This is a genomic window from Streptomyces sp. NPDC088766 (assembly GCF_044750845.1).
Lineage (GTDB): Bacteria > Actinomycetota > Actinomycetes > Streptomycetales > Streptomycetaceae > Streptomyces.
Window position 1 is genome coordinate 113,591 of sequence record NZ_JBIVKQ010000007.1, and the last position, 184,927, is coordinate 298,517.

Genomic DNA, 184,927 nt, shown 5'->3' on the forward strand with positions numbered 1-184,927 from the left:
CGGCGGCGTCCACGCCGACAAGGTGATCGTCTGCGCCCGGACCGCCGCCCCGACCGCCGAGGACCGCCGTCACGGCATCTCCCTCTTCGCCGTCGACACCAAGTCCGAGGGCTACTCCATCGGCCGCAAGCTGGACAAGCTGGGCCTGCGCACCTCCGACACGGCCGAGCTGGCCTTCGTCGACGTCAAGGTGCCCGTCGAGGACCTCCTCGGCGAGGAGAACAAGGGCTTCTACTACCTCGGCCACAACCTGGCCTCCGAGCGCTGGGGCATCGCCTTCGGCGCCTACGCCCAGGCCAAGGCGGCCGTCCGGTTCGCCAAGCAGTACGTGCAGGAGCGCACCGTCTTCGGCAAGCCGGTCGCCCACTTCCAGAACACCAAGTTCGAGCTGGCCGCCTGCCAGGCCGAGGTGGACGCGGCCGAGGCCGTCGCCGACCGCGCCACGGAGGCCCTGGACGCCGGTGAGCTGACCCCCGCCGAGGCCGCCAGCGCCAAGCTGTTCTGCACCGAGGTCGCGCACCGCGTCATCGACCGCTGCCTCCAGCTGCACGGCGGCTACGGCTACATGAACGAGTACCCGATCGCCCGCCTGTACGCGGACAACCGGGTCAACCGCATCTACGGCGGCACCAGCGAGATCATGAAGACGATCATCGCCAAGGACATGGGTCTGTAAGCCGGCCGCAATTACCGCCGGATACAACGGTCCTCATGAGCCAGGCACTACAGGACCTCCTCGATCTGCTCGACCTCGAGCAGATCGAGGAGAACATCTTCCGCGGCCGGTCCCGCTCCGCCGTCGTCCCGCGCGTCTTCGGCGGGCAGGTCGCGGCCCAGGCGCTGGTCGCCGCCGGGCGCACGGTCCCCGCCGACCGGCACGCCCACTCCCTGCACGCGTACTTCCTGCGGATGGGCGACCCCGGCGCGCCCATCGTCTACAACGTCGAGCGCATCCGCGACGGCCGCTCCTTCACCACCCGCCGCGCGGTCGCCGTCCAGCACGGCCGGCCGATCTTCACCCTGTCGGCGTCCTTCCAGACGTACGAGGAGGGGCTCGACCACCAGACCCCGATGCCCGTCTCCCCGGACCCGGCGACCCTGCCGACCTCCGAGGAACGCCTGCGGGGCTACGGCCACCTCCCGCCGGACGTCGTCGAGCGGTTCCTGGAGGCGCGCCGGGCCATCGACCTGCGGTACGTCGACGAGCCGCCGTACGGGAGGTTCGGTGAGCCGCGGGAACCGCACAGCCAGGTCTGGTTCCGCACCAACGGCAAGCTCGCGGACGACCCCCTGCTGCACGTCGTCCTCGCCACCTACGTCTCCGACATGACCCTCCTGGACTCGGTCCTCCTCGCGCACGGCCGCGGCGGCTGGGCCGTCGGGGACGTGGTCGGCGCCTCGCTGGACCACGCGATGTGGTTCCACCGCCCGTTCCGCGCCGACGAGTGGCTGCTCTACGACCAGGAGTCGCCGTCGGCGCACGGCGGCCGGGGCCTGGGCCAGGCCCGCATCTACACCCAGGACGGACGGCTCGCCGTCTCGGTGATCCAGGAAGGTGTGGTGCGCGTCCCCCGGGAGGACTGAGGGACGCGGCCACCACGGACGAACAGGGCGGCGGCGAGAGCACCTTCACGGTGATCGTCGCCGCCTCCCCGACCTCTCGGGGCGATACGGCCGGACCAGGGCGGTACGGCTAGACCAGCCCCGCCTCCGCCAGCAGGTACGCCGTCATCGGATCGTAGTGCCGGGGGCTCGTCACGTGGTCGTCGAGGGGGACCGTCACCTGGACGGTGCCCTCGGCCTCGGCGAGGAACAGCGCCGGGTCGTTGCAGTCGGCGTACCCGACGGAGTCCACGCCGTGCTGTCCGGCGTAGCCCGCCCAGCCGTGGTCGGCGACGACCAGGTCCGGCAGCGGGCGCCCCGCGCGCTCCAGGGCGGTCAGGATCGCCTTCATCGGCTCGCCCGAGTGGGTGTGCCACAGGGTGGCGCCGTACTCCAGCACCGCCACGTCGGCGAACTGCATCACGTACCCCTCGTCCGTCTGGAGCCCGTCGGGGATGACGACGATCTCGCAGCCGGCCCGGCGCAGCGCGTCCGCCGTGGCCCGGTGCACGTCCAGCAGCCCGCCGGGGTGACCGGTGGCGAACAGCACCCGCTGCCGGTCCTCGGCCGCCTTGCGCAGCCGCCCGGCGAGCCGTTCCAGGCCGTCGACCGTGAGCCGGGGGTCGATGGTGTCCTGGCCGTAGCGGTACCCGGGGTCGTCGTTGACGCCGACCCGCTCCGCCATCACCGCGAGCACGTCCTGCTCGTCGGTCCAGCGGTCGCCGAGCTCCAGGCCGAGCCAGAAGTTGCGGACGCCGTTGGCCAACTGGCGGTAGTGGGAGAGGTTGTTCTCGCGCGGGGTGGCGACGTCACCCGCGATACGGGTCCTCACGAGGTGTTCGACGAGCTCGGCGCGGCTGGGTGTCCCGGGTATCGGCATGGTTTCCATTGTGGGGCAGCGGCCGGTGGGAGTCCGTGGTCTCCCGGACGCTGGGACGCGGGTCACTCGCCCCGGTCCGCCGCCCCGGCCCGCGCCGGTGAACTCACCCCTGCCGCAGGGCGAACCACAGTTCCATCCGTACGTCCGGGTCGTCCAGGTCCGTCCCCAGCAGGGCCGCACAGCGCGCGATCCGCTGCCGCACGGTGTTGCGGTGCACGCCCAGCGCCACCGCCGTACGGTCCCAGCCGCCGTGCAGCGACAGCCAGGTGCGCAGGGTGGCCGCGAGGGTCTCGTCGAGAGGGGCGAGCAGCGCGCGGGCGTGCGCCTCGGCCTCGTCGGGCGGCACCAGGTCGGCGAGCGCGGGGCGCGCGCCGTACCGGACCAGGGGCGCGCGGGTGGCGCGGGCGCGGGCCAGGGCACGGGCCGCCCGGACGTCGGCGGCCGGCCAGTCGGCGGGGGTCGCGGCGGCGCCGACCCCCAGCGTCCATCCCGGCTGCGCGAGCGGCTCCCGCTCGCCCGGCACCAGTACCCGTACGACGTCCTCCCCGAGGTCGACCAGCGGCGACCCGAGGGCTGCGCCCAGCGCGGCGGCGGCCACCGCGTCCGGCGCCCGCCCCTCGGGCCGCCCGTGCACGACCTGCCACCGCTCTTTGCCGAGCAGCGGGGCCACGGACTCCGGCGCGGCTCCGAGCAGCAGCCGTACCAGGGCCGAGGAGCGGGCCGCCTCCGAGCCGCTGCGGTGCTCGCCGGTGAGCAGCGAGAGCAGGACGGCGGCGACGGAGGCGACGGTGTGGTCACCGGCCTCCCGGCGCGGAGCGGCGATCCCGAGCACGAAGCCCCGGCCGGACCCGAGGGCGTAGGCGGAGAGAGCGGCGCCGCCGGTGGTGTCCGTGGCGGAAGCGGGGGCGGGGGAGGGAGCGGGGGCCGCCGGAGCGGTGGCCGTACCCGCCTGCGGCGGGCCGGCCGGCCGGACGACCCGCGCCAGCCGTGCCAGCGCCGGGCCCGCCCCGCTGTCCGGTTCCCGTCCCGCCGCCGCGATCTCCGTGCCCTCCGGGCCGTACAGCACCGCCCGGCCGCCCGTCCGCCGGGCCAGTTGCCGCAGCACCGACGGCACCGGGTGCGGCCGGGACGCGGCGGCGGCGAGGCTCTGCTGGGCCTCGGTGACCCGGCGCAGCCCGTCGTGCCGGGCCTGCGCCATGAGCTGCCAGACCGCGCGGGCCACGCCGGAGAAGGTGGTCCGCGGCGGGACCTCCAGCAGGGGCAGTCCCCGGGCCTCGCAGGCGGTGGCCAGGGCGCGCGGCACGGTGTCGTGCACCGGCGCCAGGCCGAACCCGAGGGCCGCGCCACCGGCGGCCACGATCCGCGCGACGTAGTCGTCGCAGTGGCTGCCCAGGTCGGCCGCCGCCCCGGGAATGTGCACCCCGGCCGTCAGCAGCAGCTCGCCGCCCAGCAGATACGGGTACGGGTCGGCCATCTCCGAGGCGTGCGCCCCGTGGACGGCCCGGTCCGGCTCGCGGGGCCCGGCGATCTGGCGCAGGGCGAGGTCCTCGCGGGCCAGCAGGGCGGCGAGGGGGACGGGTGGTCTCGGCGGTGTGGGGACCGCCGCGGGCTCCGGCACGGTGTGCGTTTCCTCCAGGTGGAACGGCTCCGGTGGAGGAAACGTACACTTCGCCGGCGCCTTCCGGCCGTCTAGGGTCGTCCCGACCGGCTCACCGGCCCGGCACCCGAACTCGCGTCCGAACGCGCCCCCGGCTCGCCGGTAGAGTCGTACACGGCAGGACAGAGCGGTACATACGCGACGGAGCGTAGGAAAGAAGGCAGCAGATGAGCAGCAGCGAGACGCCCCGCGGCCCGGTCGACTCCTCGCGGGTGCCGCGGTACGCCGGTCCCGCGACCTTCGCCCGGCTGCCCCGCCTCGACGAGGTCGGCCGCGCCGACGTCGCCGTGGTCGGCGTGCCGTTCGACTCCGGCGTCTCCTACCGGCCGGGCGCCCGCTTCGGCGGCAACGCGATCCGCGAGGCGTCCCGGCTGCTGCGGCCCTACAACCCGGCGCAGGACGCCTCCCCCTTCGCCCTCGCGCAGGTCGCCGACGGCGGCGACATCGCCGTGAACCCGTTCAACATCAACGAGGCCGTGGAGACGATCGAGGCGGCCGCCGACGACCTGCTGGGCACCGGCGCCCGCCTGATGACCCTCGGCGGCGACCACACCATCGCCCTGCCGCTGCTCCGCTCGGTCGCGAAGAAGCACGGCCCCGTGGCCCTGCTCCACTTCGACGCCCACCTCGACACCTGGGACACCTACTTCGGCGCCGAGTACACGCACGGCACCCCGTTCCGCCGGGCCGTCGAGGAGGGCATCCTCGACACCTCCGCCCTCTCCCACGTCGGCACCCGCGGCCCGCTCTACGGCAAGCAGGACCTCACCGACGACGAGAAGATGGGCTTCGGCATCGTCACCTCGGCGGACGTCTACCGCCGCGGCGCCGACGAGGTCGCCGACCAGCTCCGGCAGCGCATCGGCGACCGCCCGCTCTACATCTCCATCGACATCGACTGCCTCGACCCGGCGCACGCGCCCGGCACCGGCACCCCCGAGGCCGGCGGCATGACCTCCCGCGAACTCCTGGAGATCCTGCGCGGCCTGGCCTCCTGCCACCTCGTCTCGGCGGACGTCGTCGAGGTGGCGCCCGCGTACGATCACGCGGAGATCACGTCGGTGGCCGCGTCCCACACGGCGTACGAACTGACCACGATCATGTCCCGCCAGATCGCGGAGGACCGCGCGAAGTGACCCACGACCACGACCTGGTGCTCCGCCCGACCGCCGCACAGACGGAGGCGGCACTCGACCCGCCGCCCGGCCGCACCGGCGGAGACCTGGTCGTGGAGACGCTGGCCGGGCTCGGCGCGACCACCGTCTTCGGGCTGCCCGGCCAGCACGCGCTCGGCGTGTTCGACGCGCTGCGCCGCTCCGACCTGCGCTACATCGGCCTGCGGATGGAGAACAACGCGGGCTTCGCGGCGGACGCGTACGGCCGTGTCACCGGCGAGGCGGCGCCCCTGCTGCTGTCCACGGGGCCGGGCGCGCTGACCTCCCTGGCCGCGCTCCAGGAGGCGGCGGCGGCCTCGGCGCCCGTGCTGGCGATCAGCAGCCAGGTCCCCACCCGTGGGCTGGGCGGCGGACGCCACGGCTACCTGCACGAACTCCCCGACCAGGCGGCCTCCTTCCGGGGTGTGGTGAAGTCGGTGCACACCGTCCGCGCCCAGTCCCAGATCCCGTCCGCGCTCGCCGCCGCCTGGAAGTCGGCGCTGACGGCCCCGCACGGGCCGGTGTGGGTGGAGATCCCGCAGGACGTGCTGGCCGCCCCGACCCCGCTCCCGGTGGTGACGGCTCCGGACGCGACCCCCGAGGAGCTGCCCCCGCGCCCGGAACTGACGGCGGTCGCGGCCGACCTGCTCTCCCGCGCCGAGCGCCCGGCGATCGTCGCGGGCGGGGGAGTCGTCCGCGCGGACGCCTCGGGCAAGCTGCGCAGGCTCGCCGAGCGGCTCGACGCCCCCGTGGTCACCACCTTCGGCGGCAAGGGCGCCTTCCCCTGGACGCACCCCCTCTCCCTCCAGTCCTGGCTGGAGGACCGCCACACCACCGACTTCCTGGAGGACGCGGACGTCCTGCTGGTGATCGGCTCGGGGCTCGGCGAACTCTCCTCGAACTACCACACGTTCACCCCGCGCGGCCGCGTGATCCAGATCGAGGCCGACCTCGGCAAACTGGAGGCCAACCACCCGGCCCTCGGCATCCACGCGGACGCCCGCCTCGCGATCCAGGCCCTGCTGGAGACCGTCCCCGAACGCACCGACCCCACGGCGCCCGAGCGCGTCCGCACGCTCCTCTCCCGCGTGGCGGAACGCCTCGCGTCCCAGGAACTGGCCCTGGAACAGCAGGTGCTGGCGTCCGTCCGCGAGGCGCTCCCCGCCGACTCCCCGTCCTTCTGGGACATGACGATCCTGGCGTACTGGGCGTGGTCGGCCTTCGACCCCGAGGGCTCCAACCACATGCACTCCGCCCAGGGCGCGGGCGGTCTCGGCTACGCCTTCCCGGCGGCCCTCGGCGCGGCGGCCGCCGACCCCACCCGCCCGGTCCTCGCCGTCTCCGGCGACGGCGGCGCCCTCTACTCGATCGCGGAACTGGCCACGGCGAAGCAGTACGACCTGAACGTCACCTGGCTCGTCGTCGACGACGGCGGCTACGGCATCCTCCGCGAGTACATGACCGATGCCTACGGCCCGGCCACGGCCACGGTCACGGAACTGACCGGCCCGGACTTCGCGGCCCTGGCCGCATCCTTCGGCGTCCCGGGCGTGCGGACGTCCCCCGAGGCCCTGGCGGCCGACCTGGCGAAGGCGCTGGCGTCCCCCGGCCCCTCGGTGGTGGTCCTGCCCGCGCTGCTGCGGATGTTCGCACCGACCCACCGGGGCTCGGATCACCCGGGCTCGGACTGATCGTCCGACCGGCTCTCGGCGGTGACCTTCAGGTGAGGGTAGCCCCTGGTCGAACCGGGGGTTTGCCCCATGGTCACGTGATGGCGGCCGCCATAGTGTCGAGGAGCGTTGGGCCCGAAGCGGGCCCTGGACCACGTTTTCTTCAGGGCCCGCTCAGGTGGCTCTCCAGAACTGGGGGACATTCATGCGTCAGGAACTCCGCCGCCTCGGGGGCTTAGCGGCGGCCGCGCTCGCAGCCGGCGGACTCGCCGCGTGCGGTCTGGTCGAGGGTGAGACTTTCGAGGACGACAGCATGCTGTCCGGGAAGATCACCTCCGTGCGTCTGGAGAACGGGTCGGGCGGCGTCACCGTCAACGGCACAAAAGACACCGGGAAGCTGACTTTGCGGCGGGAGATCGAATACCGGGGCGACAAGCCGCACGGTGCCACCCACCGGATCGAGAACGGCGTGCTGATCCTCGGCGGCTGCGGCAACCGCTGCTCGGTCAGCTACACCGTTGACGTGCCCGCCGGTGTCCAGGTGAGCGGGGAGGTGTCCAGCGGCAGGATCCACCTGACCAAGGTGGGGGCGGTGAAGGTGACCACCAGTTCCGGCCGCATCGAGATGAACGGCGTATCCGGCGCGGTGGAGGTGAAGACCTCCAACGGCAGGATCACCGGGGAGGGCATCAAGGGCGAGCGGATCCAGGCACAGACCTCCAACGGCGCGATCGACCTCACCCCGGCGACACCGTTGGACGTGCAGGCCAAGACGGCCAACGGGGACATCACCCTGACCCTGCCGAAGGCCGACTACCAGGTGACGGCGGACACGAACAACGGCGACAAGACCATCGGCATCCCTGACGATCCGTCGGGTACGTACCGACTCGTGCTGCAGAGCAGCAACGGCGACATCACCGTCGAGAACCCCTGACAGAGTGGTCCGTGACGTCCGTTCCGGGTGATGCCCGGGGCACTGTACTGGCGGCGGCGCCGGCTTCGGTGAGGATGCCGAGTCCGACCAGGCGCTTCAGTTCGGCCCTGGCGCCGCTCTCCAAGGGGTGCGGGCCGGACGAGTCGTGGCGGTGAGCGGTCAGGCGGGCAGGTGGCCGTCCTTGACCGCTGTGACGAACGACGTCCAGCCGGCCGACGGGAAGACCGGCGCGGGTCCCTCAGGGTTCTCGGAGTCGCGTACAGGGACACCTGCGGGGTGGTCGTCCAGGACCTCCGGGCAGCTGCCGCCCTCGCTGCCGCCCTCGCTGCCGCTGTAGGAGGACTTCCGCCGGCCGGTCGGCGCGGCAGCGTTCGAGATGATCGGAGCCTCTGGATCGCCGTGCACGGCGTCGACATGGGGTTGCGGATCCACGGTGCCGATGTCGGCTCGCGCCGGATCCGGGACGGCGAGGCGATCGCCGCATGATCTACGAGAGCCATGACGCCTCCTCCCCCACGGGCGGCCGGCCCCGCCTCCTCCCCTGGTCCGACCTCGACGGCAAGCCCTGCCACCTGCTCACCGACGACACCGGCACCGGCCGTCTCTCGCGCCTCGCCGATGACGTCGAAACCGTCCGGCTCGGCATGGCCGACGACCTTCTCGGCCACGCCGTCGACCTCCTGGGCGATGCCAGGGCCACCGCACCCCAACTGCGCTTCCTCGCAGCCCGCTTGGCCGAAGCGCTCCACGACGTGCATCGCATCGCCCGGAGCAGGGGGGATCGGCTCCCCGTGTCCCACGACGGCGAGGAAGCCTGCGGCGCTGCCCCTGAAGGCCGGGCTGAACTCCCCTGAAGCAAGGGGAGTTCAGCCACAGCTGGGTCTACCAGATCGCCTCGACCCACTCCGGGTGGTCGATGAACGGGTTGCGGTTGTGCTGGTAGGTGTCGTAGATGGCCTGGTTGCGCTTCTCCTCGAAGGCGCTCGGCGGGTCCGCCTCGTTCCACGCCTTGAGGACGGAGAGCTTGCCCATGTAGGGGTTGGAGCCGTTGCCGACCTTCTCGTTGGGCTCCAGGTCGGCGAAGCCGTCGTCGCCCTCGTAGCGCACGGCCATGTAGAGGATCATGCGGGCCACGTCGCCCCGGTCCGCGGCGCGCGGCGCGAAGGAGTCGGAGTCGACGGTGCTGCCGCCGCCGTTGGTGACGGCGCTGCCGCCGTTGTCGAAGTCCAGGTTGCCCCGCGTGCTGTTGACCTGGACGTCGCAGGCGCGCAGGTGGTGCAGGTCGGTGCCGGGACCGGTCACCTCGCCGAAGTCGCCGTGGGACTTGGCCCAGGTGTGCTCGCGGTTCCAGTCGCCGACGTCGCCGCCGTTGAGGGACTTGCTGCGCGAGACACCGCTGTACAGCAGGATCACGTTGTTGCTGTTGTTCGGGTCCTGGTCGGTGACCTTCAGCGCGTTCCAGACCGCGGAGTACGAGATCTTCGTCTGGCTGCTGATGATCGTGTGCAGCGAGGACTTCAGGCTCGCACCCGTCTTGCCGACCGCGTTCTTGTAGTACGTCGAGTCGTACGCCGTCGTGGTCGCCGCGGCGGGGGTCGCGGTGAGCGCGGGCGCGGTGAGGCCGACCAGGACGGCGGTGGTGGCGAGCGCCACCGGCTTCCATCGGCGTATGCGTGTCGTCAGCATGTGGGGAGTCCGATCTACGCGTGTTGAGTGGGGGCGGCAATCGGGAGAGTGACATGTGCATGCGGTCAAGGCAATGAATCTGACATGTCGATCAGATGACGGGAACCGGCAAATTACCCGTTGTCTACGCGAGTTGATGGCGCAAAACGGCCCCTGACGGAAAGTCAGGGGCCGTTCCTCGCCGCTGTGCGGACCGATGTGCCGTCGGCGTGCGGTCAGTTCACGTCCGACGGGTCCAGTCGGTAGACCGTCGACCGGTCGCTCTGCGACGAGGACGAGGTGCCGGTGTCGGAGGTGCCGGAGCCGGAGGCGGACTCCGACGCCGAGCTGTAGTCGCTCTCCTCCACCGCCGTCCCGTTCTTTTGCACCCACTCCGTCACCTCGGAGTTGGCCGTGGAGCCGCCGCCCATGCCGCCGCCACCCATGCCGCCGCCGAGCTGGATGTAGTGCAGCTCGCCCTTCTTCACCAGCTCCTTCAGCCTGGCCGGCGTCATCGCGTTGTCGGACCCGGACCAGCCCCACATGGAGATCACCGGCTCGCCGCTGCTGAGGATGAGCTGTGCGGCGGACTGCGAACTCGACACGGCCAGCAGCCACTTCGCGCCGTCCTGGTGCTTCTTCAGGTAGGAGAGCAGCTCGGTGCTCGCGCCACCGCCCATGCCACCGCCCATGCCACCGCCCGTGCCGCCGCCCATGGCGCCACCGCCGGGGCCGTCGCCCGCACCGGTGCCGCCTTCCGGGGCGGTGCCGCCCGGTGCCGTACCGCCGTCGGCCGCGGTGCCGCCGGGAGGTGTACCGCCCGGCTGCTCACCGCCCCCGGGGAAGCCACCGGACCCGTCGCCCGCCTGCCCGTCGGCCTGTCCACCGGACCGGCCTGCTGCCTGCTCACCCTGCTCGCCGCCGGCGCCCGGGAAGGCGCCCCGGCCGCCGCCGGGGCCTCCGCCGCCGAAGCCGCCGCTCCCGGTCGTGGGACCGGCCGTCGGATTCGTGCCGCCCATCCCGCCGCCCGAACCGGACGGCACCGACCAGGCGTACGCCGCCGGACCGGCCACCGAGGCGACGACCGCCGCGGCCACCGAAGCCGCCAGCAGTCGGGCACGGTCGCCGGAGCGGAAGACGAACAGTCCCACGATCGCCAGCGCCATCACGACGCCGATGACCGGCCACAGCCAGGTGTTCCAGCCGGAGGCCCGGCGCAGCAGCACGATCGCCCAGACGGCCGTGACCCCGAGCGCGAGCGGCAGCACCCACACCCACCGCTTCTCGGCGCGGAAGGCACGCAGCAGCATCAGGCCGCCGCCCCCGCACAGTGCCGCGATGCCCGGGGCGAGGGCGGTCGTGTAGTAGGGGTGCATGGTGCCCTCGGCCAGGGCGAAGGTGAGGTAGTGCAGGGCGGTCCAGCCGCCCCACATCACCAGCGCGGCGCGGGTGGGGTCGGTGCGCGGGGCGCGCCCGCGCAGGACGACGCCGCCGACGGCGGCGATCGCCGCGAAGGGGATCAGCCAGGAGATCTGGCCGCCCAGGACGTCGTTGAACATCCGGCCGATGCCGGCGGTCCCGGAGAAGCCCCCGCCTCCGCCCCCGCCGCCCCCGCCGTTGCCCTCGCCGCCGAAGACCCGGCCGAGGCCGTTGTAGCCCATGATCAGGTTCCAGGCGGTGCCGTCGGTCGAACCGCCGATGTACGGCCGCTCGTCGGCCGGGACCAGGGAGACCGCCGCCGCCCACCAGAAGCTGGAGACGGCGAGGACCACGGCCGCGGCGGCCAGGTTGACGAGCCGCTTCACCAGCTTCGGCCTCGCCGCGTACAGGTAGACCGCGAAGACGGCGGGCAGGGCGATGTAGCCCTGGAGCATCTTGGTGTTGAAGGCGAGGCCGAAGCAGGCGGCCGAGCCGAGCAGCGGCAGCAGCCTGCCGTCGTGCACCGCCCGCAGGGCCAGGGCCGCGCCGCCCGCCATCAGGAACACCAGCAGGGTGTCGGGGTTGTTGTCCCGGTTGATGGCCACGGTGATCGGGGTCAGCGCGAGGACCAGCGCGGCGACCGCCGCCGCGCCGTGCCCCCAGACCCGCTTCACGCTCGCGTGCAGGATCCAGACCGTGCCGAGGGCGGTCAGGATCATCGGCAGCATCATCTGCCAGGTCCCGAAGCCGAACACGCGGCAGGACAGGCCCATCACCATCAGGGCGAACGGCGGCTTGTCGACGGTGAGGAAGTTCCCCGCGTCCAGCGAGCCGAAGAACCAGGCCTTCCAGCTCTGGGTGCCGCTCAGCACGGCGGCGCTGTAGAAGCTGTTGAGCCCGGAGCCGGAGAGGTTCCAGGAGTACAGCACCGCCGCCAGCACCAGGATCGCGAGCAGCGCGGGGAGCGACCAGCGCGGCGCCCTGTCCGGCGGGGGCGCCTGGTTCGACGCCGGTGCCGCCGGGGGCGGCGGCCGGTCGGTGGACACGGTCGGGTGGGGGAGATCGGTGGCAGATGTCACCAGTCCACCGTGCAGAGCGCCGATGGGAGGGGGCTGTGCCCAGCCTGGTCGCAGCCTGTGAACCGGCGGAGGGGGCGGGCGGGGGAGCGGGTCCGCTGGGCGGCACCCGACCGGGGTGCCGCCGGAAGGCGCCGGTCAGTCGGCCACGTCACCCACAAGCGCCCCGAACTTCTCTTTGTAGTGCTCGAGTTGCTTGCTGTGGCCGGCGATGAAGGCGTTCTCCTCACCCGGCTCCATCGTGTTGCCGGGCAGGTTCGACGGAAGGAGGTCCGGCAGGTCGCGGAACACCTCGGCCGCCGCCGCCCACCGGTCTCCGCCGTGGCCCCTCGCGCACGAGAGGTTCTTCATCACGGACCCCAGGCCTTCGGCCAGGAGGTGGGCGGGGACCTTCTTCCTGCGGAACGCACTCTCCTCGGGAGCCTTGGTCTCGGGCGTGGCGAGGCGGCGCAGCACCCACAGGGCGGCGCCCAACTGTCCAGCCCTGAAGTGCCTGTTCGGTGTCTCGGTCGGCATGCCTCATGCCTACCCACTGCTCCGGTGCGCGACGAATCCGGTTCTCGGAACACGCGTACAACTATCGGTCGTGTGTGCGAGTCACCTCGGCATGACTCTCCGCAGACCCAGACGAGCCAGACCCGGACGAACCGGACGCACGAGAGGACTGGTCGCCGCCACCCTCGGCGCCGGCATCCTCCTCACCGGCGTGGCCGCCGCCACCCCCGCCGCGGCCGCCGCCCCGGCGGTCGGCTGCACGTCGGCCAAGACCGGCCTCGCCGCCAAGCTGAAGAAGGACATCACCGCGGCGCTCGCCACCCGCAAGGGCACGGTCGCCGTCGGTCTCTACGACCGCAGCACCAACACCACCTGCACCCTGCGCGCCTCCACCGCCTTCGACTCGGCCAGCGTCGTCAAGGTCACCGTCCTGTCCGCGCTGCTGTGGGACGCGCAGAAGCACGACAGGGCGCTGACCAGCCGGGAGAAGACCCTCGCCACGGCGATGATCACCAAGTCGGACAACGCCTCCACCTCCACCCTGTGGAAGCAGCTCGGCCTGACGAGGATCAGGGCCTTCCTCGCGGCCGCCAAGATGACGCAGACCAAGCCGGGCGCCAACAACTACTGGGGCCTGACCCAGATCACCGTCACCGACGAGCAGAAGCTGCTCAAGCTCCTCACGGCCAGGAACACCGTCCTCACCGACACTTCGCGCGCCTACGTCAACAAGCTGATGGCGCAGGTCGTCCCGTCGCAGCGCTGGGGCACCCCCTACGGGCGGCCCGCCGGGGTCAGCTGGCACGTCAAGAACGGCTGGCTGTCGCGTGCCACCAACGGCTGGCGGGTGCACAGCGTCGGCACCTTCAAGGGCGGCGGCCACGACTACACCATCACCGTCCTCACCCACGGCAACAGCACGATGAGCTACGGCATCACCACCATCCAGGGTGTCGCCAAGGTCATCCACCGGGACCTCGCCGCCTCCTGACCGGCTTCCTGACCGGCTTCCCGGCAGGGTTTCCGAGCGGTTCTCCGACCGCTGTCGATGTCCGCCGCCGCGGCGACACGTCCTGCCGTATCGGCGTGACCTGCCGTATCGGCGCGTTCTGTCGCGTCGGCATGACCTGCCGCGGCGGCGCGTCCCGCCGCAGTGGGGTGACCGTCCCTGCCGCCGCGGCCCCCCCCGCCGCCGCGGCCGTCCGCCCCGGTGCCGCCCCGGTGCCACCCCGGCGTCGCAACGGTGCCGCACCGGTGCCGCGCCCGGAAACCGCCGGAACCCGCGGAGCGGATTGTTGCGGAGGGATGAAATCCGCTTCCCGTCACGTTGGTGCCTTCTGGAAGATCAGGTCTGACGGAAGGCACCGGCGTGGCTGCGCAACGGGGATGGGCACGACGACTGGCGGGCTATGCGTGGCGCCATCCGGCGGACGTGGTCCTCGCCCTCGGTTCCTCCCTCGGCGGCATGGCCGTCATGGCGCTGGTCCCGCTGATCACCAAGGTGATCATCGACGACGTGATCGTCGGCCACAGCCGTGACATGGCGCCCTGGGCGGGCGCCCTGATCGGCGCGGCCGTGATCGTCTACGCCCTCACCTACGTCCGCCGCTACTACGGCGGCCGGCTCGCCCTGGACGTCCAGCACGACCTGCGGACCGAGATGTACGCGACGATCACCCGGCTCGACGGCCGCCGGCAGGACGAGCTGTCCACCGGCCAGGTCGTCGGCCGGGCGACCAGCGACCTCCAGCTCATCCAGGGCCTGCTCTTCATGCTCCCGATGACCATCGGGAACGTCCTGCTGTTCCTGATCTCCCTGGGGATCATGGCCTGGCTGTCGCCGCCGCTCACCCTGGTCGCGCTGGCCGTGGCCCCCGCCCTGTGGGTGATCGCCAGACGCAGCCGCAGCCGGCTGCACCCGGCCACCTGGTACGCGCAGGCGCAGGCCGCCGCCGTCGCGGGAGTGGTCGACGGCGCCGTCAGCGGCGTCCGGGTGGTGAAGGGCTTCGGGCAGGAGGAGCAGGAGACCGGCAAGCTGCGCGAGGTCGGCCGCCGGCTCTACGCCGGCCGGCTGCGCACGATCCGCTTCAACGCGCGGTACACCCCGGCCCTGCAGTCCGTCCCCGCGCTCGGCCAGGTCGCGATGCTCGCGCTGGGCGGCTGGCTCGCCGTGCACGGGCACATCACCCTCGGCACCTTCGTCGCCTTCTCCACCTACCTGGCGCAGCTCGTCGGCCCGGTCCGCATGCTCGCCGTGGTCCTCACCGTCGCCCAGCAGGCCCGCGCGGGCACCGAGCGCGTCCTGGAGCTGATCGACACCGAGCCGTCCATCAAGGACGGCACCAAGGAACTGCCCGCCGACGCGCCCGCGACCGTCGAGTTCGACGACGTGTCCTTCGGCTACGCCGACGACCGCCCGGTCCTGGACGGGCTCAGCTTCGAGATCCGCGCCGGCGAGACCCTCGCCGTGGTCGGCTCCTCCGGCTCCGGGAAGTCCACGGTCTCCCTGCTGCTGCCCCGCTTCTACGACGTCACCCGCGGCGCCGTCCTCGTCGGCGGCCACGACGTGCGCGAGCTGACCCAGGACTCGCTGCGGGCCGCGATCGGCCTGGTGCCGGAGGACTCCTTCCTGTTCTCCGACACGGTCCGCAACAACATCGCGTACGGCCGTCCCGACGCCACCGACGAGGAGATCGAGGCCGCCGCCCGCGCCGCCCAGGCCGACCGGTTCATCGCCGAGCTGCCCGAGGGCTACGCCACCAAGGTCGGCGAGCACGGTCTCACCCTCTCCGGCGGCCAGCGCCAGCGTGTCGCGCTCGCCCGCGCGATCCTCACCGACCCGCGGCTGCTCGTCCTCGACGACGCCACCTCGGCGGTGGACGCGCGCGTGGAGCACGAGATCCACGAGGCCCTGAAGCAGGTCATGCAGGGCCGTACGACCCTCCTCATCGCGCACCGCCGCTCCACTCTCAACCTCGCCGACCGCATCGCCGTCCTCGACGCCGGCCGGCTCGCCGACCTCGGCACCCACGAGGAGCTCCAGGAGCGCTCGGCCCTCTACCGCCGCCTGCTCACGGACCCGGACGAGCTGGGCGGGGTCTCGCCCGGCCACACCCGCCCCGCCGAGCCCGGCGAGGACATGTCGGTGAGGGACGAGCTGGACGCCGAGTTCGACGCCGAGCGCGGGGTCACCCCACGGCTGTGGACGGGCGACCGCGAGCGCAAGGACACCGCGCTCGCCGGTACGCCCGCCACGCCCGAGCTGCTCGCACAGGTGGAGGCGCTGCCCCCGGCGACGGACGTCCCGGACGTCGACGAGGCCCGCGCGGTCGCCTCCGAGGACTCCTACGGCCTGCGCCGGCTCCTGCGGGGCTTCGGGCTGCCGCTGCTGATCAGCCTCGGCCTGGTCGCCGTGGACGCCGGCACGGGCCTGCTGCTGCCGGTGATGATCCGGCACGGCATCGACGACGGCGTCACCCGGATGGCCGTGGGCGCCGTCTGGACCGCCTCCCTGCTCGCGCTGCTCGCCGTGCTCGCCCAGTGGGTCGCGCAGACCGCCGAGATCCGGATGACCGGCCGCACCGGCGAACGCGTCCTGTACGCCCTGCGCCTGAAGATCTTCGCCCAGCTCCAGCGGCTCGGCCTCGACTACTACGAGCGCGAGCTGACCGGCCGGATCATGACGAGGATGACGACGGACGTCGACGCGCTGTCGACGTTCCTGCAGACCGGTCTGGTCACCGCGTTCGTCTCGGTCGTCACCTTCTTCGGCATCATGGTGGCCCTGCTGGTGCTCGACGTGCAGCTGGCGCTGGTCGTCTTCGCCACCCTGCCGCCGCTGGTCGTCGCCACCTTCTTCTTCCGCCGGGCCAGCGTGAAGGCGTACGAACTCGCCCGTGAGCGGGTGTCGGCGGTCAACGCCGACCTCCAGGAGTCGGTCGCCGGACTGCGGATCGTGCAGGCCTTCCGGCGCGAGCGGGACGGCGGGGCGCGGTTCGCGGAGCGCAGCGACGGCTACCGCCTGGCCCGCATCCGCGGCCAGTGGCTGATCTCGGTCTACTTCCCCTTCGTCCAGCTGCTGTCCTCGGCCGCCGCCGCGGCCGTCCTGATCGTGGGCGCGCACCGGGTGGACGCGGCGACGCTGACGACCGGCGCGCTGGTGGCGTACCTGCTCTACATCGACCTGTTCTTCGCGCCCGTCCAGCAGCTCTCCCAGGTCTTCGACGGCTACCAGCAGGCCACGGTCTCGCTGGGCCGCATCCAGGAACTCCTCCAGGAGCCCACCTCCACGAAGACCGCCGAGGAGCCCCTCGCCGTCGACTCGCTGCGCGGCGAGATCACCTTCGAGGACGTGCACTTCACCTACGGCGAGAACGAGGAGGCCCTGACCGGCATCGCGTTGAGCGTCCCCGCCGGCCAGACCGTCGCGTTCGTCGGCGAGACCGGCGCCGGCAAGTCGACCCTGGTGAAGCTGGTCGCCCGGTTCTACGACCCCACGAGCGGCCGGGTGCTGGTCGACGGCACGGACCTGCGCACCCTGGACCTCACCTCGTACCGCCACCGGCTGGGTGTCGTCCCGCAGGAGGCGTACCTCTTCCCCGGGACCGTCCGCGACGCCATCGCCTACGGCCGCCCCGACGCCACCGACGCCGAGGTGGAGGCGGCGGCGCGGGCGGTCGGCGCGCACGAGATGATCGCCACCCTGGACGGCGGCTACCTCCACGAGGTCGCCGAGCGCGGCCGCAACCTCTCCGCCGGGCAGCGGCAGCTGATCGCGCTGGCCCGCGCCGAGCTGGTCGACCCGGACGTCCTGCTCCTCGACGAGGCGACGGCCGCCCTGGACCTGGCCACGGAGGCCCAGGTCAACCAGGCCACCGACCGCGTCGCGGGCCGCCGCACGGCCCGCCCGTCGCCCGACCACCACCCCTCGACGAGCGCTCACGCGCGCACCACCTTGATCGTCGCCCACCGGCTGACCACGGCGGCCCGCGCGGACCGGGTCGTCGTCATGGACCACGGCCGGGTCGCCGAGGACGGCACGCACGAGGAACTGCTCGCGCGCGGCGGGCGGTACGCCGAGCTGTGGCGGGCGTTCGTCGGCGCGGCCGAGCCGGAGGAGCCGGTCGGCGCGTCCCGCTGACGGTCGCGCAACCATCCGGCACGCGCCCTGCGTCCGTACACCCGTACGGCCGTGCGTACGTTCATGCGTACGGCAGACGTGGGAGGGGCCGACGACCGTGGACAGTGGTGCGATACGCCGACGGCTGGGGGCGGGGCTGGCCGTGCTGACCGCGTCCCTGCTGTTCGCGGTGGCGGCGCCGGGCAGCGCCCAGGCCGCGCCCGCCGCCTGCGCGGGCCGCCAGGTGCGGATGCTGCCGTTCTCCACCGGCTCCGTCCTCGTCTACAAGAACGGCGGCCGGGTCTGCGCCGTGACCGTGCAGAAGCACCCCGGCACGAAGCGGGCGGTGTCGGTCGGCGTGCAGGCGCGCGGCCATGTGACCGTGCGCAAGTCGCGCAAGCACGCCCGCAGTTCACCGCCGGTGGAGGTCTACGCCGGACACCGCTGCGTACGGGTGTCGGGCTCGGTGGGCAGCGCGACGTACACCTCCGGCTGGATCCTGTGCTGACCCGCCCCGGCACCGGCTGACCGGCGCCTTCCTGCCGTCACATCCCGGCCGATATGCGTACCACTTGCCAATCCCCTCTGGTGTGACGGGTGTTGCTCCGATAGCTTCCGGCGCACATCTGTCTCACAGGGAGGGTGCACGCGCATGCGCAAGGCGCTCAGATGGCTGCTGGCGTTCACCGTGCTCATCGGCACGCTGACCACGGCCGGGGCAGCTACCGCTGCCGAGCCGGAAGCGGACATCAAAGACCGGCTCCTCTCCGTACCCGGCATGAGCCTGGTCCAGGAGAAGCCGTACCCCGGCTACCGCTACTTCGTCCTGAACTACACCCAGCCGGTGGACCACCGGCACCCCTCCAAGGGCACCTTCCAGCAGCGGATCACCGTGCTGCACAAGGACGTCAGCCGCCCGACGGTCTTCTACACCGGCGGCTACGGCGTCTCCACCAACCCCAGCCGCCGCGAGCCCACCCAGATCGTGGACGGCAACCAGGTCTCCATGGAGTACCGCTTCTTCACCCCCTCCCGCCCCGACCCCGCCGACTGGTCCAAGCTGGACATCTGGCAGGCCGCGAGCGACCAGCACCGCATCTTCCGGGCGCTGAAGGCGGTCTACCCGCAGAACTGGATCTCCACGGGCGGCTCCAAGGGCGGCATGACGGCCACCTACTACGAGCGCTTCTACCCGCGTGACATGGACGGCGTCGTCGCGTACGTCGCCCCCAACGACGTGGTGAACGACGAGGACTCCGCCTACGACCGCTTCTTCGCGACCGTCGGCACCAAGGAGTGCCGCGACCGCCTGAACGCCGTGCAGCGCGAGGCCCTGGTGCGCCGCGAGGCGCTGGAGAAGAAGTACGAGGCCTACGCCGCCGAGAACGGCTACACCTTCACCACCATCGGCAGCCTGGACCGCGCCTACGAGGCCGTCGTCCTCGACTACGTCTGGGGCTTCTGGCAGTACAGCCTGCTGCCCGACTGCGACACGATCCCCGCCGACGCGAAGAACGCCACCGACGACGAGATCTGGACCTCGATCGACACGATCTCCGGCTTCTCCTTCTACACCGACCAGGGCCTGTCGCCCTACACCCCGTACTACTACCAGGCGGGCACCCAACTCGGCGCGCCCACCATCCACTTCCCGCACATCGAGAAGAAGTACGTCCGCTACGGCTACCAGCCCCCGCGCAACTTCGTCCCCCGGGACATCTCCATGAGGTTCCAGCCGTGGGCGATGCGTGACGTCGACACGTGGGTGAAGCACAACGCCCGCCACATGCTGTTCGTCTACGGCCAGAACGACCCGTGGGGCGCCGAGCGGTTCCGCCTCGGCAAGGGCGCGAAGGACTCCTACGTCCTCACCGCACCCGGCCTGAACCACGGCGCGAACGTGGCCGGCCTCGTCGCCGACGAGAAGGCCCTCGCCACCGCCCGCATCCTGGACTGGGCGGGCGTCGCCCCGGCCGCCGTCCAGGAGAACGCCGCCGCGGCCAGGCCGCTGGCCAAGTTCGACGCCAAGCTGGACGTACGGGACGTGGAGCGCGAGCCGGCGCTGCGCCCGTAGGCCCCGCTCGGCCCGACGTTCGACCCGGCCACGACGGCCGGCCGGCTTCCCCGCCGGCCGGCCGTCGTGCCGTTTCATCCCTTTTCGTCCCGTGGGCCGTGTCAGTGGGTGAGGCCGTGTCCGATCGGGTACAGCACCCGCGTCGGGTCGTCCGCGCGCAGCACCGGCACCGGCAGCCGACCCTGCGGCTCCAGCGCTCCCGCGATCACCCGTGCGGCGGCCCGCAGTTCGACGTCGGTCCACGAGTAGGACGCCAAGTACGCCTTCACGGAAGGCAGCTGGGCCACGTCGTACGGATTGCGGACCGCCACCGCGACCACCGGGCGCCCGGTGGCCAGAAGCTGCTCGACGAGCGTCTTCTGCGTGCTCGTCGCGGTGACGTTGTACGTCGCCACCACCACCGCGTCCGCCTCGCCCGCCGCCGTCACCGCACGCGCGATCGTCGCCGCGGACGGGGCCGTGCCCGTGGACAGCGCCGTCGCCGTGAACCCCCGTTCGGTGAGGGCGGCGGCGAGGACCCCGGTGGGCGGTCCCGTGGTGCCCGAGGGGGACGCCGGGTCGGCGCCCACGACCAGCAGCCGCCGGTGCGTGCGCGGCGACAGCGGCAGCACGGGACCCTCGTTGACCAGCAGGGTCGTCGTCCGCCCGGCGATCCGGTCGGCCGTCGCGAGGTGTGCCTTCGTGCCCACCGTCCGCTCCACCCGGTCCCGGTCGACGTACGGGTCGGTGAGCAGGCCGAGGCGGTCCTTCAGCCGCAGGATCCGCAGGACCGACTCCTCCAGCCGCGCCTCCGTCAGTTCCCCGTCCCGCACGGCCCGCAGCACGGCGTTCCAGGCGACGTCCAGCTCCGGCGGGTTGAGGAGCTGGTCGACGCCCGCCTTCAGCGCGAGCACCGGCACCCGGTCGTCCCCGTACTTCGTCCGCACGCCCGCCATGTCGAGCGCGTCGGTGACCACGACCCCGTCGTAGCCGAGGTGTTCGCGCAGCAGGCCGGTCACAACGGGCCGCGAGAGGGTGGCGGGGTCGCCCGAGTCGTCCAGGGCCGGGACCAGGATGTGGGCGGTCATGATCGAGTCGACGCCGGCCGCGATCGCCGCCCGGAACGGCACCGCGTCCAGCGCCTCCCACACCTCGCGCGTGTGCGTGATGACGGGGAAGCCGTAGTGGCTGTCGACGGCGGTGTCGCCGTGCCCGGGGAAGTGCTTGGCGGTCGCCGCCACCCCGGCCGCCCGGTAGCCGCGGATCTCCGCCGCGGCCAGCTCCGCCACCGCCTCCGGGTCCGCGCCGAACGAGCGGACGCCGATGACCGGGTTGGCCGGATCGACGTTCACGTCGGCGACGGGGGAGTAGTCCTGCCGGACGCCCATCGCCCGCAGCTCGGCGCCCGCGACACGGCCCAGGGTGCGGGCGTCGGACCGCGACCCTCCGGCGCCGATCGCCATCGCGCCCGGGAACAGGGTGGCCGGCCTGCCCACGCGCGCGACGATGCCGTGTTCCTGGTCCGTGGAGATCAGCACCGGCAGCCCGCGCGGCAGGCCGAGGGACGCCCGCTGGATGCCGTTGGACAGGTCCGCGATCCGGAGCGGGTCGCGGGTGTTGTGCGCCCACGTGAAGTAGATGATCCCGCCCACGCGGTAACGGGCGATCAGCTCGGCGGCGGTGCGCACACCGAGTTCGGCGAGGTTGGCGTCGGCGTCGGCCGGGTCGGGGTCGGTCGCCGAGTGGCCGTACACCCGTGTGACGAAGACCTGGCCGACCTTCTCCTCCAGCGACATGCGGGAGATCAGCGCGCGCAGGCGGCGGTCGGTGTGGGCGTGCGCGGTGTCGGCGTGCGCGGTGCCGCCGAGGGGGAGTGCGGTGGCGAGTGCGGTGGTGAGGCCGGCACCGGCGGCCAGGACGGTACGTCTGGAGGGCACGTGCGCTCCTTCCGGAGGCGATCCGGGGATGGTCCTGCGGTCCTGCGGTCCTGCGGTCCTGCGGTCCTGCAGTCCTGTGGTGCTGTGGTCCAGTGATCCGCTGAAGGAAACTTCCGTCGCGCCAGCAGTAACCGGGAAGTTTCCGCCAGTCAAGGGAACGCGCACGGTGCCGACGGAGGGGCCGCCATCGGCGCAACGGAGGGAGCGCGCCGATGACGGCTGCTGCCGGCCTCGGCGCGGCGGAGGGGGGCGGCGATCGCGACCGGCGGCGGGGCCGGCACCGCACCGAGGTGACCCGTCCGGCAGCCGGAGTTCGGACGAGCCGGGGGCGAGAGAGGTTCCCCTCCCACGTCCGGCGGGCGGAAGCGGTGTCGGGCGGGGCGGGCGCCGGCCGCCGGCAGCCGTGTGCGTGGTTCCCCGCCCCTGGACGGGGCGTCCTGAGGGCGTCTCCGGTTCAGGTCCCCCGGTGGACCGCCGCCACCCCCGGCCAGTGGTCCCCCAGCGCCCGTACCGTCTCCGCGATCGCCGGGCGGCGGGCCGCGCCGGTGCGCCACAGGGCGTACAGGCGGCGTACCGGCACCGGGTCCAGGGGGACCTCGACCACGCCCGGTGGCAGGGTGCCGCGGCCGAGACGTGGGATGAGGGCCACGCCCAGCCCGGCGGCCACCAGGGCGACCAGAGTCGGGTTCTCCTCGGCCTGGTGGACGATGTCCGGCTCGTGCCCGGCCGCGCGCAGGGTACGGACCAGCCAGTCGTGGCAGACCCGGCCCGGCGGCTGGCAGATCCACCGCTCGCCGCCCAGCTCCTCGCGCCGTACGCCCGTCCGCCCCGCCAGGGGATGGCCCGCGGGGACCAGCAGGTCGCACAGGTCGTCGCCGATCACCGCCTGCTCGACGCCCGCGGGGGCGGGCAGCGGGGCGATGTCCCAGTCGTGCGCGACGGCGAGGTCGACGGCGCCCTTGGCGACGAGGTCCACCGACAGATGCGGGTCGACCTCGGTGAGACGGGCGTCCAGGGCCGGGTGCCGACGGGCGAGGTCGGCGAGGACCGGGGGCATCAGGCCGCGGGCCGCCGACGCGAAGGCGGCCACGCTCAGCCGGCCCGCCGGCACCCCCCGGCGTTCCTCCAGCTCGGTCTCCGCCCGCTCCACGATCGCCAGCAACTCGCTTGCTACATGCACGAGTTGATGGGCGTCGTCGGTGAGCCGGACGCCCCGGCCCTCGCGTTCGAGGAGGACCGTCCTGGTCTCCCGTTCCAGCTTGGCGATCTGCTGGGAGACGGCCGACGGGGTGTAGCCGAGCGCGGTGGCGGCGGCCCCGACGGTGCCGTGGACCGCGACCGCGTGCAGGGCGCGCAGCCGCTGGAGATCGAGCACCGGCCCCTCCCTTTCATCAGTTCTGCTACATCCGACCGTGCAGCAATCATCGCTGGTGCTTCACGGTCGGGTCGGGTGATCCTCGACGCATGCGTCCAGCCCACCTCCTCCTCGCCGTTCTCGTCGCCGCCGTCTGGGGGGTGAACTTCACCGTCATCGAGATCGGCCTCGGCCACTTCCCGCCCTTGCTCTTCTCGGCCCTGCGCTTCCTGGTCGCGGCCCTGCCCGCGGTGTTCCTCGTGGGCCGCCCGAAGGTGGCGTGGAAGTGGATCGTGGCGGTGGGACTGGTGCTGGGGGCGGCCAAGTTCGGGCTCCTCTTCGTCGGCATGGACGCGGGAATGCCGGCCGGACTGTCCTCCCTGGTCCTCCAGATCCAGTCGGTGTTCACGGCGGGCATCGCCTTCGCGTTCCTCGGCGAACGCCCCACCCCCGTCCGCCTGCTGGGCATGGCGGTGGCCCTCGCGGGCATCGGCGTGGCCGCGGCGGACGAGGGCGCCTCGGGCCCCCTCGGCGCGTTCGCGCTGGTCGTCGCGGCGGCGGCCTGCTGGGGCGCCTCGAACGTCCTCACCCGCAAGGCGTCCCCGCCGGACGCGCTGAACTTCATGGTCTGGGTCAGCACGGTCCCGGTCCTGCCGCTCCTGGCCCTCTCCCTCCTGACCGAGGGCCCCTCCGGCGACCTGGCCGCACTGCGGGCCCTGGACTGGCGGGGCGCCGGCACGATCGTCTACGTCGCCTGGATCGCGACGGTGTTCGGCTTCGGCGCCTGGGGCTGGCTGCTCCACCGCCACCCGGCGTCCACGGTGGCCCCCTTCTCGCTCCTCGTCCCGGTCTTCGGCATGACCTCGGCGGCCGTCTTCCTGAACGAACCCGTCAGCGGCCTGCGCTGGTGCGCGGCGGCCCTCCTGGTGGGCGGAGTGGCCCTGACCTCCCTGACCCCGCCGGCCAAGAACACCGAGCCCCGGCAACGGACGGACGAAACCCCGCTCACCACACCCACCCGGGGGCACCGGGCGCGGGCGATGGATGAAACCCCGCTCGCGTAACCCCCAGGGGCGCGGGGAACTGCGCGCCCAGCCCCCGCCCACCGAATGGACACCCCGTCCACCCGCACCCGCCGACCCCGCGGAGGCAGCCGCCGCCCACCGAATGGACACTCCGTCCACCCGCACCCGCCGACCCCGCGGAGGCAGCCCCCGCCCACCGAATGGACACCCCGTCCACCCATTGGACAACCCCACCCCCGACCGACCCCCGGCGGGATCATGCGGGGCATGGCCCTTGTCGACATTCCCGGTTCCAAGTCCATCACCGCCCGCGCCCTGTTCCTCGCCGCGGCCGCCGACGGGGTCACCACCCTCCGGCGGCCCCTGCGGTCGGACGACACCGAGGGATTCGCCGAGGGCCTCGTGCGGCTCGGCTACCGCGTCGGCCGCACCCCGGACGCCTGGCAGGTCGACGGCCGCCCGCAGGGCCCCGCGGTCCGCGAGGCCGACGTCTACTGCCGGGACGGCGCCACCACCGCCCGCTTCCTGCCCACCCTGGCCGCCGCCGGCCACGGCACCTACCGCTTCGACGCCTCCCCCCAGATGCGCCGCAGGCCCCTGCTGCCGCTGACCCGCGCCCTGCGCGACCTGGGCGTGGACCTGCGGCACGAGGAGGCGGAGGGCCATCACCCGCTGACCGTCGCCGCGGCGGGGGTGGAGGGCGGGGACGTCGTCCTGGACGCCGGCCAGTCCTCCCAGTACCTGACCGCCCTGCTGCTGCTCGGCCCGCTCACCCGCACCGGCCTGCGCGTCACGGTCACCGACCTGGTCTCGGCGCCGTACGTGGAGATCACGCTCGCGATGATGCGGGCGTTCGGCGTGGAGGTGGACCGCGAGGGCGACACGTACGTCGTCCCGCCGGGCGGCTACCGGGCGACGACGTACGCGATCGAGCCGGACGCGTCGACGGCGAGCTACTTCTTCGCGGCGGCCGCGGTGACGCCGGGCGCCGAGGTGACCGTGCCGGGGCTCGGCGCGGGCGCGCTCCAGGGCGACCTGGGCTTCGTGGACGTCCTGCGCGCGATGGGCGCGCGGGTCACGGTCGGGGCGGACCGGACGACCGTGCGCGGCACCGGCGAACTCCGCGGCCTCACCGTGAACATGCGGGACGTCTCCGACACCATGCCGACCCTCGCCGCGATCGCCCCCTACGCCTCCGGCCCGGTCCGCATCGAGGACGTGGCCAACACGCGCGTGAAGGAGTGCGACCGCCTGGAGGCGTGCGCGCAGAACCTCCGCCGGCTGGGCGTGGACGTGGCGACGGGCCCCGACTGGATCGAGATCCGCCCCGGTGCCGCGCCCGGGAGCGCCGAGATCACCTCCCACGGCGACCATCGCATCGTCATGTCCTTCGCGGTGACCGGCCTGCGCACACCCGGAATATCGTTCGACGACCCGGACTGCGTCCGCAAGACCTTCCCCGGTTTCCACGAGGCGTTCGCGCGGTTGAGGAAGGACATCGCCGGGTGACGTTCACCATGGAGGGGCCGGTCCTCGAAGGCGCGCTGGTACGCCCGGACCCGGACGCGGGCCACGGCCCGTGGCCCGCGGTGCTGGAACGGTGCGGGAACGGCGACGCGGGGTTCACGGTCCGGCCGGGGCAGCCGTCGTGGAACCGTCGGTCCCCGCCGTCCGGGGCCCCGCCGCCCCGTCCACGGGCGCGGACCCGGACCCGGGCTTCTCCGCCCCCGCGCCCTCCGGCTCGGTGTCCTGCGCCCCCGTGTCCTGCGGGTCCCACGCCCCCGCCCCGCCCCGCAGCTCCGGCGTCGCGGCGGCCACCGCCGTCACCGCCAGGAGGCACATCAGGCCGCCCGTGACCAGGGCGGTGGCGCCCGAGGACCAGCCGGCGGCGATGCCACCGCGCAGGTTGCCCAGATGTGGGCCCGCCTGCCCGACGACCGTCTCGGCAGCCGTCACCCGGCCCAGGAGCGCGTCGGGCGTACGGGTCTGGACGATGGTCGTACGGGACAGGACGGCCACGGCGTCCGCCGCACCGGCCACCACCAGCACCCCGAGTCCCGCCCAGGCACTGGTCGTCAGGCCGAACAGGGCGAGGGACCCGCCCCACAGGGCGGAGGAGCACAGCATCACCGGCCCCGGCCGCGCCAGCCGGGTCACCGGCCCGGAGAAGGCGGTCGCGGTGACACCGCCGACGGCGAGCGCGGACAGGAACAGGCCCAGTGTGCGCGGGTCGTCGCCGAAGCGTTCGGCGTTGACCAGCGGGAAGAGGCTGACCGGCATCGCCAGTACGGTCGCGGCCAGGTCCGTCAGCAGGGCGCCGCGCACCACCCGGTGGCCGGTCAGGAACCGCAGTCCGTCCAGCACGCCGTGCAGTCCGGGCCGGGACTTCCCGCCCTCGGGCGGCAGCGCCGGCAGGCCGAACGCGCCGTAGAAGGCCAGCCCGAAACTGAGGGCGTCCAGCAGGTAGCAGACGCCGATGCCCCACCAGCCGAGCACCACACCGGCGACGGCCGGGCCGAGCAGCATCATCGACTGTCCGCTCGCCTGGTTCAGCGCGAGCCCCGCGGCCACCTGGTCCCTGGGCAGCAGCCGCGGCACGAACACACCGGCCGCGGGACCCCCGACCGCTCCGAACGAGGCCTGCGCCGCGACCAGCGCCAGGACCAGCACCACGGGCACGTGCCCGGTGAAGCCCTGCACGGCGAGCAGCAGCGAGCAGAGGGCCTGGCCGACGGTGGCGATCAGATAGACGCGGCGCCGGTCGGCGCGGTCGACCCAGGCGCCGGCGAACAGCCCCACGCCGACCATCGGCAGCGCCTGCGCCAGCCCGACCGCACCGCTCCACACCGAACTGTGGGTCGTGTCCCACACCTGGTACATGACGGTGACCATGGTCATGAAGCCACCGAGCGTGGAGACGGTGCGCCCGATCAGCAGCCGCCGGAAGACGGGGGAGGTGCGCAGAGGTCGGACGTCGAGGAAGGTCCGGCCGAGACTCATGACGTCGAGGGGGCGGCGGGCCGCACCACGGGCTGCGTTACGGGTCGGTACACGGCGCGGAGGCTAACCCGCGCCCGCGCCGGCCCGCCAGTCGTTTACCGGCCCGCCGGCCGGGCGGGGACCTCCCCCTCCCGCCATCCGTCCGCGGCCCTCACGCCGACTCGTTGAGCAGCCTCGCCAGGTGCTCCCGTCCGGCGTCCAGCAGCCCGGCCAGCGGCTCGGCGGCGTCGTACCACCGCTTCTCGTACTCCCAGCACAGCCAGCCGTCCCAGCCGTGCCGGGACAGGACCTCCACGCACTCGGCGAGGGGCAGCACGCCGGCGCCCAGCGCCAACGGGTTGGTGTCCTCGGCGGAGGCGATGTCCTTGACCTGCACGTATCCGAGATACGGCGAGAGCGCGGCGTAGGTTTCCTGCGGCTGCTCGCCGCCCAGCCAGGTGTGCATCACGTCCCACACCGCGCCCACCTGCCGGTGTCCGACCAGGCCGAGGACACGCATCGCGGCGGCGCCGGTGCGGTGCGAGTCGTGCGTCTCCAGCAGGATGCGCACGCCGAGGTCGGCGGCGTACTCGGCGGCGGTGCCCAGCCGCCCGGCGGCGACGGCGTCCGCCTCGGCCGGGTCCTGCCCGTCGGCGCCGCCGGGGAAGACACGGACGTAGGGGGCGCCGAGGTCGCGGGCGAGTGCGACGAGCGCCCGGATCTCGTCGAGCACCGGCCCGTCGTCCCCCGGAGCGGCCACGCGCGCGTACCCCGCGATCCCGAGCACCTCGACCCCGGCCGCCCTGAACCCGGCGGCCGCCTCGGTCCGTTCGGCCGGGCCGAGGCCCGGATGCACGGGCTCCTCGGGATGGGCGCGCAGTTCGACACCGTGGTATCCGTGCGTGGTCGCGAGCCGCAGCACGTCGGGGATCGGAAGACCGGGCACTCCGAGGGTGGAGAAGGCGAGCTTCATACCCTCGGACCCTACTCGCGAACAGCCCCGGCTACGACCGCTGCGCCCCGGGCCCCCTCGGCCCCACTCCCACGGCCCCGCCCCCTCCAGTCCCCTCAGCCCCGCGGTACTCCCGAGGATCCCCGCACCATCAACTCCCCCCGCACCACGGCGATCCCCCCGGGCGGTGGTTCCTCCCGCCCCATGGCGATCCGGCCCGCCCGCGCCCCCGCCTCGGCCAGCGGCAGCCGTACCGTCGTGAGCGCGGGCACCACGTCGATGCTGAAGGGCAGGTCGTCGAAGCCGGCCACGGACACGTCCTCCGGGATGCGCAGGCCGGACTCCCGCAGGGCCGCGCACGCGCCGAGCGCGACGGAGTCGTTCGCCGCGACCACGGCGGTCAGCGCCGGGTCCCGCCGCAGCAGTTCCAGCGTGGCCTCGTAGCCCGCCCGCCGGTCGTAGCGGCCGTGGACCGTCCAGCGGGGGTCCTCCTCGATGCCGGCCGCGGCCAGTGCCGCCCGGTGGCCCTCCAGCCGGTGCCGGGTGGTGGTGCGTTCCTCCGGGCCCGCGATGTAGCCGAGCCGCCGGTGCCCCAGACCGATGAGGTGTTCGGTGAGTTCCCGGCCGCCGCCGCGGTTGTCGAAGGTGAGCGCGATCGCCCCGGTGTCGGGTGCGGGCGGCCGCCCGCACAGCACGACCCGGGTGCCGGCCTCGGTCAGCCTGCGCAGCTTCGCCGCCACCGCTGCGGCGTGCGGCCCGTCCTCCATGGCCCCGCCGGTCAGCACGACGGCCGCGGCCCGCTGCCGCTGCAACAGCGTCAGGTAGGTCAGCTCGCGCTCGGGCGTGCCCCCGGTGTTGCAGACCACCGCGAGCCGTTCGCCGCCGGCGCGCCCGCCGGGCCCGCCGATCTCGCCCTGGATCGCGCTCGCCATGATGCCGAAGAAGGGGTCGGCGATGTCGTTGACCAGGATGCCCACCAGGTCGGAGGTGGCCGCGGCGAGCGCGCTCGCGGGACCGTTGAGCACGTAGTCCAGCTCGTCCACGGCCCGCAGGACCCGTTCCCGGGTCGACGCGGCCACGGGATAGTTCCCGTTCAGTACGCGCGACACCGTCGCGGGCGAGACCTGCGCGCGGGCCGCCACGTCCGCCAGGGTCACCGTCATCTCGTCGTCCTCCGGTCACGCATCTCGTCGTACGTCGTCGTTCGCCCTGGTAGACAGCGGACTCGCGTGCCTGGTTCCGGGCGTGTCGAGCAGACCTTACGGCCCCGCACCCGAGTTGTTCGCCCCCTCGAACAACTCGGGGCGGACACGCTCTTGTCCGGACCACCGGTCAGAGGCTAGCTTCTTCCTGTATAGAAAGCGCTTGCTGTGACGCTGATCAGTGCCAAGGCGTACGCGGCGCGCACACCCGCGTACGAGACGCGCGCGACGCTGCGGGCACCGCCGCGCACGACGCCGCGTACAACGCCTAAGAAGGGACCGACGTGACACGCAAGACGGTGCGTATCGCCATGAACGGCGTGACCGGGCGCATGGGTTACCGCCAGCACCTGGTCCGCTCCATCCTGGCCCTGCGCGAGCAGGGCGGCCTCGACCTCGGCGACGGCACCGTGCTGTGGCCGGAGCCGATCCTGGTCGGACGCCGGGAACACGTACTGAACGCGCTTGCCGAGAAGCACGGCCTGGAGCACGTCTCGACGGACCTCGACGCGGTCCTCGCCGACCCGACCGTCGACATCTACTTCGACGCCCAGGTCACCTCCGCCCGCGAGGAGGCGATCCGCAAGGCGATCGCCGCCGGCAAGCACGTCTACACCGAGAAGCCCACCGCCACCGGCCTCGACGGCGCCCTGGAACTGGCCCGGCTGGCCGGCGCCGCAGGCATCAAGCACGGCGTCGTCCAGGACAAGCTGTTCCTGCCGGGCCTGCTGAAGCTGAAGCGCCTCATCGACGGCGGCTTCTTCGGCCGGATCCTGTCCGTGCGCGGCGAGTTCGGCTACTGGGTCTTCGAGGGCGACTGGCAGGACGCCCAGCGCCCCTCGTGGAACTACCGCGCCGAGGACGGCGGCGGCATCGTCGTCGACATGTTCCCGCACTGGGAGTACGTCCTGCACGAGCTGTTCGGACGCGTGAAGTCCGTCCAGGCCATCGCCACCACCCACGTCCCGCAGCGCTGGGACGAGAACGGCAAGCCCTACGACGCGACGGCCGACGACGCCGCCTACGGCATCTTCGAACTCGACGGCGGCGCCATCGCCCAGATCAACTCCTCCTGGACGGTCCGCGTCAACCGCGACGAACTGGTGGAGTTCCAGGTCGACGGCACCGAGGGCTCGGCCGTCGCCGGCCTGCGCAACTGCCGCGTCCAGCACCGCTCCGCCACCCCCAAGCCGGTCTGGAACCCCGACATCCCGGCCACCGAGGTCTTCCGCGACCAGTGGCAGGAGGTCCCCGACAACGGCGACTTCGACAACGGGTTCAAGGCCCAGTGGGAACTGTTCCTCAAGCACGTCTACGCCGACGCCCCCTACCACTGGGACCTCCTGGCCGGAGCCCGCGGCGTCCAGCTCGCCGAGCTGGGCCTGAGGTCCTCCGCCGAGGGCCGCCGCCTCGACGTCCCGGAGATCGCGCTGTGACCATCCGACTCCCCGACTCCGGGGGGACCCTGCGGACCTACGAACCCCGCACGGAACCCCTCGCCGTCACCACCGGCAGCGCCTTCACCTCCCGTACGGTCTTCTCCGCGGCGCACGTCGTCGCGGACCCGTACGCCGACGTCTCCCCCGACTCTCCCGCCGCCGTCGACTGGGACGCCACCCTCGCCTTCCGCCGCCACCTGTGGTCCCACGGGCTCGGCGTCGCCGAGGCGATGGACACCGCCCAGCGCGGCATGGGCCTGGACTGGGCGGGCGCGGCCGAGCTGATCCGCCGCTCCGCCGCCGAGGCCGAGGCCGTCGGCGGCCTGATCGCCTGCGGTGTCGGCACCGACCAGCTCACCGGCCCGGCGTCCCTGGCCGAGGTCCGCGCGGCCTACGAGGAGCAGCTCGCCCTCGTCGAGGCCTGCGGCGCCCAGGCCATCCTGATGGCCTCCCGCGCCCTGGCCGCGGCCGCCGACGGCCCCGAGGACTACCTCGACGTCTACGGCCACCTCCTGCGCCAGTCCGCCGAGCCGGTGATCCTGCACTGGCTGGGCCCGATGTTCGACCCGGCGCTGGAGGGCTACTGGGGCTCCTCCGACCTGGACGCGGCGACCGAGGTGTTCCTCCAGGTCATCGCCGCCCACCCGGACAAGGTGGACGGCATCAAGGTCTCCCTGCTGGACGCCCGGCGCGAGGTCGACCTGCGCCGCCGCCTGCCGGACGGCGTCCGCTGCTACACCGGCGACGACTTCAACTACCCCGAGCTGATCGCGGGCGACGAGCAGGGCTTCAGCCACGCCCTGCTCGGCATCTTCGACCCGCTGGGCCCGCTGGCGGCGGAGGCGGTCCGCGTCCTGGACACCGGCGACGTGAGCGGCTTCCGCTCCCTGCTGGACCCCACGGTCGACCTCTCCCGCCACCTTTTCCAGACCCCGACCCGCTTCTACAAGACGGGCGTGGTCTTCCTGGCCTGGCTGGCCGGCCACCAGTCGCACTTCACGATGGTCGGCGGCCTCCAGTCCGCCCGCTCGCTGCCCCACTTCGCCCGCGCCTACGAACTCGCCGACGGACTGGGCCTGTTCCCCGACCCGAAGCTGGCCGAGGAACGCATGAGGAACCTGCTAGCCCTGTACGGGGTGACCCAGTGACCGGCCTCGAGCGCTTCAGCATCAACCAGATGACCGTCAAGCAGCTGTCGCTGCCCGAACTGGTGGCGGCCTGCGCCGACCTGGGCGTCGGCAACGTCGGCCTGTGGCGCGAACCGGTCCGGGCGTACGGCCTGGAGGAGACGGCCAAGCTGGTCCGCGACGCCGGCCTGACGGTGACGACGCTGTGCCGCGGCGGCTTCCTCACGGCCGTCGACCCGGACGGGCGCACGGCGGCCCTGGCCGACAACCGCCGGGCGATCGACGAGGCCGCGACCCTGGGCACCGAGGTGCTGGTCCTGGTCTCGGGCGGCCTCCCGCCCGGCTCCAAGGACCTGCACGGAGCCCGGGAACGCATCGCGGACGCGCTGGCGGAACTCGGCCCCTACGCCGAGGACCACGGGGTGAAACTGGCCATCGAGCCCCTCCACCCCATGTACGCCTCCGACCGCTGCGTCGTCTCGACGCTCACCCAGGCCCTGGACATCGCGGAACGCTTCCCCGCCCACCAGGTGGGCGTCACGGTCGACACGTACCACATCTGGTGGGACGACCAGGCCCCCGCCCAGATCGCCCGGGCCGGCGCGTCCGGCCGCATCCACACCTTCCAACTGGCCGACTGGACGACCCCGTTGCCCGAGGGCGTCCTCAACGGCCGCGGTCAGATCGGCGACGGCGCGATCGACATGCGCGAGTGGCAGGGACACGTGGAGACGGCCGGCTACACCGGCGCCATCGAGGTGGAACTCTTCAACGACGCCCTGTGGGCGCGGGACGGACGGGAGGTACTGGCGGAGACGGCGCGTCGGTTCACGGAGAACCTGACCCTCTGAGCGACAGCCGCACGCCGCTCTTCTTGCCGTCCGGGGACCGCCGGGCGCCGGAGTCGCTCCGGTGCCCGGCGGTCCCGCCACGTCAGCGCTCCCCGTCCGCCGCTGTTCTTCGCCCCTCTTCCGGGTGATGGCGCCGCACCACCGGCGCCAGAAGGCGGCCGTACGACCCGCACGGCGGACCGGCCGGACCGTGGCACGCACGCATCCGCCACCACCCACACGCGGCCCACGGCCCTAGGATCGGCCCCGATACCCGAACGAACGGATGCCGACGCCCATGTACGTCAGCCGGATCACCGTGCAGGACATCAAGTCCTTCCACGGCCCCCGCGAGGTCGACCTCACCCTGACGCGCCCCGACGGCAGCCACGCCGGGTGGACGGTCCTCGCGGGCCGCAACGGCTCGGGCAAGACGACGTTGCTGCGGGCCACGGCGCTGGCGCTCAGCGGCCCCGCGGTGGCCCGGAGCCTGGTGCCGGCGTTCGAGAACTGGGTGACGGAGCACAGCACCGCGGGGCAGGTCGAGGTCGAGATCGTCCGCGACGCGCAACACGACCGGTTCACCCAGGGCCGCCCGCCCGCAGGCGCGTTCAGGGCCGGGCTCCGCTGGACCACGCCCCGCGACGGGACGGCCGGCCGGGTTCCCGTCCGCAGAGGTGTGCTGCCCGGGCTGAACGAGATCAGGTACACCCGGGCTCAGACCAGCATCGCCCGCCGCGGCCCCTGGGCGGACAACCCGGCGGGCTGGTTCAGCGCGGCGTACGGGCCGTTCCGGCGGATGGCCGGCGGCTCAGGCGAGGTGCAGCGGCTGATGCTGACGTCCGGCCCCGTGGCCAGGCACGCGAGCCTCTTCCACGAGGACGCCTCGCTCGCCGAAGGGGTCGCCTGGCTGATCGAGCAGCATCTGCGCGCGCTCGAGAACCGTCCGGGTGCCGCCGTGTTGAAGCGGTTCGCGCTGGCGCTGCTCGGAGACGGACTGCTGCCGGACGGGTACCGCATCGTCGACGTCGACTCCGACGGGCTGTGGGTCGAGCGCCACGGCAGCCGTTTCCCGCTGCGCGAGATGAGCGACGGGTTCCGTACCGTGGCGGCCCTCGTCGTCGACATCCTCAAGCAGTTGCACGACGCCTTCGGGGCCGACCTGTGGGAGTCCGACCTCCTGCAGCTCGGCGACGGTCTGATGACGCTGACGACGCCCGGCGTCGTCATCATCGACGAGATCGACGCCCACCTGCACGTCTCCTGGCAGCGCCGGATCGGCCCCTGGCTGACCGCCCACTTCCCCCGCATCCAGTTCATCGTCACGACCCACAGCCCCTACATCTGCCAGGCCGCGGACCCCGGCGGCCTGATCCGGCTGCCGGGCGTCGACGAGGCACGACCGCCCGAGGTCATCGACCAGGACCTCTACGACCGGGTGGTGTACGGCAGCGGCGACGACGCCGTCCTCTCCGACCTGTTCGGTCTCGACACGCCCTACTCGGAGCGGGCCGAGCAGGTGCGGGCCGAGTTCGTGGAGCTGGAGGCGGAGATCTACGACGGTGGCGCCTCCCCCGAGTCGCTCGTCCGCTACCGCGAACTCAAGGAGCGGCTCGCCAGTTCGCCGACGGCCCGCCTGGACGAGATGAACGCCCACCTCAACCGGCTGGCGGAGGAGATCGCCGACGGTGGGAAGGACGAGGAGGAGTGATCCGGCTCCGGCGTGGCGTCCTGCCGCCGGCCACCGTCCAGCGGCTGAAGGACTACACGGACGACATCGAGGAGCAGTCCACGGCGGAGGAACGCAAGAAGAAGGCGAAGGAACTCTGGGAGAGCCGCCGACGCGTCCGCCCCGCGCTCCTGGAGGCGCTGGCGGCCATGGCTCCGGGGCACGAACGCTGCATGTACTGCGGTGACGGCCAGGGCACCGACATCGACCACTTCGAGCCGAAGAGCCTCGCCCCGTTGCGCACCTTCGACTGGTTCAACCACCTGCTCGCCTGCTCGTTCTGCAACAGCAACCAGAAGCGGAACCTCTTCCCCACCACACCCGACGGCAGCCCCCTGCTCGTGGACCCGACGACCGAGGACCCCCTGACGCACCTCCGGCTGGTACTCCCGTCCGGAACGTACCGGGGCCTGACCGACCGGGGCCGGGCCTGTATCGAGGTGTTCGGCCTCAACGCCAGGGCGGTCCTGGTCAAGGGCAGGGTCGACGCCTACGCCACGGCCAGGCACGCGATCGAACTGTGGCGCACAGCCATGGACAAGGGGCAGGACGACAAGGCGACCGAGATCGTCCGGGTCGCCTGGAACCGCCCCCTCGTCGACGTACTGGCCGCCATGTTCCACCAGTCCGGCCACCCGGCGGCCGACGCCCTGTTCGCCGGGGAGGAGGACACCCTGGACCTCCTCCGCGACTCCGAGTTGCGCGCCGCCTTCCTGGACGTGCGCCAGGCGACCTGACGCCCGGCTGCCCCGCTGCGTCAGCGTTCCCTGTCCGCCGCCATGATGCCCACGCATTCCTCCAGCGCCGCGTGCAGCGACGGTACGAAGGCGGCGAGTTCGGTGTCCGACGACCTGCCTCCCTCCAGTACGGCGCCGACGACCGTCACCAGCACGGCGGCGGCCTTCAGGGCGTGTGTGTCGGCCAGCTCCTCCAGTACACCGCCGGGGCGCGCGTCCGCGAACGCCTCCCTGCCGGTGGCGGGGTCGACGCCGAGGCTGCGGAAGCGCCGCGCGCTCACGCGGCGGCCTCCGCCGGGACGCGGTCCTGGCCCGGGGCGGCGAGGTACGGCCGTACCAGGGGCAGACCGTCGACGAGGATCACGTCCGCGGGGCAGGGCCGCGTCCGACGCGCGTGGGCGGGCCGCTGCGCGGAGACGACCGCGAACGGGAACGGGAACGGGTCGAGGGCGCGGTGCGCTCCGCGAGGCGGCAGGAAAAGGCTCAGGATCGCGGCCAGTAGGCTGCGCACAGGTCGACTCCTTGTCAGTCGGCTCAGCCCCGGCGCGGAAGCTTCCACCTTCCCGCCGGGGCGTCTTCGTTCCCGGGACTGTACCGCGCAGACGGTAGTAGTAGGTAGTGGTTGGTAGTAGTACTAAGTAATGCGCGGTGGAAGGTAGCGGCATACGGTCAACGGGTGGACAAGATCAGCCCCGATTCACCGCAGTACGTCTATGAACAGCTCGCCGCGATCATCGAGCGGAAGATCCGTTCCGGTGAGTACCCGCCGGGCACGCGGCTGCCGGGCGAACTGACCATGACGCACGAGCACAAAGTCGGTCCGGGCACGGTCCGCCGCGCTCTGGACATCCTGCGGGACAGGGGACTCGTCGTGACCGTCCGCGCCCGGGGATCCTTCGTCTCCGACCCCCTGCCACCCGCCCCCGACACGCCCGCTTAGACGCCGCTTCCGATGAGGGGACCGGTCCGCAGGAAGGCGGCCTGTGCGCCGTGCAGACCGTGCGGTGCGTGGATGACGTCGGTCGGCGGTCACCCGTGGAGTGAGCGGGCTCCCGGGCTGCCGCCCTGGAAGCGCCGGCCTGTGGCGACCTCGTCGCCCACTGCCGACCAGACGGTCTCGTCGTCCCGGAGGGGTAGCGGGTCGATGCCGCTCGTCTCCTCACGAATGCGCTCGACCGGTTCCGTCGCAGACTCAGCCGGACGGCGCGACCGGGGACCGTCTGCCGAGCCACTGCTCGGCACCCCAGGCGTCGAACCGCTCCACCTCGGTGAACCCCAGCTTCGCGGCGAGACGCATCGAGCCGACGTTGGCGGTCTGGGTGGCGAGCACCACCGGCTCACCGGGAAGCGTGTCGGCGAGCCAGCCGAGAGCCGCCGCGCACGCCTCGGCGGCGTACCCGTACCCCCACGCCCGCGGCAGGAACAGGTAGCCGAGATCGGCCTTTCCCGCGGCGGCCGGGCGACGGTGCCCCGTTGCCCTCCTGAGCAGGATCTGACCGATCATCGCCCCGTCGAGATCGACGACGAAACTCCCGGGCCACCGCGCGGGCACCTCGGGCATCTCCCGTTCGAGCTCGTCACGCGGGCGGGGGCCGCCGAGGTAGGTGTGCACCTCCGGCGAGGCGTGCAGCTCGATGAACGCCGCACGGTCCCTGGCCTCGGACTCGCGGAGCACGAGCCTCTCGGTCCTGATCGGCTCGGGCGGCCAGGCCACGGGTCCCAGATCCTTCATCCGCGCACGTTAACAGGTGGTCAAACCAACCGGACGGGAAACGTTCGGCTCCACTTCGACCCGAACCCCGAACAGCACCTGGTCCAGTTCGCCCTCCTCCGGCGAGAAGTCGCCGACGGCCGTGTACGGGTCCCTCTGCGTACGGAAGGGGCCCGGTCCACCGACCGGGCCCCTCGAAGCGTCCCCGCACCTCACCCGGTCAGAAGAACACCCCGCAGCGCAGCAGCACGTTCGCGTACGGCCGGGCCTCGCCCGTGCGCACCACCAGGCGGGCCCCCGCCGACAGCCTCTTCAGCTCCTCGTGCGGGACCAGGGTCAGTGCGGGGAAGCGCGCGTCCAGCAGTGCGGCCGCCGCCGGGTTCGCCTCCCGTACCTCGCAGGCCGCCGTCGCGCCCTCCACGACCAGCTCGGCCAGCAGGCCCTCCAGGACCTCCGCGAAGGAGGGGATCCCCGCCCGGAAGGCGAGGTCCACGACACGTGGGCCCTCCGGGATCGGCATGCCCGCGTCGCACACCAGCACCCCGTGGCCGTGTCCCAACTCGGCGAGCGCACCCGCGAGATGACGGTTGAGAATTCCGTCCTTCCTCACAGCGCATCGACCTCCGCCGCCGTGGGGAACGACTCCTGCGCGCCCGGCCGGGTCACGGCCACCGCTCCCACCCGGGCCGCGTACGCCGCGGCCTCCGCGAGCGAGGCCCCCGCGCCCAGTTTCCACGCCAGCGCCGCCGTGAAGGAGTCGCCCGCCCCGGTGGTGTCCACGGCGTCGACCTTCACCGCCGCCACCCGCTCCACGCCCTCCGCGGACGCCACCAGCGCGCCCTGCGAACCCAGCGTGACGACCACCGACTTCGGTCCCTTCGCGAGCAGCGACCGCGCCCACTCCTCGGGCCGGCCGTCGGCCACCGTGTCCCCTGTCCCCGTCTCCCCGAGGACGACCTTCGCCTCGTGCTCGTTGACGATCAGCGGATCGCAGGCCGCCAGCACCTCGGCGGGCAGCGGACGCGGCGGCGACGGGTTCAGCACGAAGCGGCTGCCCGGCGCCAGGTTCCGTACGACCTCCACGACCGTCTCCAGCGGGATCTCCAGCTGCGCCGACACCACACGGGAGGCCCGCACCAGGCCGGTGGCGGCGCGCACGTCGTCCGGGGTCAGGCGCCCGTTGGCGCCCGGGGACACCACGATGCTGTTGTCGCCCGACGGGTCCACCGTGATCAGCGCGATCCCGGTCGGCGCCCCGCCCACCAGCACACCCACGGTGTCCACCCCGGCCGCCCGCTGCGAGTCGAGCAGCAGCCGGCCGTACGCGTCGTCGCCGGTCCGGGCCAGCAGCGCCGTACGGGCGCCGAGACGGGCGGCCGCCACCGCCTGGTTGGCGCCCTTGCCGCCCGGGTGGACGGCCAGGTCCGAGCCGAGGACCGTCTCGCCCGCCGCCGGGCGCCGTTCGACGCCGATCACCAGGTCGGCGTTGGCCGACCCCACGACCAGGAGGTCGTAGTCGTACATGAGTACTCCCCTACGTACATGCGTACACGGCGCGAGGCGGGCGGTCCTCCGACCGCCCGCCCACTGCGCCCGCTTGCCGGATGTCAGCCGCTGAAGCCGGCCACGTTCTCCTTCGTGACCACCTTCACCGGCACCTTCACCGTCTCCGCGACCTTCTTGCCCTGCAGCGCCTTGAGCGCGTTGTCCACGGCGATCCTGCCCAGCTCCGAGGGCTGCTGCGCCACGGACGCGTACAGCGTGCCGTTCCCGACCGCGGTCAGGCCGTCGGGCGTGCCGTCGAAGCCGACGACCTGGACGGACTTGCCGGCCTTGGAGCCGAGTGCCTTGATCGCGCCGAGCGCCATCTCGTCGTTGGCGGCGATGACGCCCTGGACGTCCGGGTGGGCCTGGAGCAGGTTCGACATCACGTCGAGGCCCTTGGTGCGGTCGAAGTCGGCCGGCTGCTGGGCCAGCACCCGGATGCCGGGGTAGGCCTTCAGGCCCTTGGCGAAGCCCTCGGCGCGCTCGCGGGCCGCGGAGGTGCCCGCCTGGCCCTGGAGGATCACGATCTTGCCGGTGCCGCCCAGCTTCTCGGCGACGGTCTTGGCGGCGAGTTCACCGCCGGACACGTTGTCGGAGGCCACGAGCGCGTCGGTGGTCGCCTTGTTGACGCCGCGGTCGACCGCGACGACCGGGATCTCCGCCTTGTCGGCGGCGCGCACGGCCGGACCGGCCGCGTCGGAGTCCACCGGGTTGACGACGATCGCGTCGTAGCCGGAACTGGTGAAGTTCTGGAGCTGGTTGGCCTGCTGCGAGGCGTCGTTCTGCGCGTCGGTGACGGTCAGGTCGACGCCCAGCTTCTTCGCCTCGGCCTTCGCGCCGGACTGGATCTGCACGAAGAACGGGTTGTTGAGGGTGGACAGCGCGAGACCGACCTTCGGGTTCGCGGTCGACGAGGTGCCGCCGTGCAGGAAGGAGGTCGCGCCGACCACCGCCACGGTGACGACCGCGGCCAGCCCGTACGTCGCCGCCTGCCGGCCCTTGCCGCCGCCGGTCCCGGCGGCCACCGGGGTCGCCCCGGCCCTGCGCCGCACGGTGTCCAGCAGCACGGCCAGCGCGATGACGACACCGATGACGACCTGCTGCCAGAACGCCGACACCGACAGCAGGTTGAGGCCGTTGCGCAGCACGGCGAGGATCAGCGCGCCGATCAGGGTGCCGGACGCCTTGCCCGTACCACCGGCGAGGGAGGCGCCGCCGATGACGACCGCGGCGATCGCGTCCAGCTCGTAGCCGTCGGCGGCCTGCGGCTGCGCGGAGGACAGCCGGGAGGCGAGCACGACGCCCGCCGCGGCGGCGAACACGCCCGACAGCGCGTAGATGGCGAGCTTCTGCTTCTTCACCCGCAGGCCGGACAGGCGCGCGGCCTCCTCGTTGCCGCCGATGGCGTACATCGAGCGGCCGATGTAGGTGCGGCCCAGGACGAACGCGGCGATCAGGCCCATGACGACCATGACCAGCACGGGCACCGGCAGCCAGCCGCCGAGCGTGTCCCCGAGGTGCGAGACGGAGTCGGGGAAGGCGATCGGGGAGCCCTCGGAGATCACCAGCGACAGACCGCGGGCCACCGACAGCATGGCGAGCGTCGCGATGAACGGCGGCAGCTTGCCGTAGGCGATGAGGAAACCGTTCACCAGGCCGGCCGCGATGCCGGTGGCGACGGCCAGGACGACCGCGAGGACGACCGGCACGCCGTGCGAGGTGGCGCTCCAGGCGAGGACGGTGGCCGACAGCGCCGCCACCGAGCCGACCGACAGGTCGATGCCCGCCGAGACGATCACGAAGGTCACGCCGAAGGCGAGGATGGCGGTCACGGCCGCCTGGACACCCACGTTGAGCAGGTTGTCCGTCGTCAGGAAGTCGCCCGACAGCGCCGACATGGCGACGACGAGGACGATGAGCGCGGTGAGCGCCCCGTTGTCGAGCAGCAGGCGGCGCACCGCCGCGGCGCCGCCACCGGCGCCCGTCGTGCTCTTGAGCGTGTCAGCGGCCACGGCCGGCCTCCACTTCAGTGGTCGTAGGGGTGGTAGGGGTGGTAGGGGTCGTGGGGGTGCTCACGGCGAGTGCCATCACCGCGTCCTGGGTGGCCTCGCCCGCCGGGAGTTCGCCGGCGATCCGGCCCTGGGCCATCACCAGCACCCGGTCGCTCATGCCGAGCACCTCGGGCAGGTCACTGGAGATCATCAGGACGGCGGCCCCGGCGGCCGTCAGCTCGTTGATGAGCTGGTAGATCTCCACCTTGGCGCCGACGTCGATACCGCGCGTCGGCTCGTCGAGGATCAGCACCCTGGTGTCGGCCAGGAGCCACTTGCCGATGACGACCTTCTGCTGGTTGCCGCCGGACAGCGTGCGCACCTGCTGGCCGAGCCCGGCCATGCGCACGCCGAGCTGTCCGGCGATGCGGCCCGCGGCCTCGTGCTGCCCCTTGAGATCGACGAGCCCGGCGCGGGTGGCCGAACGCAGGGTCACCAGGCCGAGGTTCTCCTCGACGGAGGCGTCCAGCACCAGCCCCTGCCCCTTGCGGTCCTCCGGCACCAGCCCGATCCCGGCGGCCATGGCCGCCGGCACGTCGTGGCGGGGCAGCCGCGCGCCCGCCACCCGCACGGCCCCGTGGTCGTAGGGGTCCGCCCCGAAGACGGCCCGCACGACCTCGGTACGGCCCGCGCCGACCAGCCCCGCCACACCGACGACCTCGCCGGCCCGCACCTCGAAGCTGACGTCGTGGAAGACACCGTCCCGCGTCAGCCCCTCGACGGACAGCAGGGCGGCGCCGGCCTCGGCGCGCTCCCGCGGGTACTGCTGCTCGATGGAACGGCCCACCATCAGCCGTACCAGCTCGTCCTCGGGCGTGGACGCCGGGACCTGCCCGACGCTCCTGCCGTCCCGGATGACCGTGACCCGGTCGCCCAGCGCCGCGATCTCCTCCAGGTGGTGGGTGATGAACACGATGCCCACGCCGTCCTCGCGCAGCCTGCGCACGATCGCGAAGAGCTTCTCGACCTCCTCGGAGGTGAGCACGGCCGTCGGCTCGTCCATGATCAGCACGCGCGCGTCCAGGCTCAGCGCCTTGGCGATCTCGACCATCTGCAGGCGGGCGATGCCCAGATCACGCACCCGCGCGCGGGGCGACACGGTGACGCCGACCCGCTCCAGCAGGACGGCGGCCTCGGCCTCCATCCGCTTGCGGTCGATCATCCCGAACCGGCGCGGCTGGCGCCCCAGGAAGATGTTCTCGGCGACCGTCAGGTCGGGGACGAGGTTGAACTCCTGGTAGATGGTGGCGATCCCGAGGCGCTCGGAGTCCTGCGCCCCGTGGATGCGCACCTCCTCGCCGCCGGCCAGGATCCGCCCGGCGTCGGGCGTGTAGGCGCCGGAGAGCATCTTGATGAGGGTGCTCTTGCCCGCGCCGTTCTCACCGAGCAGCACATGCACCTCGCCCCGCCGCAGGTCGAAGTCGACGCTGTCGAGCGCGACCACCCCGGGGAAGGTCTTGCGTATGCCTTCGATGCGCAGCAACTCGTCCGCGTTGCTCACGACTGGCTCCTGTCCTTTGCTGAGTTCTCGCCGTTCTCGCCGGTGCCGCCGTTCTCGCCGGTGCCGCCGGCGCCGCCCGTCTCGCCGCACGAGCGGCGCACGACCAGACGGGCGGGGAGGGTGACGGACCGCGGGGTCCGCCCCTCGATCCGGTCGACCAGCGCGCGTACGGCCGCGCGGCCCAGTTCGCCCGTCGGCTGGGCGACGGCGGTGACCGGGGGATCGGTGTGCACGAACCACGGGATGTCGTCGAACGCGGCGAGCGCGATGTCGTCGGGAACCCGCAGCCCGCGCGCGCGTACGGCGTCCAGCGCGCCCAGCGCCATCAGGTTGTCGGCGGCGAACACGACCTCGGGCGGCTCGGGCAGGTCGAGGAAGCCCTCGGTGACCCGCCGGCCGCTCTCGGCCTGGAAGTCGCCCTGCCCGATGTAGGCGTCCGGAAGCTCGATGCCGCAGGCGCCCAGGGCCTCGCGGAACGCCTCGACGCGCTCGCTGCCGGTGGTGGTGGCGGCCGGGCCCGCGATGATCGCGAGCCGGCGGTGCCCCAGCCGGTGCAGGTGCGCCACCAGATCCCGTACGGCGGCCCGTCCGTCGGCCCGGACGACCGGCACGTCCACGCCCGGTATCCACCGGTCGACGAACACCATCGGGGTCCCCGCGCGCGCGGCCTCCAGCATCAGCGGCGAGCCGCCGTCGGTGGGGGAGACGAGCAGACCGTCGATCCGGCGGTCCAGCAGGGTTCGTACGTGGTGGTCCTGGAGGTCGGGCCGCTCGTCGGCGTTGCCGATGATGACGCTGTAGCCGAGCGCGCGGGCCTCCTCCTCGACGGAGCGGGCCAGCTCGGTGAAGTAGGGGTTCATCACGTCGCTGATGACCAGGCCGAGGGTGTGGGTCTGGTCGGTGCGCAGCGACCTGGCGACGGCGTTCGGGCGGTAGCCCAGGGCCTCGACGGCGGCCAGCACGCGCGTGCGTGCGTCCTCGCTGACCGACGGATGGTCGTTCAGGACACGCGACACCGTGGCGACGGAGACGCCCGCCCCGGCCGCGACGTCCTTGATGCTCGCCATCGCCGCTCCACCTCCTTGTGGAATCGTTTACATGTGCGTCACGGAGGATTGGAATCGATTACACGGGTGGCGCGCAAGACCCCGAGACCGGATCGTGATGTCGTCTCCCGGAGCCGGGCGCGGGGGGGGGGGGGCGCCGCCCCCCCCCCCCCCCGCCCCCCCCGGCGGGGGGGGGGGGGCGGGGGGGGCCGTGGGCCCCCCCCCCGCCCCCCCCCCCCCCCCCCCCCGGCCCCCCCCCCCGCGGCCCCGGGGGGGGGGCCGCGGGGGGCGGCGCCGCGGCGGAGGACGAACGGCAGCCCGCCGGGATCACCGGCCTCCCGGTGGTGGAGGGCGGCTCCGAGGACGGGGAGGGCGGGCATCGCGGTGTCACGTCGCTTTCGATGCCGGGGAACAGGCCGGGGGCTCGGGCCGGAGGGCCTGGGGCGGGCCCGCGCAGGCCGGCCGACCGGGCCTCGCCGGGGTCGAGGTGCAGGTCGCGAGGTGCAGGTCGAGGGCTCAGAGGTTGAGGCTCAGGACGCGGGCGACGGTGATCTCGACGACGACCAGGTCCGGCGGGAAGGGCGGGGGCATGCGGTAGCGGGCGGTGTAGCGGCGGACCGCCTCGGCCAGGCGCTCCGGGTCGTCGGTGACGACGGCCCGGCCTTCGAGGGTGACCCAGCGGAAACCGTCCGCCTGGCAGAGCGCGACAGGGGCCGCCGGGCCGCCCGCCGCCACGTTGCGGGCCTTGCGGGCTCCGGCGCGGGTGGTCACCCGGGCCAGGCCGGCCGCCGGGTCGTAGGTGAAGCGGACGGGGGTGATGTGCGGGGTGCCGTCGGGGCGCAGGGTGGTGAAGGCGGCCGTGGCGGGACGCGTGAGGAACGCCCCTGCCGCGGGCGTGAGTTCGGCGGTCGTCCGGCTCACTTCTTCTTCACGCCCTCGTTCCAGATCAGCTTGACCATGTTCGGCTTGACGGCCGTCGTGACGACCCCCATGGCCTTGCGGACGTACCGGCCCTCCTCCAGCTCGCGCAGCATGGCGGCGGCGAGGTCGGCACGGGCGGTGAAGACGCCGTCGGCGCTGGTCTCGGAGGTGAGGTAGTCGGTGACGACGGGGTGGTCGAAGAGGCCCGAGGGCCGTACCAGGGTCCAGTCGAGGTCCGTCCCGCTGATCACGTCCTCCATGCGGCGCATGTCCGCGTGGAGGGTGCGGCCGAGACGCCGGGTCACCAGCGGGTCGAGCACGTGGTTGAAGAAGTGCGCGCCGGTGGGACGCCAGTGCGGGTCCATGACGTTGGAGCTGACGACGAGCAGCCGCTTGACGCCGCGCCGGGCCATCGCGGCGGTGACGACGATCGCGCTCGCCGAGTACGTGGTGATGGTCTCCTTGCTGAAGCGCGTGCCCACCACGGAGAGGACGGCGTCGGTCCCGTCGATCGCGGCGTCGACGGCCACCGGGTCGGTGGCGTCGGCGACGGCCGCCACGAGGCCGGGCCGTGCGGGCAGGGAACCGGGGCGGCGGGTCACGGCGACGACCTCGTGGCCGCCCGCGAGGGCCTGGTCGGTCAGGTGGCGGCCGGTCGGTCCGTTGGCGCCGAAGACTGCGATGCGCATGGTGTCGGGGCATCCCTTCGTGTGGTGTCGGAACGCCCTTGACTGTGCGGATCGCAGCTCGCAGGCTCAACGCCGATGAATAACTCCGGCCCTGCCCCCGCCCGCACCCGAGGCCGCCCCCGCGGCAACCCGCCGACCCGCGAGTCGATCGTCACGGCGGCCCGCGACCTCTTCCTCCGAAGCGGCTACCGGCGCACCACCCTGCGCGCGGTGGCCGGGGCGGCCGGGGTCGACCCCGCCCTGATCGCCTACCACTTCGGCTCGAAGAGAGGCCTGTTCGCGGACGTGATGCAGTTCCAGTGCGCCAACGCACTGGCGGTGGACGACGTCCTCGGCGGCGACCCGGCCACCCTCCCCGACCGCCTGATCGACGCGGTGACGGACCTGTGGGAGAACGCCGACTTCGTCCGGCTGAGCGCCCAGGGCGAGGAAGCCGCCGAGGTGATCCGCGAGTACCTGGAACACGAGCTGCTGGCCCGGCTTGTTGAATTCCTCGGCGGCCGGGACGCGACCGCCCGCGCCACGGCCGCCGTGACGATCCTGGGCGGCCTCATCTACACCCGCTACCTCAACCCCCTCCCCACCCCCGCCGCCCTCACCCCGTCCGAGGCCCGCCGCGTCCTGACCCCGGCGCTGCGCGCGGCACTGTCCCCGAGGCCACGCTCCACGCCGTCCGCCGGAACGGCCCGCCGCGGCTAGGCCGCCGACGGGGGCGCGGTCCGGCCCCGACCGCCTCGGAGCCCCGTGATCCCGCACCCGGTCACTGCCGATCCCGCGCCCGGTCCCGTTGCCGATGCGTCTCCCGGTCCCGTTGCCGGTCTCCCCGGGTCCCGGACCGGCGTCCGTGATGTCACACCTCGGCGCTACCGTCGGACCATGTCCACTCAGGCGGGAGCCTCCCAGGCGGAGGAACGGCGACTGGCCGTACTGGAAGGCGTGCTGGAACGCATCACGTACGCGAACGAGGAGAACGGCTACACGGTCGCCCGCGTCGACACCGGCCGGGGCGGCGGCGACCTCCTGACGGTCGTCGGCGCCCTGCTCGGCGCCCAGGTCGGCGAGTCCCTGCGGATGGAGGGGCGTTGGGGTTCCCACCCGCAGTACGGCAAGCAGTTCACGGTCGAGAACTACACGACCGTGCTGCCCGCCACCATCCAGGGCATCCGCCGTTACCTGGGATCAGGGCTGGTCAAGGGCATCGGCCCGGTCTTCGCCGACCGCATCACCCAGCACTTCGGCATGGACACCCTGAAGATCATCGAGGAGGAGCCGAAGCGCCTGATCGAGGTGCCCGGCCTCGGCCCGAAGCGCACCAGGAAGATCGCCGACGCCTGGGAGGAACAGAAGGCGATCAAGGAGGTCATGCTCTTCCTCCAGACCGTCGAGGTGTCGACGTCGATCGCGGTCCGCATCTACAAGAAGTACGGCGACGCCTCCATCTCGGTCGTCAAGAACCACCCCTACCGGCTCGCCGCCGACGTCTGGGGCATCGGCTTCCTCACCGCCGACCGGATCGCCCGGTCCGTCGGCATCCCGCACGACAGCCCGGAGCGCGTCAAGGCGGGCCTGCAGTACGCGCTGTCCCAGTCCAGCGACCAGGGCCACTGCTACCTGCCCGAGGAGCGCCTGATCGCCGACGCGGTGAAGCTGCTGCAGGTGGACACCGGCCTCGTCATCGACTGCCTCGCCGAACTCGCGGCGCCTGTCGAGGAGGGCGAGGACCCCGGTGTCGTACGGGAGCGCGTGCCGGGCCCGGACGGCGGTGCGGAACCCGTCACCGCGGTCTACCTGGTCCCCTTCCACCGGGCCGAACTCTCCCTCTCCGCACAGCTGTTGCGCCTCCTGCGCACCGACGAGGACCGCATGCCGGGCTTCCGTGACGTGGCGTGGGACAAGGCGCTGTCCTGGCTGCGGGCCCGTACCGGTGCCGACCTCGCCCCCGAGCAGGAGGCCGCCGTCAAGCTCGCGTTGACCGAGAAGGTCGCCGTCCTCACCGGCGGACCCGGCTGCGGCAAGTCCTTCACGGTCCGCTCGATCATCGAACTGGCCCGCGCGAGAAAGGCGAAGGTGGTGCTCGCCGCCCCCACCGGCCGCGCCGCCAAGCGCCTGGCCGAGCTGACCGGCGCCGAGGCCTCCACGGTCCACCGCCTCCTCGAACTGAAGCCCGGCGGCGACGCGGCGTACGACCGCGACCGCCCGCTGGACGCCGACCTGGTGGTCGTCGACGAGGCCTCGATGCTGGACCTGCTGCTGGCCAACAAGCTGGTGAAGGCGGTCCCGCCGGGTGCCCATCTCCTCTTCGTCGGTGACGTCGACCAGCTCCCCAGCGTCGGCGCCGGTGAGGTGCTGCGCGATCTGCTGGCCGACGGCGGCCCGATCCCCGCCGTGCGTCTGACGCGCGTTTTCCGCCAGGCGCAGCAGTCCGGCGTGGTGACCAACGCGCACCGGATCAACGCGGGGCAGCATCCGGTCACCGACGGCATGAAGGACTTCTTCCTCTTCGTCGAGGACGACACGGAGGAGGCGGGCCGGCTCACGGTCGATGTGGCCGCCCGTCGCATTCCGGCCAAGTTCGGCCTCGACCCCCGCCGGGACGTACAGGTCCTCGCGCCCATGCACCGCGGCCCGGCCGGCGCCGGCGCCCTCAACGGGCTGCTCCAGCAGGCCATCACTCCCGGCCGGCCCGACGTCGCCGAGAAGCGGTTCGGCGGCCGGGTCTTCCGCGTCGGCGACAAGGTCACCCAGATCCGCAACAACTACGACAAGGGGGAGAACGGGGTCTTCAACGGCACCGTGGGCGTGGTCACCTCGCTCGATCCGGTCGACCAGCGCCTCGTCGTGCGCACCGACGAGGACGAGGAGGTGCCCTACGACTTCGACGAGCTGGACGAGCTGGCCCACGCCTACGCGGTGACGATCCACCGTTCCCAGGGCAGCGAATATCCCGCCGTGGTGATCCCCGTCACCACCGGAGCATGGATGATGCTCCAGCGGAACCTTTTGTATACGGCCGTCACCCGCGCCAAGGGGCTGGTCGTCCTCGTCGGCTCGCGCAAGGCGATCGGCCAGGCGGTGCGCACGGTGTCGGCGGGCCGCCGCTGCACCGCTCTCGACTTCCGGCTCGCGGGCGGGCGCGGAAAATGATCGATCAAATGAGTCACAAAGGTCACAGAGCTCTTCCGCAACCGTGACGGAGGCGGCAGGATGAGCAAGTTGGCGGCACTGAGTGCCGCCGATAAGCCCAATGGCCGACCCCGAGTGCACTCTCATGCGCCAAATGGGGGATGGTAGAGACAGTCAGGGCAACCTCGAAGAAGAGGCACAACGTCGGTGAGGGATGACGTGAGCGAGCACACCAACAACGCTGTAGTACTGCGGTACGGCGACGGCGAGTACACCTACCCGGTGATCGACAGCACCGTCGGCGACAAGGGCTTCGACATCGGGAAGCTCCGCGCCCAGACCGGTCTCGTGACCCTGGACAGCGGCTACGGCAACACCGCCGCCTATAAATCCGCCATCACCTACCTCGACGGCGAACAGGGCATCCTCCGGTACCGCGGCTACCCGATCGAGCAGCTGGCCGAGCGGTCGACCTTCCTCGAGGTGGCGTACCTCCTGATCAACGGCGAGCTGCCGACCGTCGACGAGCTCACCGTCTTCAAGAACGACATCACGCAGCACACCCTGCTGCACGAGGACGTCAAGAACTTCTACAAGGGTTTCCCGCGCGACGCCCACCCGATGGCCATGCTGTCGTCGGTGGTGTCCGCGCTGTCCACGTTCTACCAGGACAGCCACAACCCGTTCGACGAGACGCAGCGCAACCTCTCGACGATCCGTCTGCTCGCCAAGCTTCCGACGATCGCGGCGTACGCCTACAAGAAGTCGATCGGTCACCCGTTCGTCTACCCCCGCAACGACCTCGGCTACGTCGAGAACTTCCTGCGCATGACCTTCTCGGTCCCCGCGCAGGAGTACGACCTGGACCCGGTCGTCGTCTCCGCGCTCGACAAGCTGCTGATCCTGCACGCGGACCACGAGCAGAACTGTTCGACGTCCACGGTCCGCCTGGTCGGCTCCTCGCAGGCCAACATGTTCGCCTCGATCTCGGCCGGCATCAACGCCCTGTGGGGCCCGCTGCACGGCGGCGCCAACCAGTCCGTCCTGGAGATGCTCGAGGGCATCCAGGCCAACGGCGGCGACGTCGACTCCTTCATCCGCAAGGTGAAGAACAAGGAGGACGGCGTCCGCCTGATGGGCTTCGGCCACCGGGTGTACAAGTCCTTCGACCCGCGCGCGAAGATCATCAAGGCCGCGGCCCACGACGTCCTCTCCGCCCTCGGCAAGTCCGACGAGCTGCTGGACATCGCGCTCAAGCTGGAGGAGCACGCGCTCTCCGACGACTACTTCGTCTCGCGCAACCTCTACCCGAACGTCGACTTCTACACTGGCCTGATCTACCGGGCCATGGGCTTCCCGACCGAGATGTTCACGGTCCTGTTCGCCCTCGGCCGGCTGCCGGGCTGGATCGCCCAGTGGCACGAGATGATCAAGGAGCCGGGCTCCCGCATCGGCCGCCCGCGCCAGATCTACACGGGCATCGTCGAGCGCGACTTCGTCCCGGTCGAGGAGCGCTGACGCCTTTCGGCGGGGAGCGCTGACACCTGTCGGCGCGGGGCACCGTTCTCCGGTGCCCCGCTGCCCGCAGCGTGCGGGCGCAGGGCCGAGGGGCTGTCCGAAAGGGCAGCCCCGTACCCGCCTGCGGCGCACGGGAACGCGGCGCGAGACGTCGCCGGAGGCATCGGCGGGCATGAAGAAGGCGCCCTGGTGCGTCGGTCCCCCCACGGGCCGACGACCAGGGCGCCTTCCCATGTCCCGGTGCGGATTCCCCCCACGGGATCCGGCCGGGCGTCTGGAGGACACAGCGCCTGAATTCGCTGATGCCGTATGTGATTGTCGTACGGCGGGAGTTGAGCGCGACGAGCGGGACCCGCCGTACTCCTGCCGTGTGCGGTCTGCCGGGACAACGCACGCCGGGAGGGCCGCTCAAAGCTTCCCGGTGTGCGTGCCCCGGCAACGCATCTCTGGAGAAGTCCCCCAAGACATCCCCAGATGCCAGTCCGCGCCCCCCAAGACGCTTCCTGACATCGCCAACTTAGACCGTCGAACCCCTTCGATGGTTACCTTCACATCACTGTGATCTGTGTCTCTCGCGTATGTCCCGTTAGATGCGCAAGAGCCCGGATACAGCGATCGAGGCCCAAGCGTAAGGATGATGCGCGAGCCTTGTGAAGAGCTTATGTGAGGCTCGCGCCGGACTCCAGAGGGGCCGTGGTCTCGACTTGGTCCTAATCGCCGGTAACTTCCCGCCACTTCGCCCCGCCTCAGCGGAACGTCCGCAGCCGCAGGCTGTTCGTCACCACGAACACGGACGAGAAGGCCATCGCCGCCCCGGCGAGCATCGGGTTGAGCAGCCCGGCCGCGGCCAGCGGCAGCGCGGCCACGTTGTAGCCGAAGGCCCACACCAGGTTGCCCTTGATGGTGGCCAGGGTGCGCCGGGACAGCCGGATGGCGTCCGCCGCGACCCGCAGATCCCCGCGGACCAGTGTCAGATCGCCCGCCTCGATCGCCGCGTCCGTGCCCGTGCCCATCGCCAGGCCCAGATCGGCGGTGGCGAGCGCGGCGGCGTCGTTGACCCCGTCGCCGACCATGGCGACGACCCGCCCCTCGCCCTGGAGCCGCTGCACGACGGCCACCTTCTCCTCGGGCAGCACCTCGGCGACCACCTCGTCGATGCCGACCTCGGCCGCCACCGCCTCGGCCACCGCCCGGTTGTCCCCGGTCAGCAGCACCGGCGTGAGTCCGAGCGCGCGCAGCTCCCGTACGGCCTCGGCGCTGCTCTCCCTGACCGCGTCGGCCACGGTGAGCACCCCGCGTACGGCCCCGTCCCACCCGACGACGACGGCCGTACGCCCGCGGCTCTCGGCCTCGTCCCTGGCGCGCGCCACGTCGGGCGGCAGGTCGCGGAGGGCGTCGAGGAGGCGCCCCACGGCCACCTCGTGGCCCTCCACGCGCCCGCGTACGCCGCGCCCCGGCACGTTCTCGAAGTGCTCGGCCGACGGCAGCCGGCCGGCCCGCTCCTCGGCGCCGGCGGCGACCGCCCGGGCCACCGGGTGCTCCGAGGCGTGCTCCAGGGCGCCCGCGAGCCGCAGCAACTGCTTCTCGTCGGTGCCCTCGGCGGCGTACACCTCCCGCAGGGTCATCCGGCCGGTGGTGACGGTGCCGGTCTTGTCGAGGACGACGGTGTCGGCCCGGCGGGTGTTCTCCAGGACCTCGGGGCCCTTGATGAGGATGCCGAGCTGGGCGCCCCGCCCGGTGCCGACCATGAGGGCGGTCGGCGTGGCGAGACCCAGGGCGCACGGGCACGCGATGATCAGGACCGCGACGGCCGCCGTGAACGCGGCGACGGTGTCCCCGGTCAGGCCGAGCCAGGCGCCGAAGGTGGCGGCGGCGATCAGCAGCACCACCGGGACGAAAACACCGGCGACCCGGTCGGCCAGCCGCTGCACTTCGGCCTTGCCGCTCTGCGCGTCCTCGACGAGCCGGGCCATGCGGGCGAGCCGGGTGTCCGCGCCGATCCGGGTCGCCTCGACGACGAGCCGGCCGCCGGCGTTCACCGTCGCGCCGGTGACCGCGTCGCCCGGACCCACGTCCACCGGCACGGACTCACCGGTCAGCAGGGAGGCGTCGACGGCGGAGACCCCCTCGACGACGGTGCCGTCGGTGGCGATCTTCTCGCCGGGCCGGGCGACGAACCGGTCCCCGACGGCCAGCAGGTCCACCGGGATCCGGGTCTCCCGCCCGTCCCGCAGGACGGCCACGTCCTTGGCGCCCAGGTCCATCAGCGCCCGGAGCGCGGCGCCCGCACGCCGTTTGGAGCGGGCTTCCAGGAAGCGGCCGAGCAGGAGGAAGGCGGTGACGCCGGCGGCGACCTCGAGGTAGATCGTGGACGCGCCGTCGGTGCGCGAGACGGTCGGCTCGAAGGGGTGCCGCATGCCGGGCATGCCCGCGTCGCCCAGGAACAGCGCCCACAGCGACCAGCCGAACGCCGCCAGGGTGCCGACGGAGACGAGCGTGTCCATGGTGGCGGCGCCGTGCCGCAGGTTCGTCCAGGCCGCCCGGTGGAAGGGCAGGCCGCCCCAGACGACGACGGGCGCGGCGAGCGTCAGGGACAGCCACTGCCAGTTGTCGAACTGGAGCACCGGGACCATCGCCGTCAGGACGACGGGCGTGGCGAGCAGGGCGCAGACGAGGAGGCGGTGGCGCAGGGCCGACAGTTCGCGGTCCCCGGCCGACTCCGCCGGTGTCCCTTCCGGTGTGCCTTTTGAGGCCGACGCGGGGGCCGGGGCCGGTGGTGCGGGCTCCTCGGCGGTGTAGCCGGTCCTGACGACGGTCGAGATCAGGTCGGCGACCTCCACCCCGGCGCCGTAGCTGATCCGCGCCTTCTCCGTCGCGTAGTTGACCGTCGCGGTGACGCCGTCCATGCGGTTGAGCTTCTTCTCGACGCGGGCCGCGCAGGAGGCGCAGGTCATCCCGCCGATGAGCAGTTCGACCTCGGAGGGCCCGGCGGCGTTCGGTGCCGTGGTGGTGCTGGACATGTCCGTGACTCCAGGGAGCGGAACGGGCCGTGTCCGACCAGTGTCCACCGGTCGGCACGGCCCGCTGCCGGGGGGACGGCTCAGGCGCGGCCGGCCAGCTCGAAGCCGGCCTCGTCGACGGCGGCGCGTACGGCCTCGTCGTCCAGCGCGGCGGCGGAGACGACGGTGACCTCGCCGGTGGAGGCGACGGCCTTCACCGAGGTGACGCCGGGAAGCCGGGAGATCTCGCCGGATACGGCGCCCTCGCAGTGGCCGCAGCTCATGCCGCTCACCTGGTAGACGGCGGTGACGGTTCCCGGAGTGTCGGTGTGGGCGGTCATCTCGTTACTCCTCGTCGAGGCGGGTGGGCTGAATGGTCGGCCGCGGGACGGCCGTGAGCCGGCCGCGGACCGGCCGAGGCGGTCCCGGAGGGCCTCCACCCTGTCCACGTTATACCCCTAGGGGGTATTTCTCAAAGACGCCTAGTCGGCGCCCCGCCGCGGCCGAGGCGCTCACCGACCAGGGGTTCGAGGTAGCGGACGAGGACGTTCTTCAGCTCCTGGACGTACGCCTCCTGCTCGGCGCCCTCGTGGCCGAGGACCAGTTCCAGGCCCGCCTTGTACAGGCCCAGGCACATCTGCGCGGTACGGGAGAGGTCGGCGGGGGAGGTGTCGGGCAGCAGTGAGGAGAGCAGTCCCTCGATCCGGGCGAGCAGGGTGGCGTGCAGCGCGTCGTGCTCCTCGGCGATGTGGCCGGGGATGTCGGGGCCGTGCATGAGGGCGAAGAAGACCGGGTGGTCGCAGTTGAAGGCGATGAACCGGTCGACGGCGGCGCCGACGGCCTCCTCCAGGGGGGTCGCGGGGTCCACCGGGGCGAGTGCCTCGCCGTAGGCGTCGCGCATCTCGTGCATCAGCCGGTCGCCCAGTTCGATGGCGATCGCTTCCTTGTTCGGGAAGAACTGGTAGAGCGTCCCGGGGGAGACCCCGGCCTCGCGGGCGATGGCGTTGGTGCTCGCGGCCGTGTAGCCGGTGGTGCAGAAGACCGAGGCGGCGGCCTCGAGGAGTTGGGCGATCCGGCGCTCGCCGCGGGCCTGGCGGCGGCGCGGCTGTTCCTTCGCCCGGTTCTCCGGCTGTTCCTTCGCCTGGTTCTCGGCGGTGTCGGGCACGAGTTTTCCCCAGTTGTCCGAGCGCGATTGACAAACGCGAGTGACCGCTCGCATTCTGGTTCCAGTGAAACGCGAGCGATGTCTCGTGTTTGCCAGTCTATGGCAGTGGTGACCCATGCTGCCTGCTCACATCGGCACGGGTCACGTCCAATCATGGTGAGGGGACACCGCACGATGACCGAAGTCAACCGCCCGCCGCGGATCGGGGGCTGGACCCGCTTCGTGACCGCCCGGCCCGGGCTGTCACTGCTCGCCGCCCTGGTGCTGACCGTGCTCGCGGTGCTGGCGGGCAGCGGGGTCGCCGGCAAGCTGGGCAGCGGCGGCTGGGAGGACCCGGACGCCGAGTCCACCTACGCCACCAAGGTCCTGGAGCGCGAGTTCCCCGGCTCCCAGCCCAATCTGCTGCTGCTCGTCGACTCCGGCCGCGCCTCCGTCGACGACCCGGCCGTCGCCGCCGCGGCCACCCGCCTCGCCGAGCGGCTGTCGGCCGAGAAGGGCGTCGTGGGCGTCGGCTCCTACTGGCAGACCAAGGCACCCGCCCTGCGCGCCGAGGACGGCCGCTCGGCGGTGATCGCCGCCCGCATCACGGGCGACGAGAAGACCATGGGCGAGACCCTCGACCGCATCGCCCCCTCCTACCGCGGCACCCAGGGCCCGCTGGAGGTCAGGATCGGCGGCATCGTGGCCGTGCGGCACGAGATGCAGACGATCATCCAGGAGGACCTCACCCGCGCCGAGATCATCGCCCTGCCGGTCACGCTCGTGCTGCTGGTGACGGTCTTCGGCAGCGCGGTCGCCGCCCTCCTGCCGCTCGGCATCGGCATCGTCGCCATCCTCGGCACCAACGCGGTCCTCGCCGCGCTCACGGAGTTCACCGACGTCTCCGTCTTCGCGATGAACCTCACGACCGCCCTGGGCCTCGGCCTCGCCATCGACTACGCCCTGTTCATCGTCCGCCGCTTCCGCGAGGAACTCTCCGGCGGCGCCGACCCGACGACCGCCATCGGCACCACCCTGCGCACGGCCGGCCGCACCGTGCTGTTCTCCGCGCTCACGGTCGCGGTCTCGCTGGCCGCGATGCTCGTCTTCCCCCAGTACTTCCTGCGCTCCTTCGCCTACGCCGGCATCGCGGTCGTCCTGCTGGCCGCGGCCGCCGCGCTGATCCTGCTCCCGGCTGCCCTGATCCTGCTGGGCCATCGGGTCGACTCCCTCGACCTGCGCCGCCTGTTCCGGGGCGGGCGGGCGAAGGAAACCGACCCCGGCATCGACCCCGGCACCGAGGCCGGCACGGCCTGGGGACGCACGGCGACCCTCGTCATGCGCCGCGCCCCCTTCTTCGCGCTGGGCACGACGGCCGTCCTCGTCCTGCTCGGACTGCCCTTCCTGGGCGTGAAGTTCGGCACCGCCGACGACCGCCAGCTGCCCTCCTCCGCCGAGTCCCACGTCGTGCAGCAGCACATCAGGGACGGCTTCCCCGGCACCCCCGGCGGCGGCCTGGAGGTCCTCGCCGAGGGCAGGGCCACGCAGGCCGAGTACGCCGCCTACCGGGAGCGCGTCGCCGCCCTCCCGGAAGTCGCGCGCGTGGACGGTCCGCTGGTGAACGGCGACTCGGCGTACTTCACGGTGCAGCCCGAGGGCGAGGCCGTCGGCGACGCCGCCCAGCGGCTGGTGGGCGACCTGCGTGCCACCGAGGCGCCCTTCGACACCAAGGTGACCGGCGCCGCCGCCGTGCTGGTCGACTCCAAGGACGCGATAGGGGGCCGGCTTCCCCTGGCGGCGGTCTTCATCACCGTGGTCACCCTGCTGCTGGTGTTCCTCCTGACCGGCAGCGTCCTGATACCGGTCCAGGCCGTCCTGCTCAACGCGCTCAGTCTGACCGCGATGTTCGGCGCCGTGGTGTGGGTCTTCCAGGACGGTCACCTCTCCGGCCTGCTCGGCTTCACCAGCCCCGGCTCCATCGAGACGACTTTGCCGGTCCTGATGTTCTGCGTGGCCTTCGGTCTCTCCATGGACTACGGCGTGTTCCTGCTCTCCCGCATCAAGGAGGAGTACGACCGCAGTGGCGACCACGAGGGGGCGGTCCGGCTGGGCCTCCAGCGCACGGGCGGTCTGATCACGGCGGCGGCGGTCATCCTGGCCGTGGTGATGGTCGCGATCGGCACCTCGCGGGTCACCAACACCAAGATGCTCGGTCTGGGCATCGCCCTCGCGGTCCTGATGGACGCGATGGTCGTCCGCAGCCTGCTGGTCCCGGCGATCATGCGCCTCACCGGCAGGGCCACCTGGTGGGCGCCGGCCCCGCTGCGCAGGTTCCACCAGCGGTTCGGCCTCAGCGAGGGAGAGCCGGCCCCGACCCCTGAACCGGACCCGGAGCCGGACGTGGTGGGCGCACGCCGCTAGAGGCTCCCGCTCGGACCACGACGGAGTCGCAGAATCGGGCCCGGCCTCGCGGAGCCGGCCCGGCGGGCCCGGCCTCGCGGAGCCGGCCCGGCGGGATCGGCTTCGCGGGCCCGGCCCGGCGGGATCGGCCTCCGCGGGGCCGGGTCTGCCTCCCCGGCCCCGGTTCTCCCGGTCCCGGCCGCCCGCGCGGGATCCGCTCGGCCGCTCACCGGCGCCGTCGCCCCCGCCCCCGCCGCCCGACCGACGGGACCGGGCATTAGCGTTCACGGTGATCTCCCCCGCGAGCGGGCGGCGGTGACCGGGACGGGTGGAAGGAGTCGCGCATGAGGGCTGTGGTGTTCGAGAGGTACGGGGAGCCGGCCGAGGTCCGGGAGGTGCCCGATCCGCGGCCCGCCGACCACGGCGTGGTGGTCCGCGTCGAGGCCACCGGCCTGTGCCGCAGCGACTGGCACGGTTGGATGGGCCACGACCCGGACATCACCCTGCCGCACGTCCCGGGCCACGAACTCGCCGGCGTCGTCGAGGAGGCCGGCGCCCGGGTCACCCGGTGGAGCCGCGGCGACCGGGTGACCGTGCCCTTCGTGTGCGGCTGCGGCAGCTGCCCGTCCTGCGCGGCGGGCGACCACCAGGTCTGCGAGCGCCAGACCCAGCCCGGCTTCACGCACTGGGGCTCCTTCGCCCAGTACGTGGCGCTGGACCACGCCGACGTGAACCTCGTCGCGATCCCCGGCGACCTGTCCTACGCCACCGCCGCCGGCCTCGGATGCCGGTTCGCCACCGCGTTCCGGGCGGTCGTGCAGCAGGGCCGGGCCGCAGCGGGGGAGTGGGTGGCCGTGCACGGCTGCGGCGGGGTCGGCCTGTCCGCGGTGATGATCGCGGCGGCCTCGGGAGCGCGGGTCATCGCCGTGGACGTCGCTCCGAAGGCCCTGGACCTGGCGCGGACGTTCGGCGCGGCCGCCTGCGTGGACGCGCGGGACACCCCGGACACCGCTGCGGCGGTCCGGGAACTGACCGGCGGCGGGGCGCACCTCTCCCTCGACGCCCTCGGCTCCCCCGCCACCTGCGCCGCCTCGGTGAACGGCCTGCGCCGCCGCGGCCGGCACGTCCAGGTCGGCCTGCTGCCCTCGGCGGACGGCACGACGCCCGTCCCCCTGGCCCGCGCCATCGCCCTGGAGCTGGAACTGCTCGGCAGCCACGGCATGGCCGCCCACACCTATCCCCCGATGCTGGAGCTGGTCCGGGCGGGCGTGCTCCGGCCCGACCTGCTGGTGACGTCCACGATCGCCCTGGACGCCGTACCGGACGCGCTGGCGGCGATGGGGACGGCGCCGGCCGCCGGGGCCACGGTCATCGAACCGTGGCGGTGAGGGCTGCCCACTCCCGGTCCAGGAGCGCCATCAGCACCTCGTCCACCCAGCCCCCGTCCCGCGGCGCGGCCTCCCGCCGTACGCCCTCCACCACGAAGCCGACCTTCTCGTAGACGTGCCGGGCGCGGGGATTGTCGCCGTACAGCTCCAGCTGGATGCGGTGCAGGCCCAGGTGCCCGAAGCCGTGGCCGACGATCAGGCGGGTCGCCTCGGTGCCCAGTCCGCGGCCCCGGCCCCGGGGACCGATCAGGGTGCGGAAGGTGCAGGTGCGGGTGTACGCGTCGTACTCGTGGAGGACCACCTCGCCGACGAGTTCGCCGGTGGCCCGGTCGGTGACGGCGAGGTCGAGGCGGTCGGGCTGCGCGGAGCGCGTGGCGTACCAGGAGCGCAGCCGCTCCAGGGTCAGTTCACCGTTCGCCGGGAAGGTGAAGCGGACGACCTCGGGGTCCCTGATGATCTCCCACATGATCTCGGCGTCCGCCGCGGTGAACGGCCGCAGCACGGTCGTCACGCCGGTGAGCCTGGGTTTGACGGAGAAGTCGCGGAGGTCCATGCACAGCAATGTGCCCCACCCGGGGGTGGGGCACGGAACGGTTTTCCGGCGGGGTGGTCGGTCCCGCACGGAACGGTCCTCCGGGCGGGTGGTCGGTCCCGCACGGCTCGGTTTCCCGGCGGGGCGGTCAGTCCCGGCGGCCCCGGTTGCCGGGCCGGGCGGCGACCCAGCTGCGGACGGTGTCGGCGTACCAGTAGGGTTTGCCGCCCTCCACGTGGTCGGGCGGGGGAAGCAGTCCGTGCTTGCGGTAGGACCGCACGGTGTCCGTCTGCACCTTGATGTGTGCCGCGATCTCCTTGTAGGACCAGAGCCTTCGGTCGGTCATGAGACGCACCTCCGTGCGCGTGCGGGCGGCGGCCGGGAGGCCGCCGGGGGGAGCCCGGCGCTGCGCTGGCGATCACCAGGCCTGTGCCCGCTCAACGACGCACGGTGACAACGAGGACGCGGTTGTCGACGGCGTGCGACGCACCACCCGCGTACACGGGACATCCGTGACGGAAGGCCGACTTTTGTGACGCAAGTGACACATGGCCCCTGGAGGGGGTGCGGGCTGTTCCGATGTGCGGCTCCGCCGCGTGGGTGCGGCCGGCCGCGCACGCACCGCGCACGCACCGCGCACGCACCGCGCACCCACCGCGCACCCACCGCGCTCGCCCGTCGGCCGGACCCGGTACCCCCCGTGGGCGGGCGCCCTCGCCCCGGAGGCCTACGCCCCGCAGGACCGCAGGAACGCCCGGGTCCGTCTGGCGATGGGCAACGGCGCGTCCGGCTCGCACGGGTACATGTCCTGCTCCACGATCGCGAACAGGTCGACGTCCAGTTTCTGCGCGGCCTCCAGCACGGGCCCCAGGGCCGGCACTCCCGAGGGCGGCTCGCACATCACCCCGCGCGCGACGGCCGGCCCGAAGGGCACCTCCTGCGCCCGCACCTGCGCGAGGATCTCCGGGTCGACCTGCTTGAGGTGCAGGTACCCGATCCGCTCCCCGTAGGTCTCGATCAGCTTGACGCTGTCGCCGCCGCAGTAGGCGTAGTGCCCGGTGTCCAGGCACAGGGACACCAGGCCTGAGTCGGTGCCGTCCAGGAACCGGACGACGTTCTCCTCGCTGTCGATGTGGGTGTCGGCGTGCGGGTGGACCACGATCTGCAGCCCGTACCGCTCCCGCACCTGCCTGCCGAGCCGCTCGGTCAGCGAGGTGAGGTTGCGCCACTGTTCGGGTGTGAGCGTGTCCGGCTCCAGCACCTCGCCGGTCTTGTCGTCCCGCCAGAAGGACGGGATGACCACCAGGTGGCGGGCCCCCATGGCCTGCGCGAGCGCCGCGTTGTCGGCGACGTGCGCCCAGGTCTTCTCCCACACGGCCTCGCCGTGGTGCAGCCCCGTGAACACCGTGCCGGCCGACACCTTCAGGCCGCGCCTGGCGGTCTCCTCGGTGAGGACGGCGGGATCGGTCGGCAGGTAGCCGTAGGGGCCGAGTTCGATCCACTCGTAGCCGGAGAGCGCGACCTCGTCGAGGAAACGCTGCCAGGGCACCTGCCGCGGGTCGTCCGGGAACCAGACGCCCCAGCTGTCGGGGGCCGAACCGACCCGGATGCGGGAAAGTGAGGGCTGAGGTGACAACGACGTCATGGCCGTCAGCGTGCGGTCTGGCCACCAGGGTGTCAAGAGCTGGTCCGAATGTCTGGACAAAATATTGACAGGGCCCGTTGTGCGGGGCTAGAAAGCCGTGGAGAGCCGACACGAAGGGAACTCGATGGCCTACGACCTGATCACCATGGGGCGGATCGGAGTGGACCTCTACCCGTTGCAGACGGGCGTGCCGCTGCCGCAGGTCACGTCCTTCGGGAAGTTCCTCGGCGGCTCCGCCACCAACGTCGCGGTCGCCGCCGCCCGCCTCGGCCGGGACACCGCGGTGATCACCCGCACCGGCGACGACCCCTTCGGCACCTACCTCCACGAGGCCCTGCGCGACTTCGGCGTCGACGACCGCTGGGTGACCCCGGTCCCCGGCCTGCCGACCCCCGTCACCTTCTGCGAGGTCTTCCCCCCGGACGACTTCCCGCTCTACTTCTACCGCCGGCCCAAGGCACCCGACCTGGAGATCGACGCCCACGACCTCGACCTCGACGCCGTCCGCGAGGCCCGCGTCTTCTGGGTCACCGGCACCGGCCTGAGCGAGGAGCCCAGCCGTACGGCGACGCTGGCCGCCCTCGCCCACCGCGCCAAGGCCGGCACCACCGTGTTCGACCTCGACTGGCGGCCCATGTTCTGGTCCGACCCGGACGCGGCCCGCCCCTTCTACGCCGAGGCCCTGAAACACACCACCGTCGCCGTGGGCAACCTGGACGAGGTGGAGGTCGCCACCGGGGTGCGCGACCCGCACGCCGCCGCCCGCGCCCTCCTCGACGCCGGAGTCGAACTCGCCGTCGTCAAGCAGGGCCCCAAGGGTGTCCTGGCCGTCAACAGCGCGGGCGAGCGTGCCGAGGTCCCGCCGCTCCCCGTGCACGTCCTCAACGGCCTCGGGGCCGGCGACGCCTTCGGCGGCTCCCTCTGCCACGGCCTGCTCGCGGGCTGGGACCTGGAGAAGACCATGCGCCACGCCAACGCCGCCGGCGCCATCGTCGCCTCCCGTCTGGAGTGTTCCTCCGCCATGCCGACGCCCGCCGAGATCGAGGAAGCGCTCGCCGCCGGAGCGGTGCTGTGAGCGCGGACCGCGGAGGAGCGACCCCGCCGCCGGACACCGGCCCGGCGGCCACGGCCACGGCCACGACCGTTCCCGTCCCCGCTCCGGTTCCCGCTCCCGCCCCCGCGGCCGTCGACGTCTCCGAACTGGTCCGCCTGCGCACCCACCGCCCCGAGGCCGTCGCCGAGGCCGCCGCCCGCCGCACCCGCCGCCCCCTCGTCGACGCGACCGGCCGGCTGATGATCGTCGCCGCCGATCACCCGGCCCGCGGCGCCCTCGGCGTCGGCGACCGCAAGCTGGCCATGGCCAACCGCGCCGACCTGCTGGAACGCCTCTGCCTGGCGCTCGGCAGACCCGGCGTGGACGGCGTCCTCGCCACCGCCGACATCCTCGACGACCTGCTCCTCCTCGGCGCCCTCGACGGCAAGGTCGTCATGGGCTCGATGAACCGCGGCGGCCTCCAGGGCGCCCGCTTCGAACTCGACGACCGCTTCACCGGCCACCGCGCCGAGGACATCGAGCGGCTCGGATTCGACGCGGGCAAGCTGCTCCTGCGCATCGACTACGACGACCCGGGCTCGCTCACCACCCTGGAGTCCACCGCCCGTGCGATCGACGACATGGCGGCCCGCCGACTGCCCCTCTTCGTCGAGCCGTTCATCAGCCGGCGCGCCCCGGACGGAAAGCTGGCCAACGACCTCTCCGCCGAGGCCGTCACCAAGTCGATCGCCATCGCCTCCGGCCTGGGCGGCACCTCCGCCTACACCTGGCTGAAGGTCCCGGTCACCGACAACCCCGACGACATGGCCGAGGTCATGGCGACCTCCACGCTCCCCGCCGTCCTGCTGGGCGGCGAGGTGGGCGACGACCAGGACGGCGCGTACGAGAAGTGGCGCGGGGCGCTGCGGCTCCCCACCGTCCGGGGCCTGGTGGTCGGCCGTTCGCTGCTGTACCCGGCGGACGGCGATGTGGCCGCCGCCGTGGACACCGCCGTAGGACTGCTGTGAGGGCCGCGTGGGCCGCGTGGGCCGCGAGCGCCGGGGGGAACCCGGGGGCCGCGTGGTCGGCGTGGTCGGCGAGTTTCGCGGGGAACACGAGGACGGCGAGGAGTGTGAGGGGCGCGTGAACAGTGAGGGCCGTATGAACGACGGGTTGTACATTCCGCACGGCAGCACCGCCGACCCGCGGCACGTGCTCGACATCGGCCCCGAGCGGGCCGGCTGGACGCACAGCAGTCTGCGGATCGTCGAGCTGCCGCCGGGCGGCACCCACGACTTCACCACCGGCGACAGCGAGTGGATCGTGCTTCCGCTGGACGGCGGATGTACCGTGCGCACAGCCGACGAAGAGTTCCAACTCCTGGGCAGGGAAAGCGTGTTCGCGTCGGTCACCGACTTCGCGTACGTTCCCCGCGACGCCCGGGTCCAGATCGCCTCCGGCGCGGGAGGCCGCTTCGCCCTGGCAGGAGCGAAGTGCGAGCGCCAACTCCCCGCCCGCTACGGCCCCGCGCCGGAGGTCCCCGTCGAGGAGCGCGGCAGCGGCAACTGCGCCCGCCTGGTGCGCAACTTCGCCTCCGCCGACGCCTTCGACTGCGACCGGCTGATCGCCGTCGAGGTCGTCACCCCCGGCGGCAACTGGTCCTCGTACCCGCCGCACAAGCACGACGAGCACCGGCCGGGCGAGGAGTCGGAGCTGGAGGAGATCTACTACTTCGAGATCGACGGCCCCGACGGCTTCGGCTACCAGCGGGTGTCCCCCTCGCGCGAGGGCGGCTCCGACGTCCTCGCCGAGGTCCGCTCCGGCGACGCCGTCCTGGTGCCCGACGGCTGGCACGGCCCGTCGATCGCCCAGCCCGGCCACGCCATGTACTACCTCAACGTCATGGCCGGACCCGGCGAGACCCGCGAGTGGCGGATCTGCTTCCACCCGGCCCACACCGCGACCACAGGGGGTTACCGATGACCACCAGGCTCACCGTGGCCCAGGCACTGGTGCGCTTCCTCGCCGCCCAGTACACCGAGCGCGACGGCGTACGGCGGCGGCTGATCGGCGCGACCTGGGGCATCTTCGGCCACGGGAACGTCGCCGGTCTCGGCCAGGCGCTCGTCGAGTACGCCGACGAGATGCCCTACCACCAGGGCCGCAACGAGCAGTCCATGGTGCACGCGGCGGTCGGCTACGCCCGCCAGTCCAACCGCCTCTCCACGCACGCGGTGACCACCTCCATCGGCCCCGGCGCGACCAACCTGGTCACCGGAGCCGCCCTGGCGACCATCAACCACCTCCCCGTCCTCCTCCTCCCCGGCGACACCTTCGCGACCCGCGTCGCCGACCCCGTCCTCCAGCAGCTCGAGGTCCCCTACGCGGGCGACGTGTCGGTCAACGACGCGCTGCGCCCGGTGTCGAGGTACTTCGACCGCGTCACCCGCCCCGAGGCCCTGATCCCGGCCGCCCTCCAGGCGATGCGGGTGCTGACGGACCCGGTGGAGACGGGCGCGGTCACCCTCGCGCTGCCCCAGGACGTCCAGGCCGAGGCCCACGACTGGCCCGACGAGTTCTTCGCCGAACGCGTCTGGGCCGTACGGCGTCCGGGCGCCGACCCCGGCGAACTCGCCGAGGCGGTCACCACGATCCGCGCGGCGAAGCGGCCCCTGATCGTCGCGGGCGGCGGCGTCCACCACAGCCGCGCCGAGGAGGCCCTCGCCGAGTTCGCCGCCGCCACCGGCATCCCGGTCGCCTCCACCCAGGCCGGCAAGGGCTCGCTGCGCCACGACCACCCCCAGGACGTCGGCGGCGTCGGCCACACCGGCACCGCGACGGCGGACGAACTGGCCCGCACCGCCGACCTGGTGATCGGCGTCGGCACCCGCTGGACCGACTTCACCACGGCCTCGAGCACCCTCTTCGGCCACCCCGGCGTCCGCTTCCTCAACCTGAACATCGCGCCCTACGACGGCCACAAGCTGGCCGGGCTGCCGCTCGTCGCGGACGCCCGCAGCGGTCTCCAGGAGCTGACCGAGGCCCTCGGCATGCACGGCCACCGCGTCGCGGACGCGTACGCCGCCGAGTACGGCGAGGACAAGGAGCGCTGGGAGCAGCGCGTCGACGCCTGCTACGAGGCCGAGGAGCCCGACGTACGCCCGACGCAGCCGCAGGTGCTCGGCGCGCTGGACGCGATCGTCGACGAGTCGGACGTGATCATCAACGCGGCCGGCTCGCTCCCCGGCGACCTGCACAAGCTGTGGCGGACCCGCTCCCGCGACCAGTACCACCTGGAGTACGGCTACTCCTGCATGGGTTACGAGATCCCTGCCGCGATCGGCGTGAAGCTCGCCGCGCCCGACCGGCCGGTGTGGGCGCTGGTCGGCGACGGCACCTACCTGATGATGCCGACGGAGATCGTCACGGCCGTCCAGGAGGGGATCGCGATCAAGATCCTGCTCGTGCAGAACCACGGCTACGCCTCCATCGGCGGTCTGTCGGAGGAGACCGGCGGTGAGCGCTACGGCACCGCCTACCGCTACCGGGCCGACGACGGGACGTTCACCGGCGCCCCGCTCCCCGTCGACCTCGCCGCCAACGTGGCCAGCCTCGGCATGCGCGTCCTGCGCGCGAAGACCGTCCACGACCTGCGCGAGGCCCTCGCCGAGGCGCGCGCCGCCGACACTCCCACTTGTGTCTACGTCGAGACCCGAACGGCAGACACAGTGTCGGGCGCGCCTCCGGCGCAGGCCTGGTGGGATGTACCCGTGGCCGAGACCGCGACCCGAGCGTCCGCGGTGAAGGCCCGTGAGCTGTACGAACGGCACGTCTCGACCCGACGCCGCCATCTGTGAAGGAGTACTCGGTCATGACGAAGATCGTCAACCACTGGATCGGCGGCAAGTCCGTCGAAGGCGCGTCGGGTACGTACGGGCCGGTCACCGACCCGGCGACCGGCGCGGTCACCACCAAGGTCGCGTTCGCGACCGTCGACGAGGTCGACGCCGCCGTGGCCGCCGCCAAGGACGCCTACGCCACCTGGGGCCAGTCCTCGCTGGCCAGGCGGACGGAGATCCTCTTCCGCTTCCGCGCCCTGCTCGACGCCAACCGCGACGCGATCGCCGAGCTGATCACCGCCGAGCACGGCAAGGTGCACTCCGACGCGCTCGGCGAGGTCGCCCGCGGTCTGGAGATCGTCGACCTGGCCTGCGGCATCAGCGTCCAGCTGAAGGGCGAGCTGTCCACGCAGGTCGCCAGCCGCGTGGACGTGTCGTCGATCCGGCAGCCGCTGGGCGTCGTCGCCGGCATCACGCCGTTCAACTTCCCGGCCATGGTGCCGATGTGGATGTTCCCGATCGCCATCGCGTGCGGCAACACCTTCGTGCTGAAGCCGAGCGAGAAGGACCCGTCGGCGTCCCTGAAGCTCGCCGAGCTGCTCGCGGAGGCCGGCCTGCCGGACGGCGTCTTCAACGTCGTCCACGGTGACAAGGTCGCCGTGGACCGGCTCCTGGAGCACCCGGACGTCAAGGCCGTCTCCTTCGTCGGCTCGACCCCGATCGCCCGCTACATCCACACCACGGCCTCGGCCAACCACAAGCGCGTCCAGGCCCTGGGCGGCGCCAAGAACCACATGCTGGTCCTCCCGGACGCCGACCTGGACGCGGCGGCGGACGCGGCGGTCAGCGCGGCCTACGGCTCGGCCGGCGAGCGCTGCATGGCCATCTCGGCCGTGGTCGCGGTCGGCGCGGTCGGCGACGAGCTGGTGGCGAAGATCCGCGAGCGTGCCGAGAAGATCAAGATCGGTCCCGGCAACGACCCGGCCTCCGAGATGGGCCCGCTCATCACCAAGGCCCACCGCGACAAGGTGGCGTCGTACGTCGAGGGCGCGGCCGCCGAGGGGGCCGAGGTCGTCCTGGACGGCACCGGCCACACCGTCGAGGGCTTCGAGGACGGCCACTGGATCGGCATCTCGCTGCTCGACAAGGTGCCGACCACCGCGAAGGCCTACCAGGACGAGATCTTCGGCCCCGTCCTGTGCGTCCTGCGCGTGGACACCTACGACGAGGGCGTGGCGCTGATCAACGCGTCGCCCTTCGGCAACGGCACCGCGATCTTCACCCGCGACGGCGGCGCCGCCCGCCGCTTCCAGCTGGAGATCGAGGCCGGCATGGTCGGCGTGAACGTCCCGATCCCGGTCCCCGTCGGCTACCACAGCTTCGGCGGCTGGAAGGACTCCCTCTTCGGCGACCACCACATCTACGGCAACGACGGCACGCACTTCTACACCCGCGGCAAGGTCGTCACCACCCGCTGGCCGGACCCGGCCGACGCCCCGGCCGGCGTCGACCTGGGCTTCCCGCGCAACCACTGACAGGGTCCAGCGGTACGGTGCCCCGCCTCCCCCCTCGGGGAGGCGGGGCACCGTCGTGTCGCCGGGCGACGGCGCCGGCCTCCCGGAGACCGCGGGGCGCCCCCGTCGGCACGTCCGGATAGCGGACGGCAGCACGTTTTTTCGCCACCTCCCCTACGGTTCCCGTACGGCCCACCACCCCTTCGGGGCCTGCCCGTCAATGCGGAATACCTCCACCAACTCGCTTGCGATCAACGGATTCCGTAGATGAACACCTATTGACGCAGCGGTTTTCGTCGGGGTTCCATGCAGCGCCGGGAGCGGCCACAACGAGTACCACCCCAGCCGCCGGAGGCGATAGCGCTCCCGACCGAACCTCGCCGCACCAGTCGATCGGAACTCCATGACCGACACGCTCCGCCCCGCCCAGGCCGCCGCCGACGGAACCGCCGTCCCCGACGCCCAGGACGGTCCCCAGAAGCTCAAGCGTTCCATCGGAGTGGTCGGCGGCACCCTGCTGACCCTGTCCTGCGTGACCCCCGCGTCCACCCTGTTCGTCGTCGTGCCCGACCTGTTCGGCTCGCTCGGCACCGCGACCGCCCTCACGATCGCGATCGGCTCCCTCCTCTGTATCGCGGTGGCGTTCTGTTACTCGGAACTGGGCACGCTCATCCCCAGCGCGGGCGGCGAGTACGCGATGGTCTCCACCATGGCCGGGCGGCTGGCGGGCTGGCTGGTGTTCGTCCTCTCCCTCCTGGTCGTGATGATCGTCCCGCCGGTGATCGCCATGGGCACGGCCGACTACCTGGCCCCCGTCGTCCACCTCGACCCCTCGCTGGCCGGCGCCGCCGTGATGCTGCTCGCCACCCTCGCGGGCCTGCTCGACCTGCGCGCCAACGCCTGGATCACCGGCGTCTTCCTGGTCCTCGAGGTCATCGCGGCGGCCGTGGTCGCGGTGCTGGGCTTCGCGCACGGCGAGCGCGGCGCGGGCAGCCTGGTCTCCCTGGAGGTCGCGGGCGCGGACGGCCACGCCGACACCGTGACGGCCATGCTGATCGTCTCCGGCCTCGCCATCGCCCTCTTCGTCACCCAGGGCTTCTCCACCGCCGTCTACCTGTCCGAGGAACTGGAGAACCCGCGCCGCAACGTCGCCCGCACGGTCCTGGCCACCCTCGCCATCTCCACCGTGATCATCCTGGTCCCGGTCGTCGGCATCACCCTCGGCGCCTCCGACCTCACCGAGCTGACCGGCGGCGACATCGGCGCCATGGTGACCGCCTGGTCCAACTCCGCCGTCGGCACCTTCGTCAGCCTCTGCGTGGCCCTCGCCATCGTGAACGCCGGCATCGTCATGGTCATCCAGAACTCCCGCGTCCTGTTCGCCTCCGCCCGCGACAAGGCCTGGCCGCAGCCGGTCAACACCCTCTTCGCCAAGCTCGGCCGCTTCGGCTCCCCGTGGGTGGCCACCCTCGCCGTCGGCGTCCCCGGCGCCCTGCTCTGCTTCGTCGACCTGGACACCCTGTACGGCGTCACCGGCGTCTCCGTGACCGGCATGTACCTGCTCGTCGCGGTCGCCGCACTGCTCTCCCGCCGCGGCCACCACCGCCACACGCACGCCTGGCGCATGCCCCTGTGGCCGGTCGTCCCGGCCCTCCTGATCGTGGTCCTCGCCTACATCCTGACCCAGCAGGAGACCGTCTACCTCCTGTGGACCGGCGGCATCACCGTCGCGGCCAGCCTCTACTGGGCGTTCTACCTCCGGCCCCGTCCCGACACCCGCTGGCTGGTGTCGGTCCCGGACGACGCGCGGGACTGACCCGTACCGCGCCTGGTGTACGCCGGCACCCCGCCGTACACCCACGGGAGGTCGCGGAGTTCGGTCTCCGGTCGACAACTCCCCGACAGTTTCACCCCGTACCGTTGACGCATGGATCTTCGACTGCGCGGACTGCGGCGGCCGCGGCGGATCATCGCCGCCGCGGCCGCCGTCGCCGTGCTCGCCGCCGGCGGCACCTGGACGGCCGTGGCCTCGGACGACGCGCCCCCCGTGCACCGCGCCGACCAGGTCATGGCCGTGAACGGCGTGCGCCTGGACACCTCCTGGTTCACCTCCGGCGGCTCCGGCCGCCGCCCCGCCGTCCTGCTCGGACACGGCTTCGGCGGCAGCAAGGAGGACGTCCGCGAGCAGGCGGAGGACCTGGCCGCCGACGGCTACGCGGTACTGACCTGGTCCGCACGCGGCTTCGGCCGATCCACCGGGAAGATCGGACTGAACGACCCCGAGGGCGAGGTCGCCGACGTCTCCCGGCTGATCGACTGGGTGGCGAAGCAGCCCCAGGTCCGGCTCGACAAGGCCGGCGACCCGCGCGTGGGCCTGGCCGGCGCCTCCTACGGCGGCGCGATCGCCCTGCTGGCCGCCGGGCACGACGACCGCGTCGACGCCATCGCCCCCGCGATCACCTACTGGAACCTCGCCGACGCCCTGTTCCCCGACGGCGTGTTCAAGAAGCTGTGGACCGGCGTCTTCTTCAACAGCGGCGGCGGCTGCGCCAAGTTCGAGCCCGCGCTGTGCGCGATGTACGAGCGGGTCGCCGAGTCCGGCACCCCCGACGCCGCCGCCCGCGCACTCCTCGAGGAGCGCTCCCCGTCCGCCGTCGGCGACCGCGTCAAGGCACCCACCCTGCTGCTCCAGGGACAGACCGACTCCCTCTTCACCCTCGCCCAGTCCGACGCGGCCGCCAAGGCGATCCGCGCCAACGGCGCCCCCGTCGACGTCGACTGGATCGCGGGCGGCCACGACGGCGGCGACCCGGAGGCGAGCCGTGTCCAGGCCCGCGTCACCTCCTGGTTCGACCGCTACCTCAAGGGCGACGAGGGCACCGACACCGGCCCCGCCTTCCGGATCACCCGCACCGGAGGCGTCGACTCCACCGACGGCGCCGCCCTCCTGCGCGGCGCGAGCGACGACACCTACCCCGGCCTCACCGGCGGCGCCCGCCCGATCGCCCTCACCGGCCGCGAGCAGTCCTTCGCCAACCCGCCCGGCGCCAGCCCGCCCGCCGTCTCCGCCCTGCCGGGACTCGGCGGCGGCGGCCTCTCCCAGCTGTCCTCCCTCGGCGTCGGCGTCTCCCTCGACTTCCCCGGCCAGTTCGCCGCCTTCACCTCCGCCCCCCTCACCGCGGACCTGCGCGTCACCGGCTCCCCGACGGCCACCGTCCACGTCAGATCGACCAGCGAGGACGCCGTCCTGTTCGGCAAGGTCTACGACGTCGGCCCGGACGGCCGCGGGCAGGTGCTGCCCTCCCAGCTGGTCGCCCCGATCCGCGTCGAGGGCGCCAAGGCCGGCAAGGACGTGACGCTCACCCTCCCGGCCATCGACCACGAGGTCGACAAGGGCCACCGCCTGCGCCTGGTCCTGGCCTCCACCGACCTCGGTTACGCCTCTCCGGCCGCCCCGGCGACGTACACCGTCTCCCTGAGGGGCGACCTGAAGGTGCCCACCGCCGCCGGCGTGCGCACCGCGGCCGCCCCGCTGCCGTCCTGGGTGTGGTGGCTGCCCCTCGCGGGCGCGGGCCTCGCCCTGGCCCTGCTGGTCACGGGCCGCCGCCGCACCGCGACCCCGGCCCCCGACCCGGAGCTGGCCGACGTCCCGCTCCAGATCACCGACCTGAGCAAGAAGTACGCGGGCGGCGACCGCTACAGCGTCCGCGACCTCTCCTTCCGCGTCGAGAAGGGCCAGGTCCTCGGCCTGCTCGGCCCCAACGGCGCCGGCAAGACGACCACCCTGCGCATGCTGATGGGCCTCATCAAGCCGGACGGCGGCGAGATCCGCGTCTTCGGCCACGCCATCCGCCCCGGCGCCCCCGTCCTCTCCCGTGTCGGCGCCTTCGTCGAGGGCGCCGGCTTCCTCCCGCACCTGTCCGGCCGGCAGAACCTGGAGCTGTACTGGCAGGCCACCGGCCGTCCGGCCGAGGACGCCCACCTGGACGAGGCCCTGGAGATCGCCGGCCTCGGCGACGCCCTGGCCCGCGCCGTGCGCACCTACTCGCAGGGCATGCGCCAGCGCCTCGCCATCGCCCAGGCCATGCTCGGCCTGCCCGACCTGCTCATCCTCGACGAACCGACCAACGGTCTCGACCCGCCCCAGATCCGCGAGATGCGCGAGGTGATGATCCGGTACGCCGCCGCCGGCCGCACGGTGATCGTCTCCAGCCACCTGCTGGCTGAGGTCGAGCAGACCTGCACGCACCTCGTGGTCATGGACCGCGGCCGGCTCGTCCAGGCGGGCCCGGTCGGCGTGATCGTCGGCTCCGGCGACACCCTCCTCGTCGGCACCGCCCACCCCGTGGAGGAACCGGTCGCGGAGAAGGTGGCCGCGCTGCCCGGCGTCGCCTCTGCCGTCCGCACCGACGACGGACTCCTCGTCCGCCTCGACGCCGACGGCAGCCCCCAGCGCCTGGTCGCCGAACTGGTGCGGCTCGACGTGCCCGTCCGGTCGGTCGGCCCGCACCGCCGTCTGGAAGACGCCTTCCTCACCCTGATCGGAGGCTCCGCATGAGCACGACGACCGAGCCGGACCGGCACACCGGACCCACCGTGCCCGTCGCGACCGCCACCGCCACCGCCACCGCCTCCGGCTACCGCGCCGCGCGCACCCTGCCGCTGCGCGTCGAACTGGCCCGCCAGCTCAAGCGCCGCCGCACCCTGGTCATGGGCGCCGTCCTCGCCGCCCTGCCGTTCGTCCTGGCCGTCGCCTTCGCGATCGGCGGCGAACCCGGCCGGGGCGGCGACCGGGTCAACCTGATGGACACGGCCACCGCGTCCGGCGCCAACTTCGCCGCGGTCAACCTGTTCGTCTCCGCGGGCTTCCTGCTGGTCATCCCCGTGGCCCTGTTCTGCGGCGACACCGTGGCCTCGGAGGCCGGCTGGTCCTCCCTGCGCTACCTCCTCGCCGCCCCCGTCCCGCGCGCCCGCCTGCTGTGGTCCAAGCTCGTCGTCGGACTCGGCCTCAGCCTGGCCGCAATGGTCCTGCTGCCGCTGGTCGCCCTCGCCGTCGGCACCGCCGCCTACGGCTGGGGACCCCTGGCGATCCCCACCGGCGGCGCCCTCGACGCGGGTACCGCCGCCCAGCGGCTCGTGGTGATCGTCGGATACGTCTTCGTGTCCCAGCTGGTCACCGCCGGGCTCGCGTTCTGGCTGTCGACGAGGACCGACGCCCCGCTCGGCGCGGTCGGCGGCGCGGTCGGCCTGACCATCGTCGGCAACGTCCTCGACGCCGTCACCGCCCTCGGCGACTGGCGCGACTTCCTGCCCGCGCACTGGCAGTTCGCGTGGGCCGACGCCATCCAGCCCACCCCCGAGTACGCGGGCATGATCCAGGGCACCGTCGTCTCGGTCACGTACGCGCTCGTCCTGTTCGCCCTGGCCTTCCGCGGCTTCGCCCGCAAGGACATCGTCTCGTAGACATCCGGAAGATCACCCACCGGTCTCGACGGCTGCCCGTCGTGCCCTCTTCGAGACCCATCCGCAACACCCCGTGCCGCACGTTCGGGCCCCCGGTGCCGTCACCGTCATGTACGTCGACGTCAACGACCACAGGGGGCACCGCGCATGGAGACGACCCACCGCATCCGAGGACTGCTCGCCGGCACGGCCGCCGCACTGCTGCTGCTCACCGGCTGCGGCGCCGGCGGCCCGCACGGCAGCGCCGACGGCACCGAGCACGGCAAGGGCCTCCCCGCCCCCGCCGACGGCGACACCGCCCCGCGGGACCGGGAGCGGGAACCCGCCCGGGACCACCTCTCGACCTTCGCCCTGGACGTCGACACCGCCTCCTACGGCTACGCCCGCCGCGCCCTCGCCGACGGCGACCGCCCCGACCCGTCGACGATCCGCCCCGAGGAGTTCGTCAACAGCTTCCGCCAGGACTACGAACGCCCGGACGGCAACGGCTTCTCGGTCACCGTCGACGGCGCCCGCACCGGCGAGGACTGGTCCCTCCTGCGCGTCGGCCTCGCCACCCGCGCCACGACCGCCACCGGCGACCGTCCGCCCGCCGCCCTCACCTTCGTGATCGACGTCTCCGGCTCGATGGCCGAACCCGGACGCCTCGACCTCGCCAAGACCTCCCTCGGCACGATGACCGACCGGCTGCGCGACGACGACTCCGTCGCCCTCGTCACCTTCAGCGGCGAGGCCGAGACCGTGCTGCCGATGACCCGCCTCGGCGACCGCCGCGGCCGTGTCCACGACGCCGTCGACAGCCTGGAGCCGACCGACTCCACCAACCTCGGCGCCGGCGTCGAGACCGGCTACGCCACCGCCGTCGAGGGCCTGCGCGAGGGCGCCACCAACCGTGTCGTCCTCGTCTCCGACGCCCTCGCCAACACCGGTGACACCGACGCCGACACCATCCTGGAACGCGTCGCGGGCGCCCGCCGCGACCACGGCATCACCCTCTTCGGCGTCGGCGTCGGCAGCGACTACGGCGACGCCCTGATGGAACGCCTCGCCGACCGGGGCGACGGCCACACCACCTACGTCTCGGACGACGCCGACGCCGAGAAGGTCTTCTGCGAGGAACTCCCGCAGCATGTCGACCTGACCGCCCGCGACGCCAAGGCCCAGGTCGCCTTCGACCCGCACACGGTCGAGGAGTTCCGCCTCGTCGGCTACGACGACCGACGGGTCGCCGACGACGACTTCCGCGACGACGGCGTCGACGGCGGCGAGGTCGGCCCCGGCCACACGGTCACCGCGCTGTACGCCGTCCGCACCCGGCCCGGTGCCGAGGGCCACCTCGCCACGGCCACCGTCCGCTGGCTCGACCCCGCCACCCGCACCCCGCACGAGGCCTCGGGCCAGGTGGAGACCGGTGCCCTGCACCAGGACCTGCCGAGCGCCCCCGCCCGTTTCCAGGTCGCGGCCACCGCCGCCTACTTCGCCGACGCCCTGCGCGCCGGCGACGACCGCTTCGGCACCCTGCCCGGCGCCCCGTCCCTCACCGAACTCGGCAAGACGGCCCGCACCCTGGCGAAGCGGACCGAGGACCCGGAGGTCGGCCGCCTCGCCGACACGATCGACCTGGCCCGCCGGGACGTCGGCCGGTAGGACGCCGGCCGCGTCCGACGGCTTCGACGAGTCCCGCGAGCCGGACCGGCGGACGACGAAACGGCGGGCACCGGAAGAACCGGTGCCCGCCGCCCGCGGTAGGCCGGACTCAGCGGTTGCCCGCGCCGTTGCCCGACAGGGCCGAGATGTCGTCCAGGATGTGCGACAGCGGTTCGTCGCCCTTGGCCTGGGTGGAGTTCTCGACGCACTGCTGGTTCTGCGGGGCCGACAGGATCGGGATGTCCTGGACGGCGATCGGGACGAGGCCGACGAGCGAGCCCACGTTGGCCTTGACCGGCAGGCCGACACAGGGCTTGTTCAGCGAACCCTGGACCAGCGAGAGCTGCGGGCTCATGTCGCCGAACGTGGCCGAGTTGCCGAACTCCTGGCTGGCGCCGTTGCCGCTGGCGGAAGTGGTGCCGCTGTCGTCGCCGATGGCCAGGGCCTGCGGTGCGGACGCGATCGCGACGCCGGCCACGGAGGCGGCGACGGCCGCGGTTGCCCACAGCTTCTTCATGGTTGTTTCCCTTCGAAAAAAAGCGGACTCCGGGGGAGGAGGCGCATGATCATTAACGTTTTCCGGTGGTACGGGGTTGCGCGCTTTGCCCCGATTGGCGCAGTGCACCGCGGATCTGATCCGCGCGCCCATCGCCGGCAGGCGTACGCGCCCCGGGCACGGGTGTCACGGTGCCGAGGATGTCCGGTGGTCCCTTCGGCTCGGGCCGAGTGCCGTTCCCGCACGGGCCGAGCAGCGGGCCGCCGGTGATCCGGCGGCCCGTCGGCGGGGCGGAGAAAGCGCCCGGGTCGGAGAAGGGACCCGTTCACCTCGTCCGCACTCAGTTGTTCGCGGCGCCGTTGCCTGCGAGCACCGAGATGTCGTCCAGGATGTGCGACAGCGGCTCGTCGCCCTTGGCCTGGGTGCTGTTCTCGACGCACTGCTGGTTCTGCGGGGCCGACAGGATCGGGATGTCCTGGACGGCGATCGGGACGAGGCCGATGAGTGAACCGACGTTGGCCTTGGCCGGCAGGCCGATGCAGGGCTTGTTGAGGGAGCCCTGGATGAGCGCCATCTGGGGGCTCATGTTGCCGTAGGTGGCCGAGTTGCCGAACTCCTGGCGGGCGCCGTTGCCGCTGGCGGAGGTCGTACCGCTGTCGTTGCCGATCGCGAGGGCCGGGGCGGCTGCAGCAGCGGAGACGCCGACGACGGAGGCGGCGACCGCGGCCGTGGCGAGAACCTTCTTGATCACTTGCTAGTCCCTTCTGAGATACCCCGTGCTCCGGAGTGTTCTGATCAACTGCCTCGACCCCGTTTGGTTCCTCTCCTTCACTCCGATGGCCTATGGCCGGGCAGGCCGACTAACGGAAAAGAGTCGGGGTCCTCTCCGGGCCGCGTCATGCGTCGGTGAAACCGATCGGGTGACGAGCCGCAACCAAAATCGGCGCACCGGGTTGAGTGGGGGCAGGCAGATCGTCCTGGCCGGGAGCCAGGGCAGGGAAAGGAAAAGCGAAATGCTGAAGAAGGCAATGGCCGCGGCGGCGGTCGCCGTTTCCGTCGTCGGTGTCTCGGCGGCGGCCGCCCCCCAGGCGCTTGCCATCGGGGACGACAGCGGTACCACCTCCGCCAGCGGCAACGGCGCGCGCGAGGCGTTCGGCAACTCGGTGACCAAGGGCGACATGAGCCCGCAGGCCACGCTGGTCCAGGGCTCCGTCAACAAGCTGTGCGCGGGCGTCCCGGTCAAGGCGAACGTGGGGCCGCTGCTGGGGGTCCTGGTGCCGGTCGCCGTCCAGGACGTCCCGGTCCTGTCGGCCCCGCAGAACCAGCAGTGCGCCGAGAACTCCACCCAGGCCAAGGGCGACGAGCCGCTGTCGCACATCCTGGACGACATCTCGGCCCTGTCGGGCAACGGCGTGGGCAACGACTGACGGTCCGCCGCACTCTCGTCCGCCGGACGGCCCGAGCGTTTCGCGCGGGCCGTCCGGCGTCCTTTTGGCCGCGTCCCGTCATTCCTCCCTACCCTCGCTCCGGGAGGCGATTCCTCCCACTGGTCCCAACGGGTTGTTCTTACGAGGGCGTTCGAGTGAATTGACCGGCGCCACGCGTTCGTCGGTTTCCTCCGGCGGCTATCTCTCGTTTGCAACCTTGCAGGTCATGGTGCGAGCCGTTCCGGCTGTGCTCGCTCGGTTCTTCCGACCGTCATCGAGGCATGACCGCAGAGAAGGGAAAGTCATGAAGAAGAGCGCTGCTGTCGTCGCGGGTCTGGTCCTGGCCCTGGGTGGGGCCGCTGCTCCGGCCTTTGCCGACTCCGGTGCCAACGGAGCTGCCGTCGGTTCCCCGGGTGTCCTCTCGGGCAACGTGGTGCAGGTTCCGATCCACATTCCCGTCAACGTGTGCGGCAACACGATCAACGTCCTCGCGCTGCTGAACCCGTCGGCCGGCAACGTCTGCGTCAACGACTGACGACGCCGTCACACCAGCCGCACGGCTGGGTCAAGGCCGGCCTTGGACAACCGCTCCACGTTCAGGGCCGGCTTTCCCACTTCTTCGAAGAAGGACCACGAGATTGCGACAGACCCTGAGCAGGGGAATGGTCGCGGCCGCCGCTGCGACGAGCATCCTGTCCCTGTACGCCGGTTCCGCCCTCGCCGACTCACACACGGACGGCGCGGCCGGGAACGCGCCCGGAGCCGTGTCGGGCAACGGAGCCGCGGCTCCGCCGACCGTCCCGGCGAACGCCTGCGGCGACTCGGCCGACATCGCCGCCGCCCTGAATCCCGTCTTCGCCGACTCCTGTGCGAACACCTCCGGCACGCACGGGCAGGACCACTCCCACGAGGCACCGCCGCACGGCGAGGAGGAGCCCGGCCACGACGGCTCCGACTCCGGCTCCGGTGGTGGTGAGCGCGCCCACGGTGACTCCCCGTCCGGTGAGGACGAGTCCGGTTACGGCGACTCCCCGTCCGGTAAGGACGAGTCTGGTTACGGTGACTCCCCGTCCGGTGAGGACGAGTCCGGTTACGGCGACTCCCCGTCCGGCAAGGACGAGTCTGGTTACGGCGACTCCGGCTCCGGTGGTGGCGAGCGCGGCCAGGGTGACTCCCCGTCCGGCATGGACGAGTCCGGTTACGGCGACCCCCAGTCCGGCGAGGAAAAGTCCGGTTACGGCGACCCCCAGTCCGGCAAGGACAAGCCCGGTCACGGGGACTCCCAGTCCGGCAAGGACGAGTCCGGTTACGGCGACTCCGATTCCGGTGGTGGCGAGCCCGGCTACGGCGACAGCCCCGAGGAGGACTGCGGCGGTTACGGTGACACATGCGGCGGTGAGACGACCCCGCCCCCCGGCGGTGAGACGACTCCTCCGCCCGGTGGTCACACGTCTCCGCCTCCGGGCGGGCACACGACCCCGCCCCCCGGTGGCCACACCCCGCCCCCGCCCGGCGGTCACTCCACCCCGCCTCCGCATCACGGTGAGCACCCGTCCCCGCCTCCGCCCGGCGGGAACCGGCCGGAGCTGCCGCAGACCGGCAGCGGGGCGCTGCTCGCCGCCTCGGGGGTCAGCGCCGCGCTGATCACCGCGGGCGCCCTGCTGTACCGACGAGGCCGCGCCGCCTTCCGTCGCTGACGGCGACGAGCGCCGGACGCCTCGCACGCGCCCGGTGCTCGTGCCGGTCCTCAGAGCCGCAGGACGTCCGGCGCGCCCTGTCGTGTCAGCCCGCCGGGCGCCGGAACCGCGCCGCTGCCCGGCACTCCGCCCCGCAGCGGGCGGCGCACCCCGCGCACGAGGCTCCCCGCCGTGAAGGGAGCGACCGCGCGGGCCACGAAGACCTGCCCGCACCGGGCGAACACCGACGCCCACGACTCGGACTTCGGGTACCTGCCGGCGGGCACGGGGGCGCGCCAGGAGGCCGTCGGCCGGCCGAAGACCCGCGGGCCGAGCACGGTGGCCGCGGCAGGGGACGCGACCGACAGGCCGTACGGGCCGGCCCCCACCACCAGCGGGTCGTGCATCAGCGGCTGCCCGCTCTCTCGTCGTCGGCCGGGTCGGCCGCGGTCGGAACGGCCGGAACGGCCGACGCGTGGGGTGCGTGCGGTACCTCGGGCAATCCGGTCAGGGACGACGGGGGCGGCGGGCCCTGGCGGACCACGCGGGGCCGGACGCCGGTCGCGCCCGCCGCGCCGATCCGGCGCAGCCGGCCCGGCAGCCGGCGGGTCGCATGGGCGGTCCACAGGCCCCACATGGCCCGGCCGGGAGCGGGGTCGTCCCCGGCGTGCCAGGCGAGTTCGCGACCGCCGGGCGCGGCCCGGCGCAGGGCGGTCAGCGGCGCGTAGTTCTCCACGACGAAGGTCCGCCCGGGGAGCGCCCGGCCGTCCGGCAGCGGACGGTGGGTCAGGTCGAGGTGCTGGGCGCGCACGACGTCGAGACCCGCGGTGTCGGTGAAGAGGCGGAACTGCGCGCCGGGGCGCGGGTTGAAGTCGAGCAGGTGGTAGCGGCCGGTGGTGCCGCAGCGGCGGAAGTCGAGGTCGAGGATGCCGCGGTAGCCGAGCTGCGCGGTGAGGCGTTCGGCGAGGGCCGGCAGTTCCGGGTTCGGGACCCATTGGCCGACCGCCGTCAGTCCCGCGCCGCGCGGCCGGGCGCGCAGCTTGCGGCCGGGGCCGCCGCCGCGCAGCGTGCCCGCACGGTCGGCGTACCCGTGGAAGAACCAGTCGCGGTCGGTGCCCGGCGGAAGGAACTCCTGGAGCAGCAGCCGGCTGCCGGCCTCCTCGCTGCGCACGTACAACTCGCGGGCCTCCTGCGGGGAGCGCACCACGGCCGTGCTGCGCAGTCCGGACCCGGCCGGCAGCAGCCAGGGCCGGCTCCACTTCGCCATCACCGGCAGGCCGAGCCGCCAGGCGGCGGACGCGGCCTGCGACGCGCTGTCCGGGACGACGGTGACCGGGTGCGGGATGTCCGCCGCCGCGCACAGCGCGGCCAGTTCGGCCTTGTCGGCGACGCGTTCGGGCAGCGCGGCGGGCTGCTGCGGCAGCAGGTAGGCGGGCGCCAGTTCCGCGCGCAGGCGGCTCACCGCCACGGCGCCCGCGTCGTCCATCGGGATCAGGACGGCCGGCCGCGCGACGCGTGCGGCGACCCGGAGCAGCGCGCCGGCGATGTCGGCGAGGGCGGCGCCGGGCGGTGGCGGGGGATGCAGCCGGCCGACGAACCGGGATCTGCGGACGGGACTTCCGGTGACCTCGGCGACCAGATGGACGTCGATCCCGGCTCTGCCGAGCGAGCGCACGGCACCCAGGGTTCCGTGGTGAAAGGGATTCCGGTCGATGCGCAGGAGTACGGCGGGGACGCGGGTGTCGAGCTGCGACACGTCTTCTTCCTTCGGTTGTTTCACCGGTGCGGGCCATCGGGACACTCGAAAGCCGTAACGCCGGTGGCGTGGTTCCTTTTCCTGTGACTTTCATATGACTGCGTGTCAGTCATGCGCTTGCGCATCGGGTGACAGCACGAGAGCGGCGAAAGGAGCAGGCATGACCCCACAGCAGCGACGCGCCCGGTCCCGGCGGCTGGGCGTCGTCGCGGCGGCGGTCGCGGCGTCGGCGGTGCTGGCGTCCGGTCCCGGATTCGCCGCGGGCGTGGGGGTGGCGCGGGTCGCCGGTCCTCCCGTTCCCACGCCGGGCGTCCTCGTCCCCGCCGGACCGGAGACCCCCGCCGGACCGGAGACCTCCGCCGGACCGGCACCGGCCAAGACTCCCGCGGGCATCCCGGCACCGACCGCGAGCCCGAGCGTGACGGCGACTCCGGCTCCGGTCCCCTCTCCGACCGCGACCGGTACTCCGGCGCCGACCGCCAGGTCCGGCCCCGCCTTCGGCGCCTACCTCGACTACGGTCCGCTGGGCGTTGCCCGGATGGCCCAGCTCAGCGGCTGGCTGGGCGGCGCCGAGCTGCGCGTCGGCCACACCTACCTGCCCGGCGACCGGTGGAGCAACATCGAGGGCCGGCCCGGCTTCCTCGACGTGTGGGCCCACTGGCGGGCCGAGAAGGACGACAGGATGCTCGTCCTGAACGTCCCCATGCTGGAGCGCAACGAGGAGGGCGTCTCCGACGCCGAGGTGCGACGGCTGCTGCGGCAGGGCGCGGCGGGCCGGTTCGACCACCACTTCCGCGCTCTGGCCGAGCGGCTGGTGAAGGCGAACGTGCCGGACACGGTGATCGTGCTCGGCTGGGAGATGAACGGCATCACGTACACCCATCGCTGCGGGCCGGACCCGCAGGCCTGGAAGACGTACTGGAAGCGGATCGTCACCGCCATGCGGGCCGTGCCGGGCCAGAGATTCACGTTCGACTTCACGCCGAGCCGTGGCCGGGACGCCGTTCCCTGGACCGAGTGCTATCCGGGGGACGACACCGTCGACATCATCGGAATGGACTCCTACGACCAGCCGGCCGGGATCTCCTTCGACGAGCAGGTGACCGAGCCCTACGGGCTCCAGGAACACGTGGACTTCGCCAGAAGCCACGGCAAGCCCATCTCCTATCCGGAATGGGGTCTCTTCCGCAACGGTGACAACGCCGAGTACATGCGGCGCATGCTCGCCTGGATGGACGAGCACAAACCGCTGTACAACACGGTGACCGACTACTGCCCGCACGGCGTGTGGCAGTGCTCGAAGAACCCCGAGGCGTCGGAGGTCTACCGCACGGTCCTCTCCGGCCGCACCGACGAACCGGCGACCGAACCGACGGCCACGGCCACGGCCCCGGCCGCACCGGCGACACCCGTGCCCTCGACCGGGCCCACGACCGGGCCGGCCCCGCAGCCCACGGTGGACTGCTCGCCGCTGGACCTCGGCGACTGGGCCGAGTACTGGATGGGCGGCAAGCTGTGCGTGCGCATGGACTGGTGGCTGCGCAGCTCCTGAACCGTCCCCGCGGAGCGCCCCCGCCGGCGGCAGGCCCACGTCAGGACCTGCCGCCGGCGGCACGTTCCCGCCGGTCCCGCTCGTCGCCCCGGTCCGGATGTTCCCGCCGCTCCTCCCAGCGGCGCACCAGCTCCTTGCCCCGCCGTCGCGCGGCCACGTCCCACACCGCCGCCGACAGCAGCGGGGCGGTGCGCCGGCGGGCCAGCAGCAGCCGCTGGTTGACGACCGGTTCCGGCCGCCAGTGGTGCTTGTACGGCTCGTTGCCGCGCAGCAGGCTCAGGGTGCCGCGCGCCTCGTGCCGGGTGTGCTCCGCGCAGGCGTCGAGCAGTATCACCGCCACGTCCGCCTTGTGTTCGCGCAGCCGTGGGTGGGCGCCGTAGAGGTAGCCGCCGGCCAGGCGGCGCGAGAGCAGGGTGAGGTCGACGGCCACCACGTCGTCGTCGAGGCGGAACTCGGTGACCACCGCGTCCCCGGAGCGCACCATCGGGCCCACCGAGCGCACCAGGTGCTCGCAGAACCGGTCGCGCAGATGCTCGTCGGTCACCTTGCGGCCCTGCCACTGCAACCGGTGCAGCTCCAGCAGCCGCCGCAGCGCCGAGTCCACCTCGTCCGGGCGGACCACCTCGCGCCGCACGCCGAGCGCGGTCAGCCGGCGCAGCTTGGCGCGCACCCGCTGCGCCTTCGCCGACGGCAGCCGCGCCACCAGCTCGTCCATCGGTACGGCGGGCAGCTCCAGGCACACCGAGTCGCTCACCCGGCGCCGCGGCCCGCTCCATCGCTCGTAGACCTGCTCGACCGCGCTGCCCGGCCGGACCTCGCGGAAGTCGATCAGCGCGGTGCGGGCGGCCGCGGCGAGCGCCTCGGTGAGCGCGGCGACGGCCGTCTCCCCCCGCTCGTCGTCGACCAGGACGTCCCCGTAGTCGGAGATCGCCCCGCCGAGCGGCACCAGGGCGGGCAGCGGGCGGCGTACGGCCATCAGCGGGGCGACGGCGAGGAGGTCGTCGCCGGAGCGCACCACCAGCAGCCGCAGCCGGCCGCGTCCGCCGTAGGACAGCCACCACGAGTGCAGCCAGGGATGGCTCTGGAACGGGGTGGCCGTCGCGCACCGCCGGTACAGGCGCGCCCAGGCGGGGGCCAGGGCGGCGAAGTCCTGCTCGTCGGTGACGACTTCGGTGAGGTACGCCGGCTTCACAGCGTTCCGTGGGAGTCGGCGGCGAGTGCCGGGCTCGGTACGGCGGCCGGTCTCCCGGGCTCCGGCCTGCTCCCCCTCGGCCGCACCAGCAGGAACAGACCGCCCAGCAGGCCGCCCGCGCTCGCGCCGACCAGAGCGGTCAGTGCGGGGGAGGCCGAGGACGGCTCGGCGGGCTCGACCGCGCGGGCGAACGGCTCGAGTTCGACGTGGGTGGTGGCCTTCGCCGCGGCGGCGTGCCGGGTCAGCGCGCGCGACACCGCGTTGGCCATGTCGGCGGCCAGGTCGGCGCGCGAGGAGGTCGCGGTGATCGACACCATCGGCGCGTCGGGCGAGGTCGCCGTGCGCACCGCGCCCTGGAGAGTCCGCACCGGTACGCCCGCCCACACCTGCGCGTCCCCGAGCACCGCCAGCTGGGTGGCGACCCGGCCGTAGGCCTGCGCGAAGCCGAGTGCGGACGCCGGGTCGGACTTCTCGGCGGGCACGGCGACGACGTACGCCGTGGCGCTGTACACGGGCGGCTTCAGGACGCCGTAGGCGCCGCCGAGGAGGCCACCGGTGAGGGCGCCGACGGCGAGCAGGGACCACGGCGGGAGCGTCCTGGCGCGGCCCATGACGCCGGCTCGGCGGTGCGGGCGGGTGGGGTTGTCGGTCATGAGAAAGGCACTCCCTGAGGTGACGGGGCGGACGAGGGGGACGGCAGGGGCCGGCGGGCCGCCGTGGCCGTGTACACGTCCATGAGCCGGGCGGCGCTGCGGGTGATGTCGTAGTGCCGGGCGGCCTCGGGCACGGTGCGCGGGCCGGGGGCGGCGGCGCGGGTCTCGGCGAGCGCCCGCGCGAAGGCCTCGGGGCCGCCGGTGACGCGCCGGGCGGCGGGCGCGGTGTGCGCGGGGAGGTCCTCGAGCGCCGGGCAGGACGCGTACAGCACCGGCAGTCCCGAGGCGAGGGCCTCGACGACGGCCAGGCCGAACGCCTCCTCTGGCGAGGGGGAGACGAGGACGTCCATCGCGCAGACGAGCGAGGGCAGGTCGGGGCCGGGGCCGCCGTCCGGGACGCAGGGCCGCTCGCCGGTGAACAGGACGCGGTCGGAGACACCGGCCTCGTGCGCGGTGCGGCGCAGCGCGCTCTCCTCGGGACCGCCGCCGACCAGCAGCAGGTAGTGGTCGGCCGGGAGCGCGGCGAGGGCGGTGACCAGGACGTCGAAGCGTTTGCCCGGGTGCAGGCGCCCGATGCCGCCGATGACCCGGGCGTGGTCGGGCAGGCCCAGACGGCGGCGGGTGCGGTGGCGCCGGACCGGGTCGAAGCCGAACCGGGCCAGATCGATGCCGTTGGGGACGACCTCGATCCGGTCGGCCCGGACACCCCAGCGCCGCAGGCGTTCGGCGACCGTGGGGGAGACGGCGACCGTGGTGCGGCCCAGCCGCTCGCCGGCCAGGTACAGGGCGCGGACGCCCGGGGTGAGCGGACGGCCCTCCATCTGGGAGTCGCCCAGGGAGTGTTCGGTGGCGACGACGGCGCGCACCCCGGCGAGCCGGGCGGCGAGGCGGCCGTAGAGGCAGGCGCGGTAGAGGTGGGTGTGGACGAGGTCGTAGCGCCCGGAGCGGACGATCCGGACCAGGCGGGGCAGGGCGGCCAGGTCGCGGTTGCCGGCCATGCCGAGGTGGACGACGCGCACCCCGTCCGCGGTCAGCCCGTCGGCCACCGGCCCCGGGTTGGTCAGCGTCACGACGTCGCAGTCGGCGGGCAGGTGGCGCAGCAGCAGCCGCAGTTGCTGCTCGGCACCGCCGACCCCGAGCCCCGTGATGACGTGCAGCGCCCTCATCGCAGGCCTGCCACGGGACGGCGGCGCAGCCGGTGCAGCCGGTGCTTGAGGAACAGCCGGGCGGCGGTGTCGTTCTGCCCGACGTGGATGCGCGGCAGGGCGTACGGGCCGGTCAGCGGACCGGGGTCGATCGCGCAGGCGTACGCGTACCCGGCGTCCCGTACGGCGTCCACGGCGCGCCGGTCGACCGTCCCGTACGGGTAGCAGAATCCCGCGATCCCGGTGCCGAGCAGTTCGACGAGCGCGGCGCGGCTGCCGGCGGTCTCGGCCGTCAGGGTGCGGTCGTCCGCCCGGGTGAGGTCGACGTGGGTCAGGCCGTGCGAGCCGATCTCGACGCCCTCGGCCGCGGCCTCGCGGATGCCGTCGGCGGTCAGCAGCGGTCTGCGCGGGCCGAGCGGGTCCCAGGCGTTGTCGCCGCCGAGGCGGCCGGGCAGCACGAAGAGGGTCGCGGTGCAGCCGTGCCGGCGCAGCACGGGCAGGGCGCCGGTGAGGAAGTCGGCGTAGCCGTCGTCGAAGGTCAGGCCGGCCAGGTCGCGACCCTCGCCCCGCGCGCGGGCGGCGAGCAGCTCGGCCAGCGAGACACCTCGCAGGCCCCACCGCGCCAGCAGGGTCAGTTGCCGGTCCAGCCGCTCGGGCGTGACCGTGATGCGGTACGGGTCGTCGGAGCAGTCGCCCACGGAGTGGTACATCGCCACCCAGGGGACGGGGCCGGTTGCGGTGTCAACGGGAACGGACATGCGGGAGCCTTCGGGTCGCGGAACGAACGGATCGGAGTGCGGAGGCGATGCCCTGGGCGCCCAGCGCCCAGCCCAGCAGGACGAAGACGGCGGTCACGGCGAGCGACCCGGCGGCCAGCCCCGCCGCGGGGTCGCCGAAGCGGCCCCCGGCGAAGGCGCCGGCGGGGGCCGCGGCCAGAGCGGCCAGTACCGGCCGGCTCAACTCGTTCACGACGCGCGGGACATGGAGCGGGACGCTGCGCGGCACGCGGTGCGCGCCCCGCCGCGGGCGTGAGCCGGCCGGTCCGCCCGCGGTGCCGGCCAGCAGCACCAGGGCGGTGACGGTGATGCCGGCCGCGTTGGCGGCGGCGATCCCGTACACCCCCCAGGGCGCCACGCACAGCGCGCCCAGCCCGGAGGTCGTGAGGATCCCGACGGCCATCGCGCCGGCCGGGTACCAGGAGGCGCGACCCGTCGAGAAGTAGGAGCGGGCCAGCACCCCGACCAGCGTCTGACCGAGCAGCCCGAACGCGTACACCCGCATCACGCCCGCCGTCGCCGCCGTGTCCCCCGCGGTGAACGCGCCCCGCTGGAAGAACAGTTCGATCATCTGCGGCGCGCAGGCGACGACCGCCGCCGTGCCGAGCAGCACCACGCACGCGGCCAGTGCCAGGTCCTGCTGCACCCGGTCGCGGGCCCGCTCGGTGTCGCCCTCGGCCAGTGCGCGCGCGACCACCGGGAAGGTGACCGTGCACACCATCACCGACAGGATCATCGGCATCTGCGCGACCTTCTGGGCGTAGTTCAGGTGCGAGATCGCCCCCGACGGCAGCTGCGAGGCGAGGAACCGCTCGACCAGGACCTGCGACTGCCGGCACAGCGCGAACAGCAGCACGGTCGCCACCACGGCCCCGCCCAGCGGCCGCGGCTCCTCGGCGGCGTCGCCCACCGGACGTGCCCCGCGTCTGCGCAACTGCTGCCACAGTGAGGGCAGTTGCACGGCCACCATCAGAAAGCCGCCGACCGCGACCCCGACCGCCGCCGACCGCACCCCCCAGCGTTCGCCGAGCACGAACATCCCCGTGACGATCCCGGTGTTGTACGCCACGTAGATCGCCGCCGGTGCCACGAACCGCCGGTGCGCGCGCAGGGCCGCGCTGCAGTACCCGGCGAGCCCGAAGCTCACCACGCAGGTCGCCGTGAGCCGGGTGCAGTCGACGGCGAGCCCGGGGTCGGGCAGGCCGGGCGCGAGGACCCCGACCAACTGCGGGGCGAGCGCCGCCACGAGGACGCCGGCCGCCACGAACGCCAGCGACAGCCGCGGGAGCGTCCCGGCGACCAGGGCGCGGACCGGGTCGCCGCCGACCCCCTGGGCGCGCCGGGCCAGGGCCAGGCTGAACGCCGGGATCAGCGCGAACGCCAGCCCGTCCTCGATGAGCAGCGTGGCCGCGAACTCCGGCACCGTCCACGCCACGAGGAAGGCGTCCGTGTCCCGGCCCGCCCCGAACAGCCGGGCCAGCGCCTGATCGCGGACCAGCCCGAGCAGCGACCCGGCCACCGACAGGACGGCGGTGACCAGGGCGGCACGGGCCAGGAACCCACCGGACGCCCGCGACTCCCGCGACTCCCCGGCCGTCCCCCCGGGCCGGGCGGCGGGCCGCGCCGGCGGTACGACCGTGCCGTCGGCCGCGTCGCCGTCCGCCCGCGGGGACCGGGAAGGCGTCACCGTCATCGCCCGAGCGCCTCCTCGCGCCCACCGCTCCCGAGCGTCTGCGCGCGCCGCCCGTGCCCGGCCGGCCCTTCGACCCCGCGGGTCTGCTCGCCCCCGGCCAGCGCCCACCAGGCCGCGAGCCCCAGCACCACCGCCGTCAGCACCGTCGAGGGCCCGCCGATGTCGGCGTACAGGAAGTCGGTGAGCTGCCAGACGAGCAGGCCGCAGGCGACGAGGGCGCAGTCGAGGCCGCCCGCGCGACGGGTCCGGATCAGCCCCCGCAGCGCGCACACCAGCAGGGCCAGCCAGCTGCCCGCCAGCGCGAGCAGCCCGATCAGGCCCTGCTCGCCCAGGACCAGCAGGTACATGTTGTGCGGGGACAGCAGCGGCTGCTTGCGGAAGCCGGCGCCGGCGCCCTCGGTGTCGCTGCCGGCGGACAGCGCCAGCGAGGCGTGCGCGTCCCGGTGTTCGGGGAAACCCTTCAACCCGACCCCGGTCAGCGGGTGTTCGCGCCACATGCCGGCCGCCGCCGCCCACATCGTGTACCGGTCGGTGACCGACTGGTCGGGGGCGTCCGCAACCTGCGTGATGCTGCTGATGCGCTCCTGGAGCATCGCCGTGCCGACGCCGAGGCCGCCGACCAGGACCACGCCCGCCGCCACCGCCACCGCGCCGGCCTTCAGCGCCCGCCGCGGTCCGGCCAGCACCAGCTGCGCCGAGCAGGTCACCGCCGTCGCGATCCACGCGCCCCGGCTGAAGGACAGCGCGAGCGGCAGCAGCAGCCCGAGGGCGCAGGCGGTGGCGACGGCCCGCTGCCGTGCCGGGGACCGGCCCAGGGCCAGGCCGACCGCGCAGACCAGCCCGAAGGACACGACCGTCGCCATGCCCATCACGTCCTGCGCCCCGAAGGTGCCGACCGCCCGGATCTCCTCGCCCTGGTAGGAGGCGCCCGTCCCGGTGACGTACTGGTGCACGCCGACCGCGCCCTGCCAGCCCGCGAGGGCGACGAACGACCAGGCCAGCAGCCGGAAGTCGGACCGGTCGCGGATCAGCAGCAGCACCGCCGCCGGGACCAGGACGAACACCTGGAGATAGCGGCCGAGGCCACCGATCCCCGCGCCCGGCGAGGACGCCCCCATCGCGGCGAGCGCGAGCCCGGCCACCGGCAGCCCCAGCACCACGGCCGCCGTACGGGACAGCGGGCGCCGCCGCTGCCGCAGCAGCCGGACCGCGCAGAACAGCACGACGAGCGCGGAGCACGCGTCGGCCGGTCCCGCGCCGCCCTCACCGCCGGGGGAGCCCGGCAGCGCGAGCAGGGCCACCACGGCGACGACGGGCAGCACCGGCGACAGCGTCCGGGCACGGGGCGGGGGCGGGGCGAGGGTCATCGGACGGTTTCAGCTCCCGGTCGGTCGCACGAGGGCGGCCGCGGTGCGCAGCAGGATGCACACGTCCTGCCACAGCGACCAGTTGTCGATGTAGGCGTTGTCGAACCGGGCCCGGTCCTCGATCGAGGTGTCACCGCGCAGCCCGTGGATCTGGGCGAGGCCGGTGATGCCGGTCCGCATCCGGTGCCGGGCCGCGTAACCGGGGTGGTTCTGGCTGAACTGGGCTACGAAGTAAGGGCGTTCGGGGCGCGGGCCGACCAGGCTCATGTCGCCCCGCAGCACGTTCCACAGCTGGAGCAGTTCGTCCAGCGAGGTCTCGCGCAGGAAGCGGCAGAACGGGCTCATCCGCACCTCTCCCGCCACGCTCCACCTGGTCGCCGACTCGTGCTCGTCCACCGGACGGTGGGTGCGGAACTTCAGCAGGGTGAAGGGGCGGCCGTCCCGGCCGATGCGTTCCTGCCGGAACACCACGCCCGGCCCGCCGGTCAGCCGCAGCACCGCCGCGAACACCAGCAGCAGCGGGCTGACCAGCAGCAGCAGCGTCCCCGACGCCGTGATGTCCAGCAGCCGCTTGCCGAGGCCGCCGCCGTGCCCGCTGCCCATGTCCAGCCGTCGGCAGGGGAACCCGGCGAGCTGTTCGCGGCTCGCGTACGACGGGATGTCGGCGTCGACCTCCCACACGGTGCAGCCCGACTCGGCGAGCGCCCGCAGCAGCGGACCCTGCGCGGTGCGCACCGAGGGGTGGACGCACAGGACCTCGCGGACGCCGTTCTGGATGAGGGCCCGCTGCACCTCCTGACCGGTGGTCAGCACCGGGAGCCCGTCGGCCCCCTCGGGACGGCCGGGGTGTTCGGCGACGACGCCGACCGGTCGTACCCCGTAGCGGGGGTGGCGCAGCACGGCGGCGGCCACCCGCTGCGCGGTGGCCACCGGGCCGACGACCAGGGCGGCGCGCGGGCGGCGCAGCAGCGCCCGGCGGCGCCGCAGGTGGACGACGGCCCGACCGGTGCAGCCGGCCAGGGCCTGCGCGGCGAATCCGAGGGCCAGAGTCCGCGCGGACAGCGCGTACGCCGGGGCGTACGCCGCCACGAGCGCCCCCAGCGTGAGCCAGGCCATCGCGATCCGCCCGCACACGGCGGGCAGTTCGTCCAGGATCCCGGCCACCGGCCGTGAGCGGTGGGGACGCAGCAGCATCGTGGCCGCCACCAGCGCGGCGACGAGCAGCGGGCGGCGTTGCGCCCCGGTCAGGGCCAGGGCGCCCGCCAGCGCGGCGAGGCCGTCGGCGAGCAGCAGGGGCAGCGGCGAGACGGGCCGGGTGGCGGGCCGCCGGGCCGGGAACCGGAATCCCGCCGCGCTCTCGCGCCGCGGCATGACCGAGACATGGGCGAACCCGGGCTGCGTGCCGGGCGGGGGGACGGTGCTTTCCGCAGTCACGAGTGGATGGACTCCCTGCACTCGGTGGGCACGACCCGCGCCGGGTGACCGGCGGCGGACGGCTGCCCGCCGAGGAGGTCGCGGTACACGTCCGCGATCTGCCCGGCCGTGCGCCGCACGTCGTGCGTGGACAGGACGTAACGGCGCCCCTGATGGCCGAGGGACTCCCGCAGCAGCGGGTCGAGCAGCAGATCGGTGACCGCCCGGGCCAGCGCGGCGGCGTCCTGCGGGGCGACCAGACAACGGGGCGTGAGCGCGGCCGGCAGGCTCTCGCGGGCACCGTCCACATCGGTCACCACCACCGGCCGCCCGCAGGCCAGCGCCTCCAGCGGGGCCAGCGCCATGCCTTCCCAGCGCGAGGGCAGCACCACCAGGTCGGCGGCCTGGTACCAGGGGACCGCGTCGGTGACGGACCCCGCGAACAGCACCGACTCCGGGGCGCGGGAGCGCAGCGCGCCGTGGTCCGGACCGTCGCCGACCAGGGCGAGCCGGGCCCCCGGCACCCTGGCCGCGACGGCGTCCCACGCGTCCAGCAGCACGTCCTGCCCCTTCTGCCGGCACAGCCGCCCCACGCACACCACGAGCGGGGCGGCCGGGTCGGTGCCCGGCAGGAGCGCGGCGCGCACGGTGTCGACGGGGGCCGGGTGGAAGCGCCGCGGATCGATGCCGTTGGGGACGACCGCCCACCGCCCGGCGACGCCGGCCCGTACTCCGGTCGCCCGCTCCGCCTCGCTCACGCACACCAGCCGGTCGGCCCAGCGCGCCCCGAACCGCTCCCACCCGAGGGCCAGGGCGGCGGTGGTCCCGCCGACCGCCTCGAACGACCAGGCGTGCGGCTGGAACACGGTCGGGATCCGCCCCCGTACGGCGAGCCGGCCGGCGAGCCCGGCCTTGGCGCTGTGCGCGTGCACCAGGTCGGGCCGCACCGCGTCGAGCACCCGTGCGAGCCGCCGTACCTCACCTGGCAACGAGGGCCCCGGCGCCCGCGACGCCTCCCATCCCCGCACGTCCGCGCCCAGGGACCGCAGGTCCTCGGCGAGGGCGCCGGCGGGGCAGGCGACGGCGACGCGCAGTCCGGCGGCGAGCTGGGCGCGCGCCAGGTCCGTCACGACGCGGGCGACCCCGCCGTCCACAGGTTGGGTGAGGTGCAGGACCCGCGGTCCGACGTCGGGTTCTGGCTGGTGCATCGCGCGGTTTCCTCGCTCACGGTGGCGCTCGGGACGGGCGGGAACGCGCCTACTGCTTCCGTGTGCCGACGGCGACGAAGAGCACGCCGGTCCACGCCGCGTCCCGCTGGGGAACGAGCCGGAAGGCCGGCTGGTCACCGCCGCGCCGCAAACCCGCTCGCAGATCGAACACATCGGAGTCGTGACCGGGCGTGTGGGCGTACGCCGGGACACGCGCCGCCGGAGCCGCCCCCGGCGCGCTGATCGTGGATTTCAACACATCGTCAGATGGATCGACCGGGTCGGACGGCGCCGGAACACCCCGCGAGCCGGTCGAGAACATGAACGAATCACCCGAACGGCCGCGGTCCCCGTCGTGGCCGACCACGAGGCACCCGGTCTCCGGGGCGGCCTGCGCGGGAGCGGCCGGGGCACCGCCCGAGGTCCGGTGGGAGGCGCGGGTGACGACTCCCGCCGTCGCGCGGCGCGGCAGCGGACCCAGGAAATGGCGCATGACCGGCGTGCCCTTTCAGGAAAGGTGCGATGTGCCTGTCGACAGGCGTGCGGGGGACGAGCCGTCACTCTATTCACGAACGTTGTGAATCAGGAGAAGTCGGTCATCTGTGTCGGGGCCGTGAAGACCGGCGCGGCGCCACTTCACCCGTTCGGAGGCAAAACCCCGGGCGGTGTCACGCGTTGACACACCGCCGGGCATCCCCGCCCGGGTGTATGTGTCAAAACCCCAAGGAGCACCTCTCCATGTCGCGTATCGCGAAGGGCCTGGTCCTGACCTCCGTTGCCGCCGCGGCCGTCGCCGGCGCCTCCGGCATCGCCTCCGCCGACAGTGGCGCAGAAGGCGTCGCCGCGCACTCCCCGGGCGTGCTGTCGGGCAACGTCGTCCAGCTGCCCGTCCACATCCCGGTCAACGTCTGCGGCAACACCGTCGACGTGATCGGCCTGCTGAACCCGGCGTTCGGCAACACCTGCGTCAACGACTGACGTCACCTCGACCGAGGTCACGACGCGTACGACGTCACACGGCCGCCCTTCCGCCAGGAGGGCGGCCGTTCATGTTGCCCGGAACGAGGCGAGCGGGCGGGACCCGGCCCGCGGGGCTCGACGTGCCGTCCCGTCGGGGAGGACGCGACGTCCGTGACGCCCACGGAGAGCGATCTCCGTGTTGCAGGGGTTCAGGTGCGCTTCCACGCTGGGTTGCGTCCCGACACGTGTCGAAAGGAACCTCCATGCGTGGTCTGCCCGTCCGGCCTGCCGCTCTCACCGCACTCTGCGCCACCCTCGCTCTCGGCATCGCCGCTCCCACCGCACTGGCCGCCGACGGCGACGCGGCGCATGCCCGAACCCGTGCGGTGCCGAGCGCGCCTCTCGCCGGCGCGGACGCGCTCCTCGCCCGGGCAGGGAGCCTGGGCGACCTCCGGCCCGGACTCGTCCCCGTCACCGACCTGCTCGACGCCACGCTCGGGTCCGACGGCGACCGCATCGGCGCCGGCCGGGCGCAGCGGCTCGGGGCCGCCGCCGAGGAGGCTCTCACCGAGGCCGCCGCAACGACCGGGACACCGGCCGACGCAGGCACCAGGACGGGATCCCGGGCCGCCGATGCCACGGACGACGCGCTCGCCGCCGTACGGAAGCAGGTCGACGCCCTGGTCGCGGCGGCCACCTCCGGTGACGTCGCCCAGATCCACCCGGCGGCCACGAACCTGGTGGCCGGCCTGGCCGACCTGGTCACGTCCCTGGTGGACGGCCTGTCCCTGCCGGACCTGGAGGGCCTGGAGGACCCGCTGCCGGACGTATCCGCCCCGCCGGCGACGCCGGACCTGCCGGCCACGACTCCGGAGCCGCCGGTCACGCTGCCGGAGCCGCCGGTCACGCTGCCGGCCCGGACGCCGCAGCTGCCGCCCGCGCCGGTCCCCGCCGGCTGACGGCGGGGCGGGGCTCGCCTTCCGCACTCCGGCGTCCGGGCGGAGCTGCGCCGGGGTGCGGAAACTTCCCGGGTGCGGGGTTTCCGCCGTTGCCGCGGATCGTTGTGCACGGCGTCAGATCTCTTCCCCCCCCGGGGACTCGAGTTGCCGAGTCGCCGAAGAAAGGAAACCGATGAAGTCCCTGAAGGCCGCCGCCGTCGTTGCCGGGTCCATGGTGATCGCCGGTGCCGCCGCGCCCGCGTTCGCGACCCCCGCCGACCTCACGCCCACCAGCCTCAACGGCGCCGTGGACACGCTCACCCGGGGGCCTGTCGACGCCGGTGACCTGATGCCGCTCCAGCACCAGTCGAACGCGCTCGACACGGAGAACCAGGACTCCGTGCTCAGCACGGTCAAGGGTGCGACGGCTGCCCTGAACACCCACAACCCGCTCCTCGGCGGGCTGCCCCTCCAGGGCTGAGACCCACACGCCGGTTTCCGGGAGGCCGGTCCCGCGGCGGGCGACCGGCCCCCGGTGCGAGGGAGGCGCGGTGGGGGTGGGGGGCCCGCGGTGTGAGGGAGGCGCGGTGGGGTGCAGGGCCCGCGGTGTGTTCGAGACACTCCGTCGGGCGCGTCCCTCGTTCGTGTGGAGCACCCCCGCCGTGTCCCCCGCGCGGGTGAGAAGCCGTCCGGAACGTCCCGATCGCGCCGGTAGGGTCGCGCGGTGACCTCAACCCCCGGCGCAACCCGCCCCTTCCGCCTTGCCGACCTCGGCACGCTCGTCGTGATGCCGTGGAGCGGCGAGGCCGCCGACGGCGACGACATGCCGTACCTCCTCGCGTACTCCCTCGGTGACGCCGCGGACGGTCCCGAGGCCTCGGCCGCCGCCATCGAGCGGCTGCTCACCGACAACGGCCTGCCCGTCGGCGGCGATCTGGTCGACGGCACCGAGCGGCCGAGCCTGCCGGTCGGCCTGCTCGTGGAGGCCGGTCAGGCCGTCCTGACCCTGTCACCCCTCAGGGCCCAGTGCGTGCCGCCGCCCGAGTGGCTCGCCGCCGTGAAGAGCCGCGGTTACGCCTACCTCGTCTTCACCACCCGTGCCTGGCCCGAGGCCACCCCCGGCCGGGCCGTGGCCCCCGAGGCGCTGGCCGCGTTCGCCGGTGCCGACGAGACCCTCGCCGCCGCGGCGCACATCGTCCTGCCCGCCCGCAGCCTGCGCGGCTGAGGGCCGGCGATTTCCGAACGTGCCGATGAATTGACGAGGCCGACGGGCCGATGAGTCGACGGTCCGACAATTCACCCGTCGTACGAATGCGGCAGTAGAGCGAATTGTGCGCTGCCGGCTTTTCCGCCTCGTCACCCGGTACGGCAGGCCAGCCCCCTCCAGAACTCCGAAAGGGCCCGTACCGAGATGAAGTCGACCACCCGAGGAACCCTCGCCGCCGTGCTCACCTGTGTGGCGGCCGCGGCCGGCGCCGCCTCCGCGACCTCCGCCGCCGCGGTCGGCACGGTCCCCGTCCCCGTCCCGCTGGACGGCGTCGAGAAGTCCCTCCACGTGGAACTGCCCCGGGTCGGCGGCGAGATCCCGCTGCCGTCGCCGGGCGCCCCCGAAGGCCCGCGGTACGCCGAGGGCCGCCTCATCCCGGAGCGGGTGATCCCGCAGCTGCCGGTCGCCGCCGGGCTTCCCGGACTGGACATGCGCACCCCGCTGCCGGAGGTCCTCGGCGACGGGTCCAACCATGCCGGCCTCGACGTCCCCGCATCCGACCTGCGCGCCCTCGGCCCCGGCCTGGACCTGGACGCCCCGCTCACCGCCCCCGACCCCGACCGGTTCGGTCTGCCGGACCTCCGGCTGCCGCAGGCCGGTGTGCTCACCCCGGTCCTGCAGGCGGTACCGGGCGCCGACGTCGGACTCGGCCAGGGCCGGTAACCGGCCGACGCACCCGAACCCGAACCCGGGCCCGGGCCCGAACCCGAACCCGGGCCCGAACCCGGGCCCGGACCCGGCGTCCGGACCCGTCGTCCTTCCGGGCCCGTCGTCCTTCCGGGCCCGCACGGTGACCCCGCGGCCCACCGGACGGTTACCGCTGTGGACAACGGAACCGGACGAGGAGCACACATGGCCGTCAGCGTGGACGGAACCGCCACCGTGACCACGGTCCCGGCACAGACGCCGAGACGCACGACACGCAGGGACGCACTGCGCGGACTGCTCGCCGCCGCCGCGGCCCTCGCGCTCACCCCGCTCGTCGCCGCCTCGCGGCCCGCCCGCCGCCGGGACGGCCCCGGGCCCGCGGAAGCCGCCTTCGACGAGACCTACCTCGGACGCCACCTGCTCGGCCGGCTCGTCCCGACGGCCGGCGCGGCCGACGCAGGCCGCTGGGAGATCACCGTCGACGGCCGCCCGCTGCATCTCATGCGCCGCGCCGACGGCACCTGGCTGAGCATGGTCGACCACTACCGCTCGTACGCCAGTCCGCTGGACGCGGTCCGCGCCGCCGTCGACGAACTGGGCCCCGGACAGATGCTGCGGGACACCACGGCCACCGGCCGTCACACACACATGGGGGGACACCATGGCCTACATCCGTAAGGACGTCAGCACGCTCACCGCCGGTGAGCGCCGACGCTTCGTCGGGGCCCTGCTGGAGCTGAAACGCCGGGGCGAGTACGACGAGTTCGTGCGCATGCACATCGACCACTACGTCTCCGACGGCGAGGGCGGCCTGCGGACGGCCCACATGGCGCCCTCCTTCCTGCCCTGGCACCGCCGGTTCCTGCTGGATCTGGAGAACGCGCTGCGCCGGGTCGATCCCTCGGTGACGGTGCCGTACTGGGACTGGACGCGGGACCGCACCGCGACCTCCGCGCCCTGGACCGCGGATCTCCTCGGCGGCAACGGGCGGCGCTCCGACCGTCAGGTGACGACGGGGCCCTTCGCCCACGCGACGGGCAACTGGACGATCAGGGAGGGTGTCACCGACACGAAGTTCCTCACCCGCGACCTCGGCCGGGCCCGCGACCCGATCGCACTGCCGACGAAGGCCGATGTCGAACGGGCTCTGAAGGACCCGGTCTACGACGTCTCCCCCTGGGACTCGACGGTCACCCGCGGCTTCCGCAACAAGCTGGAGGGCTGGGGGACCGGCCGGGGCAGCACCGCCTGGCTCAACCACAACCGGGTGCACCGGTGGGTGGGCGGGGCCATGGTCGGCGGGGCGTCCGTCAACGACCCGGTGTTCTGGCTGCACCACGCCTTCATCGACCTGCTGTGGACCCGCTGGCAGCAACGGCACCGCGAACACCGCTATCTGCCCGCCCGGCCGCCGCAGCCGGGCAGTGATCAGCACCGCCGGGTCGTCGCCCGGCACCAGACGCTGCCCCCGTGGGACGTCACCCCCGACCAGCTGGAGGACGCGGGACGGATCTACCGGTACGCCTGAGCGCGGCCCGCAGCCGGCGGCCCGCGGACGGGTGCCGAGGCACGGGAAGCGGGAAGTCCGGGAGCGCTGCCGGTGCGGGTGGTGCCGGTGGTGCGGGTGGCACGGGTGGTGCCGGTGGCGCGGGAAAGGTCCGGAGACAGGGGAGAGCCCCGGCGCTCGAGGTGCCGGGGCTCCCCCTCAGGGTGCTGCGGGACGACGTCAGCCGCCGTAGCCGCCCTCGTCGCCGCTGTGGTGCTCGCCGCCCTTGTCGTCGCCGCCCTTGTCGTGGTCGCTGATGTTGGCGCAGGCGTTGCCGAAGGCCGGGTTGAGCAGGCCGACGACGTTGACGGTGTTGCCGCACAGGTTGACCGGCACGTGGATCGGGGCCTGGACGAGGTTGCCGGACAGGACACCCGGCGAGCCCACGGCCGCGCCCTGCGCGCCCGCGTCCGCCATGGCCAGGCCGGCTCCGCTGACCATCATGGCGCCGGCGCCGACGGCGACAGCGGCTGCCTTCGCGATGCGAGACATCACGTTCTCCTTTGTGATTCGGTTCGCGCGGCAGCAGGTCGCGCCACCGCACTCCCCGTTCAACGCCGGCTCCCCGGGCAGGTCACGGCGGCACCCGCCGGATCACCCTTGTCGCGCACACGCGGGCGTGCGCGCCTCAGGCGGCGCCCCGGTGCGCGGTCACGAAGTCGGTCAGGGTGGCGATGGACTGGAGGCTGTCCAGGCTGAGGTCCAGCGCGGCGACGTCGACGCCGAACCGGGCGTCGACCGCGCCCAGCAGCGCCACCCCGGCCAGCGAGGTCAGGCCGATCTCCGGGCCGAACAGATCGGTGTCGGCGGGGAGCCCGGCGACCAGGGCGGCGTCCAGGCGGGCGGCCTCCGCGATCATCGAGCGGAGTTCCCGCTCCACCGCCGCGCGGTCCGTGGAGGAGGTGTGGGCGTCCGTCACGCGTCGGCGTCCTTTCGGAGGGAGACATGCAGCCAGGCGGGGGGTTTCGGCAGGTCGCCGCCGTCCAGGGAGCGGCTCAGCACCGCCCCGTCGTCGAGGTCGTCGTCGGTGCGGCGCAGACCCGCCTGGCGGAGCAGGATCCGCATCTCCAGGTTGGCGTCCGTCGGCCGCAGCGTCACCCGGAACTCCCCGGCACCGGCTTCCCGCGCCCGCTCCATCAGCCAGAACAGGAACGCCGCGGCGGCACCCCGGCCGGCGACCCGGCAGGAGAGCGCCAGCAGCGGCACCGACCAGGAGCCGGGGGCGGTCCGGTCGACGAGCGCGGCGCCGATGACGCCGTACTCCCCGAAACGGTCGGACATGCGGGCGGTGTACAGCTCGTGCCCGTCCGCGGCGGCCAGCGCGCGCAGCCGGTCGGGGGTCAGGCCGGAGGAGTTCAGACGGTGGGTGCGCGCGGCGAGTTCCAGCGCCCGCGGGACCTCGTCCAGGGCGGCCGGGCCCACCGTGAGGCGCATGTCGCACCAGCGCAGGAACTCCTCGCGGGTGCCCTGGAAGCGCTCGCCCTCGGCCCGGCGGGTCTCCTCGGTGCGGTAGCGGCTCACCCGCTCCCGCGACTCGGGGGTGACCTCGCGGTCCTCGAAGGCCGCGAGCAGCGCGGGGACTTCACCGGGGCCGAGGGTGCGCACGCCCGGCAGCAGCGCCTCCACCTCCGCGCGCTCGTAGGGGGAGTCGTCCACCAGGACCAGTGCCTCCACGGCGATCCCGAGATCCTTCGCGATCCGGCGCAGCGACTCGCTCTTGTCCTGCCAGGACACCTGCGGGGCGAGGAAGCGCTCCCTCACTTCCGGCACGGCGTCCATCCGGTCGAGGACGGCGGGCGCGCTGCGGCTCGCGAGGCTGCTGAGCACGCCGCGGGCCGCCAGCGCGTCGATCGCGGCCAGCATCTCGGCCCGGGGGACGGGCAGTTCGTCGGTGGGGGTCTCCACCGCGATCTCGTCCCACAGGGTGCCGTCCAGGTCCCAGACGACGCACTTGATCCGGTCGGGGTCGTAACCGGTCGGGTCGGGCGCCCCCGGCGCACCGGTCATCGGGGGTCCTCCTCCGGAAGGCGCAGCTTCATCGTCAGGGTGGCGGGGTCGAAGCCGAACTTGCGGTAGACCGTGCGCATCGGGACGTTGCCGACGTGGACGCGGCCGACGACCTCCGTGATGCCGTTCGCCAGGCAGAATTCCAGGCCCTCGGTGAGGAGGAGTTCGGCCACGTCGGCGCGGTTGTCCAGGGGCGCGACCGCGAGGGACCGGAAGTTGGCGTAGCGGTCGCCGGTCATCTGGTTCTGGTTGATGCTCACCCAGCACCAGCCGACCACCTCCCCGCCCGGCCGGTGCGCGACGATCATGCCCTCCCTGGACTTCTCCATGGAACGGCCCACGCGGGAGGCGTGCCGGGCGGGGTCGTCCACGGCGTCCTCACCGAAGGAGATGCGGGCGATCTCGGCCTCGAACTCACCGATGGCCGGCAGGTCGCCCTCGTCGGCCTGACGGGTGAGGCAGGGCTGCGCCCGCTGTTCGAGGGCGGCGCGGGCCGCGGGGGCGGGACGGTGCCAGCCGGGTTCCCGGAGGTGGGAGGGGGCGGGAGCGGGGGTGGGGATGGGCGCCTGGGCCTGAGCCTGGGTCGGTGCCGGTGCCGGTGCCGGTGCCGGTGCCGGTTCTGGTGTCTGCGTCTGCGCCGGTGCGGTGGCGGGTGCCGGTGGCGCGGTGGGGGCCGTGGTTTCGGGTTCGTCCGCTGCGACCAGGCGGCCGGGGCGGAAGGGGCCCTTGCCGCACCGGGGGCAGCCGTCGGTGCGCAGGGCGGCGACCGACGTCCAGCGGGCACCCGGTCCGACACGGAGCTTCGTGCCACAGGCCACGCACTCGTACTCGCGCTGCCGGGTCCGCTTGTCGCCCGTGTAGAGGGGGCCCTCGTAGGCGCCCTGCCGGGAGGCCGTCGAGGTGGTGGTCAGCAGGTGCTGGAAGAAGCCGACCCCGCCGAGGATGCCGCTGCCCTCGTACTCGTTGAAGTTGCGGATGTAGCCATTGGTGACCAGGCCGAGCGCCATGATCTCGCGCTGGACCTCGAGCATCTCGTCCGGGCTCTTGCCGCCGAAGGAGAAGAAGATGCTGTGCGCGGGGCCGGGGCGCAGGCCCTCCACGGCGCGCGACAGGAACAACCGGGCGCCCTCCGGCGTGTACGGCGGGTCGGTCATCGCCACGTCGAAGCCGCCGTGCAGCTCGGCGGGGAGCGGCCGGCGCAGGTCGTGCTCGACCGTCTCGACGCGGGTGCCCAGTCCCGCGGACACCTTCCGGACGTAGGCGAGGATCTCGGGGGAGATGTCGACCACGGTCACGCGCTCGACGATCGGGGCGCCGAGGACGTCCCCGACGACGGCGACCGCCAGCGAGACGAGGTCGTCGTCCCCGATCAGCAGCAGGGATCCGCCGGGCAGCGCGCCCGCCGCGAGCAGCGCGAGGACGCGGCGCACCTTGGTCTCGGGCGTGCAGTGGGACTGGTCGATCGCCATGTCGGCGGCGGGACCGGACTCCATCAGGGCGCGCAGCCGTCGTACGGCCTCGTCCAGGACGGACGGGATCACCAGCTCACGGCCCTCGCAGGTGCCGCAGGTCGCGTCGAGCGTGAGGTCCATGCCCAGCTCGGCCACCAGGTCCAGGCCGGCCGGGGTCAGCCGGGAGGGGCGCTCCTTGGTGAGCAGATCGCGGCGGCGCAGTTCGTTCCCCAGCGCGGCCACGATCGGGACCGGCAGGCCGGTGGCCCGGCTGATGTCCTTCGTGGAGGCGGGGGCCAGGCGGCGCAGGGCTCGCAGTACGGAGCGCACTCCGGGCGGGCCCTCCTGAAGCCTGACGGCGTCCGCGACTTCCGTGAGCACTCGATCGGCGGGGATGCTCCGACGGTGTCGAGGCGCGTTTTTCACGAAGCTGCTCCGAGCGGGCTGATGGAATCCAGGACTGCCGAGTATACGGGCTGGCGCGGCATCGACCGGACCCGGTCGCGACGCTGGTTATGCGGAAAAGAAAAGGGAAAACAGGAAAGCTCTTTTCCGGGGGCCCGAAGAATTTTTTCGCCGATATCGGGAGGGTGGCGAGGAGGAGGGTGTCGCAGCCCTTGACAGTGTGCGGGCGCGAGCCGTAGAGCGGCCCGGATGCTAGGCTGGGCCTCATCGAGCGCCGGTTTTCGGCCTCGCGCCTTCCCCTTCGGACGCGCGGACCAGCGCACCTCTATGTGAAAGGAGACGGGGGCAGCGGATCGCGACCCCCGGTTCCCCATGACCAAACCCGACAGCCTCGCCACCGAGGGCATAAACGTCGATGATTTGTGCTCCTACGCCGTAGACGTGTGGGTGAGCGACCACAGCATCCTGACCGACGAGGAGCGCCTCCTCAAGGTGCTGCGCACGGCCGCCGAAAAAGGAAACGCCCAGGTGCTCGGCGAGTCCTCGCACGTTTTCCCCAATGGTGCGGTCACCGCGATTCTGCTGCTTTCGGCCTCCCATCTGAGCATTCACACCTGGCCTGAATTCAGCCTGGCCAACGTCGATCTGCTGGCCTATGGCCGGCTGAACGGCGAGCGGATGATGCAGAGTGTGGAACTCGGTCTTTCGCCGACGAAGATCAATGTCACGCGCATGCTGCGTGCGGTGCACTGACCCGGGCGCGACGCGATCCGTGACGCCGTGACGCCGTGATTCCGATTCCGCGGTGCTTCGCCTTTCCGCGTGCATCGATTTCACGGCGTTCTGATTTCCTGTCGAACTGACGTCACAGCCCCCCCGCGGGGGAGTCGACGAACGCGTCGAACCGGTCCGGTGGATCGCGTGCGGCGCATCGCGTGCGGTGCGTCGGGCACCGTACGCGCCTCGGAGCCCCGCCGGAGGAGTTCCGCCCGCGCCTGCGCACCGACGAGCGTGCGCGGGTCCGGCACCTGGACCCGCGAGGGGACGAATGCCCTCTCCGGGCCCTGGGCGGATCTGCGGACTGATGGACCTGCGGATCTGCGGACAGGTGGATCTGCGGATCTGCGGAAAGGACTGAGGAGCCGTGGCAGCGGCGGAGCGCGAGGTGCTGGTGTGGTGGGCCCGGACGGGCGACGCCCGGCCCGCGCTCCTCGGCCTGCTCGACGCCGTCGAGCGCGCCCGCCACGAGGCCACCGTCCGGCCGGCCGACAAGGCGCGCTTCCTGGTCGGGTGCGCGCTCAGCCGCGTCGTCCTCGGCGAGCTTCTCGGCGTGCCTCCCACCGACGTCCCCCTGCGCCGCGTGTGCCCGCGCTGCGGCGGGCCGCACGGCAAGGTGGGGCTGGCGGTGCCGGAGCGGTCGCCGTACGCGGACGTCGACTTCTCCGTCACCCACAGCGGGGAGGTGATCGGGGTCGCGGTCTGCCGGGGGGCCGCCGTGGGGCTCGACGTGGAGGACGACGGCATCGATCTCGACGTCGACGCGGCGGCGCGCACCGCGCTCGGTGACGGCGAACTGAGGGCTCTGTACGCCCGCCCGCCGGCCGGGCGCCGTACTGCCTTCCTGCGCACCTGGACCCGCAAGGAGGCCGTACTGAAGGCGCTCGGCGTGGGTCTCCATTTGCCCTTGCGCGAGCTGGAGTTGTCCGCACCGGAGGCCGTACCGGCCGTCCTCGGCTGGCCCGGGCGGCTCGGCCGGCGTCCCGAGGTGAGCCTGACGGACCTGACGGTCGCGGGCACGCACACGGCGGCCGTCGCGGTGCTGGCGGGGGGTGGCGTGCGGGTGGCCGTACGGGCGGATCCCGTCCTCTGACGCCGGCCCTCCGACGGCGGCCCGAGCCGGGCGCGCATCAGGGGTGGAGCAGGACGAGTGCGATGGTGGGCAAGAACGTGCCTACGCCGCTGAGCAGCCAGTAGTTCTGAGCGGACAGTGAGGTCCGGCGGGCGAGGGGAGCCCGAGTACGACTCGGCTCCCCTCCCCGTTGCGTTATGCCGGTTACCGCTGGGACCGCGGGTGGCCCGGGGCTTCGGCGCAGTCGGCGGGTGTCCGTTTCGTGACCGCGGCGCGATGGCGGAGCGACAGCGCACCATGCGCCATGGCGGCCTGGCGCAACCTCGCGGTCGGGGCCGTGCGACTGAACGGCGCGAAGGACATCGCCTCCGGCCGTCGCCGCAATGCGCGTGACGCCCGTCGACCTCTCACGCTCCTCGGCCTCGCCCGAGTACGAGGCGGACGTCACTCGATTACGCCGAAGCCCTGAGGGCTGTCGCAGAATAACTTCAGACTCTGACCTTGGTCAGGCGGTCTGTCTCGCGAGGTCATCGAGTGGAACGGCGTTTCGGCGTTCGTGAGTTGTTTTCCGACGGCCCCCTGGGCCGCTCAGGGGTCGACCGGGTCCGGCGCATGCGTTCTCGGCGTTCTCTCAGGCTGAGACCGAGAGGTGACGCCGTCTCAGATGGTCGGGGTGTCGTCAACAACCGGCCTGTGAATCTCAATGACCGGCTTCCATCCCGCGGAGAACTCGATGAAGTCCGCACGGGTGGGGTAGGTGTCGATCGCGCGACGGTCACGCTTGGGGCTGTCGCCCCCCTTGCGCCCCCGGGGAATCTGCTCCTCGAAGATGTCGACCTTCACGTCGGGAACCTCCTTGAGGCCCTGGCGCCAGATCTGCACGACGTCGGCGCCGAACGCCTGCCGGGCCGCAGCGTAAAGGGCCGTGAGGGCCCCCTTGTCCCCACCAGGGACGAAAAGTGCCAGGTCCAGCACGACACCGGCGGACTGGAGGACCTCGATGGTCACCGAGCCGTTCTCGTCGGCCAAGTAGATCCCGGCTTCATTCTCGTCGTCGGGAAGGCAGGAGACCTCTTCCTGGAATACGGTTCTCGCCGTGATCGAGCCGCCCTCGAAATTCTCACCGGACTTGGTGAGAAAAGCAGGGACATAGCAGTCGGGAAGCTTGAGTTCTGCCGTGTCGGCGGAAACGAAGATCCTGTCCTTCACGCCGAGCTTCGTCACCTCTTCCAGCGAGAGGCGGCGAGCGGCGATCTTCTCCGTGTTCACGATTTCCCTTTCAGGTTGCACTGTCCCTCCGAGCGAGGACGCTACCACGAAACCCTGAGGTCAACTGCCCAGTAATCCTTGGGTAAATGGCCTCCGACGGCCTGCACGGGAGGATACCGAAGCGAGTGCCACTCGGTCGGGAACACGCATCCGCCGGATAGTGTCCCTCGTCATGGTGTTGGGGATCAACTGGCGGTTGCGTTTCGGTGCGTTGGGTGGCGCGGAGGAACTAAAAGAGAGTTTACAGTAGATATCACCCATATCGCCTTCGGGTAGGTGGTGGCAAGGTAAGGCGATCCATTCGCCGTGCATCTCGAAGAGCGCGGCGGAAACCAACCGGAAGTCGCGGACGGCGTCGGTCTGCACGACCGCCCCGGCGAGGCTGCCGCGGGGTTGTCCGGCGGCGGACAGGGCGTCGGTGACGAGGCCGGTGGGCATGTGGTCCGCGATCGCCCGGCCGGCCAGGCGGCGTGAGGCGAGGTCGATGACGGTGGCCGGATGCAGGAACTTCGCGCCGTCCAGCGGGAGACGGATGATGTCGCCGACGTACTTCGTGTTCGGCTCGCGTGCCGTGAAGTCGCGGCCGGCGAGGTCTGGGGCCTTCGCCGCGGCCGGGTCCGCGACAGTGATGCGGTGCCTGCGGTGCCTGCGGTGCCTGCGGTGCCTGCGGCGCAAGCGCACGCCCGTCAGGCCGATGCTCCGCATCACCCGGGCGATCCGTCTGTGGTTGACGCGCTCGCCCGCCTCGCGGAGCTCGGCCGTGATCCCGGGGACGCCGTAGGTGCCGTCCGACTCGCGGTGCACGGCCCGTATCCGGGCGGCGAGGCGGGCGTGGGCGGTCTTGCCGCGCGGCCCGGTCCGCGGCCGTGCGACGCCAGTAGCAGAAGCTGGAGCGGGCGATGCCCAGGATCGTGCACAGCCGCTTCACGCCGTGACGGCGCTGATGGCCGGCGACGAACTGGAAGCGGTTCACCGGCACGTCTCCCCGGCGAAACACTTGGCCGCCTTCCGCAGGATCTCGCGCCCTTCCTCCAGCTCGCGGACCTTCTTCCGCAGAGCGGCGTTCTCCGCCTCCCACGGCGTCGGCGGCTCGGCCGGAGCCTCCGCCCGGCGCCCGCGGGGCCGGCTCGCTCCGGCCGCCCTCACCCAGTTCCGCAGGGTCTCGGGGCTGATCCCCGGATCGGCGGCGACCTGCCGGATCGTCGCCTCGGCCCGCGACCGGTACAGCGCGACCGCGTCCGCCTCGAACTGCGGCGGACAGTTCTTCATGACCACGAGATGTCCGTTCTCAGATCCTCAGGATCCAGTGTCCCGTGCGTTCAGGATCAAGGGTCAAGGCCCACGGGCGGCGTCCTCGCGGGTTCGGTCATCCGCCGGGCACGGCGCGGCGCGCGCAGGGCCGTCCTGCCCCCGCACGTCTTCTAGGGCGTGTTTCGAAAGTCCCTCCCCCAGAGGGGGTGCCCCCAGCCCGGCGGCGTCCGGCACGCACTCCCCCGGAGGGGGCACCCCCAGCCGCGTTGTCGGGGTCACCCCGGTACAACCAGTATCGGGGCGACCCTCCGCCTTGCGATCGCACGCACCGGACGCCGCCGGGCCTGCCCTTCGGGCAGACGACGCCACTTTCGAAACACGCCCTAGTCGCCCACCGGCAGGCGGGTGTACGACAACCGGCACACGCGCCTCACGAGGTGGCTCAACGACGGGATCCCGCCCGCGCAGGTGGCCGAATGGGCGGGGAACAGCGTGCCGGTGCTGCCGGCCACCTGCGCCCGGTGCGTCGAGGTGCAGCTGCCCGACCTGAAACGGTGCCCGGAGGCCGCGGGAGATCTCCCCGAGCCGCCCGGCGCGGGCTGAGGCTCCGCACCGAGAGCTCCGCCGAAAACTTCGACACGTATTCGACACAGCCACCCGCGAAAACCCGGTGACAGCCGGACGGCCCCGGAACCTCCCCTTGATCGTCGGGGGAGTGTCCGGGGCTCCGTCATGTCGCGTGAAACGTGCTCTGACCAGCAAAAATGCCCTCCCATGGGGAGGGCGGAGACTTGCGCCCCCGGCAGGACTCGAACCTGCGGCCAAGCGCTTAGAAGGCGCCTGCTCTATCCACTGAGCTACGGGGGCCGGTCGTGGTGGCCTCGTACCCGGTGCCCGGGTGCGGGCCGATCCGTGACGTTGCCGGGGACAAGGATAGGGCTCCCGGTTCCTTGTCCTGCGTGCTTCGCCTCCGTGGCTCGATGTGGAGGTTCAGTGAAGCGGTCCTGATAATCGCAGGCAGGTACGAATCGTGCACCGCTTTTGGCGCCTGGAGCGCCGGGTGTTGTGCACTCGTTATGCCTGCGCTGTGCCTCTGTCCCGGTCGCACCTTCCGTCCCTTGTGTCCCATCGGCGCGCAGGCATGTCTATGTGCTTCATAAATCCCCCGAAATTAGGCATTCTTCGCATGTGGTGACCTTGGACGTACGGCCTCAGCTGCTCAACGCACTCTCCGCCCTGCGCGAACGTGTCGCCGCCGCACGCTTCCCGCTGCCCCTGGCGGGGGCGCCACGCGCGCGTGCCAACCGCGACGAACTCCTCGCCCAGCTCGACGACTATCTGGTGCCCCGGCTGAGACAGCCCGAGGCGCCCTTGCTGGCCGTCGTGGGCGGATCGACCGGCGCCGGCAAGTCGACCCTCGTCAACTCCCTGGTGGGGCGGCGGGTCAGCGAGGCGGGAGTGCTGCGGCCGACGACCCGGACGCCGGTGCTGGTGTGCCACCCGGAGGACCATCACTGGTTCAGCGGCATGCGGGTGCTGCCCGACCTCACGCGCGTGTGGGTGCCCCATCAGGAGCCCGCGGAGGACCTGTTGCTGCCCGGCGAGAACGGCAGACGCCTGCTGCGCATCGAGACCGCGGAGACCCTTCCGCCCGGCCTCGCCCTGCTGGACGCGCCCGACGTCGACTCCCTGGTCGCCGACAACCGGGTCCTGGCAGCCGAACTCATCTGCGCCGCCGACATCTGGGTCATGGTCACCACGGCCGCACGGTACGCCGACGCCGTGCCCTGGCATCTCCTGCGCACCGCCAAGGAGTACAACGCGACGCTCGTGAGCGTCCTCGACCGCGTACCCCACCAGGTCGTCTCCGAGGTGTCCCGCCAGTACGGCGCCCTGCTCACCAAGGCCGGCCTGGGTCACGTACCGCGCTTCACCGTGCCCGAACTGCCCGAGTCGGCCTGGGGCGGAGGACTGCTTCCGGCCACAGCGGTGGCACCGTTGCGCACCTGGCTCATCCATCACGCACAGGACCGGGCCGCCCGCCACGACGTGATGGCCCGCACGGCGTACGGCGTCCTCGACTCGCTCAATTCCCGGATGCCCGAACTGGCCGGCGCCGCGGCCGCGCAGTACGCGGCCGCACTGCGGCTCACCTCGGCCGTCGACGGGGCGTACGACAGCGAATACGCCCGTGTGCGGGGCCGGTTGCAGAGCGGCGCCGTGCTCGCGGGTGACGCCCTCAAGCGCTGGCGGGCCTTCCCGCTGGACTGCACCGCCGGGGAGCTGCTCGACGCCCTCGTGGAGAGCCTGGCCGCGCTCCTGCTGTGCGCCGTCACCGCGGCCGACGAGCGGGTCGACGAGGCCTGGCGCCGAGAACCGGCCGCGGGCGCCCCGGAACTGCTCGACCGCGACACCTCCCTGGAGACCGCCGAACACCGCATCGGCATGGCCGTACGGCGCTGGCGGCGCGAGTTGGAGGAGTACGCCGAGGACGAGGTGCGCCACCTCGAACGCGGCGCCGCAACCGACCCCGAATTCGTCGCGGCCCTCGTCGCCACCGTCCTGCTGGGCGGCCGCAGGGCCCGTTCGGCGGGCGAGGGGCTCGCCGAGCGGATCGGTGCCCACGGCGCGCTTCGGCTGCGCGACCGGGGCGGGCGGCTGCTCACCGAACACCTCGACCGTGTCATGCACAACGAACGCGAGCGCCGGCTCGCCCCGCTCGACGGACTCGACGTCCACGCCGAACCCCAGGCCGAACTCATTGCCGCGCTGTCCGTACTACAGAAGGAAAGGTGACCGGTGACCGCCGTCACGAACCAGGACCACACCGACCACACCGACCACGCGGGCCGCACGGATCACACGGATCACACGGATCGTGTGGAACTCGCTGAGCGCGAGGGGCGGTCGATGCAGGCGGGATGTGAGGGGAACGGGGGCCCGTCGCAAGCCGGCGGAGGGGGAGAGACGCGGGAGCGGGATCGGCAGCCTGAGCGGGGTGAGGGAGACGGTGTCCCGTCCTCGGGCGGTCGGGAGGACTCCCGGGACCCCCAGGGCGCCCAGGACGCGCAGGCGGGCGAGCGGGAACGCTGGGCGCGGGTGACCGACGCCGGCGGTTCCGCGAGCGGGGCCGACGCCGAACGATCCGCTCACGCGCCCGACGCCGTACATCCGCCGGGTGGGATCGAAGGGCGGCCTGCCCCGGGCACGGCAGAGGCAGAGGGGGAGCGCTTCGCCGAGGCGGCGGGAGAGGCTCCCTCCGCCGGTGCGGCCGAGGGAGCCGCGTCCGAGGACGGGAGCGAAGGCGGCGCTTTCTCGAAGGCGGTGGAGGGCGGCTCCTCGACACCCGTCGACGCGGACGACCGTCCGGCGCGGGCGCACGAGACCGACGAGGCCGCGGGCGGCCGGTCCGGGACCGAGTCCGAGTCCGAGTCCGAGGCCGAGTCGTCCCCGGGCGCGGGAGAAGACGACGGCTCTCCCCCGCGGGGGCGGGACAAGGGCCGTCCCGCGCCCGCGCGGAAGGGCGACGACTCCTCACGCGGCCGGTCCAGTGCCGAGGCCGAGTCCTCGCACGGCCGGTCCAAGCCCGAAGCCGTCCCGCACACGCGCGTGCGGGACAGGTCGCGGGGCAAGGCCGGTCCCGCGCGTGGGGGCGAGGACGACCCCGCGCGCGTGCCGGACGGCGAACGCTCCCGGCGCTCGCCCGGCACCGACCGTCCCGCGCACCCGTCGGAGACCGAGGCTCCCGCGCGCGGCCAGGACATCCGGGCAAGGGAGCGTGGCGCCCACCACCCGCAGGGGGACCCAGGTTCCGGTGAACCCTGGGGCGACGGTCTCATCGCGCGTCGCGTGAACGAGGCCACCGCCGCAGAGCAGGCCGCCGCCGCCCTGGAGGTCAGGTCCGGCAACTCCCAGGCCGCCCCGGCCCCCCTGGCCTACGACGGTCACCTGCGTTCGCGGCTCGACGCGCTGCGGGAACTGGTGGGGCTCTCCCGCGCGCGTCTCGACAACAGGACGCTCTCCGAAGCGGGCCGGGTTCTCGACGAGGCGGCCGCCCGGCGCAGGCTCTCCGGACAGCACACCGTGGTCGCCATCGCCGGGGCCACCGGCAGCGGCAAGTCCCAGTTGTTCAACGCCCTCGCCGGGGTGACCATCTCGGAGACGGGCGTACGGCGGCCCACCACCGCCGCCCCCATCGCGTGCAGTTGGAGCGACGGCGCGGCGACCCTGATCGACCGGCTCGGCATCCCGGGCCGGCTGCGCCGCCGCCCGGTGCAGAGCGCGGACGCGGAGGCCCAGCTGCGCGGACTCGTCCTGGTGGACCTGCCCGACCACGACTCGGCCGCCGTGCAGCACCGTGAGCAGGTCGACCGGGTCCTGGCCCTCGTGGACGCCGTCATCTGGGTCGTCGACCCGGAGAAGTACGCCGACGCCGTGCTCCACGAGCGCTACCTGCGGCCCATGGCGGGGCACGCCGAGGTCATGTTCGTCGTCCTGAACCAGGTCGACCGACTGCCGGGCGAGGCCGCCGAGATGGTCCTCGACGACCTGCGGCGGCTGCTGGACGAGGACGGCGTCGCCCTCGGCGAGTACGGCGAACCGGGCGCGACCGTCCTCGCACTGTCCGCGCTGACCGGTGACGGCATCGGAGAACTGCGGGAACTGCTGGGTCAGTTCGTCGCGGAGCGCGGTGCCGCGGCGCGGCGCATCTCGGCCGATGTCGACGCCGCCGGCTGGCAGTTGCGGCCCGTCTACGCGACGACGCGGCGCACCGGCCTGAGCGAGGAGGCGCGGGACGACTTCGCCGCCCGCCTCGCGGACGCGGTGGGCGCCAGGGCCGCGGGCGAGGCCGCCGAACGCGCCTGGCTGCGCAACGCCAACCGCGCGTGCGGGACGCCGTGGCTGAGGCTGTGGCGGTGGTACCAGGACCGCGGCGATCCTCCCACCGGCAGCGTCCGGGTCCGCTCGCAGGCCGACGAGGAGGCCACCGCGCGGCAGCGCGTGGAGCAGGCGGTGCGCACGGTGTCGGAGCGGGCCTCGGCGGGGCTGCCCGCGCCGTGGGCGCAGGCGGTACGGGAGGCCGCCGTGCGCGGTGCGCAGGGGCTGTCCGAGGCGCTGGACGAGCTGACCGCGCGGGCCGGGGTGCCGGAGGGGCGCCCGCCGCGGCCGGGCTGGTGGCCGGTTGCCGTGCTGGCGCAGGCATCGATGACGGTCCTGCAGGTTCTCGGCGGACTGTGGCTGGTCGGCCAGATCGCCGGGTTCATGTCGCCGAACCTGGGAGTGCCGGTGCTGCTGATGGTGGCCGGCATCATCGGCGGCCCGCTGGTGGAGTGGAGCTGCCGGATCGCGGCCCGCGGTCCCGCACGCAGATACGGCCAAGAGGCGGAACGCTGCCTGCGGGAGGCCGCCGCCGGGTGCGGCAGAGCGAGGGTGCTGGACCCCGTGGCCGCCGAGCTGCTGCGGTACCGGGAGGTACGGGAGCAGTACGGCAGGGTGATGGGCGCACAGGCGCTGGCCAGGTGAGATAAGGGGACGTGCGGGCGCTGGCCGGTGGTTGGTCCGGGGGCGGTGCGCCGCGGATCCCCCGTCCGGGTGACGGCTTTTTCCACAGGCGGGTGGTGATCCACAGCGCTCGGCGGGCCCGTCCCGGCGGAGGCAGTCTGGTTTCGCGGCGATCGCGGTGAAGCGGTCGTGACGACGGTGGCGGTGAGCGGCTCGGGGCGTGTGCCTCGCGGCCGCCGCCGTCCCGGCAGACGCAGCCGTACGGGACGGGCCCGTACGCGTATCCGCCCGGCGTCGACGCCCGGGTGAGGGAGGGGTCCTCGATGAACGAGACGATGGTCTGCGCGGTGGGGAACGTGGCGACGCAGCCGGTGTACCGGGAGCTGTCGGCGGGGCCGTCGGCGCGGTTCCGGCTGGCGGTGACCTCGCGCTACTGGGACCGGGAGAAGAACACCTGGGCCGACGGCCACACCAACTTCTTCACGGTGTGGGCCAACCGGCAGCTGGCGACGAACGTGGTCGCGTCGCTGAACGTGGGTGAAGCGGTGATCGTGCAGGGCCGGCTGAAGGTGCGCGCGGAAGCACGCGAGGGACAGAACCGGACGTCGGCCGACATCGACGCCGTGGCGATCGGCCACGACCTCGCCCGCGGCACCTCGGCCTTCCGCCGCGCCGCCAGGCTCGAGCCGGCCGTCGCGGTCGCCGCGGCCGGCGCACCCGACCGGCCGGAACCCGACTGGCAGGCCCCGGTGGGACAGTCCGCGGCGGAGCCGGAATCACCGCGGCGACGCGAGCCGGCAGCCGTGACCTGACGTCAGGGAGCGTGCCGGTCCGGCCGATCGGCGGCTTATCGGCGTATGCAGCCGTAAATGACGGGTTGATTTGTCGATAAGCCCTGCTCTGCCGTGATCTTGGGGATAACGATTCCGAGTCGGATCACCCATCGGACGACCTGACCGGGAAGGCCGGTACGCCCGCCTCTCTAGGATGCCGAACGTGGCTCTCGGGGCTTCTGATTCTGCTGGTGGGACCCGTCCCCCCACGTCAACGGGTCCTGCTGGAAGGGAAATTACGTGATTTCTTCGTTCTCCGCGCTGTTCGGGCGCGGACGGGGCGCGGTGCGCCTCGCGGCGGGGACGCTCGTGTCCGGACTGGTCGCCGCCGGTGTCATTGCCGCCGCGAGCCCGGCCGCCGCCGAGACCGCGGCGCAGACCCAGGGCGGAGCGACGGCGACGATAGGCGGCCTCAAGACGTACGGAGCCGCCGTACTGCACGACGAGAGCGGGGACCAGGAGGTCTCGGCCGGCCTGTTCGAGATGTCCGTCGAGGGCGGCGGCACCCTCCAGACCTACTGCGTCGACCTCCACAACCCCACGCAGAAGGACGCCAAGTACCAGGAGACTCCCTGGAGCGGCACCTCACTGGGCGTCAACAAGGACGCCGGCCGCATCCGCTGGATCCTGCAGAACTCCTACCCCCAGGTCAACAACCTGGCGGCGCTGGCCAAGAAGGCCGGTATCGCCGGGGGCCTCACCGAGCAGGACGCGGCGGCCGGCACCCAGGTGGCGATCTGGCGCTACTCGGACGGAGCGGACGTCGAGGCCGTCGACCCGCAGGCCGAACGGCTCGCGGACCACCTCCAGAAAGCCGCCCGTGCCGTGGCGGAACCCCAGGCCTCACTGACCCTTGACGGTGCCGCGGTCTCCGGACATCCCGGCGAACTGCTCGGCCCGGTCACCGTTCGGACCGGCGCGAGCGCCGTGACGGTGTCACCGCCGCTGAACTCGGCCACCACCGGCGTCCGGATCGTCGGCAAGGACGGCAAGCCCGTCACCTCCGCACAGGACGGCAGCGAGCTGTTCTTCGACGTGCCCGCCGACACCGCGGCCGGCGCCGCGGAGCTGACCGTCCAGGCCTCCACCACCGTCCCCGTCGGCCGCGCCTTCACCTCCGAGAGCCGCAGCCAGACCCAGATCCTGGCCGGCTCCAGCGAGTCGACCGTCTCCGCGACGGCATCCGCGACCTGGGCCGAGACGGGCGCCGTACCGGCCCTCTCCGCGGCGAAGAACTGCACGAAGGACGGCGTCGATCTCACCGCGGCCAACCAGGGCGACCAGGCCTTCACCTTCGAACTGATGGGTGTGCAGCACAGCATCCCCGCCGGTACGTCCCGGACGGTGACGATCCCCCTCCAGGAGGATCAGGCCTACGACTTCACCATCACGGGCCCGCAGGGCACCCAGAACCGCTTCACCGGCGTCCTCGACTGCCGCACCAGAGCCGCCGAGTCCGGCCTGGCCACCCAGACGCTCGCCGAACCGAGTCCGGCCACGGTGGGCGGCACCGCCTCCTCGGGCACCGACCTCGCCCAGACGGGCGGCTCCGACGTCACCCCCCTGATCGCGGGCACCGCGATCGGCCTGGTCGTCATCGGCGGCACGGTCCTGGTCCTCGTGGGCCGCAAGGAGAACGACGCGCGGGGCTGACCGACACCCACCGCGACACGCACGGTCTCCCAGAGGGCCTGCTGGTGCGGATTCCTGTCCCTGCCGGCGGACGAGGTTCCAGCTGACCCGTGATGACGCGTTCCGGGCCGTCCCTGGGCCCTCCGGCGTGCCCCAAAGCCACCCGGCGACGGCCGGCCGGGAGGGGGACGGCGGTCGGCCGGGACGGAGCAGACACCACTGTCTGCGGCGAAACCCCAGGTCAGAGCCTCCCGCCGGATCGGGTTTCCCCCCAGGGGTAGCCGTCCGGCAAGATGGGGTGTATCTGCCCACTGCCAGAATTCAAGCTGCCGGACGGTTTCTCTTGGCTGAGTACATCTACACCATGCGCAAGACGCGCAAGGCGCACGGCGACAAGGTCATCCTTGACGACGTGACGCTGAGCTTCCTGCCCGGCGCGAAGATCGGTGTGGTCGGTCCGAACGGTGCCGGTAAATCCACCGTTCTCAAGATCATGGCCGGGCTGGAGCAGCCGTCCAACGGCGACGCGTTCCTGTCGCCCGGCTACTCCGTCGGGATGCTCCTCCAGGAGCCGCCGCTCGACGAGTCCAAGACGGTCCTGGAGAACGTGCAGGACGGCGCCGCCGAGATCATGGGCAAGCTCAAGCGCTTCAACGAGGTCGCCGAGCTGATGGCGACCGACTACTCGGACGCGCTCATGGAGGAGATGGGCAAGCTCCAGGACGACCTGGACCACGCCAACGCGTGGGACCTGGACACCCAGCTGGAGCAGGCCATGGACGCCCTGGGCTGCCCGCCCGGCGACTGGCCGGTCACCAACCTCTCCGGTGGTGAGCGCCGCCGCGTCGCGCTCTGCAAGCTGCTGCTGGAGGCCCCTGACCTGCTGCTGCTCGACGAGCCCACCAACCACCTGGACGCCGAGTCCGTGCAGTGGCTGGAGCAGCACCTCGCCAAGTACGCGGGCACCGTCGTCGCCGTCACCCACGACCGGTACTTCCTCGACAACGTGGCCGAGTGGATCCTGGAGCTCGACCGCGGTCGCGCCCACCCCTACGAGGGCAACTACTCCACCTACCTCGACACCAAGGCGACCCGCCTGAAGGTCGAGGGCCAGAAGGACGCCAAGCGCGCCAAGCGGCTCAAGGAAGAGCTGGAGTGGGTGCGGTCCAACGCCAAGGGGCGTCAGGCCAAGTCCAAGGCCCGTCTCGCCCGTTACGAGGAGATGGCGGCCGAGGCCGACAAGATGCGGAAGCTGGACTTCGAGGAGATCCAGATCCCGCCGGGCCCCCGCCTGGGCAGCATCGTCGTCGAGGTCAACAACCTCAGCAAGGCCTTCGGCGAGAAGGTCCTCATCGACGACCTCTCCTTCACGCTGCCGCGCAACGGCATCGTCGGTGTCATCGGCCCGAACGGCGCCGGCAAGACGACGCTGTTCAAGATGATCCAGGGCCTGGAGGAGCCGGACTCCGGTTCGATCAAGGTCGGCGAGACCGTCAAGATCTCGTACGTGGACCAGAGCCGCGAGAACATCGACCCGAAGAAGACGTTGTGGGCCGTCGTCTCCGACGAGCTGGACTACATCAACGTCGGCCAGGTCGAGATGCCCTCGCGGGCCTACGTCTCCGCCTTCGGCTTCAAGGGCCCCGACCAGCAGAAGCCGGCCGGCGTCCTCTCCGGCGGTGAGCGCAACCGCCTGAACCTCGCGCTCACCCTCAAGCAGGGCGGCAACCTGCTGCTCCTCGACGAGCCGACCAACGACCTGGACGTCGAGACGCTCTCCTCGCTGGAGAACGCCCTGCTCGAGTTCCCGGGCTGCGCCGTGGTCGTCTCCCACGACCGGTGGTTCCTGGACCGGGTCGCCACGCACATCCTCGCCTACGAGGGTGACTCCAAGTGGTTCTGGTTCGAGGGCAACTACGAGTCGTACGAGAAGAACAAGATCGAGCGGCTCGGTCCGGACGCGGCCCGTCCGCACCGCGCCACCTACAAGAAGCTGACCCGGGGCTGATCCTTCTTGCGGCACATCTACCGCTGCCCGCTGCGCTGGGCGGACATGGACGCGTACGGCCACGTCAACAACGTGGTGTTTCTCCGTTACCTGGAGGAAGCCCGTATCGACTTCCTGTTCCGCCCGGAGAAGGACTTCCAGCAGGGGTCCGTGGTGGCGCGCCACGAGATCGACTACAAGCGGCAGCTCGTCCACCGGCACCGGCCCGTGGACATCGAGCTGTGGATCACACAGATACGCGCGGCGTCCTTCACCATCGCCTACGAGGTGAAGGACGGCGACCAGGTCTACGTCAGCGCGTCGACGGTGATCGTGCCGTTCGACTTCGCGGCGCAGCGGCCTCGCCGGATCACCGACGAGGAGCGTGAGTTCCTCGAGGAGTACCGGGACGACGACAAGGAGGCCGTCGCCGCATGACGGTGCTCCACCTCGCCGACGCGGGGGAGGCGGCGGATCTCGCTGCCTTCCTCTCCCGGCTGCTCCACTACGACCGCGCGGCGGCGGTCCGGCTCCAGGCGGCCGGTACCGCGCTGGCCGTCTTCGGACGGCCGCCGTCCTTCGAGGTCCTCGCCATCCGGGCGGTCCGGCTCGCGAAGCCGTACGAGAACGGCCTCGACGTCACGCTGGACGTGACCGTGTCCGTGGGGGAGCTGCTGGAGAGCGTCGACGAGAAGGCGGCCACGGCCACTGTGCCCGCCGCTGTGACCGGGCCGCCCTGGGCGGGCGTACTGCCGCCCCGCGGCGGCTGGCGGCCCGAGCCCGGGCTGCCCTCGCCGGAGGTACTGCGCGCTACGGTCGCCGCATCCGTCGCCGAGTTCCGTTCCCGTGCCGAGGAGTTGGCGCCCGAGCGGCGTACGCGCGGTGAACTGGACCGGATCGGGCGGGAGATCTGGTCCCGGACCGTCGGGACCACGCGCCTTCCGCTGCGGGCCGTGCACGCGGCTCAGTCGCTGGGCTTTGTGCGGCCGGCCGTGACCGGCGGCACGCGGGCGCCCGACGAGGAGCCGCCGGGGCTGTTCTCGTCGGGCGCTTGGCTCAGGCTGCGGACGCCGTACGGATCGGTCGCCGTGCGGGGCGCGGGACTCGGCGCGCTGGACGTCAGCGTGCGCTGAGCGGTCGGTCGCGCGGTTACACCAGAGGCCACAGGGCCGCGGTCAGACCGAAGCCGATGACACCCATGGTGGTGGTCAGCACCGTCCAGGTCCGCAGGCCGGAAGCCACGTCCAGGCCGGTCAGCTTGGTGAACATCCAGTAACCCGCGTCGTTGATGTGCGAGACGGCGAGGCCGCCCGCGCCCATCGCCAGGGCGATCAGGGAAAGCTGGCCGGTGGACAGGTCGGCGCGCTCGAGAAGCGGGGCGAGGATACCGGCCGTGGTGATCAGGGCGACCGTGGTCGAGCCCTGGGCGGCGCGCAGGGTCAGCGCCATCAGGAAGGCGAGGACGAGCGCGGGCAGACCGCTTCGGTCCAGTACGTCGGCGATCGCGTCGCCGATGCCGCTCGCGACCAGCACCTTGCCGAAGACACCGCCCGCGCCCGCCACCAGAATCACCATCGCCACCGGTGGCAGGGCCGACGTCATGACGCTCGCGATGTGGGCGCGGTCCCAGCCACGGTGGGCACCGAGGACGTAGGCGCACAGCGCCACGTCGATCAGCAGGGCAACCATGGGGGCGCCGAGGACGGTGAGTACGGCGCGCAGGACGGTGCCGTCGGCGAGGAGGTTCTGGCCGAGGGTGCCGGCGAGGATCAGCAGGATCGGGGTGACGATCAGGGTGAGGACCGTGCCGAACGACGGCGGGCGCGGGGCCGGGTCCGCGGTGGTGGCCGTCGCGGCCGGCCTGGTCAGGACGGCGGTGCCGTGGCTGTCGTCGGCCGGAGTGACGGCGGAGGTGGGGGAGAGGGCGGGGGCGGCGCCTCCGACACCCTCCGTGCCCCCGGCGCCCCTGATACCCCCGATGCCCCCGGCGTCCCCGATGCCTCCGGTGTCTCCGGTGCCTTCGGTGGTCCGAGGGGTCTCCTCGCCGTAGACCTCCGCGAACACGGCCGGGTCCATGGGGTACTCGCGGCGGGTCATCCGGCGGGACACCAGGTAGCCCAGCAGGATCACGACCGCGGTGACGGGGATGCCCATGAGCAGGACCAGACCCTGGTCGGCGCCGATGGCCTGGGTGACGGCGACCGCGCCGGGGTGCGGGGGCAGGAAGGCGTGCACCGTGAGCATGGCGGCGCCCATCGGGAGGGCGTACACGAGGAGCGGTTTACGCGATGCGCGGGCGACGCCGTACGCGATCGGCATCAGGATGATCAGGCCGACCTCGAAGAAGACGGGGATGCCGAGGACGAAGCCGGCGACAGTGAGGGCGAGCGGGGTGCGCTTGGAGCCGAAGCGGTCGATCAGGGAGTGCGCGAAGGCCGCGGCACCGCCGGAGAGCTCGATGATCCGGCCGATCATCGCGCCCAGGGCGATGATCGTGGCGATGTGACCGAGCGTGGAGCCCATGCCCTCCTCGATGGTCTTCACCAGGTCGGCGGCCGGAACACCGGCGGACAGGGCGACGCCCACGGACACGACGACCAGGGCGACGAAGGGCTGGACCTTGGCGCGCAGGATCAGCAGGAGGAGGGTGGCGACGCCGGCGGCGGCGATGAGGAGGAGGGTGGTGTGGCTCATCGGCCCTCTCCTTTCCGGGCGGGGGAGGCGGCGGACCTGGGGGAGAGGACGGTGACGACGGAGGAGTCGTCGTGGGCGGCGAGGCCGGCGCGTTCGCCGAGCAGGTAGAGCTGCTGGGCGGCGGAGGCGAGCGGGACCGGGACGTGGGCGTCCTTCGCGATGCCGGTGACGATACCCATGTCCTTCACGAAGATGTCCAGGCGCGACTTCACCTCGGGCGCGGACTCGCTCTCGTACGTCTCGACCATGCGGGGCCCGCGGTCGGCGAACATGAACGAACCGGCGGCGCCGTGCCGCAGGCTCTCCACGACGGTCGCCGGGTCGAGGCCGAGGCCGCGGGCCAGCGCGACCGCCTCCGCCGCGGCGGCGATGTGGACGCCGGCCAGGAGCTGGTTGATGGCCTTGAGGGCCTGACCGTCACCGGGCCGGGAGCCGACGACGGTGAGGGTGGAGGCGAGCAGGTCGAGGACCGGGCGGGCGAGACCGAGGGCCTTGTCCTCGGCGCCGACGACGATGAGGAGATCGCCGTCGCCTGCTCGGACCGGGCCGCCGCTGACAGGGGCGTCGACCGTCAGGACACCCTGTTCGGCGAGGCGGCCGGCCGTGGTGCGGGCCGCCTCCGGGCCGACCGTGCTGGTGAGGACGACCGTGGTGCCGGGCCGGAGGGTTTCGGCCGCGCCGTGCTCGCCGAAGAGGGCGTTGTCGACCTGTTGCTGGTCGCGTACGGCGAGGAGAACGACGTCCGCGTCACCGGCCGCGTCGGCGGGGGTGCGGGCGGCTGTTCCGCCGGCCGCGGTGAGCTGGGCGAGACGGGGTTCCGATATGTCGTAGGCCGTGACGGGGAGGTGGGCGGCGAGACGGACGGCCATGGGCAGGCCCATGGCGCCCAGGCCGATCACCGCGGTGTGGGGACGGGAGACCATTGGTTTCGGTGCCTTTCCGGGAGCGGGGAGCGGGGAGCGGGGAGTGGGGAGTGGGTGGGGAGCGGGACGTGGGGAGTGGGGAGCGGGTGCGGTGGCGGCGGGGCGGACCGCCGCTACGTCAGTTGCGCGATGATCCGGCAGGCTGCCTCGGTCACCGCGTCGCGGCCCGCGGCCCAGACGCTCACCACGTCCGAACCGGGCAGTGCCGCAGGGAGTCGGGCGCTCACCGCCCGGAGGTAGGCGCGGCGCAGTTCCGCGTTGACGTTGATCTTCGCCACGCCTCGGGTCAGTGCGGCGCGGAGCTGGTTCCCGGGGAGGCCGCTGGCGCCGTGGAGGACCAGGGGAACCCGGGTCGCGGAGTGGATGGCGGACAGGCGGTCGAGGTCCAGGCGTACCGGCTCGGTGGTGAGACCGTGCACGTTGCCGACCGCCACCGCCAGCGCGTCCACACCGGTCTCGGCCACGAACTCGGCCGCCTGGGCCGGGTCCGTCATCGCGGCCGGGTTCGCCGCCGCGTTCGTCGAGACGTCCTCGTCGCCCGGGAGGGCGCCCAGTTCGGCCTCCACCCAGGCGCCGTGGTCGCGGGCCCGGCGGACTGCCTCGCGGGTCAGGGCGATGTTCTCGCCGAAGGGGAGGTGGGAGCCGTCGATCATGACGGAGGTGTAGCCGGCCTCGAGGCATGCGGTGATCTCGTCGAGGTCGCGGCTGTGGTCGAGATGGACGCCGAGTGTGGCGGGGGAAGCGGCGGCCATGTCGAGCGCCAGGCGCATCAGGGGCGCGCGGCCGGCGTGCTTGAAGGGGCTCGAGCCCGCCTGGATCAGCACCGGGTGGCCGGGGTGGGCCTCCGCCGCCGCGGCTATGCCCTGCACGGTCTCCAGGTTGTACGCCACGAAACCGGGCAGGGCGCGGTTCGTCTCGTACGCGGTGGTCAGGGCCTTCAGGCCCTCGGGTCCGGTCAGCAGCATCAGGCGGCGCTCCTCAGCAGGGCGAGGGCGTCGGCGAGGGCGTCGTCGCCGCCGACGTTCCCGGCGAACACGATGTAGGGGATCCCGGCGGCAGGGCCGTCGACGGGCTGCCACAGCGAGACGATGCCGGGCAGCAGGGTGCCGCGGGCCCAGGCACGGCGGATCTCCAGGCCGTGGGTGGCGGTGTCGCTGGAGGTGATGCCGCCCTTGGCGATCACGAAGGCGGGACGACGGGCGGCGGTGATCAGGCGGACCGTCTCGACGAGGGCGGCGGAGACGGTACGGGAGATGGCGAGGCTCTCGTCGGGGTCGGCGGCGGTGACCACCGTGCGGGTGGTGCCGACGACCGTGTCCGCCGTTTCCAGCGAGGTCGCCGCGGAGGCGGCGGTCTCGCGGATGTGCGCGTCCCGGCGGGCGGGGTCGAGGAGACGGGCCACGTCGAGTTCGTACGTGGTGAGGTCGCCCGCTCGTTCGCGCAGGCGGTTCAGCTGGCGGGTGGTCAGGGAGACGTGGGAGCCGACGACGACGAGGCCGTGGGCGGACGGGGCCCGCAGCGGGGCGAGTTCGGCGGCGCTGAGCGGGGGGTGGGCGGGCTGGCCCGCCCGGGCGCGGACGAAGGACGGGCCGACCCGGTAGAGGAGCCGGGTGCCAGTCTCCTCCGCCTCGGCCAGGGCGAGGGCCAGCACGCGGAGGTCGTCGTCGCAGACGGCGTCGACGACCGCGGGGGCGCCGTCGTGCAGCGTGCGGAGGCGGTCGGCGACGTGCTGCGGGCCGCCGGTGCGCAGGTCGGTGAGGGTGATGCGCAGGACCTTGTCGGCGGGAGTGCGGCCCTTCGTCTTCTCCTCCACCCAGCCGGGGAGCGAGGAGGAGGTGTAGCCGAAGGTGGCGTCGCGCGCGAACTCGCTCTCGCCCACCGGCAGCAGACCTTCCGGGGTGCGCATCCAGTGTGCCGAGTCGACGGTGAGGCGGCCGGCCTCGATGTAGGCGGGGACGAGGACGACGCCGTCCGGGGCGGCGCCCGTGGCTGTCAGCTCCTCGGCGAGGACGTCGGTCTCGAGGGGGAAGTGGCCGCGGAGCGTGGAGTCGCCGCGGGAGGCGATGACGTACGGGACGTTCTCCGCCTGGGAGGCCCGGTGCAGGGCGCGGGCGATGTCGCGGTTGCGGGTGGCGGCGTCCTGGGGGGAGAGGCTGCGGGTGTTGGTGAGGACGAAGAACGCCGGGCTGTCCTGGCGCAGGGCCCAGCGGAGGTCTTCGACCGTCCAGGTCGTGAGGACGGGGAGGTCCTTGACGGTCTGGGTGCCGGTGGGGTCGTCGTCCAGGACGGCGAGGCGGGGGGCCCTTGCCATGCGGGCGGCTACTGCGGCGGGGAGGACTTCCCTGACGGGAGGGAGGCCGGCGAGAACCTCGGGCTCGGGGAGGGCATGGCGGGGTAGGGACATGTCGGTTCCTGGGGATGGGGTGTGCGGGTGCCGGGTGGGGCGATGGGGCGTTGAGGGTGCTGGGCGGCTGCGTCCGCCGCCCGCGGTGGTGGTGCCACGCTCCGGACGGGGAGCAGCTCCGGTTTAGGAGCTGCTCCGGACGGTGAGCTGTTCCGGTCCGGGAGCCGCTTCGGTCCGGGAGCCGCTCCGGTCCGGGACGGCAGGGCGTCCGGCGGGCCGTGTGCGGCTGGTCGCGGTGCTTCTTCTACTCGCCGGACTTCAGCACGTGGGTGCGGTAATCCGTCGCGGTCTGGTGCATGTGGGCGTTCATCGCCTCACGGGCCTGGTCCGGGTCGCCGGCTTCGAGGGCCCGCAGGACCTTTTCGTGGTGGGCGATCGCGTTGACGCGGATCTGGGGGATGGCGGAGGTCTCGCGGCGGCCCTCGGCGAGGAGGGCGCCGAAGGGCTCGAAGAGGAGGGGGACGAAGAGGTTGCCCGTCCCCCGCATCACCGTGGCGTGGAAGTCGATGTCCGCCTGGACGAACTTCTCCGTGTCGCCCTCGTCGGCGGCCTCCCGCATGGTGGCGAGGTGCTCGCGCAGCTCCGCGAGGTGGGTCTCGTCGCGGCGCAGTGCGGCCAGTTCGGTCGCACCGTTCTCGATGAGGCGCCGCGCCTCGATCAGGCGCTCGGAGAGGGAGGTGTGGGAGGAGTGGGATGCCGCACGGATCACCGGGGCCAGGGCCGTCCAGCGGTCCGGGGCGTTCACGTAGGTGCCGCGGCCGCGGACGACGCGTACGACGTTCTGCGCCCGCAGCTGCTTGATCGCCTCGCGTACGGTCAGCCGGCTCATCGAGGACTGCTCCGCGAGGTCGCCCTCGGGGGGGAGGGCGGCGTCCGGCGGGTAGGTGCCGTCGATGATCGCGCTGAGCAGGCGCTCGGCGAGTTCTTCGGAGAGCGACATCGTGGGACCTCCGTCGGGCGGGTGCGGCTCGGAGTCACCGTACGGCTCGACCTCGGTGACCACATCGGGGAGTCGGACGTATGACGTCAGACGTCTGATGTCCGGATGTGGGTAACCATGACAGCGAGGGCATGGTGCGTCAATACCCCCGCCATATTTCTGCTCTGTTGCGAAATGCGATCAACCCGCGCTCAGCGCCGTCCGGACCCGTGCGGTCCGGACCCGTGCGGTCCGGCCCTGTGCGGTCCGGCCCTATGCGGTCCGGCCCTGTGCGGTCCGGCCCTGTGCCGTCCGGCCCCGTGCGGTCCGATCCTCTGCGGTCCGGTCCTTGCACCGTCCGCCCGAGTGCGGTCGCACTCGGGCGTCAGCCCGCGGTGTTCACCATCGACGCCGCCGCGTACGTCAGGTAGTTCCACAGCGTCTGCTCGTGCTCCTCGGACAGCCCCAGCTCGTCCACCGCGTCCCGCATGTGCCTGAGCCAGGCGTCGTGCGCGGCCCGGTCCACGGTGAAGGGCGCGTGCCGCATCCGCAGCCGGGGGTGGCCGCGGTTCTCGCTGTACGTCGTGGGGCCGCCCCAGTACTGGATCAGGAACAGCGTGAGCCGCTCCTCGGCCGGACCCAGGTCCTCCTCGGGGTACATGGGCCGCAGGAGCGGGTCCTCGGCCACTCCCACGTAGAAACGGTGGACCAGCCGGCGGAAGGTGTCCTCCCCGCCGACCTGCTCGTAGAAGGTCTGCTCCTGAAGCGTGCCGCGCCGAATCTCTTTCACGTCCCCCATGGTCTCAGACCCGGTGACCGAGTACTCCAGGCCCAGGACCTTCCGGCACGGGGCCTTTGCCCACCGCGCCTGCGGGCCGGCGAGCGCGGGCACTCGCCCCGTGGGCTCCCGCGCCGCACAGTGGACGTATGGCAGCGCATGTGCTCGGCAAGGAGCTGGAGGAGCTCGCCGCCTCCGAGCGGGCGGCGTTGGTGCGGGAGATCGAGGCGAGCGGGGCCTTCGCCGCCGATCCGGCCTGGCGGAAGGCCTTCGCCGTCGTACCCCGCCATCTCTTCGTGCCGTACTACTACGCCGGCGGCGCGGGCGGGTACGAGCGGCGCTGGGGTGAGAGCGCCGATCCACGGGCCCGCGAGCGGTGGGTGCGCGGCGCGTACGAGGACGTGCCGCTGGCCACCCGGCTGCGGGACGGCGAGCTGGTCTCCTCGAGCAGCCAGCCCTCGCTGATGGCCGAGATGCTGGCCGAGCTGCGCGTGCGGGAGGGGGACCGGGTGCTGGAGATCGGCGCCGGCACGGGATACAACGCGGCGCTGCTGTCGTACCGGCTCGGGGACGAGCGGGTCACCACCGTGGACCTCGATCCGGAGATCACCGAGTCCGCCCGGCGGCATCTCGCCGAGGCCGGCTACCGGCCGACCGTCGTCACCGGCGACGGCGCCCGCGGGGTTCCCGAACGCGCGCCCTTCGACCGGATCGTCGCGACCTGCGAGCTGGCGTCGGTCCCACGGGCCTGGGTCGCCCAGTGCCGTCCCGGCGGTCGCATCCTGGCCCCCCTGGCGACCGGGCTGCTCGCGCTGACGGTGGGAGGGATCGGGCAGGCCGAGGGGAACTTCCTGCACACCCCCGCCTGCTTCGTCCCGCTGCGCGGCACCGAGCGGCCCGCGCCGGAGCCGGTCGCCCTCGGCGGGGTGCCGCCGGGGGCCAGGGAGGACGAGCTGTTCCGCTTCCTGCTGGCCCTCACCCGGGAGACCCTCGACCCCCAGGAGGCGTACGCGCTGTGGGAGCGCGAGGGCAGGCCCGGACGGCACCGGTACGGCGTCACCGTGGGCGGCGAGCAGATGTGGGCGTGGCTGGACGACCCGGAGGGACCGTACGCCTGGCCCCTCCCGGGGTCGTCGGGCCCCCGCCTCGTCGAGACCTGGCCCTCGGGGCCGGCCTCGCCGGGAATCGGCCCCGGGGGACTCAGCCCCGACGGATCGTGATCGTCGTCCACGCGCCGACATGGACGCGGTCGCCGTCCTGGAGGGGGACGGGCACGAAGGGCTGGATCGGCTCGTCGGAACCGTTGACCGTCGTGCCGTTCGTCGAGTTCTGGTCGACGACGGCCCAGCTGCCGTCGGGCTGCTGCACCAGCACCGCGTGCTGATGCGAGACACCCGGGTCCTCCGGCGGCACCGACAGGTCGATGTCGGGGGTCTCACCGGTGGAGTGCCGGCGGCGGCCGATGGTGATCTGGTTGCCCTCGAGCGCGCGCTGCTGCTCGGGGGAGTAGGCGGGCAGGTTCAGGCCCGCGGCCTCCGGTCCCGAGCGGTGCATCATCGCCATGAAGTACTCGCGGTCCGGGCCTATCGTCGCAGTCCAGGTCTCCGGCTGCTGCGGGAAGGCCTGGCCGGGCGGGGCCTGGTTGCCGCCGGGCTGGGGGTAGCCGTAGCCGCCGCCCTGGTTGCCGCCGGGACCGGTGTGGGACGGCGGGGAGAGCACCCAGTCGTCGTCACCGCCGCCGAAGGACGGGCCGGACGGCTGCTGCGGCCGACCGGTCCCCTGCGGGTAACCGGACGGGGCCTGGGGGCCGCCGGACGGCTGGAAAGCCTGCGGGGCGCGTCCCCCGGGGCCACCGGGACCGCCGGGACCCCCGTGGCCACCCGGGCCGCCGGGCTGCGGCGGACCGCCGTAGCCGCCGCCCTGGCCGCCGGGGCCGGAGGGGTCGCGTGCGAAGGGGTCGGAGGACGGGTTCGCGGGGCCGGGACGGCGTCCGAAGGGGTCGCCGGGGGCACCCGACGGCTCACGCCCGTAGGCACCCGCGGGCGACCCGCCACCGGGGCCGTTGGCCGGGCCACCCGGCGTGCCGCCGGGACCCTGCCCCTGCCCCTGAGGCCCGCCGGGCGGACCGCCGAACGGCCGACCGCCGCCGGGGCCGCCGGGACCACCCTGTCCACCGGGACCGCCCTGGCCGCCCTGCTCATGACCGAAGGGCCGGCCGCCCCCCTGGCCCGGAGGCCGCGAGGGGTCGCCGCCGAACGGCGGGCCCGGCGGGATCGGCTCGGCGGGCCGGTTCACCTGGGACGGACGGGAGCTCTGGTAGTCGAACGCGTCGCTCCCGCCGAAGGACGGGGGCGGCGGCTGGAACCGCGCGTCCGGACCCGCTCCGGGACCGCCGGGTCTGCCCGGTCCACCGGGACCGCCAGGGCCGGGCCCACCGGGCCCCGGCGTGCGCGGGGCGGCGGGCGTGTACGAGGTCGCCGTGTTGGTCAGGAAGTTCCACCGGCACTCCTCGCAGAACGGCGCGCCGCCCTCACGGGGCGTGCGGCACTGCGGGCACAGCTCCGGCTCGGCGTTCGGCACCGCGGACAGGTGCCGGTTGTCGGGACGGCCGCCGGCGCCCGGCGGGGGCGGCGGGAAGCCGTAGCCCCCGCCGGCCGGGGGCGGTGGGGGAGGGGGCGGAGGTACGGCACCGGCCATGCGGTGACCGCAGACCTCGCACCAGTCGTCGGAACCCGACTGGTGTCCGTTCGGGCAGGTCGGCATGTCGGCGCGTCCCCCTTTCCTTCGGTGTTCCTCCGGCGTCCGCCAGGCCGCCGAGGTCACTTCTTTACACGAACAGTCTTTGTGGACCTGGTCTCGAGGGTCATCTCGTCGGCCTCCGCGACCTTCGCCTTCAATCGCACAGTACCTGTCGGCGCGTCGACCACGTCCACCACCTTCGCAAGCAGTTTCGCAGTATCCGCGTTCCCGGACGCGCTCGCGAGCTGAACGGCCCGGCCCAGTTTGGCCGTTGCTCCATCCATATCGCCCGCTTTGCGAAGATCCAGCCCCTGCTGGATGGCCTGGGCCAGTTCGGCCTGCCCGGTGTAGTGGGCGACCTGCGGGTTGATCGAGGTCGAGGCCGTCATGTCGTCGGTCCACACGGCCCGTACGAGGCCCTGCGCGCCCAGGTTCCGCACCGTGCCCCCGGGCTCCGGGATCACCAGGGAGACGCGCGCGGCCAGCATCTCCTGGCCGATGGCCGCCGCCGGGACCTCGACGCACACGTGGTAGTCGCGGGACTCGTCGCCCCAGGAACCGGTGGGGTAGTCGCCGGAACGCGGGCCCGACTCGGTGCGCCGGCCGGTCAGTTCCGCGACCGTCGGCGCGACCTGCTTGACGAACCGGACGGCCGCCCCGGCCGGGGTCCACAGCCGCAGGGCGACGTCCGCGACCTCCTTGCCCATGGCCGTCTCCATCATCCGCGTGAAGTCGGCGGCGAGCCCGGCCGGGTCGGCGACGATGTCGGCGGTGCCGAGCAGGGCAGAGGCGATCCCTGTGACTTCTTTCACTTCCCAGTCGGTGCCCACACCGCGCGCGTCACAGGTGAACCGGCCCGCGCAGGAGTCCAGCGCGGCCTTGAGGTCCTCGGGCGACTCGTGTTCGTTGCGGCCGTCGGTGAGCAGGATGCCGTGCCGGATGGCGACGTCGGCGGTGGACAGCAGCCGGTCGGCCAGCCGCAGCCAGGTGCCGATGGCCGTGCCGCCGCCCGCGCCGAGCCGGCGCAGGGCCTGCTTGGCCTGCTCGCGGGTGGCGGAGTCGGCCACCGCGAGGCGTCCGCCGCCCGGATAGACCTCCGTGGCCACGTGCGTGCCGCCGATCACCGAGAAGTGCACGCCGTCGCGGAGCGTGTCGATGGCGGCGGCCGTCGCGTCGCGCGCGTTGCGCATCTTGGTCGGCGGGTAGTCCATCGAACCGGAGCAGTCGACCATGATCGCCACGGCGGCGGACGGGCCCCCGCCCGGCGCGTACAGGTGCGGTGCCGCGACCCCGGTGCCGACGGTGCCGCCGCCGGTGGCGGTCACCGTCACGATCGCGTTGACCTCACGGCCGCCCTCCGGCAGGTAGGCGTTCTGGTAGACGTCCACCGCGAACTGCGGCACGTTCGACTTCGAGAAATTGGCCATGCCTTTTCCCTCCCCCTCGGAAACTCCCACGGCGTGTGCGGCGACGACACGGACGGACCGGTCCCCTCCGGTCCGCCGCTGCTTCCCCGCGCACCGGCCTGCCCGTGCGTACGGGCCGGCCGGTGCTCTGTCCGTGCGCGGCCTCAGGCCGATCCTGCCCCCTGCGCGGGGGCGGGGAACGGCACGACGGCCACTGTTACGTTGTCGTGGCCCCCGCCGTCCAGGGCGTGACCGACGAGCACCCGGGCGGCGTGCAGCGGGCGGGCGGCGGCGTCCCGGGGGAGCGCCTCGGCCATCTCCCCGGCCCCTTCCGCGTAGTTCCACAGGCCGTCGGTGCACACGATCACCACGCCCGGCCGGTCGGGCTTGAACGCGGCGGTGTGCGGCTCCAGTTCGTAGGCGTCGGCGCCGAGCCAGCCGGTGATCGCGTGGGCGCGCTCGTCGGCGTAGGCCTCGGCCTCGTTCATCAGGCCCGCGGAGACCATCTGGGCTGCCCAGGAGTCGTCCTCGGTGAGCCGGGCGGGCGGTGCACCGCGGTCCTGCGGAACCCAGTAGACGCGGCTGTCGCCGACCCAGCCGACGACCAGCAGGCCCGCTGTGACGACCGCGCCGACGAGGGTGCAGGCGGGGGCGTTCTGGTGCGGGGCGTGCTCGCGGGCCGTGGCCGGCTCCTCGGCGAGCGCGTTGACCGCGTGCGAGGCGGCCACGATCGCCTCGTGCATGGCCTGTTGCGGGTGCGTGCCCTGCGGCAGGGCCGCCAGCAGGGTCCGTCCGGCGGCCTGTGCCGCGGCGTGCGAGGCGTCGTCGGGGCGGGTCGCGGAGGAGACGCCGTCGCAGACGATCGCCACCAGCGCGGAGCCGCCGTCGGGCAGCGCCGTGCGGCCGACCGCGAAGGAGTCCTCGTTGCGGTGGTGGCGCAGGCCGCGGTCGCTGACGGCGGCGACCGGGCCCGACTCCTGCTCCATGTGGTCGCGTTCACGCGGCTGGGCGTGCCCGCAGTTCTCGCAGTACCCGTCGTCGTCCACCCGGCCCGCCCGGCAGGCCACGCACACCTTGGCGACGGCCAGCCGCGGGTCCGGCGCCTGGAGGGGGTACTCCTCCGGCTCGGAGGGCCGGTCGAACCGCACCCCGGGTGCGGGAACGCCGGGGCCGGCGGCGGTCGGCGCCACCGGCCCGCCCGCCGGCACCCGAGCCGCCGCGACGGGCGCGGCGACGGGCGCCGCGACGGGTGGGGGCGGGGCTGCGGGCGGGGCGGCCGGTGGCTGCGGGGCCGCGGGCGGTGGCTGCGGTACCGCCGACGGCGGCGCACCGGCCGGGAGCGGCGGCGCACCTGCCGTACCCGGCGGTGGACCGTCGGCGCCCCGCGCGGCCGGTCCCTCCGCCGCGTTCATGGTGAGCGTCGGGGTGTCCTGCGGGCGTGCCGGTACGGCGGACAGGCCGTATCCGCACGCACCGCAGAAACGGTCACCCGCGTCGATCGGCTCCGCGCAGCTCGGACACGTGGGCAGGGAGGCCTGCCGGGGGATCTGGGACATCAACTACACCCACGTCCGGGGGCGGTAACGATTGGCACGTTCCACCAGGTCGATCCTCTCCTCGGCGCCGGTCGCCAGCCGGGCCAGCATGCGGTACGAACGCTCCAGTCCGAAGCGCAGCCCCCGCTCGTCCAGGTCGCTGCCGAGCAGCGCCCGCCGGTCGCCGGGGCCGGTGCTGCCCCGGCCACCGGAGAGTACCCAGTCCAGCGCGCAGCCGAGGACTTCGGTGGACAGCTGCTCCCGGCGCGTCGGATCCAGTCCGTAGGCGTCCAGTGCCTCGACCTGCGCCGCCGCGGCGGCGAGGTCCTCCTGGAAGGGTACGTCGGCGGCGGCCGCCGACGTCCGCTGCCGCAGCCGGGCGCGGACGGCCGCGACGCGGGCGGCGGTGTAGTGGATGGAGGACTCCGGCACCGACTCCAGCGTCCGTACGGCGCTTCGGCGGTCGCCCGCCGCGAGCTGGACGCGTGCCAGGCCGAACGCGGCGCTCACGAAGCCCGGGTCGGTCGACCACACGAGGCGGTAGTACTCGGCGGCGTTGTCCAGCTGGCCCAGCACCTCCGCGCACAGGCCGAGCGCCAGCTTCGGCGCCGGCTCGCCGGGGAAGGCGTCGTAGACCGCGTCGAAGGCGAGCGCGGCGCCCGCCCGGTCGCCGGTGACCAGCGAGGCCACGCCCCGGTACCAGACGACCCGCCAGTCGTCGGGCCGTTCGCCCTCCAGCTCGGCCAGCGACCTCAGGGCGGCCTCGAAGTCGCCGTTCTCCAGCCGGGCGCGGATCTCCCGCAGCCGGCTCTCCACCGACGGGGCCGGTGCGGCCGCGAGGGCGGTGATCAGCTCGGCGGGCGCGGAGGCCAGCAGGCCGGTGAGGAAACCGGCGTTGGGGTCGGCGGGGTCGACGTGCGGGACCGGCAGGGCGAGTCCGGCGGCGGGCGCGGGGACGGGCCTGACCAGCCCCGCCGCGGCACCGCCGGCGCCTGCCGGGGCGGGGCCTGCCGGAGCGGCGCCGGGCACGCGGGGCGAAGGCACGAGCCCGGCCGCACCGGTCCCGCTCGCCGGCGTGCCGCCCGTGCCGCCCGTGCCGCCCGTGCCGCCCGTGCCGCCCGTGCCGCCCGTGCCGCCCGTCCGGCGCGGGCTCCGCCGTGACGCGACGGCCCGGGACCCCAGCCGTGACACCTCCGCGTCCAGCTTCGGGAACAACTCCGTGTCCGTGACCCGCACTTCGGGCCCGAACAGGGTGGACAGCGCGGGCCGAGCCCGCCCCGACTGGAGCGAGACGACCTCGCGCAGCACACCGGTCAGCTGCTCGGCCATCTCCTGGGCGGAGGCGAACCGGCGGGCCGGGTCGGGGTCGGTGGCGCGGACCAGGAACCGGTAGAAGGACTCGTACCGGTGGAAGACCTCGATGGAGTCGGGGTCGGGCAGGGAGTCCACGAAGGCCGTGGTGTAGCCCTGGAAGTCGAAGGTGAGCACCGCCAGGGTGCGGCCGACCGTGTAGAGGTCGCTCGCCACCGACGGGCCGGCCTCCGCCACCTCCGGGGCCTGGTAGCCGACCGTGCCGTAGATGGCCGACTCGTCGTCGTCCGTCCTGCGCACGGCGCCCATGTCGATGAGCTTGAGCTGGTCCTCGGTCTGGATGGCGTTGTCGACCTTGAAGTCGCAGTACAGCAGGTTGCGGCTGTGCAGGTGGCCGAGGGCTTCCAGGGCCTCGATGCCGAAGGCGCAGGCCTGCTCCACCGGCAGCGGGTCGCGCCTGCCGTCCGGGGTGCGGCGGGCGTTGGCGATCTCCTTGAGGGACTTGCCGCCGACGTACTCCATGACGATGTACCCGTCCAGCGATCCGGTCCGCTGGTCGAGGTGTTCGACGAAGTTGTAGATCCGCACGATGTTGGCGTGCTCGATCTCGGCGAGGAAGCGGCGCTCGGAGATCGCCGCCGCCATCGCGTCCTGGTCGCCGGTGTCCAGCAGGCCCTTGAGGACCACCCAGCGGTCGGAGACCGCCCGGTCGACGGCGAGGTAGACCCAGCCGAGGCCACCGTGCGCCAGACAGCCCGCGACCTCGTACTGGCCGTGCACGACGTCGCCGGCCGCCAGCTTGGGGACGAAGGAGTACGGGTGGCCGCACTTGGTGCAGAAGCCCTCCGTGCGGCCCTCCCGCTCACCGCGCGCCCGGCCCACCGGCGCGCCGCAGTCGGCGCGCGAGCAGAACCGCTTGCGCTCGGGCACCTCCGGGTTGTCGAGGACCATCGCGCGCGGGTCGGGGCGCGGCACCTGCGGCACCGCGACCAGACCCGCCCCGAGGCGGGCCCGCCCGGACGAACCGGACGTGGAACCGGAGCTGCGCACCGACACCGAGCGGCCGCCGGCCGCGCCCGACAGCGACCGCGAGAGCCGCCCGGACACCGAGCGGCGCGACTTCGACGACTGCGAGGAGGTGCGCGCACTGCGCGAACTGCTGCGGGAACTGGAGCCTGAACCGCCTTTGCCCGTCGAGCCCCTGCCGCTGCGGGTCACGCCGGTCGGGGGTGAACCGACCAGGCCTCCCCCGGAGGGGGGACCTCCGGACGCGACGACGGGGGCCAGACCGCAGGTGTCGCAGTACAGCTCGCCCCCGCCCACGTCCTCGTACGAGCCCTCGCAGCCCGGTCGCTGGCACGTCTGCCCTGCCTGGCTCATGACCTCTGCTCCCCCCTGCGGTCCTCGGGGCCGCCCTGCTCGGGCACGCGCGGCGCGGCCAGCAGTTCGGCTGCCGCCTGCTGGTAGCGCAGGACGGCCTGTTCGGCGACGCGCAGATCGCAGGGCGCGCTCCACAGCATCCGCCGGGCCGCGTCGTAGCGCTCGATGAGGAACGGGTCCTCGGCGAGCCCGTGCCGGGCGACCTTCGCCTTGTACGCGTCGAGCCGGCCGCGCAGTTCCGCCCGGACCGCGAGCGGCGCGGTGACCGCGGTCAACGACTCGCGAGCACGCAGCAGTTCGTCCTCCGCCTTGCGCTCCAGGGACTCCAGGAGCGGGGACAGGCGGTGCCACTGGGCGTGCCGGCGGTACTCGGCCGCCGTCGCCAACTGCTCCTGGAGCACGGTCGGCGGGCCGCTGACGACCGGCACCTCGGTGGCGGCGATCTTCGCGAGCACCTCGCCGCGCGCGGTGCGCGCCTCGGCGAGCGTCCGGTCCGCGCGGCTGAGCACGTCCCGCAGCCGCACCAGCCGCTGCTCGGCGTCCTGACGGACCGTCAGTACGGCGTCGATCTCCCGGCGCACGTCCTCCAGGGCACGCGCCTCGCGGTCGTACACCGTGGTGTCGGGGCGGCCGCCGCCCGGCGCCGAACTGCCCTGCGCGGGAACCCAGAACGCCAGCGGGTCGGAGATCACCCGCTCGCGCAGCGAGGTCAGGGTGCGGGTGATGCGCTCCAGGTCGTCGCCCGCCGGATGCTCGCCGGGGCGCACGCCCACGGAGTGCGCGAGCTGCCGGGTGCGCTGGAGTTCCGCGGCGAGCAGATCGATCCGGGCGGGCAGCGCGGACCACACCGCGTCGGCGGCGACGACCATGTCCAAAGAGGACGCGTACAGCTCGTTCATCCGGTCGACGAGGGTGGCCAGCGAGAAGCTCTCGCTGAGCCTGCCGCCGCCGGTCGGGGTGGGGGCGTTCGCCGCGGCGGCGGCCGGGCCGGCGACCGTGACGGACTCGCCGCGCAGCAGCTCCGTCAGCTCCACCAGGTCCTCACGGCTGGACCAGCGGCGCCGCGAGCGGATGTCCCGCGCGGAGCGCAACGCGTCGGTGTACGCGTCGAAGTACGTCCACAGCAGCGTGATCGACGCCTCCGCGGACGCCCAGCGCTCCTCGGTGACGCCGGTCAGCGCGGCGCCCTCGAGGAGTCTGCGGCCCGCGTGGTCCTGGAGGGCGAGGAGCGAGGTCTCGATCGCCTCGTGCTCCGAGCCGAGCCGCGCCAGCGCACGGTCGACCTCGTCCCGGTCCATCACCGGCCCGGGAGGTCCCGTGACGCCCATCGATCACCTCTCGTCGCTGTGTCCGTCTCCTGCTCGGTCCGCCGCCCGCCGGACGTCCCGTCAACTCGTGCGCAGGTACTGCGGCGCGGGCGGCATCGACGTCGACGAATCGGTACCCAGTGTCGCCGACAGCCAGTCGGCGTACGACCGCTGCCAGCCGTCCGCCCGGTACGCCACCAGGATCTGGTTGACGCGGCGCACCAGGTCGTCCGCGTCCTTGTTCATCGCCACGCCGTAGTACTCGGTCGTGAACGCGGCACCCTTGAGTTCCACCGTCGGGTCCTGCGCGGCCTGGCTCGCCGCCAGGGCCCCGTCGGTGACGACGGCGTCGACCTCGCCGAGCTGCAGCCGCACCAGGCAGTCCAGCTGGTTGGGGACGGTGGTGGAGATGTCGGCGGTCGCGGGCAGCTTCCCGGCCTTCACGTCGTCGGTCAGCCGGGCGCTGGCGGTCGAACCGGCCGCCGTGCAGATCCGCTTCTTCGCCAGCGTGCCGTCGTAGCCCGTGACGGTCGACGCCTTGGGGGCGAGCACCTGCTGGCCCGTCCTGAAGTACGGCGCGGAGAACGCGACGTCCTCGATCCGGTCGCAGGTGATCGTCATCGTGCGGACCACCATGTCGACCCGGCCCTCCTGGACGGCCGTGATGCGCTGGTTGGTCGGTATCGCCTTGAACTGGACGGCGTTGCGGTCGCCCAGGATGTCCTCGGCGATCCGCCGCACCAGGTCGATGTCGAAACCCTCCAGCGCGGCGCCCGCGGTGTTGGGGTCGCGGTAGCCCCAGCGGTAGCTGTTCTGGTCGACGCCGACGACCAGCTTGCGCTTCTCGCCCGTACGGGCCTTGATCGCGGCGATCGTCGGACCGTCCGCGGTCGACGGGGCCAGCGTCTGCGTCTCGGGCGCCCGGCACGTCGAGTCCGCCGCCGGGCTGCCCTCGGCGACGCCGGGGCCGCCGGTGCCGGTGCTGCCGTCGCCCTTCGACTGGGTCCAGGGCAGCAGCAGCACGAACGCCAGGGCGAGGACGCAGACGACCGCCATCGCGCCCACCCCGCCCCAGCCCCGCAGACCGGCCCGTATCCGTCGAGCACGCATCGTCACGCCCCCTCTCACCGGTACTCCGACAGCCTGCGGCCGATGCCGAGGACCGCGCCCGCCGCCCCCAGGACGGCGAGGACGGCCGCGCCCAGCGGCAGCCCGCCCATCGCGTCCAGGCCGTCGCCGGCCGCCTGCCTGAACTCGTGCCGCTCGTGGTCGAGCGCGGTCGCCAGGCTGGCGTCGACGCCGTCGAAGCACGCGCCGGTCGCGCCCTTCGCGCCGATCACCAGGGCCAGTGCCTGCTCGTAGTTGCCGTTGTCGTCCTGGGCGCGGGCCGCGGCGTGGCGCTTCTTCCACTCCGCCATGTTGCCCTCCGCCGTCGCGACCGGCTTCTCGCCGGCCTGGTCGTCGGCGAGCTTCGCCGCCGCCGCGAGGCCCTTGCCGAGGGCGGCCATCTCCTCGGTGAAGTCGTGGTCGTAGGCGTCGACCGTCGTGTCGCCGGCCTTCACGGTCTCGGCGCCGCGGGCCACCAGGGTGAGGTTCTCGTTGCCGCGCGCCTTCAGCGAGGCGATACGGGCGTCGTGCAGGACGTCGAGGGAGCGGACGCCGTGGTCGTAGGAGTCGTTCAGCCCCGCGCGGGCCACGCTGTGACCGACGACCAGCCACAGCAGCACGACGGCGGAGGCCGCGGACGCCGCGACCAGGCCGTGGTTGAGCACCCGGTTCGTACGGCGGTAGTTGCGGTGCTGCGCCCAGGCGAGGGCGGCCAGCGCGAGGACGCCGAGGGCGATCGCCGCCCACGGGTACGGCTTCGCCGCCGCGTAGTCGTCCTGGAGGCGCTGGTTCTCCCTCTGGTAGAGGTCCTCGGCGGCCGGGAGCATCTCGTCCTGCATCTTCTGGTTGGCGTAGCGCAGGTACGCGCCGCCCACCGGGAAGCCCTGCCGGTTGTAGGTGCGGGCGCGCTCGACGAGGCCCTTGTACTCCGGGAGCAGGGTGTTGAGCTTCGTGATCGCCGCGGTGGAGGGGGAATTGGCGTCGGAGTTGTTCGCCGCGGTGACGAGCTTCGCGGCGGCCGTGTCGATGTCGTCCTCGTAGCGCTCGCGCGACTCGGCGGTCTCCTGGCCGCCCGCCAGGAAGCCGCCGGCCGCGGCCGTGTTGGCGTCGGCGAGCGAACGGTAGATGTCCGCCGCGGCCGAACTGAGCGGCTGGCTCTTGTGCAGCACGTCGTCGGCGGCGGCCGCGCGGTCGCTCGTCTGCCAGGCGGTGACGGCGCCGAAGGCGACGACGAGGAGGGCGAGGACGGCGCCGATGACACGGAGCCTGCCCGGCTCGGTGGTTGCTGCGGAGCGCAACCGGTCGGCACCCTCGGCGAATGCCGTCCGGCGGCCGGGCGGTGCCGCCGTGCCGGTTGTCGGCGGGTTTGCCACGTTTCCTGACCTCCCCCATGGTCAACTGTCCGCGCCAGTATCGCCGCTCGGCGCGGTGCGGCGCACCGGGCTCCGCCGGATCCTGACCGGACCGCGGCTCACCCCTGCCGGTGAACACGTCCTGGGTGTGTGTTCGGTTCCGGGGCGGAGACCGGGGGCCGTGGGCGGGTGCGGGGCGGAGACCAGGAACCAGGAACCAGGGATCGGGGGCCGGGGCCGGGTGCGGGTGCGGGTGCGTGTGCGGGTGCGGGTCGTTCGTGGCGGGTCGCGCGGTCCCCGCGCTCCCGGACGGCGGCGGTCACGTGTGCGGGGAGGGCCGGGTCCGTCTGCCGCGGGCACGCGGGCCGGCCGGGGCCGCGGGGCCCCCGCACCGGTCAGTCCGTGAGTCAGACCCGCCGGAGAAGCCACGTCACATCCTCACTGTCAGTCCTCGAAGTGCGCGCGGAGCCTCGCCTGTGCGGCGGGGCCCGCTTCCAGTCTGTCCAGGCCCAGCAGCGCGGCTCCCAGTACCGGGCGTTGCCGTACCACCCTCGGGACCGCCTTGGGCGCTCTGGCGGCCAGCAGTTCGCCGATGCCGTCGTCGAGCCGGCGGTGGCCCGCGGTGAGGACTCCGCCGCCCAGGAGCACCGGGGTCTCCTCCGCCAGGAGGTCCAGGCGGGCCAGGGCGACCGCGGCCATGCCGACGACCTCCGCCGCCAGGCGGTCGACGACCGCGCGGGCCACCGCGTCGCCGCCGGAGGCCGTCGCGAAGAGGACCGGGGTCAGCTCGTGGCGGCGGGACGCGGGGACGCGTTCCAGGTGGAGGGACTCGATGAGGGCGTACATCGTGGGGAGGCCGAAGTGGGCCGGGAGGGTGTGCGCCAGGGCGGTGGCGGGACCCCTGCCGTCCTCGGCCCGGGCCGCGTGCCACAGGGCCTCCTCCGCGAGGGCCCACCCGCCGCCCCAGTCACCGGAGATCCGGCCGAGCGCCGGGAAGCGGGCGGTGCGGCCGTCGGGGCGCAGGCCGACGCAGTTGATGCCGGCGCCGCAGACGACGGCCACGCCCCGCGGCCCGTCGACGCCCGCCCGCAGGATCGCGAAGGTGTCGTTGCGGACCTCGACGGTCGCGCCCCAGGCCCGCTCGCGCAGCGCCGCCGCCAACCGCTCCTCCTCGACGGGCAGGTCGGCGCCCGCGAGGCAGGCCGAGACATGGGTCACCGAGGTGACGCCCGCGGCGGCGTACGCGCGCGTGACGGCGTCCGCGAGGGTGTCCACGGCGGGCCCCACCCCCACCGCGGGCGGCCGGAAGCCGCCGCCGCGGGCCGTGGCGAGCACCTCCCCGTCGGCCGCCACGACCGCCACGTCGGTCTTGCTGTTGCCCGCGTCGATGGCGAGGACACCTGCGGTCAGGCCCACGCGAGGTGCTCCCGGTTGTGTGCGAGGAGTTCGTCGGTCAGCGTCTCGGCGTACGCGTACTGGCCGATCAGGGGATGGGCGAGGAGGGCCCGGAAGACGCGGTCGCGGCCGCCGCGCAGCGCCGCGTCCAGGGCGAGGTCCTCGTAGGCGGTGACGTTCGCCGTCAGACCCGCGTACAGCGGGTCCACCGGCGTCACCGGCAGCGGGGAGGCGCCCTCGGGGCCGACCGCCGCCTGGACCTCGATCACCGCGTCGTCGGGCAGGAAGGGCAGCGTGCCGTCGTTGCGGGTGTTCACCACCTGGTGGGGGCTGCCGGAGCCGGTGAGCAGCGCGGCCGCCAGGTCCACGGCCGCCTCGGAGTAGTGGGCGCCGCCCCGCTTCGCGAGCAGCGCCGGCTTCCCGTCCAGCGCCGGATCGCCGTACATCTCCAGCAGCTCCCGCTCCATGGCCGCCACTTCCGCGGCCCGCGGGGGCTTGGTGCGCAGTTCGCGCACGACCTCGTCGTGGGCGTAGTAGTAGCGCAGGTAGTACGACGGGACCACGCCGAGCCGGTCCAGCAGGGGGCGCGGCAGGTGCAGGTCGGCGGCGATCGCGTCGCCGTGGCCGGTCAGCAGCGCGGGCAGGACGTCCTCGCCCCCGGGGCCGCCGAGGCGCACCCCCGTCTCCCAGGTGAGGTGGTTGAGGCCCACGTGGTCGAGGTGGACCTCGGACGCGGCGACCCCCAGCAGGCCGGCGAACCTGCGCTGGAGGCCGATGGCCACGTTGCACAGCCCGACCGCCCGGTGCCCGGCCTGCAGCAGGGCGCGGGTGACGATGCCGACCGGGTTGGTGAAGTCGATGATCCAGGCACGGGGGTTGGCCCGGCGGACCCGGTCGGCGATGTCGAGCACCACGGGGACCGTGCGCAGCGCCTTGGCCAGGCCGCCGGCGCCGGTCGTCTCCTGGCCGACGCAGCCGCACTCCAGGGGCCAGGTCTCGTCCTGTTCGCGGGCGGCCTGACCGCCGACGCGGAGCTGCAGCAGGACCGCGTCGGCGCCGTCGACGCCCGCCTCCAGGTCGGCGGTGGTGACGATGCGGCCCGGGTGGCCCTGCCGGGCGAAGATGCGCCGGGCGAGTCCGCCGACCGGCTCCAGCCGCTCGGCCGCCGGGTCGACGAGGACCAGCTCCTCGATCGGCAGGGTGCCCCGCAGGCGGGCGAAGCCGTCGATCAGTTCGGGCGTGTAGGTCGAGCCTCCGCCGACCACGGTGAGTTTCATGTCCGGGCTAACCGTTCGTTCCGCTCGGGGTGACGCCCCCGGCGAACGCGGAGGTCAGGGCGGAAGTCACTTCCCGGGGCGCTTCCCGGGGCGCTTTCCGGGTCGTTTCGGGGCTGCGTGCGGGCATGGCGGGGCCTCCCGGGGACGGGTGTGGCGACGAGGACGACGGGGGCGACGGGGATGGCGGGGTGGCGAGGAGGGGGTACGGGGCCGGTCAGCGCGAGGTGTCGAACACTTCGTCGCGGGTGGCCGCCAGCGCGCTCTCCAGCGCGCCGCGCAGCACCGGCCGTTCGGTGACACCGCCGACGACGAGCTTCGGCCGGGACGCGGCCAGCTCCTCCAGTTCGGCCTGGACGAGGGCGCGCAGCGCCTCGCCGCCGGCGGTCAGGCAGGCGCCGCCGAGGACGACGAGTTCGGGGTCGAGGACGGAGACGAGGGAGGCGAGACCGGTCGCGAGCCGGGTCGCGTAGGTGCTCAGCAGTTCCCGCAGCGGGCCGTCCTCCTCCTCGGCGGCGGCCCGTGCGACGAGGGCGGCGGCGGTCTCGGCGTACGGGCCCGTGGGGATGCCGGTGACGCCCAGTTCGCGGGCCAGCTCCGGCAGGACCTGGGAACCGGCGAGTTCCTGGTAGCCGCCGCTGTTGGCCCGGGTGACCTGCCGGACCAGGGGTGCGCCCGGCACGGGCAGGAAGCCGACCTCGCCCGCGCCGCCGGTCCAGCCGCGGTGCAGCCGGCCGCCGAGGACGAGGGCGGCGCCGAGGCCCCCCTCGTTCCACAGCAGCACGAAGTCCTCGTGCCCGCGGGCCGCGCCCAGCCGCTGTTCGGCCACGGCCACCAGGTTGACGTCGTTCTCGTACTCCACCGGCATCGGCAGGGCCGCCGCGAGCTCGTCGAGCAGCGTGGGCGAGTGCCAGCCCGGCAGGTGGGAGGCGTAGCGCAGCCGGCCGGTGGTGGGGTCGAAGGCCCCCGGCGTGGCGACGACCAGCCGCCGCACGTCGTCCCGGACGAGCCCGGCGGCCTTCACCGCGCCGTCCAGCGCCTCGGTGACCTGCCCCGCGACGGCCCCCGCGCCCCTTCTGCCCGGCGTGGGCACCTCGTACGTGCCCACCGTGCGGCCGGTGATGTCGGCGACGGCGGCCAGGACGCGCTCGGGGGTGACGTCGAGGCCGGCGGCGTGACCGGCGGCCGGGTTCACCCCGTACAGCTGGGCGCCCGGTCCCGGCCGTCCCTCCGTGGTGCCGGTGGCCAGGACCAGCCCCGCCGCCTCCAGACGGGCCAGGAGCTGGGAGGCGGTCGGCTTGGACAGGCCGGTGAGCCTGCCGATCCGGGTGCGGGACAGCGGGCCGTGGGCCAGCAGCAGGTCCAGGGCGGCACGGTCGTTCATGGCACGCAGGACGCGCGGTGTGCCCGGCGTGCCGGCGGTTCCTGCCATGGGGTCCGCACCTGCCTCTCTCGACCGCCCGGCTTCTCGGTGATCCCGGAGGGAGGCCCGCCGAGGGACCGGCGCCCCTCGCACCCGACCACTGTTAGGAAAGTTTCCTGTCCGGTGCAGGGAAGGTAAGCCCGGCGTCCGGAAGGCGTCAAGAGGGAGGCGGAGGCGTGAGAGAGGGAGGCGGAAGCGCGAGAGGGGAAGGCGGAAGCGCGAAAAGGGGCGCGGGGCACAGGAAAGTGCCCTTGGATGCGGATCGTGGACCGAAGACTTCTGTTCGTGCGCTGGCGTGCCGCCCTGGCGGACACCGGGCCGCCCCTGGTGGTGCTGTGCCTGCTCCTCGTCTGGAGGGACGGATTCAGCTGGCGCAACGCGGCCGATTCGCTCGTCGTGGTGCCCGGCGCGGCGGCTCTGGCAGCTCTGCTGGCCCTGTTCATCGCCGCCGGGGAGCACGTCGACCTGGTCCGCCGGGCCCGCGGCACCGGCCTCCCGGTGACCTGGGCGGCCCTGGAGGACGCCCAGACGGTGAACCTCCCGGTGGCCTGGCGGCCGGAGGACCGCGACCGCTTCAGGGCGGCACTGCTCGCGGCCGGCCGGACCTCGGGCGTGACGGAGACCGCCGGCGAACTCCGCTTCGAGTGGCGCCCGCTCCACTCCTGGCGGTCCGTGCACGCCACCGTGTCCGGCGACGAGGACACCGGCGAGGTGCGGGTGGACATCCGCGGCGGCGGGGAACAGAGGGGCAGGGACCGCGGGAAGCCGGGCCGGAACGGCTACCGCCTGCCCGTCGGCAGCAGCTTCGTCGCCCTGTGCCAGCTGGTACGGCTGATACGGACGCTTCCGCCCCCGGGGCAGGGCGCCGTGTCCGGGCAGTGACAGGGCGGTGACGGGGCGCCGGAACGCCCCGCCCCTTCCCCGGCGCGAGCGGGCCGGAGCCCGTCCCCGCTACTTCGGCGCTCCCGGCGGCGCCAGGGGCGTCAGCGGGGAGGCTGCCGCCGCCTGCGGGGAAGCCGGGTTGGAGTACACCGACGGGGCGGCGACGGAGGCCGTCGGGTCGTTGTCCGGGTCCTGCTCCGGCGGGACCGTTGCGCCGCCGACGATGCGGATGTCCGCCGCGTCGAACGCGCGCTTGATCCGCCAGCGCAGCTCGCGCTCGACGGTCAGGGACTTGCCGGGCATCGTCTTCGCGGAGACGCGGACCACCATCGAGTCGATCAGGACGCTGTCCAGGCCGAGCACCTCGATCGGGCTCCACAGGAGCTCGTTCCAGGGCTCCTCCTTGTTCATCTTCTCGGCGACCTCGACGAGGGTGGCCCTGACGCGGTCCAGGTCCTCGGACGCCTTGACCGTGACGTCCACCCCGGCCGTCGCCCAGCCCTGCGAGAGGTTGCCGATCCGCTTGACCTCGCCGTTGCGGACGTACCAGATCTCGCCGTTGTCGCCGCGCAGCTTGGTCACGCGCAGGCCGACCTCGATGACCTCGCCGGAGGCGACGCCCGCGTCGATCTGGTCGCCGACGCCGTACTGGTCCTCGAGGATCATGAACACGCCGGACAGGAAGTCCGTGACCAGGTTGCGGGCGCCGAAACCGATCGCGACACCCGCGACACCGGCGGACGCCAGCAGCGGGGCCAGGTTGATCTCGAAGGCGCCGAGGACCATCAGGGCGGCGGTGCCGAGGATGAGGAAGCTCGCCACCGACCGCAGCACCGAGCCGATCGCCTGCGACCGCTGCCGGCGCCGCTCGACGTTGACCAGCAGACCGCCCAGCCCCGTGCCGTCGCCCGCCTGGACCGTGCGGTTCATCCGGTCGATGAACTTGGTGATGGCCCGCCGCACCACCATGCGCAGCACCGCGGCGATCACCAGGATCAGCAGGACCCGCAGGCCGATCGCGAGCCAGGTCGACCAGTTCTCCTCGACCCAGCTGGCGGCGTTCGTCGCGCCCTCCTGGGCGTCCTGCAGGGTCGGGACGATCACGGAGGTCGGCGACTCCGAGGGGGTCGGCGACGGCGACGAACCGGCGGCCCTGAGGACGGCGGACAAGGACACGGCAGGTACCTCCAGGTGCGGCGCTGCTCCCTCCGGCGCGGCGGTCAAGGTGGTCCAGGTCACGAAAAGGTCACCGCAGGGGCAGGAGCACCACACTAACGGGGCATTGTGTGTGCCTCGGCGGGATGTCCGAAGGAGGGACCGTGTTCGTCCGCGGTCCGCCCGCGCTTGAACAGGTCGGGGTGCGGGGGATGTATTTCGGGTGTGGTCGAAAACACTCCCGGCCCGTTACCGGGACATGGTGGCGCGTCCACCAGGCAAGAGGAGAGACTGACCTCAGATCGTCCCGGCGCGAGCCACGCGCCGCCGACGCCCAAGGAGGCATCCGTGCCGCATGTCCTGGTCCTGAACGCGTCGTACGAGCCGCTCGGCGTCGTACCGCTCCGCCGCGCGCTCGTCCTCGTCCTGGAGAACAAGGCTGTCTCCCTGGAGGAGTCCGGCGCCTTCCTGCACAGTGCGACCGTCACAGTCCCCGCACCCAGCGTGGTCCGGCTCAAGCGATTCGTCCGGGTTCCCTACCGGGGGCCCGTTCCGCTCACCCGACGGGCGCTCTTCGCCCGCGACGGGGGCCGGTGCATGTACTGCGGTGGCGTCGCAACCAGCGTCGACCACGTCATCCCGCGCAGCCGCGGGGGCAAGCACGTCTGGGACAACGTCGTGGCGTCCTGCCGGCGCTGCAACCACGTCAAGGCCGACCGCCACCTCGTCGAGATCGGCTGGCGGCTGCGGCACAAACCCGCCCCGCCCACCGGTCTGGCCTGGCGCATCATCGGGACCGGCCATCGGGACCCGCGCTGGCTGCCGTACCTGCAACCGTACGGCGCGGACGACGCCCTGGCCCGGATCGACGGCATCTCCGCCTGACCGATCCGGGCCTTTGCATGCCCCGTGGCACCGACACGCCACGGGGCCCTCCGGGCCGGGCACCGCGCCGGTCAGCGCGGTGCGGCTTCCCGGCGGGCGCCGCGCGCCGCGAACAGGGCCGTGCCCAGCGCGAACGCCGTGCCGGCCGCCGCCCACGACCACGGCCGGTCGCCCGGCTGCACCGGCCAGGCCCACACCGTGACCGCCCGGCCGGCCACGCCGGCCGACGCCTGGATCACCGTGCCGACGTAGCCGAGGACCGGCAGCCAGCTCAGGCGGGCGCCCATCACGACCGCCGCGGCGGCCGTGATGCCCGTGCAGCCCAGCAGATTGCGGAGCAGGGGAGCGGGGCCGAGGGCCGGGCCGGCGTCGAGGACGGCGAGTGCCGACAGCGCGCCCGCGAGCGCGGTCGGGCCGAGCAGGTGGGCCGGCCGGCGGGGCCACCAGGGGCGTACCGCCGTCCGGTCCAGCTCGTCGAAGGGGGTGGAAAGGCTCACGCCGATCACCGCGGCGGCCAGCACCGGGACCACGGCGGCCAGGGCCCTCACCCGGGCCGGATCGGGGGCGGCGGTGCCCGTCCGCAGCGCCGCCCACCCGGCGAGGGCGACCGCCCCGGCGAGCGCGGCCGGTGTCCGGGACAGGCTGCGGGATCGGGCGTACAGCAGGGCTCCGGTCACAGCGCGGGCACCTCGTCCGGATCGCAGTCGCCCGCCGTGGCGAAGTACTCCGTCAGCCAGGCACGGCGCTCGTCCGCGGCCATCGACGCGAGGCGCGCACGGGCAGCCCGCCGCTCGCGCAGCCCGGCGCGGGCGGCCTCGTCGCCGTGGGCGTCCAGTGCGTCGAAGTGCTCCTGGGCGGGCTTCGGCGCGAGGAGGTTCTCCACGGCGTCGTCCGCGCGGATCACCCGCGGGTCCGACGGCCCCTCGCAGCCGCCACGGTCCTGGAGCGCCGCCACGGCCTCCCACGCGTACTGCTCCGGATCGGTCAGCCCGCCCCGTACGAAAGACCGGCCCATCGGCGTCAGCACGGGCAGCTCCGCCTCCTCGGGGCGGGGCGCTCCGGGCCGGTCCTCGAACCGGACCGGTAGGTTCCGTACGCCTTCCAGCCGGCTGGTGACACCCGAGAGGGCGGCCCTGACCTGCGGCAGCAGATCTCCGTAGCGGGCGTTCACACAGATCTGCGGGGTGGTCGAGGTGTCACAGACCTGGCGGTCGCCGACCGGATCGGTGTGCCACAGCCCGGCACCGCCCTGCACCAGCAGCGCGCCCGCCGCCGTCGCCGCCGCGAGCGGCAGCAGGGCCGTGTACCGGCGCCGCGCCGCGTACGCCAGTACGGCGGCCGCCGCGAGGCCGGCCGCCCACACCGCCGCGGCCACGGGCTGCCACACCACCGGAACCAGGCTCTCCGGGACGGGGAGCGCCGGGTTCAGCCGGCGGCCGGCGCCGGCGTCCGCCCGCGGCGCCAGGCCCAGCGCGACATACCCGCCCACCGCCAGCAGCGGTGCCGCCGGCCGCCGGGGGACCAGCCGCCCCACCACCTGGCCGGCCACCGCGGCGGCCGCCACTGCCACCGCGTCCGCCGGCAGCAGCTCCGGACCCGGCCCGTCCCCCCGGGCATACGGCCAGGTCGCCAGCAGTGCCCCGGCCGCCGCCGTCACGTACCCGGCCGTCGTCCACCCGGCCACCGGCAGCGCCGACGCGAGGAACCGCGCCAGCGGCCCGCGCGCGGCCGTCCCCCACAGCTCCTCCGTACGGCGCCGGCGCTCCCGCCCGCCCTGCCGGCAGCCCGCCGCCGCGGCCAGCGGCAGAACGACCAGCAGGACACCGTGCAGTTCGGCGCGGGTCTCGGCCCAGCCGCCCTGCCAGCGGTCCGCCCCCGCGGCCAGCAGCCCGGCGACCGTCACGAGGACCACCAGTCCCGACCAGGGGGCGAACCCGCGCAGCGCCTCGGCGCGCAACGGGTGCACGCGGACCGGCGCGCGTCCCGGTGTCGTGACCGTGCGGCTCATCGCGCCGCCCCTTCCCGGGGCGCGAGGCCGGCGCGGTGGGCCCGCAGCGCCGCCGTGTAGCCGCGCTCGACCGGGGTGTCGCCGACCCCGTCGCCGGTGCCGTCCTCGCCCAGCGCGCTCAGCGACCCGGGGGAGCCGCGGTAGGCGACCCGGCCCGCGTCGAGCAGGGTGACCTCCGTGCAGGCGGCGGCCACGTCCTCCACCAGGTGCGTCGAGACGACCACCGTGGCGCAGGCGCCCAGTGCGCGCAGCAGCGCCCGCAGCTCCACCCGCTGCTCGGGGTCCAGGCCCGCGGTGGGCTCGTCCAGGAGCAGCACGTCGGGGTCGTTGACGAGGGCCTGCGCGATGCCGGCCCGGCGGACCATGCCACCGGACAACGTCCGCATCTTCGTGTCGACGCGGTCGCCGAGACCGACCCGTTCGACGGCCCTCTCGACGGCGGCCGGGGCGTCGGCGGCGGGCAACTCCTTCAGCCAGGCCACGTACGCGACGAACTCGCGGACCGTGAAATCCGGGTAGTACCCGAACTCCTGCGGGAGGTAGCCCAGCCGGCGGCGGACCGGGCCGCGCCGCCCGGCCTCGCCGACGTCCTCGCCGAGGATCTCCACCCGTCCCTCGACGGGCGGCGCGACCGTGGCCAGCACCCGGACCAGCGAGGTCTTCCCGGCACCGTTCGGCCCGAGCAGGCCGTGCACCCCCCGGCCCAGGGTGAGGTCCACCCCGTCGAGGGCGACGGTTCGGCGGTGCCGGACACGCAGTCCGGCCACTCGTATCGTGCTCAAGGGATCTCCGTGGGACGGACGGGCAGAGGTGTGCCGGTCGGTGGGCGGGGGCTGGGGCTGGGGCGGGGGTGGCCGGTCGGCGGGTGGGGGTGTGTGCCGGCTGGCCGGTCGGTGACCGGATGTGCGTCGGGGCGGCCGGTCCGTGAGCGGAGGTGCGTCAGGGCGTCCGGTCGTAGACGGAACGGCGGGCGGCCAGCGCGGCGGCGGAGAGCACCGCCGCGGCTGCCCATGCGCCCTGGGCGAGGGGGCCGTCGAGGACGACGGTGAGCTGTTCGGCCAGCCGGACCAGCGGGGCGCCGGACGGCGAGGCCAGCGCCGGTGCGAGCACCGCGCACAACCAGCCCCCGCCGGTCACCGCCGCGCCGGGCCGTGAACCGACGTACCCGGCCAGGGCCAGCGAGGCCAGCGTCAGCGCGAGCCCCGGCAGCAGCCAGGCCGCCGCGCCCGGCGCACCCGGGCCGGGCAGCAGCAGCCCGGCCAGTGTCAGCACCGGCAGGCAGACCAGCAGTACGGCCGCCGTCCGGGTCAGCAGCAGCCTCAGCCCGCCGGCGGGTGAGGCCGCGGCGATCTCGTGCACCGGGTCGGCATGCGGCCCGTACGACAGGGCCACCCCGAGGACCGGCACGACCGGCGCGAGGGCCAGCAGCAACGGCCGCGCCCCGGTCACCCCGGCCCCGTACGCCAACGCGACCGCCCCCAGCGCCACGACCAGCACGGCGACGGACCAGGCCCCCCGCACGGCGGGGCCTGCCGCCCACAGGACGCGGGCGAGGCGGGGTACGCGGACCGGCGCGGGTCCGGTGCCCGTCGCCCGGTGGGAGAAGCGGCCGATGCGGCGCCCGGTGGAGCGGCGCGCGGTGAAGCGGCCGACGGTGCGCGACGACCGGAGGCGGGCGCGGGGGAAGGGGACGGCGGGGACGGCGGGGACGGGCCGCGCGGGAGCGGGCGGCGGTGACGTGGCCCCGCTCGCCGGTGCCGGTGCCGGTGCCGATGCGGGTGCCGGTGCGGGTGCCACTGCCACTGCCGGGTTCGAGGCCTCTCGGAGCACCGCCCCCCGTACCTGTTCCAGAACGGCCCCCGCGGCGCCATCCCGTACCGCGCGGGACACGCGGGTCGCGCAGGCTGTGCAGTGCTCCAGGTGTCTCTCCAGGGACCAGGCGTCGGACTCCGGGAGGGTGCCGTCGGCGTAGCGGGCGGCCAGGGCGTCGGTCGCGTGCCGTCGGGTGGGGTTCATGCCGGGCCTCCCGCCGGAGCCGGGTGCAACTGGGCGAGCGCCACGCGCAGTTCGGCACGGGCGCGCATGGCGCGGGACTTGACGGTGCCCTCGGGGATGCCGAGCAGCCGGGCGGCCTCGCGGGTGGTGAGCCCGTCGACGACGGTCGCGCGCAGCACCTCCCGCAGCTCGGGCGGGATCCGGTCGAGGGCGGTGCCGACGTCGCCGAACTCCAGCCCCGCCAGCACCCGCTCCTCCGCGGACGGCAGGGCCGCCGCCGGTGCCCGCTCCACCCGCTCGGTGTCCATCGGCGCCGTCTCGATCCGCGCGGAGCGCTCCTGCGCCCGCCGCGCGTCGACCAGCCGCCGGGCGGCGATGGTCCACAGCCAGCCGCCGGCCTCCCCGCCGCCGTGTCCGGCCGCCGACCGCCACACGGTCACGAACGTGTCCTGCACCACCTCCCGCACCACCTCGGGATCGGCGCAGCGCCGGGTGAGCCGCGCGTGCAGCCAGCCGGCGTGCCGGTCGTACAGGGTGGCCAGGGCGCGGGCGTCCCCGTCGGCGACGGACCGCAGCAGCGCCGCGTCCGTGCCGCCCTCACCGTGGCCCCTCATGGGGCGGAACAGTCTCACATCCTGTCTGTCGGCCGGCCCGGCGCCGACGGTTCACGCCGGAACCCGGACGGCGCGCGGTCTGCCGCAATCGCCCCGCATTGGGGAGAATGTCAGGGTGAGGAATGTGACGAGATGCGTGTCGTCCGATACGGGGACGTCTGCCACCGCGCCCGCTGGGTAGGGCTTTTGCGGTAACCCGCGGACACCGCCGGACACCGTCGGGCACCGCCAGACACCGTCCGACGCTGTCGAGCGCCGTACGACGACGCCGCGCACCCCGTACGACGGCGCCGTCCCGAACGAGGAGGCCACCGTGGTCGCACCGGCACACCAACTGCTCCCGGACCGTTCCAAACGCCCGGCGGCGCCGTCCGCCTACACCGAGGAACCCCACCTGTACGCGTGCAGCGCGGAGGGCGCCCGCACCGAGGCCCCGCTGACCAGCGAACCCCCGCTGCCCGACGCCGAGCCCCTCACCAGTGAACCGCCGCTCGCCGCCGCGGACTCCGACTTCACGAGGCCGTAGATGACCGCACCCCTCGGAGAGGACCTCACCCGGCTCGCCGCGCTGCACGGCGTCGCCGTCTCCTACCGGCCCTCCCCGGACCGCACGGTCACCGCCTCCGCCGCCGCCGTCACCCGCGCCCTGGCCGCCCTCGGCGTGGACGCGGGCACCCCGCAGGCGACCCGTGCCGCGCTGGCCGACCGGGAACGCGAACTGGCCGAACGGCTGCTGCCGCCGACCATGGTCCGCTGGAGCGACGGCGCCGAGCCGGACGCCCTCGCCGCCCTTCCCGAAGGCACCCGCCTGCTGGTCGAGACCGAGCAGGGCGAGACCCGCGCCTGTCTCGACCGACTCCCGCCGGGCGTCCACACGGTGACCGCGACCGCGCCCGACGGCCGTACCGCCCGCGCCCACCTGGTCGTGGCCCCGCCCCGGCTGCCCACGCCCGCCGGACGCTCGTACGGTCTCCTCGTCCAGCTCTACTCCCTGCTGTCCGACCGCTCCTGGGGCATGGGCGACCTCGGGGACCTCGCCGAGCTGGCCGGCTGGGCCGGGCGGGCGCTCGGTGCCGGATTCGTGCAGATCAACCCGCTGCACGCGGCCGTCCCCGGCACCCCCACCGATCCCTCCCCGTACCGGCCCTCCTCACGCCGCTTCCCCGACCCGGTGCACCTGCGGATCGAGGACGTCCCCGAGTTCGCGTACGCCACCGGCCCCGAGCGGCTGCGGAGGCTGCGAGGACTGCGGGAGAGCGCCGCGCGGCTGCGGGAGACCGTCCTCGACAAGGGGGCGCTGATCGACCGGGACGCCGTGTGGGAGCTGAAGCGGGAGGCGCTGGAGCTGATCGCCGCCGTGCCGCTCGGGCCGGGCCGGCGGGCCGCCTACTGCGACTTCCTCGCCCGTGAGGGACAGTCCCTGGAGGACCACGCCACCTGGTGCGCGCTGGCCGAGGTGCACGGCTCCGACTGGCACCGGTGGCCGCAGGGGCTGCGCGACCCGCGCTCCGCCGAGACCGCCCGGGCCCGGCTGGACCTGATGGACCGTGTCGACTTCCACTCCCGTCTCGCCTGGCTCACCGACGCCCAGCTCACCGCCGCCCAGCGCGCCGCGCGGGAGGCCGGCATGTCCCTCGGGATCGTGCACGACCTCGCGGTCGGCGTGCACCCCGGCGGCGCCGACGCCTGGGCCCAGCAGGACCACCTCGCGGCCGGCATGTCGGTCGGCGCGCCCCCGGACGCCTTCAACGCCCGCGGCCAGGACTGGGGCCTGCCCCCGTGGCGTCCCGACCGCCTCGCCGAGTCCGGCTACGCCCCGTACCGCCGCCTCCTGAGCGCCCTCTTCCGCTACGCCGGCGCCCTGCGCATCGACCACGTGATGGGGCTGTTCCGGCTCTGGTGGGTCCCCCAGGGCGAGCCGCCCACCGAGGGCACCTACGTCCGCTACGACGCCGAGGCCATGCTCGCCGTGCTGGTCCTGGAGGCGTCCCGGGCCGGCGCGGTGGTGATCGGCGAGGACCTCGGCACCGTGGAGCCCGGCGTGCGCGAGGCCCTGCGCGAACGCGGGGTGCTCGGCACCTCCGTCCTGTGGTTCGAACGCGACTGGGAGGGCGACGGCCGCCCGCTGCCCCCCGACCGCTGGCGCGCCGACTGCCTCGCCACCGCCACCACCCACGACCTGCCCTCCACCGCCGCCCGCCTCAGCGGCGAGCACGTCGAACTCCGCCACCGGCTCGACCTGCTGACCCGCCCCCTGGAGGAGGAGCGTGCGGAGGCCGCGGCCGACACCGGCGAGTGGCTCGATCTGCTGTCCCGGCTCGACCTGCTCCAGGGCACCGGCGGAGGCGGCGACACCTCCTCGGAGGAGGCCGAGATCCAGGCCGTCCACCGGTTCCTGCTGCGCACCCCGGCCCGCATGATCGGCGTCTGGCTCCCGGACGCCGTCGGTGACCGCCGCCCGCAGAACCTTCCCGGCACCTGGGACCAGTACCCGAACTGGCGCCTGCCGATCGCGGACGCCGACGGCCGGCCGGCCACGCTGGAGGAACTGTCGGCGTCCCCGCGACTGCACGCGCTGACGGAGGTGCTGCGGGAGGAGGCCGACGGATGAGGGCGGGAGGGTGAGGCCGCCGCGTGAGGCCGCCGCGTGAGCGCGACGCGTGAGGCCGCCGAGTGATGGTGACGCGTGATGGTGGCGGGTGAGGGCGCCGTGCGGGGCAGCCGGGACGCGCGGAGCGGACGCACGGGGCGGGCACGCGGGCCGGACATGCGGGGATGTCCGTGCCTCGTGCGCCACCTCATACGGCACCCCGGACGCGCGTGCCCGAACCCCGTTCGCTAACTTGGCACCGTGGACAAGAAGAACGCCCTGCGCGCCGGCGCCCTGGCTGCCGGTACGACGCTGATGATGCTGCTCATGTCGTCCCCCGCGCTCGCGCTGACCCGCGACGACGGCGACGACCCCGGTCAGGGCCTCAGCGTCGTCGAGACGCTCGGCCTCTACGTGCTGGCTCCGCTCGCCCTGTTCGCGGCCATCACCGGCCTGGTGTGGGTGCTGGACCGGTCGAAGGACCGTGGCGACACCACCAGCTCCAACATCACCGTGAAGGGCGACGCCGCCAAGGCCGCCAAGGCCGGCTGACCCTTCCCCGGCACACCTCTCGAGGGCGCCGTCCCCGCCGTCCGTACGCGCACACCGCCGTACGACGCCGGAGACGGCGCCCTCGCGCGTCGTACGGCCACCGCGCGCCGACCGCCTCGACCGCCCGGGGCGCCCGGCCCTCCACGGGTGCGGCGCGGTGAGGTACCGCTGCGCGGTCGGCGCCGGCCAGGCCGCGGCCTCCTGCCGAGGCAGCGCCACGGCGGGCGGGAAGCGCGGCACGTGGCGGGCGGGCGCCTACCGCTCCGTCGCGAGCAGCAGTTCCCTCAGCAGGTCGGTCAGCTGGCCGGCCTGTCCGGCGTCCAGGGCCGTCGTCAGGGCCTCCGTCTGGACGGCCAGACCCGCGCCCACCGCCTCCTCGACCAGCGCCAGGCCCTGTTCGGTGAGGGTGACCCGCAGGCCCCGGCGGTCGTGCGGGTCGGGGGAGCGGCGCAGGAGTCCGGCCCCTTCCAGCTTGTCGAGGCGGCCGGTCATGCCGCCGGTGGTGAGCATCAGCGTCGCCGACAGCTGGCGGGGCGAGAGGGTGTACGGCTCGCCGGAGCGGCGCAGGGTGGCCAGCACGTCGAACTCGCCGCGCGAGATCCCGAGGCCCGCGTAGGCCTTCTCCATGCGGTCGCCCATCGCGCGGGCGAGCCGGTAGACGCGGCCGAAGATCTCCATGGCGGTGGTGTCGAGGTCGGGCCGTTCGGCCGCCCACTGCTCGACGATCGCGTCGACCGGGTCCCTGCGCCGCGCCGGACGCTCGCGCCGCGCCGGGTCCTTGGTCTGCGCCGCGTTCTTGGGCCGCGCCGGGTCCTCGGTCTGCGCCGCGTCCTCGGGCTGTGCCGCGTCCTTGGGCTGTGCACTCATGCGGGGAGTATCCGCCCGCTTCCGGTCGGCCGCAAGAAAGTGGCTTGACGGCAAGTTGCTTAGCGCTAAGCTAATTACCGCCAAGCCGCTTTCTCCGAGAGGGGTGCCGGTCATGAACCGGGCCGCGACCGTCCTGCTCACCGCCCTCGCCCCCGTGTCCTGGGGCACCACCTACGCCGTCACCACCGAGTTCCTGCCGGCCGACCGCCCGCTGTTCACCTCCCTCGTGCGCGCCCTGCCCGCGGGTCTGCTGCTGCTCGCCCTCGTCCGGGTGCTGCCCCACGGCGCCTGGTGGGGCCGGGCGACGGCGCTCGGCGTCCTGAACATCGGCGCGTTCTTCCCGCTCCTGTTCCTCGCCGCGTACCGGATGCCGGGCGGCATGGCCGCCGTCGTCGGCTCGGCCGGACCGCTGTTCGTCATCGGTTTCTCGGCGCTGCTGCTCGGGCAGCGGCCCGCCGCCCGCACCCTGCTGACCGGGGTCGTGGCCGCGTTCGGGGTCAGCCTGGTCGTGCTGAAGGCGACCGGCGGACTGGACGCGATCGGGCTGTCGGCGGCGGTCGCCTCCACGGCCTCGATGTCCGCCGGTCTCGTCCTGGCCAAGAGGTGGGGCAGCCCCGAGGGGGCCGGCCCGCTGGCGCTCGCCGGCTGGCAGCTGACCCTCGGCGGCCTGCTCGTCGCGCCCCTCGCCCTCCTCGTCGAGGGCGCCCCGCCCGCCCTGGACGCGGCGGCCGTCGGCGGCTACCTCTACCTGGCGCTGGCGGGCACGGCGGTCGCGTACTGGCTGTGGTTCCGCGGGATCGGCCGGCTCAGCACCACCCAGGTCACCTTCCTCGCGCCGCTCTCCCCGCTGACCGCGGCCGTGGTCGGCTGGGCGGTCCTCGGGGAGGCGCTGACGGCCCTGCAACTGACCGGCATGGCGCTGGCGTTCGGCGCGACGGTGGCCGGACAGCTCGGGCCGCGCCGTACCGCGACCGCCGCGACCGCCCCCACGACCGCCACCGCGCCCACGGCCCTCACCGCCGCCCCCAAGCCCGCGCCCCCCGCCTTCGCGGCCGCTGTCACCGCCACCACCCCCGCCACCACCCCCGCCTCCGCCGTCAGCGCGGTCCGTCCGGAAGGTCCCCCGCAGGCGCCCGGGAAGGTCGTCGCCCGACGCGGTGCCGCCGTGGAAGGATGACGCAACCGACACATCACGAGGAGATGACCGCGTGCCTGGCACAAACCTGACTCGCGAAGAGGCGCAGCAGCGGGCGAAGCTGCTCACCGTTGACTCGTACGAGATCGATCTCGACCTGTCCGGTGCGCAGGAGGGCGGGACCTACCGGTCCGTGACCACGGTGCGCTTCGACGTCGCGGAGAAGGGCGCTGAGTCCTTCATCGACCTGGTGGCGCCGACCGTCCACGAGGTGACGCTCAACGGGGACCGGCTCGACCCGGCCGAGGTGTTCGCCGACTCCAGGATCGCCCTGCCCGGCCTGCCGGCCGGCCGCAACATCCTGCGCGTCGTCGCCGACTGCGCCTACACCAACACCGGTGAGGGACTGCACCGGTTCGTCGACCCGGTCGACGAGCAGGCCTACCTCTACACGCAGTTCGAGGTGCCGGACGCCCGCCGCGTCTTCGCCTCGTTCGAGCAGCCCGACCTCAAGGCGACCTTCCAGTTCACGGTGAAGGCGCCGGCCGGCTGGACCGTCATCTCCAACTCGCCGACGCCGGAACCCAAGGACGACGTCTGGGTGTTCGAGCCGACCCCGCGGATCTCCACGTACATCACCGCGCTGATCGTCGGCCCGTACCACTCCGTGCACAGCGTGTACGAGAAGGACGGCCAGAGCGTGCCCCTCGGCATCTACTGCCGTCCCTCGCTCGCCGAGTTCCTCGACTCGGACGCGATCTTCGAGGTCACCCGGCAGGGCTTCGACTGGTTCCAGGAGAAGTTCGACTACGCGTACCCGTTCAAGAAGTACGACCAGCTCTTCGTGCCGGAGTTCAACGCGGGCGCGATGGAGAACGCGGGCGCGGTGACCATCCGCGACCAGTACGTCTTCCGGTCCAAGGTGACCGACGCGGCGTACGAGGTGCGGGCCGAGACGATCCTGCACGAGCTGGCCCACATGTGGTTCGGCGACCTCGTCACCATGGAGTGGTGGAACGACCTGTGGCTGAACGAGTCGTTCGCCACCTACACCTCCATCGCCTGCCAGGCGTACGCCCCGGACAGCCGGTGGCCGCACTCCTGGACGACGTTCGCCAACTCCATGAAGACCTGGGCGTACCGGCAGGACCAGCTGCCGTCGACCCACCCGATCATGGCCGAGATCCGCGACCTGGACGACGTCCTCGTCAACTTCGACGGCATCACCTACGCCAAGGGCGCCAGCGTCCTGAAGCAGCTCGTGGCCTACGTCGGCACGGACGCGTTCTTCGCGGGCGTGCAGGCCTACTTCAAGCGGCACGCGTTCGGCAACACCCGGCTGTCCGACCTGCTGGGCGCGCTGGAGGAGACCTCCGGCCGCGACCTGGGCACCTGGTCGCAGAAGTGGCTGCAGACCGCCGGCATCAACATCCTGCGCCCCGAGATCGAGACCGACGCCGACGGCGTCATCACCTCCTTCGCCATCCGTCAGGAGGCCCCCGCCCTGCCCGCCGGCGCCAAGGGCGAGCCGACCCTGCGGCCGCACCGCATCGCCGTCGGCCTGTACGACCTCGACGAGGCGAGCGGCAAGCTGGTGCGCGGCGAGCGCGTGGAACTCGACGTGGACGGCGAGCTGACCGCCGTACCGCAGCTGGCCGGCACGCGCAGGCCGGACGTCGTGCTGCTCAACGACGACGACCTGTCGTACGCCAAGGTCCGCCTCGACGAGCAGTCCCTCGCGTTCGTCACCGAGCACCTCGGCGACTTCGAGGCGTCCCTGCCGCGCGCCCTGTGCTGGGCGTCCGCCTGGGACATGACGCGCGACGCCGAACTGCCGACCCGCGACTACCTGTCCCTGGTGCTGTCCGGCATCGGCAAGGAGTCCGACATCGGTGTCGTGCAGTCCCTGCACCGCCAGGTCAAGCTCGCCCTCGACCTGTACGCCGACCCGGCCGCCCGCGAGGCGCTGCTGACCCGCTGGACCGACGCCACGCTGGCGCACCTGCGGACCGCCGAGGCGGGCGGCGACCACCAGCTGGCGTGGGCGCGCGCGTTCGCGGCCACCGCCCGCACGCCGGAGCAGCTGGACCTCCTGGAGGCGCTGCTGGAGGGCACGCAGACGATCGAGGGCCTCGCCGTCGACACCGAGCTGCGCTGGACGTTCGTGGAGCGCCTCGCGGCGGTCGGCCGGTTCGACGAGGCGGAGATCGCCGGCGAGTACGAGCGCGACCGCACCGCGGCCGGCGAGCGGCACGCGGCGACCGCCCGTGCCGCCCGCCCCACGGCGGAGGCCAAGGCGGAGGCGTGGGCGTCGGTCGTCGAGTCCGACAAGCTGCCCAACGCCGTCCAGGAGGCCGTCATCGGCGGCTTCGTGCAGACCGACCAGCGCGAGCTGCTGGCGCCGTACACGGACCGGTACTTCGACGCCGTCAAGGACGTCTGGGGCTCGCGTTCGCACGAGATCGCCCAGCAGATCGCGACCGGCCTCTACCCGGCCGTCCAGGTCAGCGAGGAGACCCTGCGCAAGACCGACGCCTGGCTGACCTCGGCCGAGCCGAACGCGGCCCTGCGCCGCCTCGTCTCCGAGGCCCGCTCGGGCGTCGAGCGCGCCCTGAAGGCCCAGGCGGCCGACGCGCGGTAACAGCGTGCCGTTCGCGGGCCCGTACGGACCGTACGGCTCGTACGGCTCGCAGAAGGGCGTCCGGTGTCCGGCCGGGCGCCCTTCGCCGTACAGCGGGGGCGTGCGGTGCCGCGGCAGTGTGCGATGTCGCGTACCGCGTCGTCGGCGCGACGTCCGGAATCCGCCGGTGGAAGGGCCGGCGGCGCGTGAACCTGGGAGGCATGACCACCACGGCCCAGACCTTCACGGCACGCCCCATCACCCCCGGCGCGCTGGCGGAACTCCGCGTCAGCGACGACGCCGGACGCCCCACGACGGCGTTCACCGACGACGAGGGCGGCGCCCCGCTGCGCTGCTGCCTGCGCCACAGCACGCCGGGGGAGCGGATCGCCCTCGTCTCCTACGCGCCCCTGCGCCGCCGGGCCGCCGAGACGGGCACCGACCCCGGGGCCTACGACGAACAGGGCCCCGTCTTCGTCCACGCCGACCCGTGTCCGGGCCCGGGCACGGACCGGGACGGCGGGGCCCTGCCCTTCACGAACGCGCACCGCACGGTCCGCCGCTACTCCGCCGAGGGCCGCATCCTCGGCGGCCGGCTCGTCGCGGACCCGTCGCCGCAGGCGTTCGCGCGGGCCCTGCGGGAAGCGTTCGACGACCCGGCCGTGGCGTTCGTCCACGTCCGGGCCGTCGAGTACGGCTGCTTCCTCTATGAGGTGACCGCGGAGGTGACCCGAGAGGTCACCGGGCGCTGACCAGGTGTTCTGTCCCGGGAGGTCGTGGGCGGTCTCCATGATGCGCCGCCCGTCCCCGTCACGCGTCGCGTAGCCACCCTCCTCCGCAAGGACGGGTGGGCCGGGCTCGCTCCGCCGAAGATCGGGATCAACTGCGGGCGACGACCACGAAGTCGTTGGAATTCCTGACGTTGACATCGACACCCGTGGCGTTCTTGTACTCGAACTGCCTCGCCAGGGTGGGCTTGGCGCTGCCGCTCTTCACCCAGATCCTCACCACCCGATCCTCATCGGGAAGCCATATCGAGCATCGGCCCGGATTGAGCCAGTCAGTGAAAATCGCCCCCTCTCCGGGATAGGCGACGAACTCCGTCTGCACGGAGAAACTGGTCGTATTGTTGCAAATTGTGTAGTAGTGCGGAGTGGCCGCCCGAGCAGGCGCGACGGTCCCGCCGACAGCAGCTGCAACAGCCCCCACAACGCAAGCCGCTCGAGCGGTCTTCAGCTTGGAGCTGACAGTCATCGGTTTCCCTCGATTCATTGTGCTTTCTCGGACATGACAGGGAGTCACATCTCAAGGACCCTGCTCCAGCCCTTGTCGGGACCTTGAGGTCTCGCGATGCCGGACACCTTCTGGTGCTCCGGTGTGAATTCGCAATCTTGGGTCATGACGCCGTGGGCGCTCCCAGGCGTCGGTGGGGTCGCTGATTCCCGGGGGAACGCCCCCCCCCGCTCGTTGCTGGCGGACGTGCTGCAGTTCGTGGCGCATGGTGTGGTCGTCCATGTCGGCCGCGCTGCGGAAGACGATGTGATGGGTTTTCGTGGTGTATGCCTTGGCACCGACGGCCTCGGCCGAACTGCGGTCGACGTGGATCCGGACGTCACTGAAGTCCTCACCGTCGTAGTCGCTCTCCATCCGGCGCCTGACGTCCGTCTGCAAGGGACTGCCCGAGGTCCGCGTCACGGCATCCACCCGGTCCAGGGCTTCTCGCTGCACGGTCTGGTCAGGGGCGCTTCGTTGCACGGTCGCGCCATGACCGCAGTCCGCACTGTGCTGATGGCGCTGCGACTCCACCAGCCGGGCGGCCGCGGCGTTGCCGATCGTCCGCTGGAGGGACAGTGCGGCGGCGGGCGACAGGCCCCCCCGCGTGCCGGGCGGCCTGCTGAGGGCCTGCGGTCGCCGGGAACCGGACTGCACGCCGAGGAAGCCCCTGGCCGCGATCGGGATCTGCGACGGGTCGCTGCCGGTCGGCGTGCACGGCTGTCTCCTTGTTCTTTGTGGACACGTACGGATCAGACCCTGATGCTGCCGGGGCGCCATTGCTGCGGTAAGGGCGAAGAGGGCGGCGTGGAGGGCAGGACAGGACTGCCTGGCTGTTCCCCGTCCCCCGGCACCCGCGCGACAGCCGGAACACGGCGCCCGGCGAACGCGCCACAGCCTCCTCTGAACGCCTCGACCTTGTTCGGCCGGGAGCTGCTCGTCCCCGTCCGTCGCCCCGGCCGCCCAGTCCGGCTCCTCCCGAGTCGGCGAGTGGGACAGACAGAGTTCATGTGCGGTGATCGGCCGCCTGAAGCGCGGATGTGCGGTTCGCTCGATCAAGGTCGCAACCCGCCCCGGGCCCCGAGACGATGGTCAACGTCACCACCGACGATGCTGAGCCGAACGGGTGACGGGCCGGGCGCTCAGCGCTTCAAGATCGACGCATTGCCCCTTTGGCGCGTATCCGGGTCACACCCCTCCTGCGGGCAGGCGGGCTGTCCGAGGCCTCCCACGTACGGAGGATGCGCCGGCGGAGGCCCGGATGACCCTGATGGCGGGGTGCCCGCCTATGCTGGGGACGTGGCGGCGAGATCGGGGCAAGAGGCGGGGCTGCGGCCCGACGCCGCGCGCAATCGGGCCCGGATTCTGCAGGTCGCCCGTGAGCGGGTTGCCGGCGGTGACAACTCGCTGCAGCTGAACCTCATCGCCCGGCTCGCCGGGGTGGGCGTCGGCACGGTTTACCGGCACTTCCCCGACCGCCACGCTCTGATCGAGGCGCTCTCGGTGGAACGCTTCCGGGAACTGGTGGAGCAGGCTCGGGCAGCGTCCTCGGCCGAGGACACGCTGGAGGGGCTGCGCGGGCTGCTGCGGTTCACGCTCGACCTCGCGCTGGACGATCCCGACTTCGCGGCGGTGCTGTCGTCTGCGGGCGATGCGCGCGCCCAGACCTCGGAGATGAAGGCCGAGCTCGATGAAGCGGTAGGCGTTCTGCTCGACCGGGCCCGGCTGGCGGGCGTGATTCGGAGCGGTGTCGAGGCGGACGATGTGCGCCGCCTGCTGTGCGGTGTGGAGCACGCGGTGCGTTCCGGGGACGGGGAACCCCGCGAGCTGTATCTCGGGGTTCTGCTGGAAGGGCTCCGCCCGCCGCGCTGACACGGCTGCAGTCGGCCCGGGCGGCCTCACGAATAAACGGATACCCATCCGGTTGCTGTAGCATGCCCACGAAAAAACGGATAGCTATCCGATTCTTTGCGGGCATGTAGGGAGCAGATCCATGAGCGCGCGAGCAGTGGTGACGGCGGGTACCGGAGGCATCGGCCTGGAGACGGCGAAAGGGCTTGCGGAGCGCGGGTATGCCGTCACCGTCGTCGGCCGAAACGCCGAGCGCGGTGCGCGCGCCGTCGAGGAAGTGGCGTCGGTCGCGACCGGAGCGGCGCCACGCTTCGTGGCGGCCGACCTCGCCTCACTGGAAGAGGTACGGGCCTTGGCCGCGCAGCTGGCCGCCGAGGGCCCCTTGCGGGTGCTCGTGAACAACGTCGGCGCGATGTTCGACCGGCGCCGCCAGAGCGTCGACGGTGTCGAGGCGTCCTTCGCCGTCAACCATCTCTCGCCCTACTTGCTGACCGAACTGCTTCTGGAACAGTTGCGGGCGGGCGCACCGAGCCGGATCGTCAACGTCACCTCCGGTGCGGTCGGCCTCGCCAAGCGCACCTTCGACTCCGTGGAACCGCCGGGCGGCTACTACGGGTTCCACTGGTACGGTCGGGCCAAGCTCGCCCACCTGGTCTACACCCTGTACCTGGCAGAGCGCCTTCGCGGCACCCAAGTGGCGGTCTTCGCCGCGGACCCCGGCGGCGCGGCGACCGCCATGACGAACGGCACCATGACCTCACCGAAGATCGTCTCCCCGCCGCTGCGCCTTCTGTGGCCACTGGTGCGCCGGAAGTTCGAACGCTCCACGACCGCGCCTGCCTCCGTGGCCGCCCGGTCGTCCGTCTTCGCCGCCACCGACGCCTCCCTCGACGGGCAGACCGGGATACTCATCGGGCCCGAGACCGTGCCGGTTCCCGTGCCACGCGGCGCCGAAGACCCACGGGCCGTCGAGAACGTCCTCAGGCTCAGCCGCCGAATGGCACCACTGTGAGGCGGCGGGGCCGGTATCCCCGCCGCTTCCCTCACCGAACGGCCCGCAACCCGACTTCCATGCCGGTATCCACCAGCAACTGGTCAAGTGCACGGGGTAGTTCCGTGCGTCGTCGGATGCCGAGTTTGCGGTAGGCGCTTGTCAGATGGGTTTCGACGGTGCGCCGGGCCAGGTGCAGGAGCTCGCCGATCTCGGCGTTCGTGCGGCCTGCCGCGGCGAGTTCGGCGATGCGGCGTTCGCTGTCGGTCAGGGCGGCCTGCCCGCCGGGCGGCGTGGCGCGGTGGCGGGCGCCGCACTCGCGCAGGGCGTTCTCGGCCAGGGCACGTAGGCGGACCGCGCCGATGCGTCCGGCTCGGTCGGCCGCTTCGCGCAGCGGGTCGCGGGCCCGGGTCCGTTCTCCGGCGGCGGTCAGTTGACGGCCCTGGGCGATCAGTGCCTGAATCAGGTCCGTCTCGGCCGGGGTGTCCCGTAGCAACCGCACCGCCCGGTCAGTCAGTTCGAGGCCGTACCGGCCCCCGGTGGCGGTGCCCAGAACGCGCAGGCAGCGGCCCAGCCTGCGGGGCGTGTTCCAGACCTCGGCAAAGCCCATCTCCTCCTGGGCGAGCGCGACGGCCTCGTCAGTTCTGCCCAGGGTCAGCAGGCATTCGGCCGCGGCGGTTCGCCAAGGGGTGACGATCGGGCTCACCACGTCCCGGGCCGACTGGCGCCGCCCGCACTCCAGGAAGTCTTCGAGCGCGCCGACGGGGGCGTCGCACGCCGCGCGCAGGCGCCCCCGCGCGAAGTGGAGGACGGGCCGTTCCCACGAGTCGGATGCGTCCCTCGGATCGCAGCGGTCCGCGAGCGCGGCGGCCTCCTCCGGACATCCCGTCTCGGCCAGGGCGACGATGGCGAGAACCTCCGTGTGCCCGGGCCTTCCCGGGGCGCCGGCTCCCGCGGCCCGGCGCGAATCGAGCTCGGCCAGGAGGCCCGGGTAGTCGCCACGTGCGGCGAAGATCTCCGCCCGGATGTTCAGGAGGGTGGAGTGCGCGGGATGCAGGAGCGAGGCACGCTGCTCGGCCAGGCCACGCCGGACCAGGCGCTCCGCCTCGTCCAGTTCGTCGGCCCACAGGGCGACGAACGCGGCCGCCGCGACCAGAACGGACTCGGCCAGGGGATCGACGGGCTCCCGCAGCAGGTCCCGGACCCGGGCCAGTGCGGTCTCGGCCGAGAGCAGCCCGGCGGTCGACTCGTACTGCGTCGCCAGCGCCCGCCCGACCGGATCCGCCGACTCGGGCGCGCGCCCGGCCTCCGCACGCAACCGGCCGTACATCTCGCGCCGTAGGGCCTGGTCCCGGTCGGACACCAGCATGGACGCGCTCCGCACCGCGGCTGCCAGCCCCGGCTCGGCCGCCAGACCCTCCTCCGCGGAGGCCAGCGCGGTCAGAGCCGCCCGTACCTCTCCCCGTCCGGCCAGTGCTGTGCCGAGTGCGATCGCCGAGCGAGCCCGGTCGCGGGGCTCGTGGGACAGCCGGGTGGCCTCGGTGAGCCGGGGTATGCCGGCCGCCGGGAAAGCGGCGAATTCGAGGGACCCCAGCTGGGTGAGGACGGTAGCCTGCCGGGCCGGCGGCAGTGCCTCGCTCAGCGCGCGGCGCAGGAGGACGACGGCGTCGGCGGTACGGCCTTCGCCGACCGCACGCGCCGCGGCGTCCAGCAGGACATCGGCGGCCCAGGCGCCGACGGGCGCGGGCGCCGACAGCAGCTGTCCCGCCACGGCCTCGGTACTCGCGCCGTGGCGCAGCATCGCTTCGGCCGCCCTGGCGTGGGACGCGCCTCGCAGGTCGCCGGACCAGCCGCTCAGTACCGCGTCACGCAGCAGGGGGTGGGCGTAGCGGGGGCGGCCCTTTGAATCGGGACGCAACAGCCCCAGGTGGGTCATGGCGGTGAGCCAGCCGCGGACCCTGGAGGGATCCGAGTCCGTCATGGCGGCGAGCAGGCCGCCGTCGCCGTCCTCGTGACCGCCGTCGGGACCGTTCACGACGGCGAGCGCCCGCGCGACCTCCGCGGATTCGGCGCCGGCGCACTCCAGCCACCAGGAGACGGCCGCGGGGAAGGCGCCTGAATACAGGGCGGCACACGACTCCGGGATACCTGCCGCACTCGGGTCCTGCCCGCGCAGGTCGTCCAGCAAGGCCCGCAGGAACAGCGGGCTGCCCGCGCCGGCCCTCACCATGTCGTCCACCCAGGCATCGGGAACCTCGGTGCCGACGGCCGCACGGACCAGCCGCGCCGACGCGCTCGCGCGGAGCGGGGCCAGGGTGTGGGTGCGGACGACGCCGGACGAGAGTGCGCGATCCAGGCCGGGGACGGGCGGCCCGACGTCGTACTGGCTGCGCTCGGTCGCCACCAGCAGCACCGGCAGGCGCTCCACCAGCCTGGCTGCTTCGACGAGCCAGCCGCGCGATGTGCTGTCGGCCAGGTGGACATCGTCGATGGCCATGAACAGCGGTGCCTCCTCCGTCCAGGTGAGCAGGGCACGCCACAGCCGTGCGGCCCGTTCCCGGTGCGCGGCAGGGTCGGCATCGCCGGCGTCCGCGGTATCCAGAACGGGGTACGCCAACTCCGGCCGATCGCTGAGCAGTTGACACACCGCGGTCAGCGGGGCGAGCGGCTCGGTCGAGCAGCGGACCCGCAACACCTGCATGCCCTGGGCGGCGGCGTGCCGGGCCGCCGCTTCGAGGAGCGCGCTACGGCCGGTGCCGGTTGCGCCCTTCAGCAGCACCAGGCGCCCTGAGCCGGAGCAGGCACGCGTTGCCTCCGCGGCCACTGTCGCCAGGCCCGCCTCGCGCTCGAGAAGGGGCTCCGCTGCCGGCATGACTGCCTCCTGCTGTCGTGGACGTGCCGTGGTGGACGCATCGCGCGCCTCGTGGTTCTCCACGATTGTCCGTGCGCGGCAGATACAGAAATGTGAACTCCGTTCGTCACTCATGGATGTGTAAGGCAAGCCACAGAGGAACATAGGGGCCAAGTGAGCGGTATGTCGGGCACCTCGGACATCGGTTCGGTCGGGACCACGGGCAGGGAACCGGACGGTTCCGGGTACCGGATCGGTGTCGTGGTCCACGCGCGGGACCCCATCTCCAAGGTGGGGGTGGTCAGTCAGCTGCGGCAACATCCGGTGATCGACCTCCGTGACGAGGCCCGGCCCGGGGCCGGGACCGTGGCAGTGCTGGTCGAGGAGACACCGGACGAGACGACCTTCGCGCGGCTGCGCCGACTCGTGCGCGGAGAGGGCGCGCACACCGTCCTTGTGGTGAGCGCGCTTCGGGAGAGTGAACTCCTCACGGTCATCGATTGCGGTGTCGGAGCCGTCGTCTGGCGCCACGAGGCGACCGCATCGCGGCTGTCGCAGGCCGTCATCGCGGCATCGCGGGGCGACGGCGACCTGCCCGCCGATCTGCTCGGCCGGCTGATGAGTCAGGTGGGAACGCTCCGGCGCGGCGCCGCGGAAGACACCGGCGCCCCCGTGACGAGGCTGACGGCACGCGAGGCGGACGTTCTGCGACTGGTCGCCGAGGGACTGGACAACCCGCAGATCGCTGCCAAGCTCGCGTACTCCGAACGCACCGTCAAGAACGTTCTGTACGGGCTGACCACCCGTTTTCACCTGCGCAACCGGGCACATGCCGTGGCCTATGCCGTGCGGGAGGGTCTCATCTGACCGCGAGGGCGACGATGCGTGGCCGCCCGAAGACGCCGCTCCACCGGTCCTGGAGGTGCCGCGCCGCTCGGCGGGGGCCGGGGCCGGGTGGTCGGCCGCGCCCGTGACCTCGAGCTGGCCGGCGGGTTGATCCGCCGCGCCGTCGTCACCGCGGCCTGCGCCGCATCGGCCGCGGTGAACCAGTCACCACGGCCGACCTGCTGGAGGGGCCCGCCGCGAGTGTCGCAAGGCGGCCCCCTGGTGCCTGGGCGAGGCCGCCTGGTACCGGAGGCGGATCTCAGGGGTGGACGATCGTCCAGTTCGGGACGGTCGGGTCGACGATCTGCCACCTCTGGGCCTCGCCCTCGACGCAATCCCTGATGAGGAGCCTGTCGGAGTTCCCCGCCACACTGGTGCCACCCATGTCCAGGCAGGCACCGTGGCTGGCGAAGTTGCGGATCCAGTAGGTGTCCTCGTCCTGCTGGTCGAGCCACCACAGCTGGTTGTCCTCGGTGGTTCCATTGCAGCCGTACGTGAACACCGCGCTGGCCGCGGGCTTGGCCCCCGACCCGTTGAGGTCCATGCAGAGCCCGCCCTTGACCTGGCGTATCTGGAAGAGGGCGGTGTCTCCGGGACCGCCCTTCGGTTCCACCACCTCGACGTTCCAGCGTTCGTTCTCCCCGGAGCCCGGATCGCAGGTGTTCACCGTGACCAGATCGCCCCGCTCGGCCTCGGCCACGCCCGGGACGTCCGCGCACCGCTTGACCGACCTGAGTCTGAGCAGGACGTTGTCCACGGTCCGCCGGCCGGTCTCCTTCTCGGCCGTCGGGGAGGTGGCTCCGCCTCCGCCGCTTCCCCCGCCTTCCTTGCCGCCGCCTCCGCTGCTCTGCGGAGAATCTTCGGGAGCCTCCTCCGACGGCGCTTCGGCGGCCGGCTCCGAGCCGGGCGGCGAAGGCTTGTCGGCCACGCCGGTCTCCTCGGCGTCGGGCGGCGGCAGGGCGCTGCCGCCGGCTTGCCGGAGCTGCTCCACGGCCGCGGTGCGAACCTGCGGTTCGTACGCGATCCAGAGCATCACGAAGGTGATGGCCAGTGCCAGGGCGACGCCCAAGGAGGCGGCGAGCCAGCCGGGCAGGAACCCTCGCTGGACATAGGTGCCGTCGACCTCCAGCGGCGTCGTCCCCGACCGTTGCACGGTCAGCGTGTAGGGGCGCCGCTGCTTCGAGCCGAACCAGATGATCTGGCGCGGCTTGAGCGTCGCCCGCACGAACGCGGCACGGCCCGGCTCGATCTGCACGCTGCCCGGAACAATGTCGTACGACAGTTCGTCACCGTTGTCGCTGCCGCTGACGGACGCCGTCAGGGTGGTGTTGCCGAGGTTGTCGACGGCGAGCCGCGGCCGGCCGCGGAAGCGGCTCTTGACGGTGGCCGGCACCAGTTCGGCGCGGACCTCGCTGAACGGGGTGATGGTGAGGTTGCCCTCGGGGACGGTGACCGCCTCGGGATACTCGGTCGGAATGACGCGTACGGCATACGGGTGGGGGCCCGCTGCCGCGTCGGGTGTGCGCGGCGGCGCGAACGTCAGTTCCACCGTCCCCGTGGTCCCTGGATAGAGCCGGAGCACGGCCGGTTCCACGGTGGTCCACGGTGCGATGTCGCCGACCGCCTCGAAGCGGTACTCGTCGACGACGTCGCCGGTGTTGCGCAGCCGCAGCCGCACGGTGGTGGTGTCGCCCGGGTCCACGGTTGCGGAGGCGGGTTCCAGGGAAGTCCACAGGATCACGCGGCGACGCTACGCGGACACACCAAGCGCCGGTCATAGGCCATGGGGCAGCGTTCCCTGCCTGTACGGGCACGGGAAGCCACGTCCCTGGCCGGGCCGGGCGGGCCCGCGGAGCTTCGATACCGGCGGGCAGCCGCGCGGGCAACGCCGCTGCCCACTTGTCCACCACGTCGTGGGACTCGTCGAGAGCCGGATCGCGAAGGTACGGCGCCCACCGGCTGCGCCCCGGTACGACGATCGCCCCCCTCCAGGCCGGCTACCACCTGGCCGCCACGGACTTCGTGACGACGCCCGTCACCGGAGCCGCGGGCTCGGGTCCCGATGGCACTCCGAACGCCACGACGTCCCACTTCATCGCTGCCTCGCAGAGCACCGAGTGATCTGGGCCCTTTCGTTCGGATCATCTGATCGTTGGTCTGGGTGTGTCGTTGACTGACGCGCAGTGGGCGCGGATCGAGCCGTTACCCCCGGACCGAACGCGGAGGCGGGATGGCCGGTGGCGGGATCACCACGAGGTGATCGACACGATTGCCTTCAAGTCCCGGACCGGAACCCAGTGGGTCCACCTGCCCGAGAAACACGGCAACGGGCGAGGCGTCCGCAGCCGGCTGCGGATGTGGGCCGTCGACGGCACCTGGGAGCGGGTGTTCACCGCGCTGATGGCCCAGGCCGATGCCGACGAGGACCTGAACCGGGCTGTCCCGGTGGACTCCACCATCGTGCCCGCTCACCGGCACGCGGCCGGGGCCCGCAAGAAGGGGCCCCGGCCGGCGAACCGGACGATCACGCCATCGGCCGGTCCCGCGGCGGACCGACCACGAAGATCCACCTGGTGGCCGACGGCCGATGCCGGCCCCCTGGCGTTCGTCCTGACCGCGGGACAAGCCGGTGACTGACCGCGGGACAAGCCGGTGACGCACCCGCCTTCGAGAAGGTCATGGCCCGCCTGCGGGTGCCCCGGCGGCGCGGCCGGCCTCGCACCACTCCGGACGTCGTCCTGGCCGGCAAGGCCTGCTCCTCGCGTGCCATCCGCACCCACCTGCGCAGGCGCGGAATCCGTGCGGTCGTCCCCGTCCCCGCCGCCCAGCGGGCACACCGCCTGCGATGCGGCAGTCAGGGCGGCAGACCGCCCGCCTTCGACCGTGAGACCTGCAAGCACCGCAACACCGTCGAACGGTGCGTCAACCGCCTCAAGCGATGGCGGGGCATCGCCACCCGCTACGACAAGACAGCCACGATCCACCTGGCCGGACTCCACGTCGCAGGCATCCTTCTCCGGTCCGCACGGTGATCCGAACGAAAGTCCCTAGCCCTTCAGCTCCTCGGCCACCAGCTCCGCGATCTGCACCGCGTTCAGGGCCGCGCCCTTGCGGAGGTTGTCGTTGGAGACGAACAGGGCGAGGCCGTTGTCCACGGTCTCGTCCCGGCGGATGCGGCCCACGTACGACGGGTCCTTGCCGGCCGCCTGGAGCGGGGTCGGGATGTCGGTGAGGACGACGCCCTCGGCGTCCGCGAGCAGCTCGGTGGCGCGCTCGGCGCTGATCGGGCGCGCGAAACGGGCGTTGACCTGGAGGGAGTGGCCGGAGAACACCGGGACGCGCACGCAGGTGCCGGACACCTTCAGCTCGGGGATCTCCAGGATCTTGCGGGACTCGTTGCGGAGCTTCTGCTCCTCGTCCGTCTCGTTCAGGCCGTCGTCCACGATCGAGCCGGCCAGCGGGACGACGTTGAAGGCGATGGGCCGCCGGTAGACCTGCGGCTGCGGGAAGTCGACGGCCTCGCCGTCGTGGGTGAGCCGGTCGGCGTCGGCGACGACCTTCTGCGCCTGGCCGTGGAGCTCCGCGACGCCCGCGACACCGGAGCCGGACACCGCCTGGTAGGTGGCGACGACCAGCGCCTCCAGGCCCGCCTCGGCGTGCAGCGGCTTGAGGACCGGCATCGCGGCCATCGTGGTGCAGTTCGGGTTGGCGATGATGCCCTTGGGGCGGTTCGCGATCGCGTGCGGGTTCACCTCGGAGACGACCAGCGGCACGTCGGGGTCGCGGCGCCAGGCGGAGGAGTTGTCGATCACGACCGCGCCCTGCGAGGCGACCTTCTCGGCCAGCGCCTTCGAGGTCGCGCCACCGGCGGAGAACAGCACGATGTCGAGACCGGAGTAGTCGGCGGTCGCCGCGTCCTCGACCGTCACACCGTCCAGCTCGGTCCCCGCGGAACGGGCCGAGGCGAACAGCCGCAGCTCCGTGACCGGGAAGTCACGCTCCTTGAGGATCCTGCGCATGACCGTGCCGACCTGACCGGTGGCTCCGACGATTCCGACCCTCACGGCGACTCCCTCTGTCTGTGCTTCTGCGTGCATGGTGCCTGGCCGAGGCTTTTCCATGATGCGGCCGACACGGGCCCGCCTGTCCAATCCTTTGACCGCCATGCCCGAGGACTGGGACGCCCCGCACCCCCGCACGGCTCCGGAACTCCCGTCCGTACCCCCGCTGAGCTGGAGGAATTCGCTCCGTCCGGGCTTCCCGCCGCAAGCTGTGCTGCCGCGCGCGGCGGTGTGACGTACGCCTCCGAACGATTTCCCGGCGCCGCGCCGAACGTTTCCGCGCGCCACGGCGTCGTAGGGGGGACACGGGGAGGGGAGGGGTGTCCGTGCTGCGCAGAACGGCCCGCCGCGGACCGGGGGAGGACGCCGGGCACGGTGACCCGCTGGACGCGGCGCAGGAACGCCGGGTGCGGGCGGTGCTCGCGCTGGGCGGGGTACCGCAGGCGGACCTGCCGGACGGGGTGCAGCAGGTCCGCCTGCGGCTGCTGGAGCGGGCCGCCAAGGGGTACGACGCCCCGCGGGACGTCTCGGCGTGGGCGGCCGTCGTCGCCTCCAACCTCGCCATGGACTGGCACCGGGCCAAGCGCCGCCAGGAGCGCCTCGGGGAGCGGCTGGCGTCCCTGCGCCCGCACGAGCAGCCCTCCGGCGAGGACACCAGCGTGCTCTCCCTCGCCGTCGCGCAGGGCCTGGACGACCTGCCCGACGCCCAGCGCCAGGTGGTCGTCCTGCGTTTCTACGCCGATCTGCCGGTGCGCTCGATAGCCGATGAGCTGGGCGTCCCGGAGGGCACGGTCAAGAGCCGCCTGCACACGGCGGTCCGGGCCCTGCGCGCCCGCCTGCACGAGGACGAGGTGGTGTGACATGACCGCCGGACACGAACCCGACACCCACGACGACACCCACGACGACGGCCGCGAGGACCCCGGCGGCCGGTACGGCGACGGCTCGCGCGGCGGCCCGGACGGCACGGACCCGCTGATGGCGGCCATCCTGGACGTGCCGCTGTCCGGGGACGCGCGGACCGATCCCGCCCTCGTGGCCGGACACCGCGCCGCGGCGGCCGACGTGGCGCTCCTGCGTGAGCAGCTCGGCGTCCTCGCCGAGGCCCTCACCCGGCCGCCGGTGGCGGAGCCCGTGCGGCGGCCGGCCCCCGCCCCGCTCCGGCCGGTCCGCCGGCGCCTCCCCCCGGTCCTGCGGACGGTCGGGCTGGCGGCGGCCGGCGCGCTGGTCGCCGGGAGCGGGTGGCTGCTCGTCCAGGTGAACGGGGGAGCGGACGGCATCGCCTCCTCCGGCGCCGACAAGCCGGCCGCCGACGAGAAGGCCGCCGCGTCCGGCGCCCACGGTCCGCTCGGCGACCCCGGCTACCTCGCCTGCGCCCGGCTGGTGGTCGAGGGCGACGTGACGGACGTCGTCCCGGTGCGCGGCACCTCCCGCGAGCGGGTCACCCTGCGCGTGACCCGCTCCTACAAGCCCGCGGCCGCGGCCCGGGAGGAGGTCGACTTCGTGAGGGAGCGGGGCGTGGACCCGCCGGCCGCCGAGGGCGATCACGTCCTGGCCGGCTTCTCGCGGGGGGCCGCCTCCCCCGACGTGTGGGCCGTCGGCGAGGCCGACATCGCCGCCGGACGCTCGGCGCTGGCCCGCGCGCTGCCCGAGGCGGACGGCACGCCCTGCGAATGAGCGGGGGGCGGGCGCCCGACCGGACGCCCGCCCCCTTCGTTCAGCGGCTCAGTCGCTCACCGCGCTCCCGAGCCCCTGAGGTACCGCGTTACTGCGTTACTGCGTGACCTTCTCGATGACCACGCTGCCGAGGCCCGCGACGGTGCCGCGCGCGTTCACCAGCTGGACCTGGCCGAAGAAGGACCGGCCCGCCGGCGCGGGGGCCGCGGCGGTGACGGTCGCGGAGACCGTCGCCGAGGCGCCCGTGGCCAGCTTCACCGGCGTCGACTCGTCGACACCGACCGTGCCGAGCGCGGACGAGTAGAACACGTCCAGGTAGTCGTACGCGGTGGTGCCGGCCGGCACCGAGTAGCCCGCGACCTCGATGGTGTACGTCCCGGCGGCGGGCGACGGGATGGACACGGCCTCCTCGGAGTCGCCGTCGGCCTGCTGCGCGACCTGGTTGCCGGCCGCGTCGTACACGGTCAGGTCGAGGTCGGCGGAGGCGTCGGAGACACCGCCGATGGAGACGTCCAGGGACTTGGCACCCGCGGGCACCTCGACCGTGGTCGTCTGGTTCTCGTGGTCCGCGATGGTCGGGCGGGCCGCCTTGGACGAGCCGAGCGGGCCCCCCGTCAGCTTGCCGTCGATGGCGGCGAAGTTGTTCGTCACCTTCCAGGAGACGGCGGCCGGGGTGCCGACCTTCGCCTCGGACACGGTCACGGTCGCCGGGTCGAAGGCCGCGCCGTACACGGTGACGTCCAGCTTGTACGGGTTGTCGAGCAGCGGCGACGTGCGGCGCGACTCGACCTCGATCTCCCAGACGCCGGGCTGCGGGTCGGCGTAGGAACGCACGTCCGGCTTGCAGCCGTTGCCGTCGAGGTAGTTGTTGTAGCAGTAGACGGTGGCGCTGTCCTCGACGGCGACACCGTAGGGGTGGATCGAGATGAACCGGGTCTGGCTCTTGTCTTTCAGCCCGCTCATCGCGACCTCCAGCGACGTCGCGCCCTCGGGCACGGTCAGGAAGTAGTGCTGCGAGCTGTTGCGCTGCACGGTGTTCTGCGCGGAGAACGTGTGCGCCACCGGCGTCGAGACGACGACCGTGTTCAGGACCTGCTTGTCGATGCCCTCGGTCCGCGGGTCGTCGACCTCGAGGATCGCGCTCTTGATGCCGGCGGACTTCGGAGCGGCCTGGACCTTGACGGTCACCGGCTTGTTCAGCGGCAGCTTCACCTCGTCCGAACCGACGATCCGGAAGGTGCCGGCCGCGTTGTTCTCGAGGTGCAGCTCGTGGCGGATCGCCTTGTCGGCGCCGGTCGTACGGGTGATGGTGACGTCGTACGTCTTCTTCTGACCGGCCTTCAGACCGCCCTCGCGGTCGTAGATGCCGGTGCCGAAGCCGGGCGTCTTCAGGGCGAAGTCGATCGCGGTGTCGACCGGGGCCTTGACCGCGTACTCGTGGGCGGTGGCGCCGTCCTTGATGGAGTCCCAGGCGTCCACGATGTTGATGGCGCCCGCGCCCTCCTCGTAGGCCTGGAGGCCCTTGATGTGGTCGGCGGTCGAGGTCAGCGCCGTGCGCAGGGTGGCGGGCGTCAGCTCGATGCCCTTCTGCTTCGCGGCGCTCAGCAGCAGCGCGGAGGCGCCGGCGGCCTGCGGGGAGGCCATCGAGGTGCCCTGGAGCATCGCGTAGCCGGCCGGCAGCGTGTATCCGGACTCGGCGACCGGGGCGCCCGGCAGCCAGGTCTGGATGGTGTTGATGGCGGCGCCCGGCGCGACGAGGGTCGGCGTGAAGCCGCCGTCCTCACGCGGGCCGCGCGAGGAGAACGGCAGCAGCGCGTACTTCTTCGTCACCTGCGAGCCGTAGTTGGCGGCCCAGGTCTGCTTGGAGATGGCCGCGCCGACCGAGATGACCTTGTCGGCCAGGCCGGGGTCGCCGATCGTGTTGGCGCCGGGGCCCTCGTTGCCCGCCGAGATGACGAGCTGGACGCCGTAGGTGTCGATGAGGCGCGTGTACAGCTCGGCGCGCGCGTTGTTGCCGTCGTTCAGCGCCGGGAGGCCGCCGATGGACATGTTGACGATGTCGACGCCGCGGTTCACGACCAGGTCGATCATGCCCTCGGTGAGCGCGACGTTGGTGCAGCCGCCGCTCCAGGAGCAGGCGCGGGAGGAGACGACCTTGGCGCCGGGGGCGGCGCCGTTCATCTTCCCGCCGAACAGGCCGTTGGCCGCGGTGATGCCGGCGACGTGGGTGCCGTGCTCGGACTCGATGACGCCGACGTTGACGAAGTCGGCCTTCTTGCCGACCCAGTCGCCGCCGTACGGGTCGGTGGGCACGTCCTTGCGGATCTCGACGACGAACGGCTGCCGCTCGACGACGTCGGTGGCCGGGTTGTCGGTACCGAAGTAGCCGACCTGGTACCCGTCCTTGTACGGCTTCATCGGCGCGTCGTCGGTGAAGTCGAAGTTGTTGTTCAGGTCGACGCGGACGGTGCCGGCGGCCGGGTCGTAGAGCAGGCCCCAGACGTCGGTGGTGTCGCCGTCCCGGTTGGCGTCGCCCTTGGCGTCGCCGCCGGCGGTGACCGACTCGCGGAACAGGTTGACCTGGTAGCTGCCCTCGGGCGCCTTCCAGGACACGCCGCCGTAGGTGAAGGCCGGGCCGCTGACGGGGTTGGTCATCCGGCGCCAGGTGCCGTCGCTGTCGACGATCGGGTCGGTCGCGGTGACCCAGTCGACGATCTTGCGCTCACCGGTGGTGGTCTTCTGGAGCGCGGGGTGCCCGAGGTCCACGCCGGAGTCCAGCACGCCGATGGTGACGCCGCGGCCGTCCGCCTTCGGGTGGTCGTCCACGAAGTCGACGGCGCCCGTCTCGAAGGACGGGTTGTACGGGTTCTCGGCCGGGGTCTTCCTGCCGGGCGCGGGATACGTCTTCGCGCTCGCGGTGGCGCCCGCTCCCTTCGCGGTGTCGGCGCTCGGCGTCGGGTCGTCGAGGGCGATCTCCTGCCGCAGGTCGATCGCGTGCACCGAGGACAGCTCGGCCGCGGCGGCGATGGCCGCGTCCGCCTTGGCGGTCGGGACGGTGGCGCGGACGTAGCCGAGCTTGTCGTAGGACCGGCCGACGGAACCGCCCTTGACCGCGTCCAGTTCGTCGGCGACCTGCTCGGTCTTCCCGGGCGAGGTGGCGACCATCAGGGTGACGTTCTTGTCACCGGCGGCCTTGGCGTCGGCGAGGACGTCGGCGTCGTCGGAGCCGAGCTTGTCGGCTGCGGACTTCACGCCCGGGTCGGCGGCCGGGGTCTGGTCGGCGGAGAAGGCCAGCGGTATCGGTCCGGCCGCGGACAGCGCGGCCACCAGACCGGCGGCCACGGCTATCCGGGCCGCGCGTCTCGCGCCGGGTATCGGTTCGCGCTGGGGGGTGTGGGTCATCGGCATCCCTTGTAGGTAAAGGAACGAGCGTCACGCGACCGGGCCGTTCCTGCCTGATCGCGGTCGCCGGAAAGTGATCCCGGACGATCGCACAGCCTTGTCCAAGGGGCAGATGTTTGGGGAGAGTTGACCGAATCGATATGGATGTATGGGGAAAACCCTCTACGAGTCACCTGTGCAAGGGCTTTCGGCCGTCCGGATGCCGACGGCCGGGTGACGGCCGGGGGCGGCGGGCGCGTCGACGTGGGGCTGCGGGCGCCGGCGTGACCTTGCGCGGGCGCCGGCAGGGCGCCGGCCGGACGCGCGCGGATGCCGGCCGGAGGTCGGCCCGACGTCGGGCAGGCGCCGGCCGGGCAGGGCGCGGGCGCGGCTAGGGCGCGGGCGCGGCCGGGGTGCCGGTCAGGCGTCCTTCGTGCGGGCGTAGTGGCGGGACGCCTTCGCGCGGTTGCCGCAGGCCGCCATCGAACACCAGCGGCGGGTGCCGTTGCGTGAGGTGTCGAAGAAGTGCAGGATGCACGCCTCGTGCGCGCAGCGGCGGATCCGGTCGGGCGCGGTGGCGAGCAGTTCCAGGTAGTTGCGGGCGGCCAGCCAGGCCGGCCCCCAGGTCCCGTCCGCGAACTCGGCCCGCTCGCCGGGTCCTTCGGCGGTGAGGGTGGGCCGGATGCGTCCGTGCTCCAGCACGGCGTCCACGGCGTCCACGGCGTCCACGGCGTCCACGGCGTCCGCTACGTCGGCCGGCCCGCGGTCCGCTGCCGTCCCGGCCGCCGCGCTCCCGGCCTCCCCGTCCACGGCCGCCCTCAGCGCGTCGCGCGCCCGCAGGGCGTGTCGCAGGGTCGCCTCGTCCGCGGTGAACCGCCCGTCCAGCCCGTTCGCGGCGAGCCACACCGCCAGCCCGTCCGTGCCGGTCAGCAGGTCCTGGGGGGAGCCGTCCCGCATCCAGCGCGTGTTGAGCAGGTCGAGCGCGAGGGGTTCGCCGGTGAGGGGGCGCGGGTCGGGGGTGGTGGGCATCGAGGGGCTCCTTCCGAACTAACCAGTAAAGGGTACGTGACCGGTTGACTCGCCTATGTCTAACCTTTAATGTCATGAACAGAGGTTAGAAGAACCGCTGACCCGCCTCCGTCGAAGGGGACCCCCGTCATGACCCTGCGCACCGGCCACATCGGCCTGAACGTCACTGATCTCGACCGCTCCCTCGCCTTCTACCGGGAGGTCATGGGCTTCGCCCTCGTCGGCGAGGGCAAGGAGGAGGGCCGGCGGTACGCCTTCCTCGGGGACGGCGACCGGCTCGTCCTCACGCTCTGGCAGCAGGCGCAGGGGGCGTACGACGGAGCTCGCGCCGGTCTGCACCACCTCGCCTTCGAGGCCGACTCGGTCGAGCGGGTCCGGGAGTACGAGGCGGCCCTGCGGGCCCACGGCGCCGACTTCGCCCACGAGGGCGTCGTCGCCCACCACGAGGGCGCGGCCTCCGGCGGCGTCTTCTTCCACGACCCCGACGGCACCCGCCTGGAGATCTCGGTGTCCCACGGAGTGGAGGGGGCCCCGGCCCCCGGCGGCGCGACCGCTCCGACCTGCGGCTTCTTCTAGATCAAGGGGCAGGCCATGGATCTCTACCACGCCGGCTCGCGCACCCTCCAGGACCGGCTCGGGGTGCGCGAACTCGCCGACCACGTCGGCCGGTCCGTCGGCGAGGGCATCCGTCTCGCCGCCTCCGCGTTCCTGGAACTCCAGCCGCAGCTCGTCCTGGGCGCCGCCGACCCCGTGAACGGCGAGGTATGGGCCTCGGTGATCACGGGTACCCCCGGTTTCGTCCGGGCCACCGGGCCGCGGCGGATCTCCGTCGCGGGAGGGCCACCCCCGACCGACCCTCTCGCGACGGCCCTCGCGACCCCGGACACCCCCGTCGGCACGATCGCCCTCGACCCGCGCACCCGTCGCCGTATGCGCCTCAACGGCCGGCTGCGGCCCACGCCCGGCGGCTTCGCCGTCGGGGCCGACCAGGTCTTCGCCAACTGCCCCAAGTACCTCCAGAAGCGGGACACGTACGAGACGGTGTCCGACCGTCTGCCCGGTCCGCCCCGGCGCGGCACCGGACTGACCCCGGAACAGGCCGCGCTCGTCGCCGCGGCCGACACCTTCTTCCTCGCCAGCGTGCGCGAGGGCGGCGCCGACGCCAGCCACCGCGGCGGCAACCCCGGCTTCGTCCGGGTCGTCTCGCCGGGCGAACTGGCCTGGCGCGACTACCCCGGCAACTCCATGTTCCTCAGCCTCGGCAACCTCGTGGCCGACCCGCGCGCCGGACTGCTGTTCCTCGACTGGACGACGGGCCGCACCCTCCAGCTCACCGGGCGGGCCCGCACCGGGTTCGGCACCGACGGCGAGCGAACGGTCCGGTTCACCGTGACGCGGACCCTCGACACCCCCGCCGCGCTGCCCCTGCGCTGGTCCGCGCCCGAATACTCACCTGCCAACCCGGACCGGGACCGCTAACGTCCAGGTGTGCGAGAGAAGTTGAGGGTGGCGGCCTACGCCGTGTGCATCCGGGACGGACAACTGCTGCTGGCCCGCTCGCCCGCCCCCGACGGCACCCTGGAGTGGGTGCTGCCCGGCGGCGGCACGGAGCACGGCGAGGACCCGCACGACACGGTGGTGCGGGAGCTGGAGGAGGAGACCGGCTACCGCGTCGAGGTGACCGCTCTGCTCGGCGTGGACTCCTCCCGCCACACCGTCCCCCGCAGGAACCTGCGCGGCCCCGTCGACCACCACGGGGTGCGCATCGTCTACGAGGGCCGGGTGACCGGCGGCGAACTCCGCAACGAGATCGGCGGCTCGACCGACCTGGCCGCCTGGCACGACCTGTCGGCCGTCCCGGAGCTGACCCGGATACGGCTGGTCGACGTGGCGCTGAGACTGTGGCGCGAGCGGCCCGCGAACGGACGGGTGCCGACCTGAGGAGGGGCCGCCGGGTCGTACCCGGCGGCCCCTCCTCTCCCCTCCTGGTACCGCCCCGGTCCGTCGCTACCGGGGCAGCACCACGACGTACGCCGCCGGGTCACGGTCCCCCGACGCCATCAGGGCCGTCCGCACCACCGCCGCCTGCTGCTCCATCCCGTCCCGGAGCTTCCTCGGCGTGATGTGCACGACCGTGATGCCCAGCCGCTCCAGGTGCTCCCGCTTGCGGACGTACTCCGACCACAGCGCGTCCTCGTCCTGGCGCGGTGCCCGGGTGTCCAGCTCCACCGCCACCGCCTGCTCCGGCCAGTACGCGTCCAGGCCCCCCAGGTGCGGGCCGCCCGGCAGCCGCAGGTCCACGTTCCACACCGGGTCCGGCAGGCCGAAGTCCCGCACCATCGTGTAGAGGCGGTCCTCGGCGATCGCCCGTCCCTCGGCCAGCAGCGAGTCCACCGCGTCCACCACGTGCGGGCGGCTCAGCAGCTTGGCCTGGTTCAACTCCCCGATGATCGCCGCCGGTTCGCAGTGACCGGCGCGCACCGCCTCCGAGAGCAGCCGCCGTACCGCCCCCGCGTCCGTCAGCTGCGACACCGCGTCCGCCAGGGCGCGCGGCACCGGCGCCACCGGCACCCCGGTGGCCTCCTCCGGCACCGGCAGGGCGGCGGCGCGCAGGACGTGCGCGCAGCCCGTCGACCGCAGCCGGCGCAGCCGGGGCACCAGGACGTCGATGCGGTCCAGGGAGAGCAGCGCGGGCGCGGAGGCGAAGCCGTGCAGGGTGAGCGCGGCCAGCCCCGTGATCATCGCCTCGCGGTACACGGGCCGGTGCGGCTGCCCCGGCTCCGGCTGAGCCGGCACCCCGGGTGCCGTCACCTCACGGGCCGCGTACAGCAGCACCGCGTGCAGCCGCTCCTCGCTGGTCGGCGGCCCCTGGTGGAGCAGGTAGACGCCCGGCAGGAACTGCTGCCAGGGTCCGCCGGACCGGCACTGCTCGTTCATCTCACCCGGTGACACGCCGAGCGAGCGGAGCTGGGCCGTGGTCAGTACGCGCCGTTGCGCGTCCGGGAGGTGACGCGCGGGACGGGCGGCGGCCGGGGGGAGGGGGGTGTTGTGGTTCATGACCCCGAGATTCCCGTTCCCGGCCCCTCCTGTAACCGCTGTTACAAGGCCGTCGGCAAACCTGGACAAGCTCGCCCTAAAGGACGGGTGTTCGGATGCCGAGTAGGGGCCGGAAATCCCTGGTCCCTCCGGTGGGGGCCGGGGGTTACGGTTCGGATTGACTGAATTCCGTAACGGTCACCGTCCGCCGGAGTTCAGGCCAAAGGTCGGGCGGCTGCCGGGCCCGGCCGGGCACTGCCGACCGGGCAGCGGTTCCCGGCCGGATCGGCCGCTGCGGACCGGGGCGGCTGTTGCCGGCCGGGGCAGCGGCTGTCGGTCGGACGCCGCCGACGGGTCGGGCGCCGCAGGTGGGTCGGCCGCCGCCGGTCGGACCGGCGCTGTCAGAAGGTGCCGGATCCACCCGCCGCGTCGCACGTCTGCCCGCGCAGCCCCCGCGCCAGGTCGTCGCGCGCCTCCAGCACCAGCCGGCGCAGGGCGGGCGGCGCCGACTCGTGCGCCGCGAGCCACGCGTCCGTCGCCGCCAGCGTCTGCGGGGAGTCCAGCAGGGCCGGGAACAGGCCCTTGACCACGTGCATCGCGATCTGGATGGACCGCTGCTCCCAGATCCGCCCGATCACCGCGAAGTACTTCTCCGCGTACGGGGCGAGCAGTTCGCGCTGCGAGGGCTGCTGGAAGCCCGCGATGGTCGCCTCGACCAGCGCGTTGGACAGCGCGTCCGACTCGACGAGCTGCACCCAGGCCTGCGCCTTGACCTCCGCCGACGGCCGGGCGGCCAGGCAGCGCACCTGGTGCCGCTTGCCCGACGCGGTGTCGTCGCGGGCCAGCTCCGCCGCCAGCACGCCCTCGTCGGCACGGCCGTGCGCGGCCAGCGGCGCCAGGAAGGCCCAGCGCAGCTCCTGGTCGACCTCGAGACCGTCGACCTCCGCCGACCCCTCCAACAGCTGCTGGAGCAGGTCGAGGTCGGCCGGCCCGGACGCCACCGACGCCAGGAACCGCGCCCACGCCAGCTGGTGCTCGCTGCCCGGCTCCGCCGACCGCAGCTCCGCCAGCGCGCCCTCGGCGAGCAGCCGCTCGCCGGCCGGCCGCCAGTCGGGCGCCGCGTAGTGCGTCAGCGCCGAGTCCGCCCAGGCGTGCAGCATCTGGAGCACGCCGATGTCGGTCTCGCGCCCGGCGAACCGCAGCACCAGGTCCACGAAGTCCCGCGCGGGCAGCAGCGCGTCCCGTGTCATGTTCCACAGCGCCGACCAGCACAGCGCGCGGGCCAGCGGGTCGGTCAGGTCGCCCAGGGACTCCCGCAGCGCCGCCAGCGAGGTCTCGTCGAACCGGATCTTGCAGTACGTCAGGTCCTCGTCGTTGACCAGGACCAGCTCCGGCGCCTGTGCGCCCGCCAGCTCCGGCACGACCGTCCGCGGCCCCTCGACGTCGGTCTCCGCGCGCGCGTAGCGCACGAGACGTCCCTCGACCCGCCGGTACAGGCCGATCGCCACCCGGTGCGGCCGCAGCTCCGGGTGTGACTCCGCCGCCTCCTGGAGCACCGCCAGCTCGTCGACCCGGCCCTCGGCGTCCAGCAGCACCTGCGGGGTCAGCGAGTTCACCCCGGCCGTCTGCAGCCAGGACCGCGCCCACCCGGCCATGTCCCGGCCGCTGGTCTCGCCGAGCACCGACAGCAGGTCGCCGAGGCGGGTGTTGCCGTAGGCGTGCCGCTTGAAGTAGCGGCGGGCGCCCTCCAGGAACGCGTCCTGCCCGACGTACGCCACCAGTTGCTTGAGCACCGAGGCGCCCTTGGCGTAGGTGATGCCGTCGAAGTTGAGCTTGGCGTCCTGGAGGTCGCGGATGTCCGCGGTGACCGGGTGGGTGGAGGGCAGCTGGTCGGCCCGGTACGCCCACGCCTTGCGGCGGTTGGCGAAGGTGATCCAGCCGTCGGTGAAGCGGGTCGCGCCGACCAGCGAGAAGGAGCCCATGAAGTCCGCGAACGACTCCTTCAGCCACAGGTCGTCCCACCACTCCATGGTGACCAGGTCCCCGAACCACATGTGCGCCATCTCGTGCAGGACGACGTTGGCCCGCGCCTCGTACGACGCCTGCGTCACCTTGCCCCGGAAGATGTACTCCTCCCGGAAGGTCACCAGTCCCGGGTTCTCCATCGCGCCCAGGTTGTACTCGGGCACGAACGCCTGGTCGTACTTCCCGAAGGGGTACGGGTAGTCGAAGTGGTCGTGGAAGAAGTCCAGGCCCTGCTTGGTGACGAGGAACACGTCGTCGGCGTCGAAGTAGGGCGCGAGCCCCTTGCGGCACAGGGCGCCGAGCGGGATCTCCAGCGTCGTGCCGTCGCCCAGCTGGCGCGTGTAGGAGTCCGTCACGTAGTGGTACGGGCCCGCCACCACGCATGTGATGTACGTCGAGATCGGCCTGGTCTCCGCGAACCGCCACACGTCGTCGGCGCGCTCGCCGACGCCGTTGCCCCACACCACCCACTCCTTCGGCGCCCGCACCTCGAAGCGGAACGGCGCCTTGAGGTCGGGCTGCTCGAAGTTGGCGAAGACGCGGCGCGCGTCGGCCGGCTCGTACTGCGTGTAGAGGTAGACCTCGCCGTCCTCGGGGTCGACGAAGCGGTGCAGGCCCTCGCCGGTGCGCGAGTAGGCGCACCGGGCGTCGACGACCAGTTCGTTCTCGGCGGCGAGGTCGTCCAGCCGGATCCGGGCGCCGTCGAAGACCTCGCCGGGGTCGAGGTCGCGGCCGTTGAGGGAGACGGCCGTCACGCTCGGCGCGATCAGGTCGGCGAAGCTGGACGCGCCGGGCTCGTTGCACCGGAAGCGGATGGTGGTGACCGAGCGGAAGGTACGCGGTTCACCGCTTCCGGCACCGGTCGTCCGGCCGCCCCCGTCGCCGGTCGCGTCGCCGATCGCCGACCGCACGTCGAGGGACACGTCGTACCCGTCGACGGACAGCAGGGCGGCCCGCTCCCGGGCCTCGTCACGGGACAGGTTCTCACCGGGCACGGGCGGTACTCCCTCGATGCGTCTGCGCGATGGCTGTGGACAGCACCGATCCTGCCATGTGCCCCTGACGGCCGTCAGCGGGGAATGACCGGCACGTGCCGTGGCGTTCACCGGGAAAAGGCTTCCTCCTGAGGAGAGACATGTCGCAGAAGACCCCCGTCGACTTCTGGTTCGACCCGCTGTGCCCCTGGGCCTGGATGACCTCCCGCTGGGTGCTGGAAGTGGAGAAGGTCCGTGACATAGAGGTCCGCTGGCACGTGATGAGCCTGGCCGTGCTCAACGAGGACAAGCTCGACGAGCTGCCCGAGGAGTACCGGGACATGCTCGCCACCAAGGCCTGGAAGCCCGTCCGGGTGGTGACCGCCGCCTGGCAGAAGCACGGCGCCGAGGTGCTCGGCCCGCTCTACACCGCGCTCGGCACCCGCTTCCACAACAACGGCGAGGGCCCGACCCTGGAGGCCATCGCCGGCGCTCTCGAGGACGCCGGACTGCCCGCCGACCTCATCGAGTACGCAGAGCAGGAGAACTTCGAGTTCGACGCCGAGCTGCGCGCCTCCCACAAGGAGGGCATCGACAAGGTCGGCCAGGACGTCGGCACCCCCGTCATCGCCGTGCCCGGAGCCGACGGCGAGCAGATCGCCTTCTTCGGCCCCGTCGTCACCCCGGCCCCGAAGGGCGAGGAGGCCGCGCGGCTGTGGGACGGCACCCTGGCGGTCGCCTCCGTGCCCGGCTTCTACGAGATCAAGCGGACCCGTACCAAGGGACCCGACTTCAGCAACCTGTAGAGCCCGGCCGTTCCGAGGGAAGACCCCCGCGAGTCACGTTCTCGCGGGGGTCTTCCCCTTTTTCCGCCCGCCGCCGTGACGGGTGAGAAGACGATCACGAGGCGGGACGGGTGTGCGGCGCCTACGGCGCGAGCAGCAGCACGTCGGCGCGTGACTTCGCGGCCAGGTACCGGCGCTGGACGTCCTGCCAGTCGACGACCTGCCACATCGCCTCGACGAAGTCGGCCTTCTGGTTGCGGTACTGGAGGTAGAAGGCGTGCTCCCAGGCGTCGAAGACGAGGAGGGGCACGGAGCCCTGGCCGACGTTGCCCTGGTGGTCGTAGACCTGCTCGACGACCAGACGGCCGCTGAGCGGCTCGAAGGCGAGGACGCCCCAGCCGGAGCCCTGGGTGGTCGCGGCTGCCTTGGACAACTGGGCCTTGAAGCCGGCGAAGGAGCCGAAGGACTCGGCGATCGCGTCCGCCAGCTCGCCCGCTCCGTCCACCGCGAGGGGCTCGCCGCCGCCCTCGCCGGTCATGTTCTGCCAGTAGACCGAGTGCAGGATGTGCCCGGAGAGGTGGAACGCCAGGTTCTTCTCCAGCCCGTTGACCGAGCCCCACAGCTCCTTGTCGCGCGCCTCCGCGAGCTGTTCCAGCGTGTCGTTGGCGCCCTTCACGTAGGCCGCGTGGTGCTTGTCGTGGTGCAGCTCGACGATCTCGGGGCTGATCACGGGGGCGAGCGCGGAGTAGTCGTACGGCAGGTCGGGCAACGTGTAGACGGGCATGGCGGGTTCCCCTCCGAACCTTATTGCAAAGAGGTTGCAAGTGCAGGCTAGCAACAAGAAGGCGGCCGTGGGGGCGGGAAGGCGGCCGCGGGCATCGGAAAGGCCCCCACCGGTCGCCTTCCGCCCGCTTGGGTTCTGACGGTCCTCGCAACACCCGCGATCTGTGGGAGTTGCGAGGACCGTGGGCGTTGAGCGTGCTGATCTTGCGGGGTCGCGGGAGCGTTTCCTTGCGCGTCCTTGCGCGGCCGGATGTCGTGGAGAGCGTGACCGTGGTGGCGCGTGAGCCGGGGGTGAACCGGAACACCGCGCTCAGCAGGGCCGTCGGCACGACGGCGTTCATGAGCCGGCCGGCGCCCGGGACGCCCAGCCGGTCGAGGGCGGTGACACAGGGGCCCTGCCGCACGACCGCCTCCGCGTCCCAGGGGACGAGGGTGACGATGGCCGCCGCCCGTTCGACGGTCGCGTTTGGCGAAACCCTACAGACGCCCGCCGCCCGCCCCGCGTTGCCGTCGCCACGACACCTCAGTGACCAGGGTCACGCCGTACCGCGTGTAACCGGCCACCTTTGTCCGGAGCCCACCAAGACGCCGCTCGTCCGTTTGTCGACGGCTGACGGTGATCGGGCCGAGTCCGCTGGGATAGCGTCACGGTGTCCCCGACCGCACCTCTCTCCGCGGAGATCCCATGAGCACCGCCGCCACCCCCGTCAGCCCCGGACGGGTCCTCGCCGACCTCATCCCGGCCTCCCGCGTCCGGGACGTCGCGCTCGTGCTCGGCGGCGCCGCGCTCACCGGCCTCGCGGCCCAGATCGCGGTTCCCGTGCCCGGCTCCCCGGTGCCGGTGACCGGCCAGACGTTCGCCGCCCTGCTGGTCGGCACCACCCTCGGCGCCCGGCGCGGCTTCCTCTCCCTCGCCCTCTACGCCCTGGTCGGCGTCGCGGGCGTCCCGTGGTTCGCGGAGGGCGGGTCCGGCGCCGCCGCGGTCTCCTTCGGATACGTCCTCGGCATGATCCTCGCCTCGACGGTGGTCGGCGCCCTGGCCCGCCGCGGCGCCGACCGTTCGGTCCTGCGCATGGCGGGCGCGATGCTGGTGGGCGAGGCCGTCGTCTACGCCGTCGGCGTGCCCTACCTCGCCTACGCCGCCGACATCTCCGCCTCCGCCGCGATCGCGGCCGGCCTCACCCCCTTCCTGATCGGCGACGCCCTCAAGGCCGTTCTGGCGATGGGGCTGCTGCCCACCGCCTGGAAGCTCCTCAAGCGCTAAAGCCTCTCGTTCGGGTCGGGCCGGGCTCGCGGGGTCCGGCCCGGCCCGAACGAAAGACCCTGGACGCAGAGCGGTCCAGCGCGGGGAATCCGCAGGAAGAGGCCCGCCCGGTCGCACCGCGAGGTGACCGGGCGGGCCTCTTCCGCGTCCGGGCGGTACGGCCGCCCCCCCCGCCCGGGGCTCCGGCCGTCGCCGGGACCACCACGGCCCGGCGGCACCCGCCGTGAGCGGGGTCGCGCCGACCGGGACCGAAGGCCGGGGGCCGGCGGCGGTGGGGGCCGGAAAACCGAGAAGGGGCCCGCGGGTACGGGCCCCTCCACCGATGCGGACCGCGGCCCGCGCCCCGAAGGGCGGCCGGCCGGGACTACACCTCGGCCCGCGCCTCGGTCTGTGCCTCGTTCCGCGCCTTCAGCCGCTGCTTGAGGAAGGCGATGGCGATGACGATCGCGGCGACGAGCAGCGACAGCAGCACGGTCTCCCGGCCGTCGTGCTCGGTGTCGGTCAGCATGTAGCCGAGGACGAACACGATGAGCGCGGCCGCGGCCCAGGTCAGGTAGGGGTACAGCCACATCCGCACGACCAGCTTCTCCGGCGCCTCGGCCTGGATGATCTTCCGCATCCGCAGCTGCGAGAAGCAGATCACCAGCCACACGAACAGGGCGACCGCGCCGCTGGAGTTGACGAGGAAGAGGAAGACGGAGTCCGGGAACTTGTAGTTGAAGAAGACGGCGACGAACCCGAACACCACGGAGGCGATGATCGCGGCCATCGGCACACCGCGCGAGGTGGTCCGCGCGAACGCCTTCGGCGCGTCCCCGCGCTCACCGAGCGAGAAGGCCATGCGGGAGGCCGTGTAGAGGCCGGAGTTCAGGCAGGACAGCACCGAGGTCAGCACGATGAAGTTCATGATCTGGCCGGCGTGCGCGATGCCGAGCGAGTCGAGGGCGGCGACGTAGGAGCCCTGCTCCTTGATGGAGGGGTCGTTCCACGGCAGCAGGGTGACCACGACGAAGATCGACCCGAGGTAGAAGACGGCGATGCGCCAGATGATGCTGTTGGTGGACTTCGTGACCGCCCGCTGCGGGTTCTCCGACTCGCCGGCGGCCAGCGTCGCGATCTCGCTGCCCATGAAGGAGAAGACGACGAGCAGGACGCCGGTGAGGATGGCGCCGGGCCCGTTGGGCAGGAAGCCGCCGTGGTCGACGAGGTTGCCGACGCCCGCCTTGTCGCTGTCGACGCCGGGCAGCACGCCGAACACGGCGAGCCCGCCGACGACGATGAAGGCGCCGATGGCGACGACCTTGATACCGGCGAACCAGAACTCGAACTCGCCGTAGGAGCCGACGGAGACGAGGTTGGTGGCGGTCAGCACCACCATCACGATGAGTGCCCACCCCCACTGCGGGACGGCGGGGATCCACGACTCGAGGATCGCCGCACCGGCGGTGGCCTCGACGGCCAGCACGACGACCCAGAAGAACCAGTACAGCCAGCCGATGGAGAAACCGGCCCAGGGGCCGAGCGCGCGGTCGGCGTGCGCGGAGAAGGAACCCGAGGTCGGGTTGGCCGCGGACATCTCACCCAGCATCCGCATCACCAGCACCACGAGCGTGCCGACGAGCGCGTAGGAGAGCAGGATGCCGGGCCCGGCGGTGGCGATGCCGGAGCTCGATCCGACGAACAGTCCGGCCCCGATGACACCGCCGATGGCGATCATCGAGAGGTGACGGTTCTTGAGGCCCGCCTGGAGACCGGAGCGGGGCTCTCCGGGATCTCCTGGGCCGTTTCCGGTCTTCGTCAGGGTCGGCTGCGAAGTCATGGGACGGATTTCCTTTGCGCCGCGTGAGGGGAACTCCCGTACGAGCGGTGTACGGGCCGTACAAGGGCGTACGAGCCGGTCCAGTGAATCCGAGGTGAATGAATTCGGGAACCTTTGATTCCGGATTGTTACTTGAGGTTTCCCTGAGCTTCCATTGCGTTGCTCACACTTTTCCGGCATGACACCCGGCGCTGCCACCCGGCGACGCCCGTGTCACACTCGTGCCATGCGCGTGTATCTCGGCTCGGACCATGCCGGCTTCGAACTCAAGAACCACCTCGTCGAATGGCTGAAGGAGGCGGGTCACGACCCGGTCGACTGCGGCCCGCACATCTACGACGCCCAGGACGACTACCCGCCCTTCTGCCTGCGCGCGGCCGAGCGGACCGCCGCCGACCCCGACGCCCTCGGCATCGTCATCGGCGGCTCCGGCAACGGCGAGCAGATCGCCGCGAACAAGGTCAAGGGCGTCCGAGCCGCCCTCGCGTGGAGCGAGGAGACGGCCTCCCTCGGCCGCCAGCACAACAACGCCAACGTCGTCGCGGTGGGCGCCCGCATGCACACCCAGGACGAGGCGACGAAGTTCGTCGAGACCTTCCTGGCCACCCCCTTCTCGGGCGACGAACGCCACATCCGCCGCATCGACATGCTGTCGGCCTACGAGACGACCTCGGAACTCCCCCCGATCCCGCCCCACCACCCGCAGGCCTGAGCACACGACGGCCGGCTCCGGCGGGATGATCCGTTGCCGGGGCCCGGGCCGTGCCCCCTGCGGGGTCCAGGTGTATCGAGCCCGCAGCGTTGCCGTCGGTTGCCCGCTCCTCTGCCCACTCCTCCACGCTCGGCCGGGCTCGCGCGGGGCCCCCATCGCGTCGGCGCCCTCCTCCGCCTTGCGGCCGGACGCACCGGACCCCGCTCACCCCGGCCGCGAGGCGCCGGTCTCCTCCGACGTGACCCGCCGGACGGACCCCGGGACGGAGCCCCGGGCCGGGCCGGACCTCCCGGCGGACCGGGTCGGGCGGGAGGGCGACGACGGAACGACCGAGAGGACGCCACCGTGCCGGAAGGGCACACCATCCACCGCCTGGCCCAGGACTACGCCCGTTTCGCCGGGAGCGCGCCGCGGGTGACCAGCCCCCAGGGCAAGTTCTCCGACGCCGCAGCCCTGCTCACCGGCACGGAACTCACCCGCACCGAGGCCCACGGCAAACACCTCTTCCTGGGCTTCGCCGGGGACCGCTGGGTCCACATCCACCTGGGCCTCTTCGGCAAGGTCGCCTTCGGCGACACGGACCCCGACACCCCCGCACCCCCGCCCACGGACACCGTCCGTCTCCGCCTCGCCGGCCCCACCGGCTACGTGGACCTGCGCGGTCCGACGACCTGCGCCCTGATCACGGACGCGGAGAAGCGGGCGGTGCACGACCGCCTGGGCCCCGACCCCCTGCGCGCGGACGCCGACCCGGAGCGGGCGTACCGCCGTGTCTCCCGCAGCCGTACGACGATCGCCGCCCTCCTCATGGACCAGAAGGTCGTCGCGGGCGTCGGCAACGTCTACCGCGCCGAGGTCCTCTTCCGCCACGGCATCGACCCCTACCGTGCCGGCAAGGACATCACCCCTGCCGAGTGGACGGCGATGTGGTCGGACCTGGTCGCCCTGATGCGCGAGGGCGTGCGCAACAACCGCATCGACACGGTCCGCCCGGAGCACACCCCGGAGGCGATGGGCCGCCCGCCCCGCGTCGACGACCACGGCGGCGAGGTGTACGTCTACCGCCGCACCCACCAGCCGTGTCACCTCTGCGGCGACACCGTCCGCACCGCACCCCTCGCGGGCCGCAACCTCTTCTGGTGCCCCACCTGCCAGAAGCCCTGACCGGGCACCCCGCAACCCTCACCGGGCCCGAGCCCCCCCCCGCAAGCCCCGACCGCATCCCCCGTGTCGTCCCCGGTTCCGTCAAACCCGTGCGGCAGCCAGGGCGCTCCACCGGCCGTCCCGAACCCCACCGAGGCCTCCGCCGGCGCCCCCGCCCGCGTCTCCCGCACCAGCCCGGCCCGCGCCAGCGAGCCGAGGGAGACACCACCGAGATACGCCGCCCCCAACTCCCGTACCGACAAGGAGAGATCCGCCGGATCCGTCAGCCGGAAGTCGAACGCCCGGGCCGTGCCCACCGGTTCGTCCCCGTCCCGGACGCCGAAGGACCGTTCGTACGGCGTCAGGTCGCGCCACAGCTCGCGTTCCTCGGCCGATTCGCCGACCCCGCCGAAGGCGCGCAACAGGGTGTCGTACCACTTGTCCCATTGTCCCGGTCGTCCCGCCGCAAGGACCGCAGGTCGGTCGCCGGGAGGCCCGCACGGCCCGTCGCCTCAGTCGTCATGGATCCATGCCTACCGGTGCAATGCGGGACGAGCCAGGGGATTTCTCCCTCCTGGCGACGCGAGCGCTTTCCGTGGCGTTCACTGTGAAGTCGAGCCTCGGACGGGGGACAAGTGGGACCTCCCGTGCCAAGCGGCGGGTTGGATGGATAGGGTCCCGAACTAATGGCAGCAGGACGACAGCGGCGCGCGGAAGCCGAGACGTTGACGGCCCGGTTGAAGCACCTGGTGCACCGGGTCCGCACCGGCCTGCGCAGAAGCGCCGTGGACTACTTCCGCGGCGACGGCTCGGACTGGATCGCGCTGGCCGGTCTGCTGCTCACCGTCCCGGTGATCGCGGCCACCACGCTCGCCGATCCGGTCTGGTGCTCACCGGCCGCCCTGGTCCTGCCGATCGTCGCCGGCGGCCTCGTGCTGCGCCCGGCGAGCCTGCTCGGCCTGTACGCGGCGGCGGCCACGGCGCTCATCGTGGAATCGGTGCGACTCGGCCCGTACACCGAGGGCCCCTCCCGGGTCACACCGGGCGTCGTGCTGGTCGTCGCCGCCTGCGGTTTCGTCGGCCTGCTCATCGCCCAGTTCCGCAGCCGGGTCGGCGTGCCCTGGCGGCGCGGCGGCACCATGCTCTTCGACCTGCGTGAACGCATCCGGGTGCAGAGCAAGCTGCCGACGCTGCCGCGGGGCTGGCACCGCGAGATGGCGCTGCGGCCGGCGGGCGGCCAGTCGTTCTCCGGTGACTTCGTCGTCGCGGCCCGCACCAACGGCGGCCGCACCATGGAGGTCGTCCTCACGGACGTCTCCGGCAAGGGCATGGACGCGGGCTCGCGGGCCCTGCTGCTGTCCGGCGCCTTCGGCGGCCTGCTCGGCTCCCTGCCCCCGCACGCCTTCCTCCCGGCCGCCAACGGCTACCTCCTCCGCCAGGACTGGGACGAGGGCTTCGCCACCTCCATCCACCTCGTCCTCGACCTCGACTCCGGCGACTACGAGCTGTACTCCGCGGGCCATCCGCCGGGCCTCCAGCTCAGCGCCGGCAGCGGCCGCTGGGAGGAGAAGGCCGCGGAGGGCCCGCTGCTCGGCGTGTACGAGGGCGCCCAGTTCGACCCGGTGAAGGGCTCGCTGCGCCCCGGCGACGTGCTGATGCTGTTCACCGACGGCCTGGTGGAGACCTCCGACCGCGACATCGTCGAGGGCATCGACCGCCTCACCGGCGAGGCCGACCGCTATGTCGCCGGCGGCTTCCAGGGGGCGGCCTGGCACCTGATCGAGGCCGTCGCCAAGGACGTCAACGACGACCGCGCCCTGCTCCTGGTCTGCCGCGAGGGCCCGACGGCCCAGGCCGCCTCGCTGCTGTAGACCCGGGCGGCCGACATCCGGTAGAAGGGCCTTCATGCTCACCGTCCCCGAGGTCGAAGCCCTCGCCCGCGCGGCCCACGAGGGCCAGACCGACAAGGCGGGCCGCCCCTACGCCGAGCACCTCCAGGCCGTCGCGGAGGGCGTACGGTCCCGGGGCGGCGACCCCGACCAGATCGCGGCGGCCTGGCTGCACGACGCCGTCGAGGACGACGCCCTCTCCGCGGCCTGGCTGCGCGAGGCGGCCCTGAGCGACCGCACGAAGGACATCGTGGGGGCGCTCACCAAGCGGGCGGGGGAGACCCCGGAGGCGTACGCGGAGCGCATCCTCGCCACCCCGGGCGCGCTGCTGGTGAAGGAGTCCGACCTGGCGCACAACGCCGACCCGGCCAGGCTGGCCGCCCTGGCCGAGCCGACCCGCACCCGCCTGACCGAGAAGTACGCCCGCATGCGCGCACTTCTCGGCCTCGGGAACGCCCGGACTCCTCCCCGGGACTCCCCGACCCGGCCCGACCCGGCCGGAGGAGGACCCTAGCTTGATCTTTAACGTGCGCCGTCGAACGGTGCGTCGTACTTGATCACTCGGTTCGGTAACTGCCGTACGTGGAAGCGGCCTTCGTCTGA

General features: G+C 73.2%; 157 protein-coding genes, 1 tRNA gene and 3 pseudogenes (1 of these 161 only partly in view). 77 read left to right on the top strand and 84 right to left on the bottom strand.

What is annotated here, in order from left to right:
- Both ACIP5W_RS12320 and ACIP5W_RS12325 read left to right on the top strand, forming a co-directional pair.
- Window positions 1-676, top strand: the 3' portion of a protein-coding gene (locus ACIP5W_RS12320) for an acyl-CoA dehydrogenase family protein (RefSeq protein WP_401470733.1). The gene continues 482 nt to the left of window position 1, outside the view; the window shows 676 of its 1,158 coding nt (coding positions 483-1,158); its start codon lies beyond the left edge, outside the window; it ends in the stop codon at window positions 674-676.
- A gap of 35 nt (window positions 677-711) precedes the next feature.
- Entirely contained in the window at window positions 712-1,584 is an 873-nt protein-coding gene (locus tag ACIP5W_RS12325; RefSeq protein WP_401470736.1) for an acyl-CoA thioesterase, read from the top strand.
- A 109-nt stretch (window positions 1,585-1,693) separates the two neighbouring features.
- Here ACIP5W_RS12325 and ACIP5W_RS12330 read toward each other — a convergent pair whose 3' ends face one another.
- Window positions 1,694-2,482, bottom strand: coding sequence for a phosphatase (locus ACIP5W_RS12330; RefSeq protein WP_401470743.1), 789 nt, complete (start codon window positions 2,480-2,482; stop codon window positions 1,694-1,696).
- Between the two features lie 103 nt (window positions 2,483-2,585).
- On the bottom strand, window positions 2,586-4,100 hold the full coding sequence (locus ACIP5W_RS12335) for a helix-turn-helix domain-containing protein (RefSeq protein ID WP_401470746.1): 1,515 nt from the start codon (window positions 4,098-4,100) through the stop codon (window positions 2,586-2,588).
- A gap of 206 nt (window positions 4,101-4,306) precedes the next feature.
- Between ACIP5W_RS12335 and speB the strand changes: the two genes are divergently transcribed.
- The 3 genes from speB (at window position 4,307) to ACIP5W_RS12350 (ending at window position 7,900) form a co-directional block, all read left to right on the top strand.
- On the top strand, window positions 4,307-5,275 hold the full coding sequence (gene speB, locus ACIP5W_RS12340) for an agmatinase (RefSeq protein ID WP_401470749.1): 969 nt from the start codon (window positions 4,307-4,309) through the stop codon (window positions 5,273-5,275).
- Entirely contained in the window at window positions 5,272-6,984 is a 1,713-nt protein-coding gene (locus ACIP5W_RS12345) for a thiamine pyrophosphate-binding protein (RefSeq protein WP_401470752.1), read from the top strand. Before speB ends, ACIP5W_RS12345 begins: the two co-directional genes overlap by 4 nt.
- Window positions 6,985-7,168: 184 nt before the next feature.
- A complete protein-coding gene (locus tag ACIP5W_RS12350; protein ID WP_401470755.1) occupies window positions 7,169-7,900 on the top strand; it encodes a DUF4097 family beta strand repeat-containing protein in 732 nt (243 codons plus the stop codon).
- A 159-nt stretch (window positions 7,901-8,059) separates the two neighbouring features.
- On the opposite strand, the gene ACIP5W_RS12355 is transcribed toward ACIP5W_RS12350, so the two are convergent.
- The gene (locus tag ACIP5W_RS12355; RefSeq protein WP_401470758.1) at window positions 8,060-8,332 is read right to left on the bottom strand and encodes a DUF397 domain-containing protein; all 273 of its coding nucleotides are present in this window, start codon (window positions 8,330-8,332) and stop codon (window positions 8,060-8,062) included.
- A 50-nt stretch (window positions 8,333-8,382) separates the two neighbouring features.
- On the opposite strand from ACIP5W_RS12355, the gene ACIP5W_RS12360 reads away from it, so the two are divergent.
- A complete protein-coding gene (locus tag ACIP5W_RS12360; RefSeq protein WP_401470761.1) occupies window positions 8,383-8,754 on the top strand; it encodes a hypothetical protein in 372 nt (123 codons plus the stop codon).
- A gap of 28 nt (window positions 8,755-8,782) precedes the next feature.
- Here the strand turns inward: ACIP5W_RS12360 and ACIP5W_RS12365 are convergent, their stop codons facing one another.
- From ACIP5W_RS12365 to ACIP5W_RS12375, 3 genes are all read right to left on the bottom strand, one after another.
- Window positions 8,783-9,586, bottom strand: coding sequence for an endonuclease I family protein (locus tag ACIP5W_RS12365; protein WP_401470764.1), 804 nt, complete (start codon window positions 9,584-9,586; stop codon window positions 8,783-8,785).
- A 215-nt stretch (window positions 9,587-9,801) separates the two neighbouring features.
- The gene (locus tag ACIP5W_RS12370) at window positions 9,802-12,063 is read right to left on the bottom strand and encodes a glycosyltransferase family 39 protein (protein ID WP_401470767.1); all 2,262 of its coding nucleotides are present in this window, start codon (window positions 12,061-12,063) and stop codon (window positions 9,802-9,804) included.
- A 135-nt stretch (window positions 12,064-12,198) separates the two neighbouring features.
- A complete protein-coding gene (locus ACIP5W_RS12375; protein WP_401470770.1) occupies window positions 12,199-12,576 on the bottom strand; it encodes a hypothetical protein in 378 nt (125 codons plus the stop codon).
- Window positions 12,577-12,667: 91 nt separating this feature from the next.
- Between ACIP5W_RS12375 and ACIP5W_RS12380 the strand changes: the two genes are divergently transcribed.
- The 4 genes from ACIP5W_RS12380 to ACIP5W_RS12395 all read left to right on the top strand — a co-directional run bounded on the left by ACIP5W_RS12380 (window position 12,668) and on the right by ACIP5W_RS12395 (window position 19,748).
- Window positions 12,668-13,546, top strand: coding sequence for a serine hydrolase (locus tag ACIP5W_RS12380; RefSeq protein ID WP_401470773.1), 879 nt, complete (start codon window positions 12,668-12,670; stop codon window positions 13,544-13,546).
- Window positions 13,547-13,924: 378 nt separating this feature from the next.
- The gene (locus ACIP5W_RS12385; protein WP_401470776.1) at window positions 13,925-17,695 is read left to right on the top strand and encodes an ABC transporter ATP-binding protein; all 3,771 of its coding nucleotides are present in this window, start codon (window positions 13,925-13,927) and stop codon (window positions 17,693-17,695) included.
- A gap of 97 nt (window positions 17,696-17,792) precedes the next feature.
- Entirely contained in the window at window positions 17,793-18,182 is a 390-nt protein-coding gene (locus ACIP5W_RS12390; protein ID WP_401470779.1) for a hypothetical protein, read from the top strand.
- Window positions 18,183-18,326: 144 nt separating this feature from the next.
- Window positions 18,327-19,748 (top strand): S28 family serine protease, encoded by a 1,422-nt coding sequence (locus tag ACIP5W_RS12395; RefSeq protein WP_401470782.1) that lies wholly within the window; start codon window positions 18,327-18,329, stop codon window positions 19,746-19,748.
- Between the two features lie 101 nt (window positions 19,749-19,849).
- Here the strand turns inward: ACIP5W_RS12395 and ACIP5W_RS12400 are convergent, their stop codons facing one another.
- The gene (locus ACIP5W_RS12400) at window positions 19,850-21,664 is read right to left on the bottom strand and encodes a glycoside hydrolase family 3 protein (protein ID WP_401470785.1); all 1,815 of its coding nucleotides are present in this window, start codon (window positions 21,662-21,664) and stop codon (window positions 19,850-19,852) included.
- Window positions 21,665-22,118: 454 nt separating this feature from the next.
- Window positions 22,119-23,039, bottom strand: coding sequence for a LysR family transcriptional regulator (locus tag ACIP5W_RS12405; protein WP_401470788.1), 921 nt, complete (start codon window positions 23,037-23,039; stop codon window positions 22,119-22,121).
- Window positions 23,040-23,128: 89 nt separating this feature from the next.
- Here ACIP5W_RS12405 and ACIP5W_RS12410 point away from each other — a divergent pair, with 89 nt between their 5' ends.
- Together ACIP5W_RS12410 and aroA are read left to right on the top strand one after the other, a co-directional pair.
- Complete coding sequence (locus ACIP5W_RS12410; RefSeq protein ID WP_401470791.1) at window positions 23,129-24,082, top strand: EamA family transporter; 954 nt, start codon at window positions 23,129-23,131, stop codon at window positions 24,080-24,082.
- 228 nt (window positions 24,083-24,310) lie between these two features.
- Entirely contained in the window at window positions 24,311-25,552 is a 1,242-nt protein-coding gene (gene aroA / locus ACIP5W_RS12415) for a 3-phosphoshikimate 1-carboxyvinyltransferase (protein WP_401470794.1), read from the top strand.
- Between the two features lie 114 nt (window positions 25,553-25,666).
- Here aroA and ACIP5W_RS12420 read toward each other — a convergent pair whose 3' ends face one another.
- From ACIP5W_RS12420 to ACIP5W_RS12430, 3 genes are all read right to left on the bottom strand, one after another.
- On the bottom strand, window positions 25,667-27,043 hold the full coding sequence (locus ACIP5W_RS12420; RefSeq protein WP_401470797.1) for an MFS transporter: 1,377 nt from the start codon (window positions 27,041-27,043) through the stop codon (window positions 25,667-25,669).
- Window positions 27,044-27,194: 151 nt separating this feature from the next.
- Window positions 27,195-27,995 (bottom strand): sugar phosphate isomerase/epimerase family protein, encoded by an 801-nt coding sequence (locus ACIP5W_RS12425; protein WP_401470800.1) that lies wholly within the window; start codon window positions 27,993-27,995, stop codon window positions 27,195-27,197.
- A 95-nt stretch (window positions 27,996-28,090) separates the two neighbouring features.
- Window positions 28,091-29,137, bottom strand: a complete 1,047-nt coding sequence (locus ACIP5W_RS12430; protein WP_401470803.1) for a LacI family DNA-binding transcriptional regulator — start codon at window positions 29,135-29,137, stop codon at window positions 28,091-28,093.
- Window positions 29,138-29,460: 323 nt separating this feature from the next.
- On the opposite strand from ACIP5W_RS12430, the gene ACIP5W_RS12435 reads away from it, so the two are divergent.
- From ACIP5W_RS12435 to ACIP5W_RS12455, 5 genes are all read left to right on the top strand, one after another.
- A complete protein-coding gene (locus ACIP5W_RS12435; RefSeq protein ID WP_366059287.1) occupies window positions 29,461-30,612 on the top strand; it encodes a Gfo/Idh/MocA family oxidoreductase in 1,152 nt (383 codons plus the stop codon).
- Window positions 30,609-31,763 carry a dihydrodipicolinate synthase family protein gene (locus tag ACIP5W_RS12440; protein WP_401470807.1) on the top strand — a complete coding sequence of 385 codons (1,155 nt, stop codon included), beginning with the start codon at window positions 30,609-30,611 and terminating at the stop codon, window positions 31,761-31,763. The genes ACIP5W_RS12435 and ACIP5W_RS12440 overlap by 4 nt, the downstream gene beginning before the upstream one ends.
- Window positions 31,760-32,593, top strand: a complete 834-nt coding sequence (locus tag ACIP5W_RS12445) for a sugar phosphate isomerase/epimerase family protein (protein ID WP_401470810.1) — start codon at window positions 31,760-31,762, stop codon at window positions 32,591-32,593. The genes ACIP5W_RS12440 and ACIP5W_RS12445 overlap by 4 nt, the downstream gene beginning before the upstream one ends.
- Window positions 32,594-32,858: 265 nt before the next feature.
- A complete protein-coding gene (locus ACIP5W_RS12450) occupies window positions 32,859-34,283 on the top strand; it encodes an AAA family ATPase (RefSeq protein WP_401470813.1) in 1,425 nt (474 codons plus the stop codon).
- A complete protein-coding gene (locus ACIP5W_RS12455) occupies window positions 34,280-35,038 on the top strand; it encodes an HNH endonuclease (protein WP_401470816.1) in 759 nt (252 codons plus the stop codon). Before ACIP5W_RS12450 ends, ACIP5W_RS12455 begins: the two co-directional genes overlap by 4 nt.
- A 20-nt stretch (window positions 35,039-35,058) precedes the next feature.
- On the opposite strand, the gene ACIP5W_RS12460 is transcribed toward ACIP5W_RS12455, so the two are convergent.
- Entirely contained in the window at window positions 35,059-35,319 is a 261-nt protein-coding gene (locus tag ACIP5W_RS12460; protein WP_401470819.1) for a hypothetical protein, read from the bottom strand.
- The gene (locus ACIP5W_RS12465; protein ID WP_401470821.1) at window positions 35,316-35,549 is read right to left on the bottom strand and encodes a hypothetical protein; all 234 of its coding nucleotides are present in this window, start codon (window positions 35,547-35,549) and stop codon (window positions 35,316-35,318) included. Before ACIP5W_RS12465 ends, ACIP5W_RS12460 begins: the two co-directional genes overlap by 4 nt.
- A 165-nt stretch (window positions 35,550-35,714) precedes the next feature.
- Here ACIP5W_RS12465 and ACIP5W_RS12470 point away from each other — a divergent pair, with 165 nt between their 5' ends.
- Window positions 35,715-35,978 (top strand): GntR family transcriptional regulator, encoded by a 264-nt coding sequence (locus ACIP5W_RS12470; protein WP_401470824.1) that lies wholly within the window; start codon window positions 35,715-35,717, stop codon window positions 35,976-35,978.
- Between the two features lie 252 nt (window positions 35,979-36,230).
- Here ACIP5W_RS12470 and ACIP5W_RS12475 read toward each other — a convergent pair whose 3' ends face one another.
- The 8 genes from ACIP5W_RS12475 to ACIP5W_RS12510 all read right to left on the bottom strand — a co-directional run bounded on the left by ACIP5W_RS12475 (window position 36,231) and on the right by ACIP5W_RS12510 (window position 44,502).
- Window positions 36,231-36,770 carry a GNAT family N-acetyltransferase gene (locus tag ACIP5W_RS12475; protein WP_401470827.1) on the bottom strand — a complete coding sequence of 180 codons (540 nt, stop codon included), beginning with the start codon at window positions 36,768-36,770 and terminating at the stop codon, window positions 36,231-36,233.
- Between the two features lie 199 nt (window positions 36,771-36,969).
- The gene (rbsD, locus tag ACIP5W_RS12480; RefSeq protein ID WP_401470830.1) at window positions 36,970-37,359 is read right to left on the bottom strand and encodes a D-ribose pyranase; all 390 of its coding nucleotides are present in this window, start codon (window positions 37,357-37,359) and stop codon (window positions 36,970-36,972) included.
- Window positions 37,356-38,273, bottom strand: coding sequence for a ribokinase (locus ACIP5W_RS12485; protein ID WP_401470833.1), 918 nt, complete (start codon window positions 38,271-38,273; stop codon window positions 37,356-37,358). The genes rbsD and ACIP5W_RS12485 overlap by 4 nt, the downstream gene beginning before the upstream one ends.
- An 83-nt stretch (window positions 38,274-38,356) precedes the next feature.
- Window positions 38,357-40,306 carry a substrate-binding domain-containing protein gene (locus ACIP5W_RS12490; protein WP_401470836.1) on the bottom strand — a complete coding sequence of 650 codons (1,950 nt, stop codon included), beginning with the start codon at window positions 40,304-40,306 and terminating at the stop codon, window positions 38,357-38,359.
- Window positions 40,296-41,846, bottom strand: a complete 1,551-nt coding sequence (locus tag ACIP5W_RS12495; protein WP_401470839.1) for a sugar ABC transporter ATP-binding protein — start codon at window positions 41,844-41,846, stop codon at window positions 40,296-40,298. The genes ACIP5W_RS12490 and ACIP5W_RS12495 overlap by 11 nt, the downstream gene beginning before the upstream one ends.
- Window positions 41,843-42,913, bottom strand: a complete 1,071-nt coding sequence (locus ACIP5W_RS12500; RefSeq protein ID WP_401470842.1) for a LacI family DNA-binding transcriptional regulator — start codon at window positions 42,911-42,913, stop codon at window positions 41,843-41,845. Before ACIP5W_RS12500 ends, ACIP5W_RS12495 begins: the two co-directional genes overlap by 4 nt.
- A gap of 495 nt (window positions 42,914-43,408) precedes the next feature.
- Window positions 43,409-43,813, bottom strand: a complete 405-nt coding sequence (locus tag ACIP5W_RS12505) for a pyridoxamine 5'-phosphate oxidase family protein (protein ID WP_401470845.1) — start codon at window positions 43,811-43,813, stop codon at window positions 43,409-43,411.
- Window positions 43,810-44,502: an NAD(P)-dependent oxidoreductase gene (locus ACIP5W_RS12510; RefSeq protein WP_401470847.1), complete on the bottom strand. Its 693-nt coding sequence runs from the start codon at window positions 44,500-44,502 to the stop codon at window positions 43,810-43,812. The genes ACIP5W_RS12505 and ACIP5W_RS12510 overlap by 4 nt, the downstream gene beginning before the upstream one ends.
- 75 nt (window positions 44,503-44,577) lie before the next feature.
- On the opposite strand from ACIP5W_RS12510, the gene ACIP5W_RS12515 reads away from it, so the two are divergent.
- The 3 genes from ACIP5W_RS12515 (at window position 44,578) to ACIP5W_RS12525 (ending at window position 49,143) form a co-directional block, all read left to right on the top strand.
- Window positions 44,578-45,201: a TetR/AcrR family transcriptional regulator gene (locus tag ACIP5W_RS12515; RefSeq protein ID WP_401470850.1), complete on the top strand. Its 624-nt coding sequence runs from the start codon at window positions 44,578-44,580 to the stop codon at window positions 45,199-45,201.
- Between the two features lie 177 nt (window positions 45,202-45,378).
- Window positions 45,379-47,646, top strand: coding sequence for an ATP-dependent RecD-like DNA helicase (locus ACIP5W_RS12520; RefSeq protein WP_401470853.1), 2,268 nt, complete (start codon window positions 45,379-45,381; stop codon window positions 47,644-47,646).
- 198 nt (window positions 47,647-47,844) lie between these two features.
- Complete coding sequence (locus tag ACIP5W_RS12525; protein WP_398094164.1) at window positions 47,845-49,143, top strand: citrate synthase; 1,299 nt, start codon at window positions 47,845-47,847, stop codon at window positions 49,141-49,143.
- A gap of 746 nt (window positions 49,144-49,889) precedes the next feature.
- Here the strand turns inward: ACIP5W_RS12525 and ACIP5W_RS12530 are convergent.
- The 3 genes from ACIP5W_RS12530 to ACIP5W_RS12540 all read right to left on the bottom strand — a co-directional run bounded on the left by ACIP5W_RS12530 (window position 49,890) and on the right by ACIP5W_RS12540 (window position 53,307).
- Window positions 49,890-52,163, bottom strand: a complete 2,274-nt coding sequence (locus ACIP5W_RS12530; RefSeq protein ID WP_401470857.1) for a heavy metal translocating P-type ATPase — start codon at window positions 52,161-52,163, stop codon at window positions 49,890-49,892.
- 80 nt (window positions 52,164-52,243) lie between these two features.
- Window positions 52,244-52,483, bottom strand: a complete 240-nt coding sequence (locus tag ACIP5W_RS12535; protein ID WP_401470859.1) for a heavy-metal-associated domain-containing protein — start codon at window positions 52,481-52,483, stop codon at window positions 52,244-52,246.
- Window positions 52,484-52,614: 131 nt separating this feature from the next.
- Window positions 52,615-53,307 (bottom strand): TetR/AcrR family transcriptional regulator, encoded by a 693-nt coding sequence (locus tag ACIP5W_RS12540; RefSeq protein WP_401470862.1) that lies wholly within the window; start codon window positions 53,305-53,307, stop codon window positions 52,615-52,617.
- Window positions 53,308-53,481: 174 nt separating this feature from the next.
- Here ACIP5W_RS12540 and ACIP5W_RS12545 point away from each other — a divergent pair, with 174 nt between their 5' ends.
- Window positions 53,482-55,707, top strand: coding sequence for an MMPL family transporter (locus ACIP5W_RS12545; protein ID WP_401470865.1), 2,226 nt, complete (start codon window positions 53,482-53,484; stop codon window positions 55,705-55,707).
- A gap of 323 nt (window positions 55,708-56,030) precedes the next feature.
- Entirely contained in the window at window positions 56,031-57,074 is a 1,044-nt protein-coding gene (locus ACIP5W_RS12550) for a zinc-dependent alcohol dehydrogenase family protein (RefSeq protein ID WP_401470868.1), read from the top strand.
- Here ACIP5W_RS12550 and ACIP5W_RS12555 read toward each other — a convergent pair.
- The 3 genes from ACIP5W_RS12555 to ACIP5W_RS12565 all read right to left on the bottom strand — a co-directional run bounded on the left by ACIP5W_RS12555 (window position 57,055) and on the right by ACIP5W_RS12565 (window position 59,251).
- Window positions 57,055-57,627, bottom strand: coding sequence for a GNAT family N-acetyltransferase (locus tag ACIP5W_RS12555; RefSeq protein WP_401470871.1), 573 nt, complete (start codon window positions 57,625-57,627; stop codon window positions 57,055-57,057). The genes ACIP5W_RS12550 and ACIP5W_RS12555 overlap by 20 nt on opposite strands.
- 127 nt (window positions 57,628-57,754) lie before the next feature.
- Window positions 57,755-57,952 (bottom strand): helix-turn-helix transcriptional regulator, encoded by a 198-nt coding sequence (locus ACIP5W_RS12560; protein ID WP_401470874.1) that lies wholly within the window; start codon window positions 57,950-57,952, stop codon window positions 57,755-57,757.
- A gap of 381 nt (window positions 57,953-58,333) precedes the next feature.
- Entirely contained in the window at window positions 58,334-59,251 is a 918-nt protein-coding gene (locus ACIP5W_RS12565) for a sugar phosphate isomerase/epimerase family protein (RefSeq protein WP_401470877.1), read from the bottom strand.
- A gap of 124 nt (window positions 59,252-59,375) precedes the next feature.
- On the opposite strand from ACIP5W_RS12565, the gene iolC reads away from it, so the two are divergent.
- From iolC to ACIP5W_RS12610, 9 genes are all read left to right on the top strand, one after another.
- Entirely contained in the window at window positions 59,376-60,326 is a 951-nt protein-coding gene (gene iolC, locus ACIP5W_RS12570; protein ID WP_401470880.1) for a 5-dehydro-2-deoxygluconokinase, read from the top strand.
- Between the two features lie 125 nt (window positions 60,327-60,451).
- The gene (locus ACIP5W_RS12575) at window positions 60,452-61,312 is read left to right on the top strand and encodes a deoxyribose-phosphate aldolase (RefSeq protein ID WP_401471200.1); all 861 of its coding nucleotides are present in this window, start codon (window positions 60,452-60,454) and stop codon (window positions 61,310-61,312) included.
- A 133-nt stretch (window positions 61,313-61,445) separates the two neighbouring features.
- Complete coding sequence (gene iolB, locus ACIP5W_RS12580) at window positions 61,446-62,267, top strand: 5-deoxy-glucuronate isomerase (RefSeq protein ID WP_401470883.1); 822 nt, start codon at window positions 61,446-61,448, stop codon at window positions 62,265-62,267.
- A complete protein-coding gene (gene iolD, locus ACIP5W_RS12585; protein ID WP_401470886.1) occupies window positions 62,264-64,141 on the top strand; it encodes a 3D-(3,5/4)-trihydroxycyclohexane-1,2-dione acylhydrolase (decyclizing) in 1,878 nt (625 codons plus the stop codon). The genes iolB and iolD overlap by 4 nt, the downstream gene beginning before the upstream one ends.
- 14 nt (window positions 64,142-64,155) lie before the next feature.
- Window positions 64,156-65,658, top strand: coding sequence for a CoA-acylating methylmalonate-semialdehyde dehydrogenase (gene mmsA, locus ACIP5W_RS12590; RefSeq protein ID WP_401470889.1), 1,503 nt, complete (start codon window positions 64,156-64,158; stop codon window positions 65,656-65,658).
- A gap of 382 nt (window positions 65,659-66,040) precedes the next feature.
- Window positions 66,041-67,453, top strand: coding sequence for an APC family permease (locus ACIP5W_RS12595; protein ID WP_401470892.1), 1,413 nt, complete (start codon window positions 66,041-66,043; stop codon window positions 67,451-67,453).
- Between the two features lie 111 nt (window positions 67,454-67,564).
- Complete coding sequence (locus ACIP5W_RS12600; RefSeq protein ID WP_401470895.1) at window positions 67,565-70,195, top strand: CocE/NonD family hydrolase; 2,631 nt, start codon at window positions 67,565-67,567, stop codon at window positions 70,193-70,195.
- On the top strand, window positions 70,192-71,100 hold the full coding sequence (locus tag ACIP5W_RS12605) for an ABC transporter permease (protein WP_401470898.1): 909 nt from the start codon (window positions 70,192-70,194) through the stop codon (window positions 71,098-71,100). The genes ACIP5W_RS12600 and ACIP5W_RS12605 overlap by 4 nt, the downstream gene beginning before the upstream one ends.
- Before the next feature lie 147 nt (window positions 71,101-71,247).
- Entirely contained in the window at window positions 71,248-72,747 is a 1,500-nt protein-coding gene (locus ACIP5W_RS12610; protein ID WP_401470901.1) for a von Willebrand factor type A domain-containing protein, read from the top strand.
- Window positions 72,748-72,856: 109 nt separating this feature from the next.
- Here ACIP5W_RS12610 and ACIP5W_RS12615 read toward each other — a convergent pair whose 3' ends face one another.
- A complete protein-coding gene (locus ACIP5W_RS12615; RefSeq protein WP_401470904.1) occupies window positions 72,857-73,264 on the bottom strand; it encodes a rodlin in 408 nt (135 codons plus the stop codon).
- 319 nt (window positions 73,265-73,583) lie between these two features.
- Window positions 73,584-73,994, bottom strand: coding sequence for a rodlin (locus ACIP5W_RS12620; RefSeq protein ID WP_401470907.1), 411 nt, complete (start codon window positions 73,992-73,994; stop codon window positions 73,584-73,586).
- A gap of 262 nt (window positions 73,995-74,256) precedes the next feature.
- Between ACIP5W_RS12620 and ACIP5W_RS12625 the strand changes: the two genes are divergently transcribed.
- From ACIP5W_RS12625 to ACIP5W_RS12635, 3 genes are all read left to right on the top strand, one after another.
- The gene (locus ACIP5W_RS12625; RefSeq protein ID WP_401470910.1) at window positions 74,257-74,670 is read left to right on the top strand and encodes a rodlin; all 414 of its coding nucleotides are present in this window, start codon (window positions 74,257-74,259) and stop codon (window positions 74,668-74,670) included.
- Between the two features lie 304 nt (window positions 74,671-74,974).
- The gene (locus ACIP5W_RS12630; protein WP_401470913.1) at window positions 74,975-75,205 is read left to right on the top strand and encodes a chaplin; all 231 of its coding nucleotides are present in this window, start codon (window positions 74,975-74,977) and stop codon (window positions 75,203-75,205) included.
- A 103-nt stretch (window positions 75,206-75,308) separates the two neighbouring features.
- Window positions 75,309-76,367, top strand: coding sequence for a chaplin (locus ACIP5W_RS12635; protein WP_401470916.1), 1,059 nt, complete (start codon window positions 75,309-75,311; stop codon window positions 76,365-76,367).
- Window positions 76,368-76,417: 50 nt separating this feature from the next.
- Here the strand turns inward: ACIP5W_RS12635 and ACIP5W_RS12640 are convergent, their stop codons facing one another.
- The gene (locus ACIP5W_RS12640; RefSeq protein ID WP_401470919.1) at window positions 76,418-76,753 is read right to left on the bottom strand and encodes a hypothetical protein; all 336 of its coding nucleotides are present in this window, start codon (window positions 76,751-76,753) and stop codon (window positions 76,418-76,420) included.
- The gene (locus ACIP5W_RS12645) at window positions 76,753-78,102 is read right to left on the bottom strand and encodes an ATP-grasp domain-containing protein (RefSeq protein ID WP_401470922.1); all 1,350 of its coding nucleotides are present in this window, start codon (window positions 78,100-78,102) and stop codon (window positions 76,753-76,755) included. The genes ACIP5W_RS12640 and ACIP5W_RS12645 overlap by 1 nt, the downstream gene beginning before the upstream one ends.
- A gap of 160 nt (window positions 78,103-78,262) precedes the next feature.
- Here ACIP5W_RS12645 and ACIP5W_RS12650 point away from each other — a divergent pair, with 160 nt between their 5' ends.
- Window positions 78,263-79,654, top strand: a complete 1,392-nt coding sequence (locus ACIP5W_RS12650; protein WP_401470925.1) for a glycosyl hydrolase — start codon at window positions 78,263-78,265, stop codon at window positions 79,652-79,654.
- 40 nt (window positions 79,655-79,694) lie between these two features.
- On the opposite strand, the gene ACIP5W_RS12655 is transcribed toward ACIP5W_RS12650, so the two are convergent.
- From ACIP5W_RS12655 to ACIP5W_RS12695, 9 genes are read right to left on the bottom strand one after another with little or no spacing between them, the layout of a single operon-like run.
- Entirely contained in the window at window positions 79,695-80,846 is a 1,152-nt protein-coding gene (locus tag ACIP5W_RS12655) for a GNAT family N-acetyltransferase (RefSeq protein WP_401470928.1), read from the bottom strand.
- The gene (locus ACIP5W_RS12660) at window positions 80,843-81,499 is read right to left on the bottom strand and encodes a lipopolysaccharide biosynthesis protein (RefSeq protein ID WP_401470931.1); all 657 of its coding nucleotides are present in this window, start codon (window positions 81,497-81,499) and stop codon (window positions 80,843-80,845) included. The genes ACIP5W_RS12655 and ACIP5W_RS12660 overlap by 4 nt, the downstream gene beginning before the upstream one ends.
- Window positions 81,496-82,665, bottom strand: a complete 1,170-nt coding sequence (locus ACIP5W_RS12665; protein WP_401470934.1) for a glycosyltransferase — start codon at window positions 82,663-82,665, stop codon at window positions 81,496-81,498. Before ACIP5W_RS12665 ends, ACIP5W_RS12660 begins: the two co-directional genes overlap by 4 nt.
- Complete coding sequence (locus ACIP5W_RS12670; protein ID WP_401470937.1) at window positions 82,662-83,402, bottom strand: polysaccharide deacetylase family protein; 741 nt, start codon at window positions 83,400-83,402, stop codon at window positions 82,662-82,664. The genes ACIP5W_RS12665 and ACIP5W_RS12670 overlap by 4 nt, the downstream gene beginning before the upstream one ends.
- Window positions 83,386-85,113: a lipid II flippase MurJ gene (locus ACIP5W_RS12675; RefSeq protein ID WP_401470940.1), complete on the bottom strand. Its 1,728-nt coding sequence runs from the start codon at window positions 85,111-85,113 to the stop codon at window positions 83,386-83,388. The genes ACIP5W_RS12670 and ACIP5W_RS12675 overlap by 17 nt, the downstream gene beginning before the upstream one ends.
- Window positions 85,110-86,480 (bottom strand): O-antigen ligase family protein, encoded by a 1,371-nt coding sequence (locus tag ACIP5W_RS12680; RefSeq protein ID WP_401470943.1) that lies wholly within the window; start codon window positions 86,478-86,480, stop codon window positions 85,110-85,112. The genes ACIP5W_RS12675 and ACIP5W_RS12680 overlap by 4 nt, the downstream gene beginning before the upstream one ends.
- 9 nt (window positions 86,481-86,489) lie before the next feature.
- Window positions 86,490-87,914: a sugar transferase gene (locus tag ACIP5W_RS12685; protein ID WP_401470946.1), complete on the bottom strand. Its 1,425-nt coding sequence runs from the start codon at window positions 87,912-87,914 to the stop codon at window positions 86,490-86,492.
- Entirely contained in the window at window positions 87,911-89,101 is a 1,191-nt protein-coding gene (locus ACIP5W_RS12690) for a glycosyltransferase (RefSeq protein ID WP_401470949.1), read from the bottom strand. Before ACIP5W_RS12690 ends, ACIP5W_RS12685 begins: the two co-directional genes overlap by 4 nt.
- 49 nt (window positions 89,102-89,150) lie before the next feature.
- Window positions 89,151-89,423 carry a hypothetical protein gene (locus tag ACIP5W_RS12695; RefSeq protein WP_401470952.1) on the bottom strand — a complete coding sequence of 91 codons (273 nt, stop codon included), beginning with the start codon at window positions 89,421-89,423 and terminating at the stop codon, window positions 89,151-89,153.
- Between the two features lie 416 nt (window positions 89,424-89,839).
- Here ACIP5W_RS12695 and ACIP5W_RS12700 point away from each other — a divergent pair, with 416 nt between their 5' ends.
- From ACIP5W_RS12700 to ACIP5W_RS12730, 7 genes are all read left to right on the top strand, one after another.
- Window positions 89,840-90,079, top strand: coding sequence for a chaplin (locus ACIP5W_RS12700; protein ID WP_401470955.1), 240 nt, complete (start codon window positions 89,840-89,842; stop codon window positions 90,077-90,079).
- 245 nt (window positions 90,080-90,324) lie between these two features.
- Window positions 90,325-91,020: a hypothetical protein gene (locus ACIP5W_RS12705; RefSeq protein ID WP_401470958.1), complete on the top strand. Its 696-nt coding sequence runs from the start codon at window positions 90,325-90,327 to the stop codon at window positions 91,018-91,020.
- Window positions 91,021-91,192: 172 nt separating this feature from the next.
- Window positions 91,193-91,480: a hypothetical protein gene (locus ACIP5W_RS12710; RefSeq protein ID WP_401470961.1), complete on the top strand. Its 288-nt coding sequence runs from the start codon at window positions 91,193-91,195 to the stop codon at window positions 91,478-91,480.
- 243 nt (window positions 91,481-91,723) lie between these two features.
- On the top strand, window positions 91,724-92,224 hold the full coding sequence (locus tag ACIP5W_RS12715; RefSeq protein ID WP_401470964.1) for a DUF5949 family protein: 501 nt from the start codon (window positions 91,724-91,726) through the stop codon (window positions 92,222-92,224).
- Between the two features lie 186 nt (window positions 92,225-92,410).
- A complete protein-coding gene (locus ACIP5W_RS12720; RefSeq protein ID WP_401470967.1) occupies window positions 92,411-92,929 on the top strand; it encodes a hypothetical protein in 519 nt (172 codons plus the stop codon).
- 189 nt (window positions 92,930-93,118) lie between these two features.
- Window positions 93,119-93,592, top strand: a complete 474-nt coding sequence (locus ACIP5W_RS12725) for a tyrosinase family oxidase copper chaperone (RefSeq protein ID WP_401470970.1) — start codon at window positions 93,119-93,121, stop codon at window positions 93,590-93,592.
- Entirely contained in the window at window positions 93,576-94,442 is an 867-nt protein-coding gene (locus ACIP5W_RS12730) for a tyrosinase family protein (RefSeq protein WP_401470973.1), read from the top strand. Before ACIP5W_RS12725 ends, ACIP5W_RS12730 begins: the two co-directional genes overlap by 17 nt.
- Before the next feature lie 198 nt (window positions 94,443-94,640).
- On the opposite strand, the gene ACIP5W_RS12735 is transcribed toward ACIP5W_RS12730, so the two are convergent.
- From ACIP5W_RS12735 to ACIP5W_RS12750, 4 genes are all read right to left on the bottom strand, one after another.
- On the bottom strand, window positions 94,641-94,952 hold the full coding sequence (locus tag ACIP5W_RS12735) for a chaplin (RefSeq protein WP_401470976.1): 312 nt from the start codon (window positions 94,950-94,952) through the stop codon (window positions 94,641-94,643).
- A gap of 136 nt (window positions 94,953-95,088) precedes the next feature.
- Complete coding sequence (locus tag ACIP5W_RS12740; RefSeq protein WP_401470979.1) at window positions 95,089-95,379, bottom strand: acyl carrier protein; 291 nt, start codon at window positions 95,377-95,379, stop codon at window positions 95,089-95,091.
- Window positions 95,376-96,467: an HAD-IIIC family phosphatase gene (locus ACIP5W_RS12745; protein ID WP_401470982.1), complete on the bottom strand. Its 1,092-nt coding sequence runs from the start codon at window positions 96,465-96,467 to the stop codon at window positions 95,376-95,378. The genes ACIP5W_RS12740 and ACIP5W_RS12745 overlap by 4 nt, the downstream gene beginning before the upstream one ends.
- A complete protein-coding gene (locus ACIP5W_RS12750) occupies window positions 96,464-98,248 on the bottom strand; it encodes a GNAT family N-acetyltransferase (protein WP_401470985.1) in 1,785 nt (594 codons plus the stop codon). The genes ACIP5W_RS12745 and ACIP5W_RS12750 overlap by 4 nt, the downstream gene beginning before the upstream one ends.
- Window positions 98,249-98,695: 447 nt before the next feature.
- Between ACIP5W_RS12750 and ACIP5W_RS12755 the strand changes: the two genes are divergently transcribed.
- Together ACIP5W_RS12755 and ACIP5W_RS12760 are read left to right on the top strand one after the other, a co-directional pair.
- On the top strand, window positions 98,696-99,076 hold the full coding sequence (locus tag ACIP5W_RS12755) for an S-adenosylmethionine decarboxylase family protein (RefSeq protein ID WP_401470988.1): 381 nt from the start codon (window positions 98,696-98,698) through the stop codon (window positions 99,074-99,076).
- A gap of 391 nt (window positions 99,077-99,467) precedes the next feature.
- The gene (locus tag ACIP5W_RS12760) at window positions 99,468-100,193 is read left to right on the top strand and encodes a 4'-phosphopantetheinyl transferase family protein (protein WP_401470991.1); all 726 of its coding nucleotides are present in this window, start codon (window positions 99,468-99,470) and stop codon (window positions 100,191-100,193) included.
- Between the two features lie 639 nt (window positions 100,194-100,832).
- Here the strand turns inward: ACIP5W_RS12760 and ACIP5W_RS12765 are convergent.
- From ACIP5W_RS12765 to ACIP5W_RS12785, 5 genes and pseudogenes are all read right to left on the bottom strand, one after another.
- A complete protein-coding gene (locus ACIP5W_RS12765; RefSeq protein WP_401470994.1) occupies window positions 100,833-101,441 on the bottom strand; it encodes a hypothetical protein in 609 nt (202 codons plus the stop codon).
- A gap of 60 nt (window positions 101,442-101,501) precedes the next feature.
- Window positions 101,502-102,122, bottom strand: a complete 621-nt coding sequence (locus tag ACIP5W_RS12770; RefSeq protein WP_401471203.1) for a DDE-type integrase/transposase/recombinase — start codon at window positions 102,120-102,122, stop codon at window positions 101,502-101,504.
- Window positions 102,117-102,257, bottom strand: a pseudogene (locus ACIP5W_RS12775) (IS3 family transposase); the annotation flags it as partial. The pseudogene ACIP5W_RS12775 and the gene ACIP5W_RS12770, both read right to left, overlap by 6 nt.
- 153 nt (window positions 102,258-102,410) lie before the next feature.
- Window positions 102,411-102,710, bottom strand: coding sequence for a transposase (locus ACIP5W_RS12780; protein WP_401470997.1), 300 nt, complete (start codon window positions 102,708-102,710; stop codon window positions 102,411-102,413).
- Window positions 102,711-103,486: 776 nt separating this feature from the next.
- A tRNA-Arg gene (locus ACIP5W_RS12785) sits at window positions 103,487-103,559 on the bottom strand.
- A 321-nt stretch (window positions 103,560-103,880) separates the two neighbouring features.
- On the opposite strand from ACIP5W_RS12785, the gene ACIP5W_RS12790 reads away from it, so the two are divergent.
- From ACIP5W_RS12790 to ACIP5W_RS12820, 7 genes are all read left to right on the top strand, one after another.
- Window positions 103,881-105,488: a dynamin family protein gene (locus ACIP5W_RS12790; protein WP_401471000.1), complete on the top strand. Its 1,608-nt coding sequence runs from the start codon at window positions 103,881-103,883 to the stop codon at window positions 105,486-105,488.
- A 303-nt stretch (window positions 105,489-105,791) separates the two neighbouring features.
- Window positions 105,792-108,215, top strand: coding sequence for a GTPase (locus ACIP5W_RS12795; RefSeq protein WP_401471003.1), 2,424 nt, complete (start codon window positions 105,792-105,794; stop codon window positions 108,213-108,215).
- Between the two features lie 302 nt (window positions 108,216-108,517).
- Window positions 108,518-109,006 carry a single-stranded DNA-binding protein gene (locus ACIP5W_RS12800; RefSeq protein WP_401471006.1) on the top strand — a complete coding sequence of 163 codons (489 nt, stop codon included), beginning with the start codon at window positions 108,518-108,520 and terminating at the stop codon, window positions 109,004-109,006.
- Between the two features lie 261 nt (window positions 109,007-109,267).
- Entirely contained in the window at window positions 109,268-110,680 is a 1,413-nt protein-coding gene (locus tag ACIP5W_RS12805) for a TQXA domain-containing protein (RefSeq protein WP_401471009.1), read from the top strand.
- Between the two features lie 322 nt (window positions 110,681-111,002).
- Complete coding sequence (gene ettA / locus ACIP5W_RS12810) at window positions 111,003-112,667, top strand: energy-dependent translational throttle protein EttA (RefSeq protein WP_401471012.1); 1,665 nt, start codon at window positions 111,003-111,005, stop codon at window positions 112,665-112,667.
- 6 nt (window positions 112,668-112,673) lie between these two features.
- Entirely contained in the window at window positions 112,674-113,084 is a 411-nt protein-coding gene (locus ACIP5W_RS12815) for an acyl-CoA thioesterase (protein ID WP_398094081.1), read from the top strand.
- On the top strand, window positions 113,081-113,779 hold the full coding sequence (locus tag ACIP5W_RS12820) for a hypothetical protein (protein WP_401471016.1): 699 nt from the start codon (window positions 113,081-113,083) through the stop codon (window positions 113,777-113,779). Before ACIP5W_RS12815 ends, ACIP5W_RS12820 begins: the two co-directional genes overlap by 4 nt.
- A 16-nt stretch (window positions 113,780-113,795) precedes the next feature.
- On the opposite strand, the gene ACIP5W_RS12825 is transcribed toward ACIP5W_RS12820, so the two are convergent.
- The 6 genes from ACIP5W_RS12825 to ACIP5W_RS12850 form a co-directional block, all read right to left on the bottom strand.
- A complete protein-coding gene (locus ACIP5W_RS12825; protein WP_401471019.1) occupies window positions 113,796-115,340 on the bottom strand; it encodes an SLC13 family permease in 1,545 nt (514 codons plus the stop codon).
- Window positions 115,337-116,263 (bottom strand): NAD(P)-dependent oxidoreductase, encoded by a 927-nt coding sequence (locus ACIP5W_RS12830; protein WP_401471022.1) that lies wholly within the window; start codon window positions 116,261-116,263, stop codon window positions 115,337-115,339. Before ACIP5W_RS12830 ends, ACIP5W_RS12825 begins: the two co-directional genes overlap by 4 nt.
- Before the next feature lie 113 nt (window positions 116,264-116,376).
- Window positions 116,377-117,228 carry a class II fructose-bisphosphate aldolase gene (locus ACIP5W_RS12835; RefSeq protein ID WP_401471025.1) on the bottom strand — a complete coding sequence of 284 codons (852 nt, stop codon included), beginning with the start codon at window positions 117,226-117,228 and terminating at the stop codon, window positions 116,377-116,379.
- Window positions 117,228-118,574 carry a four-carbon acid sugar kinase family protein gene (locus ACIP5W_RS12840; protein WP_401471028.1) on the bottom strand — a complete coding sequence of 449 codons (1,347 nt, stop codon included), beginning with the start codon at window positions 118,572-118,574 and terminating at the stop codon, window positions 117,228-117,230. The genes ACIP5W_RS12835 and ACIP5W_RS12840 overlap by 1 nt, the downstream gene beginning before the upstream one ends.
- A gap of 337 nt (window positions 118,575-118,911) precedes the next feature.
- Window positions 118,912-119,607 (bottom strand): FadR/GntR family transcriptional regulator, encoded by a 696-nt coding sequence (locus ACIP5W_RS12845; RefSeq protein WP_401471031.1) that lies wholly within the window; start codon window positions 119,605-119,607, stop codon window positions 118,912-118,914.
- Window positions 119,608-119,971: 364 nt separating this feature from the next.
- Window positions 119,972-120,385, bottom strand: a complete 414-nt coding sequence (locus ACIP5W_RS12850) for a globin (protein ID WP_401471034.1) — start codon at window positions 120,383-120,385, stop codon at window positions 119,972-119,974.
- Window positions 120,386-120,513: 128 nt separating this feature from the next.
- Between ACIP5W_RS12850 and ACIP5W_RS12855 the strand changes: the two genes are divergently transcribed.
- Entirely contained in the window at window positions 120,514-121,584 is a 1,071-nt protein-coding gene (locus tag ACIP5W_RS12855) for a methyltransferase domain-containing protein (RefSeq protein WP_401471038.1), read from the top strand.
- Here the strand turns inward: ACIP5W_RS12855 and ACIP5W_RS12860 are convergent.
- The 10 genes from ACIP5W_RS12860 to ACIP5W_RS12905 all read right to left on the bottom strand — a co-directional run bounded on the left by ACIP5W_RS12860 (window position 121,565) and on the right by ACIP5W_RS12905 (window position 136,602).
- Window positions 121,565-123,127, bottom strand: coding sequence for an FHA domain-containing protein (locus ACIP5W_RS12860; protein ID WP_401471041.1), 1,563 nt, complete (start codon window positions 123,125-123,127; stop codon window positions 121,565-121,567). The genes ACIP5W_RS12855 and ACIP5W_RS12860 overlap by 20 nt on opposite strands.
- A 56-nt stretch (window positions 123,128-123,183) precedes the next feature.
- A complete protein-coding gene (locus ACIP5W_RS12865) occupies window positions 123,184-124,530 on the bottom strand; it encodes a VWA domain-containing protein (protein ID WP_401471044.1) in 1,347 nt (448 codons plus the stop codon).
- Window positions 124,531-124,673: 143 nt separating this feature from the next.
- A complete protein-coding gene (locus ACIP5W_RS12870; RefSeq protein WP_401471047.1) occupies window positions 124,674-126,065 on the bottom strand; it encodes a PP2C family serine/threonine-protein phosphatase in 1,392 nt (463 codons plus the stop codon).
- Window positions 126,066-126,068: 3 nt separating this feature from the next.
- Entirely contained in the window at window positions 126,069-128,735 is a 2,667-nt protein-coding gene (locus ACIP5W_RS12875) for a tetratricopeptide repeat protein (protein ID WP_401471050.1), read from the bottom strand.
- Window positions 128,732-130,063 (bottom strand): hypothetical protein, encoded by a 1,332-nt coding sequence (locus ACIP5W_RS12880; RefSeq protein WP_401471053.1) that lies wholly within the window; start codon window positions 130,061-130,063, stop codon window positions 128,732-128,734. The genes ACIP5W_RS12875 and ACIP5W_RS12880 overlap by 4 nt, the downstream gene beginning before the upstream one ends.
- 60 nt (window positions 130,064-130,123) lie before the next feature.
- Complete coding sequence (locus ACIP5W_RS12885) at window positions 130,124-131,152, bottom strand: glutamate ABC transporter substrate-binding protein (RefSeq protein WP_401471056.1); 1,029 nt, start codon at window positions 131,150-131,152, stop codon at window positions 130,124-130,126.
- A gap of 14 nt (window positions 131,153-131,166) precedes the next feature.
- Window positions 131,167-132,522 carry a hypothetical protein gene (locus tag ACIP5W_RS12890; protein ID WP_401471059.1) on the bottom strand — a complete coding sequence of 452 codons (1,356 nt, stop codon included), beginning with the start codon at window positions 132,520-132,522 and terminating at the stop codon, window positions 131,167-131,169.
- A gap of 423 nt (window positions 132,523-132,945) precedes the next feature.
- Complete coding sequence (locus ACIP5W_RS12895) at window positions 132,946-133,917, bottom strand: N-acetylglucosamine kinase (RefSeq protein ID WP_401471062.1); 972 nt, start codon at window positions 133,915-133,917, stop codon at window positions 132,946-132,948.
- Complete coding sequence (locus tag ACIP5W_RS12900; protein WP_401471065.1) at window positions 133,908-135,173, bottom strand: 6-phospho-beta-glucosidase; 1,266 nt, start codon at window positions 135,171-135,173, stop codon at window positions 133,908-133,910. Before ACIP5W_RS12900 ends, ACIP5W_RS12895 begins: the two co-directional genes overlap by 10 nt.
- A 214-nt stretch (window positions 135,174-135,387) precedes the next feature.
- Complete coding sequence (locus ACIP5W_RS12905) at window positions 135,388-136,602, bottom strand: ROK family transcriptional regulator (protein WP_401471068.1); 1,215 nt, start codon at window positions 136,600-136,602, stop codon at window positions 135,388-135,390.
- A gap of 255 nt (window positions 136,603-136,857) precedes the next feature.
- On the opposite strand from ACIP5W_RS12905, the gene ACIP5W_RS12910 reads away from it, so the two are divergent.
- Window positions 136,858-137,475 (top strand): hypothetical protein, encoded by a 618-nt coding sequence (locus ACIP5W_RS12910; RefSeq protein WP_401471071.1) that lies wholly within the window; start codon window positions 136,858-136,860, stop codon window positions 137,473-137,475.
- 69 nt (window positions 137,476-137,544) lie between these two features.
- Here the strand turns inward: ACIP5W_RS12910 and ACIP5W_RS12915 are convergent, their stop codons facing one another.
- Entirely contained in the window at window positions 137,545-138,651 is a 1,107-nt protein-coding gene (locus ACIP5W_RS12915) for a mechanosensitive ion channel family protein (protein ID WP_401471074.1), read from the bottom strand.
- Between the two features lie 327 nt (window positions 138,652-138,978).
- Here ACIP5W_RS12915 and ACIP5W_RS12920 point away from each other — a divergent pair, with 327 nt between their 5' ends.
- Entirely contained in the window at window positions 138,979-139,515 is a 537-nt protein-coding gene (locus tag ACIP5W_RS12920; RefSeq protein ID WP_067244152.1) for an HNH endonuclease, read from the top strand.
- A 71-nt stretch (window positions 139,516-139,586) separates the two neighbouring features.
- Here ACIP5W_RS12920 and ACIP5W_RS12925 read toward each other — a convergent pair whose 3' ends face one another.
- From ACIP5W_RS12925 to ACIP5W_RS12945, 5 genes are all read right to left on the bottom strand, one after another.
- Complete coding sequence (locus ACIP5W_RS12925; RefSeq protein WP_401471077.1) at window positions 139,587-140,192, bottom strand: hypothetical protein; 606 nt, start codon at window positions 140,190-140,192, stop codon at window positions 139,587-139,589.
- Window positions 140,189-141,523, bottom strand: a complete 1,335-nt coding sequence (locus ACIP5W_RS12930; protein WP_401471080.1) for a hypothetical protein — start codon at window positions 141,521-141,523, stop codon at window positions 140,189-140,191. The genes ACIP5W_RS12925 and ACIP5W_RS12930 overlap by 4 nt, the downstream gene beginning before the upstream one ends.
- Window positions 141,520-142,305, bottom strand: coding sequence for an ABC transporter ATP-binding protein (locus ACIP5W_RS12935; protein ID WP_401471083.1), 786 nt, complete (start codon window positions 142,303-142,305; stop codon window positions 141,520-141,522). The genes ACIP5W_RS12930 and ACIP5W_RS12935 overlap by 4 nt, the downstream gene beginning before the upstream one ends.
- A 157-nt stretch (window positions 142,306-142,462) precedes the next feature.
- The gene (locus ACIP5W_RS12940; protein ID WP_401471086.1) at window positions 142,463-143,539 is read right to left on the bottom strand and encodes a zf-HC2 domain-containing protein; all 1,077 of its coding nucleotides are present in this window, start codon (window positions 143,537-143,539) and stop codon (window positions 142,463-142,465) included.
- Window positions 143,536-144,132, bottom strand: coding sequence for an RNA polymerase sigma factor (locus ACIP5W_RS12945; protein WP_401471089.1), 597 nt, complete (start codon window positions 144,130-144,132; stop codon window positions 143,536-143,538). Before ACIP5W_RS12945 ends, ACIP5W_RS12940 begins: the two co-directional genes overlap by 4 nt.
- A gap of 313 nt (window positions 144,133-144,445) precedes the next feature.
- On the opposite strand from ACIP5W_RS12945, the gene ACIP5W_RS12950 reads away from it, so the two are divergent.
- The 3 genes from ACIP5W_RS12950 (at window position 144,446) to ACIP5W_RS12960 (ending at window position 147,274) form a co-directional block, all read left to right on the top strand.
- On the top strand, window positions 144,446-144,658 hold the full coding sequence (locus tag ACIP5W_RS12950) for a hypothetical protein (protein WP_366057575.1): 213 nt from the start codon (window positions 144,446-144,448) through the stop codon (window positions 144,656-144,658).
- Window positions 144,659-146,743, top strand: a complete 2,085-nt coding sequence (gene malQ, locus ACIP5W_RS12955; RefSeq protein WP_401471093.1) for a 4-alpha-glucanotransferase — start codon at window positions 144,659-144,661, stop codon at window positions 146,741-146,743. It abuts the gene before it with no gap.
- Between the two features lie 240 nt (window positions 146,744-146,983).
- A complete protein-coding gene (locus tag ACIP5W_RS12960; protein ID WP_401471096.1) occupies window positions 146,984-147,274 on the top strand; it encodes a hypothetical protein in 291 nt (96 codons plus the stop codon).
- 255 nt (window positions 147,275-147,529) lie between these two features.
- On the opposite strand, the gene ACIP5W_RS12965 is transcribed toward ACIP5W_RS12960, so the two are convergent.
- On the bottom strand, window positions 147,530-148,141 hold the full coding sequence (locus ACIP5W_RS12965; protein WP_401471099.1) for a MarR family winged helix-turn-helix transcriptional regulator: 612 nt from the start codon (window positions 148,139-148,141) through the stop codon (window positions 147,530-147,532).
- A 112-nt stretch (window positions 148,142-148,253) separates the two neighbouring features.
- Here ACIP5W_RS12965 and ACIP5W_RS12970 point away from each other — a divergent pair, with 112 nt between their 5' ends.
- From ACIP5W_RS12970 to ACIP5W_RS12980, 3 genes are all read left to right on the top strand, one after another.
- On the top strand, window positions 148,254-149,318 hold the full coding sequence (locus ACIP5W_RS12970; protein ID WP_401471101.1) for an EamA family transporter: 1,065 nt from the start codon (window positions 148,254-148,256) through the stop codon (window positions 149,316-149,318).
- 31 nt (window positions 149,319-149,349) lie between these two features.
- Complete coding sequence (gene pepN / locus ACIP5W_RS12975) at window positions 149,350-151,917, top strand: aminopeptidase N (RefSeq protein WP_401471104.1); 2,568 nt, start codon at window positions 149,350-149,352, stop codon at window positions 151,915-151,917.
- Between the two features lie 200 nt (window positions 151,918-152,117).
- Complete coding sequence (locus ACIP5W_RS12980) at window positions 152,118-152,648, top strand: DUF1203 domain-containing protein (RefSeq protein ID WP_401471107.1); 531 nt, start codon at window positions 152,118-152,120, stop codon at window positions 152,646-152,648.
- A gap of 127 nt (window positions 152,649-152,775) precedes the next feature.
- Here the strand turns inward: ACIP5W_RS12980 and ACIP5W_RS12985 are convergent, their stop codons facing one another.
- Both ACIP5W_RS12985 and ACIP5W_RS12990 read right to left on the bottom strand, forming a co-directional pair.
- Complete coding sequence (locus ACIP5W_RS12985) at window positions 152,776-152,904, bottom strand: hypothetical protein (protein WP_401471110.1); 129 nt, start codon at window positions 152,902-152,904, stop codon at window positions 152,776-152,778.
- A 297-nt stretch (window positions 152,905-153,201) separates the two neighbouring features.
- Entirely contained in the window at window positions 153,202-153,825 is a 624-nt protein-coding gene (locus ACIP5W_RS12990; protein ID WP_401471113.1) for a DUF4157 domain-containing protein, read from the bottom strand.
- A gap of 642 nt (window positions 153,826-154,467) precedes the next feature.
- Here ACIP5W_RS12990 and ACIP5W_RS12995 point away from each other — a divergent pair.
- Both ACIP5W_RS12995 and ACIP5W_RS13000 read left to right on the top strand, forming a co-directional pair.
- Complete coding sequence (locus ACIP5W_RS12995) at window positions 154,468-155,040, top strand: TetR/AcrR family transcriptional regulator (protein ID WP_401471116.1); 573 nt, start codon at window positions 154,468-154,470, stop codon at window positions 155,038-155,040.
- A 121-nt stretch (window positions 155,041-155,161) separates the two neighbouring features.
- Entirely contained in the window at window positions 155,162-156,031 is an 870-nt protein-coding gene (locus tag ACIP5W_RS13000) for an SDR family NAD(P)-dependent oxidoreductase (RefSeq protein ID WP_401471119.1), read from the top strand.
- Between the two features lie 31 nt (window positions 156,032-156,062).
- On the opposite strand, the gene ACIP5W_RS13005 is transcribed toward ACIP5W_RS13000, so the two are convergent.
- On the bottom strand, window positions 156,063-158,882 hold the full coding sequence (locus ACIP5W_RS13005) for an AAA family ATPase (RefSeq protein ID WP_401471122.1): 2,820 nt from the start codon (window positions 158,880-158,882) through the stop codon (window positions 156,063-156,065).
- Between the two features lie 162 nt (window positions 158,883-159,044).
- Here ACIP5W_RS13005 and ACIP5W_RS13010 point away from each other — a divergent pair, with 162 nt between their 5' ends.
- Window positions 159,045-159,728 (top strand): response regulator transcription factor, encoded by a 684-nt coding sequence (locus ACIP5W_RS13010; RefSeq protein WP_401471206.1) that lies wholly within the window; start codon window positions 159,045-159,047, stop codon window positions 159,726-159,728.
- 277 nt (window positions 159,729-160,005) lie between these two features.
- On the opposite strand, the gene ACIP5W_RS13015 is transcribed toward ACIP5W_RS13010, so the two are convergent.
- A complete protein-coding gene (locus ACIP5W_RS13015; RefSeq protein ID WP_401471125.1) occupies window positions 160,006-161,487 on the bottom strand; it encodes an RICIN domain-containing protein in 1,482 nt (493 codons plus the stop codon).
- A 158-nt stretch (window positions 161,488-161,645) separates the two neighbouring features.
- Here ACIP5W_RS13015 and ACIP5W_RS13020 point away from each other — a divergent pair, with 158 nt between their 5' ends.
- Window positions 161,646-161,867 (top strand): hypothetical protein, encoded by a 222-nt coding sequence (locus tag ACIP5W_RS13020; protein WP_401471128.1) that lies wholly within the window; start codon window positions 161,646-161,648, stop codon window positions 161,865-161,867.
- 27 nt (window positions 161,868-161,894) lie between these two features.
- A pseudogene (locus tag ACIP5W_RS13025) lies at window positions 161,895-162,778 on the top strand (IS5 family transposase).
- A gap of 15 nt (window positions 162,779-162,793) precedes the next feature.
- On the opposite strand, the gene ACIP5W_RS13030 reads toward ACIP5W_RS13025, so the two are convergent.
- Window positions 162,794-163,810, bottom strand: a complete 1,017-nt coding sequence (locus ACIP5W_RS13030; protein ID WP_366057562.1) for an aspartate-semialdehyde dehydrogenase — start codon at window positions 163,808-163,810, stop codon at window positions 162,794-162,796.
- Between the two features lie 323 nt (window positions 163,811-164,133).
- On the opposite strand from ACIP5W_RS13030, the gene ACIP5W_RS13035 reads away from it, so the two are divergent.
- Both ACIP5W_RS13035 and ACIP5W_RS13040 read left to right on the top strand, forming a co-directional pair.
- The gene (locus ACIP5W_RS13035; RefSeq protein ID WP_401471132.1) at window positions 164,134-164,667 is read left to right on the top strand and encodes an RNA polymerase sigma factor; all 534 of its coding nucleotides are present in this window, start codon (window positions 164,134-164,136) and stop codon (window positions 164,665-164,667) included.
- 1 nt (window position 164,668) lies between these two features.
- Window positions 164,669-165,484 (top strand): hypothetical protein, encoded by an 816-nt coding sequence (locus ACIP5W_RS13040; protein ID WP_401471135.1) that lies wholly within the window; start codon window positions 164,669-164,671, stop codon window positions 165,482-165,484.
- 96 nt (window positions 165,485-165,580) lie between these two features.
- Here the strand turns inward: ACIP5W_RS13040 and ACIP5W_RS13045 are convergent, their stop codons facing one another.
- Both ACIP5W_RS13045 and ACIP5W_RS13050 read right to left on the bottom strand, forming a co-directional pair.
- The gene (locus ACIP5W_RS13045; RefSeq protein WP_401471138.1) at window positions 165,581-168,886 is read right to left on the bottom strand and encodes a S8 family serine peptidase; all 3,306 of its coding nucleotides are present in this window, start codon (window positions 168,884-168,886) and stop codon (window positions 165,581-165,583) included.
- Window positions 168,887-169,285: 399 nt separating this feature from the next.
- Entirely contained in the window at window positions 169,286-169,894 is a 609-nt protein-coding gene (locus ACIP5W_RS13050) for a CGNR zinc finger domain-containing protein (protein WP_401471140.1), read from the bottom strand.
- 129 nt (window positions 169,895-170,023) lie between these two features.
- Here ACIP5W_RS13050 and ACIP5W_RS13055 point away from each other — a divergent pair, with 129 nt between their 5' ends.
- From ACIP5W_RS13055 to ACIP5W_RS13065, 3 genes are read left to right on the top strand one after another with little or no spacing between them, the layout of a single operon-like run.
- A complete protein-coding gene (locus ACIP5W_RS13055) occupies window positions 170,024-170,470 on the top strand; it encodes a VOC family protein (RefSeq protein ID WP_401471143.1) in 447 nt (148 codons plus the stop codon).
- 15 nt (window positions 170,471-170,485) lie between these two features.
- A complete protein-coding gene (locus tag ACIP5W_RS13060; RefSeq protein WP_401471146.1) occupies window positions 170,486-171,373 on the top strand; it encodes a pyridoxamine 5'-phosphate oxidase family protein in 888 nt (295 codons plus the stop codon).
- Window positions 171,374-171,382: 9 nt separating this feature from the next.
- Window positions 171,383-171,835 (top strand): NUDIX hydrolase, encoded by a 453-nt coding sequence (locus ACIP5W_RS13065; RefSeq protein ID WP_401471149.1) that lies wholly within the window; start codon window positions 171,383-171,385, stop codon window positions 171,833-171,835.
- 66 nt (window positions 171,836-171,901) lie between these two features.
- Here the strand turns inward: ACIP5W_RS13065 and ACIP5W_RS13070 are convergent, their stop codons facing one another.
- Together ACIP5W_RS13070 and pepN (ACIP5W_RS13075) are read right to left on the bottom strand one after the other, a co-directional pair.
- Window positions 171,902-172,951, bottom strand: coding sequence for a hypothetical protein (locus ACIP5W_RS13070; RefSeq protein WP_401471152.1), 1,050 nt, complete (start codon window positions 172,949-172,951; stop codon window positions 171,902-171,904).
- A 380-nt stretch (window positions 172,952-173,331) separates the two neighbouring features.
- Entirely contained in the window at window positions 173,332-175,950 is a 2,619-nt protein-coding gene (pepN, locus tag ACIP5W_RS13075) for an aminopeptidase N (protein WP_401471155.1), read from the bottom strand.
- 140 nt (window positions 175,951-176,090) lie between these two features.
- Here pepN (ACIP5W_RS13075) and ACIP5W_RS13080 point away from each other — a divergent pair, with 140 nt between their 5' ends.
- Window positions 176,091-176,735 (top strand): DsbA family protein, encoded by a 645-nt coding sequence (locus ACIP5W_RS13080; protein WP_401471158.1) that lies wholly within the window; start codon window positions 176,091-176,093, stop codon window positions 176,733-176,735.
- Window positions 176,736-176,856: 121 nt separating this feature from the next.
- On the opposite strand, the gene ACIP5W_RS13085 is transcribed toward ACIP5W_RS13080, so the two are convergent.
- The gene (locus ACIP5W_RS13085) at window positions 176,857-177,498 is read right to left on the bottom strand and encodes a superoxide dismutase (protein WP_401471161.1); all 642 of its coding nucleotides are present in this window, start codon (window positions 177,496-177,498) and stop codon (window positions 176,857-176,859) included.
- 684 nt (window positions 177,499-178,182) lie between these two features.
- Between ACIP5W_RS13085 and ACIP5W_RS13090 the strand changes: the two genes are divergently transcribed.
- Window positions 178,183-178,761 (top strand): biotin transporter BioY, encoded by a 579-nt coding sequence (locus ACIP5W_RS13090; protein ID WP_401471164.1) that lies wholly within the window; start codon window positions 178,183-178,185, stop codon window positions 178,759-178,761.
- 364 nt (window positions 178,762-179,125) lie between these two features.
- Here the strand turns inward: ACIP5W_RS13090 and ACIP5W_RS13095 are convergent, their stop codons facing one another.
- Window positions 179,126-180,580 carry an amino acid permease gene (locus ACIP5W_RS13095; RefSeq protein WP_401471167.1) on the bottom strand — a complete coding sequence of 485 codons (1,455 nt, stop codon included), beginning with the start codon at window positions 180,578-180,580 and terminating at the stop codon, window positions 179,126-179,128.
- A gap of 226 nt (window positions 180,581-180,806) precedes the next feature.
- Here ACIP5W_RS13095 and ACIP5W_RS13100 point away from each other — a divergent pair, with 226 nt between their 5' ends.
- Both ACIP5W_RS13100 and ACIP5W_RS13105 read left to right on the top strand, forming a co-directional pair.
- Entirely contained in the window at window positions 180,807-181,292 is a 486-nt protein-coding gene (locus ACIP5W_RS13100; protein ID WP_401471170.1) for a ribose-5-phosphate isomerase, read from the top strand.
- 345 nt (window positions 181,293-181,637) lie between these two features.
- Complete coding sequence (locus tag ACIP5W_RS13105) at window positions 181,638-182,456, top strand: Fpg/Nei family DNA glycosylase (RefSeq protein WP_401471173.1); 819 nt, start codon at window positions 181,638-181,640, stop codon at window positions 182,454-182,456.
- Window positions 182,457-182,539: 83 nt separating this feature from the next.
- Here the strand turns inward: ACIP5W_RS13105 and ACIP5W_RS13110 are convergent.
- A pseudogene (locus ACIP5W_RS13110) lies at window positions 182,540-182,839 on the bottom strand (sterol carrier protein domain-containing protein); the annotation flags it as partial.
- Window positions 182,840-183,121: 282 nt separating this feature from the next.
- Between ACIP5W_RS13110 and ACIP5W_RS13115 the strand changes: the two are divergent.
- Complete coding sequence (locus ACIP5W_RS13115; protein ID WP_398094019.1) at window positions 183,122-184,306, top strand: PP2C family protein-serine/threonine phosphatase; 1,185 nt, start codon at window positions 183,122-183,124, stop codon at window positions 184,304-184,306.
- A 34-nt stretch (window positions 184,307-184,340) separates the two neighbouring features.
- Entirely contained in the window at window positions 184,341-184,838 is a 498-nt protein-coding gene (locus ACIP5W_RS13120; protein ID WP_401471176.1) for an HD domain-containing protein, read from the top strand.
- The last annotated feature ends 89 nt before the right edge of the window (window positions 184,839-184,927 follow it).

Bases quoted from the DNA above. Each gene is read 5' to 3' on its own strand.
- ACIP5W_RS12325 (WP_401470736.1), top strand. From the start codon at position 712: ATGAGCCAGGCACTACAGGACCTCCTCGATCTGCTCGACCTCGAGCAG.
- ACIP5W_RS12330 (WP_401470743.1), bottom strand. From the start codon at position 2,482: ATGCCGATACCCGGGACACCCAGCCGCGCCGAGCTCGTCGAACACCTC.
- speB (WP_401470749.1), top strand. From the start codon at position 4,307: ATGAGCAGCAGCGAGACGCCCCGCGGCCCGGTCGACTCCTCGCGGGTG.
- ACIP5W_RS12350 (WP_401470755.1), top strand. From the start codon at position 7,169: ATGCGTCAGGAACTCCGCCGCCTCGGGGGCTTAGCGGCGGCCGCGCTC.
- ACIP5W_RS12360 (WP_401470761.1), top strand. From the start codon at position 8,383: ATGATCTACGAGAGCCATGACGCCTCCTCCCCCACGGGCGGCCGGCCC.
- ACIP5W_RS12365 (WP_401470764.1), bottom strand. From the start codon at position 9,586: ATGCTGACGACACGCATACGCCGATGGAAGCCGGTGGCGCTCGCCACC.
- ACIP5W_RS12375 (WP_401470770.1), bottom strand. From the start codon at position 12,576: ATGCCGACCGAGACACCGAACAGGCACTTCAGGGCTGGACAGTTGGGC.
- ACIP5W_RS12380 (WP_401470773.1), top strand. From the start codon at position 12,668: ATGACTCTCCGCAGACCCAGACGAGCCAGACCCGGACGAACCGGACGC.
- ACIP5W_RS12395 (WP_401470782.1), top strand. From the start codon at position 18,327: ATGCGCAAGGCGCTCAGATGGCTGCTGGCGTTCACCGTGCTCATCGGC.
- ACIP5W_RS12410 (WP_401470791.1), top strand. From the start codon at position 23,129: ATGCGTCCAGCCCACCTCCTCCTCGCCGTTCTCGTCGCCGCCGTCTGG.
- aroA (WP_401470794.1), top strand. From the start codon at position 24,311: ATGGCCCTTGTCGACATTCCCGGTTCCAAGTCCATCACCGCCCGCGCC.
- ACIP5W_RS12420 (WP_401470797.1), bottom strand. From the start codon at position 27,043: ATGAGTCTCGGCCGGACCTTCCTCGACGTCCGACCTCTGCGCACCTCC.
- ACIP5W_RS12425 (WP_401470800.1), bottom strand. From the start codon at position 27,995: ATGAAGCTCGCCTTCTCCACCCTCGGAGTGCCCGGTCTTCCGATCCCC.
- ACIP5W_RS12430 (WP_401470803.1), bottom strand. From the start codon at position 29,137: ATGACGGTGACCCTGGCGGACGTGGCGGCCCGCGCGCAGGTCTCGCCC.
- ACIP5W_RS12450 (WP_401470813.1), top strand. From the start codon at position 32,859: ATGCCGACGCCCATGTACGTCAGCCGGATCACCGTGCAGGACATCAAG.
- ACIP5W_RS12475 (WP_401470827.1), bottom strand. From the start codon at position 36,770: ATGAAGGATCTGGGACCCGTGGCCTGGCCGCCCGAGCCGATCAGGACC.
- ACIP5W_RS12485 (WP_401470833.1), bottom strand. From the start codon at position 38,273: ATGTACGACTACGACCTCCTGGTCGTGGGGTCGGCCAACGCCGACCTG.
- ACIP5W_RS12500 (WP_401470842.1), bottom strand. From the start codon at position 42,913: ATGGCGAGCATCAAGGACGTCGCGGCCGGGGCGGGCGTCTCCGTCGCC.
- ACIP5W_RS12510 (WP_401470847.1), bottom strand. From the start codon at position 44,502: ATGCGCATCGCAGTCTTCGGCGCCAACGGACCGACCGGCCGCCACCTG.
- ACIP5W_RS12515 (WP_401470850.1), top strand. From the start codon at position 44,578: ATGAATAACTCCGGCCCTGCCCCCGCCCGCACCCGAGGCCGCCCCCGC.
- ACIP5W_RS12520 (WP_401470853.1), top strand. From the start codon at position 45,379: ATGTCCACTCAGGCGGGAGCCTCCCAGGCGGAGGAACGGCGACTGGCC.
- ACIP5W_RS12530 (WP_401470857.1), bottom strand. From the start codon at position 52,163: ATGTCCAGCACCACCACGGCACCGAACGCCGCCGGGCCCTCCGAGGTC.
- ACIP5W_RS12535 (WP_401470859.1), bottom strand. From the start codon at position 52,483: ATGACCGCCCACACCGACACTCCGGGAACCGTCACCGCCGTCTACCAG.
- ACIP5W_RS12545 (WP_401470865.1), top strand. From the start codon at position 53,482: ATGACCGAAGTCAACCGCCCGCCGCGGATCGGGGGCTGGACCCGCTTC.
- ACIP5W_RS12550 (WP_401470868.1), top strand. From the start codon at position 56,031: ATGAGGGCTGTGGTGTTCGAGAGGTACGGGGAGCCGGCCGAGGTCCGG.
- ACIP5W_RS12555 (WP_401470871.1), bottom strand. From the start codon at position 57,627: ATGGACCTCCGCGACTTCTCCGTCAAACCCAGGCTCACCGGCGTGACG.
- ACIP5W_RS12560 (WP_401470874.1), bottom strand. From the start codon at position 57,952: ATGACCGACCGAAGGCTCTGGTCCTACAAGGAGATCGCGGCACACATC.
- ACIP5W_RS12565 (WP_401470877.1), bottom strand. From the start codon at position 59,251: ATGACGTCGTTGTCACCTCAGCCCTCACTTTCCCGCATCCGGGTCGGT.
- iolC (WP_401470880.1), top strand. From the start codon at position 59,376: ATGGCCTACGACCTGATCACCATGGGGCGGATCGGAGTGGACCTCTAC.
- iolB (WP_401470883.1), top strand. From the start codon at position 61,446: ATGAACGACGGGTTGTACATTCCGCACGGCAGCACCGCCGACCCGCGG.
- iolD (WP_401470886.1), top strand. From the start codon at position 62,264: ATGACCACCAGGCTCACCGTGGCCCAGGCACTGGTGCGCTTCCTCGCC.
- mmsA (WP_401470889.1), top strand. From the start codon at position 64,156: ATGACGAAGATCGTCAACCACTGGATCGGCGGCAAGTCCGTCGAAGGC.
- ACIP5W_RS12595 (WP_401470892.1), top strand. From the start codon at position 66,041: ATGACCGACACGCTCCGCCCCGCCCAGGCCGCCGCCGACGGAACCGCC.
- ACIP5W_RS12600 (WP_401470895.1), top strand. From the start codon at position 67,565: ATGGATCTTCGACTGCGCGGACTGCGGCGGCCGCGGCGGATCATCGCC.
- ACIP5W_RS12605 (WP_401470898.1), top strand. From the start codon at position 70,192: ATGAGCACGACGACCGAGCCGGACCGGCACACCGGACCCACCGTGCCC.
- ACIP5W_RS12610 (WP_401470901.1), top strand. From the start codon at position 71,248: ATGGAGACGACCCACCGCATCCGAGGACTGCTCGCCGGCACGGCCGCC.
- ACIP5W_RS12615 (WP_401470904.1), bottom strand. From the start codon at position 73,264: ATGAAGAAGCTGTGGGCAACCGCGGCCGTCGCCGCCTCCGTGGCCGGC.
- ACIP5W_RS12625 (WP_401470910.1), top strand. From the start codon at position 74,257: ATGCTGAAGAAGGCAATGGCCGCGGCGGCGGTCGCCGTTTCCGTCGTC.
- ACIP5W_RS12630 (WP_401470913.1), top strand. From the start codon at position 74,975: ATGAAGAAGAGCGCTGCTGTCGTCGCGGGTCTGGTCCTGGCCCTGGGT.
- ACIP5W_RS12640 (WP_401470919.1), bottom strand. From the start codon at position 76,753: ATGCACGACCCGCTGGTGGTGGGGGCCGGCCCGTACGGCCTGTCGGTC.
- ACIP5W_RS12650 (WP_401470925.1), top strand. From the start codon at position 78,263: ATGACCCCACAGCAGCGACGCGCCCGGTCCCGGCGGCTGGGCGTCGTC.
- ACIP5W_RS12660 (WP_401470931.1), bottom strand. From the start codon at position 81,499: ATGACCGACAACCCCACCCGCCCGCACCGCCGAGCCGGCGTCATGGGC.
- ACIP5W_RS12665 (WP_401470934.1), bottom strand. From the start codon at position 82,665: ATGAGGGCGCTGCACGTCATCACGGGGCTCGGGGTCGGCGGTGCCGAG.
- ACIP5W_RS12670 (WP_401470937.1), bottom strand. From the start codon at position 83,402: ATGTCCGTTCCCGTTGACACCGCAACCGGCCCCGTCCCCTGGGTGGCG.
- ACIP5W_RS12675 (WP_401470940.1), bottom strand. From the start codon at position 85,113: ATGACGGTGACGCCTTCCCGGTCCCCGCGGGCGGACGGCGACGCGGCC.
- ACIP5W_RS12680 (WP_401470943.1), bottom strand. From the start codon at position 86,480: ATGACCCTCGCCCCGCCCCCGCCCCGTGCCCGGACGCTGTCGCCGGTG.
- ACIP5W_RS12690 (WP_401470949.1), bottom strand. From the start codon at position 89,101: ATGCACCAGCCAGAACCCGACGTCGGACCGCGGGTCCTGCACCTCACC.
- ACIP5W_RS12695 (WP_401470952.1), bottom strand. From the start codon at position 89,423: ATGTTCTCGACCGGCTCGCGGGGTGTTCCGGCGCCGTCCGACCCGGTC.
- ACIP5W_RS12700 (WP_401470955.1), top strand. From the start codon at position 89,840: ATGTCGCGTATCGCGAAGGGCCTGGTCCTGACCTCCGTTGCCGCCGCG.
- ACIP5W_RS12705 (WP_401470958.1), top strand. From the start codon at position 90,325: ATGCGTGGTCTGCCCGTCCGGCCTGCCGCTCTCACCGCACTCTGCGCC.
- ACIP5W_RS12710 (WP_401470961.1), top strand. From the start codon at position 91,193: ATGAAGTCCCTGAAGGCCGCCGCCGTCGTTGCCGGGTCCATGGTGATC.
- ACIP5W_RS12720 (WP_401470967.1), top strand. From the start codon at position 92,411: ATGAAGTCGACCACCCGAGGAACCCTCGCCGCCGTGCTCACCTGTGTG.
- ACIP5W_RS12725 (WP_401470970.1), top strand. From the start codon at position 93,119: ATGGCCGTCAGCGTGGACGGAACCGCCACCGTGACCACGGTCCCGGCA.
- ACIP5W_RS12730 (WP_401470973.1), top strand. From the start codon at position 93,576: ATGGCCTACATCCGTAAGGACGTCAGCACGCTCACCGCCGGTGAGCGC.
- ACIP5W_RS12735 (WP_401470976.1), bottom strand. From the start codon at position 94,952: ATGTCTCGCATCGCGAAGGCAGCCGCTGTCGCCGTCGGCGCCGGCGCC.
- ACIP5W_RS12745 (WP_401470982.1), bottom strand. From the start codon at position 96,467: ATGACCGGTGCGCCGGGGGCGCCCGACCCGACCGGTTACGACCCCGAC.
- ACIP5W_RS12755 (WP_401470988.1), top strand. From the start codon at position 98,696: ATGACCAAACCCGACAGCCTCGCCACCGAGGGCATAAACGTCGATGAT.
- ACIP5W_RS12780 (WP_401470997.1), bottom strand. From the start codon at position 102,710: ATGAAGAACTGTCCGCCGCAGTTCGAGGCGGACGCGGTCGCGCTGTAC.
- ACIP5W_RS12800 (WP_401471006.1), top strand. From the start codon at position 108,518: ATGAACGAGACGATGGTCTGCGCGGTGGGGAACGTGGCGACGCAGCCG.
- ACIP5W_RS12820 (WP_401471016.1), top strand. From the start codon at position 113,081: ATGACGGTGCTCCACCTCGCCGACGCGGGGGAGGCGGCGGATCTCGCT.
- ACIP5W_RS12825 (WP_401471019.1), bottom strand. From the start codon at position 115,340: ATGAGCCACACCACCCTCCTCCTCATCGCCGCCGCCGGCGTCGCCACC.
- ACIP5W_RS12830 (WP_401471022.1), bottom strand. From the start codon at position 116,263: ATGGTCTCCCGTCCCCACACCGCGGTGATCGGCCTGGGCGCCATGGGC.
- ACIP5W_RS12835 (WP_401471025.1), bottom strand. From the start codon at position 117,228: ATGCTGCTGACCGGACCCGAGGGCCTGAAGGCCCTGACCACCGCGTAC.
- ACIP5W_RS12840 (WP_401471028.1), bottom strand. From the start codon at position 118,574: ATGGCAAGGGCCCCCCGCCTCGCCGTCCTGGACGACGACCCCACCGGC.
- ACIP5W_RS12845 (WP_401471031.1), bottom strand. From the start codon at position 119,607: ATGTCGCTCTCCGAAGAACTCGCCGAGCGCCTGCTCAGCGCGATCATC.
- ACIP5W_RS12850 (WP_401471034.1), bottom strand. From the start codon at position 120,385: ATGGGGGACGTGAAAGAGATTCGGCGCGGCACGCTTCAGGAGCAGACC.
- ACIP5W_RS12855 (WP_401471038.1), top strand. From the start codon at position 120,514: ATGGCAGCGCATGTGCTCGGCAAGGAGCTGGAGGAGCTCGCCGCCTCC.
- ACIP5W_RS12860 (WP_401471041.1), bottom strand. From the start codon at position 123,127: ATGCCGACCTGCCCGAACGGACACCAGTCGGGTTCCGACGACTGGTGC.
- ACIP5W_RS12865 (WP_401471044.1), bottom strand. From the start codon at position 124,530: ATGGCCAATTTCTCGAAGTCGAACGTGCCGCAGTTCGCGGTGGACGTC.
- ACIP5W_RS12870 (WP_401471047.1), bottom strand. From the start codon at position 126,065: ATGTCCCAGATCCCCCGGCAGGCCTCCCTGCCCACGTGTCCGAGCTGC.
- ACIP5W_RS12875 (WP_401471050.1), bottom strand. From the start codon at position 128,735: ATGAGCCAGGCAGGGCAGACGTGCCAGCGACCGGGCTGCGAGGGCTCG.
- ACIP5W_RS12880 (WP_401471053.1), bottom strand. From the start codon at position 130,063: ATGGGCGTCACGGGACCTCCCGGGCCGGTGATGGACCGGGACGAGGTC.
- ACIP5W_RS12885 (WP_401471056.1), bottom strand. From the start codon at position 131,152: ATGCGTGCTCGACGGATACGGGCCGGTCTGCGGGGCTGGGGCGGGGTG.
- ACIP5W_RS12900 (WP_401471065.1), bottom strand. From the start codon at position 135,173: ATGAAACTCACCGTGGTCGGCGGAGGCTCGACCTACACGCCCGAACTG.
- ACIP5W_RS12905 (WP_401471068.1), bottom strand. From the start codon at position 136,602: ATGGCAGGAACCGCCGGCACGCCGGGCACACCGCGCGTCCTGCGTGCC.
- ACIP5W_RS12930 (WP_401471080.1), bottom strand. From the start codon at position 141,523: ATGAGCCGCACGGTCACGACACCGGGACGCGCGCCGGTCCGCGTGCAC.
- ACIP5W_RS12940 (WP_401471086.1), bottom strand. From the start codon at position 143,539: ATGAACCCCACCCGACGGCACGCGACCGACGCCCTGGCCGCCCGCTAC.
- ACIP5W_RS12945 (WP_401471089.1), bottom strand. From the start codon at position 144,132: ATGAGGGGCCACGGTGAGGGCGGCACGGACGCGGCGCTGCTGCGGTCC.
- malQ (WP_401471093.1), top strand. From the start codon at position 144,659: ATGACCGCACCCCTCGGAGAGGACCTCACCCGGCTCGCCGCGCTGCAC.
- ACIP5W_RS12965 (WP_401471099.1), bottom strand. From the start codon at position 148,141: ATGAGTGCACAGCCCAAGGACGCGGCACAGCCCGAGGACGCGGCGCAG.
- ACIP5W_RS12970 (WP_401471101.1), top strand. From the start codon at position 148,254: ATGAACCGGGCCGCGACCGTCCTGCTCACCGCCCTCGCCCCCGTGTCC.
- ACIP5W_RS12980 (WP_401471107.1), top strand. From the start codon at position 152,118: ATGACCACCACGGCCCAGACCTTCACGGCACGCCCCATCACCCCCGGC.
- ACIP5W_RS13000 (WP_401471119.1), top strand. From the start codon at position 155,162: ATGAGCGCGCGAGCAGTGGTGACGGCGGGTACCGGAGGCATCGGCCTG.
- ACIP5W_RS13005 (WP_401471122.1), bottom strand. From the start codon at position 158,882: ATGCCGGCAGCGGAGCCCCTTCTCGAGCGCGAGGCGGGCCTGGCGACA.
- ACIP5W_RS13010 (WP_401471206.1), top strand. From the start codon at position 159,045: ATGTCGGGCACCTCGGACATCGGTTCGGTCGGGACCACGGGCAGGGAA.
- ACIP5W_RS13040 (WP_401471135.1), top strand. From the start codon at position 164,669: ATGACCGCCGGACACGAACCCGACACCCACGACGACACCCACGACGAC.
- ACIP5W_RS13045 (WP_401471138.1), bottom strand. From the start codon at position 168,886: ATGACCCACACCCCCCAGCGCGAACCGATACCCGGCGCGAGACGCGCG.
- ACIP5W_RS13050 (WP_401471140.1), bottom strand. From the start codon at position 169,894: ATGCCCACCACCCCCGACCCGCGCCCCCTCACCGGCGAACCCCTCGCG.
- ACIP5W_RS13055 (WP_401471143.1), top strand. From the start codon at position 170,024: ATGACCCTGCGCACCGGCCACATCGGCCTGAACGTCACTGATCTCGAC.
- ACIP5W_RS13060 (WP_401471146.1), top strand. From the start codon at position 170,486: ATGGATCTCTACCACGCCGGCTCGCGCACCCTCCAGGACCGGCTCGGG.
- ACIP5W_RS13070 (WP_401471152.1), bottom strand. From the start codon at position 172,951: ATGAACCACAACACCCCCCTCCCCCCGGCCGCCGCCCGTCCCGCGCGT.
- ACIP5W_RS13080 (WP_401471158.1), top strand. From the start codon at position 176,091: ATGTCGCAGAAGACCCCCGTCGACTTCTGGTTCGACCCGCTGTGCCCC.
- ACIP5W_RS13085 (WP_401471161.1), bottom strand. From the start codon at position 177,498: ATGCCCGTCTACACGTTGCCCGACCTGCCGTACGACTACTCCGCGCTC.
- ACIP5W_RS13090 (WP_401471164.1), top strand. From the start codon at position 178,183: ATGAGCACCGCCGCCACCCCCGTCAGCCCCGGACGGGTCCTCGCCGAC.
- ACIP5W_RS13095 (WP_401471167.1), bottom strand. From the start codon at position 180,580: ATGACTTCGCAGCCGACCCTGACGAAGACCGGAAACGGCCCAGGAGAT.
- ACIP5W_RS13100 (WP_401471170.1), top strand. From the start codon at position 180,807: ATGCGCGTGTATCTCGGCTCGGACCATGCCGGCTTCGAACTCAAGAAC.
- ACIP5W_RS13115 (WP_398094019.1), top strand. From the start codon at position 183,122: ATGGCAGCAGGACGACAGCGGCGCGCGGAAGCCGAGACGTTGACGGCC.
- ACIP5W_RS13120 (WP_401471176.1), top strand. From the start codon at position 184,341: ATGCTCACCGTCCCCGAGGTCGAAGCCCTCGCCCGCGCGGCCCACGAG.